General features: G+C 68.0%; 193 protein-coding genes, 2 tRNA genes and 1 pseudogene (1 of these 196 cut by a window edge). 111 read left to right on the plus strand and 85 right to left on the minus strand.

Annotated elements, in window-relative coordinates:
• A protein-coding gene (locus FXO19_RS08225; RefSeq protein WP_149194596.1) for a VOC family protein crosses the window boundary here: on the minus strand, positions 1–66 show its 5' portion. The gene continues 366 nt to the left of window position 1, outside the view; 66 of the gene's 432 nt are visible here — the first part of the coding sequence; its start codon is at positions 64–66; the stop codon falls past the left edge of the window.
• On the minus strand, positions 63–782 hold the full coding sequence (locus FXO19_RS08230) for an iron-containing redox enzyme family protein (RefSeq protein WP_187775697.1): 720 nt from the start codon (positions 780–782) through the stop codon (positions 63–65). The genes FXO19_RS08225 and FXO19_RS08230 overlap by 4 nt, the downstream gene beginning before the upstream one ends.
• Positions 783–1,251: 469 nt before the next feature.
• On the opposite strand from FXO19_RS08230, the gene FXO19_RS08235 reads away from it, so the two are divergent.
• Positions 1,252–2,073, plus strand: a complete 822-nt coding sequence (locus tag FXO19_RS08235) for a hypothetical protein (RefSeq protein ID WP_149194598.1) — start codon at positions 1,252–1,254, stop codon at positions 2,071–2,073.
• Between the two features lie 43 nt (positions 2,074–2,116).
• Here the strand turns inward: FXO19_RS08235 and FXO19_RS08240 are convergent, their stop codons facing one another.
• From FXO19_RS08240 to FXO19_RS08265, 6 genes are all read right to left on the minus strand, one after another.
• Positions 2,117–3,166 carry an SMP-30/gluconolactonase/LRE family protein gene (locus FXO19_RS08240; protein WP_149194599.1) on the minus strand — a complete coding sequence of 350 codons (1,050 nt, stop codon included), beginning with the start codon at positions 3,164–3,166 and terminating at the stop codon, positions 2,117–2,119.
• A gap of 86 nt (positions 3,167–3,252) precedes the next feature.
• Positions 3,253–4,413, minus strand: a complete 1,161-nt coding sequence (locus tag FXO19_RS08245; RefSeq protein WP_255516357.1) for an endo-1,4-beta-xylanase — start codon at positions 4,411–4,413, stop codon at positions 3,253–3,255.
• An 83-nt stretch (positions 4,414–4,496) separates the two neighbouring features.
• On the minus strand, positions 4,497–5,921 hold the full coding sequence (uxaC, locus tag FXO19_RS08250; RefSeq protein WP_149194601.1) for a glucuronate isomerase: 1,425 nt from the start codon (positions 5,919–5,921) through the stop codon (positions 4,497–4,499).
• A gap of 35 nt (positions 5,922–5,956) precedes the next feature.
• Positions 5,957–8,635 (minus strand): glycosyl hydrolase 115 family protein, encoded by a 2,679-nt coding sequence (locus FXO19_RS08255; RefSeq protein ID WP_149194602.1) that lies wholly within the window; start codon positions 8,633–8,635, stop codon positions 5,957–5,959.
• Positions 8,632–9,720, minus strand: a complete 1,089-nt coding sequence (locus FXO19_RS08260) for an endo-1,4-beta-xylanase (RefSeq protein WP_149194603.1) — start codon at positions 9,718–9,720, stop codon at positions 8,632–8,634. Before FXO19_RS08260 ends, FXO19_RS08255 begins: the two co-directional genes overlap by 4 nt.
• Positions 9,721–9,800: 80 nt before the next feature.
• Positions 9,801–11,111 carry an MFS transporter gene (locus tag FXO19_RS08265; protein ID WP_149194604.1) on the minus strand — a complete coding sequence of 437 codons (1,311 nt, stop codon included), beginning with the start codon at positions 11,109–11,111 and terminating at the stop codon, positions 9,801–9,803.
• Between the two features lie 455 nt (positions 11,112–11,566).
• On the opposite strand from FXO19_RS08265, the gene FXO19_RS08270 reads away from it, so the two are divergent.
• From FXO19_RS08270 to FXO19_RS08280, 3 genes are all read left to right on the plus strand, one after another.
• The gene (locus FXO19_RS08270) at positions 11,567–14,536 is read left to right on the plus strand and encodes a TonB-dependent receptor (RefSeq protein ID WP_149194605.1); all 2,970 of its coding nucleotides are present in this window, start codon (positions 11,567–11,569) and stop codon (positions 14,534–14,536) included.
• A gap of 229 nt (positions 14,537–14,765) precedes the next feature.
• Complete coding sequence (locus FXO19_RS08275; protein WP_149194606.1) at positions 14,766–16,250, plus strand: MFS transporter; 1,485 nt, start codon at positions 14,766–14,768, stop codon at positions 16,248–16,250.
• A 32-nt stretch (positions 16,251–16,282) separates the two neighbouring features.
• Positions 16,283–17,299, plus strand: a complete 1,017-nt coding sequence (locus tag FXO19_RS08280) for a glycoside hydrolase family 43 protein (RefSeq protein WP_149194607.1) — start codon at positions 16,283–16,285, stop codon at positions 17,297–17,299.
• Positions 17,300–17,399: 100 nt separating this feature from the next.
• Here FXO19_RS08280 and FXO19_RS08285 read toward each other — a convergent pair whose 3' ends face one another.
• Positions 17,400–17,924: a VOC family protein gene (locus tag FXO19_RS08285; RefSeq protein WP_223115462.1), complete on the minus strand. Its 525-nt coding sequence runs from the start codon at positions 17,922–17,924 to the stop codon at positions 17,400–17,402.
• Between the two features lie 264 nt (positions 17,925–18,188).
• Here FXO19_RS08285 and FXO19_RS08290 point away from each other — a divergent pair, with 264 nt between their 5' ends.
• Positions 18,189–18,923: a hypothetical protein gene (locus FXO19_RS08290; RefSeq protein ID WP_149194608.1), complete on the plus strand. Its 735-nt coding sequence runs from the start codon at positions 18,189–18,191 to the stop codon at positions 18,921–18,923.
• A gap of 133 nt (positions 18,924–19,056) precedes the next feature.
• Here the strand turns inward: FXO19_RS08290 and FXO19_RS08295 are convergent, their stop codons facing one another.
• From FXO19_RS08295 to FXO19_RS08305, 3 genes are all read right to left on the minus strand, one after another.
• Positions 19,057–19,938 carry an alpha/beta fold hydrolase gene (locus tag FXO19_RS08295; RefSeq protein ID WP_149194609.1) on the minus strand — a complete coding sequence of 294 codons (882 nt, stop codon included), beginning with the start codon at positions 19,936–19,938 and terminating at the stop codon, positions 19,057–19,059.
• A 105-nt stretch (positions 19,939–20,043) separates the two neighbouring features.
• Positions 20,044–20,661 carry a glutathione S-transferase family protein gene (locus FXO19_RS08300; RefSeq protein ID WP_149194610.1) on the minus strand — a complete coding sequence of 206 codons (618 nt, stop codon included), beginning with the start codon at positions 20,659–20,661 and terminating at the stop codon, positions 20,044–20,046.
• A 41-nt stretch (positions 20,662–20,702) separates the two neighbouring features.
• The gene (locus FXO19_RS08305) at positions 20,703–22,187 is read right to left on the minus strand and encodes a M20/M25/M40 family metallo-hydrolase (protein ID WP_149194611.1); all 1,485 of its coding nucleotides are present in this window, start codon (positions 22,185–22,187) and stop codon (positions 20,703–20,705) included.
• A 121-nt stretch (positions 22,188–22,308) separates the two neighbouring features.
• On the opposite strand from FXO19_RS08305, the gene FXO19_RS08310 reads away from it, so the two are divergent.
• From FXO19_RS08310 to FXO19_RS08330, 5 genes are all read left to right on the plus strand, one after another.
• On the plus strand, positions 22,309–22,794 hold the full coding sequence (locus FXO19_RS08310; protein ID WP_149194612.1) for an Lrp/AsnC family transcriptional regulator: 486 nt from the start codon (positions 22,309–22,311) through the stop codon (positions 22,792–22,794).
• Between the two features lie 223 nt (positions 22,795–23,017).
• The gene (locus FXO19_RS08315) at positions 23,018–24,091 is read left to right on the plus strand and encodes a pyridoxal-phosphate dependent enzyme (protein WP_149194613.1); all 1,074 of its coding nucleotides are present in this window, start codon (positions 23,018–23,020) and stop codon (positions 24,089–24,091) included.
• Positions 24,092–24,449: 358 nt separating this feature from the next.
• Entirely contained in the window at positions 24,450–25,706 is a 1,257-nt protein-coding gene (locus FXO19_RS08320) for a sensor histidine kinase (protein WP_149194614.1), read from the plus strand.
• A complete protein-coding gene (locus FXO19_RS08325) occupies positions 25,699–26,466 on the plus strand; it encodes a LytR/AlgR family response regulator transcription factor (RefSeq protein WP_149194615.1) in 768 nt (255 codons plus the stop codon). The genes FXO19_RS08320 and FXO19_RS08325 overlap by 8 nt, the downstream gene beginning before the upstream one ends.
• Before the next feature lie 28 nt (positions 26,467–26,494).
• Positions 26,495–26,884 (plus strand): hypothetical protein, encoded by a 390-nt coding sequence (locus FXO19_RS08330; protein ID WP_149194616.1) that lies wholly within the window; start codon positions 26,495–26,497, stop codon positions 26,882–26,884.
• Between the two features lie 31 nt (positions 26,885–26,915).
• On the opposite strand, the gene FXO19_RS08335 is transcribed toward FXO19_RS08330, so the two are convergent.
• Positions 26,916–27,350 carry a hypothetical protein gene (locus tag FXO19_RS08335; RefSeq protein WP_149194617.1) on the minus strand — a complete coding sequence of 145 codons (435 nt, stop codon included), beginning with the start codon at positions 27,348–27,350 and terminating at the stop codon, positions 26,916–26,918.
• Positions 27,351–27,581: 231 nt separating this feature from the next.
• On the opposite strand from FXO19_RS08335, the gene FXO19_RS19205 reads away from it, so the two are divergent.
• From FXO19_RS19205 to FXO19_RS08350, 4 genes are all read left to right on the plus strand, one after another.
• Entirely contained in the window at positions 27,582–28,229 is a 648-nt protein-coding gene (locus FXO19_RS19205; protein ID WP_187775698.1) for a hypothetical protein, read from the plus strand.
• A 143-nt stretch (positions 28,230–28,372) separates the two neighbouring features.
• On the plus strand, positions 28,373–29,932 hold the full coding sequence (locus FXO19_RS19210) for an N-acyl-D-amino-acid deacylase family protein (RefSeq protein ID WP_187775699.1): 1,560 nt from the start codon (positions 28,373–28,375) through the stop codon (positions 29,930–29,932).
• 333 nt (positions 29,933–30,265) lie between these two features.
• A complete protein-coding gene (locus tag FXO19_RS08345; RefSeq protein ID WP_149194619.1) occupies positions 30,266–30,478 on the plus strand; it encodes a hypothetical protein in 213 nt (70 codons plus the stop codon).
• A 93-nt stretch (positions 30,479–30,571) separates the two neighbouring features.
• Entirely contained in the window at positions 30,572–30,985 is a 414-nt protein-coding gene (locus tag FXO19_RS08350) for an MmcQ/YjbR family DNA-binding protein (protein WP_149194620.1), read from the plus strand.
• 80 nt (positions 30,986–31,065) lie between these two features.
• On the opposite strand, the gene FXO19_RS08355 is transcribed toward FXO19_RS08350, so the two are convergent.
• Positions 31,066–31,650, minus strand: a complete 585-nt coding sequence (locus tag FXO19_RS08355) for a hypothetical protein (protein WP_149194621.1) — start codon at positions 31,648–31,650, stop codon at positions 31,066–31,068.
• 12 nt (positions 31,651–31,662) lie between these two features.
• Positions 31,663–31,977, minus strand: coding sequence for an NIPSNAP family protein (locus FXO19_RS19215; protein WP_187775700.1), 315 nt, complete (start codon positions 31,975–31,977; stop codon positions 31,663–31,665).
• Positions 31,978–32,053: 76 nt separating this feature from the next.
• Between FXO19_RS19215 and FXO19_RS08365 the strand changes: the two genes are divergently transcribed.
• A complete protein-coding gene (locus FXO19_RS08365) occupies positions 32,054–32,425 on the plus strand; it encodes a winged helix-turn-helix transcriptional regulator (protein ID WP_149194623.1) in 372 nt (123 codons plus the stop codon).
• Positions 32,426–32,458: 33 nt separating this feature from the next.
• Here the strand turns inward: FXO19_RS08365 and FXO19_RS08370 are convergent, their stop codons facing one another.
• Both FXO19_RS08370 and FXO19_RS08375 read right to left on the minus strand, forming a co-directional pair.
• Complete coding sequence (locus tag FXO19_RS08370; RefSeq protein WP_149194624.1) at positions 32,459–32,836, minus strand: VOC family protein; 378 nt, start codon at positions 32,834–32,836, stop codon at positions 32,459–32,461.
• 248 nt (positions 32,837–33,084) lie between these two features.
• Entirely contained in the window at positions 33,085–34,068 is a 984-nt protein-coding gene (locus FXO19_RS08375; RefSeq protein ID WP_149194625.1) for an MBL fold metallo-hydrolase, read from the minus strand.
• A 359-nt stretch (positions 34,069–34,427) separates the two neighbouring features.
• Between FXO19_RS08375 and FXO19_RS08380 the strand changes: the two genes are divergently transcribed.
• From FXO19_RS08380 to FXO19_RS08390, 3 genes are all read left to right on the plus strand, one after another.
• Positions 34,428–34,700: a DUF4242 domain-containing protein gene (locus FXO19_RS08380; protein WP_149194626.1), complete on the plus strand. Its 273-nt coding sequence runs from the start codon at positions 34,428–34,430 to the stop codon at positions 34,698–34,700.
• A 552-nt stretch (positions 34,701–35,252) separates the two neighbouring features.
• A complete protein-coding gene (locus FXO19_RS08385) occupies positions 35,253–36,983 on the plus strand; it encodes a DUF885 domain-containing protein (RefSeq protein ID WP_223115463.1) in 1,731 nt (576 codons plus the stop codon).
• A 263-nt stretch (positions 36,984–37,246) separates the two neighbouring features.
• Positions 37,247–38,164, plus strand: coding sequence for a DUF808 domain-containing protein (locus FXO19_RS08390; protein WP_149194628.1), 918 nt, complete (start codon positions 37,247–37,249; stop codon positions 38,162–38,164).
• A gap of 108 nt (positions 38,165–38,272) precedes the next feature.
• On the opposite strand, the gene FXO19_RS08395 is transcribed toward FXO19_RS08390, so the two are convergent.
• From FXO19_RS08395 to FXO19_RS08400, 3 genes are all read right to left on the minus strand, one after another.
• Positions 38,273–38,584 carry a hypothetical protein gene (locus tag FXO19_RS08395; protein ID WP_149194629.1) on the minus strand — a complete coding sequence of 104 codons (312 nt, stop codon included), beginning with the start codon at positions 38,582–38,584 and terminating at the stop codon, positions 38,273–38,275.
• Positions 38,585–38,669: 85 nt separating this feature from the next.
• Positions 38,670–38,810 (minus strand): hypothetical protein, encoded by a 141-nt coding sequence (locus tag FXO19_RS19220; protein ID WP_187775701.1) that lies wholly within the window; start codon positions 38,808–38,810, stop codon positions 38,670–38,672.
• Between the two features lie 218 nt (positions 38,811–39,028).
• On the minus strand, positions 39,029–39,580 hold the full coding sequence (locus FXO19_RS08400) for a DNA-3-methyladenine glycosylase I (RefSeq protein WP_255516349.1): 552 nt from the start codon (positions 39,578–39,580) through the stop codon (positions 39,029–39,031).
• Between the two features lie 234 nt (positions 39,581–39,814).
• Between FXO19_RS08400 and FXO19_RS08405 the strand changes: the two genes are divergently transcribed.
• The 4 genes from FXO19_RS08405 to FXO19_RS08420 all read left to right on the plus strand — a co-directional run bounded on the left by FXO19_RS08405 (position 39,815) and on the right by FXO19_RS08420 (position 41,446).
• On the plus strand, positions 39,815–40,213 hold the full coding sequence (locus FXO19_RS08405) for an NUDIX hydrolase (protein WP_149194631.1): 399 nt from the start codon (positions 39,815–39,817) through the stop codon (positions 40,211–40,213).
• 97 nt (positions 40,214–40,310) lie between these two features.
• Entirely contained in the window at positions 40,311–40,562 is a 252-nt protein-coding gene (locus tag FXO19_RS08410; RefSeq protein WP_149194632.1) for a hypothetical protein, read from the plus strand.
• 37 nt (positions 40,563–40,599) lie between these two features.
• Positions 40,600–40,920 (plus strand): thioredoxin family protein, encoded by a 321-nt coding sequence (locus tag FXO19_RS08415; RefSeq protein ID WP_149194633.1) that lies wholly within the window; start codon positions 40,600–40,602, stop codon positions 40,918–40,920.
• 133 nt (positions 40,921–41,053) lie between these two features.
• Positions 41,054–41,446, plus strand: a complete 393-nt coding sequence (locus tag FXO19_RS08420) for a host attachment family protein (RefSeq protein WP_149194634.1) — start codon at positions 41,054–41,056, stop codon at positions 41,444–41,446.
• A gap of 43 nt (positions 41,447–41,489) precedes the next feature.
• Here FXO19_RS08420 and FXO19_RS08425 read toward each other — a convergent pair whose 3' ends face one another.
• From FXO19_RS08425 to FXO19_RS08465, 9 genes are all read right to left on the minus strand, one after another.
• On the minus strand, positions 41,490–42,059 hold the full coding sequence (locus FXO19_RS08425) for an NADPH-dependent FMN reductase (RefSeq protein ID WP_149194635.1): 570 nt from the start codon (positions 42,057–42,059) through the stop codon (positions 41,490–41,492).
• Positions 42,060–42,153: 94 nt separating this feature from the next.
• Positions 42,154–42,780: an exopolysaccharide biosynthesis protein gene (locus FXO19_RS08430; RefSeq protein ID WP_149194636.1), complete on the minus strand. Its 627-nt coding sequence runs from the start codon at positions 42,778–42,780 to the stop codon at positions 42,154–42,156.
• 93 nt (positions 42,781–42,873) lie between these two features.
• Positions 42,874–43,116, minus strand: a complete 243-nt coding sequence (locus FXO19_RS08435) for an oxidoreductase-like domain-containing protein (RefSeq protein ID WP_425481457.1) — start codon at positions 43,114–43,116, stop codon at positions 42,874–42,876.
• Positions 43,117–43,519: 403 nt separating this feature from the next.
• Positions 43,520–44,605 carry a serine hydrolase gene (locus tag FXO19_RS08440; RefSeq protein WP_255516350.1) on the minus strand — a complete coding sequence of 362 codons (1,086 nt, stop codon included), beginning with the start codon at positions 44,603–44,605 and terminating at the stop codon, positions 43,520–43,522.
• Between the two features lie 11 nt (positions 44,606–44,616).
• Positions 44,617–45,753 (minus strand): serine hydrolase, encoded by a 1,137-nt coding sequence (locus FXO19_RS08445; RefSeq protein WP_149194638.1) that lies wholly within the window; start codon positions 45,751–45,753, stop codon positions 44,617–44,619.
• Positions 45,754–45,781: 28 nt separating this feature from the next.
• Positions 45,782–46,888: an acyltransferase family protein gene (locus FXO19_RS08450; RefSeq protein ID WP_149194639.1), complete on the minus strand. Its 1,107-nt coding sequence runs from the start codon at positions 46,886–46,888 to the stop codon at positions 45,782–45,784.
• A gap of 66 nt (positions 46,889–46,954) precedes the next feature.
• Positions 46,955–48,358 (minus strand): PQQ-dependent sugar dehydrogenase, encoded by a 1,404-nt coding sequence (locus tag FXO19_RS08455; RefSeq protein WP_149194640.1) that lies wholly within the window; start codon positions 48,356–48,358, stop codon positions 46,955–46,957.
• Positions 48,359–48,505: 147 nt separating this feature from the next.
• Positions 48,506–50,923 (minus strand): PAS domain S-box protein, encoded by a 2,418-nt coding sequence (locus tag FXO19_RS08460; RefSeq protein ID WP_187775702.1) that lies wholly within the window; start codon positions 50,921–50,923, stop codon positions 48,506–48,508.
• Positions 50,924–51,207: 284 nt separating this feature from the next.
• Entirely contained in the window at positions 51,208–51,726 is a 519-nt protein-coding gene (locus FXO19_RS08465; protein ID WP_149194642.1) for an adenine phosphoribosyltransferase, read from the minus strand.
• A gap of 429 nt (positions 51,727–52,155) precedes the next feature.
• On the opposite strand from FXO19_RS08465, the gene FXO19_RS08470 reads away from it, so the two are divergent.
• Complete coding sequence (locus FXO19_RS08470; RefSeq protein WP_149194643.1) at positions 52,156–52,560, plus strand: glycine zipper 2TM domain-containing protein; 405 nt, start codon at positions 52,156–52,158, stop codon at positions 52,558–52,560.
• Positions 52,561–52,716: 156 nt separating this feature from the next.
• On the opposite strand, the gene FXO19_RS08475 is transcribed toward FXO19_RS08470, so the two are convergent.
• A complete protein-coding gene (locus FXO19_RS08475) occupies positions 52,717–53,919 on the minus strand; it encodes a PQQ-dependent sugar dehydrogenase (protein WP_425481458.1) in 1,203 nt (400 codons plus the stop codon).
• A gap of 100 nt (positions 53,920–54,019) precedes the next feature.
• Here FXO19_RS08475 and FXO19_RS08480 point away from each other — a divergent pair, with 100 nt between their 5' ends.
• From FXO19_RS08480 to FXO19_RS08500, 5 genes are all read left to right on the plus strand, one after another.
• The gene (locus tag FXO19_RS08480; protein WP_149194644.1) at positions 54,020–54,208 is read left to right on the plus strand and encodes a CPXCG motif-containing cysteine-rich protein; all 189 of its coding nucleotides are present in this window, start codon (positions 54,020–54,022) and stop codon (positions 54,206–54,208) included.
• Between the two features lie 333 nt (positions 54,209–54,541).
• On the plus strand, positions 54,542–54,910 hold the full coding sequence (locus FXO19_RS08485) for an EF-hand domain-containing protein (protein WP_149194645.1): 369 nt from the start codon (positions 54,542–54,544) through the stop codon (positions 54,908–54,910).
• A 195-nt stretch (positions 54,911–55,105) separates the two neighbouring features.
• Positions 55,106–55,873: an HAD family hydrolase gene (locus FXO19_RS08490; protein WP_149194646.1), complete on the plus strand. Its 768-nt coding sequence runs from the start codon at positions 55,106–55,108 to the stop codon at positions 55,871–55,873.
• 135 nt (positions 55,874–56,008) lie between these two features.
• Complete coding sequence (locus tag FXO19_RS08495; RefSeq protein WP_149194647.1) at positions 56,009–56,455, plus strand: hypothetical protein; 447 nt, start codon at positions 56,009–56,011, stop codon at positions 56,453–56,455.
• A gap of 68 nt (positions 56,456–56,523) precedes the next feature.
• Entirely contained in the window at positions 56,524–56,979 is a 456-nt protein-coding gene (locus tag FXO19_RS08500) for a hypothetical protein (protein WP_187775703.1), read from the plus strand.
• A 111-nt stretch (positions 56,980–57,090) separates the two neighbouring features.
• On the opposite strand, the gene FXO19_RS19225 is transcribed toward FXO19_RS08500, so the two are convergent.
• A complete protein-coding gene (locus tag FXO19_RS19225; RefSeq protein WP_187775704.1) occupies positions 57,091–57,279 on the minus strand; it encodes a hypothetical protein in 189 nt (62 codons plus the stop codon).
• Between the two features lie 136 nt (positions 57,280–57,415).
• Here FXO19_RS19225 and FXO19_RS08505 point away from each other — a divergent pair, with 136 nt between their 5' ends.
• Entirely contained in the window at positions 57,416–57,835 is a 420-nt protein-coding gene (locus FXO19_RS08505) for a copper resistance protein NlpE N-terminal domain-containing protein (RefSeq protein ID WP_187775705.1), read from the plus strand.
• Between the two features lie 62 nt (positions 57,836–57,897).
• Entirely contained in the window at positions 57,898–58,488 is a 591-nt protein-coding gene (locus FXO19_RS08510; protein ID WP_149194649.1) for a hypothetical protein, read from the plus strand.
• Between the two features lie 25 nt (positions 58,489–58,513).
• Here FXO19_RS08510 and FXO19_RS08515 read toward each other — a convergent pair whose 3' ends face one another.
• Complete coding sequence (locus FXO19_RS08515; protein ID WP_149194650.1) at positions 58,514–59,932, minus strand: aspartyl protease family protein; 1,419 nt, start codon at positions 59,930–59,932, stop codon at positions 58,514–58,516.
• A 48-nt stretch (positions 59,933–59,980) separates the two neighbouring features.
• On the opposite strand from FXO19_RS08515, the gene FXO19_RS08520 reads away from it, so the two are divergent.
• The 6 genes from FXO19_RS08520 to FXO19_RS08545 all read left to right on the plus strand — a co-directional run bounded on the left by FXO19_RS08520 (position 59,981) and on the right by FXO19_RS08545 (position 66,897).
• Entirely contained in the window at positions 59,981–60,502 is a 522-nt protein-coding gene (locus FXO19_RS08520; RefSeq protein WP_149194651.1) for a DUF2975 domain-containing protein, read from the plus strand.
• Complete coding sequence (locus FXO19_RS08525; protein ID WP_425481459.1) at positions 60,495–60,743, plus strand: helix-turn-helix domain-containing protein; 249 nt, start codon at positions 60,495–60,497, stop codon at positions 60,741–60,743. Before FXO19_RS08520 ends, FXO19_RS08525 begins: the two co-directional genes overlap by 8 nt.
• A 384-nt stretch (positions 60,744–61,127) precedes the next feature.
• The gene (gene lexA / locus FXO19_RS08530; RefSeq protein ID WP_223115464.1) at positions 61,128–61,736 is read left to right on the plus strand and encodes a transcriptional repressor LexA; all 609 of its coding nucleotides are present in this window, start codon (positions 61,128–61,130) and stop codon (positions 61,734–61,736) included.
• A 1-nt stretch (position 61,737) separates the two neighbouring features.
• Positions 61,738–62,364 (plus strand): translesion DNA synthesis-associated protein ImuA, encoded by a 627-nt coding sequence (imuA, locus tag FXO19_RS08535; RefSeq protein WP_149194653.1) that lies wholly within the window; start codon positions 61,738–61,740, stop codon positions 62,362–62,364.
• 7 nt (positions 62,365–62,371) lie between these two features.
• Entirely contained in the window at positions 62,372–63,781 is a 1,410-nt protein-coding gene (locus tag FXO19_RS08540) for a Y-family DNA polymerase (RefSeq protein WP_149194654.1), read from the plus strand.
• On the plus strand, positions 63,778–66,897 hold the full coding sequence (locus FXO19_RS08545) for an error-prone DNA polymerase (protein WP_149194655.1): 3,120 nt from the start codon (positions 63,778–63,780) through the stop codon (positions 66,895–66,897). The genes FXO19_RS08540 and FXO19_RS08545 overlap by 4 nt, the downstream gene beginning before the upstream one ends.
• Before the next feature lie 55 nt (positions 66,898–66,952).
• On the opposite strand, the gene FXO19_RS08550 is transcribed toward FXO19_RS08545, so the two are convergent.
• Together FXO19_RS08550 and FXO19_RS08555 are read right to left on the minus strand one after the other, a co-directional pair.
• Positions 66,953–68,485: an FAD-dependent monooxygenase gene (locus FXO19_RS08550; RefSeq protein WP_149194656.1), complete on the minus strand. Its 1,533-nt coding sequence runs from the start codon at positions 68,483–68,485 to the stop codon at positions 66,953–66,955.
• Between the two features lie 108 nt (positions 68,486–68,593).
• Complete coding sequence (locus tag FXO19_RS08555; protein ID WP_149194657.1) at positions 68,594–69,106, minus strand: hypothetical protein; 513 nt, start codon at positions 69,104–69,106, stop codon at positions 68,594–68,596.
• A gap of 199 nt (positions 69,107–69,305) precedes the next feature.
• Here FXO19_RS08555 and FXO19_RS08560 point away from each other — a divergent pair, with 199 nt between their 5' ends.
• The 8 genes from FXO19_RS08560 (at position 69,306) to FXO19_RS08595 (ending at position 78,060) form a co-directional block, all read left to right on the plus strand.
• Positions 69,306–70,526, plus strand: a complete 1,221-nt coding sequence (locus tag FXO19_RS08560) for a helix-turn-helix domain-containing protein (protein WP_149194658.1) — start codon at positions 69,306–69,308, stop codon at positions 70,524–70,526.
• Between the two features lie 47 nt (positions 70,527–70,573).
• Positions 70,574–71,251: an NHL repeat-containing protein gene (locus FXO19_RS08565; protein WP_149194659.1), complete on the plus strand. Its 678-nt coding sequence runs from the start codon at positions 70,574–70,576 to the stop codon at positions 71,249–71,251.
• Positions 71,252–71,463: 212 nt separating this feature from the next.
• A complete protein-coding gene (locus tag FXO19_RS08570; RefSeq protein ID WP_149194660.1) occupies positions 71,464–71,877 on the plus strand; it encodes a GFA family protein in 414 nt (137 codons plus the stop codon).
• Positions 71,878–71,951: 74 nt separating this feature from the next.
• The gene (locus FXO19_RS08575; RefSeq protein ID WP_149194661.1) at positions 71,952–72,737 is read left to right on the plus strand and encodes a DUF899 domain-containing protein; all 786 of its coding nucleotides are present in this window, start codon (positions 71,952–71,954) and stop codon (positions 72,735–72,737) included.
• Positions 72,738–73,108: 371 nt separating this feature from the next.
• The gene (locus FXO19_RS08580) at positions 73,109–74,134 is read left to right on the plus strand and encodes a phytochelatin synthase family protein (RefSeq protein ID WP_187775706.1); all 1,026 of its coding nucleotides are present in this window, start codon (positions 73,109–73,111) and stop codon (positions 74,132–74,134) included.
• A 295-nt stretch (positions 74,135–74,429) separates the two neighbouring features.
• Complete coding sequence (locus FXO19_RS08585) at positions 74,430–74,861, plus strand: hypothetical protein (RefSeq protein ID WP_223115465.1); 432 nt, start codon at positions 74,430–74,432, stop codon at positions 74,859–74,861.
• A complete protein-coding gene (locus FXO19_RS08590; RefSeq protein WP_149194663.1) occupies positions 74,858–76,363 on the plus strand; it encodes an ATPase domain-containing protein in 1,506 nt (501 codons plus the stop codon). Before FXO19_RS08585 ends, FXO19_RS08590 begins: the two co-directional genes overlap by 4 nt.
• An 11-nt stretch (positions 76,364–76,374) precedes the next feature.
• Entirely contained in the window at positions 76,375–78,060 is a 1,686-nt protein-coding gene (locus tag FXO19_RS08595; RefSeq protein WP_149194664.1) for a diguanylate cyclase domain-containing protein, read from the plus strand.
• An 81-nt stretch (positions 78,061–78,141) separates the two neighbouring features.
• Here the strand turns inward: FXO19_RS08595 and FXO19_RS08600 are convergent, their stop codons facing one another.
• Positions 78,142–78,537, minus strand: coding sequence for a hypothetical protein (locus tag FXO19_RS08600; RefSeq protein WP_149194665.1), 396 nt, complete (start codon positions 78,535–78,537; stop codon positions 78,142–78,144).
• A 225-nt stretch (positions 78,538–78,762) separates the two neighbouring features.
• Between FXO19_RS08600 and FXO19_RS08605 the strand changes: the two genes are divergently transcribed.
• The 6 genes from FXO19_RS08605 to FXO19_RS08630 all read left to right on the plus strand — a co-directional run bounded on the left by FXO19_RS08605 (position 78,763) and on the right by FXO19_RS08630 (position 85,717).
• Positions 78,763–80,559 (plus strand): sensor domain-containing diguanylate cyclase, encoded by a 1,797-nt coding sequence (locus FXO19_RS08605; RefSeq protein ID WP_187775707.1) that lies wholly within the window; start codon positions 78,763–78,765, stop codon positions 80,557–80,559.
• Between the two features lie 443 nt (positions 80,560–81,002).
• Positions 81,003–82,037 carry a tRNA dihydrouridine(20/20a) synthase DusA gene (gene dusA / locus FXO19_RS08610; RefSeq protein ID WP_149194667.1) on the plus strand — a complete coding sequence of 345 codons (1,035 nt, stop codon included), beginning with the start codon at positions 81,003–81,005 and terminating at the stop codon, positions 82,035–82,037.
• Positions 82,034–82,945 (plus strand): arginine deiminase-related protein, encoded by a 912-nt coding sequence (locus FXO19_RS08615; protein ID WP_149194668.1) that lies wholly within the window; start codon positions 82,034–82,036, stop codon positions 82,943–82,945. Before dusA ends, FXO19_RS08615 begins: the two co-directional genes overlap by 4 nt.
• Positions 82,946–83,121: 176 nt before the next feature.
• Positions 83,122–83,457, plus strand: a complete 336-nt coding sequence (locus tag FXO19_RS08620; RefSeq protein ID WP_149194669.1) for a hypothetical protein — start codon at positions 83,122–83,124, stop codon at positions 83,455–83,457.
• 54 nt (positions 83,458–83,511) lie between these two features.
• Positions 83,512–84,198: a response regulator transcription factor gene (locus FXO19_RS08625; protein ID WP_149194670.1), complete on the plus strand. Its 687-nt coding sequence runs from the start codon at positions 83,512–83,514 to the stop codon at positions 84,196–84,198.
• Between the two features lie 154 nt (positions 84,199–84,352).
• Entirely contained in the window at positions 84,353–85,717 is a 1,365-nt protein-coding gene (locus FXO19_RS08630) for an ATP-binding protein (RefSeq protein ID WP_187775716.1), read from the plus strand.
• 114 nt (positions 85,718–85,831) lie between these two features.
• On the opposite strand, the gene FXO19_RS08635 is transcribed toward FXO19_RS08630, so the two are convergent.
• Entirely contained in the window at positions 85,832–86,590 is a 759-nt protein-coding gene (locus FXO19_RS08635) for a M90 family metallopeptidase (protein ID WP_255516351.1), read from the minus strand.
• 16 nt (positions 86,591–86,606) lie between these two features.
• Complete coding sequence (locus FXO19_RS19230; RefSeq protein WP_187775708.1) at positions 86,607–86,882, minus strand: hypothetical protein; 276 nt, start codon at positions 86,880–86,882, stop codon at positions 86,607–86,609.
• A gap of 190 nt (positions 86,883–87,072) precedes the next feature.
• On the opposite strand from FXO19_RS19230, the gene birA reads away from it, so the two are divergent.
• The 7 genes from birA (at position 87,073) to FXO19_RS08670 (ending at position 91,454) form a co-directional block, all read left to right on the plus strand.
• Positions 87,073–88,065 (plus strand): bifunctional biotin--[acetyl-CoA-carboxylase] ligase/biotin operon repressor BirA, encoded by a 993-nt coding sequence (gene birA, locus FXO19_RS08640; protein ID WP_149194673.1) that lies wholly within the window; start codon positions 87,073–87,075, stop codon positions 88,063–88,065.
• A complete protein-coding gene (locus tag FXO19_RS08645) occupies positions 88,062–88,808 on the plus strand; it encodes a type III pantothenate kinase (RefSeq protein ID WP_149194674.1) in 747 nt (248 codons plus the stop codon). Before birA ends, FXO19_RS08645 begins: the two co-directional genes overlap by 4 nt.
• A 60-nt stretch (positions 88,809–88,868) precedes the next feature.
• The gene (locus FXO19_RS08650) at positions 88,869–89,651 is read left to right on the plus strand and encodes an SPOR domain-containing protein (protein ID WP_149194675.1); all 783 of its coding nucleotides are present in this window, start codon (positions 88,869–88,871) and stop codon (positions 89,649–89,651) included.
• A 36-nt stretch (positions 89,652–89,687) separates the two neighbouring features.
• A tRNA-Thr gene (locus FXO19_RS08655) sits at positions 89,688–89,763 on the plus strand.
• Between the two features lie 18 nt (positions 89,764–89,781).
• Positions 89,782–90,705, plus strand: coding sequence for an arginase (gene rocF / locus FXO19_RS08660; RefSeq protein ID WP_149194676.1), 924 nt, complete (start codon positions 89,782–89,784; stop codon positions 90,703–90,705).
• A gap of 183 nt (positions 90,706–90,888) precedes the next feature.
• Positions 90,889–91,044, plus strand: a complete 156-nt coding sequence (locus tag FXO19_RS08665; protein ID WP_149194677.1) for an entericidin A/B family lipoprotein — start codon at positions 90,889–90,891, stop codon at positions 91,042–91,044.
• A 212-nt stretch (positions 91,045–91,256) separates the two neighbouring features.
• Complete coding sequence (locus tag FXO19_RS08670) at positions 91,257–91,454, plus strand: CsbD family protein (protein ID WP_149194678.1); 198 nt, start codon at positions 91,257–91,259, stop codon at positions 91,452–91,454.
• Between the two features lie 95 nt (positions 91,455–91,549).
• Here FXO19_RS08670 and FXO19_RS08675 read toward each other — a convergent pair whose 3' ends face one another.
• Positions 91,550–92,332, minus strand: a complete 783-nt coding sequence (locus FXO19_RS08675; RefSeq protein ID WP_149194679.1) for a hypothetical protein — start codon at positions 92,330–92,332, stop codon at positions 91,550–91,552.
• Positions 92,333–92,470: 138 nt separating this feature from the next.
• Between FXO19_RS08675 and FXO19_RS08680 the strand changes: the two genes are divergently transcribed.
• The 3 genes from FXO19_RS08680 to FXO19_RS08690 all read left to right on the plus strand — a co-directional run bounded on the left by FXO19_RS08680 (position 92,471) and on the right by FXO19_RS08690 (position 95,149).
• Entirely contained in the window at positions 92,471–93,811 is a 1,341-nt protein-coding gene (locus FXO19_RS08680; RefSeq protein WP_149194680.1) for a tryptophan--tRNA ligase, read from the plus strand.
• Positions 93,808–94,116: a hypothetical protein gene (locus FXO19_RS08685; protein WP_149194681.1), complete on the plus strand. Its 309-nt coding sequence runs from the start codon at positions 93,808–93,810 to the stop codon at positions 94,114–94,116. The genes FXO19_RS08680 and FXO19_RS08685 overlap by 4 nt, the downstream gene beginning before the upstream one ends.
• 85 nt (positions 94,117–94,201) lie before the next feature.
• Positions 94,202–95,149, plus strand: a complete 948-nt coding sequence (locus FXO19_RS08690; RefSeq protein WP_149194682.1) for an MBL fold metallo-hydrolase — start codon at positions 94,202–94,204, stop codon at positions 95,147–95,149.
• 164 nt (positions 95,150–95,313) lie between these two features.
• Here FXO19_RS08690 and FXO19_RS08695 read toward each other — a convergent pair whose 3' ends face one another.
• The 8 genes from FXO19_RS08695 to FXO19_RS08730 form a co-directional block, all read right to left on the minus strand.
• Complete coding sequence (locus FXO19_RS08695) at positions 95,314–96,210, minus strand: hypothetical protein (RefSeq protein WP_149194683.1); 897 nt, start codon at positions 96,208–96,210, stop codon at positions 95,314–95,316.
• Positions 96,204–96,965 (minus strand): M23 family metallopeptidase, encoded by a 762-nt coding sequence (locus FXO19_RS08700; RefSeq protein WP_149194684.1) that lies wholly within the window; start codon positions 96,963–96,965, stop codon positions 96,204–96,206. Before FXO19_RS08700 ends, FXO19_RS08695 begins: the two co-directional genes overlap by 7 nt.
• Positions 96,966–97,267: 302 nt before the next feature.
• Positions 97,268–97,651, minus strand: coding sequence for a VOC family protein (locus tag FXO19_RS08705; protein ID WP_149194685.1), 384 nt, complete (start codon positions 97,649–97,651; stop codon positions 97,268–97,270).
• A 203-nt stretch (positions 97,652–97,854) separates the two neighbouring features.
• Positions 97,855–99,294: a dihydrolipoamide acetyltransferase family protein gene (locus FXO19_RS08710; protein ID WP_149194686.1), complete on the minus strand. Its 1,440-nt coding sequence runs from the start codon at positions 99,292–99,294 to the stop codon at positions 97,855–97,857.
• Between the two features lie 70 nt (positions 99,295–99,364).
• A complete protein-coding gene (locus tag FXO19_RS08715; protein WP_255516352.1) occupies positions 99,365–99,649 on the minus strand; it encodes an SH3 domain-containing protein in 285 nt (94 codons plus the stop codon).
• Between the two features lie 58 nt (positions 99,650–99,707).
• Positions 99,708–100,748: an alpha-ketoacid dehydrogenase subunit beta gene (locus FXO19_RS08720; RefSeq protein ID WP_149194688.1), complete on the minus strand. Its 1,041-nt coding sequence runs from the start codon at positions 100,746–100,748 to the stop codon at positions 99,708–99,710.
• Positions 100,745–101,818 (minus strand): pyruvate dehydrogenase (acetyl-transferring) E1 component subunit alpha, encoded by a 1,074-nt coding sequence (gene pdhA / locus FXO19_RS08725; protein WP_149194689.1) that lies wholly within the window; start codon positions 101,816–101,818, stop codon positions 100,745–100,747. Before pdhA ends, FXO19_RS08720 begins: the two co-directional genes overlap by 4 nt.
• Before the next feature lie 441 nt (positions 101,819–102,259).
• Positions 102,260–105,820, minus strand: coding sequence for a Calx-beta domain-containing protein (locus tag FXO19_RS08730; RefSeq protein WP_149194690.1), 3,561 nt, complete (start codon positions 105,818–105,820; stop codon positions 102,260–102,262).
• A 138-nt stretch (positions 105,821–105,958) separates the two neighbouring features.
• On the opposite strand from FXO19_RS08730, the gene FXO19_RS08735 reads away from it, so the two are divergent.
• Both FXO19_RS08735 and FXO19_RS08740 read left to right on the plus strand, forming a co-directional pair.
• Entirely contained in the window at positions 105,959–106,828 is an 870-nt protein-coding gene (locus FXO19_RS08735) for a tryptophan 2,3-dioxygenase (protein ID WP_149194691.1), read from the plus strand.
• 210 nt (positions 106,829–107,038) lie between these two features.
• Positions 107,039–108,622 carry an AbgT family transporter gene (locus tag FXO19_RS08740; RefSeq protein ID WP_149194692.1) on the plus strand — a complete coding sequence of 528 codons (1,584 nt, stop codon included), beginning with the start codon at positions 107,039–107,041 and terminating at the stop codon, positions 108,620–108,622.
• Positions 108,623–108,853: 231 nt separating this feature from the next.
• On the opposite strand, the gene FXO19_RS08745 is transcribed toward FXO19_RS08740, so the two are convergent.
• Complete coding sequence (locus tag FXO19_RS08745) at positions 108,854–110,341, minus strand: peptide MFS transporter (RefSeq protein WP_149194693.1); 1,488 nt, start codon at positions 110,339–110,341, stop codon at positions 108,854–108,856.
• Positions 110,342–110,589: 248 nt separating this feature from the next.
• Positions 110,590–111,066: a MarR family winged helix-turn-helix transcriptional regulator gene (locus tag FXO19_RS08750; RefSeq protein ID WP_149194694.1), complete on the minus strand. Its 477-nt coding sequence runs from the start codon at positions 111,064–111,066 to the stop codon at positions 110,590–110,592.
• A gap of 103 nt (positions 111,067–111,169) precedes the next feature.
• On the opposite strand from FXO19_RS08750, the gene hppD reads away from it, so the two are divergent.
• The 5 genes from hppD to FXO19_RS08775 all read left to right on the plus strand — a co-directional run bounded on the left by hppD (position 111,170) and on the right by FXO19_RS08775 (position 116,199).
• Positions 111,170–112,282 carry a 4-hydroxyphenylpyruvate dioxygenase gene (gene hppD, locus FXO19_RS08755; RefSeq protein WP_187775709.1) on the plus strand — a complete coding sequence of 371 codons (1,113 nt, stop codon included), beginning with the start codon at positions 111,170–111,172 and terminating at the stop codon, positions 112,280–112,282.
• An 86-nt stretch (positions 112,283–112,368) separates the two neighbouring features.
• On the plus strand, positions 112,369–112,770 hold the full coding sequence (locus FXO19_RS08760) for an endonuclease domain-containing protein (protein ID WP_255516353.1): 402 nt from the start codon (positions 112,369–112,371) through the stop codon (positions 112,768–112,770).
• 5 nt (positions 112,771–112,775) lie between these two features.
• Positions 112,776–114,095 (plus strand): homogentisate 1,2-dioxygenase, encoded by a 1,320-nt coding sequence (gene hmgA / locus FXO19_RS08765; RefSeq protein ID WP_149194695.1) that lies wholly within the window; start codon positions 112,776–112,778, stop codon positions 114,093–114,095.
• Between the two features lie 229 nt (positions 114,096–114,324).
• Positions 114,325–114,996, plus strand: a complete 672-nt coding sequence (locus FXO19_RS08770; RefSeq protein ID WP_255516354.1) for a hypothetical protein — start codon at positions 114,325–114,327, stop codon at positions 114,994–114,996.
• A 252-nt stretch (positions 114,997–115,248) separates the two neighbouring features.
• A complete protein-coding gene (locus FXO19_RS08775; RefSeq protein WP_187775710.1) occupies positions 115,249–116,199 on the plus strand; it encodes a sodium:calcium antiporter in 951 nt (316 codons plus the stop codon).
• 52 nt (positions 116,200–116,251) lie between these two features.
• Here the strand turns inward: FXO19_RS08775 and FXO19_RS08780 are convergent, their stop codons facing one another.
• Genes FXO19_RS08780 through FXO19_RS08805 form a run of 6 tightly spaced genes read right to left on the minus strand, consistent with a single transcriptional unit; the run spans position 116,252 to position 122,068 of the window.
• Entirely contained in the window at positions 116,252–116,602 is a 351-nt protein-coding gene (locus FXO19_RS08780) for a Na+/H+ antiporter subunit G (RefSeq protein WP_149194697.1), read from the minus strand.
• Complete coding sequence (locus FXO19_RS08785; protein ID WP_255516359.1) at positions 116,599–116,820, minus strand: K+/H+ antiporter subunit F; 222 nt, start codon at positions 116,818–116,820, stop codon at positions 116,599–116,601. The genes FXO19_RS08780 and FXO19_RS08785 overlap by 4 nt, the downstream gene beginning before the upstream one ends.
• A 44-nt stretch (positions 116,821–116,864) precedes the next feature.
• Complete coding sequence (locus FXO19_RS08790; RefSeq protein ID WP_149194699.1) at positions 116,865–117,350, minus strand: Na+/H+ antiporter subunit E; 486 nt, start codon at positions 117,348–117,350, stop codon at positions 116,865–116,867.
• On the minus strand, positions 117,347–118,876 hold the full coding sequence (locus FXO19_RS08795) for a monovalent cation/H+ antiporter subunit D (protein WP_149194700.1): 1,530 nt from the start codon (positions 118,874–118,876) through the stop codon (positions 117,347–117,349). The genes FXO19_RS08790 and FXO19_RS08795 overlap by 4 nt, the downstream gene beginning before the upstream one ends.
• On the minus strand, positions 118,873–119,232 hold the full coding sequence (locus tag FXO19_RS08800; protein ID WP_187775718.1) for a Na+/H+ antiporter subunit C: 360 nt from the start codon (positions 119,230–119,232) through the stop codon (positions 118,873–118,875). Before FXO19_RS08800 ends, FXO19_RS08795 begins: the two co-directional genes overlap by 4 nt.
• 31 nt (positions 119,233–119,263) lie before the next feature.
• Positions 119,264–122,068, minus strand: a complete 2,805-nt coding sequence (locus FXO19_RS08805; RefSeq protein ID WP_149194702.1) for a monovalent cation/H+ antiporter subunit A — start codon at positions 122,066–122,068, stop codon at positions 119,264–119,266.
• A 376-nt stretch (positions 122,069–122,444) separates the two neighbouring features.
• On the opposite strand from FXO19_RS08805, the gene FXO19_RS08810 reads away from it, so the two are divergent.
• The gene (locus FXO19_RS08810; RefSeq protein ID WP_149194703.1) at positions 122,445–123,320 is read left to right on the plus strand and encodes an NAD-dependent epimerase/dehydratase family protein; all 876 of its coding nucleotides are present in this window, start codon (positions 122,445–122,447) and stop codon (positions 123,318–123,320) included.
• Positions 123,321–123,467: 147 nt separating this feature from the next.
• Here FXO19_RS08810 and FXO19_RS08815 read toward each other — a convergent pair whose 3' ends face one another.
• From FXO19_RS08815 to FXO19_RS08860, 10 genes and pseudogenes are all read right to left on the minus strand, one after another.
• Positions 123,468–124,382 (minus strand): DMT family transporter, encoded by a 915-nt coding sequence (locus FXO19_RS08815; protein ID WP_149194704.1) that lies wholly within the window; start codon positions 124,380–124,382, stop codon positions 123,468–123,470.
• 4 nt (positions 124,383–124,386) lie between these two features.
• Positions 124,387–124,875 (minus strand): Mpo1 family 2-hydroxy fatty acid dioxygenase, encoded by a 489-nt coding sequence (locus FXO19_RS08820; protein ID WP_149194705.1) that lies wholly within the window; start codon positions 124,873–124,875, stop codon positions 124,387–124,389.
• Between the two features lie 261 nt (positions 124,876–125,136).
• Positions 125,137–126,066, minus strand: coding sequence for a phosphoribosylaminoimidazolesuccinocarboxamide synthase (locus FXO19_RS08825; protein WP_149194706.1), 930 nt, complete (start codon positions 126,064–126,066; stop codon positions 125,137–125,139).
• Between the two features lie 97 nt (positions 126,067–126,163).
• Positions 126,164–126,955 (minus strand): uroporphyrinogen-III C-methyltransferase, encoded by a 792-nt coding sequence (gene cobA / locus FXO19_RS08830; RefSeq protein WP_149194707.1) that lies wholly within the window; start codon positions 126,953–126,955, stop codon positions 126,164–126,166.
• Between the two features lie 39 nt (positions 126,956–126,994).
• Complete coding sequence (locus FXO19_RS08835) at positions 126,995–129,751, minus strand: nitrate reductase (RefSeq protein ID WP_149194708.1); 2,757 nt, start codon at positions 129,749–129,751, stop codon at positions 126,995–126,997.
• A gap of 119 nt (positions 129,752–129,870) precedes the next feature.
• Positions 129,871–130,200 (minus strand): annotated as a pseudogene (nirD, locus tag FXO19_RS08840) (nitrite reductase small subunit NirD); the annotation flags it as partial.
• Position 130,201: 1 nt separating this feature from the next.
• Entirely contained in the window at positions 130,202–132,622 is a 2,421-nt protein-coding gene (gene nirB, locus FXO19_RS08845) for a nitrite reductase large subunit NirB (protein ID WP_255516360.1), read from the minus strand.
• Between the two features lie 58 nt (positions 132,623–132,680).
• Entirely contained in the window at positions 132,681–133,850 is a 1,170-nt protein-coding gene (locus FXO19_RS08850) for a nitrate/nitrite transporter (protein WP_187775719.1), read from the minus strand.
• 454 nt (positions 133,851–134,304) lie between these two features.
• A complete protein-coding gene (locus tag FXO19_RS08855) occupies positions 134,305–135,375 on the minus strand; it encodes a CmpA/NrtA family ABC transporter substrate-binding protein (protein ID WP_149194712.1) in 1,071 nt (356 codons plus the stop codon).
• 138 nt (positions 135,376–135,513) lie between these two features.
• The gene (locus tag FXO19_RS08860) at positions 135,514–136,086 is read right to left on the minus strand and encodes an ANTAR domain-containing response regulator (RefSeq protein ID WP_149194796.1); all 573 of its coding nucleotides are present in this window, start codon (positions 136,084–136,086) and stop codon (positions 135,514–135,516) included.
• Positions 136,087–136,175: 89 nt separating this feature from the next.
• On the opposite strand from FXO19_RS08860, the gene FXO19_RS08865 reads away from it, so the two are divergent.
• The 10 genes from FXO19_RS08865 (at position 136,176) to FXO19_RS08910 (ending at position 146,147) form a co-directional block, all read left to right on the plus strand.
• Positions 136,176–137,180 (plus strand): NAD(P)-dependent oxidoreductase, encoded by a 1,005-nt coding sequence (locus tag FXO19_RS08865; protein ID WP_149194713.1) that lies wholly within the window; start codon positions 136,176–136,178, stop codon positions 137,178–137,180.
• A gap of 243 nt (positions 137,181–137,423) precedes the next feature.
• On the plus strand, positions 137,424–137,759 hold the full coding sequence (locus tag FXO19_RS08870; protein WP_149194714.1) for a J domain-containing protein: 336 nt from the start codon (positions 137,424–137,426) through the stop codon (positions 137,757–137,759).
• A gap of 120 nt (positions 137,760–137,879) precedes the next feature.
• A complete protein-coding gene (gene rpe / locus FXO19_RS08875) occupies positions 137,880–138,554 on the plus strand; it encodes a ribulose-phosphate 3-epimerase (protein WP_149194715.1) in 675 nt (224 codons plus the stop codon).
• Positions 138,555–138,731: 177 nt separating this feature from the next.
• Positions 138,732–139,670 (plus strand): lipid kinase YegS, encoded by a 939-nt coding sequence (gene yegS, locus FXO19_RS08880; RefSeq protein ID WP_149194716.1) that lies wholly within the window; start codon positions 138,732–138,734, stop codon positions 139,668–139,670.
• Positions 139,671–139,850: 180 nt separating this feature from the next.
• Positions 139,851–141,344: an anthranilate synthase component I gene (gene trpE, locus FXO19_RS08885; protein ID WP_149194717.1), complete on the plus strand. Its 1,494-nt coding sequence runs from the start codon at positions 139,851–139,853 to the stop codon at positions 141,342–141,344.
• A 71-nt stretch (positions 141,345–141,415) separates the two neighbouring features.
• Positions 141,416–142,303, plus strand: coding sequence for a right-handed parallel beta-helix repeat-containing protein (locus tag FXO19_RS08890; protein WP_149194718.1), 888 nt, complete (start codon positions 141,416–141,418; stop codon positions 142,301–142,303).
• Between the two features lie 546 nt (positions 142,304–142,849).
• On the plus strand, positions 142,850–143,428 hold the full coding sequence (locus FXO19_RS08895) for an anthranilate synthase component II (RefSeq protein ID WP_149194719.1): 579 nt from the start codon (positions 142,850–142,852) through the stop codon (positions 143,426–143,428).
• Positions 143,429–143,557: 129 nt separating this feature from the next.
• Positions 143,558–144,607, plus strand: a complete 1,050-nt coding sequence (gene trpD, locus FXO19_RS08900; RefSeq protein ID WP_149194720.1) for an anthranilate phosphoribosyltransferase — start codon at positions 143,558–143,560, stop codon at positions 144,605–144,607.
• The gene (trpC, locus tag FXO19_RS08905; protein WP_149194721.1) at positions 144,604–145,410 is read left to right on the plus strand and encodes an indole-3-glycerol phosphate synthase TrpC; all 807 of its coding nucleotides are present in this window, start codon (positions 144,604–144,606) and stop codon (positions 145,408–145,410) included. The genes trpD and trpC overlap by 4 nt, the downstream gene beginning before the upstream one ends.
• A gap of 14 nt (positions 145,411–145,424) precedes the next feature.
• Positions 145,425–146,147, plus strand: coding sequence for a haloacid dehalogenase-like hydrolase (locus FXO19_RS08910; RefSeq protein WP_149194722.1), 723 nt, complete (start codon positions 145,425–145,427; stop codon positions 146,145–146,147).
• Between the two features lie 203 nt (positions 146,148–146,350).
• Here FXO19_RS08910 and FXO19_RS08915 read toward each other — a convergent pair whose 3' ends face one another.
• Positions 146,351–146,815, minus strand: coding sequence for a GNAT family N-acetyltransferase (locus FXO19_RS08915; protein ID WP_149194723.1), 465 nt, complete (start codon positions 146,813–146,815; stop codon positions 146,351–146,353).
• Between the two features lie 2 nt (positions 146,816–146,817).
• Positions 146,818–147,450, minus strand: coding sequence for a cAMP-activated global transcriptional regulator CRP (gene crp, locus FXO19_RS08920; protein ID WP_255516361.1), 633 nt, complete (start codon positions 147,448–147,450; stop codon positions 146,818–146,820).
• A 188-nt stretch (positions 147,451–147,638) separates the two neighbouring features.
• Between crp and speD the strand changes: the two genes are divergently transcribed.
• Entirely contained in the window at positions 147,639–148,430 is a 792-nt protein-coding gene (gene speD, locus FXO19_RS08925) for an adenosylmethionine decarboxylase (protein ID WP_149194725.1), read from the plus strand.
• A 142-nt stretch (positions 148,431–148,572) separates the two neighbouring features.
• On the opposite strand, the gene coq7 is transcribed toward speD, so the two are convergent.
• Entirely contained in the window at positions 148,573–149,217 is a 645-nt protein-coding gene (gene coq7, locus FXO19_RS08930) for a 2-polyprenyl-3-methyl-6-methoxy-1,4-benzoquinone monooxygenase (protein WP_149194726.1), read from the minus strand.
• Positions 149,218–149,465: 248 nt separating this feature from the next.
• On the opposite strand from coq7, the gene rplM reads away from it, so the two are divergent.
• From rplM to FXO19_RS08960, 6 genes are all read left to right on the plus strand, one after another.
• Positions 149,466–149,894, plus strand: coding sequence for a 50S ribosomal protein L13 (rplM, locus tag FXO19_RS08935; RefSeq protein WP_149194727.1), 429 nt, complete (start codon positions 149,466–149,468; stop codon positions 149,892–149,894).
• 2 nt (positions 149,895–149,896) lie between these two features.
• Positions 149,897–150,289, plus strand: coding sequence for a 30S ribosomal protein S9 (rpsI, locus tag FXO19_RS08940; protein WP_149194728.1), 393 nt, complete (start codon positions 149,897–149,899; stop codon positions 150,287–150,289).
• Positions 150,290–150,314: 25 nt separating this feature from the next.
• Positions 150,315–150,389: transfer RNA gene (locus tag FXO19_RS08945), tRNA-Gln, on the plus strand.
• Between the two features lie 290 nt (positions 150,390–150,679).
• Complete coding sequence (locus FXO19_RS08950; RefSeq protein ID WP_149194729.1) at positions 150,680–151,423, plus strand: 2OG-Fe dioxygenase family protein; 744 nt, start codon at positions 150,680–150,682, stop codon at positions 151,421–151,423.
• 290 nt (positions 151,424–151,713) lie between these two features.
• Positions 151,714–152,262, plus strand: coding sequence for an ECF-type sigma factor (locus FXO19_RS08955; RefSeq protein WP_149194730.1), 549 nt, complete (start codon positions 151,714–151,716; stop codon positions 152,260–152,262).
• A 29-nt stretch (positions 152,263–152,291) separates the two neighbouring features.
• Positions 152,292–155,066: a serine/threonine-protein kinase gene (locus FXO19_RS08960; RefSeq protein ID WP_149194731.1), complete on the plus strand. Its 2,775-nt coding sequence runs from the start codon at positions 152,292–152,294 to the stop codon at positions 155,064–155,066.
• A 103-nt stretch (positions 155,067–155,169) separates the two neighbouring features.
• Here FXO19_RS08960 and FXO19_RS08965 read toward each other — a convergent pair whose 3' ends face one another.
• Positions 155,170–157,503, minus strand: coding sequence for a YadA-like family protein (locus FXO19_RS08965; protein ID WP_149194732.1), 2,334 nt, complete (start codon positions 157,501–157,503; stop codon positions 155,170–155,172).
• Between the two features lie 451 nt (positions 157,504–157,954).
• On the minus strand, positions 157,955–159,886 hold the full coding sequence (locus FXO19_RS08970; RefSeq protein WP_149194733.1) for a YadA-like family protein: 1,932 nt from the start codon (positions 159,884–159,886) through the stop codon (positions 157,955–157,957).
• Positions 159,887–160,152: 266 nt separating this feature from the next.
• Here FXO19_RS08970 and FXO19_RS08975 point away from each other — a divergent pair, with 266 nt between their 5' ends.
• Together FXO19_RS08975 and maiA are read left to right on the plus strand one after the other, a co-directional pair.
• Positions 160,153–161,142, plus strand: a complete 990-nt coding sequence (locus FXO19_RS08975; protein WP_149194734.1) for a fumarylacetoacetate hydrolase family protein — start codon at positions 160,153–160,155, stop codon at positions 161,140–161,142.
• A gap of 121 nt (positions 161,143–161,263) precedes the next feature.
• Positions 161,264–161,926: a maleylacetoacetate isomerase gene (gene maiA, locus FXO19_RS08980; RefSeq protein WP_149194735.1), complete on the plus strand. Its 663-nt coding sequence runs from the start codon at positions 161,264–161,266 to the stop codon at positions 161,924–161,926.
• A 165-nt stretch (positions 161,927–162,091) separates the two neighbouring features.
• On the opposite strand, the gene FXO19_RS08985 is transcribed toward maiA, so the two are convergent.
• Entirely contained in the window at positions 162,092–163,216 is a 1,125-nt protein-coding gene (locus FXO19_RS08985; RefSeq protein WP_149194736.1) for a PilT/PilU family type 4a pilus ATPase, read from the minus strand.
• Positions 163,217–163,334: 118 nt separating this feature from the next.
• Between FXO19_RS08985 and FXO19_RS08990 the strand changes: the two genes are divergently transcribed.
• The 15 genes from FXO19_RS08990 (at position 163,335) to FXO19_RS09060 (ending at position 185,861) form a co-directional block, all read left to right on the plus strand.
• Entirely contained in the window at positions 163,335–163,691 is a 357-nt protein-coding gene (locus tag FXO19_RS08990; RefSeq protein WP_255516362.1) for a DUF4398 domain-containing protein, read from the plus strand.
• Between the two features lies 1 nt (position 163,692).
• Complete coding sequence (locus tag FXO19_RS08995) at positions 163,693–164,280, plus strand: SPFH domain-containing protein (RefSeq protein WP_149194738.1); 588 nt, start codon at positions 163,693–163,695, stop codon at positions 164,278–164,280.
• Positions 164,281–165,051: 771 nt separating this feature from the next.
• Positions 165,052–165,270 (plus strand): HP1242/YdcH family protein, encoded by a 219-nt coding sequence (locus FXO19_RS09000; protein WP_149194739.1) that lies wholly within the window; start codon positions 165,052–165,054, stop codon positions 165,268–165,270.
• 129 nt (positions 165,271–165,399) lie between these two features.
• Entirely contained in the window at positions 165,400–166,776 is a 1,377-nt protein-coding gene (locus tag FXO19_RS09005) for a pyridoxal-phosphate dependent enzyme (RefSeq protein WP_149194740.1), read from the plus strand.
• A gap of 251 nt (positions 166,777–167,027) precedes the next feature.
• Positions 167,028–168,224 carry a cystathionine gamma-synthase gene (locus FXO19_RS09010; RefSeq protein ID WP_149194741.1) on the plus strand — a complete coding sequence of 399 codons (1,197 nt, stop codon included), beginning with the start codon at positions 167,028–167,030 and terminating at the stop codon, positions 168,222–168,224.
• A gap of 16 nt (positions 168,225–168,240) precedes the next feature.
• Positions 168,241–169,017: an ABC transporter permease gene (locus FXO19_RS09015; RefSeq protein WP_187775711.1), complete on the plus strand. Its 777-nt coding sequence runs from the start codon at positions 168,241–168,243 to the stop codon at positions 169,015–169,017.
• A 2-nt stretch (positions 169,018–169,019) separates the two neighbouring features.
• Positions 169,020–169,796: an ABC transporter ATP-binding protein gene (locus tag FXO19_RS09020; protein WP_149194743.1), complete on the plus strand. Its 777-nt coding sequence runs from the start codon at positions 169,020–169,022 to the stop codon at positions 169,794–169,796.
• Entirely contained in the window at positions 169,793–173,452 is a 3,660-nt protein-coding gene (locus FXO19_RS09025) for a glycosyltransferase family protein (RefSeq protein ID WP_149194744.1), read from the plus strand. The genes FXO19_RS09020 and FXO19_RS09025 overlap by 4 nt, the downstream gene beginning before the upstream one ends.
• Entirely contained in the window at positions 173,436–176,267 is a 2,832-nt protein-coding gene (locus FXO19_RS09030; protein ID WP_187775712.1) for a glycosyltransferase, read from the plus strand. Before FXO19_RS09025 ends, FXO19_RS09030 begins: the two co-directional genes overlap by 17 nt.
• A gap of 161 nt (positions 176,268–176,428) precedes the next feature.
• Positions 176,429–177,709, plus strand: a complete 1,281-nt coding sequence (locus FXO19_RS09035) for a nucleotide sugar dehydrogenase (protein ID WP_149194746.1) — start codon at positions 176,429–176,431, stop codon at positions 177,707–177,709.
• A 24-nt stretch (positions 177,710–177,733) separates the two neighbouring features.
• Entirely contained in the window at positions 177,734–178,267 is a 534-nt protein-coding gene (locus tag FXO19_RS09040; RefSeq protein WP_149194747.1) for a hypothetical protein, read from the plus strand.
• On the plus strand, positions 178,267–180,315 hold the full coding sequence (locus FXO19_RS09045) for an acyltransferase family protein (RefSeq protein WP_149194748.1): 2,049 nt from the start codon (positions 178,267–178,269) through the stop codon (positions 180,313–180,315). Before FXO19_RS09040 ends, FXO19_RS09045 begins: the two co-directional genes overlap by 1 nt.
• A 49-nt stretch (positions 180,316–180,364) precedes the next feature.
• Positions 180,365–182,920, plus strand: coding sequence for a glycosyltransferase (locus FXO19_RS09050; protein WP_187775713.1), 2,556 nt, complete (start codon positions 180,365–180,367; stop codon positions 182,918–182,920).
• A 68-nt stretch (positions 182,921–182,988) separates the two neighbouring features.
• Positions 182,989–184,476: a hypothetical protein gene (locus FXO19_RS09055; RefSeq protein WP_149194750.1), complete on the plus strand. Its 1,488-nt coding sequence runs from the start codon at positions 182,989–182,991 to the stop codon at positions 184,474–184,476.
• Positions 184,473–185,861 (plus strand): hypothetical protein, encoded by a 1,389-nt coding sequence (locus FXO19_RS09060; RefSeq protein ID WP_149194751.1) that lies wholly within the window; start codon positions 184,473–184,475, stop codon positions 185,859–185,861. Before FXO19_RS09055 ends, FXO19_RS09060 begins: the two co-directional genes overlap by 4 nt.
• 121 nt (positions 185,862–185,982) lie before the next feature.
• Here FXO19_RS09060 and FXO19_RS09065 read toward each other — a convergent pair whose 3' ends face one another.
• The 6 genes from FXO19_RS09065 to FXO19_RS09090 form a co-directional block, all read right to left on the minus strand.
• Positions 185,983–187,575 (minus strand): hypothetical protein, encoded by a 1,593-nt coding sequence (locus FXO19_RS09065; protein WP_149194752.1) that lies wholly within the window; start codon positions 187,573–187,575, stop codon positions 185,983–185,985.
• Positions 187,576–187,783: 208 nt separating this feature from the next.
• Positions 187,784–188,650, minus strand: coding sequence for a glycosyltransferase family 2 protein (locus FXO19_RS09070; RefSeq protein WP_149194753.1), 867 nt, complete (start codon positions 188,648–188,650; stop codon positions 187,784–187,786).
• Between the two features lie 13 nt (positions 188,651–188,663).
• A complete protein-coding gene (wecB, locus tag FXO19_RS09075) occupies positions 188,664–189,767 on the minus strand; it encodes a non-hydrolyzing UDP-N-acetylglucosamine 2-epimerase (protein WP_187775714.1) in 1,104 nt (367 codons plus the stop codon).
• A 110-nt stretch (positions 189,768–189,877) separates the two neighbouring features.
• A complete protein-coding gene (gene wecB / locus FXO19_RS09080) occupies positions 189,878–191,044 on the minus strand; it encodes a non-hydrolyzing UDP-N-acetylglucosamine 2-epimerase (RefSeq protein ID WP_187775715.1) in 1,167 nt (388 codons plus the stop codon).
• A gap of 69 nt (positions 191,045–191,113) precedes the next feature.
• The gene (locus FXO19_RS09085) at positions 191,114–192,052 is read right to left on the minus strand and encodes an electron transfer flavoprotein subunit alpha/FixB family protein (RefSeq protein WP_149194755.1); all 939 of its coding nucleotides are present in this window, start codon (positions 192,050–192,052) and stop codon (positions 191,114–191,116) included.
• Between the two features lie 168 nt (positions 192,053–192,220).
• Positions 192,221–192,967, minus strand: coding sequence for an electron transfer flavoprotein subunit beta/FixA family protein (locus tag FXO19_RS09090; protein ID WP_149194756.1), 747 nt, complete (start codon positions 192,965–192,967; stop codon positions 192,221–192,223).
• Positions 192,968–193,379: 412 nt separating this feature from the next.
• Here FXO19_RS09090 and cysD point away from each other — a divergent pair, with 412 nt between their 5' ends.
• Complete coding sequence (cysD, locus tag FXO19_RS09095) at positions 193,380–194,291, plus strand: sulfate adenylyltransferase subunit CysD (RefSeq protein WP_149194757.1); 912 nt, start codon at positions 193,380–193,382, stop codon at positions 194,289–194,291.
• A complete protein-coding gene (cysN, locus tag FXO19_RS09100; RefSeq protein ID WP_149194758.1) occupies positions 194,291–196,189 on the plus strand; it encodes a sulfate adenylyltransferase subunit CysN in 1,899 nt (632 codons plus the stop codon). Before cysD ends, cysN begins: the two co-directional genes overlap by 1 nt.
• Here cysN and FXO19_RS09105 read toward each other — a convergent pair.
• Entirely contained in the window at positions 196,175–197,092 is a 918-nt protein-coding gene (locus tag FXO19_RS09105; RefSeq protein WP_149194759.1) for an ATP-grasp domain-containing protein, read from the minus strand. The two genes, cysN and FXO19_RS09105, sit on opposite strands and share 15 nt — an antisense overlap.
• 107 nt (positions 197,093–197,199) lie before the next feature.
• Between FXO19_RS09105 and FXO19_RS09110 the strand changes: the two genes are divergently transcribed.
• Both FXO19_RS09110 and FXO19_RS09115 read left to right on the plus strand, forming a co-directional pair.
• Entirely contained in the window at positions 197,200–197,934 is a 735-nt protein-coding gene (locus tag FXO19_RS09110) for a CoA transferase subunit A (protein WP_149194760.1), read from the plus strand.
• Positions 197,935–198,122: 188 nt separating this feature from the next.
• Positions 198,123–198,755 carry a CoA transferase subunit B gene (locus FXO19_RS09115; protein WP_149194761.1) on the plus strand — a complete coding sequence of 211 codons (633 nt, stop codon included), beginning with the start codon at positions 198,123–198,125 and terminating at the stop codon, positions 198,753–198,755.
• Positions 198,756–198,879: 124 nt separating this feature from the next.
• Here the strand turns inward: FXO19_RS09115 and FXO19_RS09120 are convergent, their stop codons facing one another.
• Complete coding sequence (locus FXO19_RS09120; protein WP_149194762.1) at positions 198,880–200,514, minus strand: electron transfer flavoprotein-ubiquinone oxidoreductase; 1,635 nt, start codon at positions 200,512–200,514, stop codon at positions 198,880–198,882.
• A gap of 234 nt (positions 200,515–200,748) precedes the next feature.
• Here FXO19_RS09120 and FXO19_RS09125 point away from each other — a divergent pair, with 234 nt between their 5' ends.
• Entirely contained in the window at positions 200,749–201,345 is a 597-nt protein-coding gene (locus tag FXO19_RS09125; protein WP_149194763.1) for an alpha-ketoglutarate-dependent dioxygenase AlkB family protein, read from the plus strand.
• Between the two features lie 262 nt (positions 201,346–201,607).
• On the opposite strand, the gene FXO19_RS09130 is transcribed toward FXO19_RS09125, so the two are convergent.
• The 7 genes from FXO19_RS09130 to metF form a co-directional block, all read right to left on the minus strand.
• Complete coding sequence (locus tag FXO19_RS09130) at positions 201,608–202,519, minus strand: branched-chain amino acid transaminase (RefSeq protein WP_149194764.1); 912 nt, start codon at positions 202,517–202,519, stop codon at positions 201,608–201,610.
• A 253-nt stretch (positions 202,520–202,772) separates the two neighbouring features.
• Entirely contained in the window at positions 202,773–204,023 is a 1,251-nt protein-coding gene (locus FXO19_RS09135; RefSeq protein ID WP_149194765.1) for a M12 family metallo-peptidase, read from the minus strand.
• Positions 204,024–204,327: 304 nt separating this feature from the next.
• The gene (locus tag FXO19_RS09140) at positions 204,328–204,513 is read right to left on the minus strand and encodes a hypothetical protein (RefSeq protein ID WP_149194766.1); all 186 of its coding nucleotides are present in this window, start codon (positions 204,511–204,513) and stop codon (positions 204,328–204,330) included.
• A gap of 136 nt (positions 204,514–204,649) precedes the next feature.
• Complete coding sequence (locus tag FXO19_RS09145; RefSeq protein WP_149194767.1) at positions 204,650–205,234, minus strand: DUF4124 domain-containing protein; 585 nt, start codon at positions 205,232–205,234, stop codon at positions 204,650–204,652.
• 269 nt (positions 205,235–205,503) lie between these two features.
• The gene (locus FXO19_RS09150; RefSeq protein ID WP_255516364.1) at positions 205,504–206,079 is read right to left on the minus strand and encodes an SCO family protein; all 576 of its coding nucleotides are present in this window, start codon (positions 206,077–206,079) and stop codon (positions 205,504–205,506) included.
• A 54-nt stretch (positions 206,080–206,133) separates the two neighbouring features.
• A complete protein-coding gene (locus FXO19_RS09155; RefSeq protein WP_149194769.1) occupies positions 206,134–206,976 on the minus strand; it encodes a cytochrome c oxidase assembly protein in 843 nt (280 codons plus the stop codon).
• Between the two features lie 475 nt (positions 206,977–207,451).
• The gene (gene metF / locus FXO19_RS09160; RefSeq protein WP_149194770.1) at positions 207,452–208,276 is read right to left on the minus strand and encodes a methylenetetrahydrofolate reductase [NAD(P)H]; all 825 of its coding nucleotides are present in this window, start codon (positions 208,274–208,276) and stop codon (positions 207,452–207,454) included.
• A gap of 251 nt (positions 208,277–208,527) precedes the next feature.
• On the opposite strand from metF, the gene FXO19_RS09165 reads away from it, so the two are divergent.
• The 4 genes from FXO19_RS09165 to FXO19_RS09180 all read left to right on the plus strand — a co-directional run bounded on the left by FXO19_RS09165 (position 208,528) and on the right by FXO19_RS09180 (position 214,840).
• Entirely contained in the window at positions 208,528–209,289 is a 762-nt protein-coding gene (locus tag FXO19_RS09165) for a phytanoyl-CoA dioxygenase family protein (protein ID WP_149194771.1), read from the plus strand.
• Positions 209,290–209,659: 370 nt separating this feature from the next.
• Positions 209,660–212,287 carry a TonB-dependent receptor gene (locus FXO19_RS09170; RefSeq protein WP_149194772.1) on the plus strand — a complete coding sequence of 876 codons (2,628 nt, stop codon included), beginning with the start codon at positions 209,660–209,662 and terminating at the stop codon, positions 212,285–212,287.
• Between the two features lie 56 nt (positions 212,288–212,343).
• Positions 212,344–213,951: an alkaline phosphatase D family protein gene (locus tag FXO19_RS09175; protein WP_149194773.1), complete on the plus strand. Its 1,608-nt coding sequence runs from the start codon at positions 212,344–212,346 to the stop codon at positions 213,949–213,951.
• A 679-nt stretch (positions 213,952–214,630) separates the two neighbouring features.
• Positions 214,631–214,840, plus strand: a complete 210-nt coding sequence (locus FXO19_RS09180; RefSeq protein WP_149194774.1) for a hypothetical protein — start codon at positions 214,631–214,633, stop codon at positions 214,838–214,840.
• The last annotated feature ends 58 nt before the right edge of the window (positions 214,841–214,898 follow it).

The raw sequence follows: 214,898 nt of genomic DNA on the forward strand, positions 1-214,898 counted from the left end.
CTCGTCCAGATCGCGCACCGGAAACGCCAGGTGGAACTGCGCGATCGTGCCCGCGGCGCCGCTCACGAGGCCGCCTCCAGCCGCGGTGCGCAGGCGTCGAGGATGTTCTCCCAGAACAGGTTCCACGCGGTGATGCTGCGTTCGTAGCCGCGGGCCAGTTCCGGCAGCACGCCGGGGTCGTGGCGGAGGTAGTCGTCGATGGCCTTGCGGGTGAGCTGGCCGTGCACGATGTCTTCCTCGCCGGTGTGGATCGTCCAGAATTCCCAGTCGATGCGCTCGGCGTTCGCACGGATGTACGGGTTCTTGCGCATGTGCTCGTACAGCACCGTCAGGTAGGTCTGGCACAGGCATTCGCCGCCCATTCCGCGCAGGCCCACGCCGTAGGCCACCGGGTTGCCGGCCATGTCGCGCGTCAGCCCCTTGAGGATCCGCTCGTTCGCGGGCAGCGGCTCCAGCGCCTCGCCGCTCACGCCGATGCTCGCCAGGAAGCGGTCGTACACCGTCGGGTGGGCTTTATGCGGATCGCCCTCGCCCAGTTCCTCGGCCAGGATCTGCCCCAGCAGACTGCGCAACCCGCCGAAGGGCAGGCGCGCCACCAGCAGGGCGAGGTCGCCGATGTAGTCGATGGTGAAGAACCGGTACTGGATGCAGACCTGGCGCAGGGCTTCGGGGTCGAGCGCCTCGAGCACCTGCATCCTCTGCATCGCCAAGGCCTCGGTCGCCTCCTTGGCTTCGTCGGCGAAGCGCCAGAACTGTTCCCGGGTCATTACTTGGTCTTGCATGCACATCGCTCCTTGGAAACGGAGGGGAGAAACACGCCGGCGGATGCCTGCGCATGCGCTTTCGCGCGCAGAGGACGGCCATCACGCGCGAATGGGCGTGCAGACAAGATGCGAAAGCGAAGCCGTTCGCATCTTATGGACCCACCGTGCATCGATCACGGACCGGCGTCTCATTCATTCAGGAAAGGCGCGGCGAGCTGGGCGGCATTCCGGCGCGCCGAGCGGATGCGATCGTTGCGCGACAACCACGGATTCGCCAAAAATCCCGGGGGAATTCATGCGCATAGACATGGTCTTCGCACGCCCATGACGAACATGACCAAATACTGAAGAAGCGTTCTGCTTGCCGCAAATGCGTGACCCATCGCCGTTTTCCATGCTGGTGCGCCCGCGTTCATTCTCTCCACGAACAGGCTGTGCGAGCGCGGGTTAGCATCATGCCGGCCGCTCCCGGCGCAGAGGCATCAACATGTGCGATGCAATCCAGGGACAGGGCCACTCCAGGACGGCGGCGCCGCCGGCCGCCGGCAGGGGCGTGAAACTGCTGTGGACCGGCGGCTGGGATTCGACGTTCCAGTTGCTGCGGTTGCTGCTGAAGCACCACCTGCCGGTCGTTCCCTACTACCTGGAGGATCCGACGCGCGCGTCCACCGCGACCGAGCTGCGCACCATGCAGCGCATCGGCGACGCGCTGCACGATGCCTTTCCCGAAACGCGCGAACTGCTGCGGCCGCTGCGCACGTTTCCGATCGTGGACCTGGAGCCGGACCCGGCCATCGCGAACGCCCTGCGCACGATCCGCTCGCGCATCTTCATCGGCAGCCAGTACGAATGGCTGCCGCTGTTCTGCAAGCGCCACGGCATGACCGGGATCGAGCTGAGCGTGCACGTCGACGACAAGGTACAGGCGTTGCTGTCCTCCTTCGTCTGCGAATTCGACCGGGCCGGCAGCTACCGCAGCTTCAGGGTGGATCCGCGCCACGCGGGCACGGCCGAGCACACGCTGTTCCGTTGTTTCGATTTTCCGCTGTTCCGGATCGACAAGCGGGCCATGGCCCGGGAAGCCGAAAACGAGGGCTGGAGCCGGATCATGCACATGACCTGGTTCTGCCATCGTCCGCTGCGGGGCAGGCCCTGCGGCGTCTGCGCGCCGTGCGTATACGCCATCGAGGAAGGAATGGCCTGGCGCGTCCCGCGCGCCAGGCGCGTGCTGTCGTTCTTCTACCGCACGTTGGTGCTGCCGCTGAAGCCGCCGATCCGGGCGGCGCTCGCATCGGTGTGGAAGCGATAGGTCCGGGCCATGCGTGACGAGGAAGAGCCGCGTGTCGGCCGGCTCACCGCGGGAAGCCCAGGCCGCCGGCCTGCACGCGCACGCGCGCGATGAAGTCGTTCGACGCCAGATACAGCGTCCGCCCGTCGTCCCCGAACGCGCAGTTGGCCACCGCCGTGCCGGTTTCGATGCGGCCCAGGCGCTTGCCGTCGGGAGCGAACACGAGCACGCCGCCGGGACCGGTGGCGAACAGGGTGCCGTCGGCGGCGATGGCCATGCCGTCCGGCAGGCCGGGGCTGCCTTCGCCGACGAGGTCCGAGGCGTCGGCGAACACGCGCTTGTCCTGCACCGCGCCCTCGGCGTCGAGCGTGTAGGCCATCCAGATCGGCCGCTCGGGATCGGAGTTGGAGACGTACAGGGTGCGTTCGTCGGGCGAAAGCGCGATGCCGTTGGGGAAACCGAGGCCGTCGTCCAGCAGGTGGACGGTGCCGTCTGGATCGAGACGGTAGATGCCGTTGAAGTCCAGTTCCTTGGCCGGGGAGTCGTCCAGGTCCTTCAGGCCGTAGGGCGGGTCGGTGAAGAAGACGGTGCCGTCGCCGCGACGGACGAGGTCGTTGGGGCTGTTGAAGCGGAGGCCGTCGTAGTGGGTGGCAAGGGGTGTCTTGCGCCTGGTCGCCGGATCGAGCCTGGCGATGATGCGGGTGCCGGAGTCGGCCAGCAGCACGGTGCCGCCGGGTTCCGGGTAGAGGCCGTTGGCGCCGGCCTCGCGCAGGGTGCCGGTGTCCGGGCCGTCGTAGCCGGAGGGGTCGAGGAAGACCGAGAGGTCGTCGGTTTCGGACCAGCGATAGAGCTTGTTCTCGGGGACGTCGGTGAAGAGCAGGTAGCCGCCTGCGCGCGCTCCATCGGGAATCCAGGCGGGGCCTTCGGCCCAGGTGAAGCCTTCTGCCAGGCGTTCGATGCGGGCGTCGGCGGCGACGATGTCGTGGAATGACGGGTCGAATGCGGTGAGATGGCCGATGGTGGGAGCGGTTGGCTTCGGATCGGTCGGGGCTGTGCAGGAGGCGAGCAGGGCGAGGAGCGGGAGGAGGAGACGGGATCGGAGCGGGTATCGCATCGGAACTCTCCAATGTGGATGTGCGCAGCACCCTTGTGGTGGAAGGCCCATCCTGTGCGGGTGATCGGGTGGGCCTTGGCCCACCATTATCGTCCGGGTGCAGCGGGTTCGGCAGGCACGGCCAGGACGGCATCGAGCGCTGGTGTGGGCTGGCGCTCGCGGTCGAACAGCAGCGGGTAGTTGGTGCGGTGCTCGATGGGGTAGTCGTTCTTCCAGCTCATGCCGTCGTGTACGCCCCACAAGGTGACGCGATGGATCGCGTCGCGCCTGTCGTGGAAGATGCGGAACAGTTCGGCATAGCGGTCGGCCAGCCGCTGCTGCACCTCGGGCGGCAGGCCGTCGGCGTAGGGATCGAGGAAGCGCTTGAACTCGGGCAGCTGGAACTGCGGGTGCAGCAGGCCGGTGCCGATGACCTGGCCTTCCTTGGTCAGCGGCAGCACGTCGACGTCGAGTTCGGTGATCATCACCTTGAGGCCGAGCGCGGCATAGGCGTCGATGGCCGCCTCGATGTGCTCCTTGCTCGGATAGTCCAGGCCCCAGTGGCCCTGGATGCCGATGCCGTCGATGCGGATGCCGGCGTCCTGCAGCATGCGCACCATGCGCACGATGCCGTCGCGCTTGGCCGGGCGCCAGGCGTTGAAGTCGTTGTAGTAGAGCTCGGCGTCCGGCGCGTGCTCGGCGGCGGCGGCGAACGCGGCGCGCACCACGGCATCACCGTCGCCGACGGTGCGCGTCCAGATCGTGTCGCGGTATTCGCCGTCCTCGCCGATGATCTCGTTCACCACGTCCCAGGCGTCCACGCGGCCGGCGTAGCGCCCGGCCACGGTGGCGATGTAGGCGCGCATGCGTTCGAGCTGCGCCTCCGGGGTGTTCGGCCGGCCGGCATCGTCCTGGAAGAACCATTCCGGGGTCTGGTTGTGCCAGACCAGGGTGTGTCCGACGACGAACATGTCGTGCTGCTCGCCGAAGGCGACGAAGGCATCGGCGGCGTCGAAGTCCCAGACCCCGGGTTCCGGATGCAGCACTTCCGCCTTCATCACGTTCTCGGCGGTGATCGCGTTGAAGTGCTGCGGCACCAGGGCCTGCGACTGCGCGTCCTCGCCGGAGACGATTTCGGCGTTGACGGCCGTTCCCAGGAGGAAGCTGCCCGCGTAGGCGTCCTTGAGAGTGGTCCCGGCGGGGGACGGACTGCCGGTGGCCTGATCCGCCGGTGTGCCGGCCCGTGTGCCGCCAGCCAGGGCAAGCATCGCCAGCAGCGCGAACAGCCACGACATCGCAGGGTGAGCGGGCGCGCGGTTGTCGCTACCGGTCCGCCGGCGCCGATCACGGTTCACAGCCGGTAGGCCCGTTTCGGCAGGTGGTAGGCGAGGTCGACCGCGACTTCGGCGGCCTCGTCCTCGTCCATGCGGTGCTCGGCGACGAGTTTCGCCAGGAACGCGCAGTCGACCCGGCGCGCGACGTCGTGGCGCGCCGGGATCGACAGGAAGGCGCGGGTGTCGTCGTTGAAGCCGACGGTGTTGTAGAAGCCGGCGCTGCTGAGCGTCTGTTCGCGGAAGCGCCACATGCCTTCCGGCGCATCGTGGAACCACCACGCCGGGCCGAGGAACAGGCAGGGGTAGTGGCCGGCCAGCGGCGCGAGCTCGCGCGCGTAGGTGCTTTCGTCCAGGGTGAACAGGATCAGCCGGAAGCCGGGCGCATTGCCGAAACGGTCCAGCAGTGGCTTGAGCGCCTGCACGTAGTCGGTGCGCAGCGGGATGTCGGCGCCCTTGTCGCGGCCGAAGCGCTCGAACAGGTCGCGGTTGTGGTTGCGGAAGCAGCCGGGATGGATCTGCATCACCAGGCCGTCGTCCAGGCTCATCGCCGCCATCTCGGTCAGCATCTGGCCGCGGAAGGTTTCCGCGTCGGCGGCGCTGAACCGGCCGCGCACGATGCGTTCGAACAGCGCCCGCGCCTCGTCCGGCGCCAGGTCGGCGGTGGCGCAGCTGGGGTGGCCATGGTCGGTCGAGGTCGCGCCCATCTGCGTGAAGAAGGCGCGGCGCTGGCGGTGGGCGCGCAGGTAGCCTTCCCAGTCGTGCACGTCCTCGCCGGTGAGCTCGCCGAAGCGGCGCAGCGCGTCGGGGAACTGCTCGTGCTCGGGATCGATCACCGGGTCGGGCCGGTAGGCGGTGACGACGCGGCCGCCCCAGCCGCTGTTGCGGATCGCCTGGTGGTGTTCGAGTGTGTCCAGCGGCGATTCGGTGGTGGCGATGACGTCGATGTTGAAGCGCTCGAACAGTGCGCGCGGCAGGAACTCTGGCTTTTGCAGCGCGTCGGTGATGGTGTCGTAGTAGAAGTCGGACGTGGATGCGTCCAGGCGCACCCGCAGGCCGAACACGTCGTGGAAGACGTGGTTCAGCCACAGCGACGATGGCGTGCCGCGGAACAGGTGGAAGTGGCGCGCGAACATGCGCCAGGCCTCGCGCGGGTCGAACGTCGCACGCGAGCCGTCGGCACGCGGAATGCCCAGCGCGTCCAGCGGCACGCCCTGGCTGTACAGCATGCGGAACACGTAGTGGTCGGGTACCAGCAACAGCTCGGTCGCGTTGGCGAATGGCGCATCGGTGGCCCACCACGCTGGGTCGGTGTGGCCATGCGGGCTGACGATAGGCAGCGCGCCGGCCTGCGCGTAGAGGCGGCGGGCGATCGCGCGCTGCAGTGGATCGGCGGCGAACAACCGGTCTTCGTGCAGGGACAGCGGTTTCGGTGCGGCGTTCATTGCGTGGGGGATTCTCTTGCGATTGCGTGTGTGGGTCAGCGGCGCGGGCTTTCCGGCGCGCCGAGGTAGCCCGTGTTCGCTTGGCCGCGGACGACCTCGACGCGCTGGAATACTACGCCCGGATCGATGCGCCACAGTTTCAGGGTCTGCGCGCCGGCGCCGGCGGCGTGGCGGGAAACCGCAATATGCACGCGATCGGAAACGGCCTTGCTCCACGCGATCTTTTCCGGCGTGTCCGCACCGGTAGGGGCGGGTTCCAGCTTCATGCGGACGATCTGCGGGGCTTCGTCGCCGATGGAAACGCCGAAGCGCAGGCCCTCGCCGCCGCGGAAGTCCAGGGTCGGCGACAGGGTGACACGCACTTCGACTTCGCCTGCGTCGCGCAGCCAAAGGGGATATTCCAGGCGCGGACCGTCCGCCTCCAACGCCGATTCCCGCGCCGTCTGCGGCCACGAGGTCACCCCGGAGAGCGTGCGGCCCAAGTTCGGAATCGTGATCCATTCGATGCCATCGCCACCGACGGCACGGGCGTGGTGCTCGGCTTCGATCGCGACCACGCCGTTGCATTCGACGAAGCCGCGCGCGTCTGCGGGAATGTCGCAGGCCGGCGTGGCCGGGGCGGCGGGCTGCTTCGGCTTCGCATTCGCTGGCACGCGCACCGTGGCCGGCAGCACATTGCGTTCCGGCTGTTGCCAGCTGGTGTAACCGATGCGGGTCTGCGACATCATCCACGGCCATTTGCCGCCGGCGATGTCCTGCTCATAAATACGCTGCAGTACGGCGTCGCGTTCGAAGCGCCGCTTGACCTGGTCGGCCCAATGGTTGGCCGAGGCCAGCCCCTGCGCGGCGTCGCGGTGGTTCTTCGCTTGCGCGATGTACATCGAGTTCAGGTTGGCCAGGGCCAGCACCGGGTATTCGAGCAACTGGAAGAAGGCGTCGTGCGCCTCGGCGGGCAGTTCGCGTTTCACCGCTTCCACGCGCGCGATCAGGGCGCTCCATTCGGCCTCGACGCGATCGGCCTCGCCGCTGGCCAGGTCCCAGGTGTCGGCATCGGTCAGTTCCGGCGTGCGCCGCGCGCTGTACTGGGTGTAGCGGGTCAACAGGTCGCCGATCTCCTGCGCGTGTTGCGCGCCGAACTGCTCGGCGGCCCAGCGCGCCGGATACGCGGTCATCGCGTCCAGCGTCATCGCCTCGGGGTTCCACGCCTGGTCGAGGAAGAACGAGATCGGGAACTCCATCGGCTTGATGTCGCCGACGTTGACCACCCATAGCTGATGCGCGCCGTACGCATGGGCCATGTTCATCTGTTCCCACGTGCGCTCGATCTGGGTGACGTTGAGCCACTTGTAGTTGCGCGTGGTGCCAACGTAGTCGAAGTGGTAATACACCCCGTAGCCGCCGGCGCGCCGGCTCTTGCCAGACACGTCGTCGCCGGGATTGGGCAGGCGGCGGATATTGCCCCAGTTGTCATCGGCGAACAGCAAGGTCGCGTCGTCGGGCACCTGCATGCCCTGGTCGTAATAGTCCTGCACTTCCTTGTACAGCGCCCAGACCTGCGGGGTCTGTTCCGCTGGCTTGCCGGTGACGTCGGCGATGATTTTGCGCTGGTCGGCGACGATGGTTTCCAGCAGGCCGATGGCGGTGTCTTCGCTCATCGCCTCGTCGCCGTCGCCGCGCATGCCGATGGTGACCACGTTTTCGTTGTCGCCCATCCGCTCGATGCCGTCGCGCCAGAACGCGCGCAGGTTCTCGGCGTTCTTCGTGTAGTCCCACGGGCCCTTGCCGTGACGCTCCCACTCGACATGGGCGCGCGTCATCGGCTCGTGGTGGCTGGTGCCCAGCACCACGCCCATCTCGTCGGCCAACTCCGGGCTGCGTGGATCGTCGTCGTAGATCGCGCGGCCCCACATCGCCGGCCACAGGAAATTGCCTTTCTGGCGCAGAATCAGCTCGAACACGTGTTCGTAGAACTTGTGGTTCGGACCGCCGAACTTCGCCTTCATCCAGCCGCCGAGCGCGGGATCCTCGTCGTTGATGAAGATGCCCCGGTACTTCACCGCCGGCGCGTCGACGAAACGACCCGGCGCGACGTGCAGCGCAGCGCGTTTCGGCACCGGCACGTCCGCCCACCAGTGCCAGGGCGACACGCCGATGTGCCGCGACAGCTCGTAGACGCCGAAGATGGTGCCGCGCTTGTCGGCGCCGGCGATCAGCAGAGCACGGTCGATGCCGGGCTCGGGTGCGTCGACGACCTCGATCAGGTGCGCTTCCCAGCGGCCGGCGACATCGCGCGTGTCGATGCCGCGCTCGCGCACGATGCGGTCCACGCGCGCGCTGTGGCCCAGGGTGCCGACGATGATCGCGGTGCGGCCGGCAGGGCCCGCACCGGTCGAGAAGTCCGCTTCGGCGCCGGCCACCGCGGACAGGTCGGCGCGCAGGTCGCGCGCCGCGCGCAGCACGCCGGGGAAGTCGTCCGCGTCCGCGAGCACCGTTGCCGGCACGCCGCCGGTGATCAGGGGCAGGGCGCCCTCCACGGCACGTGCGCAGACGGCGGCGGGTCGGGTGCAGTCCGGGGCCTGGGCCCGCGCCGCGCCCGCGACGAGCACCAGCAAGGCGAGCGCGACGGCCGCGGCGGCGCGCAGCACCGGCGCCGCTGCATCGCGCGGCGGACGCAACGCGACTGTACGACCGGGCCTGGGTATCAATGCACTCATTCCGCGCCGGCCTCCAGTTCCGCATCGGCCTGAAGCCTGCCTTCGGAGGCTGCCGGCGCCGCTGCCTCGCCGCGCATGTAGCGGCGCAGCCATTCCAGCGCCGGCCGCTCGCTGCCGTCCTCGCGCACCAGATAGGCGCCCTCCTCCTCGCGCCACAGCCCCAACCGGAAGCCCCACAGGGTGACGCCCTGCACCGAGGGGTGCTCCCAGAACACCGGGAACACGCGCTGGTAATCGCGCAGCTGCGTCTCGTCGTCGGGACCGTCGATGTCGAGCTCGGTGACGTAGATCGGTAGGCCGGTCACGCCCAGGGCATCGAGGTTTTCGCGGTGCACCGACATCGGAGTTTCTGTGGTGGTGGCGAAGGCGTGTCCCTGCACGCCGATGGCGTCGATCAACTGCTCGCGCTGCAGCAGTTCGATGATCTCCAGGTAGCGCCGGGTGGCCTCGGGGTCGTTGGTCACGCTGTACTCGTTGATCATCAGGCGGGCGTCGGGGAAATGCGCGCGCGCCATGCGGAACGCCTCGCGGATCCAGTCCCAGCCGCTCTCGCCGGCGCCGCCGAGCGCCTCGATGTAGTGGCCGCCGCCCTCGTCGTCCTGGCTCGGCGGATCGTTCAGCGGTTCGTTCACCACCTCCACGAAATCGATGTCCGGGTAGCGCGCCGCCACCGCGGCGAACCATTCCTCGATCTCGGCGCGCTGCTCCTCCGGCGGTAGTGCCTCGATCCACTCCGGCTGCTGGTTGCCCCACACCATCACGTGCATCTGGAACGGCAGGCCATTGTCCTTGGCGGTGCGGTAGGCGGCATCCAGCTCAGTCCAGTCCATGACGTCGCGCTCGGCCTCGACCTCGCCCCACTTGCCGCCGTTCTCGGGCGTCACCTTGTTCCAGTAGCGCAGGAAATCCTGCGCCTGCGGCGGGCTGTGGGCGCTGCCCAGGAACTTCTCGTGCCCCGCGGCGATGGCGGTGCCGGCGGGCGTTTCCGCCTCCGCTGCCGCCGGCGGATCATGCTTGCCGCAGCCGGCGAGGCAGAACGCGAGCGCGATCGGCGTTGCGAGCAGGCGGTCCGGTGTCTTCTTCATCGTTGCGTACCTCGGAGGATGTGGATGCGTTGATCGTTGCCGTGGGCCAAGGCGGCGCGGCGCCTGTGCGGGCGCCCGGGTCAGGGGGCCGTCGCCGGTCTGTCCACGTCCAGGCGCGCCGGTTCCAGGCGCGGCGCCAGCAGGTGGATGACCAGCAGTGCGCTCAGGTAGGCGCAGCCTGCCATGACGAACATCGCCGCATAGCTGCCGGTGTGCTGCTTCAGCCAGCCGGCGCCAAGATTGATGCAGAAGCCGCCCATCGCGCCGGCGAACCCGCCGATGCCCACCACCGAGCCGACCGCGGTGCGCGGGAACATGTCGGACGTGAGCGTGAAGAGGTTGGCCGAAAACCCCTGGTGGGCGGCTGCGGCCAGGCCGATGAGCCACACCGCGACCCACTGGCCCTCCACATGTGGCGCGAACACGACAGGCAGGATGCACAGGGCGCAGGCGAACATCGCGGTCTTGCGCGCGGCGTTGGCGCTCCAGCCGCGTTTCATCAGCGCCGAGCTCAGCCAGCCGCCGCCCACGGAACCGACGTCGGCCAGCAGGAACACCGTGACCATCGGCAGCCCGATGGTCCGCAGGTCCACGCCGAAACGGTCGGCCATGAACAGCGGGAACCAGAATAGGTAGAACCACCAGATCGAGTCGGTGAGGAATTTGCCCAGGGCGAACGCCCAGGTCTGGCGGAACCGCAGCAGCTGTGCCCACCGCAGTCTCCCCGGCGGGTCGGGCGGATCGCTTTCGATGTGCGCGAGTTCGGCGCTGGACACCTTCGGGTGCTGCGCCGGACGGCGATAGACCGGCCACCAGAACAGGATCCAGACCAGGCCGGCGAGACCGGTGGCGACGAACGCCGTCCGCCAGCCCCAGGTCAGGGCCAGCCACGGGACGACGAGCGGGGCGACGATGGCGCCGACGTTGGAGCCGGCGTTGAAGATGCCGGTGGCAAGCGCCCGCTCCTTCTTCGGGAACCACTCGGCGACGGTCTTGACCGCGGCCGGGAAGTTGCCCGACTCGCCCAGCCCCAGCGTGAAGCGCGCGAGGCTGAACCCCACCACCGACTTCGCCAGGGCATGCCCCGCCGCGGCCAGCGACCACACGGTGAGATACACGGTGTAGCCAATCCGCGTGCCGACGCGGTCGATGAACCAGCCGGCGACGAGAAACCCGATCGCGTAGGCCAGGGTGAACGAAGCGCTGATGACGCCGTAGTCCTGGTCGCTCCAGCCGAGCTCGGTACGGAGCGTGGGCGCGAGCACGCCGAGCACGGCGCGGTCCACGTAGTTGATGGTCGTGGCGAAGAACAGCAGCGCGCAGATGACCCAGCGGTAGCGGCTGATCGTGGCGGTCGGCGTCGATGTGCCGGTGGCGTGGGTGCTGCTCATGCCGGGCCTGTTGCCGGCAACGCGGGGGCGCGCGTGCACGCGGCGCCAGCGCGGGCGCGATGCGGATCATTGCGCTGCAACGCGCCGCGCGGGTGTCGACCGGTTCGCTTCATCGCCGTTTTTCCCCTCGCACAGGGCGGTGCCCGCCATGATGGTAGCGCTATCAGTAGCACAGGCGGAACCGGGCAGGCTACCGCCGCGTCGCAGAGTCGAAACCACGGTATGGCGCACGGGAATGATGCTGCGCTGCAGCGTCGACCGCGCTGGGCGGGGGCCGGGCCGTCATGCTGCTACGCAGCGTGCGGAGCAAAAATGGTAGCGCTACCATCTGCCGCGTTCGTCTTCGGGCCGTTGCACGCCAACAGCGTCGGGACCAGTCGGGAACCATCCAGTCGGCGCGCGCTGCGACAGCAGGCCGCGGGTCGTCGAGCCACCAGAAACGGGAGGGGAGTACGGTGCAAATCCATATCGCCAGAACGACGTTGTCACATGCATTGAGCCTGGCCTTGCTGGGCATGGTTAGCGCTCCGGTTCTTGCGCAGGTGCAAGCACAGCAAGAAGCGCAAGCGCAGCCACAGGAGGCGCGGGCGGCCCAGGACCAGGAGCCGGTAGCGGAGCAGCCGCCGGAAGCGGGCGCCGGCACCGGCGAAATCACCGAGTGGGATGCGGTCGTCGTGACCGGGTTCCGCCGCAGCCTGCAGTTCTCCACCGAAGCCAAGCGCGATTCCACCGGCTTCACCGACTCGATCTTCGCCGAGGACATCGGCAAGTTCCCGGATCTCAACATCGCCGAGTCGCTCAACCGCGTACCGGGCATCCAGATGTCCCGGGACGTCAACGGCGAAGGCCTCAACATCGGCATCCGCGGCCTGCCCAACAGCTTCACCCGCACGGTGATCAACGGCGCGCCGGTCGCGACCGCCTCCATCGGCCTGGACGCGCAGAACCAGAACCGCGAGGTCGACCTCAACCTGTTTCCCACCGAGTTCTTCACCCAGCTCACGGTGCACAAGACGCCGATGGCGAGCCTGCTGGAGGGCGGCGCAGCCGGCGTGGTCGACATGCGCAGCGCGCGGCCTTTCGACAACCCGGGCGAGCACTTCACCTATCAGCTGCAGGGTGAATACAACAACATCAGCGACAAGATCAGTCCGCGCGGGTCGGTGACCGGCAGCTGGACCAACGAGGAAGGCACCTTCGGTGCACTCATCGGCGTGTCGTCGTCGCGCGGCAGGATCGGCGTCGAGGGTTTCGAGACCATCGGCTGGACCAACCCCGGCCTCAACTACGTGCAGTGCGGCATCGACGCGCCCGACGACGTCGATCCCGTTTCGGTGCGGCCCGCGGAATGCAACCGCGGCGGCGGCGGCGGCTGGCTGATCCCGAACACCGTTCCCGACAACGCGGCCACGATCGCCGCCGGTCTGACCCCGGGCCAGGTGGTCGACCGCGACCTGCTGCTGTCGCTGAACCCGGGCCTGACCATCGACCAGATCAGCGAGGCGCTGATGCCGCGCCTGGGCCGCCCGGTACACATGTCGGGCGATCGCGACCGCGATGCCTTCCTGGGCTCGTTCGAGTGGCGGCCCAACGAGAGCATGCATTTCTACGTCGACACGCTGTACTCGAAGGCGCACCGCACCAACGACCGCCTGGACGTGAACCTGGTCGGCCGCGTGTTCGGCCCTTCTGGCCTGCTGCCGATGGACATGCAGGTCGACGAGAACGGTGTGGTCACCGAGGCCACCTTCACCAACGCGCAGTTCTTCCTCGAGGCGCGCCCGTACATCGAGGACGTGCAGTACTGGAGCATCAATCCCGGCGCCACGTTCTGGTTCGGCCACGACGATCTGCTCAAGCTCGACGTACGGGCCAATGCCAGCCGCAGCTGGATGTTCCGCGAGTCGCCGACCATCCTGGTCAACACGCCCCACACCAACATCGACTACGTCAACACCGGTGACCTGCCCGCATGGGACACCGACCTCGACCTCAACGATCCGAACCTGGGCTGGACCTGGGCCGGCGGCCGCGTCAACGTGCAGAACGAGAAGCGCGTGACCGAGGTCGGCGGCGGGCGTGCCGACCTCCAGTTCGGCGAGGACGGCCGCAACGTGAAGGTGGGCGTGGCCTACGACAAGTTCTCCCGCCGCATCCAGGGCTTCGACAACAGCGAGGCCTGGCAGGAGAACGTGCTGGCGACGATTTCCGACGCCGACCTGGCGTCGTACCTGGCCCCGGGCCCACACGGCTTCATCAGCGTCGATTTCGACCGCTTCAAGAACGACACCGACTATTACCGCTATCGCGACGAGGCGCCCGAGTCGGCCGGCCCCAATACCGGCGGTTCCACCGGCGGCATCAAGGAGAAAACCCTCGGTGCCTATGTCGAGATCAACGGCGAGGCCGACGTGTGGGAGAGGTCGATGCGCTTCAACGCCGGCGTGCGCTACGTCAGCACCGACCAGGAGGTCAGCGGACCGGTCACCGTCGGCGGGGTGCGGCAGTGGCAGGTCCTGGAGGGCGACTACGACGAGTGGCTGCCGTCTTTCAGCGCCGCCTGGGACGTGGCCGAAGACGTGGTGCTGCGGCTGTCCGGGTCGCGCACGATGACCCGGCCGAATCCGAGCTTCATGCTGCCCAATACCACCTTCACCGACCAGTCGGCGCTCAATGCCAGCCAGGGCAATCCCAACCTGACGCCCTACGTCTCCACCAACTTCGACATCGGCGGCGAGTGGTACACCGGTGGAGAGGGCTTCGTCGGCGTCACCTTCTTCAACAAGCGCGTCGAGGGCTACACCTACCAGGGCATCAACACGATCCCGTTCTCGCAGCTCGGGATCCCGTTCGACGACCTCACCGAGGGCCAGCAGGGCGCGATCATGGCCCGCGGCGGCCCCGACGCGGCCACCGTCAACGTGCAGCAACAGGTCAATGCCGACGGTTCGCTCGACCTGCGCGGCTACGAGCTGATCTGGGTGCAGCCGCTCGAATTCGTGTTCGAGGGCTTGGGCTTCATGGCCAACCACACCAAGCTCAAGCTCGAACCCGAGGGCCAGGACGCCGACAGGTTGGCCGGCAACGTCTTCGGCGTCGCTCCGAAGCTGTGGAACGGCACGGTGTACTGGGAAAACGACATCGCCTCGGTCCGCCTGTCCTACAACTGGGCCGACGACCTGGACGCCACCGGTCCCAACCAGCAGGGCATCCCGTATGCCCAGCTCAAGGGCGAGGCCCGCGGCCAGTTCGACCTGTCGGCGAGCTATACGCTGCAGAACGTCTGGTCCTCGCCGCAGATCACCCTCAACGTGATCAACATCACCGGCGAGGAACGGCGCTCGAACTTCCATTGGCCCAACGCCGTCAACGACTACTACGATCCGGGCCGCACGATCTTGCTGGGCGTGCGGGGAACGTTCTGACCCGCGCCCGCACCGTTGTCCTGCCGCTGTCCGTCCCGCACTCCCCAGGGGCGGGGCGGGCAGTGGGCAGGATGCCGGCATCCCCTTCGTCGCGGGGATGCCGGGCGCGGGCGCAGGCCGCGCATGTCCGGTAGCGCCACGCCCCACGTCGCGCGGGACAGGTGTTCGGTCCCCGTAACATCGACGCGTCGCCGCCATGGCGGCAAGTCCGCATCACCGAGTCCCCATCATGGATAGCGCGTTGCAGAAACTCACGGTCACGGAAAAGGTCGGCTACAGCCTGGGCGACCTGGCCGCGAACCTGATCTTCCAGACGCTGGTCACCTTCCTGGCGTTCTTCTACACGGACGTGTACCGGATTCCGCCCGGTACCGCCGCGACGATCATCTTCACCGTCGGTCTGCTCGGCGCCTTCGTATTCACCCCACTGGTCGGCCTGCTCGCCGACCGCACCCGCACCCGCTGGGGCAAGTTCCGGCCCTGGATCCTGTGGACGTCCGTTCCCTTCGGGGTGCTGTCGCTGCTGGCATTCAGCACGCCGGACCTGGGCATGCAGGGCAAGATCATCTATGCCCTGGCCACCTACACCCTGCTGGTGATGGTGTATTCGGCCAACAACCTGCCGTATTCCGCCCTGAGCGGGGTGCTGACCGGCAACATGGCCCAGCGCAACAGCCTGTCGGCCTATCGCTTCGTGGCGGTGATGATCGCGCAGTTCATCATCCAGGTGCTGCTGCTGCCGCTGGTGCTGATCCTGGGCGGCGGCGACAAGGTGCAGGGATTCCAGAACGCCATCGCCCTGTTCGCCGTGGTCGGCACGGTGTTCTTCCTGATCACCTTCTTCACCACGCGGGAACGGATCGTGCCCACGCCGGAGCAGAGCGCCGGCGTGCTGCAGGACCTGGCCGATCTCGCCCGCAACCGGCCGTGGCGGGTGATGCTGGCGCTCACCATCCTGGTGTTCATCAACCTGGCGCTCAAGGGCGGGATGTATGTCTACTACTTCCAGTACTACCTGAGCGACGCCGCACTGGCGGAATTCCTCGGCGGCATCGGCTTCACCGGCTTCATCGATGCCCTGAACGTGATGCTGACGAATGCAGGGTTGGCCGGATTCCAGTGGCCCCGGGACACGTCCACCTCGGCGTTCAGCCTGTTCAACGCCGGCGGCATCATCTTCATGATCGTCGGCATCGGCTTTTCGCGGCCGCTGGCCGACCGGTTCGGCAAGCGCGATGTCTTCAGGGGCGCGCTGTTCGTCTCCACGCTGTTCCTGCTGGCGTTCTACCTGTATCCGCCGACGGCCATCTGGCTGGTGTTCGTCTCCTACATCCTGCACGGCTTCAGCTACGGGATCACCATTCCGCTGCTCTGGGCCATGATCGCCGACGTGGCGGACTACTCGGAGTGGAAGAACAACCGCCGCGCCACCGCGATCGTCTTCTCGGCAATGCTGATCGGGCTGAAGATCGGCCTGAGCATCGGCGGCGCGCTGGTGGCGGGCATTCTCGCCCTCTACGGCTACGACGCCGTCATGCCGGCGCAGCCGCCGGAGGTCGTCCATGGCATCAGGCTCGCGGTCAGCGTGTACTGCTCGATTCCCTTCCTGCTGGGCGTCGCCCTGCTGTTCTTCTACGAGATCGACAAGCCCATGGAGTCGCGCATCGAGCGCGAGCTGGGCGCGCGCAGGCCTCAGGGCGGCGCGGCGATCTGATCCATCGAAACCTACTTTGAACAAGGATCCCCATGTCCGATGAATCGGTGGCCGTCGACCTGCAGGCGCTGGCCGACAAGGCCATTTCACAGCCCCTGTTGACCCACATCTACATCGCCGATCCGTCGGCGCACGTGTTCGAGGGCAGGATCTACATCTACGCCTCCCACGACATCGATGCGGGCGCCGCGTTCAACGACGACGGCAGTCACTTCGGCATGGAGGACTACCACGTACTGCGCATGGATTCACCCGAGGGCGCGGCCATGGACTGCGGCGTCGCGCTGCACGTGAAGAACGTGCCCTGGGCCGAGCGGCAGATGTGGGCGCCGGATGCGGCCTGCCGGGACGGCAAGTACTACCTCTACTTTCCCGCCAAGGATGCCGACGGCATCTTCCGCATCGGCGTGGCCGTGGGCGATCGCCCCGACGGCCCGTTCACGGCCGAGCCCGAACCCATCGAAGGCGGCTACTCCATCGACCCGGGCGTGTTCGCTGACGACGACGGCGAACACTACATGTATTTCGGCGGCATCTGGGGCGGGCAGCTGCAGAACTACCGTGACAACGTCTACGATGCGACCTTCGACGAGCCGGCCGACGACGAACCCGCCCTGGGACCGCGGGTGGCGCGGCTGGACGAGGGCATGAAGCAGTTCGGTGAGGCGTCACGCGAAATCCTGATCCTCGACGAAGCCGGCAGGCCGCTGCGGGCGGGCGACCATGCGCGCCGCTACTTCGAGGGTCCGTGGGTACACAAGCACGAGGGCAGGTACTACCTGTCGTACTCGACCGGAAACACCCATTTCCTGTGCTATGCCGTGGGCGACAACCCCTATGGCCCCTTCACCTACCGCGGGAAGGTCATGACGCCGGTGGTCGGCTGGACCACCCACCATTCCATCTGCGAGTTCCAGGGCAGGTCGTACCTTTTCTACCACGACGCCCTGCTCTCCGGCGGCGTGACCCACCTGCGCTCGGTCAAGGTCACCGAACTGCACTACGACGATGAAGGCAGGATCGTGACCATCCATCCCTACGGCGCTTGATCTTCGCTTCGCCGTCGCGAGCAGGCCGGAGCGACTTGTGGGGTGCTGATGGGTCGGCCGATGACGGCCGCAGGGCGTTCCCTGCGCCGGGAGCGCTCTGTCAGCTGGCTTCGGGCAGGTGCACGACTTCCCAGAGATGGCCGTCCGGATCCTGGAAGTAGCCGGCGTAGCCGCCGTAGAACGTTTTGCCGGCCGGCTTGACGATCACGGCGCCCGCGCGCGCCGCCTGCGCCATTGCCGCGTCCACCTCCGCGTCCGAAGCCACGTTGTGGCCGATGGTGAAGTTGCCGGGTTGGTGCCGGTGCAGCGGCAGTCCGGTGTCGCGGGCGATGCTCGCGTGCGGCCACAGCGCCAGTCTCAGGCCCTCCTGCAGATCGAAGAACACGACCGCGCCGTACTCGAATTCCTGACCGATGATGCCTTTGGTCTCGAAGCCGAGCCCGTCACGATAGAAGGCAAGCGCGCGCTCCAGGCTGGCGACGCCGAGCGTAAGCACGGTGATGCTGGGTTTCATGCGAGTTCTCCGTTGGTGAAAGCAGAGCGCAGGTTCTTCTGACTGCCAAGGAAGATGCGCCGCATCGTTGGTCCGGCCCGTATCGGTTGCGATCATCACCGTTGCAGCCATGCTGGCGGCGGCTCCCTAGCCGGTGTCCACATGCCTGCGTCCCAGGAACCGGCCCTGGTGCCCGGCGCCGCGATTATCGACAGCCCGCCTCGCCGAGGCTACCCGGAACCCAGGGCCATGCCACGCCCGGGAGGATCCGGCGGCGATCGCCGCGGCCGACGTGAGGCGATCGTCCCATGAGTCGCTGGTGACCTTCGCCACATGCGGCCGAAAGCCCGCGACATACACTCGACCTACGACATACAGCAAGGTGGAGCGTGCACCATGGACGTCAAGGCGAACCGATTCCTGGTGGTGTATTCGGGGCTGTTGACCGTGGTATTCGCCGTCACGGTGCTGGCCGGCGCCGCTGGTTTGGGCAAGGCCAGCTTCGAGGAGGTCGACGTGCAGCGGATCAACGTGCGCGAGGCGGACGGCCGCTTGCGGATGGTGATCTCCGGCAATACGCGTGCGCCCGGCGCCTATCTCCATGGCGAGGAGCACCCGCATCCGAACGCAGGCAAGCGGGGAGCCGGCATGTGGTTCCTCAACGACGAGGGCACGGAGAGCGGCGGGCTGTCCCATCAGGGTAAGACGCTTGCGGATGGAAAGAGCGCCGCCACGATGCAGCTGGCTTTCGACCAGTACGACCAGGACCAGACGTTGACCCTCAAGCACGAGGAGTACGACGGCGTGCGTTATACCGGCCTGCGCATCGACGATCGGCCGGACAAGCCGATCGGGGAGTTGGTCGCCGAGGTGGAGCGGGCCCGCGCACTGCCGCAACCGGAGCAGGGCCGGGAGATCGCCAGGCTCGAGGCAGCCTATCCGCGCATCGGCCGGCTGTTCGTGGGCAGGGACGAGCAGCGCGCGTCGCTTCTGGACCTGCGCGATGCCGCAGGCAAGACCCGATTGCGCCTGCGGGTGGCCGCCGATGGTACGGCGAGCATCGCGTTCCTCGACGAGAACGGCGACGTGCAGGGCACGCTGACGCCGGAAGTGCTTGCCGGTTTGCAATAGCGCAAGGCCAGCAGAACGCGCCCGCGCGCCGCCCTCTCCGGCATCGCCGCCGGAATGGGCCTGTACCTGGTCGTCGCTCCGGCCCATGCCGGCCGCGTTCATCGCCGTTGCGGCCGTTCGAGCGGCGCTTGCACTAGCCGGCGTCCACATGCCTGCGTCCCAGGAAATCGCGGACGAGCTTCACCACCTGCGGCAGGTGCGTTTCCAGCAGCCAGTGGCCGCCGTCGTCGAACAGGTGGAGTTCGGCATCGGGCAGGTCGCGCAGCCAGGCGCGCGCGGACGCCGCCGGCATGTAGCCGTCACGCGGTCCCCAGGCGATCAGCGTCGGCGGCCGGTGCTCGCGGAGATAGGCCTGGTAGCGCGGAAACCACGCCAGGTTCTCCTTCAGTCCCTCCATCAGTGCGACACCGATCTCGCGGCGCCTGGTGTCGGTAAGCGCCCAGTGCAGCTTCCACAGGTCGGGCGGAATGCGTGCGGCGACATCGCCCTCGACCTCGTTGAGGAACTCCTCGCGGTAGCCCGTCTCGCTGACTGCCGCCGCCAGCTGCGCGCGCTTGTCCGGCGTGGGCGCGTCGAAGTACGACAGCAGACCGGCGTACTTCGGGCCGAGCACGTCCTCGTAGATGTCGCTGTTCTGCACGATCAGCGCGGCGACGCGTCCGGGGTGGCGCATCGCCAGGCGCAGGCCGATCTGCGAGCCGTAGTCGTGCAGGTAGAGCGCGTAACGCCGCAGCGCCAGGTGCGCGGTGAAGTCTTCAAGGAATCGCGTGTAGCCGGCGAAGTCGTACGCAAAGCCCGTCGGCGTATCGCTGTGGCCGAAGCCGGGGAAGTCCGGCGCCAGCAGCCGCCAGCGATCGCCCAGTGCCGGCATCAGCGCGCGGAACGCGTACGACGAACACGGATAGCCGTGCGGAAGCAGGACGACCGGGCCGTCGGGCGGGCCGCACTCGCGATAGAACACCCGCGTGCCGCTGATGTCGGCGTATTGGTGGCGCACTGTCGCTCGATCGGTCATGCGGTGCTCCGCGCGGTGGGATCGCCGCCGATCGTGCACCGGTACGCGGTAACGCGTCGTCAATGCGAGGTTACCGGCGCATGGGACAGCGCCGCGATGGCGCAGCTAGTCGTGGGTGTTCCCCGATAGCGGTGTCGCCAGCATCGAGGGGCGGGTGCGGAACGCGTCGAACCACGCCGTCAGTCGCGGCCGATTGCTGCGAAAGTCGGGCAGCTCGCGGAACTCCAGCCAGCTCAGCGCCGTGGCCAGGGCGACGTGGCCCACGTGCAGGGGCGCGTCGACGTCGAGTTCGCGTTCGAGCCAGTCGTAGCTGGCGATCAGCTTTTCGATGTAGCCGTCGCGCAGGGGCGGATAGCGCAGCGCCTCGGGACGGCGCACGGTCTCCCAGCGCACGGCGATGCCGGCGTCGCAAAGCCCCTGTGCGATCGCCTGCACCCGCAGCGCCTGCCAGTGGGGTTCGCCGTCCGCGGGCACCAGCCTGCGGCCATCGTGCAGGGTGTCGAGGTAGGCGCAGATGATGTCGGAGTCGAACAGCGGCGAGCGCCCGGGGCGGATCAGCACCGGCACCTTGCCGAGCGGATTTTCGGCGAACACCTGCGCATTGCGCTGCGTCGGGCTGGTCTCGTGATGCACCACCTCGATCCGGTCCGCGAGCCCGGCCTCGTGGGCGAACACCAGGGCCTTGCGCGCGTAGGGGGAATGGGTCTGGTAGAGAAGTTTCATCGCGGTTCCGGTTCAAAGGGACGAGAGCAAACGGATGTGATTCAACTCGATGTGCAGGAAGACCGCTGCGGCGCCGACTGGCGGTGCTGGATCGATGCGTGCGGCCGGGCGGCGGCGGTGGTGCTTGCGTCGTGCAGGACCTGCGCCACCGTCGCGGTGACGCGCTTGGCGGTGGGGATGTGCAGGAACTCGTTCGGGCCGTGGGCGTTGGACTGCGGCCCCAGCACGCCGGTGACCACGAATTGCGCGTCGGGAAAGCGCTCGCCCAGCATCGCCAGGAACGGAATGCCGCCGCCGCCGCCGATGAGCGCGCTGGGGCGGCCGAACACGATGGTCGAGGCCCGGTCCAGGGTCGCCTGCAGCCAGGGGGCGACCGGCGGCGCATGCCAGCCCTGCGACACCATGTCGACGCGGAAGCTCGCTTCGCAGCCATAGGGCGGGTCGGACTCCAATAGCGTCTTGAGCTGTTCTGCGGCGACCTGTGGATCCAGCGTGGGAGGCAGCCGCAGGCTGAGTTTCAGCAAGGTCGCCGGCTGCATGACCGCGGCCGCGTTCGCCACGCCGGGCAATCCGTCGATGCCGATCACGGCCAGCTGCGGACGCCAGGCGCGGTTGAGGAGCAGCGTCCCGGCGTCGTCGGTGACCGGCTTCGTCGCGCCATGCAATGGCAGTTGCCGGTGGACGTTGGCGCCAAGGGCGGCACCGGCCTGCGCGGCCTGCGCCCTGCGCGCTTCGGGAATGGCGACGTGGAACGACGGCACGATCTCGCCGCTGACGGGGTCTTCGATCCGCGACAGCAACAGCCGTGCGATCCGGAAACTCGAGGGCACCACGCCGGACGCGTCGCCGGAATGCATGCCCTCGTCGAGCACCCGCACGGTCAGGGTGCCGGCGACCTGGCCGCGCAGGGAAGTGGTCAACCACAGCTGGTCGTAGTTGCCGCAGTTCGCGTCCAGCACCACGAGCACCGCCGGCGCACCGAGCCGCGGCGCGAGCTGGTCGATGTAGTGGGGAAGGTCGGCGCTGCCGGATTCCTCGCAGGCCTCGATCAGGATCGTGCAGCGTGCATGCGCCAGGCCCTGCTCGCGCAGCGCCAGCACGGCGGTGATCGCGCTGAAGATCGCATAGCCGTCGTCGGCGCCGCCGCGGCCGTACAGCCGGTCGCCCTCCAGCGTCGGCCACCACGCGCCGCGGCCGGGCGTCCAGCCCTTCATGGGCGGCTGCTTGTCGAGGTGCCCGTAGACGAGCACGGGCGCCGACGTCGCGTCGCCAGGGATGTCGACGAAGATCACCGGCGTGCGTCCGGGCAGCCGGATCACTTCCACCGATGCGCCCGGCAGGTCGCCGAGCTTGTCCCGTGCCCAGTCCATCATCAGCTCGACCGCGCGGTCCAAGTGGCCGTTGGCCTGCCACTGCGGATCGAAGGCGGGCGATTCGCAGGGAATGGCGATGTAGTCGAACAGGGCCGGCGTGACGTCGGCATCCCAGGTGCGGGCGATCGTGTCGAGCAGCTTGTCGGTGTCCATGGACTCGGCTTCGTGCAGGGGCCTAGAATCCTAGGGGCGGTCGTCGTCCGTTTGGCCGCGCAGATCGATGTCTCCGCGCCGTTTCGCCGCGTTGTTTCTCCACTGACGGAAGCGTTCACCGATGGAACTGGATCGTTTCGACCGTCAGCTGCTCAACCTGGTTCAGGAAGACGCGGGCCGGACCTCGGAGCAGCTGGCCGAACAGGTCGCGCTGTCGCCTTCCGCCATCCAGCGCCGGCTGCGGCGCCTGCGCGAGCAAGGCGTGATCGCACGCGACATCGCGGTCGTCGATCCCGGGAAGGTGGGGCGGACCACGCTCTTCATCGTTTCGCTGCAGGTCGAGCGCGAGCGCCCCGAGCTGTTGTCGCAACTGCGCAGCTGGCTGGCGGCGCAGGCGCACATCCAGCAGGTCTTCTACGTGACCGGAGAGGCCGACTTCGTCCTCGTCATCAGCGCGCCGGACACCGAAACCTACGAGGCGCTGATGTCGCGCATCGTCGGCGAACATCCCAACGTCAAACGCTTCACCACCAATGTCGCCATGAGCGTGGTCAAGCGCGGGCTGACCATTCCCGTGCCGCCGGATTCCGGCGGGCAGGAGACCTAGGGGAAGGTCTCGACGTCCATGGATTCCCGCCTTCGCGGGAATGACGGTACCCAAGCAAGCGTCATTCGCTGAAGGCGCTTCTTTGCGTCCTTTGCGGACATGGGCTCCTTGGCGGAGATTCGGGCAGTTTTACCGCCGACGCAGCACGTGAGGCGCCGATTTCCCGCATCGCGCGCTTCTTTTTTGCGGTGAGGCGGCAGGCCCCGCATGACAAGCTGGCGGCATGTCACGATCACTGCATTCACCGCCACTCGCCGATCCCGCCGAGTGGCCCGAGTACCGGCGCACCCGGCTGGTCGAACTTCCCCGCCTGGCGCGACTGGCCGGCGTCGGCCGCGTGTTCGTGAAGGCGGAGTGGGAGCGGAGCCTCGGCAACTTCAAATCGCTCGGCGGCATGCTCGCCGGGCTGCGTGCGCTGGCACGGGCCATGGGTGCAGGTTCGGTCCGGGAGCTGCGCGCCGCCGGTGCTTCCGGCGCGAGGCTCCCGCGGCTGGTCTGCGCCAGCGACGGCAATCATGGCCTTGCGGTCGCGGCCGCCGCGGCGCGCGCCGGTGCGGGTTCGCGCATCTACCTGCCCGAGGCCGTCGCCGGGACCCGGGCCGACCGGATCGAGGCGCTGGGCGGCGAGGTGGTTCGCGTGTCCGGGACCTACGACGACGCGGTGTCCGCCGCCATGGCGGCGGCATCCGGTGGAGGTGGACTGCTGGTTGCGGACACCTCCGCCGATGTGCACGACCAGGTGGTCGGCGACGTGATGGCGGGCTATGCGGTGATGACCGGCGAGATCGCCGCGCAGTTGCGCGAGCATGCGGGCGCGCGGCCGACCCACCTGTTCGTCCAGGCCGGCGTGGGTGGACTTGCCGCCGCAATGGCAAAGGGGCTTCACGGCCTGATGCGGGCGCCCGGCAGGCTGCTGGTGGTCGAGCCCAAGGCGGCCGACTGCGTCTCGCGCGCACTCTCGGCGGGTACCCCGGTACGGATCGCCGGCGACCTGCACACGTGCGCCGACATGCTGTCCTGCGGGCTGGCGTCCGCGCCGGCGCTGGAGGTGCTGCTCCGGCACGCGGCCGAGTCCGTGCTGGTCGGCGAGGCAAGCTTGCGCGACGCCGTGGATGTCCTGCGCGATACGGGCGGCGTGGAGACGACGCCGTCGGGGGCCGCGGGGCTCGCCGGGCTGCTGGCGGTCGCCTCGCACCCCGTGCTCCGCCAACGACACCGACTGGACGCGGACAGCCATGTGCTGCTGGTGGTGACCGAAGGCGCGATCACGACGTCCCGGACGGGACCGGCCGGATAGGATGCGGCGCCGGCGCGCAGTTGCCCGCATCCATGCCCCGCGTCTCATCCGTAGGAGCGCGCCATGCGCGCGAGGCCGCGGGGATTACGCCGCCCGCGAATTCCGGCGAGCGGCGCGCCTGCCGGTCCGGAATCGCGGCATCCACCGGATCCTGCAGGCACCCGCGGCATCGCGCGCATGGCGCGCTCCTACGGGGGCAGGCAACCCGCGGGGACCGGGTTTTCGCCCGACGTCATTCGGCTTCCGGGCCGCGATCATGGGCGTCCGTCGGCGCGGCGGACGGTTTCGTCGCAACGGGCGCCACGGCGCGGGCGCGCCTCGCTATGCTCGTCCCATCCACAGACCACCCGCCGCCGAGATGTCCACGTTCTCCTTCGTATTCCGCCATGTTCTGGGTTGGTGCGTGTTCTACCTGGCGGCGCTGATCGTCTGGTCGAACCTGGGCCTGCCGGAGTTCATCGTGCTGCTGCTTGCGATGGTGACCCTGGCGTTCGTGATCCCGGACGCGATCTCGCACGTGTACCGCGTGCGGATGATCATCGGCCAGCCCGCGCCGGAGCATCTGCGCAATCGCCAGCGACGCCAGGTGGAGGTGCCGTTCGCCGCGGGCGAGGCCTTCGACCTGGTCGACGCCGCGCTGCGCGAGCTGCCCAACGTCGGCGACATCGAATCGGCGCGCGACAGCCTGCGTGTGCATGCCGGCGTGCAGCGCACCGGCCCGTACGGCGAGCAGGGCCGCTTCGATCCGATGGGCTGGATCGACCGTTGGCTCGGCGGCCGGCGCGACGTGGTTACCGCGACGGTGCACCCGAACGGCGACACCTCCACCATCACCCTGGCCTGCGAACCGGAGAGCGCGGCCTGGACCGACTGGCTGCGCGTCGACCACGGCAGCAACCTGGAGACCGCCGAGGCGATCACCCGCGCGATCACGCGACGCGTCGGTGCCCAGCGCCGCGGCGAGCAGGCCGCCGCGCACCGCACCGCCAGCGCCAAGGAGCTGAGCGAGGCCAGGCTGAGCCTGCTGCATGCGCAGGTCGAACCGCATTTCCTCTACAACACGCTGGCCAGCGCCCAACTGCTCACCCGCAGCGATCCGGCGCGCGCCGACCAGATGCTCGGCCACCTCATCGAGTACCTGCGCCGTTCGCTGCCGCGCACGCTGCAGGGGCAGTCCACCCTGGGCGAGGAGCTCGAGCGCGCCAACGCCTGGCTGGAGATCATGAAGTTCCGCATGGGCGGGCGCCTGGCCACGCAGATCGACGTGCCCGAGGCGCTGCTGGCGGTGCCGTTCCCGGCGATGATGCTGCAGACCCTGGTGGAGAACGCGATCAAGCACGGGCTCGAGCCCAAGCCGGGCGACGGCACGGTGTGGATCCGTGCCCGCGACAGCGACGGCCGGGTGGCGGTGACCGTGGCCGACGACGGCCGCGGCTTCTCCAGCGAAAGCGCCGGCACCGGCATCGGCCTGCGCAACGTGCGCGAGCGCCTGCGCCTGACGTACGGCGACGCCGCCGGCCTGCGCATCGCCACCAACTTTCCGTCCGGCGTCGCCGCTACGGTCACCGTGCCGGCGCAGCCGGCGCACGGCCACCGGGAGCCGGCCCATGCCTAGCTGCGTGATCGCCGAAGACGAAGACCTGCTGCGTGCCGCGTTGGCCTCGCTGCTGGCCGATGCCTGGCCCGGACTCGAGATCGTCGCCCAGTGCGAGGACGGCGGCAGCGCGCTCGAGGCCATCGGCACGCACGCGCCGGACTACGCCTTCCTCGACATCCGCATGCCGGGACTGACCGGGCTGGAGGTCGCGGCCGCGGCGGCCGAGTCCAACCCGGCCACGCGCGTGGTGTTCGTGACCGCCTACGACCAGTACGCGCTGGACGCGTTCGAGCGCGGCGCGGTCGACTACCTGCTCAAGCCGGTGACGGGCGAACGGCTGGACGCGACCATCCGCCGGCTGCAGGCGCGCAGCGCCGACGCCCATCCCGACGCCGCGACGCTGGAGGTGCTGTTGCGCCAGCTGCAGGCGCAACCGCGTCCGGACGCGCCGGAGCCGCTGTCGTGGATCACCGCCAGCCACGGCCGCGAGACGCGCCTGATCCTGGTCGAGGACGTGCTGTATTTCCGTGCCGACAACAAGTACACCGTCGCGGTCACCGCCGAGGGCGAGGCGCTGTTGCGCACGCCGGTGCGCGAACTGCTGGCGGTGCTCGATCCGGCGGTGTTCAAGCAGGTGCACCGGGCCACCATCGTCAACATCAAGGCGATCGCGGCGGTCGTGCGCGAGGACGGCGGCCGCGGCCTGCTGCGCCTGCGCGGCCGCGACGAAACGCTGCCGGTCAGCCAACCGTTCATGCCGCTGTTCCGCAACATGTGACATGCGTTACGCACCGGGAGGAACCATCATGCTGCGTCTCATCGTTCCGATTGCCTGCCTGCTGCTGGCCGGCTGCAAGTTCGAGGCCGGCCTCACCACGGTCAACCAGCTCTCGATCGAGGGCCGGGCGGTGAACGCCACGCGTTCGACGGTGACCGGCGGCGAGGGCGAGTTCGAATGCCTGCGCAGCGTCAGCGGTCGTTGCCATTACGTGCTGTTCGTCGACGATTGCGTCGCCGATGCGGCCGCCGATGCGGCCGGCGATGCGGCCGGCGGATGCGGCACGCGGGTAGTGCACACATTCACCCTGTCCGCCGGCGAGCGCCAGCACCTAGAACAGCTGCCGCGCGGGCTGCGGCAATGCGTCGACCACGACGTGCCGCCGGTGGCGCCGGACTGCGCAGGCGCTTCGAGCTGACCGCCGTGCCCGCGCGCCAGGCGGCGGGCGCTCAGAAGATCTGCGCCCAGCGGATGTCGCCCGGCGGCGGCACCGCACCGGCGACCGGGTCGGAATGGCCGAAGATGCGGGTGCCGTCCCAGACGTCGTTCTGCTCGGCCAGCAGCCGCACCGCCGCGGCGAACTCGGCGATGCCGGGGCCGCAGGTGGAGATGTAGACCGCCGCCGGGAACGCGCCGCCGGCCATGTTGCCCTGGATCAGTGCGAGGAACGCGGCGGCGCCGATGTCGATGGTGCCGGGTGCCGCATTGCCGATCTCGGTGCCGTTGCCATGGGCGATCACGACCAGGGTGATCCCGCCGGGCAGGCCGAGATTGCAGGGGGATACCTGCGGCCAGCCGTAGCGCGCGGCGATCGGGTGCCAGGCGGGCGCAAGCGGCGTGGCGGTGATGTCGGGATCGGTGCTCATTTCGAAGACGATGGTCATGGCGGGCTCCGTGGAAGTGGGCGCGGTCGCGCCTGCCCCTGTTCGAACGTCGCCGGAGGCAGGGCGTGAAGCACGCGGCGCTCCGTGGTGGGCCTTGCGGTCCCGCGTTGGCGGCACGTCCGCTGCGGGTGTACGGCACCGCGATTCACGCGATGCGCCGGGGTGCGTTTGCGGAGGAGGGCACGCGTCGTCCGCGCGCCGCCGATTCCGGCCAGCAACCAGGAGAGCATCGTGACGATCACCGTGTATCGCGTGGATGGACGCAGTCCCGAGGACATCAGGGACGCGGGAGGATTTCAGCCGAAGGGTCTGCACCTGGACCTGTCCGTCGCGCGGGAACTGGTCGTCCGCGCGACGCTCGACGCCACCGCCGCGGTCCACCTGCCGCCCGGTCGCGGCCAGTCGATCCGGGACTGGCTGGGCGCGATGGGATCCAACCTCATCAGCATCAACGATCTGTACGTGAAGGTGCAGTCCTTCGGAAAGGACATCGACGCCTTCCAGGTGTCGACCGAACGCGGCGAGGGCGGCGGCGGGCAGGGCGGCGGCGGCAACGTCTACCGGATCGACTGCCCCACGCCGCTCTACCAGTGGAGCTCGCAGGGATTCGGGAACACGTCGGTGCCCACGGTGGTCAATGGCGACCAGGACCTGTCCAGGAGCCAGGTCAACCGCTGCCTGCTCACCAACACCGCGGTCAATGCCGCCCACAATCCACGGGCGTGGGATGCGCGCGAGTCGGTCAATCTCGCCAGCATCATCGCCCTGTCCAGCTACAGTCCCACCTGCTCGGAAATCGCGTTCCTCAACGCCATTCCCTATGCCTGGATTTCTCGGTACAGGAGCAATGCCGGGAGCTGGAACCCGATGCCTGCATAAGGTTCGCGAATACCCGCGCCGCAAGGCCGTATCCCGCCGCCGCAGGAATGCAGGGCGTCCGGCCCGCGCCGCCCGCCGCGCCGTCCTTGGAGCAGGTCGCTCACGCTCGCATACTGGCGTGCCTTCCGACGGGATTCGCCGCCATGACGCAATCGACCTGGTCCAGACGCGAGGTCCTCGCCGCGATGGCCGCCGGCGCCGTCTGCGGGCTGGCGCCGGCCATCGGCCGCTCCGGATCCGCCGGCCTGCTGTTGCAGGACGTGCTGCTGGTGGACGGCACCGGCGCACCCGGACGCCGGGCCGACGTGCTGGTGCAGGGCGACAGGATCGAGCGCATCGGACGCATCGCCACCGGGTCGGCACGCGGCGCGCGGATCATCGAGGGCGGTGGCCGGGTGCTGGCGCCGGGTTTCATCGACACCCACACCCACGGCGATCCGCTGCGCGACGACTACGCCGGCTTCCTGGCGATGGGCGTGACCACGATCGTGCTCGGCCAGGACGGCGGCAGCCCCGCGCTGCCCGAAGGCGAGGCCAGCGGGCTGCCGGCGTGGCTGGATGCGGTCGAGGGCGCCGCGATCGACGTCAACGTGGCCACCCTGTCCGGCCATGGCGCGCTGCGCCGGCAGGCGCGCATCGACGATGAGACCCGGCGGCCATCCGACGCCGAACTGGAGCGGATGCGCGCGCTGCTGGAGGCCGACCTGCGCGCCGGATCGCATGGGCTGTCCACCGGACTGGAATACGTCCCGGGCCTCTATGCCGAGTTGCGCGAGCTGGCGGCGCTGGGCGCCACCGTCGCCCGCCACGACGGTGTGGCGATGAGCCACATGCGCTCGGAGGACGACGACAAGGTGCGGCAGTCGATCGAGGAGCACATCGCCGCCAGCCAGCCCGCGCGCACCCACATCTCGCACCTGAAGATGATGTACGCCAAGGGCGAGGCGCCGGCGGAATCGCTGCTCGCCTTCCTGCACGACAAGCGCCGCGCCGGCATTCCGCTCACCGCCGACGCATACCCCTACACCGCCGGCTACACCGGCATCGCGATCCTGTTCCCCGAATGGGCGCTGCCGCCCGCCGACTACGCCGCGGTGCGAGCCGCGCGCGGCGACGAACTGGCCGCCTACCTGGAAGCGCGGGTGGCGCGGCGCGGCGGTCCCGATGCGCTGCTGTTCGGCAGCGCGCCGCACGCCGGCAAGACCCTGGCGCAGGCGGCCGCGGCGACGGACGCAGGTGTCATCGACTTCCTGATCGCACTGGGCCCGGGCGGCGGCTCCGGCGCACACTTCACCATGGACGAGGCGCTGCAGTCGCGGTTGCTGCTCGATCCGATCGTTGGTATCTGCACCGACGGCGCGCCCGGCATGCGCCACCCGCGCGCCACCGGCACCTATGCCAAATGGATCGGCGAATACGCCGGCGCCGGGAAGTTGCCGCTGGAGGAGGCGGTGCGCAAGGCGACCGGGCTGCCGGCTTCGGTGATGGGGTTCGCCGACCGCGGCGTGATCCGCCCAGGCGCCAGGGCGGACCTGGTGCTGTTCGATCCGGCGCGGGTGCGCGCGCGTTCGGACTACGTCGATCCGTTCGCGCGGGCGGAGGGCTTCGACCTGGTGGTGGCGAACGGCAGGCCGGCGTTCGAGAACGGCGAGCGCGTGGGCAAGGCCGGCCGATTGCTGCGGCGGGGTGCGGACGCGCGATAGCGGTCGGGTGCGAGTCGTCGACCCGATCCTGTTTTCGTCGCCGGTGGGTTGCGTTGTCGCGTCTCGCATGCCTGCACGTGGTTTCGCTCGTTCGGGACTGCAGCGGGGAACCGGGCAGCCGGGCCGTTTCGCGTGACGTAGGGTTTTTCCTACACCGTCTCGCGGCACATGCCGACTGTGCCGCCGTCCCCGGTTGGCCATTCTGTGCGGGCCCCGGCAGCACGGCCCATGCACAGGCAACGGATGCCGCTCCGCAACGGAATCCCGGCCGCGACCTTGAGCAAGTCTTCCGCTGGGCCGGGGCGCTTTTTTTTTCGGTTGGAGCTCGCAGAGATGGCCACGTCTTCGTTGCAGCTGGTGAAGTCCTGCGGCGGTTGGCAACTGCTCGACGGCGGCAAGCCGGTCCTGTGGTTTCCCGAGCGCGACAAGGGCCTGGAGATCGCCACGATCATGGCCGATGCCCGCAACCTCTATCACGGCCGGCCCACGACGGTCGAAGCGCAGAACGACGACGGTGAGTTCGAGGTGGTCGCCGCATTCGCGTGACCGTTGCCGGAGGGATGAGGCTGGCCTGCCGCCCGCGTGCCGCCACCTCCCGATTTTCGTAGACTGCGCGGACTTCCCGAGCCGGAGTCGCGGATGACCGGCCACGCGGGCGTCCCGCCCGAAATCATCGCCAGGCTCGGATCGATCTGCCTTGGATTGCCCGAGGTTCGTGAGGAGCCAGCGTGGACGGGAACGCGCTGGACCATCCGCAAGAAAAACTTCGCGCACGTGGTGATGATCGATGCGGGCTGGCCGCCGGCCTATGCCCGGGCGGTCGGTTCGGATGGCCCGGTCCTGGTGCTGACCTTCCGGCTGCCGGCGCACAGGTTGCACGCGCGCAGGTTCACGCGGCCTCCGTTCTTCCGGCCGGTGTGGTTTCCGGACATCGCCGGCATGACCCTCGGCGAGCGGGTGGATTGGGACGAGGTCGCGGACCTGCTGACCGAGAGCTACTGCATTCTGGCGCCGAAGAAGCTGGCCGGACTGGTCGACCGGCCGGCCCCGTAAGAGCGCGCCATGCGCGCGATGCCGGCGCGGGTCGGGATCGCGGCGGTGATCAAGATCCGCGGGCCGTAAGACTCGCCGATCTAGGGAGCGTTCGGCGCCCGCCGGGTATCGGTCGCGATCCAGTTCACTTCCCAGGTCCTGCCGCCATCGACCGAAAACGCCTGCTCGAAGTGGCATGAATCCTTGGTGATGTCGGAGATCACGAAACGGACGAGGATGACGCGGCCGTTGATGGTCTCCTGGCCGTAGAACTCCCCGCGGCCGTCGCGAAAGGCGCCGGTGACCGGACCGGTCAACTCGCCGTCGGCGATGTTGGCGTAGTGGATGCGCCACTGCCGTGCTTGCGGGTCGTAAAGGCGCAATGCAACGCCTTCGATACGCCCGCTCTCGCCTTCGACCTCCAGTTCGGCAGTGTTGGCGCGGCCGTCCAGGAGCTTGCGGACGGTCGTCGTGCCCTCGTACTCCACCCACGCCGTAGCGCCGCTCAACGGATTCTGCAGCCGCTTGATATGGGTGGTCCAGGTGCCGAATTCGAAGTCGAAATCATGCTGCCCGTCACGCTCGGCGACGGGCAATGGTGCTTTCTCCTGGTTCTGGCTCGCGCCCGGGAGCGGCAACGCGAGGACAAGGCCGCACAGGAGGAGGAAGTACAGGTGCCTGGACATGTGCGCGATCTCTCACCAGTGGATCAGGTTGTCGGGGTCGTCTACCGTGACGGCGTCGTAGTGCTCCAGCATCGGCATGAGCACGGGTTCCAGTTCACGCTTCCACGGATCGCCGTCGTAGAACTCGGCTTTCATCCGTTCACGCGATGCAAGGTCCGGAAAGCCGCGCATGAAGAAGAACGTGTCCGGATCCTCGACGGCAGGGAACGGCCCCAGGATGCGCATGCCCAGCGCCACGTGTTCCGGCACCGTCCTGGCGCGGAAGATTTCGAGAAACCGCGGGCGCATGCCGGGCTTCGTCCTGTAGGTGCGCATTTCGATGATCATGCTAGGCTCCAGCGACATCCTCGCGCTGCCGAGGCGCGCAGCGCAAGGACGCACCTCCGGGTAACCGGGAGACGACATGGTCATTTCTCCTGCCACCGAAACGCCGCCGGTCGCCGGCTCGACCGACTGTCCGCTCACCGCCGCGCTGCATGCGATCGGCGGCAAATGGAGCCTGATCTGCCTGTACTGGCTGGACTCGGGCACGCGCCGGTTCAACGAACTGCGCCGGCTCATGCCCGACATCTCGCACAAGGTGCTGGCCGAGACGCTCCGTCACCTGGAGCAGGAGGGCCTGGTTCGCCGCACCGTGCATTCGCAGGCGCCGTCGCATGTCGAATACACGCTCTCGATGCACGGCGAGTCGGTCAGGCCGCTCATCCATGCCGTCCGCCTCTGGGGCCGGGAGCATCTGGCGCGGAAGCACGCCTACGACGCGGCGGCGTCTTGAACCATCGCCGGTGATCGCGTCGTCGATGCGCGCTTACAGCTCCTGGATCAGGGCGAGGATGTTGCCCTCGGTATCCTTGAACCAGGCGGCCTTGGCGCCGCCCGCGTTGACGATATCGCCGTCGACCTGCGCGTCCGGCATCTCGTAGTGCTCGAAGCGCACGCCGCGGGCCTTGAGCTCGGCGACTTCGTGTGCAATGTCGTCGACCTGCCAGAACGCCTGGCTCGCCTTCGAGGTACCGGCGTTGGTCGTCGGATAAAGGAAGCAGGCGGTGCCCTTGCCGAACGTATAGGTGACACCGCCGCCCAATTCCTTGCCGGGGACGAATCCGAGCTTGCCTTCGTAGAATTCGCGTGCCCGGGCGACGTCGGCGGCCGGTAGGTAGGCGTACATCGGGTTGTTCTGCAGCATGGGGGCTCCTCCTGTCTGGGAATGACGACCGCCCGCGGCCGCCGGACGCTCACGAATGCGACGAACGGGCGGCGCCGGGATCGACATGTTGGACGGACACCCGTGAACGGCGCGGTGCTGCCGGTCCCCCGGCTTCGACATCTGCCGCTTCCACGACGTGGTGCCGGTCCGGGCACGATCCCGCTGCAGCCCTGTGCCGTCATGCAAGGCGGGATGCCGAGGTGCAGGCGGCGCCTCGCCGCCCGCGCTCAATCGCGTCCGCGCGCGGATGCGGCCCGCCGTCGCCGCCACAGCCGCCGCAGCGCCCAGCCGATCAGTGCCAATGCGGCGACTGCGGCGACGGCCAGCGCCGCGAGATTGTGCATGGGATGGACGAGCACGAAATCGGCGTGCCGTGCGCGGAAGCCGTTGAACGCTTCGAGCGCAGCCGGGAGCTCCAGCAGCGCCTGCTTGTCCAGCTGCAGCGGGTGCTCGTGGGGATGGTGCTGCGCACCGTGCGGGAACAGTCGCCCGTCGACGTCGAGCTCGATATGTCCGCCCAGCACATGCGTCACCGGGCGGTCCCGGAAGAATTCGGCCGCGCGTGCGGCACTCGTCCGATAGGTCGCCGTGTCGTCGATCAGGAGCCGCCCCGGCAGCAGGAAGTCGCCGGAAAACAACAGCGCCGTCCTGTCGTCGTAGAAGAGCACGTGCGCGGGATGGTGCCCCGGCGCGGGCAGGACCGTCACCGTGCGCCCGCCCAGGTCCAGGCTCGCGACGCCGTCGGGCCAGCGGTCCAGGCCGAAGAATGCCTTGACGCCCTCCAGGTCCGCGTCGACCACCTCGACCGCGTCGTGCGATGCGAACAGGGCGTCGCCGGCGCGATGATCGCGGTGGCCATGCGAGTGCGCGACGATCAGCGGAAGCGGCGCGCCGTCGCGGCGCGGCAGCAGTTCCAGCACGCGCTGCGCCAGCGGCATCCGCGCCGCCTCGGCGATCGCGCCGCTATCGATCAGCAGCGCCCGCTCGTGGCCGACCAGCAGGTAGAGGAAGTTCGCCTCGAAGTGCGTGCAGGGGCTCTGGCGCAGGATGAAGGTCTGTGGCGCGTAGGCGTGGACCTGAAGCGGGTCCTGCGGCGTCGCCTCGCAATCCGGCGCGCCCGCGTTCCAGTGCACGTCCAGCGATCCGGGCACCGTCTGCCCGGCGGCCTGCGGCGCGATCGCCAGGAGCAGTGCCAGAAGTGGAATTCTCATGGAATCGATCTTCCTCGTGTGTCTTCTTGACGCGCCGGGCCGCGTTTCGACACGTGCCCGGTGGTCGTCCTTCGATATCGGCCGGAACAAATCCCGGGGCCACGGCCTCGAGCCGTTGGTGTCGAGGCCGCGCGGGTCCGGCGCCGTGGCGGGACCGGCAATATGCGATCAGCGGCATCCGCCCGCCCAGTGGCGGAGGTCACGATTCATGGGACGGCCTGTGCGGTTGCATCAGGACCGGGCGTCCGCTGCGACAGGTTGCATCGTTCGTGTCCGCCCCGACCGCGGACCGACGTTATAGCAGTCATGTCCGTCGCGCGGGTCGCCTGTGCGTCGCATTTCGCCGAGGAGAGAACGTCATGCCGAAGTACGTGATCGAACGGGACATCCCGGGCGCGGGCAAGCTGTCGCCGGAAGCGCTGAAAGCCATTTCGCAGAAATCCTGCGCCGTCCTTTCCGACATGGGGCCGCAGATCCAGTGGCTGCACAGCTACGTGACCGCGGACAAGATCTACTGCGTCTATATCGCACCGGACGCGGAGGCCATCCGCGAACATGCCGCCCAGGGCGGGTTTCCCGCGGAGCGGGTCTCCGAGGTGGCATCGATGATCGGTCCGGTCACTGCCGAGTAGCGCGAGCGTAGTGGCTGGCTAGCCGGGCGCCGGCCGACGCGCCGGCGGGTACTGCCTGCGCCACGTCACGGGCGGTATCGGCGAGAATCGGTGTCCCTCGCGGTCAAGTCGGCCAAACCGCTCATCCATGCCGTCGGCCTCTGGGGCCGGAAGCATCTGACGCGGGAAAGACCCCCAGGATGAGGCCGGTACGCGCCGTCCCCGGCGATTGACCCGTAGGAGCGCGCCATGCGCGCGATACCGACGCGGTACGGATACGCGGCGTCCACGGCAGCAGCCAAGATCGGGGCATCGTGCGTATGACGCGCTCTGGATCAGAAAGTGATGCGGGCGCAGGTCGGCAATGGGAAAACGCAAGCAGGAACGCTGCGGAGTGGGCGAGCCGCTGCTGCAGGTCACATGCTGTGACTGCGCGAGCGCCTGTGCCTTTCGGCAGATGCCGTCGCCACCTCTTCCGGTAGGCTGGCGGCTGATCGGAGATCGCGCCATCCGTCGTTCCCGACCCGCGGTGCGGCGCGCGGACCGCATCCCTGATACCGGAGGAGAAACATGATGCGCAAGGCAATCGTAGCGGGACTGGCGCTGGTCTGGTTGGGCGCGATGCCCGTCATGGCGTCGGACGCGCAGATGACGGCACTCGCCGACCGCGCGGTGGCGCTGGCGCTGGAACAGAACCCTGCCAGCGCCTACCTGTGGGGATTGCCGGCGCCCGATCACCGCCGCTGGCCCGATCGCAGCCCGGAGGCGATCGCACGCCACGAGGCGATCGAGGATGCGCTGCTGACCGAATTGCGCGCGCTCGATCCTGCCGCGCTGGAGCGCTCGACCGCCCGGCTCGACCATGCGCTGTTGACCGAGCGGCTTGAAGCGGGTATCCAGCACCGTGTGTGCCGCAGCGAACTCTGGGACGTGAACCACATGAGCGGTTGGCATTTGATGCTGCCGCACGTGGCGAGGGAACAGCCGGTCGGCAGCGCCGAAGAACGTGCCCAGGCGCTGCAGCGCTGGTCGGCGGTGCCTGACTTGGTCGATCGCGAGATCGCCAACCTGCGTCGCGGGCTGGAGGGCGGCTGGTCGGCGCCGCGCAGCGTGGTGCGGCGCGTGATCGGACAGGTCACAGGCCTGGCCTCGGCAACACCGGAAGACTCGCCGCTCTCGGAGCCTGCCAAGCGCAGCGACGATGCCGCCTTCGCGCAGGCGTTCCGGACCGTTATCGCCGACGAGGTCAATCCGGCGCTGGCGCGCTTCGGCGCCTTCCTCGAGGCCGACTATCTGCCGCATGCGCGCGAGGCGCTGGCGGTCTCGGCCAATCCGGATGGCGAAGCCTGCTACCAGGCCTCGCTGCGGCTCTACACCACGCTCGACCGTGGCGCGCAGGAGGTCCACGACATCGGCGCTGCGGCGGTTGCGCGCAATATCGCTGATATCGAGACCATGGGCGAGCGCGCATTCGGCACGCGCGACCTCGCGCAGATCCTGCGGCGCGTACGTGAGGCGCCGGACAACCGCTTCGAGAGCGAGCAGGCGTTGATCGACTATTCGCGCGAGGTGGTAGCGCGCGCCCGGCAAGCCAGTGCCCGCCTGTTCCTGTCCATGCCCGAGCAGGAAATGTTGTCCGAGCCGTTCATGGACTTCATGCGCGGCTCGGGCACCAGCGCCCACTACGAGCCCTCGGCGGATGTCGACCGCCCCGCCTACTACCGAATCGACAGTGAAGGCTGGGCCGACGAAACCCGCGGCTCCGCCGAGATCACCGCCGTGCACGAGGGGTATCCCGGCCATCACATGCAGTTCGCCTCCGCCCTGGCGCTGGAGAAGACGCCGCTGGCGAAGATGAGCTTCAACTCGGCCTATGCCGAGGGCTGGGGGCGCTATTCGGAACGGCTGGCCGAGGAGGCCGGCATCTACAGCAACGACTACGCCAAGATCCAGCGCCGCGCCTGGCCCGCGCGCGGCATGGTGGCCGACCCCGGCCTGCACGTGCTGGGCTGGAGCCGGCAGCAGACCATCGACTATCTGATGGAGACCGGCCGCTTCGGCGCCGACGAAACCGAGGCGCTGGTGGACCGCATGGCGATGTTGCCCGGCCAGCTGACCGCGTACGACTCCGGTGGGCTGGAGATCGTGGCGCTGCGACAGCAGGCCGAGGAGGCGCTGGGCGACGATTTCGATATCCGCCGGTTCCACGACGTGGTGCTGGGCCAGGGCACGATCCCGCTACAGACGCTGCGCCGCAGCGTCGAAGCCTGGATCGCGATGGAACGGACGTCCGACGCACCGTAGACCGCTGCAGGCAAGAAAGTCAGGAGCCGTGCCGGAAAAGGATGCACGCCGGCAAGCGGCTTATTGCGCTGCGGCGGCGTCGACCCAGCGCAGCATCGACGCCATCCATTCCACGTCCTCCGGGGCGGATCGCCGTTGCAGCCGTTCGGTCGGACGCACTGACCGGTCCGCGTGTGCGTCGCGCATAGCCGAGGAGAAGATCGCCTGCAACCGTCACGCATAATCGGCGAGAATCGCGCAACCCCCAGCTGTCGGACGACAACATGGCCGGCGCCAGCCTGCTCACCCTGCTCGACGATATCGCCAGCATCCTCGACGACGTCTCGCTCCTCACCAAGGTCGCGGCCAAAAAGACCGCCGGCGTGCTCGGCGACGACCTGGCGCTCAATGCGCAGCAGGTCACCGGGGTCAAGCCCGATCGCGAGCTGCCGGTGGTCTGGGCGGTGGCCAAGGGCTCGGTGCGCAACAAGGCGATCCTGGTGCCGGCGGCACTGGCGATCAGCGCCTGGATGCCATGGGCGGTCGTGCCGCTGATGATGATCGGCGGCGCCTACCTGTGCTTCGAGGGCGTGGAGAAGCTGGCGCACCGATTCCTGCACTCGAAGGAAGAAGACGCGAAGCGCCACGAGGAACATCTGCAAGCCGTCGTCGACGAAAGCGTGGACGTGGTCGCGCGCGAGAAGGACAAGATCCGCGGCGCGGTGCGGACCGATTTCATTCTCTCGGCCGAGATCATCGTGCTGTCGCTCGGGGTGGTGGCCGACGAGCCGTTCACGCAGCGACTGCTGGTGCTGGTGGCGATCGCGACGGCAATGACGGTCGGCGTGTACGGCCTGGTGGCGGCGATCGTCAAGCTCGACGACCTGGGCCTGCACCTGGCCGGCCGCGGCGGCCTGTCGGCCGCGCTCGGCCGCGGCATCGTGGCCGGGGCGCCATGGCTGATGCGCGGATTGTCGATCGCAGGCACCGCGGCGATGTTCCTGGTTGGCGGTGGCATCCTGGTGCACAGCCTCCCGCCGGTGCACCACGCCATCGAGGGCCTGCTGCCGGGCGGGCTGGCCGGCACGCTGACGAGCGCGCTCGCCAACGCGCTGGTGGGGATCTTCGCGGGCGCACTGGTGCTCGGCGCCGTGACGCTGTTTCAACGGCTGCGCGGCAGGCCGGCCGCCACGAACCCGTAGAAGACGCGCAGCCGAAGCTTTCACCCTGCGTGGGCCGCACCGCGTAGCCGTCCCCGCCGTCCCCATGGACGCGGGCGGTCGCCCCGGTCGCCCGAGGTCGCGGTCTGCCTACGCTCTTCTTTCCGGCGGCGGCGGGTCCGGCGTCGGATCCTCGGGGCCGCGACCCGGCTCGTCCGGTTCGCTGTCGGGATCGCGGATCGGCGGAATGGTGGGGTCGGTGGGCCGGTCCGGGATCGGGTCGCTCGGCCGATCGGGCGTCGGGTCGCGCCCCGGGTTGGGGACCTCTCCGGGAACCGGCGGGTTCGGATTCTGCATCATGACGCTCTCCATGACAGGCGTATGGCGCTTGTCTCGGCCATAGCGTGCATGCGGCGATGCGTCAGGCACGTGAAACGGCGCTGCGCCCGCGGTGCGGCGCATTCATGATGCGTGGTTCAATCGGTGGGCACGTGGCGAGCGCGCCCGGCCGCGCCGGGCGCGCGTTCGGCTCGAGGTTGGATCCGGATCAGCGTGTGGTCTTCGGCTGTTTGCGATCCGGCTGCTGTCCGCTCTGCTGCCCGGTCTTCGGCGCGGTTTTCTTTCCGGCCGGCGTTGCGGGGTTGCCTTGCGCCGTCTTTTGCGGACGCTTGTTGTCGTTGCGATTCATTGCCACTTCTCCGAGTGCTGTTGCGTGCGCAGACACCTGTCTGCACGCGCACGCTACGCCCAGCAAGACCGGGGCCGATGTGAAAAAGCACCGCCGCCGAAGCGGAAATTTATCCATCCTTCAGCCGGGAAGCGGGTGCCGCCCGTGGCGCGGTTTCCTGGCGTGCTGACAAGGTTCAACCGCATTGGCCACGGGCCAGCGCTTCTGGTGCGGGGAATTTACCTGCGGCGCCGGAAGCAATCGTCCTGGTGGTCGTCCACCATGCCCACCGCCTGCATCCAGGCGTAGGTGATGGTTGGGCCGACGAACTTGAAGCCTTTCCGCTTCAGCGCTTTCGACAGTCGCTCCGACTCCGGGGTGCTGGCCGGCACCGGTCCGCGCCTGCGGCGGGCACGGTCGCCGGCCATCGCCCAGGCCCACCCGCCAAAGTCCTCGCCGCCCTCGCGCATCGCCAGGTACGCGCGCGCGCCGCCGATGGTGGCCTCGATCTTGGCGCGGGCGCGGACGATGCCGGCGTCCTGCATCAGCCGGTCGACATCGTGGTCGGTGAAGCGGGCGACGCGCTCGGGATCGAATCCGGCGAAGGCGCGCCGGAACGCCTCACGCTTGTGCAGGATGGTGCGCCACGACAGGCCGGCCTGAAAGCCTTCGAGCATCAACATCTCCCATAGCATCCGGCTGTCGTGTACCGGCACGCCCCATTCCCGGTCGTGGTAGTCCTGCATCAGCGGATCGCCTTCGGCCCAGGCGCAGCGGACGACGCCGGTCACCGGCGGATCCGCGCGCGTGCGGCCTGGGGACGACCGAGTGGTCGAGTCGGCAGGTCTCGCGATCGGTTCATGGATGTCTTCCCGGCTGCGGATGCAGGACAGGATAGACGCTCGCCACGCCCCCGGGAACGCAGGTGCGCACCGTGGACAACCGTCGTTCCGCGTCATAATGGGCGCGCGATCGGCCGCGCGGTTGCGGTCGCCATCGCGCCCGTCCACTGAATGGGATCACCCATGCCGGCCATCGACAAGGTCGCCTGGATCCACATCGACGCCGGCCGCGTGCTGTGCGTGCGTTCGCATGGCAAGGATGCGTTCTATCTGCCGGGCGGCAAGCGTGAGCCGGGTGAATCCGATGAAGCCTGCGTGCGGCGCGAGATCCACGAGGAGCTCGGCGTATCGCTGCGTCCGGCCACCTTGCGCGCGGTCGGCACCTTCGAGGCGCAGGCGCACGGCAAGCCCGAGGGAACGCAGGTGCGTATGGCCTGCTACGCCGCCGACTACGACGGGGAACTGCAGGCCGACGCCGAGATCGCCGAGTTGGCATGGCTGACGCACGGTGATCGCGATCGCTGCTCGCAAATCGTCCAGATCATCCTCGATGCGCTGCATCGGAGCGGCGAGATCGTCTAGCCCGACGCCGCCGGGACGACCTGCCGACCGACGATCCCTTGCCGGCCGCTTCACCGCCGTCCTGCCAGGATGAGGTCTTTCGCAACGGACGTTGGCCATGAGCAGCGACAAGAAGCGCGACCACGAAGACCGGAAGCAGCCGGCGCCGGACGAGGTCCCGCGCCCAAGGGACCACCGGGGCCCCGCGCATACCGCGGTGAACGACCCCAAGGCGTCCAAGGGCAGCGAGCTCGCGCGCGGAGGCAACCTGTCCGGGGAGAGCAACGATCCCAGCCTGGTGCACGGCCCGACGCGGACCCGCAGGGTTCCGCCGGACACCGGCGACGACGGCGGCAAGCGCGACGATTGATTGAGCGGTCTCGCGTGCCGCGCCATCGAGGAGTGACATGCCCTTCGCGTCCGCCTACGCCGATCAGGAGCCAACCCGCGACACGGTCGATGCGCTGCCCGGTCGCACCGTGCTGGAGTTCGGCGCGCCCTGGTGCGGGCACTGCATCGCCGCGCAGCGGTTGCTCGAGTCTGCACTGGCGGCACGCGATGACGTACGCCATCTCAAGGTCGAGGACGGGAGTGGGCGACCGCTGGGTCGCTCCTACCGGGTCAAGCTGTGGCCGACGCTGGTGTTCCTGCGCGACGGCGAGGAAGTGGCGCGGCTGGTGCGGCCCACCGACGGCGACGACATCGCACGGGCGCTGGCGTCGCTCTGATCCGGGCCGATGGTCGGCGACAGGCGTCGTGGCATGCGCATGCGTTCCGGGAAGTGGCGCGACCATCACGTCCGACTGCCTAGACTCGAAGCTCCCGCGCCGATGCGGCGCCCGATCGATCGAGGAGGTCACGATGAAGATCCCTGCCGGAACACTGGTAGTGGTCGCCGACGGCGGCGGCGCGCGCGTATTCCGCAATGTCGGCGACGACCGCACGCTCACGCTGAAGCAAGAGGCCATGCTCGAGCTGGTGAACATGAACGACGACGGCCCCGGCGGGTCGATGCCGGCGGAGTCGAGCGGGATGCAGATCGACGAGGCCACCTTCGCCAAGCAGCTCGCGCAGGGATTGAACGAGGGCGCGCTGAACGATCGCTACGCGCACCTGGTGCTGATGGCCGATCCACAGACGCTCGGCCGGATGCGGCCGATGCTGCACAAGGAAACCACGCAGCGCCTGCTGGCAGAGATGGCCAAGACGTTGACCAACGCGCCGCTCGAGGACATCGAGCGCGCGCTGCAGTAGTACGCGGGCGCCTTGCGACCTGCTCGGGTGGCGTTGGCGATCCTTATCGCGATTCCCGCGCCGCGCCGCCCGCGTGCCGCTCGACCCAGGCGACGAAACGGTCCATCCAGCCTTGCAGGAATTCGCGGCTGCCCTCGTCGATGTTGCCGTCGTCGTCGAACAGCGCGTCGGCCTTCAGGAAGACCTCGGGCTGGCCGAGCGTCGGTACGTCCAGGTAGGCAAGGCTGTTGCGCAGGTGCTGTTGCGCCACCGCAGTGCCGATGGCGCCGATCGACACGCCGACCACGCCCGCCGGCTTGTCCTTCCACACGCTCTCGCCGTATGGGCGCGAGGCGTGGTCGAGCGCGTTCTTGAGCACGCCCGGGACCGAGCGGTTGTACTCGGGGGTGACGAACAGCAGTCCGTCCGCCGCCGTGATCTCCGCCTTCAGCCGCTTCACCTGCTCGGCGGGATTGTCGTCGTCGTCCTGGTTGTACAGCGGCAGGTCGCCGATCTCGACCTGCTCGAACGCGAATTCGGGCGGTGCCAGCCGCGCCAGGGCGTGCGCGAATTTGCGATTGAAGGAATCGCGGCGCAGGCTGCCGACCACCACGGCGATCCGATAGCGGCTCATGGAGGAACTCCGGTTGCGATGCGGAAGGCGCATTGAACCGCGGCAAACGTGGCCGCGCCGTGATGCCGTTGCGCCGCAAGACAGGCATGGCCGCTCAGGCGAGGGACAGCATGCTGGAGGCGGCCAGCCAGAACCCGGTGGCGCAGATGGCGCCGGCGACCAGCGCGAGCAACCCGTCGCGGGTGACCAGCGCCAGCCCGAACGCGGTCAGCGCGGCACCGGCGACGGAGTTGGCGAAGGGAATCAGTTCGAGCGGCGGCATCGTCAGCGCGATCAGGAGGCAGAGCAGCGCGATCGGATACAGCGCCAGGCCTTCGGCATCGGCCAGTACCCGCAGGCGGGGCCGCGTCAGGCGGTCGACCACGCGCGCCACCGGCCGCAGGATACGCACCGCGCGTTGCAGCAGCCCGGTGGACACCGAGCGCCGCAGCGCCCATTCCGGCAACCAGACATGATGGCGCCGGCACAGCAGCTGCACCGCCACCAGCAGGACCAGTACCGCCACCGCGGTCGGCAACCCGGGCATGCCGCTCAGCGGCGAGAGCACGATCAATCCGGGCACCAGCAGCAAGACGCCGAACGAGCGCTGCCCGGCGGCCGCCAGCATCTCCGCGACCGAGACCTGTCCCTCCCGTCGCGCCGCTTCGGCCAGGCGCTCGAGCAGGTCTTCCAGGCCGGCGATGGTGGCCCCTGGGGCCGGACGTTCGTTCGAATCGCTCATGGTCGATCGCAACGGTGGGCGCGGATCATGCTATCCGCCGGTGCGTGTCGGCCGCGTCTGGGCCGGCGGCGGCCGGTTCCTGCACCCTGTGCCTCAATCCTCCGCGCCGCTCTCCGGATGCCGTGCCCGCCACGCAGCCAGGGCGGCGCGGTACTGCGCCAGCTCGTCGGCGTAGAGATCGTAGACGCAGGTCTCGCAACCGCTTTCGCAGCAGTCGGAGGGCAGCGGCTTTTCCGGCGCGGCCGGCTTCGGATCCGGGCTGGATTCCTGCGGCGCGTGCGGTCTGGAGGCGGAAGCGTTCGGCATCTGGGCCACGGCGGCGATCGATTCGCGCACCTTAGCAAGCACGGGATCGACGATGCGTACATGCAGATGTGTGCGGAGACGTGCCACGCAGCGGCCGGGCGGTCGCGGCGATGCCATTTTTCGGAATCTTCCCAACGACGCCGCCGGCACCGGCAGGCAAGCTTGCCTGGCCGGTCACGCGCGTGGACAGGCGGGCCCCATTCCCCTGGCGACCCGCCTGGATGGCCATCCCACGCGCAGGCCCGCCCAAGGGCTTGGGCGGGCCGCCGGCTTCACCGACAGGCCGGCCGCTCGGCGCAAACCCGCTGCGGACGTCGAAGCGATCGCCAGGATCGCCGCCAGCGACGGCATGGGCGCTGCGGCATCCCAGCGCATGCGGGCGCGCAGTGCGGCATGGACCTGGCCGCGCCGACCCGACGGCCAGTAGCCGCGACTAGGTCGCGAGCCCGGCCTCCGCGAGTGCCCGTCCGAGCGCCTGGAAGGCGCTTTCGGCGTGGCCGATGTCCTCCCCGAAGCCCTCGGCGCAGGCGACCACGACGGTGGTGTTCCCGGCGTCGCGGTCCGGATCGAGGATGCCGACGTTGCAGGCGCGATCGATCTGGGTGCCGGTCTTCTGCGCGAAATCGGCGCCGGCCGGCAGGCCGGCCTGGATCCGGCGTTCGCCGGTGGTGATCGCGCGCATGTGGCCGAGCAAACGCTGCGTGCTCTCTGCCGACAGCAGTTCGCCGGTCACCAGCTTCTCCAGCATCGTGGCGTAGGCCTCGAGCGTGGCGGCGTTCTTGCCGGTTTCGTAGTAGCGGTCGAACACGTCCTCCAGGCTGTCGGCGTCGAGCTCCTCGCGCGCCACGCCGAGCGCCCCGGCCAGCCTGACCAGCCGCGCATCGCGGGATTCGGCTTCGCGCAGGCGCACCAGGTCCATGTTGGACAGGTCAGCGACGCCGGGATGCAGCGCGCCATAGGCGTCGTAGCGCACCTGCAGGATGGTGGTGACCGGGCCGAAGCCATCGCCGACCCAGGCGACGATGCGGTCGTTGAGCGCGTCCTCGCCCAGCAGCCGGATCAGCATGTCGGTGGCGGTGCTGTCGCTGTCCTGCAGCGACTTCTGCAGCAGCGTCGCGATGCTGTAGCGCGTGCCGGGGTCCTGCATGAGCAGGTCGCCGGCGCCGTCGACGTAGTCGGTCTCGGCCAGCACCAGTTCCTGGTCGAGCGCGAGCTCGCCGGCATCGACCCGTTCGAGCACGGCGATCGCCACCGGCACCTTGATGGTCGACGACAAGTACCAGCGGCGGTCGCCGCCGCGGTCGAGCGTGCCGGCCTCGTCACCGAGCCGGCGCACGTACACGCCGAAATCGCCGGGCATGTCGTCGTCGATGCGAGCGGCGGCGGCGTCCAGCGGCTTCGCCCACGGCGGCGCGGGCGCGCCGGCGGGCGTCTCGACGACGCCGCGCTCGGGCACCTCCTCGGAGCGGCATCCCGCCAGAACCGCGGCGGCGAGCAGCATCAGCAGCAACCGGTGCATCGGCAATGTCCTCATCGCGGACCCCATGTCCTCATCGTCGGCCGCATCATCGCCGGCGTCCTCCGGGTCAATACGCCGGATGCGGTGACGGCGACGCCAACCTCGCGCAGCGCGCGCTCGCTGGCAGCGTTGGAGGCGGCGCCGCGCGCGCAGGCCGCGACCACCACGCGCTCGACGGCGCCGTCCACCGGCATGGTGACGATGCCCAGATCGCACGCACGCCGATGCTGGGTGCCGGTCTTGTGGGCGAAGACGGCGTTGGGCGGCAGCCCGGCCTTGATGCGTTTGGCGCCGGTCTTCACCCGCGACATCAGGTCGAGGAGATAGGCGGTGCCTTCCGGCCCGAGCGCCAGTCCATCCGACAGCGTCGCCAGCATGTGGCCGAAGTCACGCAGCGGTGCGGCGTTGACGTTGGTCTCGTAATAGGCATCGAACGCGCTGTCGAGATCCGGCAGCAGGAAATCCTCGGGCGTCACCTCCAGCAGCTCCGCGAGCTGGCGCACGCGCGCTGGCCCGGCGGCGGCGCGGCGCAGGGCGAGCAGGTCCTGCGCATCGAGCGCGGAGGCGCCTGGATGGAACATGCCGTAGGCGCGACGCCGTACGTCGGCCAGGGTGGTGATCAAAAGGTCGTCGGTGGCCAGCAGCTCGGTCGCGACCGCGTTCACCGCGTCCACGCCGACGCTGCGGATCAGCACGTCGGTGGCGGTGTTGTCGCTGTAGACCAGCATCTTCTCGAGCAGCCAGTCCACCCGCAGCGGCGTGCCGACGCGCTGCGCATTGGTCGGGCCGGCGCCGTCGACGAAATCGTCGGCCCGCAGGCGGACGCGATCGCCCAGGCGCAGTTCGCCGCGCTCGACCCGGCGGAGCACCGCGATCGCCACCGGCACCTTGATCCCGGATGCCAGGTACCAGCTTTCCTCGGCGCGGAACGAGAACGACTCGTCGCGGCCGAGGTGGTGCACGTAGACGCCGATCTCGCCCGGAAAACGCGCGTCTGCGGCCTCGATCCGCGTGCGCAGCAGCTCGGCCCACTGCGGTTCCGGCGCGACGAGGGCGGGAACGGGCAGGGCAGGGGCGGACGAGGCGGCAGGCTGGCCGGCGGCGGCCAGCAGCAGCGCAGCGAAGCATGTGCGCAGGACGCTGATCATCGGCCGCGGATGCTACGCGAGCACCTCATCACCTGCGCTGAATCCGCTGCAGCAGCCAGATCCAGGCCGCCGTCGCCGCGATCAGCCCGAGGCTCAGGGCCAGGGCGAATGCATAGGACACGCTGTGCAGATAACCGAGCACCTCGCGGAACAGGACGAAGATCACCGTGAGATGGAAGATGAACGCCATCAGCGCGTCGCTGCCGATGATCGTGACCGGGCGCAACGCGCGCGCCAGCAGCTCGCCGCCGGCGATCGCCAACGACAGCAGGCCGAGCGCGCCGCCCAGGCTGAAGAGCATGAACATCAACTCCGGCGGATGCTTGCCGGCATTGCGCGCGATGGCCTGCAACTGCTCGTCGAGGTCGCCGCCGGCCAGCACGCGGAAGGCGACCAGCAGCGCCACGGCCGCCAGCGCCAGCACGCCGGCCAGGGCCAAGCGCGTGCGCACGCGTCCGTAGTAGCGCAGCACCAGCCCGCCGATCAGCAGGCCGAGCAGCACCAGCGGACCCCGCGAGAGCTGGCCCCAGGTGTAGTAGTCCGGATGCTCGACCAGCAGCGCCTGCAGCTGCGGGATGCCCCAGAAGTCGAAATGCTCCAGCAGCCACCAGGATGCCAGCGCCAGCAGCACCGGGCTCGCCCAGCGCAGCAGCGCCGGCGTGCGCGCCCACAATGGCAGCAGCCACGGGATCCACAGCAGCGCGATGGCGTAGAAGCCGAGGATCTCGGCATACGACGGGAAGTTGCGGTACAGCAGCGTGTCGACGATCGCCTCGCGATCGTGCTGCGCGTACAGCTCCACCACGGTCAGCACCTTGTACCAGAACAGCACCACCAGTCCGCGCCACAACAGCCGGTTGCGCCGCCGCGGCCAGTCGGGGGTGCCGGTCTTCGGCACGAATGCCACCGCCAGCGCAACGCCGAAGACCATGATGAACAGCGACGAGGAGAACTTGGTGATCGCGTGCACCGGCACCATGCCCCAGTCGCTGAAATCCTCGAACTGCAGCAGGCCGTTGACGCCGTGGCTGAGGATCATCAGGCACACCGCCAGCCCGCGGGCGAAGTCGATCGCCTCGATGCGGCCGTGGCCGGGACTGCCGGGCTGTGCGGGCGTGGAAGTCGGGGAGTTCATCGGGGAGCGAGGAGTGAGAAACGAGGAGTGAGAAACGAGAGAGTGGGGCATGTCCGTGGGCGGCTTTCACTCACTTCTCACTCCTCGTTTCTCACTTCTCGTTTCTGGCTGCAACCGCCAGACCGCATTGCCGACGTCATCGGCCACCAGCACCGCGCCATGCGCATCGACGGCGACGCCGACCGGGCGCCCCTGCGCCTCGCCGTCGGCGTTGACGAAACCGCCGAGGATGTCCTCCATCGGCCCCGCCGGCCGGCCGTTCGCGAAGGGCACGAACGCCACGGTGTAGCCGCTCTTGGGGTCGCGGTTCCAGGAACCGTGCAGGCCGATGAAGGCGCCGTTGCGGTAACGACCGGGCAGTGCGTCCCGCGCATCCGCGTCGGCCGCATAGAACGCGAGGCCGAGCGGCGCGACGTGCGATCCCAGCGCGTAGTCCGGCACGATCGCCTTCGCCACCAGGTCCGGCCGCTGCTCGTCGGCGTCGAAGTTCGGGTCCGGATGCTGGCCGAAATAGCTGTACGGCCAGCCGTAGAAGCCGCCTTCGCGGACCGAGGTGAGATAGTCCGGCACCAGATCGTTGCCGAGTTCGTCGCGCTCGTTGACCACCGCCCACAATTCGCCGGTCTCCGGGTTCCAGTCCAGCGCGGTCGGGTTTCGCAAACCGGAAGCGAACACCCGGGTCTCCCCGCTGGCGGCGTCGACCTCGAGGATCGCGGCGCGCTCGACCTCCGCCTCCATGCCGTTCTCGCCGACATTGCTGTTGGAGCCGACGCCCACGTACAGCCTGCTGCCGTCGCGGCTGGCGAGCAGCGCCTTGGTCCAGTGATGGTTGATCGGGCCACCGGGCAGCGTGGCGACCTCGACCGGCGCAGTGGTGATCTCGGTCGTGCCCTCGACATACGGGAACTTCACCAGTGCATCGGCGTTGGCGACGTACAACGTATCGCCGACCAGGGCCATGCCGAACGGCGACTTCAGGTTCTCGAGAAACGCGGTGCGCGTCTCGGCGACGCCGTCGCCGTCCTCGTCGCGCAGCAGGGTGATGCGGTCGGCGCTGGGGACGCCGGCGCCAGCGCGCTTCATCACGACGTTCATCGCCTTGCCTTTCAGGCCCTGCTTCGTCTGGTCTTGGGGTGCATTGCTTTCGGCGACCAGCGTGTCGCCGTTTGGCAGCACGTATACGGTGCGCGGATGCGCCAGGTTGCGTGCGAACGCGGTCACCACGAAGCCTTCGGCGGGCGTCGGTCGTGCCTCGTCCGCCCAGCCGACCGCAGGCGCGATGTTGACGGTGGGGATGAGCGACGTCTGCGGTTCCGGCAGTACCGGGGCCGGACCGGTGCCGGGCGCATAGGTGCCCGGTGTCGGCAGCTGCTGCGCAGCCAGGGTGGCGTCACCCGGTGGCGGACCGCCGCTACTGCAGGCCGCGAGCAGCAGACCGGCAGGGACGGTGGAGAACCGCGCGCGCTTCATCGCGACCTCGTGTCTTGCGGAGACGGCGACTATTGCAGCATCGGCGGCGTGACGGCGGTATCAGTCCGCGATGGGCAGCGACTGCGTCGGGAGGCACGTGATGAGCGCCTCTCCCGGCGCCCGTCGGGCACTTGGTTGGCGTCCGGGTCAGGCGAGGTGACGCCCCCCCGGCCAGCCAGTGGCGCGGCGCTTGCCACCGCGCTTGGCGACGTAGAGCGCCTCGTCGGCCCGCTTCAGCGCTTCCCCGAGCGAGACCGCGGCGCTGTCGGCGACGTGATAGCCGACGCTGCAGGACACCGGTTCCCGCGTGCGGGCGGAATGCCGTGCGGCAGCCGCTTCGATCGCGCCTATGATCTTGTGGGCCACGCTCCGTGCCGCATCGTCGTCGGTGACATGAAGTGCGATCACCGCGAATTCGTCGCCGCCCATGCGCCCGACGACATCGTCGGCGCGCAGCGTCTCGGAGAGTCCGACGGCAATGTCGCGCAGCAGGTCGTCGCCGGCGGCATGACCGAGCTCGTCGTTGATTGCCTTGAAGCCGTCGAGGTCGATGAAGAACACGCCGATCGCATGATGCAGGTCCGCCGCCAGCTGCCAGTGGTAGTGGCCGTGGGCCTCGAAGCCCGAGCGGTTGAGCAGGCCGGTCAGGGCGTCGCGCTCGGCGCGGTCGGCGAGTTCGCGCTGCCGCGTGCGGTCCAGGGTCACGTCGCGCAGCATCACGTGGATGCCGTCGACCCGGCCACCGTGGTCGTGCTGAGGGATGAAGATCGCGTGCCAGGTGCGCAGGATCGCGCCGTGCGGGTCCTCGAACTCGATGCTGTACTCCTTGCCGGCCATGGCGCGAGCGAGGCCCTCGACGAAGTACGGCGTCGCCGGCTGCTGGATGAGATCGACGATTGGCTTGCCGATCATCTGTTCCTGCGGACGCCCGAGCTCGTGCGACCAGCCGCGGTTGACGAACTCCACCCGGCCCTCGCGGTCGAGGAACATCAGCAGCAGCGGCAGCGCATCCGCCAGCGTCGCCAGGCGCCGGTCGCCACGCCTGCGCGCCGCCTGTGCGTTGCGTTCGCCGGTGACGTCCTGCAGGGTGCCGACGAAGCCGGTGAGGTCACCGTCGACCATCATCGGCGCGGCATGCATCCGGCACCAGACGACGCGGCCATCCGCGTGCAGGAAGCGCTGTTCGCCGATGAATCGTTCTTCCTTGCGGGCGATGGCCTGGGCCCACTCGGCCATCGTGCGCTCGCGGTCGCCGGGGTGGAGCGCCTGCGCCCAGCCGTCGCCGAGCGCCTGCGCCTGCGGCACGCCGCAGATCTGCTCGTAGGTGCGGTTGACATACGTGCAGTGACCGTTCGCGTCGGCGCGGAACAGGCCCATCGGTGCCGAATCGTTCACCGCCTCCAGTTCCGCGCTCTTGGTGCGCAGCTGCTTCTCGGTCCGCAGCTGGTCGGTCACGTCCTGGGCATAGCCCAGCACGATCGTCGCCTCGCCCGCGCGCCGATGCAGCCGGTTGTGGTACATCCAGGTGCGTACCTGGCCACTGCAGTGCAGGGGCGTGATCAGGCCGCGGTCCTCGCCTCGTTCGCGGATGCGGACGAGATACGCGCGGAAGCTCCCATGGGCGGCCGGCGGCAGGAAGTCCGACAGCGGATGTCCGATCATCCGGCTCGCATCGCGGCCCAGCGCGTCGGCGGCGGCGGGATTGAGCGCCAGCAGCACGCCGTCCAGGTCGTGCGCGCAGATGCAGCCGAGGCTCTGCTCGAAGACGTCGCGATAGCGGCGCTCGCTTTCCTCCAGTCGCTGCTGCGCCTGGCGCTGCTCGGTCACGTCGTGCACGATCGCGATCCGGCAGCGACGGCCATGAAAGAGGATGGGCTCGGAATGCACGCGCACCGGCACGATGCGGCCGTCGGCGAGCACATGCCGCCAGTCGCGGCCATTGAAGCCATCGTGCCGCCCCGACTGCAGCACCGCGATGAAATCGGCGCGCTCCTGCTCGGGGCGGATATCGAGCGCGGTCCGTGCCAGGAATGCGGATCGCTCGTAGCCGTAGAACGCCAGTGCGGCATCGTTCACGGCGACGAAGGCGAAGCTCTCCTCGTCGTAGACGAGGACCGGCAGCGGGTTACGGTCGAACAGCGCCTGCAGTTCCTGCCGGGCCTGGCGTGCATCGTTCTCGAGACGCTGCCGGGCGCAGGCGTAGCGCAGCGCGCGCTCGAGCGTGCCCGTCTTCACCTCGCTCTTGTGCAGGTAGTCCTGGGCGCCGGCGGCAATGGCGCGCTCGCCGATCGCCGGGTCGTCTTGTCCGGTCAGTACGATCACCGGCAGGTCCGGGTGACGCGCCACGATACTCTCCACCCCCTGCAGGCCGTTGCAGTCAGGCAGTCCGAGATCGAGCAGCACCGCATCGTAGTGGCTGCCGGCGAGCATGTGCGAGGCGCCCGCCAGGGTGGAGGCGAGGTCGACCCGCCGCGGTGTATCCGTCGCCCGCTCGAGCAACGCGGCATACAGCAGTGCGTCGCCCCTCGTGTCCTCGACCAGGAGTAGGGTCTGTGCAGGCTTCATCCGGGCAGAATAGTCGAAGCTCCGGAGCCGTGCCGTGGCGGCGATACGGCTTCCGGGGCATGGATCCGGGCGCGCGGGTGGCCCGGCACGGCGCTGCGGCCGCATGCCGGCCCGCATTGCCGGCCGCTCCGCCGCCGCCCGCGTATCGGCCTGGGCTGGTCACTCGACCGTTCTGAGTGGGAGGCGCCGGAAGTGCGGAGCCTGGGTTTGAGGTGAGGGTACGGTGAAGTCGAGAGGCTGCGTGCCTTGATCGGCTGGATGCGCGAGTGGCGTCCCCGACGCGCTCAGAGATCGGCAGCCGCCAGCAGCGGCGTCGCTTCCCGCCAGCGCGTACGCGCCTGCAACGCCCGCAGCTCGACCAGGACCGCGGCGCCCGCGACCGCCGCGCCCTGGTGCCGCAGCAGCGACAGCGCGGCCTGCAGCGTGCCGCCGGTGGCGAGGACATCGTCGACGATCAGCACCCGTGCTTCGGGCGCGAGCGCATCGGCGTGCATTTCCAGACGGTCGCTGCCGTATTCGAGCGCATAGTCCTGCGCAAGCGTCGCTGCCGGCAGCTTGCCCGGTTTGCGTATCGGTACGAACCCGGTCCCGAGTGCCTGCGCCATCGCTGCGCCGAGGATGAAGCCACGCGATTCGATGCCGGCCACCGCGTCCAGTCCTGCACCGCGCCATGGCGCGATCATCTCGGCGACCGCGGCGGCGAACGCGCCGGCATCGGCCAGTGCCGGAGTGATGTCCTTGAACACGATCCCGGGACGCGGAAAATCGGGAATGTCGCGGACCAGGCGTCGCCAGTCGGCCATCGCAAGCTCATCGTCGTGGTGGGAGCCGGCATGTTACCCGTCGGCTTGGCGCCGATGCGCGATCGTTGATCCGTTCCGTCGATGAGCGGTGAGTGGTGCGCGGTTGCCGGGACGTGTGCACGAACAGTGGCCGCCGCAGCAGTGCGCGCCTGCCGCCTCCCTCGCCGGGCATGGCGCATCGATGCATCCGGGTGGTGAGGGTCGAGCGTGCTGGCGCGGTCGCAGGGCAGGCGTAGCAGGCGAATGGATGATGATTCAGCGCGCGTCCAGTTTTCCGGGCCGACGCGGATCGCGAACGCTGGCAGTCCCGCGGACGTTCCGCGTCCGTCGCTTCGAATTGTCCCCGCCGTCGGTAGCTCGCGTTTCACCGCGCATTTGCATGCCCGGTGCGAGCATTACGCATGCCATGCCAGCGTGGAGGACAGTGCCATGAAAGTGATTCGAACACTCGTCTGCCTGGGCGTCGTCTCGTTCGCCGCCACGGGTGCCATACAGGCGCAGACCACCGCGCAGCCGGCGCAAACCGCACCGCAGGCCGAAGTCTACGGTCCGGAGGACGATGGCCGCCGCTTCGCCGACGGCAGCCGCGTCGTCTGCGAGGACGTGGAAGTGCAGCGCAACAGCACCGATCCCAATCGGGTCGGCGGCACGGCCGCGGGTGCCGTGATCGGCGGCCTCGTCGGCAACCAGGTCGGCAGCGGCGATGGACGCAAGCTCGCCACGGTGGGCGGCGCGGTCGCCGGCGGCGCGATCGGCCGCAAGGTCCAGGGCGACCGGCAGGAAGCTACCGGTGATCGTGTCGTTGAAACGCAGTGCCGGCGCGTCTGGCGCTGAGACGTGATCGATTTGGTTCCCGCCGATGAGCATTGCGGTGGGCCAAGGCCCACCCTATGCGGGTCATAGGGTGGGCCGCACCATGATCGTCCGACGTGCCGCGCCTGAACTTGTTCCCTTCAGGCGGCGCACACTTCGGCTCCCGCAACCGCTGCGTCAGGCACCCGCGTCCGCGTCGGCCGTTCCGGCCCCTGGTGGCGTCAGCCGCATCAGCCGCCCTTCACTGCCGCGGCTGCCATCTTCCAGCAACCAGAGGGCGCCGTCGGGGCCCTGCTCCACCTCGCGGATGCGCGTGCCCATGTCGAAGCGCTCGGCTTCGCGCGCGCTGTCACCGTCGAAGGCGATCCGTACCAGCGATTGCGACGACAGTCCGCCGATGAAGCCGTTGCCCTGCCAATCCGGAAACTGCCCACCGTCGTAGATGATGAAGCCCGCGGGCGAGATCACCGGGGTCCAGCTGATGACCGGCGCGCGGTAGTCGGGATTGGTGCTGTGGTCCGGGATCGGGTTGCCGTCGTAGTGTTCGCCGTCGGAGACGATCGGATAGCCGTAGTTGACGCCCTTCTCCACAAGATTGAGTTCGTCGCCGCCCTTCGGGCCCATCTCCGGTGCCCACAGCCGGCCGTCGGCGTCGAAGGCGATGCCGAGCGGATTGCGGTGGCCGAGCGACCAGACCTGCGCGGCCACGCCGCCCTGGTCGGCGAACGGGTTGTCGGCCGGCACGCTGCCGTCGTCGTTGAGGCGGATGACCTTGCCGAGACTGGCCTGCATGTCCTGCGCCGGGTCGAACTTCTGCCGGTCGCCGGAGGTGATCCACAGCATGCCGTCGCGATCGAAGGCGATGCGATGGCCGTAGTGGCCTTGGCCGGAGACCTTGGGCGCCTGGCGCCAGATCACCTCGACGTTCTCCAGCGCGCCGCCGCCGCTGCCGTCGAGCGCCAGCCTCGCACGTGCGACCGCCGCGCCGGCGCCGCCGTCGCCGGCTTCGGCATAGCTGATGTAGACCGTATCGTTGTCGGCGAAGCGCGGATGCAGCACCACGTCGCCGAAACCGCCCTGGCCGCCGTACGCGACTTGGGGGACGCCGCCGATCTCGCCGTGCGTGTCGCGCTCGGGATCGTACAGCTTCAGGGTGCCGGCCTTCTCGGTCACCAGCAGGCGACCGTCGGGCAGGAACGTCATGGCCCAAGGCTCGGCGAACCGCGCCACTTTCTCGACGGCGAACGGCCGTCCATCGGCCGCCGTCGTTTGCATCGCCGCGCTCGGCTCCGCCGGCGTCGGGGACGATGCAGTGGTATCGCCGTTGCAGGCGGCCAGCAGGATGGTCGCGCAGGCGGTGGCGAGCAGGTGCTTGATCACGGGAAGATCTCCGACGGGGCTGAACGGGGGAGGGTACGATAGCCGGGGTCGGCGCGCATCATCGCGCTGACGTACCTGGCCATGCCATTGGAGGTTCCGGATGTTGCCTGCACGCGAGATCCGCTGTCCGTATTGCGGCGAACCGGTCGAGCTGCAGATCGACGATTCCGCCGGCGACCAGGACTACATTGAAGACTGCCACGTCTGCTGCCGGCCGATCGAGGTTGCGGTGCGCATCGGATTCGACGGCGCAATCGAGGTGCAAACGCGTGCCGACGACGCGGTCTGATCTGCGCCGGCGGCGCGGGAGGATGTGAACGTTGTGTTGCATTCATGCGCAATCGCCGCATCGAGCCATTGCCGCGACCGCCCGCATGCATGCGTAAGTTCCCGAGTCCCGGGACTTTCCGCTCGGATGCGTTTGTTCGGCCGTAGCGGGCCTAACGAAAAAAGCGACCGCATTGGTTAACGATCTGTTTTGCGCGTCTTTGTACAGGCGTTGACATTCATTGATGCGCGGCCAATCTGCGAATCGTGCGAAGCGCATGCGGCTCGGCCGACAGATGGATCGGCATACCTGGCGAATCGCTTCCACGTTTTGGCTACCCAACTGGAGATTCTGATGAACAACAATGCACGTAAGCCCCTGGCTGGACTGATCGCTCTCGCCGCCGCCGTCGCGATGCCGCTGGCGTTCGCGCAGGAAGCCGAGCCGATGACGCAGGATCCGACCACGACGCAGGATCCGACCACCCAGGGTCCGCCGACCGAGCAGGCGGCGCCGGCCCAGCCCGCCCAGGGCGAGGTGACCTGGGCCGACCTGGACGCGGACGGTGACGGCAACCTGAGCCAGGACGAAGCCAGCGCGCATCCGGCGCTGAGCACGGTGTTCGCCCAGGCCGATACCGATGGCGATGGCCAGCTGACGCCGGACGAGTACCGCAACTTCGCCGCATCGCAGGGCGCCACGCCTCCGGGCGGCGGCCAGTAGGTGGCCTGACTTGATTCGCGCCTGACGCGGATCCATCGGAATCCGACGCCGACGACGACGGCGCGGAACGAAACGACGGGGGCGGCCGCAGGGCCGCCCCCATTTTGTTGTCTGTGACTCCCGGAGCAGCGATCTAGGCACGCTTTGCACGTTTGCGCCTGACGGAGAAAGCGCGCGCTCCTATAGAATGCCGCGATGGCAACTGCAGCGGACGATGGCATCCGGCTGGTCGGCTTCGACGGCGACGACACGCTGTGGCGCAGCGAGGACTACTTCGATGACGCGCAGCGCCGGTTCGAGGCGATCGTCGGTGCTTACGTCGATCTCGACGACAGCCGTGCACGCGAGCACCTATATGCGGTGGAGAAGGGCAACCTGGCGTTGTTCGGCTACGGCGTGAAGGGCATGGCGCTGTCGATGATCGAGGCTGCCGTCGACATCACCGGCGCCCGCATCGGCGCCGGCGACCTGCACCGCATCGTGCAACTGGCCAAGGAGATGCTGCAGCATCCGGTGGAGTTGCTGCCCGGCATCCGCGAGGCGGTCGAGGCGATCGCCGCCGAACACCCGATCGTGCTGATCACCAAGGGCGACCTGTTCCACCAGGAGAACAAGGTGCGGCGCTCGGGCTTGGCCGATCTGTTCGGCCGCATCGAGATCGTCAGCGAGAAGGATCCGGCCACCTACGCGCGCGTGCTCGGCGAGTTCGACATCGCGCCGCCGCAGTTCGTCATGGTCGGCAATTCGCTGCGTTCGGACATCGCACCGGTGCTGCAGCTCGGCGGCTGGGCGGTGCACATGCCTTATCACCTGACCTGGGCGCACGAGCGCGAAGCCGGTCCGGTGGACGGTGAGCGGCGGTTGCACACCGTCGCCACGCCACAGGAACTGCCTGCCGCTGTGCGGCAGATCGTAAAAATGGCTGAAATCGTTTGCAGCCCGACGTCCAGCCGCGTCGCATGAATCGCGTCTTTACGTCGTCGTCACGGTAGCGTTCGAAACGGCGCAGTTGCGGGGCGGTTCACCTGTCCTGCCGCATGGTGTTTGCGGATCCGGCGCAGCCTCCGCCGGGCGACAGACAGACGCAAGGAGAAGACGATGAGCACGAGCAACCTGTCCCGCTGGGTCGCTTCGGTTGCGCTGGCGACCGGCCTGGGCGTGATGACGCTGGTCCCCACGCCCGCACGTGCCGACGACGACCTGGTCCGGGTGATCGTCGACGTTGCCGACGTGGTGCTGCGTGGGAGCACGCCTTACTACCGCCACGGCAGCTATGACTATGACGACCGGCTGATCGTGTCCCGTGACCGCTACGGCCGCCCGGTCTATTACCGCCAGGTGCCCCGTTATCACCAGTCCGGTCGCTATCGTCCGGGCCCCCCGGCGCACGCTCCGGCGCATGGTTATCGTGCCAAGCATGGCAGCTACGGCAATGCCAGGTGCGACCGCAAGGGCCGCTGTCAGGTGCAGTACTACGATCCGCGCTACGATCGTGACTACCGCGATGATCGGCGCCATGCGTACCGGGATCGCCGCTGGCGCTGATCACGAATCTGGACCGTTCCACCTGCCGCACGCCGCGATGCGGAAGGTTGCATCCACTGGAGGGTGACATGAAAAAGCCGCGTTTCCGCTTCCGCCCGGCCGTCTTCGCGGTTGCCGCATGGGTGCTGGCGGCGATGTCCGCGCCAGTGGCGGCGGCCGGTCCGCTCGAATGCCGGCTCAACTTCAGCATGTCGGGCTGGTCGGCGTTCTACAAGACCGCCGACGGCACCGGCACCGTCACCTGCAACAACGGCCAGAGCCTGCCGGTGCGCATCAGCGCCAGGGGCGGCGGGCTCAGCTTCGGCAAGACCCGGATCGACAACGGCACCGGGCGTTTTTCCGGCGTCGCCAACATCCGTGACGTGATTGGCGGCTATGCCACCGCCGAGGCGCACGCGGGTGCGGCGAAATCCGCCAAGGCGCAGGTGGTGACCAAGGGTTCGATCTCGCTGGCGCTGGCCGGGACCGGCGAAGGCTGGGATCTCGGGATCGCGTTCGGCAGCTTCGTGATTTCCGAGCGTTGAGCGTCGCCATGCGGTGGGCCAAGGCCCACCCTATGCCGGTGCTCACGATACGGTGGGTCGAAGCCCACCCCATACTCGATGTTCGCGATAGGGTGGGCCTTGGCCCACCGCCTAATCGCCGGCGCGGTGGCGGGTATCCTCGACCGCCGGTGCCGTCTGCAGGCTGCCTTCCACGCCGTCGCCGATCTGCAAGGTGAACCAGCGCAGGGCGACGGCGTAGACGCCCAGCAGCACGGCGGCAATGCAAAGACCGACCAGCCAGCGACGCAGGCGATGGCGGGGCTTGGTGGACGTATTCATCGGCCGTTCCTCCCACAAATCGACGACCTTGTTCCGGGAAAGGCGATTGACGCGATCCCGTGAGGACAGCGTGGACGGGACCAGGTGTGCGTGGCGTGTAGGCGACGCCGGCCGCGCGCTGCGGCACAATCGCGGCATGCGCAGCGTGCTTCCCGTGCTGGTGCTGCTCGGTAGCGTGTCGCTGGCCGGCTGCGAACGCGCGCCGGCGCCGGATCCGCAGGCGCAGGGCGGGTACCTGGAATGGCGGGGCGTCTCGTCCTGCGCCGACTGCGAGGGCATCGACACGGTCCTGTTGCTGCAGCGGCAGGACGAAGTGCGCAGCTACCGGCTCGTCGAAACCTATCGAGTCGCGGGGAGCGGCGAGCGCTTCGTCGAGGCCGGGCAATGGCAGGCCGAGGGCGCGCTAATCCGCATGCAGGGCGACGGCGGCAGCCTGCGGGTCTATGGCGTGCTGCCGGACGGCCGCCTGCAGGTCCGGAACGATGCCGGCCGTCGCCTGTCACGCGGCACCGGCCGTCATGCGCTGGAACCGGTCGTCGCCCACGACGGTCAATGACAGGGCCACTGATCGCCCCATCGCGCCCGTAGACTCCGGGCGCCGTATCACGGAGAACATCGATGTACATCCGCAACCGGCTACGCGCCTTCGTATTCGCCCTCGCGCTGCCGCTGGCCGCCACCGCCGCGGCGCAGGATTTCGCCTACGACTGGGATCCGCGCAGCGGCGACGCCTGGGTCGACGGGCACCTGGGCGACATCAACGACTACGGTCGCCGCCACCGCGAGCCCTTCATCGACGAGCTGGTCCGCTATCGTGACGCGCCCCGTGACCTCGTGGCCGACCTGCTTGCCGAGCGCGGCTGGGCCCCGGGCGACGTCTACTACGCCTGCTCCCTGGCCCAGATCCTCGGCCGGCCCTGCCGGCGCGTGGTGGAGGAGTGGGAACGCAGCCATGGCGAGGGTTGGGAAGCGCTGGCGCAGCGGCTTGGTGTCGCTCCCGGTTCTCCGGAATTCCAGCGCCTCAAGCATGGGTTCGTTCCCAGCTACCAGCGCTGGGGACGGCCGCTGGTGCTGGACGACGAGCTGCGCAAGGCGTTCCCCGAGCACGGCAAGGTGAGCGCTGGAGGCGTTGGCGAAGAACCCGGGTCCGGTGCAGAAACGCCCGACGAGCCCCGGGCGGCAAAAACCGCCGGGAACGACGCTTCCTGATCGATCCGGCTGCGCACGCGCCGGTTCAATCCGCGACGTCGGAGATCGGTGATGGCGCGTCGACGGCCGCCGGCGCGCTCGCTGCATCGACCGGTGCACCGAGTTCGAAACGCATTCGCGTGAAATCGATCGTGAAGGAGGCGAACGCGCCGAGGACATCGCCGCCGAGAATGCCCATGTTCCGGGTCTCGACGTCGGCCGAGTCGGCGATCGCGACGGCGAGCCCCGGCAGCCGCGTTTCCCGGCCGTCCAGGCGCACCTGCACGTCCGGCCAGGTGGCGATGCGCCGCTCCGTGGTGCCGCCGGCGCCGCCGACCCGTTGACGTTCCTGCGGCAGTCCCTGCAGCAGCGAGGCATGCCGCTGCGCGAAGCGCGACGACAGCGAAGAGTGCGGAGCGCCCGTGTCCAGGTGCAACGGCACGGCGATGCCGTTGACCGAGACGTCGACATACAGGTCGCTGCCGACGACACGCAGGTTTCCGGGAAGATCGCCGGGCAGGTCGTCGGCGTCGGCGACGGGCTCCGGCGTCAGGCGGCCGTCGGCATCGAAGCGGATGCGGCGCAGCGCGCGCATCACCGGGAAGCCGAGGATCGCGTCGATCCGGTAGCCGCCGGGCACGGGCATTTCCAGCTGCGCATCGTCGAGCACTAGGAACACCACGTTCGCCAGCGTCAACCCGGCGAACTCCAGCCGCTCGGCGACTCCCAGCCGGGTGGCGACCGCTTGGCGGCTGCCGCTGCCGACGCTGGCCTCGCCCTCCAGCAGGCGCAAGCCGAGCCGGCGCGCGGTGGAGGCCGAGACCACCGACAGGTTGGCACCGGTGTCGAGCACCGCCTCCTGGTCGGTGCCGTTGACCGCCATCGTCGCGCGCTGCAGGCCGACCTTGTCGCGGCGGGTCGCGACCGTCTCCGGCGCGAACGCCAGCACCGCCTGCGGCGCGACCGCCGCGAGCTGCGTGGCGATGCCGTGGAACTGGGCGACATCGGCCGCGCGGCCGTCGGGATCGCCGTGCGCGGCGAGCAGCGCCTGCCAGGCGCCGGTGGCGTCCGCGGCGCGCGCATAGTCGCCGGCGGCGAAACCGGCGTCGGCGGCGATCGACCAGGCGATGCGCAGGTGTCGCGGATCGGCGTCCCGGGCGGAGAAGAACGGCGCCAGGGCGCGTAATGCGGCGGCGTCCTGCAGCCGCGAAGCGGCGATCCGGGCCTGGGCCAGCGTGGCCAGTTGCGGATCGGCGATCCGCGGCAGGGCAACTTCGAGCGCGAACACCTCGCCCTTGCGGGCGTCCGCGAGCAAGGCTTCGGCCTGCGCCGCGGGCAGCGGCGGCGCGTCCCCGGCCTGCGCCATGGCCATCGGCTCGAGCGCGAGCAGCAGACAGAGGAACAGCGGCACGCCATGGCGCCGGAAGCGCGGCAGGGGGCTTGTGGAGCAGGGAGGGGCAGGCATACTGAAGCTCGTTCTGCATGAATAAATTATCGTAATACAGAAATAAATATGAATTCAACAGAAACTCACGCCAAGCTCTATCGCGCCGCCCGCCGGCTGCGCCTGGCGGCCTGGGCCGGGGCCGTGCTGTGCCTGGCCGTGACCCTGCTGGCGGTCTTCGCCCCGCAGGCCGGACCCCGGGGCCTGCTCGTCGCCGTCCTCGACACCGATGGCCTGCCGCACGCCTGGGCAGCGGCGATCGCGCTGGTCGTGGCGGGCCTGGTGGCCGGCGCCCTGTTCGAGCTGGCGCGGATGCTGGGCCGGGTCGGGCATGGAGCGCTGTTCGCGCCGGCGGCGACGCGGCACTTCCGCCGTTTCGCGCTGCTGCTGGTGCTGGCCGCCTTGCTGCGGCTGCTGCTGCCGGCGCTGGCCGTGGTGGCGCTGGCGGCGATGGGCGAGTCCATGACGGTGACGCTGTCGTTCTCCGGCGGCGACCTGCTGGCGCTGTTCGTGGCGGTGGTGTTCTTCTTCGTGGCACGGCTGTTCGACGAAGCCGCGCGCCTCGAAGAAGACAGCCGCGCGATTGTCTGAGGGCTGGGTTGTGGCGATCGTGGTCCGTCTCGACGTGATGCTGGCGCTGCGCAAGGTGCGCTCCAAGGACCTGGCCGCCCACGTCGGCATCACCGAATCCAACCTGTCCCTGCTCAAGTCCGGCAAGGTCCGCGGGATCCGCTTCGAGACCCTGGGCCGGATCTGCGAGTACCTCGACTGCCAGCCGGGCGACCTGCTGGCCTGGGAGCCGGAGGCGCCGGACGCGCCGGACGCGGGCTGAACCGGCAACCTTCGTAGGAGCAGCCCATGGCCGCGATGCCGCGGGAGGCTCCAGCGGCATCGGCGGCGATTCCGGGCGCTCCGGCCGCGGCGGCATCGCGCGCATGGCACGCTCCTACGAATCCGGCCACCTTCGTAGGAGCGGCCCACGGCCGCGATGCCGCGGGAGGCTCCGGCGGCATCGGCGGCGATTCCGGGCGCGTCCGACCGCGGCGGCATCGCGCGCGTAGCACGCTCCTACAGCAAACGTTTGCCGCGGCGAGGGAGTCCATGCCATGACGGTGGGCGGTTGGGAAGCGCGGGATCCGGCTGCGGCAAGGCGTTGGCCAATGGATGACTGACGGAACTTGGCCTGCCGGGGTGCGATGGAGTACAAATGTACTCCATGGAATCCCTGAGCCCCCGCCGTGCCGCGATCCTGGCCCTGATCCGCGACCGGGTCGCCGCGCACGGCCAACCGCCGACCCTGGCCGAGATCGCCGCCGCCTGTGGCCTGGCCTCGCGCGGGGCCGCGCGCAAGCACGTGCAGGCGCTGGCCGCGGCCGGGCTGATCGAGGTCACCGCCGGGCAGGCGCGCGGCATCCGCCCGGCCGGGCTGCGCGCACGCGCCGACCTGCTGCGGCTGCCGGTACTGGGCCGGGTGGCGGCCGGCGCGCCGATCGGCGCCGATACCGGGCTGGCGGACACGCTCACCCTCGATGCGCGGCTGTTCGCGCAGGCGCCGGACTACCTGCTGCGGGTGCAGGGCGACTCGATGATCGACGACGGCATCCTCGACGGCGACCTGGTCGGGGTGCGCCGCGGCAGCGATGCGCGCGATGGCCAGACCGTGGTGGCGCGACTGGACGGCGAGCTGACGATCAAGCGGCTGGCGCTCGGCGCCGATGCCATCCGCCTGCTGCCACGCAATCCGGCCTACGCGCCGATCGTGGTGCGGCCGGACCAGGAGTTCGCGATCGAGGGCGTGTTCTGCGGCCTGGTCCGGCGCGGCTGAGATGGGCGCGGTGGTCGCCCTCGACGCGCTGCTGCACGAGCGCCGGATCTGGAAGGGCCGTCCGGCGCCGGCGCCGGCCAGCGCGCAGCCGACCGGGCATGCCGCGCTGGATGCGGCCTTGCCCACCGGCGGCTGGCCGGAGTCGGCGCTGAGCGAACTGCTGATCGCGGCCGACGGCATCGGCGAGCTGCGGCTGCTGTGGCCGGCGCTGGCGCGGCTGTCGCAGGCCGGCGAACGCATCGTGCTGGTGGCGCCGCCGTACCTGCCGTTCGCCGCCGCCTGGCAGGCGGCGGGCGTCGATCTGCGGCAATTGCACGTGGTGCAGGCGCCGCGATCGCGCGACGCGCTGTGGGCGGTCGAGCAGTGCCTGCGCTCGGGCAGCTGCGGCGCGGTGCTGTGCTGGCCGCAGGACGCCGACGACCGTGCGCTGCGGCGGCTGCAGGTGGCGGCGGAAACCGGCAAGACGCTGGCCTTCGCCACTCGGCCGCTGTCGGCGGCGCGCAATCCGTCGCCGGCGCCGCTGCGGATCGCGCTCGATGCGCAGCCGGCGCAGCTGCGGGTGCTCAAGTGCCGCGGCGGGCTGGCGCCGACGCGGCCGCTGCCGTTCCCCGCGGCGGCGGACCGGTGAGGGCGGCATGCGCTGGGCCTGCATCCTGCTGCCGCAACTGGCGCTCGACGGCGTCTTGCGCCGCCGCGTCGATCGCGATGCGCCGCTGGCGCTGGTCGCCGGCACGGCGCAGCGCCGGGTGCTGCACGCGGTCAATCCGGCCGCGCGCGCGCTCGGCCTGAAGCCGGGGCTGACGCTGACCGCGGCACAGGCGCTGGCCGGCGCCGTCGAAACCGTCGAACACGACCCGGAGGACAGCATGCGCTGGCAGCGTTTCCTCGCCGCCTGGGCCTACCGCTTCAGCTCCCAGGTCAGCCTGCGCTACCCGCATGCGCTGATCGTCGAGATCGGCGCCAGTCTCGGCCTGTTCGGGCCCTGGCCGCGGCTGGAGGCGCGGCTGCGCGAGGAGCTCACCGCGCTCGGTTTCCACCACCGCATCGTGGCCGCGCCCAATCCCGCCGCCGCGCGCGCGCTGGTCAACGCCCATGACGGCCTGGCGATTCCCGACGGGGACGGCATGCGTCGCGCGCTGGCGCAGCTGCCGGTGGCGCGCGCCGGCTTCGCGACGGAGGTCGCCACCGCCTTCGAACGCATGGGCCTGCGGCGGCTGGCGCAGGTGCAGGCGCTGCCGCGCGCGAGCCTGGTGCGGCGCTTCCCGGCCGCGGTGCTGCAGCATCTGGACACGCTGTCCGGCGATCGTCCGCAGCCGCTGGAATGGTACCGGCCGCCGGACCGCTTCGATGCGCGCATCGAACTCGGGTTCGAGGTGGAGTCGCACCAGGCGCTGCTGTTCCCGCTGCGGCGCCTGAGCGCGGACCTGGCCGCGTACCTCGCCGGCCGCGACGGCGGAGTGCAACGCTTCGAGCTTCGCCTGGAACATGAGGACGCGGCCGACAGCGTGGTGAGCGTAGGCCTGCTCGGTACCGAGCGTGAGCCGGCGCTGCTGTTCGACGTCGCGCGCACGCGGCTGGAACGCACCGGCGTGCCGGCGCCCGTACGCGGGCTGCGGTTGATCGCGCGCGAGCTGCCGTCGTTCGCGCCCGCGCACCATGAACTGTTCGACGAACGCCCGCAGCAGTCGATGCCGTGGGAACAATTGCGTGAACGCCTGCGCGCGCGGCTCGGCGACGAGGCCGTGCACGGCCTGCGAGTGCATCACGACCACCGCCCCGAACAGGCCTGGCGCGGCGAGAGCGCGACGCAGCCCGCCGACGCCGATGCGCCGCCGCGGCCGGGCTGGCTGCTGCCGCGGCCGATCCCGCTGCGCGGCGGCATGCCGGAACTGCTGGCCGGTCCGGAGCGGATCGAGAGCGGCTGGTGGGACGGCGACGTGCGCCGCGACTACTACCGCGTGGCGACCCGCCAGGGCCAGCACGCCTGGGTATACGCGGCGCCGGGCGAGCACGGGCACTTCATGCTGCACGGGTGGTTCGCATGAGCGCCGTGCCCGACTACGCCGAGCTGCACTGCCTGTCGAACTTCAGCTTCCAGCGCGGCGCATCGAGTGCGCCGGAACTGTTCGCGCGCGCGCGCCAGCAGGGCTACCGGGCGCTGGCGATCACCGACGAATGTTCGCTGTCCGGGATCGTGCGCGCCTGGCAGGCGGCGCAGGCGGTCGGCCTGCCGCTGATCGTCGGCAGCGAACTGCGCATCGCCGACGGCCCGGCCTGCGTGCTGCTGGTCGAAACCCTGCAAGGCTACCGCACCCTGTGCCGGCTGATCACCGACGCCCGGCGCCGCGCCGACAAGGGCACGTACCGGCTGCTGCGCAAGGACTTCGCCGGCGGCACCGACGGACTGCTGGCGCTGTGGCTGCCGGACGCGTCCGCCGACGAATCGCACGGGCGCTGGCTGCAGGCGCTGTTCCCGCAGCGCACCTGGCTGGCGGTGGAACTGCATCGCGGACCGGACGATGCCGCGCGCCTGGCCCGGCTGCAGGCGCTGGCGCAGCGGCTCGGCATGCCGACGGTGGCCGCCGGCGACGTGCACATGCACGCGCGCGGCCGCCGTGCGCTGCAGGACACCATGACCGCGATCCGCCACCACGTGACCGTGGCCGAGGCCGGGCGACGGCTGTTCCCGAACGGCGAGCGCCACCTGCGCCCGCGGCACGTGCTGGCGGAGCTGTATCCCCCGGCGCTGCTGGCCGAGACGCTGCGCATCGCCGCGCGCTGCAGCTTCGATCTCGGCGAGCTGAAACCACACTACCAGTACCCGCACGAGCTGGTGCCGGCCGGGTACGACGCCGGCAGCTGGCTGCGCACGCTGGCGCTGCAGGGCCTCGAGCGACGCGTGGCCGAGGGCGCGCTGAAGGACGTGGAGAAAGTGGACGCGGTGCGCGAGCAGATCGGCAAGGAGCTGGCGCTGATCGCCTACAAGCGCTACGAGAACTACTTCCTCACCGTGCACGACATCGTCCGTTTCGCGCGCAGTCGCGGCATCCTCTGCCAGGGCCGCGGCTCGGCGGCGAACTCGGCGGTGTGCTTCGCGCTCGGCATCACCGAGGTCGACCCCTCGCGCCAGCGGCTGCTGTTCGAGCGCTTCATCTCCGCCGACCGCGACGAGCCGCCGGACATCGACGTCGACTTCGAGCACGAGCGCCGCGAGGAGGTGATCCAGTACGTGTTCGGGCACTACGGCCGCCACCGCGCGGCGCTGGCGGCGGTGGTGATCAGCTATCGCGGCGCCGGCGCGGTGCGCGACGTCGCCCGCGCGCTCGGGATGCCGCAGGACCAGATCGACGCGCTGGCGCGCGCGTTCGGCCGCTGGAGCGTGGAGCTGCCACCGGACGCGCATCTGCGCGAGCGCGGCTTCGATCCGGACAGTCCGCTGCTGCGGCAGGTGCTGGCGCTGACCGCGCAGCTGATCGGGTTCCCGCGGCACCTGTCGCAGCATCCCGGCGGCTTCGTGATCTCCGAGCACCCGCTGCACACCCTGGTGCCGGTGGAGAACGCGGCGATGGAAGACCGTACCGTGATCCAGTGGGACAAGGACGACCTGGACGCGGTCGGCCTGCTCAAGGTCGACGTGCTGGCGCTCGGCATGCTCACCGCGCTGCGTCGCTGCTTCGATCTGCTGCGCCGGCACGACGGTCCGGCGCTGACGCTGGCGACGATCCCGCCGGAGGACGAAGACACCTACGACATGATCTCGCGCGCCGACACCATCGGCGTGTTCCAGATCGAGTCGCGCGCGCAGATGGCGATGCTGCCGCGGTTGCGTCCGGCCAAATTCTACGACCTGGTGATCCAGGTGGCGATCGTGCGGCCGGGACCGATTCAGGGCGACATGGTGCATCCGTACCTGCGCCGCCGCTGCGGCGATGAGAAGGTGACCTATCCCTCCGCGGCGTTGGAGGACGTGCTGGTGCGCACCCTCGGCGTGCCGCTGTTCCAGGAGCAGGTGATGGAGATCGCCATCGTCGCCGCGGGCTACTCGGCGGGCGAGGCCGACGGCCTGCGCCGGGCGATGGCGGCGTGGAAACGCCATGGCGGGCTGGAGCCGCATCGCAAACGGCTGACCGAGGGCATGCTCGCGCGCGATTACACGCCCGAGTTCGCCGCACGCATCTTCGAGCAGATCAAGGGCTTCGGCAGCTACGGCTTTCCCGAGTCGCACGCGGCCAGCTTCGCGCTGCTGGCCTACGCCAGTTCCTGGCTCAAGTGCCACCACCCGGCCGAGTTCGCCTGCGCGATGGTCAACAGCTGGCCGATGGGCTTCTACAGCCCCGACCAGATCCTGCAGGACGCGCGCCGGCACGGCGTCGGCGTGCGCCCGGTCGACGTGCGCCACAGCGATTGGGACTGTTCGCTAGAGCGCCTGGATGACGCGCTGCCGGACCGGCCGTTCGCGATCCGCATGGGCATGCGCCTGGTGCGCGGCCTGTGCGAGGACGACGCGGTGCGCATCGCGGCCGCCCGCGCGCAGCGGCCGTTCGCCGACGTCGCCGACCTGTGCGAACGCGCCGATCTCGACCAGCGCGCCCGCACATTGCTGGCCGATGCCGGCGCCCTGCGCGGCCTGGCCGGACACCGCCACCGCGCGCGCTGGGCGATCGCCGGCGTGGAAGCGCAGCGGCCGCTGTTCGGCGCCGATGTCTCCGCGCCGGAGCAGGCGATCGTGCTGCCGCCGCCCGACGTCGCCGCCGACATGTCCGCCGACTACGCCAGCACCGGCACCACGCTCGGCCCGCATCCGTTGCGGCTGCTGCGCGCGCAGCTGCGCGCACGCCGCTGCCGCAGCTCGCGCGACCTGGCCGCGCTGCCGCACGGGCGCAGCGTCACCGTCGCCGGCCTGGTCACCCTGCGCCAGCGCCCGCAGACCGCCAGCGGCGTCACCTTCATGACGCTGGAGGACGAGCACGGCATGGTCAACGTCGTCGTCCGCAAGGACATCGCCGAAGCGCAGTGGCGCGCCTACCTGGAGTCGCGCCTGCTGCAGGTCGAGGGCCGGCTGCAGGCGGTGGCCGGCGTGCGCCACCTGGTGGCCCGCCGCCTGCACGACCTCACCTCGCTGCTGCAGGGCCTGGACGTGCGCAGCCGCGATTTCCATTGAGCGCCGGGCGCATCAACGGCCGCCTGCTTGAAGAAAGGGCCGCCGCCTCCGTCCTTCAGGCCTGGGTGCCGAGCGCGCGGTGCACGGACGCACCCAGGCCGTCGGCCGTATTCCGCGCCAGCGCGACATGCCGGTCCGGCCGTACGACGATCCAGCCGTCCCGGCCCCCGAGCAGCTTCCGCAGCAATCCCGATCCGTCGTGGTAACCGCCCCGGCCGATCCGGATCACCCGCTCGAGCGGCAACGCGGTGCCGGCATCCCGATGCTCCGCGACATCGAGGATCGCCGGCCCGTTCGGCAGCAGATCATAAAGCCGGACGTGCGTCGCCTCGTGCGAGCGCAGCAACGGGTTGGGGAGCCGCACTCCCGCGGCCCGTTCGCGGCTGTCCAGCAGCGGCGAGTCCTGGTAGCCAAGATCGATCATCGTTGCGCGGCGGAGCATCCTCCTGCGGACCGGCGGGATCGCCAGACACAGCCGCAGGAGGACGAAGGCGGCGGCGCGCACCACGGCCGGCGCCTGCAGGAACACCTTGGTGAGGACATCGGCGTAGCCGGAGACACTTTCCACCACGACGTCCCGGCGCTCGATGTCATAGGCGTCGAGCAGCCGCCCGGCATCACCGCCGTCAAGCACCGCGGCGAGCTTCCAGGCGAGATTGTGGGCATCCTGGATGCCGGCATTCATGCCCAGTGCGCCGGCTGGACTGTGGACATGCGCGGCGTCTCCCGCCAGCAGGACGCGGTCGACGCGGAACCGGGGCGCCGATCGCAGGTGGATGCGGAACCGGTTCGCCCATTCGATCCGGCAGCCGCCGCCGCCAAGCGTCTCGGCGACGCGCGCTTCGATCTCGTCGTCCGGCACGCTGTCGTCCTTTTCCGGATCTCCGCGCTCGAGCCGGATGATTCGCCAGAGCCCATCGCTCAGCCGCAGCGCCGCGGTGACGCCGCCACGGCTGTTGTGGATGCGAGGCCAGGGGAGCTGGTCTCGTTCGTCGGTGATCCGCACGTCGGCGAGCATCGGTCGAATGGCGTAGGTGAAGCCTTCGAACGGCAGGCCGAGCGCGTCACGGACGAAGCTGTCGGCACCGTCGCAACCGACGACGAATGCCGCGTCGAGCGAATATTCCGGTCCGTTCCGGCGGCAGCTCAACGTCGCGCCGTCCCTGTCCTGCCGGAGTCGCACCGCCTCGGTATCGAAGCGGAGGTCGCACAGGCCGGTCTCGCGCACGGCCTCGAGCAGCAGCCTCTCCGTCTCGGACTGTTCCAGCACCAGCAGACCGGGACGATCGGCTTCCCGGTCGAGCTCGGACATGTCGATGCTGGCCAGGGGACGTCGTCCCGCCGCTGCGGCGTTCAACGTCAGCGTGCGCCGCAGTACGCCTGCTTCGAGAAAACGGTCTTCGACGCCCCATTGCCGGAACACCTCGCGCGTCCGCTGCTGGATCGCTGGCGCCTTGGATCTCTCGCTCGTGCGGTGGTGGCGTTCGACCAGGACCGAGCGTACGCCGTGCACCGCAAGCCCGAGCGCCATCGACAGGCCGACCGGGCCGGCCCCGACGATCGCGATTGGCGCGTGCACGTGTGCCATTGCGAAATCCGTATGCGGTCAGCAGCCGCGATCAGCGCGGTCAGGGCTGAGGATGCCGGGCCGATGGCCCTGAAGCGAGTCTCGCGGCCATCGGGTCGGGCACCGGCCTCAACGCCACGGCAGGGCGCGTTCCGCCCGCTCCCTGGGAACGGCGCAGACGGCGAGCAGGACCGCCGCGGCGCCGAGCACGAACCCGGCCGCGAGCGAGCGGCCGTCCACGCGCTCGGCGGCGTTGCCCACGCGCTCCTTGAGCCAGACCCAGTCCAGCCTCATCGGATGCTCGAGATACCACTCCGGCCGCTCGTGCACCACGTCGTCGAGATAGGCGAGAGGGGCCCGCCAGGAGAACGCCACGTCGTAGTCCCCGGGTGGTAGCAGGCTGAGCACCTGGTCATCCGGGTCGAAATGGATCGTGAACTCGCCGAGGATCTCGTCCGGATCCTCGCCCTGGATGAGGGTGCGGAAATTGGCGCCGCCCAGCAGGGCCCGGTTCACCCGCTTGGCCTGCCGATACCAGAACTTGTCCTTGTTCTCCGCCATCGCGCGGTTGCAGAGCGCGACATAGTCCGAAAGCAGCTGTTCCAGGGGGCCATCGCGGCGGCTTCTGGTCGAAGCATTCATGGGCTTCTCCCTTCGGTGGGTGTCGAGCTGACGTTGCCGTCGTGATCGTCGTGCGAACGATCCGCGTGCAGCGGGTGGACCCGTGCAGGGGGCAACGTCGACGGGCACGAGTTTGACCGCAACAGTGTCGATGGGAAGTGACAGGTCCGTGCCGGGAAAACAACGAGCGCGGGCTTGCGCGCCCGGGTAGCCTGTCGCCATGGATTCCCTGATCGCCGCCTCCGCACGCGCACTGGCCGCCGGCGACGCGCTTGGCGCCCTCCAGCGGGTCGCGCTGCGCGACGACCCGCCGGCACTCGCCCTGCGCGGCATTGCCATGGCACAGCTCGGCGACTACCCGCGCGCGCGCGAACTCCTGCGCCGCGCCGCCCGCGGCTTCGGCGCCCGCGAGGAGCTGGCGCGGGCGCGCTGCGTCGTGGCCGAGGCCGAGGTGGCGCTGGCCATGCGCGACCTCGGCGGCTCGCCGCGTTCACTGGCGGCCGCGGCGGCGACGCTCGAAGCGCGCGGCGACCACGCCAACGCGTTGCACGCGCGGCTGGTCGCGGTACATCGGTTGCTGCTGCTGGGCCGCATCGAAGAAGCCGGTGCCGCGTTGTCGCGCCTCGACGCGCGCGGTCTGCCGCCGGCGCTGACGGCGGTGGCGGGACTGGCCGCGGCCGAGGTCGCGCTGCGCTCGCTGCGCACGAAGCCGGCGCGAGCGGCGCTGGACCGCGCGCACGAAGCTGCCGAGCGTGCAGGTATACCCGCATTGCTGGCCGAGGTGGTCGAAGCACGTACTGCGCTAGACCGTCCCGCCGCGCGCCACATCCACGCCGGGCACGAACGGCCGTTACGCCTGGACGAGATCGAAACGCTGCTCGCTGCCGGCACCTTGATCGTCGACGCCTGCCGTCGCGGCCTGCGCACGGGCGATGCGTGGTTCCCGCTGGTGCGCAGACCGGTTCTGTTCGCGCTGGTGCGCGCATTGGCGGAAGGCTGGCCTGGTGACGTCGACCGCGACGCGCTGATCATGCGCGCCTTCCGCAGCCGCCATCCCGACGAGACGCATCGCGTACGCCTGCGCGTGGAGATTGGCCGACTGCGCAAGCTCGTCGCGCCGCTGGCCGGCATCGAAGCCACCGTACGCGGCTTCGCACTGGTGCCGCGCGTGCGGCGGGGCGTCGTCGTCCTGGTGCCGCCGATCGACGGCGAGCAGGCGTCGTTGCAAGCGTTGCTGGCCGATGGCGCCGCCTGGTCCACGTCGGCGCTGGCATTGGCGCTGGGGGCCAGCCAGCGCACCGTGCAGCGCGCACTGGTCGAACTGGAGGCCGCCGGACGGGTGCGTTCGAACGGGCGGGCGCGGGCGCAACGCTGGCTGGCGCCGCCGCTGACGGGATTCACGACGATCTTGTTACTCCCTACTGCGTTCTCGCCCGAGTAGATTGGCCCCCGCAGCGCCGCTCCGAGGCGCATCAAGGAGGCCAAGCCATGAATCGCAACCCGAGCACAGGCAAATCCCAGATACCGGTGCATGCGGCCGAGATCGTCCGCGAGTACGGTCCGTTCGCAGGCGCCGATCGCGTGGGTGGCGTCACTCACGACGGCCGCCACGTCTGGGCCGCCACCGGCGACAAGCTGGTCGCCTTCGATCCCGAGAGCGGCGAGCCGGCACGCACGTTGGCTTGCACCGGCGACGCCGGTACGGCCTTCGATGGCACCTATCTCTATCAGATCGCCGAGACACGCATCGACAAGATCGATCCCGCCACTGGCGACGTGATCAAGTCGATTCCGGCACCCGGCAGCGGTGGCGATTCGGGGCTTGCCTGGGCCGAGGGCAGTCTATGGGTGGGCCAGTACCGCGATCGCAAGATCCACCAGGTCGATCCGGAGTCCGGTGCCGTCATCCGCTCCATCGAATCCAACCGCTTCGTCACCGGCGTGACCTGGGTCGACGGCGAGTTGTGGCACGGGACGTGGGAGGACGACGAGAGCGAAATCCGTCGAATTGATCCGGAGAGCGGTGCCGTGCTGGACCGGCTGCAGATGCCGCAAGGCGCCGGCGTCAGCGGGCTCGAATCCGATGGCGCAGACCTTTTCTATTGCGGCGGCGGCGGGACTGGAAAGGTCCGTGCCGTGCGACGTCCAAAACGACTCGCCTCCTGATTGCACACGGCCCGGCCGCCGCCGGACCGGCGGCCGGGGATCCCAAGTGGTCGCTGTACGCGCTGCACATCGGCGTGACGCAAGCGCATGAATCGCCACGGCGGCGCGCAGGAAATCCATTGCAGCAGACGATCTCGGCCGGCGCATGCCAAGCATTGGCAGCAAGGCTGACGCGATTTTTGTCTCGCAGCACTTATGACAGGAGAGAGGGCATGAGCGAAATTTATGCCGGTGGATGCGCCTGCGGGGCGATCCGTTATGCGATTTCTGGCAAACCCCTGTTCGAGAATCACTGCCAGTGCCGCGACTGTCAGCGGAAAAGCGGCGCCGGGCACGGATCGTATCTGACCTTCCCACGCACCGGTGTGGAACTCCAGGGCGAAGCGATGCATTGGGGCATCGTTGGCGATAGCGGCAACGTGAAGACTCGCGCCTTCTGCCCCGTCTGCGGTTCGCCGATATACATGACGTATGCGGCCATGCCCGATGTTTTCACCGTGCACGCTGCGAGCCTCGACGATCCCGGCCGATTCAAACCGCAAGCCGTGACGTACGGCGTGCGTGGGTACGCGTGGGATTACCTCGATCCAGCCCTGCAGAAATTCGACAAGATGCCGTCGGCATGAAATGCCGCCTGACCTCGCAGGCCGGCGCGAATCAAGCGAGCCCCCCCATGAATACCATCGTTGAGGAGAGCATCATGAACACCCTCGTTGCCGAATCGAACACTGCTCATCATCCGGTTGTGTCCAAGGACCGATGGCTGGACGAACGCAGGAAGCTGCTGGCGCGCGAAAAGGAGCTGACGCACCTGCACGACCAGGTCGCGCGCGAGCGCCGTGCGCTGCCGTGGGTACGCGTCGACAAGAACTATGTCTTCGATACGCTCGCGGGACCGCGCACGCTCGCCGACCTGTTCGAAGGGCGCCGCCAGTTGCTGGTGCAGCATTTCATGTTCGCGCCGGGCTGGGAGCAGGGCTGCAAGAGCTGCTCCTACATGGCCGACCACAACGACGGCGCCAACCCGCATCTGTCGCAGCGCGATGTCACGTTCCTGGCCGTTTCGCGCGCGCCGCTGGCCGACATCGAGCGCTTCCGCCAGCGCATGGGCTGGAAGTTCAAGTGGGTATCCTCGCACGGCACCGACTTCAACCACGACTTCGGCGTCAACTTCACCCAGGACGAGATGTCCACGGGCGAGGTCCGCTACAACTACGTCACGCAATCCTTCCCGCTTGAAGAGGCGCCCGGAATCAGCGTGTTCTACCGGGACGATATGGGCGAGGTCTTCCACACCTACTCGCGCTACGGACGCGGCGTGGAAGTGATGATGCACGCATATGCCCTGCTGGACCTCACGCCAAAGGGCCGCGACGAGGACGACCTGGACTACTCGATGGCATGGGTGCGGCACCACGACCGCTACGCGCCGGAAGTGCCGGCGAAGGCGGCCGCCGCCGCCGCGTGCTGCCGAGCGCGGGCCTGAGCCTGCCGCGTTCGCCGTGCTCCGGTCCCGATGGCTGCGACGGCCCTGAATAGGAGCGGCATCCGCGGTCGTGCGTTGACCAGATAGGCGTGACCCCGCTATCACGCAGCCGGCACCACCCAGGTGCCATCTTGGATGTGCGGGCAATCGGGTCCTGCGGCCGCAGGTTCCGGACTCCGCAACGAGATCGTTACGGCTCAGCGAGCGGAGATCGCCGATGAGGCCCAGGCCGACAACAGAAGTCGATCCGCGCAACGCGGCATCCGCCTCTCCGCATCGGCCGGATGTGCCGCGTCGCACGCGGCAGAAGCGGCTGTGATGTCGGTTCTCGCTCCTGGACCAGGTGGCTCTCAGCGCACGCGTGGAACACCATGAAGCGCCTTCTTTCGATCTGCGGGGTCGCGCTTTCCATCGTTCTGCTCGTGGCCAGCTTGACGATCTGGAACAGGTATTTTCGTGTCCCGCCGGTCGACCTTCTGCCGCTTCCGGACAATCTGATCACGCTCGAATCCCCTGCCGGTCGAGAACTGCTCGCCGAGAGCGAATTCACCGCCGACTACGAACCCCTCGCTGCGAATTTCGTGCCGCAGTCGCGGCGGGCGTTCTGCGGTGCCGCCAGTTCCGTGATCGTCCTGAATGCGCTGGAAAGCCCGGGCGCGCCTTTGGATCAATCCTCGTTCTTCAGCGATTCCGCCAGGAGGATCAAGGATCCTCTCCGGGTCAGCCTGTGGGGAATGTCGCTGGGGCAGCTCGGCAAATTCCTGCGCGCCCACGGCGTCGAAGCCACGGTGATCTACGCCTCCGATATCGATGTCGAACGCTTCCGCGCGATTGCGCGAAGCAACCTGATGACGAGCGAAGACTTCGTGCTGGTGAACTACCAGCGCGCGATGCTGGGGCAGGTCGAGATGGGCCACATCTCTCCGCTTGCCGCCTATCACGCCGAAACCGATCGTTTTCTCATCCTGGACGTGGCGGCCCACAAGTATCCGCCGGTCTGGGTCTCCACCGACGCGCTCTGGGACGCAATGCGTGCCCCCTTGGGAGAGTCTTCGCCGCGGACGCGTGGTTTCGTCGTCGTCCGGGACGGGGCGTCCAGGCAGCCGGCATCGCTCTCCCTCATCCGGCCGGCCACGGTGCGGGACGACTGCGTGTCGTGCCGGTGGCGTCGCCGCGATGCCGGTGCCGTTGCAGTGCTTCGGTTTCGGTTTGACGCGCGCCTGGCGCCTGTCCCGGCCGTCCGGATGGCAGCTGCGGCCAGCGGCATCGGCGCCGCGTTTCATGGCAACGACTCGGACGGCGGGCAGCGACCGTCGGCTTTTCAACCGGCCCGGGGGGCGCCATGCCGGTGCAAGCCGGCGAGGAACGGACAATCGCGTATGGCTCCGTCAACGTGATGATCGCGATGGCGCTCATCTCGGCCCCGTCGCCGCGCGCGCGGCCTTGCTCCGCTTCAGCGGCGATTCGTCAAGATAGATCCGCGTTCGGGCGTCACCTTCGATGTCGACGGGCTGGATGCGGCACCGAGCCGGGAGGACATCGAGCTGCAGGGGCTGGACGTGCGGAGCCGGGATTTCCACTAGGGGCGTCGGCATCCGCGCACCCGATGAATGCGCGTCGACGTTCCCGGGTCTCTTCCTCCGGCACCCGAAATCCAAAAGGGCGTACCATCAGACAAGTAGCCGACGGCCAATGACGGGTCCAGTGGAAAGCGGGGAAGGCCAATGGATCGCAGCTGCGCTGGCGCACCAGGCGAAGACGGCCGGACAGATCGCCGACAGAATGGTTGCGACATGGCGGCAGATTGACGCTGCGCTGAGTCCCATCGTCGGGCAGCGCGGCGTTGCCATGCTCTTCAGGCGCAGCCTCCATCTCGTGGCGCCCACCCACCCATGGTTGGGGAGCGTGCATGAGGGGATCCAGGCGACCGTCGACCTGGAGGCATTAGAGGCCGCCTTCGTCCAGCAGAGCAGCGCCGACGCCGCCGCTGCGGGAGGCGCCTTCCTGCAGACGTTCTACGAGCTGCTGACCAGCCTGGTCGGACCTTCGCTGACCGAGCGATTGCTTCGTCCCGTATGGGCCTCCTTTTCCAGCGGCCCGCCCGCACAGGACATTTCGCCATGACCACCAAAGTGACCATTCATCGTCTGGCGACCGGCGTGCCAGGGCTGGACGACGTGCTCGGAGGCGGACTGCCCGAGTTCTCGTTCAATCTCATCGCCGGGCCGCCGGGCTGCGGCAAGACCACGCTGGCGCACCAGATCATGTTCGCGCTTGCCACGCCGGAGCGGCCGGCCCTGTACTTCACGGTGCTGGGCGAGCCGCCGCTGAAGATGCTGCGTTATCAGCAGCAGTTCGATTTCTTCGACAGCGAGCGGATCGGCCGGTCGATCCATTTCGTCAACCTGTCGGACGACGCCTCGCAGGGCGATCTCGAACAGGTGCTGCACCGCATCGCCGCCGAGGTGGAAGCGCACCATCCGGCGCTGGTGTTCGTGGATTCGTTCCGTTCGGTGGTGCACGCGAGCAGGGGCGAGGGCAATCCGCACAACAACCTGCAGCAGTTCGTCCAGCAGCTCGGCATGATGATGACGAGCTGGCAGGCCACGACCTTCCTGATCGGCGAGTACTTCACCGAGACCGAGACCGAGATGGACGCCAACCCGGTGCTCACCGTGGCCGATGGACTGATCTGGCTGCGGCAGAGCGTCCAGCGCAATTCCATGGTCCGGAAAATGGAGATCATGAAAATGCGCGGCCAGCCGACGCTGCCGGGGCTGCATACGTTCCGCATCAGCGGTTCCGGTCTCCAGGTGTTCGCGCCCGCGAGCATGGCGCTCGCGGCGCCCACCGGGCCGGATGCGGAGCTGCCCGGCTCGCGCCTGCTGATGGGGGTGCCGGGCCTGGACGACATGATGGGCGGCGGCCTGCCGCGCGGCTACTCGGTGCTCGTGGCCGGGCCTTCTGGTTCGGGCAAGAGCATCCTCGCGGCGGCCTTCCTGGCGGAGGGGGCGCGTTGCGGCGAGAGCGGCGTGATCGCGGTCTTCGAGCAGCGCCCCAACCGGTCGCGCAACCGCCTGCTCGCCGAACTGGTTGGAAGCGGCCGGGTCGGCCTGGTGGACAGCCGCGCGCCGGACCTGTCGATCGACGAGATCGTGCAGCTGCTGCTCGACGAGATCCGCCGCCTCGACGCGAGCCGCGTAGTCATCGATTCGCTGTCGGCGTTCGAGCTCGCCCTGGCGCCGACGTTCCGGGAGGACTTCCGCGAATCGCTGTTGCGCCTGGTCACCGCCCTGACCGGCGCCGGGGCGACCGTCCTGATGACCTCCGAGCTCGAGGACCGCTACATCGACCTGCGCTTCAGCCCGTACGGCACCGCGTTCCTGACCGACGCGATCATCGTGCAGCGCTACATCGAGGTCGACAGCCGGCTGCGACGCGTGATGGCTGTGGTCAAGATGCGGGCCAGCGCGCATTCGGACGAGTTGCGCGAATTCAGCATCGACGACAATGGCATCCGCATCGGCGAGATGCTGTCCGATCAGGAAGGATTGCTCGGGGGCAGGCCGACCCGCAAGCGTGCCCCTGCCCGACCCTTCCCCGCCGTTGGCGCCGACGATGGCTGAGGCCAGCCGCCATGAACAAGGCCCCTGAGCCCAAGGAAGGCGCCGCGGCCAGGGTCGCGCGCGAACTCGGCCGCCTGCAGCAGCAGGCGGAGCATGCGCGTGCGGAGCTGGCCCGCCTGCGCCGGGATGTGGAGGATGCCGAGAATCAGCTGAACGACAACCGGTCGGCCCGCCTGTTGGAGGCCAACGAGCGGTTGCTGGCCGCCGCGCTGGATGCCCAGCGCGAGACCGAGGTCGCCTCGCGGGCTCTGGTGGAGCTGTCGGAAACCGCCCAGCACGACGCGCTGACGGCGCTTCCCAGTCGCACGCGGTTGCTGGACCGGCTTGCCAGCGCCATCGCCTTTGCCAGGCGGCACGGCACCCGGATCGCGCTGCTGTTCCTGGACCTGGACGACTTCAAGCAGATCAACGACAACCTTGGCCACGCCGTCGGCGACGAGGTGCTGAAGCTCGCGGCGCAATGTCTATCGGGCGTCGTGCGCGAGGAGGACACGGTCAGCCGCTATGGGGGGGACGAATTCCTGATCCTCCTCACCGAGGTCTCCCACGCGTCCGACGCGGCGCTGGTGGCCGACAAGGTGATCGCTGCGCTCGCCGCCCCCAGCCGCGTAGGCGATCACGTGCTGCGCCTCAGCGCTAGCATCGGGATCAGTGTCTACCCTGGCGACGGCGAGGATGCCGAGACCCTGATCGAGCGAGCGGACGCCGCTATGTATCGGGCCAAGCGGCTCGGATCGGGCAGCGCCGTCCGCCATGGCGACGCGCCTCCAGGCGCAAGGCGCCGGCAGGTGTCGGCGCTCGCGTCGGTGCAGCGCTCCTTTACCCACTACGACTCTGCATCGGCCGACCACGAGCGCCGCTATGCGGAGTTGCGCGAAGCGAACGGAGAACTGGTGTTGGCCGCCCTCAACGCCCAGGAGCTGCTGGCGGCTGCCGAACGAGCGCAGCGGCAGCAGAAGGAGTTCCTGGCGGTCGTCGCCCACGAACTGCGCAACCCCCTGACCCCGATCCGCGTCGCGGCCGACATGCTGGGGCTGGTCGGGGCGGACGAGATACCGCGCTATCAGGCGATCATCGAACAGGAGGTCGCGCACATGGTGCGCCTGGTGGGCGACCTGCTGGACGTCTCACGGGTGAACACCGGCAAGCTGCGGCTCGAGCGTCGGGCGGTCGACCTGACGGGCATCGTCGCCAAGGCGGTGCACGCATGCCGGCCGGCCATGGACACGCGCATGCAGCGTTTCAGCATGCGGGTGCCGGAGCACGCCCTCGAAGTGGATGGAGACCCGGTTCGCCTGGCGCAGATCCTCAGGAACCTGCTGGACAACGCATCCAAGTACACGCCGAAGGGCGGAGAGATCGGGCTTTCGGCGACCGCCCAAGGCGCGAGCGTCGAACTGGTCGTGTTCGACAGCGGGATCGGCATCACCACCGACGCGTTGTCCAGGGTCTTCGAGCCGTTCACGCAGGAACCCAGCGCCGTCTGTTTCAGCGGAGCCGGCCTGGGCATCGGGCTCACGGTGGTGCGCGAACTGGCCGAAGCACACGGCGGCACGGTCTTCGCTTCCAGCGCCGGCACAGGCCAGGGCAGCCGGTTCACGGTGACGCTGCCTCTGATGGCGCCCGCGTGGCTGGCCAAGGCGCGCCGAAGGCAGCCTGCACCGCAGCAACGGCCAGCGAGCGGACGAGATGGCTAGCGCTGGAACCGACGGCCGCTGCGATCAGCACGAGATTTGGCGGCGCCAGGCCGCCGAGCGCGCGGATCGCAGGCAGTGCCTTCAGTCGACGGTAGTCGATCGCCGGCCATCGCATGTGCAGGCGACGCATGAAGCGATGCATCTCGCGCTCGGAGACGTCGAGCCTGACGTAGACCACTTAGGTGTCGACTTAGGTGTCGACGCCGGCCGCACGCAGCGCGGTGTACACCTCTCGTCCTGGTCCAGCAGCACCGGGATCGGCGCCTGGAACAGCGGCCGGCGCACGAAGGCCAGCCGCCAGAGGAAGATCTCCATCGCCTCCAGCGTGATCTGCTGGGGCGGGGTGAGGCCGGCGCGCAGCAGCGCGGCATCGCTGGCGGGCGCCCGCTGCTTGCGCCGCTCGGGCGTGCGCGACGGCGCCTTGCGGTGACCAGGGGCCGGCGATACGGTGCTGGCGCGTTGTTGGTTGCGTTGCAATCGTGACTTCAGAACGGCCTCCGGGCCGGACCTAGCAGGCATGTCCTGCTGCAGGGCGTACTGGTACCTCGCAAGGCCCGTGCCGAAACCCCCGAGGCCTGAACGCGCAGACAGCAAAGGCGCGCACAGTTTGCCGGTCGCGAACGCCAGCCCACCCATCCTCGGTGCAGAATGGCAGCCGGCCAGCCCGCGCCTACGGTGCGGGCATCCCCCCACGAGGACCGCATGCTCCCTCGTCCAACCCCGCCACGTACCTACTGGGCCGACCGCAGCATCCTAGCGGTGCTGATCGCCAGCACAGCCTGGCTTTCGCTCACGCTGGCGCGCGGGCCGGGGGAGCTGGCGGCGATCTGGGTAGGCAACGGCATCCTCACCGGCTGGCTGCTGTCGCGGCGCACCGCCACCTGGCCGGGCTATGTGCTGGTCGCGTTCGTGGCGGAGCTGCCCGCGCGCATGCTGACCGGCGACCAGGCCCTGTATGCCGTCGCCATGGCAGCCTGCAACCTGCTGGAAGCGCTGATCGTGGCCGGTGCGGTGCGGCGCCTGGTGCCCGACACCCGCGACCCGCGCAACTGGATGCGCCTGGGCGGCATCGCCACCGCCTCCACGCTGCTGGCCGCCGCGGCGGCCGGCGTGCTGGCCGCTGGCCTAGCCCACACCCTCAATGCGCAACCGTTCCTGCCCGCGCTGGGCAGCTGGTTCGCCGCGCACGTGGTGGGCATGGTGGTGGTGGCCACGATGACCCTGGTGGCGCTGCGCGAACGGCGGCGTCTGTTCGTCGCGCCCGGCCGGCGCTGGGACCTGGTGGCCACGCTTGCGCTGATCGTGGCGGTGACGACCGGCGTGTTCCTCAACGCGTATGCGGTGCTGTTTTTGGCGTATCCGCCGTTGCTGCTGGTAGCGGTGCGGCACCGGCTCGTGGGCGCGGCGCTGGGCGTGATCGCACTGGCGCTGGTAGCCGCCATCGCCACCACCCTGGGCTATGGCCCGCTCTGGCAGCAGGGCCTGGGCGACACCGGCCGCATCGCCGTGATCCAGCTGTACATCGCCGGCGGCTGCCTGCTGACCATCCCGGTATGCCTGGCCATGGCCGAGCGCGACCGCCTGGCCGCGCGCCTGCGCGACAGCGAACGTCGCTACCGCATGCTTGCCGATCACTCGCACGACGCCATCACCCGCGTGCGCGCCGACGGCGAACGCACCTACGTCTCGCCCTCGGCCACCGAGATGCTGGGCTGGCAGCCCGACGAGATGCAGGGCTCGCACTGGGCCATCGTCCATCCCGACGACCGCGAGCGCCTGCGCGAGGCGATGGCCGACGCGCTGGACACCGGCCAGCCGCGCACCGACATCTACCGGCTGCGCCACAAGGACGGCCAGTACGTGTGGGTGGAGGCGGTGTCGCGCGCCATCCCCGCCGACGACGGCAGCGACCGCATCGACCTGATGATCACCGCGCGCGACGTCAGCCGCCGCGTGGCCGCCGAACAGGCGCTGGAAGAAATCCGGCGCGAGCTGGAGCGCCAGTCGCGCGTGGACGCCCTCACCGATCTGGCCAACCGCCGCCAGTTCGACGAACGCCTCTCGCTCGCGTGCAGGCGGCTGCAGCGCCACGGCAACCCGATCGCCCTGCTGTGCCTGGACATCGACCACTTCAAGGGCATCAACGACGGCCACGGCCACGCCACAGGCGATATCGTGCTGCAGGCCTTCGGCAAACGCCTGTGCGACAGCGTGCGCGACACCGACCTGGTCGCCCGGCTGGGCGGCGACGAGTTCGTGATCCTGCTGGAAGACGCCGCGCCTGCCAGCGCCGAAACGGTGGCGCGCAAGATCCTGGGCGCCATGGCGCGCCCGGTCGAGGCCGGCGACGTACAGCTCACCGTGCGCACCAGCATCGGCATCGCCTGCACCGCACAGCCCATCGATCCCGCCACCCTGCTGGCCCAGGCCGACACCGCGCTGTACGTGGCGAAGAACGCGGGGCGCAACCGGTATCACGTGGCTGCCGTGACCTCATAACAAGTACACCATGCTGGCGGACGGGCGAGCCGAGCCGAGCCCGCAGCCCCCTCTCACGCTTGCGGGAGAGGGGCAGGGGTGAGGGCAGCAGGTGACGACATCGGTCCAGAAGCGCTGACCGGGGCGGGTGAAGTGCAAATGAGCCGAATAGCGGGTGCATTTGGCTCACATGCTGGATGTGGGCTCCTCGGGGCAAAAACGCTGCGCCCGGTGGGCTGGCGACCCGCGCGGGTGGATCCGTCCTGTCGCGGCATGCGCAATCCTGGGTTTAACATGGGCCACCGGCCGGCCCATGTGATAACTGGCCTTTATCGGAACTGGCGCCTAGCCACCGCAGCGAGGCCCAAACATTGGGGTCAGGTTCGCTTTTCAGCCTTGGTTCGACCCCTTGCCGGCGACCAGCGAGAATAGCGGGCTCTCCACCTTGCCCGTCCGCTTCCACCATGACCACTTCCGGCCAGCCGCTGCCGAATCCATTGCCCGACGCAGCCTCCCTGCGCCTGTCGGTCGCGCCGATGATGGACTGGACGGACACCCATTGCCGGGTGTTCCATCGGCTGCTGGCGCCGCATGCGCGGCTGTACACGGAAATGGTGCATGCCAACGCGGTGATTCACGGCGACCGGGCGAGGCTGCTGGCGCTGGATCCGGTGGAGCACCCGGTGGCGCTGCAGCTGGGCGGCAGCGAGCCGGAACTGCTGGCGCAGGCGGCGGCGATCGGTGCCGCGCACGGGTTCGACGAGGTCAACCTCAACTGCGGCTGCCCGTCGGACCGGGTGCAGGCCGGGCGTTTCGGCGCCTGCCTGATGCGCGAACCAGCGCTGGTGGCCGACAGCGTGGCGGCGATGATCGCGGCACTGGCCGATGCACCGCGTCCTGTACCGGTGACGGTGAAGTGCCGGCTTGGGGTGGACGACGACCACGACTACGGCCGCTTCCGCGCCTTCGTCGACACGATCGCCGAGGCCGGCTGCCGGATCTTCGTGGTGCACGCGCGCAACGCCTGGCTGCAGGGGCTGAGCCCGAAGGAGAACCGCGAGGTGCCGCCGCTGCGCTACGACTGGGCCTGGCGGCTCAAGCGCGAGCGGCCGGACCTGGCGGTGATCGTCAACGGCGGCATCGCCGAGGCCGACGAGGCGACGGCGCACCTCGAGCACGCCGACGGCGCCATGCTCGGCCGCGCGGCCTACCACGACCCTTATCTGCTGCATCGGCTCGACGTCGTCTGGTTTGGCGGTGCGTTGCAGTCGCGCGGCGAGCTGCTGCGCGCGCTGCGCCCCTATGTCGAGGCGCAACTCGCCCGAGGCGTTGCGCTCAAGCACATCACCCGGCACGTGCTCGGTCTGTTCAACGGCCAGCCGGGCGGACGCCGCTTCCGTCAGGTACTGAGCGAAGGCGCACACCGGCCGGGTGCCGGTTGGGACGTGGTCGAACAGGCACTCGCCGCCACCGAAGCCACGCGCCGCGCCGCCGCATGATCACCTGCGATCCGGAAGCCTTCCTCGCTTACGCCCGTGACTGCGCGCCGGACTTCGGTCCGGCGACCGCGAAGGCGGCATTCCTGGTGGCGCCGGACGGCTTCGCCCGCGCCGAGCAGTCGGCCGGCGACAACCGCTACATGGCCGACGCCGACGCCTTCGACGCCGCGCGCGCCTGCGCCCAGCATCGCGACCTGCAGCGCGCGATGGCCGCGGTGCTGCCGACGGTCTGCTTTCCCGGCGATCCGCGAACGCCCGACGCCCTGTTTCCCAACAACGTGTTCGCCACCGTGCCGGGACGGCTGATCGTGGGCCGGATGCGCCACCCGGTCCGCCAGCGCGAGGCCGCCCGCACGGACATCCGCGGCTTCTTCACCGGGACGCTCGGCTATGCGGTCCACGACCTGTCCGGCCAGCCGCATCCGTGCGAACTCACCGGCGCGCTGGTGATCGACCGCGCCCGCGGGCTCGGTTTCTGCGGGCTGTCCGAGCGTTGCGACCCGGACGGCGCCCGCCTGCTGCATGAGGCCTTCGGGCTGCGCGCGACCCTGCTGTTCGCGCTCGCGCCCGGCGAGTACCACGCCAACGTGGTGCTGGCGGTGCTGGCCGGCCGGGCGGTGCTGCTGTGCCCGGACGGCTTCGCCGACGCAGGCGCGGCCGCCGCGATCGCGCAGCTGTACGCGCCGCACGCGATATGGCTGTCGCCGGCAGAGCGGGCGGGTTTCGCCGGCAACGCGATCTCGCTCACTGCTGAGACCGCCTGGATGAGCGCGGTCGCCGCGGCCGCCCTGGCACCGGCTGCCCGCAACGGATTGGCGCAGGCGGGCTTCGGATTGCAGGCAGTGGCGCTCGATGCTCTAGAGTCGGCGGGCGGTTCGTTGCGTTGCTGCATCGCGGAAATCTACTGAGCGGGGCGCCACTGCGGGGCCGCGACTGAACAGACACCATCGGCTTCAGAAAAGTTAAGGACGGATTCACCCCGGAAAATCAACAATTTGGGCCCGGCAGAGAACCGGGCGCCCTATTCATCCCACCGTGGGGACAATTTTTCATGTCCGTTTTCTGTCGTTCACTGCTGCTGTCGTTGCTGGCCATCGCTTTGGCCGGCCTGACGACCGTGCATGCGCAGGGTCGTCAGGAACGCGGCCAGGGACAGGAACGGGCCCGAGCCGAGCAAGGTCCGCCCCGTGCCGTTCCGCAACCAGAGCCGTCGTCGCGCCTGCGCCGGCAGGATGCGATGGCCGACTCCATCCGCCACATCCGCAGCTCCACCCGCGGCACCTTGATCAGCGCCGAGCGGATGCATTCCGACGGCCGCGAGATCAATCGGATCAAGGTGGTCGACGATCGCGGACGGGTGCGCGTCTACGAGGACGATCCCCAGCAGCGCCACCAACGCTCACGTCGCGACAACGACTGAGTTCAGATACTTGAACGCAACGGCCGCCGCGCGGCCACCGATCCGGAGTGACGCATGCGAATTCTGCTCGTCGAAGACGAAGCCCCCTTGCGCGAAACCCTGGCCGCGCGCCTGAAGCGCGAAGGCTTCGCCGTGGATGCGGCGCAGGACGGCGAAGAGGGGCTGTACATGGGACGTGAGGTGCCGTTCGACGTCGGCATCATCGATCTCGGCCTGCCGAAGATGTCGGGCATGGAACTGATCCGCGCGCTGCGCGACGAAGGCAAGCAGTTCCCGGTGCTGATCCTGACCGCGCGTTCGAGCTGGCAGGACAAGGTCGACGGACTCAAGCAGGGCGCCGACGACTACCTGGTCAAGCCTTTCCACGTCGAGGAACTGCTGGCGCGGATCAACGCGCTGGTGCGCCGTGCCGCCGGCTGGAGCAAGCCGACGCTCGAGTGCGGCGCGGTGATCCTGGACCTGGCCGCGCAGACGGTCAGCGTCAACGGCCAGAACGTCGACCTGACCAGCTACGAGTACAAGGTGCTCGAGTACCTGATGATGCACGCCGGCGAGCTGGTCTCGAAGGCCGACCTGACCGAGCACATCTACCAGCAGGATTTCGACCGCGATTCCAACGTGCTCGAGGTCTTCATCGGCCGCCTGCGCAAGAAGCTCGATCCGGACGGCACGCTCAAGCCGATCGAGACCGTCCGCGGGCGTGGCTACCGTTTCGCGATCCCGCGGAGCGGTGAGCAGTGAGGCGCGCGCGGACCTGAGCGTGTCCGCACTGCGGCGCCGGTCGGCTGGCCGCCGCCGCGCGTCCTGCATCGCCGGCCGCCGCGGCGCGATCCGGTAGCCTGTCGCCATGGCGATCGAACGTCGACGACGCGAACTTCCCTGGCGGCCGCGCTCGCTGCAGGTCCGGCAGCTGCTTGCGGCCAGTCTCGGGCTGGTCGCGTTCCTGGCGCTGGCCGGCTACGCGCTGGACCGGGCCTTCGTCGACGTCGCCAGCGAAGGCCAGCGCGACCGGCTGCGTGGATTCGCCCTGACCTACGCGGGCGTGGTGGAATTCGATCGCGAGAACACCCTGATCCCGCCCGAATTCCCGCCCGACGAACGCTTCAATCGCCCCGGCACCGGGTTGTACGCCGCGGTGGTGACCGCCGACGGGCAGCCGTGGTACTCGGCTTCGGCGCAGGGGCCGCGGCTGCCGGAGCTGACGATGCTCGAGGGCGGGCAGGAGCGGTTCGACGGCCCCCTACCGATCAGCGATAGCGCCGGCATGCCCGGCGAGGTGATCCGCTACGCGATGGGCTTCGTGCTGGTGCGCAATGCCGAGGAGATCCCCTACACCGTCTACATCATGGAGGACGCCGGCAGCCTGCCGCAGCAGGTGCAGGTCTTCCGCCAGGCGCTGTGGCGCTATCTCGGCGTGGCCGGCCTGATCCTGTTGCTGCTGCAGACCGTGGTGCTGCGCTGGAGCCTGTGGCCGTTGCGGCGCGTGATCGATGAGCTCAAGCGCGTGCAGCGCGGCCAGGCCAACCGGATGGGCGAGCTGCATCCGCGCGAGCTGCAGCCGCTGACCGACAGCATCAACGCGCTGATCGAGAGCGAGCGCCAGAACCTCGAGCACCAGCGCAACACCATGTCCGACCTGGCGCACAGCCTGAAGACGCCGCTGGCGGTGCTGCGCACGCGCCTGGACGCCGGCGACGACAGCGGCCTGCGCGAGGAGATGGAGACGCAACTGCGGCGCATGAACGACCTGGTCGGCTACCAGCTCGGGCGCGCGGCCTCCAGCGGCCACAAGCTGTTCGCCGCGCCCGTCGAGGTCGAGCCGCATGCCGAGCAGATCGTGCGCGGGCTGGAGAAGATCTACGCCAGCAAGGGCGTGATCTGTGAATTCGATATCGATCCGGAGGCGCAGTTCCATGGCGAACCCGGCGACCTGCAGGAGCTGCTCGGCAACCTGCTGGAGAACGCCTTCAAGTGGGCCCGGTCACGGGTGTTGCTGACTGCCCGGCCGGGCGAGTCCGCGCCCAACCGCCGCCCCGGCCTGCTGCTCGCGGTGGACGACAACGGCCCCGGCATTCCGCCCGAGCGGATCAGCCACGTCCTGCAGCGCGGGGTGCGTGGCGACGAGCGCGTGCAGGGCCACGGCATCGGCCTGGCGATCGTGCAGGACATCGTGCGCAGCTATCGCGGCGAGTTGCAGGTGATGGCGTCGGAAGAACTGGGCGGCGCACGCTTCGTGGTGACGCTGCCGCCGGGACTGTAGGAGCGAGGAGTGAGAAACGAGGAGTGAGAAATGAGAGAAATGCGCGCCGTTGCCGTTGCCTTTACTCGTTTCTCACTCCTCACTCCTCACTCCTCACTCCTCACTCCTCACTCCTCACTCCTCACTTTCGAACGGCGAACGGCCGTACAGCCGCTGCAAGTGCGCCGCCACGTCCGGCAGCTGCGCGCGCAACGTGGCCGGATCGCTGAAGTGGTATTCGCTGCACACGGCGAAGAACTCTTCCGGCGCTTCCGCCGCGTATGGGTCGATCGCGATGTCGGCGCCGCGTTCGACCTCGGCCACGAAGCCGTCGTAGCCATGCTGGAAGTCGCGTGCCCATTGCCGTTGCCAGTCGCGCGGCAGCGGCGGGGTGCCGTCGAGCACGCCGTCGAGCGCGTCGAGCTTGTGCGCCATCTCGTGCACGGCGACGCAGAAGCCGGCATCCGGTTGCGCCAGGTCGGCCTCGAGATCGGCCCAGGACAGGATCAGCGGTCCCGTCTCCCATGCCTCTCCGATCAGCTCGTCGTTCCACTCGTGCAGCACGCCGGCGGCGTCGACATGGGTGCGGTTCACGCGGAATGCGTCCGGATAGACGATCAGCTGCGACCAGCCGTGCAGCCCCTCGGCGCCGAACTCGAGCAGCGGCAGGCAGCACAGCGCGGCCAGCGTCACGCGCCGGTCGTCGTCCAGGTGCAGCCCGCCGATGGGGGTGATGGTCTTGTCGTGCAGGAAGCGCGCCGCCAGCGTCTGCAGGCGCCGGTCGCGGGTCTCATCCAGGCGTGCCACCCAGGCGACGCGGGTGCACATCCGGTGCCAGAGGTCGGACGGGATCGGAGCGGGGCTGCGCCGCAGGCGCCGGATCAGGCCGAGCACGCGTACCGCGCCGACCTCAGCGGAACATGCCTGGCAGGAAGCTGTGCCAGCGCGGTGGGCGCACGCTGTTCTCGGTACTGCCGCCCGCAGCGCCGGTGGCGCGTTCTTTGGCGGCGGGTGCCGTGGTACCGGGACGTTCGCCGCGCGGGACGCTCGTGCCGGCATCCTCCTCGGGCACTGTGCTGGTGGGACAGCCGCCGTCGCCGTTGGCGCCGGCCTGGCGGACTTCGCGGGCCAGTAGCGGCAGGCTGGCGGAGCAGAGCAGCAGCAACAGCGCGAATCGAAGGACCATGGCGGCGACCTGTGAAGGAAGGACGGCAACGCACAACGACGCACTATAGCGCGGTTGTGCCGCCGTTGGCGGGCGGCGCATGCTGCGCTGCAGCGGGGCGTCGCCCACCGGCGCGCGGCCGGCCCCGGCGCCGCGGATGCGCGGATAATCGCGGTCCGGCCCCCGCAGGATCTGTACGCCTCCATCACCGATGAATTCCGAACGCGTCCTGCTCGAACGACTGCTTGCCGGCCCGGTCTCGGGCGACGCGCTCGCTCGCGCCTGCGGCCAGACCCGGGCGGCGGTCTGGAAGCGGGTCGAGGCGTTGCGGGCCGCCGGCATCGTGATCGAGGCCAGTCCCGAACGCGGCTACGCCCTGGCGGAGCCCCTGGAACTGCTGGATGTTTTGCGGATCCGCGAAGCGCTTCCGCCGGAGGTCCGGGCCGGCATCGCCGATCTCGACGTGGCCTGGTCGCTGGATTCGACCAATTCCGAGCTGCTGCGCCGCGAGACCCCCGTGGCCGGCGTCGCGGTGCTGCTGGCCGAGCGCCAGAGCGGGGGGCGCGGCCGCCGCGGCCGCGACTGGGCTTCGCCGTTGGCGGCCAACCTCTATCTCTCGCTGGCGCGCCGGTTCTCCGGCGGCCTCGGCCGCCTCGGCGGCCTGGGGCTGGTCGCCGGCGTGGCCGCAGCGGACGCGTTGCACGCGCTCGGTGCGACGCGCGTGCGCCTGAAGTGGCCGAACGACCTGGTGGTGGAAGACGAGGCGGAACTCCGCAAGCTCGGCGGCCTACTGGTGGAGGGCGGCGGTGAGCACGCCGGGCCCGCGCGTGCGGTGATCGGGCTCGGGTTGAACCTGCGGATGCCGGCCGCCGCGGCCGCCGCCATCGCGCAGCCATGGACCGACCTGGCCGCGATCGCCGATGACCGGATGCCGTCGCGCAACGCGCTGGCGGCGGCGCTGGTCGCGCGACTGGTGCCGGCGCTGGCGCGGTTCGACCGCGACGGGCTGGCGCCGTTCCTGCCGCGCTTCGCTGCGCTCGATGCACTGGCCGGCCGCGCGGTGCAGGTGCATGCCGGCGACGGCACCCACGCCGGTGTCGCGCTCGGCACGGCGGCGGACGGCGCGTTGCGGGTCCGCCTAGGCGATGGCGAGCGCTGTTTCCATGCCGGTGAAGTCAGCGTGCGTCCTGGGGTGGCCGCATGAGCGAGTGGTTGTTCGACCTGGGCAACAGCCGGCTCAAGTTCGCCCCGCTGCGCGAAGACGGCGGCATCGGCGAGGTCATCGCGGTGGCCCATGACGGGACTGCTGCATTTGCTGCCGGCTGGGACGCGGCCTTGCCGGCGCGTTTCGATGCCGCCTGTCTGGCCAGCGTGGCGGCGACGGAACTGCGCGTGGGCCTGCTCGAGGCGCTGGCGCGGCGCTGCGGGCGGGTCTCGGTCGCGACCACGCTGCGGCGCTGTGACGGCGTCGAGATCGCCTATGCCGAGCCGCAGCGGCTCGGTGTCGACCGTTTCCTGACGCTGCTGGCGGCGCATGCGCGCGGCGCCGGGGCGAGCCTGGTGGTCGGCGTCGGCACCGCGTTGACTCTCGACCTGGTCGATGCGCGCGGGCGCCATCGCGGTGGCCGCATCGCGCCGTCGCCGGCGCTGATGCGCGAGGCGCTGCACCGGCGCGCGCGGCAACTGCCGGTCGATGGCGGCGATTACGCCGAGTTCGCCGACGACACCGTGGATGCGCTGGCCTCGGGCTGCGAAGGCGCGGCACTGGCCCTGGTCGAACGCAGCCGCGATGCCGCGCGCGACCTGCTGGGCGGCGAGCGGCCGCGACTGTTGCTGCACGGTGGCGGCGCACAGGCCCTGGCCTCGCGGCTGGACGGGGCCGCGCCCGCTCCGGCGCTGGTGCTCGAGGGACTGGCACGCTGGGCACGGATGGCGCCGCCGACCTGAGTGCGCCGATATGCGCATCGCGTGCGGGAAGCACGCGCGGTGCGCGCTTACAATTCACCGATGCTCCTGCGCGCTTCCATCGTCCTGCTGCTGGCCCTCAACCTCGGCGTCGCCCTGTGGTGGGCATTGCGGGCGCCGCCCGCGCCGGACGCGGCGCCGGAGCACCCGGCCGGCGTCCCGCGGCTGCAATTGCTGTCGGAGGCGACGCCGCAGGCGCGCGCCACGGCGGCATCGGCGGATGCCGCCGATCCGCAGCCGGAGACAGCGCTCGCCGAGGCTGGCGAGGCCGATGCGGGGCAAACCGGAACGACGCCCGCGCCGGTGGACGCGGCCGGTGAAGACGCGGCGACTGCGCCGGCGCAACCGGCGCGCTGCCTGGCGCTCGGCCCGTTCGCCGATGCCGATGCGCTGGCGACGGCGCGCGCGCGGCTGCAGCCGCAGGTGCTGCATCTGCGTCCGCGCGAGGTCGTGGAGGCGCCGCGTGGCTGGCGGGTGATGCTGCCGCCGCTGGCCGATCGCGACGCGGCGCAGGCGACGGTGCAGAAACTGGTCGCCGCCGGGTTCAACGACCATTTCATCATCGCCGCGGGCGAGGAGGCGAACGCGATCGCCCTGGGGCGCTTCAGCGGCGAGGCGGCGGCCAGGCGCCACAGTGCCAACCTGCGCGCGGCCGGCTTCGGCGCGCAGGCCGAGCCGCTGGGCGGTGCCGATATCCGGCACTGGCTCGACGTCGCCGTGGCCGACGGTTTCGATGTCGCCGCGGCACGCACCGAAACCGGCGCGGCGCGGGCCGACACCGTCGACTGCGCCGGTCTCGCTGAAGCCACCGCGGCGGCGCGTTAGAATGCCCGCCCTCCCGAGTGCCCTCGGGCCATCCACGCCGGCATAGCTCAGCTGGTAGAGCAACCGCCTTGTAAGCGGTAGGTCGTCCGTTCGATTCGGACTGCCGGCACCATCACCACGGATGACGACGATGACGCGGAACTATCCACCCGTTTCGATCCTGGGCGTGCCCACCGATATCGGCGCCGGCCATCGCGGCGCGCGCATGGGGCCGGAGGCGCTGCGGATCGCCGGACTGGCCGAGGCGCTGCAGGCGCGCGGCATCGACGTGGTCGACCGCGGCAATGTCGACGGTCCGCCCAACCCGTGGCTGCCGCCGGTGGACGGTTATCGCCATCTGGACCAGGTGGTTGCCTGGAACCGCGCGCTGATGGATGCCTCGGCCGCGGAGCTGCGCGCCGGACGCATGCCGGTGGTGCTCGGCGGCGACCACTGCCTGGCGATCGGATCGATCGCGGCGGTCGCCAACCACTGCCGTGCGCAGGGACGCAAGCTGCGCGTGTTGTGGCTCGATGCGCACTCTGACTTCAACACCAGCCGGGTCACGCCCTCGGGCAATATCCACGGCATGCCGGTGGCCTGCCTGTGCGGCATCGGCCCCGACGCACTGACCGGGATCGGCGGCCACGTTCCGGCGATCACGCCGGACCAGGTGAAGCAGATCGGCATCCGCTCGGTCGACCAGGAAGAGAAGCAGCTGGTCAAGGAGCACGGACTCGATATCTTCGACATGCGCTTCATCGACGAGGTTGGCATGAAGCGGGTGATGGAACAGGCGCTGGACGGGCTCGACGCCGACACCCATCTGCACGTCAGTTTCGATGTCGATTTTCTCGATCCGGGGATCGCCCCGGGCACCGGCACCACGGTGCCGGGCGGGGTGAACTATCGGGAAGCGCAACTGGTGATGGAGATGATCGCCGACAGCGGCCGCATGGGCTCGCTCGACGTGGTCGAGGTCAGCCCGGCGCTGGATGATCGCAACGTGACCGCGGAGCTCGCGGTGGATCTGGTCGAGAGCCTGTTCGGCAAGTCGACGCTGATGCGCGACTGAGCTTCGGCGGCCGCCTGCCTGCGCCGGGTGCCGCCGGCACGAAACTGAACGGGGATGGCCGGGCGCACCGGCTGCCGGACGGAATCGACATGGCTTTCACGCCGATCTGCGGTTTCATGTCCACACGGGTCGCCGGTTCGGGACGCGACACGACCAAGCGACCCCACACCACAGGAGAACTCCATGAAGCGTTTGACAGCACTGCTGCTGCTCGCCCTCTTTTCCGCCGCCACTATGACCGCCTGCAACACCGTCGAAGGCGCGGGGAAGGATGTGCAGAAGGCCGGCCAGAAGGTCGAAGATGCCGCTGACCGGACCGGTGGGACCGATCCGGACTGATGCTTCGCGGCGCCTGCCGCCTGGCACGAGAAACAAGAAGCCGGCGTTCGCGCCGGCTTTTTCGTGCCTGTCGGCTCGTCCATGAAGGCTGAACCGCTCAGTCCGTTCATCGATGTCTGCACGACCCAACGCAAATTTGACCGGATGCGAATCAGGAGGTCGCCACGCTGTCGTCAACGGCAAACCGCCGTGGCCAAAGACGGAGACACGCGATGAACAAGGACATCATTTCCGGCAAGTGGACCCAGATCAAGGGCCGCGCCCAGGCGCAGTGGGGAGACTTGACCGACGACGTATTCGATATCGCCGAAGGCGACAGCAAGTACCTGGCCGGCAAGCTGCAGGAGCAGTACGGCTGGACCCGCGAGCGTGCCGAGCAGGAAGTGCGGGATTTCGAACGTACGCTTTGACCCGGTAATCGCAACCCCTCCGTAGGAGCGCGCCATGCGCGCGATGCTGCGGGACGCCGGTATCGCGCATGGCGCGCTCCTCGATGATCAGCGGCTCAGCGCGGGTTCGGGACGAAGCCACCGGGGAACGCCTGTGGCGACACGTCGTCGTGCCGTCGCCAGGCGTACGGCCGCGGCAGGATGCCCATCGCCGCCAGCCGTTGCGGCGCGTCGTAGCGTAGCTGCGTCACCTGCATCGGCCGCGTGCTGGCACGCACGAAAGCGGTGCGCTGGGTCGGGGACCATTCGTGCTCGCCATGGCCGGTGCCGATGCGCTGCCTGGAGGCGCCGTAGGCGCTGTCGGCGGCTTCGGTTTCGGCGGCGGACTGTGCGGACTGCGGAACGAGTGCGCGCTTGCCGCCGGCGACCGGCGGCGAGGGCGGACGCGGCGGGGTGTGCCGCCGCTCGGCGAACACCGCGACGCCGATCACGCCGACGTGCTGCGGCCGCCCAGTGCGCGCCGCATAGCTGTCCGGCAAGTCGGTGAACACGAACCGGGCGACGTCATCGAGCGACTTGCGCCAGCCGGCGATCTCGGCGCTCTGCCACGGCGCCAACACATAGCCGGCTTGGCCGGGGTCGGCGGTCTCGCCGGTGACCGCGTTGACCCCGTCGATCGAGAGCACCACCAGCACCCGCCGGTCGCTGTCGTTGGTGATCCGTACCGCGTACGGGCGCCCGGGAACGCCGGCGACCCAGGCATCGCCGCGGTGCCGGTGCTGCGGCAGCCACTCCCCGGTATCGCGATCGACGACATCGAGACGGACCAGCGAACCGGCGCGGACGGGCGTACAGGCGGCGGCGAACAGGATCGCGGCGAGCAGCAGCAGGCGGGACATGGCGCTTCTCCCTTGGGGTCATGGGAGAGAACGCGCCACCGCCGCGGTCGGGGTTGCAGGCGTGGCGCGGGGCGGTCCGAAGCCGTGCCGCCCGCGCCAACGGTTAAACTTCGGCCCGGCTTCCCGATCGGCTGCGCAATGTCTCCACATCCCGTCCGCGTCCTCACCGGCATCACCACCTCCGGCACGCCGCATCTCGGCAACTATGTCGGTGCGATCCGGCCGGCGATCGCCGCCAGCCGCAGCGCGGATGTCGAAAGCTATTACTTCCTCGCCGACCTGCATGCCCTGATCAAGGTGCAGGAGCCGGCGCGGGTGCAGCGCTCGACGCTGGAGATCGCCGCCACTTGGCTGGCGTGTGGCCTGGAGCCGGAGCGCGTGTGTTTCTACCGCCAGTCCGACATCCCCGAGATTACCGAACTCACCTGGCTGCTGACCTGTGTCGCCGGCAAGGGCATCCTCAACCGCGCCCATGCCTACAAGGCGGCGGTGGACCGCAACCGCGCCGAGGGCGAGGACGACGATGCCGGCATCAACGCCGGGCTGTTCATGTATCCGGTGCTGATGTCGGCCGACATCCTGCTGTTCAACGCCGATCGGGTGCCGGTGGGACGCGACCAGATCCAGCACATCGAGATGGCGCGCGACTTCGGCCAACGCTTCAACCACCTCTACGGCGAGCACTTCAGGTTGCCGGAGGTGGAGATCGAGGAACGGGTGGCGACGCTGCCGGGCCTGGACGGCCGCAAGATGAGCAAGAGCTACGACAACACTATTCCGCTGTTCGCGCCGCGTGCGGAACTGAAGAAGCTGATCTTCTCGATCGTCACCGATTCGAAGGCGCCTGGCGAGCCCAAGGACACCGAAGGCTCGGCGTTGTTCCAGCTCTATCGTGCCTTCGCCAGCGAGGAAGAGACCGCGCGCATGCGCCAGGCCTATGCCGAGGGCATCGCCTGGGGCGAGGCCAAGCAGCAGCTGTTCGAACGCATCGACGTCGAGATCGCGCCGCTGCGTGCGCGCTACGAAGCGCTGATCGCCAGGCCACAAGACATCGAACGGCAGCTGTGCGCGGGCGCCGCCCGCCTGCGCGAGCAGATTGCGACGCCGTTCCTGCGGCGCCTGCGCGAAGCGGTCGGGCTGCGCGACCTGGCGCATGCGCCGGCCGAAGCGGAAGCGGACGCCGGCGCCGGCGCCGCACAAGCGCCGCCGCAGTTCAAGCAGTACCGCGAAAGCGACGGCCGCTTCTACTTCAAGCTGGTCGACGACGACCGCGTGCTGCTGCAGAGCGTGGGCCACGATTCACCGCGCGACGCCGGACAGCTCATCGCCCGGCTCAAGCGCGAGGGCAGTGCGGAACTGCATCATCTCGCCGGGCAGGGCGTGCATCTGGGCCAGCACTTGGTCGGTCACCTGGCCGAAGGTGTGGCGGTGGAGGAACTGCTCGAGGCGCTGGCGAGGTTCGCCGCGGACGAGGCATGAACCCGCTGGTCGAGCTCAACCTCGCGCTGATCCTGTTCCTGCCCTGGTTTCTGATCCTGGCCGTGTTGTTCTGGTGGTTCCCGCGTGAGCCGCGCACGGCCGTCCGCCGCGTGTTCGACATTGCCGCGCTGCTGCTGGCATTGGTGGCGTTCGTGCTCAGCGTGCACTGGGCGCACGGCAGTGCCGATCCCGTCTACGGGCACATGTGGCGGCAGGTGCTGGCGACTGCCGTCGGCTACGGTGTGTTCCTTGCGGTGATGACGGTCGCATTTTTCCTGCGACGGCGGTGGCTGCGCTCACGTTGAACATGGCGGCGGCTGCGACCAAAGCCGAATCGCGGCACGGGCGCGTCGCCATCTAGACTGGAACGCCCGGCTTCACGAGTCCGCCATGCGCGATTCCCACGGCATCGTCACCATCGATACCGGTTACCAGCGGCCGAACTTCTGCGCCGCCTACCTGGTCGTCGAAAAAGGACGCGCTGCCTTCGTCGACTGCGGAACCAACCACAGCGTGCCGCGATTGCTTGCCGCGCTCGACGCGCAGGGCCTGTCGCGCGAAGCGGTGGACTGGCTGATCCTGACCCACGTGCACCTCGATCACGCCGGCGGCGCCGGTGCGCTGATGCGCGAACTGCCGAACGCGACGCTGGTGGTGCACCCGCGCGGCGCGCCGCACATGATCGATCCGGCGAAGCTGACCGCCGGCGCGAAGGCGGTGTACGGCGAGGCCGAATTCGAGAACAGCTACGGCACGCTGGTGCCGGTGCCCGCATCGCGGGTGACGGCGGCCGATGATGGCCGTGTCGTCGATCTCGCCGGACGGCCGCTGCTGTGCGCCGACACGCCGGGGCACGCGCGCCACCATCTGGCGGTGTGGGATGCACGCAGCCGCAGCTGGTTCGCCGGCGACATCTTCGGCCTCTCGTACCGCGAATTCGATACCGCACGCGGCGCGTTCGCGATTCCCACCACCTCGCCGGTGCAGTTCGATCCGGAGGCGATGCGCGCCTCGGTCCGGCGCCTGCTGGGCGAAGCGCCCGAGGCGGTCTACGTGACCCACTACGGCCGCGTCACCGACGTGCAGCGGCTGGGCACGGACCTGATCGCCCTGGTCGAGGCGACGACCGATGCCGCCCGCCGTCTTGGCGACAACGCCGATCGTCATGCGCGGCTGGTGGAAGCGCTGGTCCGGATCTACGTCGAGCGCGCCCAGCGCCACGGCGTGGCCGACGCGCAGCGGCGAGTGCCGGCGCTGCTGGAGATGGACATCGAACTCAACGCGCAGGGACTGGAGGTCTGGCTCGATCGCCAACGCCGAACCGAGCCGGCGCGCTAAGGAAGGTCTGAACAACCCGGCTCTTGATCGTCATTCCCGCCTTCGCGGGGATGACGGCAGTTATTCAGACCTTCCCTAAGCGTTGCGACAGGTGCCACTGAAGCTGCTGCATGCAGAACAAGCGGCCGGCGGCGTTTCCTTGCCGGCCCGGGGAAGCGATCGCGCTAATGAGCACGATGGTCGTCGGTCGCGGCGGCAGCCTGCCGGTACAGGGCGTATTCCTCGCGATCGAGCGCGAACGACTGCAACGCGAACACCGCGGCGCTGCGGTCCTGCGAGGATGCGCGGGCGTCGCCGGCGATCCATAACAATGCATCCTTGAGCCGGTCGGAACGCGCGTTGCTGGCGACGACGCCGGCGATCGCGGCGCGGCGCACTTCGGCGTCCTCGTCGAGGATGGCCCGGCTGAGCAGGGCCTCGCCCTCGGCCGGGCCGCTCCATTGCGCGTACTGCATCACGCTGCGGCTGCGGACCGTCGGGTCGGCGTGCGCGGTCAGGCGTTCGAGCTGGGACACCAGCGGCGCCGCATCCTCGGTCGGCATCACCGTCGGCGCGGCCAGTTCGACCAGCGCGGCGAGGGTCTGCGGATCAGTTTCCTGCTGCAGGCCGTGGGTGACGAATTCGCGAATGCCGGGGGTGTCGAAGGGAAAGATGGCGAGCAGGTCGAGTCCGCGTCGACGCGCATCGGCATCGCGGCTGGACGCCAGGTCGAGTGCGAAGCGCAGGACGGTTTCGTCGGCGGCCGCCGCCAGCGCGGCGAGCCGGGCGCCGCGCACGTCCTCGTCGATGGCGGCGGCGTACTCCTGCAGCAACTGCTGCAGGTGGAGCTGCCGGTCAGGCGATGCGGCATGCACGATGCCGCTGTCGGCTGGCACGGAAGCCATGGCGACGCCGGTACGCGGCTCCCCCGCGGGCACCACGGCCGGCGTGTGCTCCGCGGAAGCCGACCGGTGGCCCAGCCATGCGCCGACCGCCGCTCCGAGCAGGGCGACGGCGGCGAAGGCCAGCGGCAGGCGCCAGGCGGTCATGGCGGTGCAGTGCGGCGTGTTGCGGGTCAGCATCTGGGTGCGACGAAGCCATCCGATCCGGTGTAAGTGTAGGCGTCCGGGATGAACCGGCCCGATCCGATCCGGTTCCAGATGTTGCTGGTGCCGTAGTAGCCGCTGACGCTCTGTCCGGTCGTCTGGCACTGGATGGTCACGCTGGCGCCATTGGCGAGCGATCCGACGACCGAATAGCTGGTGCTGGGTCCCGAGCGGACGTTGAGGTTGGCGCCGTTGGTGCGGACCGTGCCGGAGGCGCCGCCGCCGCCGCAGCCGTTGCGGCTGGTGTAGTTGCGGGTGCCGTAGTAGTAAACGGTGCTGCCGTTGAATTTGATGCTGGTGGCGGAGCCGTTGTAGCGCTGCTCATAGTGCAGGTGCGGGCCGGACGAGCCGCCGGTGGAGCCGACGGTGCCGATCCGCTGCCCGCGCGAGACGCGTTGTCCGACCGATACCGCAAAGGAGTTCAGGTGCGCGTAGTAGCTGGTCCAGCCGCTGCCGTGATTGATGACGACGTATTTGCCGTAGCTGGTATTGCCCAGGTTGCGGACCACGCTGACGGTGCCCGCCGCGGACGCGACCACCGGATCGCCAAGATCGTTGCTGCGGTTGAAGTCGATCGAGCGTTGCGGGTTGTGGTTGGTGCGGGTCTGGCCGGACCAGGTCTGGTTGCACGGAAACGGCATCTGGAAGGCGGGCGCCGCCTCAGCGGCGGCGGCCAGCAAGGCGAGCGGAAGGGCGACGGACAGAGCGGACCTGCGGGCGAAGCGCGACATGCGGATTTCCCCTTTGACATCGTGATGGACGATGACACTCCCCAGGTGCCATGGCGGCGGCGCGGCGGTGCGCGCCATGGCCGACGCTAGCCGACGGGCGTTCGTTTGGCAGCTGGGGCAAACCCGTAGCGCCGGTCGATTTGCCGGGGCGGGTCGTGCGGATCGACCGGTCGCCAGGACGCATGGCGCTCGCCAAGGCCGATCGAACCGGTCAGCGACGCGGGAGCCGCGTCGCTAGTGCTTCGTCGCGTGGTTGCGCGTGGCGTTGTGGAGGTGCCCGAGCCGCATCGTGCGGGGCGCGCTCAGTCCCACTGGTTGAGATGCGGGCCGAACGGTTCGCGTTGCTGGCGCACGATGCAGAAGCGATGACCGCTGGGCGCTTCCATCACCCACCAGCGTTTGACGAAGCCGATCTTCTTCGCGCCGAGCTTTTCCAGCCGCTCGGCTTCGGCGTCGATGTCGTCGGCCTCGATGTCCAGGTGGATGCGTGATTCGTGCTCGACCTTCTGCAGCAGCAGGATCGGCTCGTCGTGCTCCGTCTTCAGGGCGGCGTACTTGCCGTCGCCGTCTTCGTCGAAGCTCTCGACCGGTTTGCCGAGCGCGCGGCTCCAGAATTCGGTCGCCGCTTTCAGGTCTTCGACCTTGCAGTCGAGGACGAAGGTGGACAGTCGGCTGCGGTGGGTCATGACGTTCTCCCGGTGGTGTGGATGGCGGCGTAGCGGATGGAATCATCCAGTGCCGTCATCCTGGAGCAAGGCAGGCCGGTCAGTCGGTGGCTTGCGCGGGCCTGGATCCCGGCCTACGCCGGGATGACGGTTGACAGGCGGCCGGCAGGGGCGATGCTGCTATTCGATTCCCGATTCCCGATTCCCGATTCCCGATTCCCGAATCACGAAGCCAACGCCAGGTCGTCCAGCATCGCCCGCAGGAACCGCGCCGCCTCGCCGCCGGTGCAGGCGCGGTGGTCGAAGGTGACTGACAGCGGGATCACCTTGTGCGATTCGAAGCCGCCGATCACCGGGGTGATCTGGTGGCGGGCGCGGCCGGCGGCGATGATCGCCACGCACGGCGGCACGATCACCGGCGTGGCGTAGCGACCGGCGAACATGCCGAAGTTGGACAGCGAGATGGTGTAGCCGCTCAGCTCGCTGGCCGGGATGCTGCGATCCTCGACTTGCGTGCGCAGGCGGTTGACGCCCTCGCGCACGCCGCGGGCGTCGAGCATGTCGGCGTTGCGCAGCGCCGGCACGAACAGGCCGTCGTCGGTGTCCACGGCGATGCCGAGGTCCACGTGCGGGTGCAGGGTGCGGCTGAGCTTGTCGCCGTCGAACCAGGCGTTGAGCGCCGGCACCGCGCGCGCCGCCGCGCAGATCGCGCGGACCAGGCGGGCAGTCATGTCGTTGCCTTGGGTCCAGGCGTGGATATCGGCATCGTCGCAGAGGGTGGTCGGCACCACCTTGGCATGGGCGTCCGCCATCACCCGCGCCATGTTGCGGCGCACGCCCTTGAGCTGCTCCGGCTGGCCGCTGGCGGACACCGTGGGTGGCTGGGTGCGCATGGGTTTGCCGGAGGCGGACAGCGCGGTGCGCTGGTCTTCCCTTCTCGCTTCGGGAGGTGCGGCGCGTGGCGGGGCTGTGCGGGCGCCTGTACCCTCACCCCCGGCCCCTCTCCCGGAGGGAGAGGGGCGCAAGGCGGCGCTGCCGTCGGCCGCGGCCTGCTTGAGGTCGGCCATGGTGACCACGCCGTCGGCGCCGGTGGCGCGCACGCGGGCGAGGTCGATCTTGAGCTTGCGCGCCAGCGCGCGCACCGCCGGCATCGCCCGGACGCCGCCGACCGCGCTGGCGCGCTCGGCGTGCACCGTGTCGGAGGACTGCATGGCACCGACCACGGTGCCGCTGTCGGCGCGCTCGCCTTCGCCGGCCGTACCTTCGGGCGCGGCATCGCCGGCGTCGGAGATGGCGCCGCCGTCGTCGGAGGCGACGACCTGGTCGCCGTTGCTCGGCGCCTTGCTGCCGGTGCCCTTCGTCGGCTTCGGACCATGGTGGTGGCCGGTGTCCTGGCCCTCGGCGCGCTGCGGCAGGTCCGGGTCGATCTCGAACGTGGCCAGCACCGCGCCGGTCTCGATCACGTCGCCGGGCTCGCCGGCGAGCTCGAGCACCTTGCCGGAGACCGGCGAGGGCACCTCGACCACGGCCTTGGCGGTCTCCATCGACACCAGCGGGTCGTCGAGACGGACGGTGTCGCCCACCTTGACCGACCATTCGACGATGGTGGCGTCGGGCAGGCCTTCGCCGAGGTCGGGAAGCTTGAAGGTTGTCTTGTCGGCCATGTCGGTTTCGGTCCTCTTCGATCCGGCGGGTTTCCGTTGGCGTGGGCCGCGGGTCCGTACCGGCGTTGCTTCAATCCAGATATTCCAGCGCGCGCGCCGGGATCCAGCCATGCGCGCCGTCGGTGTTCCCGGCCCACCACCAGCCGGCGAGCTCGTGCTGCAGGCTCAATATCTCGCCCGGGTCTGCGTCGAGCTCGAGTGTTTCGTAATCGGCCTGCGCCGTGGCCTCGCCGTGTTCGCGGTCGAACAGTGCCGCCGGCACCCAGCCGCCCAGTCCGCCGGCGAGCGTGGTCCAGACGAACTGCGGCCATTCCGCGTCGCGTTCGCCGAGCAGCACCGTCTCGCCCGCCTTCATCCGTATCGCCGGGCGATCCGGAGCGCGATGCGCGGCGATGACGCGCGCGCGCCGCATCTCAGCCCGCCGCCACGGCCCGCTTCGCCGCGGCGACGATCCGGTCCACGCTCGGCAGGTATTTCATTTCCAGCCGGAACAGCGGGATGTGCGTGTCGTAGCCGGTGACGCGCTCGACCGGCGCTAGCAGGTCGTACATCGACTCCTCCGCCAGCCGCGCGGCGATCTCGGCGCCGAAGCCGGCGGTCTTGGCCGCCTCGTGCACGATCACGCAGCGGCCGGTCTTCGCGACCGACTCGGCGATGGTGTCGAAGTCGAGCGGCTTGAGCGTGGCCACGTCGATCACCTCGGCGGAGATGCCGTCCTCGGCCAGCCGATCGGCGGCCTCCAGCGTCTCCTTGACCTGCGCGCCCCAGGTGACCAGGGTGATGTCGTCGCCGTCGCGCAGCACGTAGCAAACGTCCAGCGGCAACGCTTCGCCGTCATCGGGCACCAGTTCCTTGTACTGGCGGTAGATGCGCTTGGGTTCGAAGTAGATCACCGGGTCCGGGTCGCGGATCGCCGCCAGCAGCAGGCCGTAGGCGCGCGCCGGCGAGGACGGCATGACCACGCGCAGGCCGGGCACGTTGGTAAAGATCGCCTCGTTGGCCTCGCTGTGGTGCTCGGGCGCGCGGATGCCGCCGCCCCAGGGCACGCGCAGCACCATCGGGCAGTGCAGGCGGCCGCGGGTGCGATAGCGCAGGCGTACCGCGTGGCAGACGATGTGGTCGATCATCGGGTACATGAAGCCGTCGAACTGCGACTCGGCGACAGGCTTCATGCCCTGCGCGGCCATGCCCACGGTGAGCCCGGCGATGGTGGTCTCGTCCAGCGGCGTGTCGAGCACGCGTTCGGGGCCGAAGGTCTGCTGCAGGCCGGCGGTGGCGCGGAACACGCCGCCGTTGACGCCGACGTCCTCGCCCAGCACCACCACCGAGTCGTCGTGACGCATTTCCCAGGCCAGCGCTTGGGTGATGGCCTCGATCAGGGTGATCGGGGCGTCGGTCTTCGCCTTTGTAGGAGGGGCTTCAGCCCCGACCCCAGGAGACTTCGCCGCACTCATGCACGTTTCTCCAGGGCGATCGCGGCGTCGCGCTGCTTCAACAGGTCAGCCGGCGGATCGGCGTAGAGGTAATCGAACATCGCCTCGACCGGCTGCACCTTCGACGCCAGGTAGGCGTTGATCTCGGCGTCGACGCGCTTGCCGCATGCCTCGGCCCAGGCCTTCTCCTGCTGCTCGTCCCAAAGCTTCTTCGTGGTGAGGAAGGTGCGCAGGCGCGGGATCGGGTCGCGCTCCCAGGCGGCCTTCACTTCCTCCTCCGAGCGATAGCGGCGGGCGTCGTCGGCGGTGGTGTGGTCGTGCAGGCGGTAGGTGAGGAACTCGATGACGGTGGCGCCTTCGCCGTTGCGCGCGCGCTCGGTGGCGCGGCGCATGCCCTCCAGTACCGCCACCAGGTCGTTGCCGTCCACCTGCAGGCAGGGCAGGCCGCCGGCGATGCCCTTCTGTGCCAGTGTCTTGGCGCCCGTCTGCGCCGAGCGCGGTACCGAGATCGCCCAGCCGTTGTTGATCACGCACAGCACCAGCGGCAGGGTGTAGGCGCCGGCGGAGTTGAGCGCGGCGTAGAAGTCGGTCTTCGACGAACCGCCGTCGCCGCAGCAGGCCACCGCCAGCCGCGGCTCCTTGCGCAGCTTGAACGCCAGCGCGGCGCCGGCCGCGTGCAGGCACTGGGTGGAGATCGGCACCGACCAGGAGAAGTCGTGGCGCGGCACCTCGAAGTCGTTGCCGCGTTCGTCGCCGCCCCAGTACATCAGGATCTCGCGTGGGTGCACGCCGCGCATGAACTGCGCACCGTATTCGCGGTAGCTGGGGGCGAACACGTCCTCGGGCCGCATCGAGGCGCCGATGCCGATGTGGGTGGCCTCGTGGCCCAGGCTGGAGGCGTAGGTGCCGAGCTTGCCGGTGCGCTGCAGCGCGATCGACTTGGTGTCGAACGTGCGCACGAACAGCATCTCCTTGAACAGCGGCAGCAGCGTCTCGGGATCGCTGAACGCGGCTGGAAAATCGGCGGTCGGCTTGCCGTCCGGGCCGAGATATTGCAGGTATTCGATTTCGAATGTCGCGGCGACGGTCATGTGCTGATCGGTCGTTGACGGAGAACGTCGATGGTAACCGTTCCCATGTAATGGGCCGTTGCGCGTTGCGTCATGACAGGCAGGCGCGGGTCTGCTGCGGCCGCGGGTGGCGCCTGCATACCGGACATGCAGTACGCGGGCATGTGTCGCCGAGCCCTGCTCCCTCTCCCCCGCTCGCGGGGGAGAGGGTTGGGGTGAGGGGGTGTGCCGGCGCCGGCGTCCTCGCCGTGTTGCAGAAGGATCGAGTGTTTCGGGTCTTCACTTCACTCGAGTTGAACTGGGTGCCGATGTGCTGTCGGCTCCGGTATTCCCCCTCACCCCAGCCCTCTCCCCCGCAAGCGGGGGAGAGGGAGCGGAAACGGCGCTGTTGGCGGCTCGACTTGAAAGCCCCCAAAAAAACCCCGGCCGAAGCCGGGGTCGCAAGGTACGCCGAACGAAAGATCAGGGATTGAAGCTGGCGCGCAGCGAGACGCGGGTGTGGGCGCGTTCGCCGACCAGGCGGATGTACCAAGTCCCGGCCGTCGGCGCGGCCACGTGGATGATCTCGTTGTTGCCGGGCCGGGAGGAGATCGCGTCGTAGGCGTCGTCGGTCGGGAGCTCGCCCAGGCGCGCGGTCAGCAGCACGTCGCCGCTGCCGCCGTAGCTGAGGATGCGCAGGTTGCGCGCGCCGGCCGGCACCTCGATGCGGTACAGGTGCGCGTCGCCGGCCGCGCCCTCGATGCCAGTCACGGCCTCGCGGTTCTGCAGCTCGACCACCTCGGGCGCGGCCTCGGTGACTTCCACCGATGCGCCGGCATCGTTGTTGCCCTCCTCGGGATCCTGGGTCTGCGAGGTGGCCGCGGCGGCCAGGGTGACCGTGGTGCCGAGCGCGCTCTCCGGCGCAGTGGCGCTCATGCCGAAGACCGCGTCGGCATCGACCCCGAGCGTGTCGGCGGTGCAGGCGACGGAGGTGCTGTCGCTGCCGCTGGTCGGCGCATCGCAGCTCCAGCCGTCCGGGGCCGAGACCGCCAGGTCGTCGAGTTCAACGTCGAGCGAGAAGCCCATGCCCGGGAACGCCGCCGCGTCCGGACCGGCGTTGCTCACGGTCACCGCGAATTCCATCGCATCGCCGACGGCCGCGCTGCTTTCGATCGCCTCGGCCATGACCTCGAGGTCGGCGAAGGTCAGCGCCTGCAGCCGCACCAGCAGCATGGTCGGATCGTGGTCGGACAGGCGCGTGGGCGTGTCGGGATCGTTGCGCGCGACCTCGGGGAAGTCGGCGTTGATGCGGGCGTGGCTGACCGCATGGCCGGCGACGTCCGCCGAGTCGAGCAGCGCGCGGTTGACCAGCACGTGGTCGAGCGACTGCGCCTGGTAGTCGAACACGAACGAGTAGCGCTCCGCCGGATCGGCGTCGAGCGTGGTGTTGTGCAGGTCCGGCTCGACCAGGTCTACGCCGTCGCCGTCGACCGCGGTCTCGTCGTCCGGGGTCGGCTGGCCGATGACCACGCCCAGCGCGTCGACGTGGCCGTCGTTGAACTGGAAGGCGTTGAAGTCGCCGAGCACCACGATCCTGCGCGCGGGATCGTCGTTCTGCATGCCGTCGATCAGCCCGGCCAGGTACTCCGACTGCGCCTGGCGCTTGGCGCGTACGCGCGCGCCGCCTGTCGGCCAGCCGCTGCTGCCGCTTTCGTCGTTGTCGATGCCGCTCAGCGAGCGCTGGTGCACCACGATCGGCGTGACCGGCAGGCTGCGGCCGTCGGTGAAGTGGACGATGGCGTCCATCACCAGCGGCGGGCGGTCGTTGAGCAGGGTGCTGGAGCCGTCGGGATTGGCCAGCATCGTGTCGGCGCCGGCCTGTTCGACCGACAGCACTTCGACGCGGGCGATGCCCGCCGCGACCTCGCCGGTGCGGGCCAGGAAGCCGACGTCGATGCCGCCGATGTCGTTGCCTTCCTCCAGCCACGCGGCATAGCCGGGATCGGGATCGCCGGCCGCCACGGCGTCGGCGTTGATGCGTTCGGCCAACGCCTGCAGCACCGACAGGTTCTCCACCTCGGTCACGCCGAGCACGTCGGGCGTGTGCAGGAACCGGCGGATGGCGATCGAGGCCTTGTTCAGGCGGCGCTCCAGCGCTTCCGGGGTCAGCACCGGATCGCCGGTGGCCGGGTCGTTCTCGGTGTCGAAGAAGCGCTCGAGGTTGTAGGTGGCGAAGGTGGCGTGGTCGGCGGTCGGGACCGTTGCCGCGCGCGGCTGGCCGGCGTCGCCGCACTCGGCCACGATCTCGGCCTCCGGGTAGATCGTGTAGCGGCGGAAGGTGTAGTCGAGCGGGCCGGTGAGCGAACCGTCGACGATCTCGCAGCCCGCGGCCACGTCGGCCGTCGGCGCGCCGATGGTGCCGCTGTTGACCACGATCAGTTCCGGATTGAAGTCCCAACGCGGGATGTTCGGCGCGCTGCTGCCGAGCGGGTCCGGATCCGGGACCGGGATGCCCGGCTCACGGAACGGCCGCGCGGTGCCGGTCACGACCACGGCGAAGCGGCCGTTGCCGGTGCCGGTGGCGGAGGGCTCGTTGGTGAAGCCGCCGGTCGGCGCGACCACGGTGAAGCTGGGCGCGGTCACGCGCATGCCTTCCAGGGGCTCGAGCTGGTCGAGGCCGCCGTCGGCATTGGGCAGATTGACGGTCAGTGCCACCGGTGTCGGCAGCGGATGGCCGCCGGACAGCTGCACCACGGACGGCGAGACGATCTCGGTCAGCGGCAGCTGGTGCGGGTCGGCGGCGGGGACGTACTCGTCCACCGTGCCCTGCACCAGCACCCGGCTGCCGACCGCGGCGGCATCCGGCGGCGCGCCGCCGGTGAACACGAAGATGCCTTCCGAGGTGGCCGGATTGCCGTCGTCCTCGCCATCGGCGCTCTGCAGGAAAAAACCGTTGTTCTTGCGGCCGGTGACGATGCCCTCGGTGGCCACCGCCTCGCCGTTGTAGGGGGAAAGCTGGCCGTCGCCCTGGATGGCGTGGATCGCCAGGGTGGTGACGTCGTCGTTGACGATGGTGCCGGTGGCCTGCGCGCGCGCGATCAGCGCGCCGACGGCGTTGTCGAGATCGACGTGGAAGGTCTCGTCCGGCTCGGTGTCGCCGTCGCCGAGCACGTCGACGGTGATCGTCACCGAGGTCTCGCCCTCGTCGATGGTCACGGTGCCGCTTTCGGCGATGTAGTCCTCGCCGGCGACGGCGCTGCCGTCGGTGGTGGCGTAGTCGACGCTGACGCCGCCCGCGCCGGCCGGCTGGTTGAGGCTGATGCTGAAGAAGAAGGGCGTGCTGCCGCCGTCGCCCTCGGCCGCGCTGGTGTCGGCGATGCTCAGGTAGGCCTCGCCGCCGCCGCCGCAGACGTTGGGGATCGCGGCGCTGTTGCGCGGTGCCGGCGTGCCGGTGGTGAAGTCGGCCGCGTTGTCGTTGCTGTCGCTGCAGCCGTCGTCGGCGCGGAAGGCGGCAGTGGAGCTGTTCAGGCCCGGCGCGGTGCCGCTGCCTTCGAAGTAGTTGGCGCCGCCAAACCCGACCAGGTCGAGGATCAGCGCTTCCTGTGCCGGCGTGCAGGGATTGTTGCCGCCGTTGCAGCCCAGGCCGGTGGTGGAATCGACCAGCGCCGCCTTGCCGGAGGCGGCGGCCATGTTGATGGTGCCCGTGGCGTCCGCGGCGGGCAGCGGCTCGCCGGTGCTGCCGCCGGCCAGCGCGACCAGGTAGTAGTGGCCGGGCTCGAGGGTGTCGCCGGGCAGTACGACCAGTTGCGTGGCAGTGGCGCCGAAATTGCCCGTCCCGGTGGCGCTGGCGTACTGCAGCGACTTGCCGGACAGCGACACCGCGTCGTCGCCGCGGTTGAACAGTTCGACGTAGTCGTTGGTGAAGGTGGCGCCGCTGTTGCCGCCGCCGCCGTAGACCTGGCTGATGACGACCTCGGCCTGGGCGGCGCCGATGCCGCAGGACAGAAGCAAGACCAGCCCGAGCTGGCGACCGATACCGCGCATGGTGGTACTCCCCTGGAAAGAAAGATGCTCGATCCGGCGCCCCCCGGCCGCCCGATTGTGCCCGGAACCGATGTCGGTTGCATGACGCCGGCGGCGGTTCCGACCGGGCCGGCGGGACGATTGGGTTAATCTGCGTGGATGACCGACCCGCGCAACGAACGCCCGCTCGAAGCGGGCATCCACACCGACCTGAACGGGCAGCTGACCTACGCCGGTTATCTGCGCCTGGACCGGCTGCTGTCGGCGCAGCAACCGCTGTCGGACCCGCCGCACCACGACGAGATGCTGTTCATCGTCCAGCACCAGGTGTCGGAGCTGTGGATCAAGCTGATGGTCCACGAGCTCTCGGCGGCGATCGCCCACCTCAAGCGCGACGAGGTCTGGCGCTGCCGCAAGGTGCTGGCACGCTGCAAGCAGGTGCTGCGGCAGCTGACCGAGCAGTGGTCGGTGCTGGAAACGCTGACCCCGGCCGAGTACCTGGAATTCCGGGAGATCCTGGGGCCGTCGTCGGGATTCCAGTCGCTGCAGTACCGCAGCATGGAGTTCCTGCTGGGCAACAAGAACGCCGCCATGCTGCGGGTGTTCGCCCATGATCCCGAGGGCCAGGCGGCGCTGCGCGAGACCTTGGAGGCGCCGAGCCTCTACGACGAGTTCCTGTGCTACCTGGCGCGCTGGGGACACGCGGTGCCGGAACGGCATTTGCAGCGCGACTGGAGCCAGCCGCATGCGCTGGACCGGGACCTGCTGCCGGTGCTCGGCGCCATCTACGAGGACACCGACCGCTATTGGCGCGAGTACGCCCTGAGCGAGGACCTGGTGGACGTGGAGACCCAGTTCCAGCTGTGGCGTTTCCGCCACATGCGCACGGTGATGCGGATCATCGGCTTCAAGCGCGGCACCGGCGGCTCCAGCGGCGTGGGTTTCCTCAAGCAGGCGCTGGAGCTGACGTTCTTTCCGGAGCTGTTCGAGGTGCGCACCCATCTCGGCGACCACCCGCCACCCCCGTAGGAGCGCGCCATGCGCGCGATACCGCGGGTGCCGGCCAGATCCGGTGGATGCCGCGATTCCGGACCGGCAGGCGCCGGTCACCGGAGTTCGCGGGCGGCGCCATGCCCGCGGCATCGCGCGCATGGCGCGCTCCTACGAGCGGGCCACGCGGGAAGCGGGGACGATCCGGGTTAGGATGCGGCGGTTCATCCTACAGACAGGAGCCAGCGCATGAGTCAGCCCAGCCCGGAGACCGCGGCGGCGTCACGCAACTTCGTGACCCGATTCCTCGATGCGGTGGAGCGCGTCGGCAACAAGCTGCCGGATCCGGCGATGCTGTTCCTGATCCTGATGGTGGTGGTGTGGGTGGTCTCGGCGCTGCTGGCCAACGTAAGTTTCGCCGAGGTCGATCCGCGCAACGGCGATCCGATCCAGATCCGCAACATGCTCAGCGGCGCCAGCTTCACCGAGTTCATGGCGCAGATGGTGCGCACCTTCGTCAACTTCGCGCCGCTGGGCGTGGTGCTGGTGGCGATGCTGGGCCTGGGCGTGGCCGAACACACCGGCTTCATCAGCGCAGGACTGCGGGCGATCCTGTCGTTCACGCCGAAGATGCTGCTGACCCCGGTGCTGATCGCGGTCGGCGTGCTCAGCCACGTGGCGGTCGATGCCGGCTACGTACTGGTGATCCCGCTGGGCGCGGTGATCTTCTACGCCGCCGGCAGGCATCCGCTGGCCGGCATCGCTGCCGCGTTCGCCGGTGTGTCCGGCGGCTTCTCGGCGACGCTGTTCGTGCCCTCGAGCCTGGACCCGTTGCTGGCCGGGCTGACCCAGGAGGCGGCACGGATCATCGATCCGACCGCGGTGGTCAACCCGCTGAACAATTACTTCTTCACCACGGCATCCACTTTCCTGGTGATCGTGATCGGCTGGTTCCTGACCGACAAGGTGATCGAGCCGCGGCTGCGCGGCACCGAGGTCGACGGCGACGTCAGCGAATTCCAGACGATGGACGAGCTCGGCCAACGCGAGCGCAAGGGCCTGCTGCTGGCGGTGCTGGGCATGCTGGTGGCCGCTGTCGTGTTCGCGCTGTCGTTGATGCCGGAGACCTCAGCCTGGCGCGCGCCGGCCGAGGCGGTGCCGCCCGGCGGGCATCCGCTGCTGGTCGCCGCGGCGCCGGTGATGCAGTCGATCGTGCCGCTGATCTTCATCTTCTTCCTGATCCCGGGCGTGATCTACGGCTACGTCGCCGGCACGGTCAAGAGCCATCGCGACGTCATCCAGGGCATGAGCAAGGCGATGGGCAGCATGGCGTACTACATCGTCATGGCGTTCTTCGCCGCGCAGTTCATCTACGCCTTCGGGCAGAGCAACCTGGGCGCGCTGATGGCGATCAAGGGCGCGGCCTGGCTGCAGGCGATGAACTTCCCGATGGGCGTGACCCTGGTCGGCATCGTGCTGCTGTCGGGCTTCGTCAACCTGATGGTTGGTTCGGCCTCGGCCAAGTGGGCGCTGATCGGCGCGATCATGGTGCCGATGCTGATGCAACTGGGGGTCTCGCCGGACCTGACCCAGGCGGCCTATCGCGTCGGCGACTCCAGCACCAACATCATCACCCCGCTGCTGCCGTACTTCCCGCTGGTGGTGGTGTTCTGCCAGCGCTACGTGAAGTCCAGCGGCATCGGCACCCTGCTGGCGCTGATGCTGCCGTTCTCGATCACCCTGCTGGTGGTGTGGACCGCGTTCCTGATCGGCTTCTGGGCGCTGGGCATCCCGCTGGGCGTCGGCGCGAGCTACGCTTATCCAGGGCCGTAATGGCCCTGGTCGGGAGGACCGAAGCCCGCGACCTCGAACCGGGAAGCGGGGCACCGAACGCGCCCACATCGTCATCCCGGCGCCAGCCGTGATCCAGCGTTGCTTTCGCTACTCGCTGGAAAACACAGCGCGAAAAACCGGATCCCGGCCTGCGCCGGGATGACGGTAACGGGCATGGCCGCGACGGCGTGATGCTGGCGGGTCCCGAGCCCTCTTCGCGGCGGCCCGCGATCAGGTGCGGCCGCCGGCCAGGCCCTTGAGCCAGCGCGAGAGCAGCAGCAGGAGCACGCCGGGGCCCGCGGTCCACAGGAAGATCGACAGGAACATGGACGGCATCTGCGGCAGCGACTCGTGGTCGAACTGCCCGGCGATCAGCCCCGCGAACAGGTTGCCCAGCGATATCGAGATGAACCACAGGCCCATCATCTGGCCGAGGAACTTGCGCGGCGCCAGCTTGGTGACCGCCGACAGCCCGACCGGACTCAGGCACAGCTCGCCGGTGGTGTGCAGCAGGTAGGTCAGCACCAGCCACAGCGGCAGCACTTGCTCGCCGGCGGCGGCCAGCGTGGCGGCGAACGCCATCACCGCGAAGCCCAGGCCCAGCGAGATCAGGCCGAGCGCGAACTTCACCGGCACCGACGGGTTGAGATTGCGCGCGCCGAGCCGGATCCAGATGGCAGCGAACACCGGCGCCAGCAGGATGATGAAGATCGGGTTGACCGCCTGCAGGAACGACGCCGGCATCTCCAAGCCGAAGATCATGCGGTCGGTATAGCGCTGGGCGAAGATGTTGAGCGAGGAGCCGGCCTGCTCGAACCCGGACCAGAACATCGCCGAGAAGATGAACAGGATCGCCAGCAGCCAGACCCTGCGCTTGTCCTGCGCATCGACGCGGCCGAACAGCAGGATGTAGGCGAAGTACACCACCGCGATACCGATGATCACCGCGGCCGCGCTGCGCGCGACCAGCAGCGGGTCGATGGTCAGCAGGCCGGCGAACACCGCGATCGCGATCGCCGCCATCGCCGCGACCGCGATCCAGAGCCCACGCCACTCGTTGCGCAGCCGCGGTGCGTCGGCGGGATCGTCGAAATCCCGGATCGGCCGTGCGCCGGCGTCGCCGAGCTTGTGCTGCTGGATGCGGTACTGGATCACGCCGGCGACCATGCCGACGCCCGCGGCGGCGAAGCCGTAGTGCCAGTTCCAGCCTTCGCCCAGCGCGCCGACGACGAACGGACCGATGAATGCGCCCAGGTTGATGCCCATGTAGAACAGCGAGAAGCCGGCATCGCGCCGCGCGCCGCCTTCCGGATACAGCTCGCCGACGATGGTCGAGGCGTTGGGCTTGAGCAGGCCGGTGCCGATCACGATCAGGAACAGGCCCAGATAGAAGAACGGCAGGTTCGGCACCGCGAGGCTGAAGTGGCCCAGGGCGATGATGATGCCGCCGTACCAGACCGCCTTCTGCTGCCCGATCAGCCGGTCGGCGACCCATCCGCCGGGCACCGCCAGCAGGTACACGCCCGCGGTGTAGAGCCCGTACACCGCACCGGCGTGCTGCTCGGTGAATCCGAGCCCGCCGGCCTCGACCGCGGCGACCATGAACAGGAACAGGATCGCCCGCATCCCGTAGTAGGAGAAGCGCTCCCACATTTCCAGGAAGAACAGGGTGTAGAGACCGGGCGGGTGCTTCGCCTGGGCGGCGACGGGCTGGTTCATGGGCGGGCTTCCGGATGGACAAACCCGGGCACCATGGCCTCCGCGATTGTTCCACGTCAATAGCAGGTCGGTGAGGGCCGGGCGGGAGCGGTGAGGGGGCGAGGAACGGGAAAGGAGGAACGAAAGTGTGCGGGGTTGGGGAATCCGTAGCGCCAGAACACCGGATCGTCATCCCGGCGCATGCCGGGATCCAGTGCCTTTGTCGTGGGGCCCGCTGCGGGAGCGGACCTGGACGGACCGGCCCGCGCCTACGGTCGTGAAGCCAAGTCCAGCTTGGTCAGCAGCCGGTCGAGCATGAGCCGTTCGCTCTCGTCCAGCTGCGCCAGCAGCTCGCGCTCATAGCCGAGCGCCAGCGGCACGACCTCGTCGTAGACCCGGTAGCCGGCCTCGCTCAGCTGCAGCACCGAGCGGCGGCGGTCGCTGCCGTGCATCTCGCGTTCGACCAGTCCCCGCTTGAGCAGCCGTGCCACCGCACGGCTCACCGCCACCTTGTCCATCGCAGTGCGGTCGGCGACGCCGTTGGCCGACAGTTCCGGATAACGGCCCAGCACCGCGATCACCCGCCACTCGGTGATCCCGATGCCGAAACGCTCGGCGTAGGCATTGGCGATGGTCTGGCTGACGTGGTTGGAGAGCACGCTCAGCCGGTAGGGCAGGAAGCGCTCGAGTTCCAGCACCTCATGCGCGGCGGAACGGTCCTGCGACGGCGCGGGATCTTGAGTCATGTTGCGTTGCACCTTGCAAATGGTTGCACTTGAAACTATAAAACAGGTTCGTCAACCGCAACGCGCACTGTAGCGCGCCGCACCCGTACAGCAGGAGTCGACCATGAGCGCCCAACCCCACGCGCAGCCCCAGGGCCCCAACCTCGGCATGCAGGTGACCACCTTCGAGAACCCGATGGGCATCGATGGCTTCGAGTTCGTCGAGTTCGCCGCCCCCGCGAGCCAGGGCGCGATGCTGCACGATTATTTCCGGAAGATGGGTTTCAGCGCCGTGCTCAGGCATAAGTCACGCGCGATCACCGTCTATCGGCAGGGCGGGGTGAACTTCCTGGTCAACGAGGATCCGGATTCGTTCGCCGCCGATTTCGCCGCCGCCCATGGGCCCTGCGCCTGCGGCTTCGCGATCCGCTTCGCCAAGCCGGCGACCGAAGTGTTCGACAAGGTGCTGGAGAACGGCGGCGAGGCCGTGGACAACAAGGCATCCACCAGGGCCGTTGACGCGCCGGTGGTCAAGGGCATCGGCGACTGCATGCTGTACCTGGTCGATCGCTACGGCGACAAGGGCTCGGTCTACGAGGACTTCACGCCGGTCGAAGGTGCCGACCAGAACCCGACCGGCTTCGGGCTGACCTTCATCGACCACCTGACCCACAACCTGTACCAGGGCAACATGCAGAAGTGGTCGGACTACTACGAGCGGCTGTTCAACTTCCGCGAGATCCGCTACTTCGACATCAAGGGCGCCAAGACCGGCTTGGTGTCGAAGGCGATGACCGCGCCGGACGGCGTGGTGCGGATCCCGCTCAACGAGTCCAACGATCCCAAGAGCCAGATCAACGAGTACCTCGACACGTACAAGGGCGAGGGCATCCAGCACATCGCCTGCTTCACCGACGATATCTACACCACGGTGGAGAAGATGCGCGAGGCCGGCGTCGAGTTCCTGGATACGCCTGACACCTATTTCGAGGTGATCGACCAGCGCATTCCGAACCACCGCGAGGACGTGCCACGCCTGGCGCGCAACAAGATCCTGATCGACGCCGACGCCGAGACCAAGCAGCGCCTGCTGCTGCAGATCTTCACCCAGAACGCGATCGGCCCGATCTTCTTCGAGATCATCCAGCGCAAGGGCAACGAGGGCTTCGGCGAGGGCAACTTCCAGGCCCTGTTCGAGAGCATCGAGCGCGACCAGATGAAGCGCGGCGTGCTCTGAGCCTTCTCCCACTGGAGAGGGGACTGCCCCGAGTTTTTTGAGCCCCTCTCCCTTTGGGAGAGGGGTTGGGGTGAGGGTACGGCGAAGTGACGACAATCAAGCCCCCGCTACCGACCCGAACCCTCGACAGCGCACGCCGGCTGCGCAGCGAGATGACGGATGCCGAACGAAAGCTTTGGAGGCATCTGCGAGCAGGTCAGCTGGACGGCCTGAAGTTCCGCCGCCAGCATCCCGTCCCGCCCTACATTGCCGACTTCTGCTGCATCGAGGAAAAGCTGATTGTCGAACTGGATGGTTCACAGCACACCGTGGATGCCGACGCTGTCAGTACGCGGTACCTCGAAGCTCAAGGCTGGCGATTGCTCCGGTTCTGGGGCAATGATGTGCTGAGCAATCCCGATGCGGTGCTCGAAGCGATCTGGAACAGTGTCGGGCGCCGTACCCTCACCCCAACCCCTCTCCCGGAGGGAGAGGGGCTCAAGAGCTGACTGCCATGGCTTCCTCAACCCTCAGTTCCACAAGTTACATGTCCGGCTTCGGCAACGAATTCGCCACCGAGGCCGAGCCCGGCACCTTGCCGGTCGGACAGAACTCACCGCAGAAGGTCGCGCACGGGCTGTACGCCGAGCAGCTGAGCGGCACCGCGTTCACGGCGCCGCGCGGCGTGAACCGGCGCAGTTGGCTATACCGGATCCGGCCGGCGCTGACGCACGGCGGCTTCGCGCCGTTCGAGCAGCCGCGCCTGCACGACGATTTCGTCCACGGCCCGGTCTCTCCCGACCAGCTGCGCTGGAGCCCGATGCCGATTCCCGCCGAGGCGCCGGTCGATTTCGTCGACGGGCTGTTCACCATGGGCGGCAACGGCTACGCCGGCGCGCAGCAGGGCGTCGGCATCCATCTGTACGCGGCCAACGCCTCGATGGACGGGCGTTTCTTCTACAGCGCCGACGGTGAGCTGCTGATCGTGCCGCAGCAGGGGCGGCTGCATATCGCCACCGAACTCGGGATGCTCGAAGTCGGACCGCAGGAGATCGCGGTGGTCCCGCGCGGCATCCGCTTCCGCGTCGAACTGCCGGACGGGCCGTCGCGCGGCTACCTATGCGAAAACTTCGGCGCGCAGCTGCGGTTGCCGGACCTGGGGCCGATCGGCGCCAACGGCTTGGCCAACCCGCGCGATTTCCTCACGCCCTGCGCAGGCTACGAGGACGTCGAGGGCGATTTCGAGCTGATCGCCAAGTTCCAGGGCCACCTGTGGCGCGCCGATATCGACCATTCGCCGCTCGACGTGGTCGGCTGGCACGGCAACTACGCGCCCTACAAGTACGACCTGCGCCGCTTCAACGCGATCGGCTCGATCAGTTTCGACCATCCCGACCCGAGCATCTTCACCGTGCTCACCGCACCCAGCGACACGCCCGGCACGGCCAACATGGATTTCGCGATCTTTCCGCCGCGCTGGCTGGTAGCGCAACACACCTTCCGGCCGCCGTGGTTCCACCGCAACGTCGCCAGCGAGTTCATGGGCCTGGTGCACGGCGCCTACGACGCCAAGGCGGAAGGGTTCGCGCCGGGTGGATGCTCGCTGCACAACTGCATGAGCGGGCATGGACCGGACGCGGCGACCTTCGAGAAGGCGTCGAACGCCGACCTGTCGAAGCCGGACGTGATCGCCGACACCATGGCCTTCATGTTCGAGACCCGCGCGGTAATCCGGCCGACGCAGCAGGCGATCGACGCCGGGCACCGGCAGCGCGACTACCAGGCCTGCTGGGCGGGGTTGGAGAAGCATTTCCGACGGCCATCCGGATCGTAGGAGCGCGTCATACGCCGATGCCGCGGGCATTTCGCCGCCCGCGAGTTCCGGTGATCGGCGCGCCTGCCGGTCCGGGATCACGGCACCGGATCCTGTCGGCACCCGCGGCATCGCGCGCATGGCGCGCTCCTACGAGGGGCGCGGACCCGTGCGAGCGGCATCGTTCGTTGCGCGATGCAGCTCGCGATCGCGTAGGCTTGCTGTCGCCATGCCATCAGGAGCCATGCCGATGAAACCGTCGATCCCGCTCGCCGCCGCCGCGCTCGTCCTCGCGCTGTCCGCCTGCCAGGAACGCCCGCAGACTACGGATCCGGCCGCAGATTCCGTCGCCAGCGGCGACGCCATGACCGATCCCGCGGCACCGCCGCCGCTCGACCAGCCCGAGGAAGACGTACCGCCGGCGACCGCGGCCGATGCCGCCGCGGCGACCGGGGCGATGCCGGCCGAAGGCGCGATCACCTTCGAAGGCTTCGGCCCGGCCGCGTTCGGCGCCGATCAGGAACAGGTACGCATGGCCTGGGGTCGCGACCTCGGCGAACCCACGCCTTCCGAACCCGGTGGTTGCTATTACCTGATGCCGCAACCGCAGCCATCCGACGGCTACCGCATTGCCTTCATGGTCGAGGGCGACCGCTTCTCGCGCATCGACGTGCGCGCCGACGACATCGTCGCGCCGGGTGGCGGCCGGGTGGGCATGAGCGCCGACGAGATCGAGGCGCTGTATCCCGGCCGGGTCGAGCGGCGGCCGCACAAGTACGTCGAAGGCGCGTCGTATCTGCGCATTCCCGACGAGGCCGGCGGCAAGGGCGTGCTGCTGTTCGCCACCGACGAGCACGGCCGCGTCACCGAATGGCGCATCGGCGTGCCGCCGCAGGTGGACTATGTCGAGGGCTGCTCTTGAGGGCTAGGAACGAGAAGCGAGGAGTGAGAAACGAGAGAAGATCCTCCGTCCGCACTCGTTTTCTCCACTCGTTTCTGTTCCGCGCCTGGAATCGCGACGGACCCGCGGCGAGGAGTCTGCGAGGTGGGCTACGGCGAGAACCGACCTCAAGTGTCGGAAGCGGGAACGAGGCGCAGGACGTTCGCTTTTACTCGTTTCTCACTCCTCACTCCTCGTTTCTCGTTCCTGGGTTTCAGCTAAAGGAGTCCGACGATGGTGATGGAGTCGATCGGTTGGTTCGTGCTCGGCCTGGCGCTGCTGGCGCTCGGCGGCGATTCGATCGTCAAGGGGACCTCGGGCCTGGCGCAGCGCCTGGGCGTGTCGCCGTTCGTCGCCGGCCTGCTGCTGCTGGCCTTCGCCACGTCGCTGCCGGAGTTGGCGGTCAATGCGCGGGCGTTCGCGATCGGCGAATCGCAGCTGGCGCTGGGCAACGCGGTCGGCAGCAACATCGTCAACTTCGGCCTGACCCTGGGACTGGCGGCGCTGGTCGCGCCGCTGGTGCTGCGGATGCGGCTGCTGGCGCCGATGCTGGTGCTGCTGGCGGTCGCGACGCTGGCGACGATCGCCTTCGGGCTCGACGGCCGTATTGGCCGCGTCGAAGGCGCCGGACTGCTGCTGGGTTTCGCCGCGATGCTCGGCTTCCTGCTGGCGCGCGCGCGGCGCGAGGAGGCTGGCGTGCGCGAGGAGATCGCCGGCTACGTGGCCACGCGCCCGCTGCTCGGTCTCAACCTGGTCCGGATCGTGGTGGCGGCGGCGCTGCTGTACTTCGGCGCCGGCTACGTCGTGCAGGGCGGGCTGGGGCTGGGCGCGGCCTGGGGGTTGTCGCCGTTGCTGGTCGGGCTGCTGCCGGTGGCGATCGGCACCGCGCTGCCGGAAGTGGCGGCGGCGATCATGGCGGCACGGCGCGGGCGCGGCGACATGGTCGCCGGGCACGTGCTCGGCTCCAGCCTGTTCAACCTGCTGGTGGTGATCGGTGGCATGGCCGTGCTGCGACCGCAGACGCTGCCCGCCTCCTTCGTGCGCCTGGAACTGCCGGTGGCGATCGCGTTCGTGCTGGCCTTGTACCCGATGCTGCGCGGCGACCTGCGGATCAGCCGGCTCGAGGGCGGCATCCTCGTCGCCGTGTTCGCGGCGTGGGTCGCGTTCGAACTGCTCCTGATCTAGAAGCGCTTTTTGCCGCGGACTTGCGTCGATGCACGCGATCCGCGGCTTTTCGTTACCGGCTGTCGGGCGGACTGGCGTCGTCTCTGGGCGTGGTCGGCGGCCGCGGGTCCTTCTCCGCCAGCGACAGCGCGGCCTTGGCCATCAGGTGGGCGCTGATCGGCGCAGTGATGAACAGGAAGCCGGTGATCAGCAGCTCGCGTAGGCCGAGGCCGTCGCCGAGCGCCGCGTGGTGGCCGATCGACGCCACCAGGATGCAGCCGACGCCCAGTGTCGTGGCCTTGGTCGGACCATGCAGGCGCTTGAAGAACTCCGACAGCTTGACCAGGCCGATCGAGCCGACCAGCACGAAGAACGTGCCCACCGCCAGCAGCAGTACCAGCAGGATTTCGAAGGCCGCGCTCATTCGACGATGTCCCGGCGCATCACGTACTTGCTCAGCATCACCGTGCCGACGAAGCCGAGCATGGCGATGATCAGCGCGGCCTCGAAGTAGATCGACGAATCCAGGTACATGCCGAACAGGATCAGCAGGGCGATCGTGTTCACGTACAGGGTGTCCAGCGCCAGGATGCGGTCCGGCACGCTGGGCCCGCGCAGCAGCCGCCACAGGCTCATCAGCATCGCCAGGCCGACCGCGTACAGCGCCACGACGACGGCGGTCTCGATCACGGGAAGATCTCCTTCAGCGGCGCCTCGTAGCGCGCCTTGATGGTGGCGACCGCGCCCTCGGCGTCCCCGAGATTGAAGCAGTGCACCAGCAGATGGCGGCGGTCCTCGCTCAGTTCCGCCGACACCGTGCCGGGGGTGAGCGTGATGATGCTGGCCAACGCGGTGATGCCGTGGATATTGCTCAGTTCCAGCGGCACCTGCACGAAGCCGGGGGTGATCGCATGCTCCGGGCCGAGGATCCGCCGCGCGACCTCGATGTTGGAGCGCACGATGTCGACGAACACGGTGCCGCCCAGCCGCAGCGCCACCAGCAGGCGGCCGATGTGCGCGCGTTCGGGCTTGAGCATGTCGGCGAACAGCGGCAATGCGATCGCCAGCACCAGGCCGAGGACCAGCTGCCCGGGGCCGAAGTCGGAGACCAACAGCAGCCACAGCACCAGGACCGCGAGGCTCAGCGGCAGCGACGGCAGGAAACGTCTCATGGCGACGGCGCCCTCGTTTGCGGTGGGGTGTCACGCACCTGCTGCATGTAGTCGGCGGGCGCCAGCACCTGTTCGGCGGCAGCCTGGGTATAGCGCAGCGCCGGACCAGAGGCCAGCATCAGCACGACGCCGTAGCCGAGCAGCAGCGCCACGGCGATGCGCTGCGGTGCGCGCGGCGGTCGCGGCGCGGCCGCCGCGTCGGCGAACGTCTCCGCGCGCCAGATCAGCTGGCTGCCCGAGCGCGCGAGCGCCAATATCGCCAGCAGGCTGGTGACCAGTACGGTGCTCCATACCCATCCCAGCTGCGTCTCCGGTACCGCCGCCAGCAGCATGAACTTGCCAATGAAGCCCGGCAGCGGCGGCAGCCCGCTGATCGATACCGCGGCGACGAGGAACAACAGGCCGAGCGCGGTCTTGTGCCCGAGCGGCGCGGCGATGTCGAGGCGGTCGCCGGCCTTGCCGCGCTGGCGGCGGATCATGTCGGCGATCAGGAACAGTGCCGCGACCGCGAAGGTGCTCTGTACCAGGTAGTACAACCCGGCCGACACCGCCCCGGCGGTGCCCAGGGAGAAGGCGATGAACAGCGTCGCCGCCGAGGCGATCACCAGCCAGGCGGCCTGCGCACGCAGCGTCGGCGAGGCCAGCGCGCCCAGCGAGGCCAGCACCAGGGTGACGATGCCGGCCGGCAGCAGCCAGTCCCAGGCCCAGCCGGCCAGCACGCCCGCCTCGCTGCCGAACACCAGGGCGTACACGCGCAGCACCGCGTACACGCCGACCTTGGTCATCACCGTGAACAGCGCCGCGACCGCCGCCGGCGCGCGCGCGTAGGTCTCCGGCAGCCACAGGTACAGCGGCAGCAGCGCGGCCTTGGCGCAGAACACCACCAGCAGGATGCCCGACGCGGCCTGGATCAGCGCGACGTCGCCAGGGTCGGCCTCGGCCACGCGCAACGCCATCTCCGCCATGTTGAGTGTCCCGGTCAGCCCGTAGAGCAGGCCGAGGGCGACCAGGAACAGGGTCGAGGCGGTGATGTTGAACGCGACATAGTGCAAGCCGGCGCTCATCCGCGGGCCGCGGCCGCCGCTGAGCATCAGCCCGTAGGAGGCGATCAGCAGCACCTCGAAGAACACGAACAGGTTGAACAGGTCGCCGGTCAGGAAGGCGCCGTTGAGCCCGGCCAACTGCAGCTGGAACAGCGCGTGGAAATGCAGCGCTCGCCGGTCCCAGCCGGCGCCGGCGTACAGCAGGCAGGGGATGGCGAGCAGGGCGGTGGTCAGCAGCATCAGCGCGCCGAGCCGGTCGACCGTCAGCGCGATTCCCAGCCGCGCCGGCCAGTCGCCGAGCAGATAGACCAGTACCTCGCCCTGGCCGGCCTGCCGTGTCAGCAGGATCGCGACCGCCAGCAGCGCACCGATGGACAACCACGACACCAGCCGCTGCGCGGCCAGGCTCCGGCGCGGGACCAGCAGCGCCAATGCGGCGGCCAGCAGCGGCAGCAGCACCGGAAGGACCGGCAGGTGGTTCATCGCTCCGGCTCCGGTGTTTCCGGCTCATGGCCGTCGACGTGGTCGCTGCGGTTGTCGGCGCGGCTGCGCATGGCCACGACGATCGCGACCGCGGTCATCGCGAAGGCGATCACGATCGCGGTCAGCACCAGCGCCTGCGGCAGCGGATCGGCGTAGTTGGCCAGCGTCCCGGCCACGCCTTCGCGCAGCACCGGCGGCTTGCCGATCACCGGACGCCCGGAGGCGAAGATCAGCAGGTTGGTGGCGTAGGACAGCAGGGTCAGGCCGAGGATGACGTCGAAGCTGCGCGCGCGCAGCAGCAGGTAGACGCCGCACGCGGTCAGCACGCCGATGCCGCTGGCCAATGCGAGTTCGATCATGGCGCCAGGTTGTCCGGTAGGTACGTCATCAGGCTGCGTTCCCTTGCGCCGGCGAGGCGTCCTTGGATTTCACCGCGCCCATCATCGACAGGATCAGCATCGCGCCGCCGAACACCACCAGGTACACGCCGACGTCGAAGCCCAGCGCGCTGGCCAGCGGCATTTCGCCGATCAGCGGCAGGTGCGGGTCGGCATGGCCGCTGGTGAGGAACGGCACGTCGAACAGCATCGACGCGACGCCGGTGCCCACCGCCGCCAGCAGGCCGACGCCGATGCAGCGCGCATAGTCGAACCCCAGTCGTTGCTGCACGTACGCCGAGCCCTGGATCACGTACTGCAGCAGCAGCGGGATCGCCAGGACCAGGCCGGCGATGAAGCCGCCGCCGGGCTGGTTGTGTCCGCGCAGGAACAGGTACACCGACACCGCCAGCGCCAGCGGGAACAGCAGGTGGCTGAGCTGCGCCGGCATCGGCAGCGCCATCGGACCGCCCGGGATCGTCTCGTCCACCGTCAGCCGCGTGCGCCGCAGCAGTGCGTGCACCACCAGGCCGGCGATGCCGAACACGGTGATCTCGCCCAGCGTATCGAAGCCGCGGAAATCGACCAGGATCACGTTGACCACGTTGCTGCCCCAGGCCTCCGGCAGCGAACGCGCCAGTAGCTCGCCGGCGATCGTCTGCGTGGGGCGGGTGATCACCGCATATACCAGCGTCGTGACACCGAGCCCGGCCGCCGCGGCGATCGCGATGTCGCGCCAGCGCCGCAGCGCCGAGCGCCCGTGCGGCGACGTCTTCGGCAGGTAGTTCAGCGCCAGCAGCATCAGCGCGATGGTCACCATCTCCACCAGCAGCTGCGTCAACGCCAGGTCCGGCGCCGACAGGAACACGAACACCAGGCTCACCGCCAGGCCGACTGCGCCGATCATGATCAGTGCCAGCAGGCGCTGCCGGTGCATTGCCACGGTGGCGATCGCCGCCACCGCCATCACCAGCCACAGCAGCCAGCCCAGCGCCGGCATCGGCTGGCCGCCGGCGCTGCCCTGCAGCGGCGATGCGCCCGAGGTGCCGGACAGCAGCCCGGCCGCGAACGGCGCCGCCGCCAGCACCAGTGTGGCCAGCACCATCAGCAGCAGGTAACGCTGCAGGCTGCCGTTGGCGATGGCGTAGGTGAAGCGCCAGGCCAGCATCAGCAGCGCCTTGACGTTGACCCGGAACAGCCGGTGTCCGAGCGAACGCCGGATGATCGCGTGGAGGTTGAACAGCCGGCGCAGGCCGAAGTACAGCGCCACGCCGAACACCATGCTGCCGATGCTCATCAGCAGCGGCAGGTTGAACCCGTGCCAGACCGACAGGCTGTACGCGGGCAGTGCGTTGCCGAGTACGCCGCGCGCTGCGGTCGCCAGCACCGGCGCGATCGTCCACGCCGGCACGATGCCCACCGCCAGGCAGATCACCACCAGGATCTCGACCGGGATCTTCATCCAGCGCGGCGGCTCGTGGATCTCACGATCGACCGCGCGCGGGCCGTCGCCGAAGAAGGTGTCGTGCACGAAGCGCAGGCTGTAGGCGACGCCGAACACGCCGGCCAGGAACGCCACGAGCGACAGTCCGAGGCGCATCGCGTCGTGGCCGCTGATCTCCAGCGCCTCGGCGAAGAACATTTCCTTCGAAAGGAACCCGTTGAGCAGCGGGATGCCGGCCATCGCCAGCGAGGCGATGATCGCCAGCGCACTGGTGAAGGGCATCAGCCTGCGCAGTCCGCCGAGGCGGCGCATGTCGCGGGTGCCGGCCTCGTGGTCGATGATGCCGGCGGCCATGAACAGCGACGCCTTGAACACCGCGTGGTTGAGGATGTGGAATACGCCGGCGACCACCGCCATCGGCGTCGACAGGCCGAACAGCAGCGTGATCAGGCCCAGGTGCGAAATGGTCGAGTACGCCAGCAGGCCCTTGAGGTCGTGTTGGAAGATCGCGTTCCAGGCGCCGACCAGCAGCGTTGCCGCGCCGACGCAACTGACCGTGTAGAAGAACAGGTCGGTGCCGGCCAGTGCCGGATGCAGCCGCGCCAGCAGGAACACCCCGGCCTTGACCATCGTCGCCGAATGCAGGTAGGCCGAGACCGGCGTCGGCGCCGCCATCGCCTGCGGCAGCCAGAAGTGCAGCGGGAACTGCGCGCTCTTGCTGAAGATGCCCAGCAGCACCAGGCCGAGCATCGGCGCGTACAGCGGATGGGCACGGATCGCATCGCCCGAGGCCAGCACCACGTCGAGCTGGAAGCTGCCAGTGATCTGCCCCAGCAGCAGCACGCCGCCGAGCAGCGCCAGCCCGCCGCCGCCGGTGATCGCCAGCGCCATGCGCGCGCCTTCGCGGGCGTCCTTGCGCTGGGTCCAGTAGCCGATCAGCAGGAACGAACTGATCGAGGTCAGCTCCCAGAACACCACCAGCAGCAGCAGGTTGCCGGCCAGCACCATGCCCAGCATCGCGCCCATGAACAGCAGCAGGTAGGCGAAGAAGCGCGGCGCGCAGTCGTTGCTGCTGAGGTAGTAGCGCGCGTACATCACGATCAGCACGCCGATCCCGAGGATCAGCCCGGCGAACATCCATGCGAGCCCGTCCAGGCGCAGGTCGAACAGCAGGCCCGCCTGCGGGATCCAGTCGTAGCTGACCTGCGGGATCTCGCCGGCCATCACCGCCGGCGTCAGCCACGCCAGGACCACCAGCCCGAGCAGCGGCGCCGACGCGGCCAGCCATGCGGTCACCGCGCGCGGCACGTCGCGCAGGACCGCGACCACCAGTGCCAGCACGAAGGGCAGGGCCAGCAAGAGTTCGAGCATCGGTCTCCTTTCTGGGCGTCGGCTGCGCCGCGGGGGTGCGCAGAGGAACGCGATTCTAGCAGGCGGCCATGCGCGGCCGGTTCCGGCCTTGCCGGGAATTGGAAATCGGGAATGGGGAGTCGGGAATAGCAAGAGCTTGACTGCTCTTGCTCGTCATCCCAGCGCAAGCTGGGATCCATCTTGATCTTGCTGTTGCCTTTGAGCAGCGGGGTCACAGCAAATGGATCCCAGCTTGCGCTGGGATGACGAGGTCAGGACACCGGGCTCTTTCGATTCCCCATTCCCGATCCCGCCGCATCGCCTATGCTTGCGCGATGCCCGTCCGGCCCGCCATGTCCCGGCAATCCCCGCAGCCGCACCCGGCGGGTTTCGCGTCATGAGTGCGGCGCGGCGCGCCCTGGTGTTCGGCGGCAGCGGCCAGATCGGCGTGGCGCTGATCGCGCGGCTGCGCGCGTCGGGCTGGGAGGTCGTCGCGCTCTCGCGCACGCCGCCGGCCGACGCCGCCAGCCTGCACTGGCTGCGCGGGGAGTTCGCGGCGCTGCCGGCGCTGCCGGACGCCTGCGACGCCATCTTCAGCTGTGGTCCGCTGGACCTGTTCTCGCTGTGGTATGCGCAGACGCACATCGACTGCCCGCGCGTGATCGCGTTCGGTTCGACCAGCATGGCAACCAAGCACGCCGCCGCCGATCCCGACGAGCGCGCGCTGGCGCAACGCCTGCGCGAGGCGGAGGCGCGGATCTTCGAGGCCGCCGCAATGCGCGGCGCACGGGCCACGCTGCTGCGGCCGACACTGATCTACGGCGCCGGCCGCGACCACAACCTGACCCGAATCGCCGCGCTTGCCGTGCGCACGGGGTTCTTCCTGCTGCCGCGCAACGCCTGCGGCCTGCGCCAGCCGGTGCACGTCGATGACCTGGCCGCCGCCGCGCTGGCTGCGTTCGATCACCCCGTCAGCGCGGACCGAGGCTATGCCTTGCCGGGAGGGGAAACCCTGCCGTACCGCGACATGGTCGCGCGCACCCTGGCGGCATTGACGCCGCCGCCGCGGCTGATCGAACTGCCGTCCCCGCTGTTCCGGCTCGCGCTGTCGGTCGCGCACGCCACCGGCCGCCTGCGCGGCCTGCCAGCCGGCGCCGTCATGCGCATGCGCGAGGACCTGGTGTTCGATGCGGAGCCCGCGCGCCGCGACCTCGACTATGCTCCGCGCGCGTTCGCGCCGACCGCCGGCATGTTTGCGCCGCCACCTTCGTAGGAGCGCGCCATGCGCGCGATACCGCGGGTATCTCGCCGCCCGCGAATTCCGATGGCCGGCGCACCTGCCGGTCCGGAATCGCGGCATCCACCGGATCCTGCCGGCACCCGCGGTATCGCGCGCATGGCGCGCTCCTACGTTCTTGCGCTACGCCGCCGGACTGGCGTCGTTCACCGGCGTGCGTGCCTTGCGCAGCGTGCGCAGAGCAATGGTCAGTACGCCGCCCAGGATCATGGCGCCGCCGATCCACAGCGCCGGTCCGGGCCGGTCGCCCCAGAACACGATCCCCAGCACCACTGCGATCACCGGCGTGATCAGCAGGTAAGGCGTGACCTGCGCCACCGGGTGCCGCTGCACCAGCAGGTAGAACACGCCATGGCCGAGCAGCGATGCGAACACCGCCGAATACAGCGCGCCACCCCAGCCGATCCAGCTGGCCGCGCGCAGCTGGGCGAAGCTGCCGGGTTCGAACACCGCGCTGATCGCCAGCAGCGGCAGCAGGCCGATGATCGCGGTCCAACCCTGCTGGCTGATCATGTCGATGCCGCGCAGCTTGCGCATGAGCACCGTCCCGAGCGCCAGCAGCAGCGACGACACCAGCATCACCGCGAGCGCCGACGGTACCGCCAGCACCATCGGATCGAATCCCAGCACCAGCACGCCGGCGAAACTCAGCGCGATCGCGAGGCCGGTGCGCCAGGCGAAGCGCTCGCCGAGCAGCCACCACGCCAGCAGCGCCGCCATCGGCACGTAGCTCTGCATCACGATCGCCGGCGACGACAGGTTGCCGGCCATGCGCAGCGCCAGGAAGCTGGTGCCGAAATGCAGCACGCCGTTGACCAGCGCCACCGCCGCCAGCAACGGCCATTGTGCGCGCGGCGGCGGCTTGACGAACCACACCAGCAACGCGGCCAGGAACGCCATGCGCACGCCGGTGAACAGGAACGGCGGAATCTCCCGCAGCGCGTAGGCGGAAATCAGGAAATTGACCGCCCAGAACAGGCAGATCAGCAGGACCAGCGTGAAGTCGCGCCCGCCGAGTCCACGCGCGCCGGCGCTCACGCCCTCACCAGCGCCAGCCCAGTCTGCGATAGAGCTTGGACAGCACCCAGGCGGGGCCGATCAGCAGGTAGACCAGATCGGTGAGGAAACTCGGCTTCTTGCCTTCGATCTTGTGGCCGATGAACTGCGCGATCCAGGCGACCACGAACACTGCGATCGCCAGGACCAGCAGTCCGCGCGTGCCGAGCACCTGGTACAGCCACCATGTCAGCGTGCCCAACAGCAGGTAGACGACCAGCATGCCGAGCCCGAGCGGGCGCGAGGCGCGGTAATAGAACAGCCACGAGGCGAACATCGCCAGGCCGGCCCAGATGCCGGGGCGGAAGAACGCGCCGCTGGTCGGAATGCACCACAGCAGCGCGATCACGCTCCACAGGATCGCCGGCACCGCGAACACGTGGATGGCCTGGTTGGTGTCGTTCTGGTGATCGCCCGAGTAGCTGGCGAACCAGCGGTCGATCGGGCGTCCGGTGTGCTCTGCGGTCGCGGTCATGATGGCCTCCAGGTCGGTTGCCGGCAGCGGCAATCCCGCTGGCCGAGCATATCGCGATCGCCGGCGCGGCGGCGTCGAGACGGCGCGCCGTGGCGCACCTCTTCGCCGGCCCTTCATCCGTAGGAGCGCGCCATGCGCGCGATGCCGCGGGCATTTCGCCGCCGGCGAATTCCGGAATCGTGGCCTCCACCGGATCCTGCCGGCACCCGCGGCATCGCGCGCATGGCGCGCTCCTACGGCGGGCAAGGCATTGCGGCCTCGTTAGTCGATCTCGATGTCCGCCAGCCGCTGCAGCGCCTCGGCGTAGCGGGCGCGGGTGCGTTCGACGACTTCCACCGGCAGATGCGGCCCGGGCGCGGTCTTGTCCCAGTCCAGCGTCTCCAGGTAATCGCGCACGATCTGCTTGTCATAGCTCGGCGGGCTGCTGCCGACCTGGTAGTCATCTGCCGGCCAGTAGCGCGAGGAGTCCGGCGTGAGCATCTCGTCCATCACGTACAGCCGGCCGTCCACATCGGTGCCGAACTCGAACTTGGTATCGGCCAGCAGGATGCCGCGCGCCGCCGCGTACTCGGCGGCGAAGTGGTACAGGCGCAGGGTGGCGTCGCGGATCTGCTCGGCCAGGTCGGCGCCGATCCGGCGCACCGCGGTGTCGAAATCGATGTTCTCGTCGTGCTCGCCGACCGCGGCCTTGGTCGACGGGGTGAAGATCGGTTCGGCAAGCCGCTCCGCCTGGCGCAGGCCGTCGGGCAGGCGGATACCGCTGACGCAGCCGGTGCGCTGATAGTCCTTCCAGCCGCTGCCGATCAGGTAACCGCGCGCGATCGCCTCCACCGGGACCGGGCGCAGTTTTTTCGCCACCACCGAGCGCTGTGCGTACAGTGCCGGATCCACGCCGGGCGGCAGCACCGCGGCGACGTCGATGCCGGTCAGGTGGTTGGGCATCAGGTGCGCGGTCTTCCCGAACCAGAAATTGCTGATCCGGCACAGCATCTCGCCCTTGCCGGGGATCGGGTCGGGCAGCACCACGTCGAACGCCGAAAGGCGGTCGGTGGCGACGATCAGCAGATGGCCGTCGGCGCTGGGCACCTCGTCCGGCAGCTGTTCGTCTCCGAGGTCGAAGACGTCGCGCACCTTGCCGCGGTGGCGCAGGGTCAGGCCGGGCAGGTCGGCATCGAGCAGGGTCGTGGCCAAGGAAGCACCCAGATGGAAGCGGGCCGGGCAGTGTAGTGCGGTTTCCGGTCCGGATGCATGCCGTTGCGTGCTGGCGGGACGGCGGTGCAGGAGCGCGTCAGGCATGTGCCGATGCCTGGCTGCGCAGCATGGCCTGGACGGCCGGCGCGGCCGCCTCGCCGATGGCGTCGCCGATCAGGATCACCCCGGGACTGCCCAGGCCCAGCGCGTGCGCATCGTCGCGCAGGCACGCCAGGGTGGTCAAAAGCGGTTTCTCGCCGGGCTGGCTGGCCGCCTGCACCACGGCGACCGGCGTCGCCGCCGGCAGATGCGGCAGGAGCGCGGCCGCGATCGAAGCGATCCGGCGCATGCCCATGTAGATCGCCAGCGTGGTGCCGGTGGCGGCCAGCGCCGCCCAGTCCGGTTCGCCATCGTCCCGGGTGTGCGCGGTGACGAAGGTGACGCCATGGCAATGCTCGCGATGGGTCAGCGACACGCCCAGGCTGGCCGCGGCGGCGAATCCGGCGCTGATGCCGTTGACGATCCGCACCGCGATGCCGGCCTGGCGCAGGAAAGCGATTTCCTCGCCGGCGCGGCCGAACAGCAGCGCGTCGCCGCCCTTCGCCCGCACCACCCGCAGCCCCTGCAGCGCATAGCGTCGCATCAGCCGGCAGATGAACGCCTGCGGCGTGGAGCGGCAGCCGCCGCGCTTGCCGACCCGGATCACCCGCGCCGACGGCGCCAGTTCCACGATGGACGGATTGACCAGGTCGTCCAGCAGCAGGACTTCGGCCGCGGCCAGCGCTTTGGCGGCCTTGATCGTGAGCAGTTCCAGATCGCCGGGACCGGCCGACAACAGCACGACCTCGCTGCGGTCGCGGCGTGGAGGAGCGGGGGATTGGCGATGCATGGCGGCTCCGTTGTCTGCGTCGACGTGCTGTTACCGCCGTCACGCCCGCAGGGGCTGACGGCAGAGTTGCGCCAGTTGCGGCAGGCACGATCCGCAGACCGTGCCGCAGCCCAGGCGCTGCTTGAGTTCGGTGACCCCGGCGCCCTGGGTCACCTGTGTGCGGATCGCCGATGCCTTCACCTGCATGCAGGTGCAGACCACCGCGTCGCGGACGGCGCCGTCCCCGGAGTGCGCGAACACCGCCAGTCGCGGCCCGTTCCATGCGCGCGCGGACAAGGCGATCTCCAGCAGGGATTCGCTGGCGGGATCGCGTCGCGCATCGGTCAGCAGCAGCCCGTCGATGCGGCTGTCGGCCGCCTCTCCGCGCCAGCCGACGCGCTTGAGCAGGCCGCGTCGCGCATCGCGGTATTCCAGCGTGTCGCGACCGGGCGCCAGGCGCAGCGCTTCGACCAGCGTGTCCAGCCATTGTTCCGATGGCGCGGATTCGGCCGCGGCGCGCAACACCAGCCACGCAGGGCCGTCCGGCGCATCGGCGTCGGCATGCAGCCCGATTGCGGCGAAACCGCAGGCCTTCAGCAGCGGCTGTACCGCGGCCTGCAACGCCAGCGCATCGCCGCGCCTGGCCGCCAGCAGGTGCCAGCCGAACTCGGCCTTCTCCACGCGCACGGCAGCGTGCTTGAGTTCCGGCTGCAGCGAACGCGCGTCCACCGCCGGCTGGCTGACTTCGTTGATGCCGCCGCTGGAGAGGAACTGCCCGCTCCAGTGCATCGCCGCGAATACGGTGCCGGAGTTCACCTCGTCCGACAGCTCCAGCGGCAGCACCAGTTCGCCGCGCTTGCTGATCACGCGCACCAGGGCGCCGGTGGCCAGGCCGCGTCGCGCGGCGTCCGCCGGCTGCATGCGCAGGCCCGGTTCCGGACTATGCGCGAGCAACCCGGGCACGCGGCCGGTGCGGGTCATGCCATGCCACTGGTCGCGCAGGCGGCCGGTCAGCAGGCGCAGCGGAAAGCGCGCGGAGGTCGGCTCCGCCACCGGGCGATAAGGCGTGACGTGGAAGCGCGCCTTGCCGTTGGCCGTGGCGAACACGCCGTCGCCGTAGCGGCGCGCCTGGCCTTCGCCGCCCGCGGGAAATGGCCATTGCTGCGGCCCGTCCGCTTCCAGGCGTGCATAGTCGAGCCCGCCGATATCCAGGTCGCGGCCGACGGTCAGGCGGCGGTGCTCATCGAAGATTTCGGTGGGTGCCTTGAACTCGAACATCGGTGCGACACCGGGCGGCGCCAGCCGCGCCTCGATGCGGCGCGCAATTTCATTGACGATCCACCAGTCCGGCCGCGCCTGCCCGGGCGCGGGCACCGCCTGCCGCACCCGCGAGATGCGCCGCTCGGAATTGGTCACCGTGCCTTCCTTCTCGCCCCAGGTGGCGGCCGGTAACAGCACGTCGGCATAGGGCACGGTGTCGGTGTTGCGGAAGGCTTCCTGCACGATCACGTACTCGGCCTGCTGCAGGGCCTCGCGCACCCGGCCGATGTCGGGCATCGAGTGCACGGGATTGGTGCAGGCGATCCATACCGCCTTGACCTTGCCGCTGTGCAGCGCTTCGAACAGCGGCACCGCCGACAGGCCCGGCGTGGGCGACAGCGTCTGTGCCGGTAGGCCCCACAGCTGCTCCACCTCGGCGCGGTGCTGCGCATCGCCGATCTCGCGGTGCGCCGCCAGCATGGTGGCCATGCCGCCGACCTCGCGCCCGCCCATCGCGTTGGGCTGGCCGGTCAGCGAAAACGGGCCGGCACCGGGCTTGCCGATCTGGCCGGTGGCCAGGTGCAGATGGATCAGCGCGAGGTTCTTGTCGGTGCCGTGCGCGGACTGGTTCAGGCCCATGCAGTACAGCGACAGCGCCGCCGGACTGCGGCCGAACCATTCGGCCGCCTGGATCAGGTCGGTGACGGGAACGCCGCACAGGTCGGCGGCCATGCGCGGCGTGTAGTCGCGCAGCAGCTGCTTGAGCTCGGCGAAGCCTTCGGTGTGGCGGGCGATGAATGTCTGGTCGATCAGGTCTTCCCAGACCAGGTGGTGCAGCATGCCGTTGAACAGCGCCACGTCGGTGCCCGGCTGAATCGCCAGGTGCAGATCGGCCATCGCCGCGGTGTCGGTGCGGCGCGGATCGACCACGATCCAGCGCACGGCCGGATCACGTTCGCGCGCCTCTTCCAGCCGGCGCAGCAGCACCGGATGCGCGTAGGCCAGATTGCTGCCGGCGAACAGCACCGTCTTGGCCAGTTCCAGGTCCTCGTAGCAGGTGGGCGGGCCGTCGGCGCCCAGCGCGAGCTTGTAGCCGGTCACCGCGCTGGACATGCACAGGCGCGAATTGGTGTCGATGTTGTTGGTGCCGATTAGTCCCTTGGCCAGCTTGTTGAAGACGTAGTAGTCCTCGGTCAGCAGCTGTCCGGACACGTAGAACGCCACCGCATCCGGGCCGTGCTGTTGGACGATGCCGGCCAGCCGGTCGGCCACCGTGTCCAGCGCCACCGCCCAGTCGACGGGTTGCCGCGGCGCATGGCGCAGGCGCCGCAGTTCCGGACGCGTCAGGCGACCGGTCGCGTCGGCGCAGGTCTGCGGAAGATTGCGGCCCTTGCTGCACAGGCGTCCATAGTTGGCGGGGTGTTCCGGGTCGCCTTCGACGCCGACGATACGGCTGCCGGCCGCATGGTGCTCGGCGTCGACCAGGACGCCGCAACCGACGCCGCAGTAGCAGCAGACCGAGCGCGTTCGGGTCCGATGCGTCGGCGTGCCGTCCATCAGTCGCGGTCCCGTTCGGCCGTTGTAGGAGCGGCTTCAGCCGCGACCACGGACTCCGGGCGCTCAGTAGGTTGCCGGTCGCGGCTGAAGCCGCTCCTACAATCGTCGTGTGGTTGCTCCTCCAGCGACAACCAGATTTCGCCCGCTTCCACACGCGCGGGAAACGTCCGCGCGCAGCCCACGTCCGGCGCGCAGGCTTCGCCGGTCGCCAGGCCGATGTTCCAGCCGTGCAGCGGGCAGGTCACCGTTTCACCGGCGACGATGCCCTGCGACAACGGTCCGCCCTTGTGCGGGCAACGGTCCAGCACCGCAAACACCTGGTCGGTGGCGGTGCGGAACAGGGCGATATCGTCCCGGCCCGCACGCGCCAGCACCCGCGCGCCGAGCGCCGGGATGTCCTCCAGCCGGCAGATGCGCACCCAGGTGGCTGGTTCGACGACGGCGCTCATCTCAGCCCTCCACTTCGACGGGAATGCGCTTGTCCAGGCGCAGCGGCTGGTACTCGCGCGGCTTCTCGCCGGCGATGCGCGCTGCCCACGGATCGGGCAGGCCTTCCAGCGCGAACAGCAGCCGCTCGTACAGGGCGCGGCGGTTGTCGGCGTCCTCGATCACGCGCCGATGGATGTAGTCCATGCCCACGCGCGCGATGTAGTGCACGGTGCGATCGAGGTAATACGCCTCCTCGCGGTACAGCTGCAGGAAGGCGCCGGTGGTTTCCTTCACCTCGTCGGCGGTCTTCACCTTGACCAGGAACCTGGCCACCTCGGTCTTGATGCCGCCGTTGCCGCCGATGTGAATTTCCCAGCCCGAATCCACCGCGATGATGCCGACGTCCTTGATGCCGGACTCGGCGCAGTTGCGCGGGCAGCCGGACACTGCCAGCTTGACCTTGTGCGGGCTCCACATGTTGGCGAGCATGGTTTCCAGCTCGATGCCCATCTGCGTGCTGTTCTGCGTGCCGAAGCGGCAGAACTCGCTGCCGACGCAGGTCTTCACCGTGCGGATCGACTTGCCGTAGGCATGCCCGGACTTCATGCCGAGATCCTTCCAGACATCGACCAGGTCTTCCTTCTTCACCCCCAGCAGGTCGATGCGCTGGCCGCCGGTCACCTTGACCATCGGCACCGCGTACTTGTCGGCGACATCGGCGATGCGGCGCAGCTCGCCGGCATTGGTCACGCCGCCCTTCATCTGCGGGATCACCGAGAACGTGCCGTCCTTCTGAATGTTGGCGTGGGCGCGCTCGTTGATGAAGCGCGACTGCGGATCGTCCACCGCTTCCCGCGGCCAGGTCGAGATCAGGTAGTAGTTGATCGCCGGCCGGCAGGTGGCGCAGCCGTTGGGGCTGCGCCATTCCAGGAAGGCGTACACCGCTGCGTGGGTGAGCAGCTTGTGCTCACGGATCGCCTGCCGCACCTCGCCGTGGCCGTGGTCGGTGCAGCCGCAGACTGCCTTGGTCTTGGGCGTTTCCTGGAAGTTGGAGCCCAGGCAGTTCATCAGGATCTGCTCGACCAGGCCGGTGCACGAGCCGCAGGAACTCGAGGCCTTGGTGTGCTTCCTGACGTCGTCGACGGTGGACAGGCCCTGCTCGTTGATCGCCTTGACGATCGTGCCCTTGCACACGCCGTTGCAGCCGCAGACCTCGTCGCCGTCGCCCATCGCGGCGGCGCGGTCCTGGCCGGCGGTGCCGGCATCGCCGAGCGCTTTCTCGCCGAACATCAGCTGGTCGCGGCAGTCCTCGACCCGGCTGCCGTCCTTGAGCAGCTTGAAGTACCAGCCGCCGTCGCCGGTATCGCCGTACAGGCAGGCGCCGATCAGCTTGTCGTCCTTGATCACCAGTTTCTTGTAGACGCCGCCGGCCGGGTCCGACAGTACGATCTCCTCGCTGCCGTCGCCGCCCATGAAGTCGCCGGCGGAGAACAGGTCGATGCCGGTGACCTTCAGCTTGGTCGACGCTACCGAGCCGCCGTAGATGCCGATGCCGTAGCAGGCCAGGTGGTTGGCGCAGATCCGCGCCTGTTCGAACAGCGGCGCGACCAGGCCGTAGGCGATGCCGCGATGGCTGGCGCATTCGCCGACCGCGTACACGCGCGGATCGTAGGTCTGCAGCGTGTCGCTGACCACGATGCCGCGGGTGCAATGGATGCCCGCTGCCTGCGCCAGCTGCGTGTTGGGGCGGATGCCGGCCGCCATCACCACCAGGTCGGCCGGCACCTCGCTGCCGTCGGAGAACTTCACCGCCGTCACTTCGCCGTGTTCGTTGCCCAGCAGCTCGGTGGTGGAGGTATTGAGGCGGAACTTCAGGCCGCGATCGCTGAGCGATTTCTCCAGCAGCTGCCCGGCCACCGGATCCAGCTGGCGCTCCAGCAGCCAACCGGCCAGATGCACCACGGTCACGTCCATGCCGCGCAGCTTCAGGCCGTTGGCCGCTTCCAGTCCCAGCAGGCCGCCACCGATCACCACCGCATGCCGTTTCACCTTGGCGGTCTCGATCATGGTGCGGGTGTCGTGCAGGTCGCGATAGCCGATGACGCCCTTCAGGTCCTTGCCGGGTACCGGCAGGATGATCGGCAACGAGCCGGTGGCCAGCAGCAGGCGGTCGTACTCGGCCTCGGTGCCGTCGGCCGCGATCACCCGCCGCTGCACGCGATCGATCTTCACCACTTCCTTGCCCAGGTGCAGGTGGATGCCGTGTTCGGCGTACCAGTCCAGCGGGTTGAGCACGATGTCGTCGAAGTCCTGTTCGCCGGCCAGCACCGGCGACAGCAGGATGCGGTTGTAGTTGGGATGCGGCTCGGCGCCGAACACGGTGATGTCGTACATGTCCGGCGCCAGCTTCAGCAGTTCTTCCAGCGTGCGGATGCCCGCCATGCCGTTGCCGATGACGACCAGTCTTGGCTTTTTCATTCGCTTGCTGCTCCAGGCAGGTTCAGACGCGCGCGGCGCTGGCGGCCGCCCACCGGTTGCGCCACTGGTGCTTGATGCCGGACAGGAATCCCCAGGCCAGCAGCGCGATGCCGGCGAACAGCCACAGGCCGATCGCATAACTGCCGGTGTGCTGCTTCACCACGCCCATGCCGGCCGCCAGCAGGAAGCCGCCGATGCCGCCGGCCATGCCGATCAGTCCCGTCATCAGGCCGATGTCGGTACCGAAGCGTTGCGGCACCAGCTGGAATACCGCACCGTTGCCGGCGCCCAGACACAGCAGCGTGAGCACGAACAGCGCCACCGTCGCCACCGATCCGCCGATGCCGAAACCGGCCGTCGCCACCAGCACCGTCACCGCCAGATATACCGCGAGCAGGGTGCGGGTCCCGCCGATGCGGTCGGCGATCACGCCGCCGATCGGGCGCATCACCGAACCGGCCAGCACGCAGGCCGCGGTGGCCCAGCCGGCGATCTTGGGATCGAAGTCGAACTGGTCGTGGAAATAGCCGGGCAACGCGCTGGCGAAACCGGCGAAACCGCCGAAGGTGATCGCGTAGAAGAACATGAACCACCAGGAGTCGCGGTTGCCCACCAGCACGCGCCCGTAGTCGGACAGATGCTTGCGCGGCACCGTCACCGGCGCGTCCTTGGCGAAGGCCGCGAATACCAGCAGCGTGAGCACCAGCGGGATGCAGGCCAGGCCGAACACCGCCTGGTAGCCGAACGCCATCGCCAGCACCGGCGCGAACAGCGCGGCGAACACCGTGCCCGAGTTGCCGGCGCCCGCGATCCCCATCGCCGTGCCCTGGTGCTCGGGCGGATACCAGCGCGAGGCCAGCGGCAGCGCCACCGCGAACGAGGCGCCCGCCACGCCCAGCATCATGCCCAGCAGCAGGACCTGCGCATAGCTGTGCACGCCCAGCCGCCAGGCCACCAGCAGCGCCGCGATCACCAGCGCCTGCGCCAGCAGGCCGGTGCGCCTGGCGCCGATGCGGTCGGCCAGCATGCCCAGGAACAGGCGCAGCACTGCGCCGCAGAGGATCGGCACGGCCACCATCATCGCCCGCTGCTGCGTGTCCAGTTGCAGGACCGCGGCCAGCTGCACCTGCATCGGACCCAGCAGGTACCACACCATGAAACTCAGATCGAAATACAGAAACGCCGACAACAGCGTGGGCGTGTGTCCGGCCCGCCAGAACGATCGGTTCATCCGCGCAATCTCCAAACGTGGGGCGCCTGCGCATGCCTTCCGATGGCCTGTCACGGCGGTGTTGGGGGGAGAGAAACGCGAACGGCGTCCTCCGGTTCGCACCGCGAAGACGCCGTTGTCTTGGTAAGCGGGCCGCCGTTGGCCGCGCTACGGAATTCGGGTTGTGGCGGGCACGCCGTTGCGCCCACGTAGAGTTACAAAGCAATCCGCGTGCCAATTGCCGGCTGCGCCGGCCGCACCGATGCATTCGCAAGCAATTCAATCGCTTGAGCGTGGATTGTCGGGTGGCCGCCGAACACGGGCGTCGGCTTGCCGGCTTCGCACTGCACCATCGGAGTGCTTCGATGCACTGTTGTTGTGCATCGCATCATTCACCCATGCGGCATGGCTCGCCCCCGCGTATTCGTATCGCCGGCTACTCCCAGCGAGAACCGTCGAACAGGGTGCTCTGCCGCGTATCGCGGGTCGGGACCGGCACGCCCAGCTGTTCCGCCGCTTGTCGATAGGTGTCGACGCGGCGGACATTGCCCAACAGGATCGCGTCGGCCTCCGGGCTGGCGGCCGGCAACCAGCCCCAACGGCGGAACTGGTGCAGGAACCAGCGGCCATCCGAGCGCCACGGGAAATTGACCTGTCCGTCGGCATGAAAGCGCAGCCGTTGCGCCGGATCGTCGATGTCCGAAGGCAGCAGGCTGGCCGCGATGCGCTCGGCCGGCAGGCCGATCACCTCCGGATCGGCCAGCCAGTCCACCGCCTGCCGCCGGTTCTCCGGCACGTCCAGCCAACGGCAGGCCTCCAGTACGGCGGCGGTCAGGGCGACCGCCGTCTCCGGCTGCAGGGCCGCAAACGCGCGACGACAGGCCAGCACCTTCTCCGGATGTCCCGGCCAGAGCTGCCCGCTGCGGATCACGCGTGCGCCGGCCCCCAGCGCTTCGGCCTGCGCGGCCCATGGTTCGCCTGCGCAATAGCCGTCCAGTTCGCCGCGTGCCAGAGCCGCCGGCATCTGCGGCGGCGACAGGGTCACGCCGCGGATGGCGGCCATCGGATCCACGCCCTGTGCGGCCAGCCAGCAGTACAGCCACATCGCGTGGGTGCCGGTGGGGAAGGTCTGCGCCAGGATCGGAGGTCGCGGCAGCGCCGCCAGCAGTTCGCGCAGGGGCAGCCCCTGTTCCAGTCCCCGCGCCAGCGGCGGCGACAGCACGATGGCCTGGCCGTTCTGGTTGAGGGTGAGCAGGATGGCCAGCCCGGCCTGCGGGCCGCCGATGCCGGTCTCGACGCCGTAGACCAGTCCGGCCAGGGCATGCACCGCGTCCAGTTCTCCCGACAGCAGCTTGTCGCGGATCGCCGCCCAGGAGGCCTGCCGCCGCAACCGCAGCCGCAGGCCGTGCTTGCTGTCCAGGCCCAGGCGCACGGCCGCGACCAGCGGCGCGCAATCGATCAGGGGCATGTAGCCCAGCTGCAGGGTTCGGACGTTGTCGTTATGCATGGAACCCTCACGAAATCCGTCATTCTTCGGTTGCCATCCTTCGCGCCTCATCGAGGGCTTCGCCCCCCGGCCTGGCCATCCATGGCCAAGCGTTCGCAGGCGCCGCGGATGCCATTCAAGGCATCTGCGGCGCCCTGCTCACCCCAGCAGATCGGCCATGGCGATGATCTGGCGGGCCACGTCCGCCAGCTTGAGGCCCTGCTTCATCGCCTGCTGGCGCAGGGCGGCATAGGCCTCGGGTTCGCTCATGCCGCGCTTGTCCATCAGCAGGCCCTTGGCGCGCTCGATCAGCTTGCGGTCGCCCAGTTGCTGCTGGACCTGGTCCAGCTCGCGGCGAACCTGCGATTGCTGCTCGAAGCGGGCCAGCGCCACCTGGATGATCGGCGCCAGGCGCGCCGGCGCCAGCCCGTCCACGACGTAGGCGGTGACCCCGGCCCCGACCACGGTGCGGATCAGCTGGTCGTCGCCGTCGGCCGAGAACATCACCACCGGTCGCGGCGCCTGGTGATGCACCACCGCCAGCTGTTCCAGCGTGTCGCGCGAAGGCGAGTCGACGTCGATGATGATCACGTCCGGCTGCTGCGATTCCACCGCCTTGAGCAGCGCCCCGGCCGCCGCCACCTCCTCCAGCACCTCGTAGCCGGCGGCCAGCAGCGCATCGCGCAGTTCGCCGATCGGCTTTTCGGTATCGTTGACCAGCAGAATGCGCAGCATCGCAGGCGAGGGCCGGAGGGCGGGATCGGCCCCATGTTGCCATGCAGCATCAGGCGCTGCGAGCCGCCCATCCATCTGGAGACCCCATGCCGCTGTTTCCGCTGTTCGCCGATCTTTCGGGCCGCGAGGTACTGGTGGTGGGCGGCGGCGAGGTCGCCACGCGCAAGGTGGAGGCGCTGCTGCAGGCCGGGGCGCAGGTGCAGATCCACGCGCATGCGCTCGCCGAGACGCTGTCGCGGTGGCTGGCCGAGGGGCGGCTGCGGCGCCGCGAGGGCGATTTCGACCCGGCCTGGCTGGACGAGGTCTGGCTGGTCGTAGCCGCCACCGACGACCGGGCTTTCAATGCCCGCCTGGCGGCCGAAGCCGGCGGGCGCCGGCGCCTGGCCAATATCGTCGACGATGCGGAGCTGTCGACCTTCCAGGTGCCCGCGATCGTCGATCGCGCGCCGTTGCTGGTGGCGATTTCCTCCGGCGGCGCGGCGCCGATGCTCGCCAGGCGCCTGCGCGAGCAACTGGAAACGCAGCTGGATCACTCGCTGGGCGACTTCGCCGGCCTGTTCGCACGCCACCGCGCAGCCATCCGCCGGCAGCTGCCGCAACTGGCCCGGCGCCGGCGCTGGTTCGAGCAGGTCCTCGACGGCCCCGTGCCCGTGCTGTTGCAGGCCGGGCAGCGGGAGGCGGCCGAGCAGGCGTTCCAGGCCGCACTGCAGAGCAGCCAGGACACGCCGGCCGCGGGCAGCGTGACATTGGTCGGCACCGGCAACGGCGATCCGGGCCTGCTGACATTGAAGGCCCTGCGCGCCCTGAACCAGGCCGATCTGCTGGTCTGCGACGCCGCGGTCGTGCCCGCGGTGCTGGCGCTGGCGCGGCGCGATGCCGAACGCGTGGCGATGCCCGCCGACGCAGCCGAGCAGTTGAGTCTGCTGGTCCGACAGGCCAATGCCGGCAAGCGCGTGGTGGCCCTGAAACCAGGCGATGCTTTCCGTAGGCCGCCCGACGATCGTCTGCCAAACGAACTGGCCGGCCAAGGCATCGCCTGCGACGTCATCGCCGGCATCACCTTCAAAGCCCCTCTCCCTGCGGGGCGATAGCGCATGGCTTGCGCGCCACCGGCGCGCGTGCGCTGGAGCGCCCGCGCCGCTGGCGCGGGCCGGGGCGCGGAGCGGGGTTGGGTGAGGGTACGGCGAAGTCGCGATGGTTCAGACCTCTGCCGCTTCGCCGTACCCTCATCCCGCCCTCCGGGCCACCTTCTCCCGGGGGGAGAGGGAAAAAAGGACCACCGGCTCGTTGCGGAGCCGAGTGCAGCGCCGCCAGCCGCGCTCTACACTGTCGCCATGAAACGCTGGTACGGAAAACTGTTCGGCTTCATTGCCGGCTGGCTGCTGATGCGGCACCCCGCGGGCGGGCTGATCGGCCTGCTGATCGGTCATGCCTTCGACGCCGACTGGCTGTTCCCGCGGCGCGCGGCGCCGTATCGCGTGCTCGGCGTCAGCGACGACGCCAGCGAGGCCGAGATCGACCAGGCCTACCGCCGGCTGATGGCGCAGTACCACCCGGACCGGCTGTCCGGCGCGGCGCCCGAACTGCGCGCGCAGGCGGAGAAGAAGGCCCAGGAGATCAACGGCGCCTACGACCGCATCAAGGCCGTGCGCAAGCGCCGATCCTCATAGCGCCACATCCTGCCCATGTGGGAGCGGCGGACGTCGCGACTGCAGGGGACCGGTCGCGCTTTCCGTCGGCAGCATGCCCCCGCCACTCCCACAACGACTTCATCACCGACAACGCCGCCCATGCAGCCACCCGTCATCGCCCCGTCCATCCTCTCCGCCGATTTCGCCCGCCTCGGCGGGGAAGTCGACGCCGTGCTCGCCGCCGGCGCCGACTGGGTGCATTTCGACGTGATGGACAACCACTACGTGCCCAACCTCACCATCGGTCCGCTGGTCTGCGAGGCGCTGCGCAAGCACGGCGTCACCGCGCCGATCGACGTGCACCTGATGATCGAGCCGGTGGACCGGATCGTGCCGGACTTCGCCCGCGCGGGCGCCAGCCTGATCAGCTTCCACCCCGAGGCCAGCCGCCACGTACACCGCACCATCCAGATGATCAAGGCGGAGGGCTGCCAGGCCGGCCTGGTACTCAATCCGGCCACGCCGGTGGACGTGCTCGACTACGTGCTCGAGGACCTGGACCTGGTGCTGGTGATGTCGGTCAACCCGGGCTTCGGCGGGCAGGCATTCATCCCGTCGGCGCTGGACAAGCTGCGCATCGTGCGCGAGCGCATCGACGCCAGCGGCCGCGCCATTCGCTTGGAGATCGACGGCGGGGTGAAGCCGGACAACATCGGCGCGATCGCCACCGCTGGCGCCGACACTTTCGTCGCCGGCTCGGCGATCTTCGGCCAGTCGGACTATGCCGACGTCATCGCGCGCATGCGCCGGGCAGTCGCCGCGGCGGCTGAATAGAAAACAGCGCCGGTGGGGAGCCCCCCGGCGCTGTCGCTGGAGGCAATCCCGCCTCCGTCCGTCGTCCCTGCGATGGACTCTCATACTCCACGTCGATGATGACGCCCGCATGACATTCACGGCGCGCGACGCCCGGACGCTGCTAGCCTGCGGCTCCCCCGAAACGAGCCTTGACCCATGTCGTCGTCCCGGCACTGGCGTCTGATCCTCAACGGCAAGTCCGCCGAAGACGAACCGTTGCGTGAGGCCGTCCAGGCGATGCGTGATCGCGGCATCGCCCTGGAGGTGCGCGTGACCTGGGAGTCCGGCGACGCCGAGCGCTACCTCGCCGAGGCGATCGCCGATGGCGTGGACACGGTGATCGCAGGCGGCGGCGACGGCACCCTGAGCGATGTCGCCGGCGCGCTCGCGCAGCGCGACGAAGCCGCCGAGGCGTTGCCGGCGCTGGCGCTGGTGCCGCTCGGCACTGCCAATGATTTCGCCGCGTCGGCCGCGATCCCGGAAGAACCGCTAGCGGCGCTCGAGCTGGTGCGGGCGCAGCCGCCGCGGCCGTTCGATCTGCTCAGGCTGGAGGCCGACGGTGCGGTGCACTGGTGCGCCAACCTGGCCAGCGGCGGCTTCGGCACACGCATCACCGTCGAAACCAACGAGGGCCTGAAGAAGATGCTCGGCGGCCTGGCCTACCTGATCACCGGCATCGCCAAGGTCGGCCGGATCGAGCCACTGCAGGCGCGTATCGCCGGGCCGGGCTTTTCCTGGCAGGGCGATTTCATCGCCCTCGGCGTCGGTAACGGCCGCCAGGCCGGCGGGGGCCAGGTGCTGTGCCCGGACGCGCTGGCCGACGACGGCCTGCTCGACCTGACCGTGGTACCGGAACTGGAGGGCGAGGTGGCCGCCACGCTCGGCACCGTGGTCAGCGAAGGCCGCGAGGCCGCGCTCGATCAGGTGGCGGTGCGCGCGCGGTTGCCCTGGCTGGAGATCGACGCGCCGGAGCCGCTCGCCCTCAACCTCGACGGCGAGCCGATCCAGGCCCGCCGCTTCCGCATCGACTGCGTGCACGCGCGCCTGCGGATGCACCTGCCGTCGGACTGTGTGCTGTTGTCCGCGGCGCGCTGACCGCCTCACTGCCGTTTCCGCACCATTCCATGGCGCATCGCCGGCGGCGAAACCTCGCGCGACCGGCTAAAGTAGCGGCCATGGACCTCCCTCACTTCCGGCGTTCTCCCAAGGCCAGGGCCTGGCGATGGTGGCGCACCGCCGCCGCTCCCGCCCCTTCGCCTTCCGAGGACACGCCGCGTGATTACGCAACCGCAGTTCCAGCAGTACGCCGCTGACGGCCACACCCGCATCCCGGTGGTGCGCGAGGTGCTGTCGGATCTCGACACGCCGCTGTCGGTCTATCTCAAGCTCGCCGACGGCCCGCATACCTACCTGTTCGAATCGGTCGAGGGCGGCGAGCGCTTCGGCCGCTATTCCATCATCGGCCTGCCGGCCGCGCGCGCGTACGCCTTCCGCGGCCGCACGCTCGAGGTCTGCGAACACGGCGAGGTGGTGGAGACGCGCACGATCGACGATCCGTTCGCCGAGGTCGAGCGCCTGCGCACCGAGCATTCTGTGCCGGTCCTGGACGGCCTGCCGGGCTTTGCCGGTGGCCTGGTCGGCTGGTTCGGCTTCGAGTGCATCGGCTACATCGAGGACCGCCTGGCCGACGGCAACAAGCCGGACGAACTCGGCACGCCCGACATCCTGCTGATGCAGTCGGAGGAGGTGGCGGTCTTCGACAACCTCAAGGGCCGGCTGTACCTGATCGTGCACGCCGATCCGCGCCAGCCGCAGGCCTGGGCGCGCGCCAACCGTCGCCTCGACGCCCTCGCGCACCGGTTGCGTCATGCCGGTGCCGGCTATCCCGAGACGCTGCAGCCGGCGGCGCTGGAGGAGGCGGACTTCGTCTCCGGCTTCACCCGCGAGGGTTTCACCGCCGCGGTCGAGAGGTCGAAGGAGTACATCCGCGCCGGCGACATCTTCCAGGTAGTGCTGTCGCAGCGGCTGTCGGTACCGTTCACCGCGCGCCCGGTCGACGTCTACCGGGCCCTGCGCGCGCTCAACCCGTCACCGTACATGTACTTCCTCGACGTCGGCGGCACCCAGGTGGTCGGCTCCTCGCCGGAGATCCTGGTGCGGCTGGAACATCCCGGCTCGGGGCAGGGCGGCCTGGTCACCGTGCGCCCGATCGCCGGCACGCGCCCGCGCGGCAAGGACGCGGAGGAGGATGCCGCGCTCGAGGCCGAGCTGCTGGCCGATCCCAAGGAGCGCGCCGAGCACCTGATGCTGATCGATCTCGGCCGCAACGACGTCGGCCACGTCGCCCGGGCGGGCACGGTGCAGGTCGGCGAGCGCTTCGGCATCGAGCGCTACAGCCATGTCATGCACATCGTCAGCGAGGTGACCGGGCGGCTGAAGGACGGCCTGAGCTACGCCGACGTGCTGCGCGCGACCTTCCCGGCGGGCACCGTCAGCGGCGCGCCCAAGATCCGCGCGCTGGAGATCATCCGCGAGCTGGAGCCGGTCAAGCGCAACGTGTATTCGGGCGCGGTCGGCTACCTCGGCTGGAACGGCGACGCCGACACCGCCATCGCCATCCGCACCGCCGTCATCCAGGACGGCCGCCTGCACGTGCAGGCCGGCGCCGGCATCGTTCACGACTCCGACCCGCAGAAGGAATGGGAGGAGACGATGAGCAAGGGCCGCGCCCTGTTCCGCGCCGTGGCCGAGGCGGCGCGGGGCTTGTGAGTCCAAATGAAACGGTATCCAATGGTCACGCCTCGGGCTCGAGGCATTGACAAGGACCAACAGGGGGAGTCATGGAAAAGATGCTAGGAGTTCTGCTCACGGGTGTGAGCTTTATGGTCGCGGGATCGGGCGCGGTCGCAGGTGACAGTTTCGATAACTGCACCGGCTTCATCGACAGTCTACCGGCAACGATTTCCAAGCAGGGCACTTGGTGCCTGCGTAAGAACCTGTCAACGGACATCATTTCGGGGTCCGCCGTTACCATCGCCGTGAATAATGTGACGATCAACTGCAAGGGCTACAAGGTCGGCGGCCTCCAGGCCGGTACATCAACCCGCGCTACGGGAATTTCGTCGGAGGCGCAGAACAGCTCGGTTCGACAATGCAATATCCGCGGGTTCTTCGCGGGGGTGTCTTTCATCGGGACGGGCGGCGGCCACGTCATCGCGGACAACAGATTTGACGGAAACACGCGCCACGGAGTGCATGTAGCTGGCGACGGTTCCATGTTGCGCAACAACATCATCGCGATGACCGGCGGCTCGACCGATCCAACCTTTGGCGGTATCGCCGAAGGTATCTACGTTGCGCAGGGGGAGGTGGACATCATCGACAACACGATTTCCGGCGTTGTTCCGGGAATAAGCACTTTCGGTGGAAGTAGCGCGATCGGTATCGAGTACAGCCTGGGCTCTGGCGTCATCAGCCACAACCGAATTCGTGGGCTTGCACCGGATGCCAATGGGAGCGGGACGGTCGAGTCGCTGGGAATCAGCGTTGGGGAAGGTAGTGTACTGATTGCCAATAACCATCTGGTAGGTACCGGTGGCCCGGGAAATGGGGTGTCGTGCAACACCAGTACGCGCCCTAGAGTGCTGCGTGACAACACAGTTACCGGTTTTTCCCGGATGTATGGGGGAGAATGCGTCGATGCGGGTGGAAACTTCTTCAGCGAGTAGAAGGTGGAGCCCGCGAGTTGGCCGCAAAAAAGCCGGATCGAGCTGCGCCTAGGCTGTTCGGGTACCACCTTCCCAATGGGCAGATCAGCGGCGCGGGACTGTGATGAAGCCGTCGAGGGTATTCCCCAGCGGCTTCGCGCGTCGCGCCACGCCGTCCTCGTGGCGGCACTCGTCGTCTAGGCCGCAGCCGGCTGCATAGCTCGGCAAGGGATGGAGGCCGACGGACCGCTGCCTCGGCATCTTGCGTGACGCACGAGTGGCTCGATTGCAGCAGCGGCCGCCATTGTCCACATCTTTTGCCAATCTGCCGCGAACAACCGGTGGTGCAAGCCGAGGAGCCGCGGCGGAGCGTCGAATCCGAAGGCAACGGTCGCTCCCTGCGCTCATACGTGCCGCCGAACTGGATGTCGTCTCGGTGCGGAACATCTGGCAGCCGCCGTTGGCGATCAGTTGGTGTAGACCGCCTCGGCCATGGCCGCGCCCGGCCGTCACCGGCTGCTAAGCTGTCGCACCTTTTTGCTCCCCGCGCGTCCTGCGTTCGCCACCATGCTGTTGATGATCGACAACTACGACAGCTTCACCTGGAACCTCGTGCAGTACCTGCAGGCGCTGGGGGCCGAGGTGCGGGTGGAGCGCAACGATGCGTTGAGCGTCGAGGAGATCGAGCGGCTGCGGCCCGAGCGCATCGTGATCTCGCCGGGGCCGTGCACGCCGAACGAGGCCGGGGTGTCGCTGCAGGTGGTCGAGCGCCTGGGGGCCACCACGCCGATCCTCGGCGTCTGCCTCGGCCACCAGGCCATCGGCCAGGCCTATGGCGGCCGGGTGATCCGCGCCAAGCGGATCATGCACGGCAAGACCTCGCCGGTGCGGCATCGGGGGCAGGGCGTGTTCGCGGCGCTGCCCGATGGCTACGAGGCCACCCGCTACCACTCGCTGGTGGTCGAGCACGACGGCCTGCCGGACTGCCTGGAGGTCACCGCCTGGACCGAGCTGGAGGGCGGCGACTTCGAGGAGATCATGGGCCTGCGCCATCGCGAGCATCCGGTGGAAGGCGTGCAGTTCCATCCGGAGTCGATCCTGACCGAACACGGGCATGCGCTGCTGAAGAATTTTCTCGAGCGCTGAGGCATCCTGTACGCCCTATAGCTCCCCTGTAGGAGCGGCTTCAGCCGCGACATCTTCCGGCCGGTACCGTGGTCGCGGCTGAAGCCGCTCCTACAGGGAAAGCCAGCGACCGAGGACTCCCCCACCGCCATGTCGATCACCCCGCAAGCCGCCCTGCAGCGCACCATCGAGCACCGCGAGATCTTCCATGACGAGATGGTCTGGCTGATGCGGCAGATCATGCGCGGTGAGGTGTCGCCGCTGATGACCGCGGCGATCCTGTCGGGGTTGCGGGTGAAGAAGGAGACGGTGGGCGAGATCGCCGGTGCGGCCACGGTGATGCGCGAATTCGCGCGGCCGGTGCAGGTGGCTGACCGCCGCCACCTGGTCGACATCGTCGGCACCGGCGGCGACGGCGCCCACAGCTTCAACATCTCCACCGCCAGCATGTTCGTGGCCGCCGCGGTCGGCGCCAAGGTCGCCAAGCACGGCAACCGCAGCGTGTCGTCGAAATCCGGCAGCGCCGACGTGCTGGAGGCGCTGGGCGCGACGATCGACCTGCAGCCCGAGCAGGTGGCGCGCTGCATCGATGCCACCGGCATCGGCTTCATGTTCGCGCCGGTGCACCACCCGGCGATGAAGGCGGTGGCGCCGGTGCGGCGCGAGATGGGCGTGCGCACGCTGTTCAACATCCTCGGGCCGCTGACCAACCCGGCCGGCGCGCCGTCGATCCTGATGGGCGTGTTCCATCCTGACCTGGTCGGCATCCAGGTGCGCGTGCTGCAGGAGCTCGGCGCCGAACGCGCGCTGGTGGTGTGGGGCCGCGACGGCATGGACGAGCTCTCGCTCGGCGCGGCGACCCTGGTGGGCGAGCTGCGCGACGGCCAGGTGCGCGAGTACGAGGTGCATCCGGAGGACTTCGGCATCGCCATGGCCGCCAGCCGCAACCTGCGCGTGAACGATGCGGCCGGTTCGAAGGCGATGCTGCTGGCCGCCCTGGGCGGAGAGGACGGCCTGCCGCGCGAGATCGTGGCGTTCAACGCCGGGGCCGCGCTGTATGTCGCCGGCGTGGCGGACTCGATCGCCGCCGGCATCGAGCGCGCGCGGGAAGTGATGGCCTCCGGCGCTGCGCGGGCAAAACTGGAAGCCTTCGTCGCCGCCACCCGCGATCTCGCCGGGCAGGATGGCGCGACGCGATGAACGACGTGCTGCAGCGGATCCTGCGTCGCAAGCGCGAGGAGGTCGACGAGCGCAGGGCGGCGCGGCCGCTGGCCGAACTGACCGCGCGTGCCGCCGATGCGCCGCCCCCGCGCGGCTTTGCCCGCGCCATCGAGACCAGGATCGCCGCCGGCGATCCGGCCGTGATCGCCGAGATCAAGAAGGCCAGCCCGTCGCAGGGCGTGATTCGTGCGGATTTCCGCCCCGGTGAGATCGCCCGCAGCTACGAGGAAGGCGGCGCGGCCTGCCTGTCGGTGCTGACCGACGCCGATTTCTTCCAGGGCGCCGACGAATACCTGGTGAATGCGCGTCAGCACTGCGCGCTGCCGGCGTTGCGCAAGGACTTCACCATCGATCCGTACCAGGTGTACGAGGCGCGCGTGCTCGGCGCCGACTGCATCCTGCTGATCGTCGCCGCGCTCGAGGACGCGCGCCTGGCCGAACTCGCCGGGCTGGCGCTGGAGCTCGATATGGACGTGCTGGTCGAAGTGCACGACGGCGACGAACTGCAGCGCGCGCTCCGGATCGGGCCGGTGAACAGTCGGACGCCGCTGCTGGGCGTCAACAACCGCGACCTGCGCTCGTTCGAGGTCTCGCTCGAGACCACGCTGTCGCTGCGCGCGGCAGTGCCGGGCGACCGTCGGCTGGTGACCGAAAGCGGCATCCACACCGCCGCCGACGTGGCCCGGCTGCGCGCGGCCGGGATCGGTGCGTTCCTGGTCGGCGAAGCCTTCATGCGCGCGCCGGAGCCGGGTCCGGCACTGCGGCGGCTGTTTTTCCCGTGACCGGGAGCGCCGGCATGAGCCGGGATTTCCCGGAAATGCGGGCGGATGCGCCGACGGTCGTGTTCGATTTCGACCACACCCTCTACGATGGCGATTCCGGCAGCCACCTGTTCGCCTGGCTGATCCGGCGCCGCGCCTGGCGGGTGGCGCTGGCGCTGCTGGCGGCGCCGGTACTCGGGCCGCTGATCGCATTCCTGTCCACGCGCCGCTATGGCATCTCCGGTTTCGTCTGGATCGGCACCGTCGGCCTGCACCGGCCGCGCACGCTGGACGTATTGATCGACCGCTATGTCGCGCACGACCGCGATGGCATCCGCGCCCGCCTGCTGCCGCACGCGCTGGCGGTGCTGCACCGGCACCGCAGCGCCGGCGACCGCGTGGTCATCGCCACCGGGGCGCCGCCGGAGCTGGCGCGGGCGATCCTGGCCTTCGTCGCGCACGAGGAGGTGCCGGTGATCGGCAGTGCGGTCGGCCCGCGCTTCGGCGCCGTGATCGCCACCCGCCACTGCCACGCCGAAGAGAAGATGCGCATGCTGGCCGAGGCCGGCTACACCACGGTCGACATCGCCTACTCCGACAGCAGCGCCGACCTGCCGCTGCTGAAGGCCGCGCGCGCGCCGGTGGTGGTCAACCCCAAGCAGGGCGCGGTCGACATGTTCCGGCGCGTGCTGCCGCCGGGCACGCCGATCCTCAACTGGGGCTGCGCCGGGCGGGGCGGTACGCCGGTCGCGTCCTGAGCCTGGCCGCTGTCCGGGATCCCGGGATTGGGGTCGAGATCAGGATCCGGTAGAGCTTGCTGCTTTTGCTCGTCATCCCAGCGCAAGCTGGGATCCATTCTTTCGAAGCTCGGCTGCTCAAACGCCAGCGGCAAAGCAACATAGATCCCAGCTTGCGCTGGGATGACGAGTTCGCAGAGGCCGACAGCGGGCGGCAACCGAGCTCAGGCATCGCCCAGGCGCTTGATGAAGCGCAGCGTGCCGTCGCTGTAGCCGCAGGCCTTATAGAAGGCGTGGGCGTCGGTGCGCTGCGAGCCGCTGGTGATCTCGAGCCGCGCCGCGCCGGCGAAGCGGGCCCGGCGTTCAGCCTCATACAGCAATTGGCGGCCGAGGCCGCGGCCCTGGGTGTCGTTGCGCACCACCAGTGCGGTGATGCGGCAGGTGAGCGTATCCAGTGGCAGGTAGTACATGAAATCCAGCGCCAGCAGCCCGCAGACCACGCCGTCGAAGCGGGCGACCACCAGCGCCTGGCGGTCGTTGTCGACGATGCTGCGGATGCGCCCAGCCGCGTCCTGCGGATCGCACGGGTAGCCCATTTCGGTCAGCAGCGCGGCGACGTCGTCGGCATCGACCAGGGAGGCGCTGCGCAGGTCGGCCTGCGGCAGTGCCTCCAGGCCGAACCGGGCCATGGTCAGCGTGTTCCGTAGAGGACGATGGTCTTGCCGCGGGCGTGCAGCTTGCCGTCGGCTTGTAGCTTCTTCAGCACGCGCCCGGCCATCTCACGCGAGCAGCCGACCAGCCGTGCCAGTTCCTGGCGCGAGATCCGCAGCTGCGTGCCCTGCGGGTGGCTCATCGCCTCCGGCTCGTGGGTCAGGTCGTGCAGGGTGCGGGTGATGCGGTCGGTGACGTCGAGGAACGCCAGGCGCCCGGCCTTGCGGCTGGTGTGGATCAGGCGGCGCGAGAGCTGCGCGCCGATCGCATACAGGATCTGCGTGGCGTCGTTGACCAGCGTGCCCTCGAACAGCTGCTGCAACCGCTCGTAGCTGATCTCGGCCAGCTCGCACTGCACGCGGGTGCGCAGGATCACCTCGCGCTTATCGGATTCGATGAACAACCCCATCTCGCCGACGAACTCGCCGCTGCCGAAGTAGCCCAGCACCAGTTCGCGACCGTCGTCTTCCTCGGCGATGATGCTGACCGAGCCGCTGACCACGTAGTAGAGCGTGCCCGCCGGGTCGCCCGGACGGAAGACATCGGTGCGCGGTGGATAGCGCCGCCGATGGCAGTGGGCGAGGAAGCGCTCGATGGTCGCCGGCGAGGGCATGAGCGGATGCGAAGCGTGCTGGTAGGGATTGATCAGGGCCACGGCGGTCGGGTTCATTACCTGAACAGATCGAGGGAAGATACGAGAGTAGGCGGTTGCGGACGATCGGGCAAACCCTTTGTCGCGATGGCGACGCGGTTTGCCTCATACTTCACGTTTTCACCTGTACCGACCGGGGGACGACCATCGTGGTCAAACCGCTGCCTCGCCTGAAGCTGCAGGGCTTCAACAATCTCACCAAGGCCCTGTCCTTCAACATCTACGATGTCTGCTATGCCGCGTCCGAGGACGAACGGCAGCGCTACATCGCGTACATCGACGAGGCCTACAACGCCGACCGCCTGACCCAGATCCTCTCCGACGTGGCGGAGATCATCGGCGCCAACATCCTCAACATCGCGCGCCAGGACTATGATCCGCAGGGCGCGTCGGTGACGATCCTGATTTCCGAGGAGCCGGTGATAGACCGGAAGGACGCCAAGGGCGTGATCTCCGACGCGGTGGTCGCGCACATGGACAAGTCGCACATCACCGTGCACACCTATCCGGAGACGCACCCCGACAACGGCATCGCGACCTTCCGCGCGGACATCGACGTGGCCACCTGCGGGGTGATCTCGCCGCTGAAGGCGCTGAACTACCTGATCGAGAGCCTGGAGTCCGACATCGTGGTGATGGACTACCGGGTGCGCGGCTTCACCCGCGACATCAAGGGCAAGAAGCACTACATCGATCACAAAATCAATTCGATCCAGGACTACCTGGCCAAGAACATCAAGTCGCGCTACGAGATGCTCGACGTCAACGTCTACCAGGAGAACATCTTCCATACCAAGATGCACCTGAAGGACTTCGACCTCGACCAGTACCTGTTCGAAGAGAAGGCGCGCAACCTGTCGTTCAAGGAACGGATGAAGATTGAGGCGCGGCTCAAGCGCGAGATCGAGGAGCTGTATCATGGGCGGAATCTCGTCGATTGACGAGATTCCGCCGGGATTCGTGATTGGTGATTCGTGATTCGTAAAAGCAACAGCGGCGGCGTCCTGCCGTGACCCGCCTTTAGCTCTTGCGAATCACCAATCACGAATCACGAATCCCGCCGCTTGTAGGCGGCCAAGCCGCCTACAAGCGGTAAGCCACCGCCTTCATCACCTTCGAAGCCAGCGCCATCACCGACGGAATCGGCTGCGGCAGCACGCGCGCGCCGGCCATCTCGGCGTTGTCGGCATGGCGCGCCTCGTCCTCCTTCATCTTGCGCAGGATCTCGCGGCTGCGCAGGTCGGCTTCGGGCAGGGTCTGCAGGTGGTCCTCCAGATGCGCCTCGACCTGACGTTCGGTTTCGACCACGAAGCCCAGATTCCAGCCGTCGCCGCGCAAGCCGGCCGCGACGCCGATCGCGTAGCTGCCGGCGTACCAGAGCGGGTTGAACAGGCTGGGGCGGTCGTCGAGCTCGCGCAGGCGGTCGGCGCACCAGGCCAGGTGGTCGGTCTCCTCCTGCGCGGCCTCCAGGAGGTGGGCGCGGGTGGCCGGGTCGCGCGCCACCGCCGCCTGGCCGACGTACAGCGCCTGGGCGCAGATCTCGCCGACGTGGTTGATCCGCATCAGGCCGGCGGCGTGGCGGCGCTCGTCGGGCCGGAGCTCGACCTCGGCGGTCTCGCCGGCGGGATTGGGGCGGGTGGCCGGCGGGTTGCCAAATACGGTCTCCAGCGCGTGCTGGGCCTGGGAGAGGAAACGGTCGAGCGGGGACTGCGAGCGGGCGGTGTCCATGGGGCCTCCAGGTGGGGTGGGGCTGCGGCTGGGCGGTCCTGGCGGGAGGCAGCGCCGCCATTTTCCCGCCATCTGCCGCCCGCCGCCAGCCGGTCGGTTTCCGGCCGGGGTCGACTTGCGGGCGACGGGCGGCGCCTGTATCATTTCGCCTCTTTCGTTCCGCCAATTCACATCGCGCGGCAAAATTCCGCCAGCAGGCCTGCCGGAATCAGCCCGACGAATCACCGACCGAGTACCAGAATCCAGTCATGAAGACTTTCACCGCCAAGTCCGAGACCGTCCAGCGCGACTGGTACGTGGTCGATGCCGCCGGCAAGACGCTCGGCCGTCTGAGCAGCGAGATCGCCCGTCGTCTGCGCGGCAAGCACAAGCCCGTCTACACCCCGCACGTCGACACCGGCGACTACATCATCGTGGTCAACGCGGAGAAGGTGGCGGTCACCGGCAACAAGCTGGCCGACAAGAAGTACCACCGTTTCACCGGCTACATCGGCAATCTCAAGACCGAATCCCTGGGCCAGGCGCTGGAGCGCCACCCGGAGCGCGTCATCGAGATCGCGGTCAAAGGCATGCTGCCGAAGAACACCCTCGGTCGCGCCATGTACCGCAAGCTCAAGGTCTACAAGGGCGCCGAGCATCCGCACACCGCCCAGCAGCCGCAAATCCTGGACATTTGAACATGGCAATTCAGCAGAATTACGGCACTGGCCGCCGCAAGTCCTCCGTCGCCCGCGTGTTCCTGCGCAAGGGCAGCGGCAACATCACGGTCAACCAGCGCCCGCTGGACGAGTTCTTCGGCCGCGAGACCGCGCGCATGATCGTGCGCCAGCCGCTGGAACTGACCCAGAACACCGACAAGTTCGACATCACCGTCACCACCCTCGGCGGCGGCACCACCGGCCAAGCCGGTGCGATCCGCTTGGGCATCGCCCGCGCGCTGGTGGAGTACGACGAGTCGCTGAAGATCGAGCTGCGCAAGGCCGGGTTCATGACCCGCGACGCGCGCGAGGTCGAGCGCAAGAAGGTCGGCCTGCACAAGGCACGCCGCGCCACGCAGTTCTCGAAGCGTTAATCCATCGGCGTTACAATCGTTCCATAGCCCCGTCGCCAAGTGGTAAGGCACCTGACTCTGACTCAGGCATTCGGTGGTTCGAATCCATCCGGGGCTGCCAACCACGGAGTCGCCCGTCGCCGATGCGGCGGTGCGAACGGAAAAAACCCGCCGACGGCGGGTTTTTTCTTGGGCGGGGTTCTTCCGTGTCCCGCCTTCTTTAGCGTCGGCAGGGCGCCGGGAAGTTGCGGCAAGGCCATAGCGGAGCGCGACGGCTCTTGTGGGAGTGACAACAGCCTGCGGTTGCCGGGAAGTCGCCACTGCTCGCTCCCGATCTCCCGGCGGCGGCATGCCGCCGCCGCTCCCACAAGGCGCCTGCGCTCGCAAGCAGGCCGAGCCTAGAATGCCGCGATGACGACTCTCCTGGCTCCGCCGTACCTACCGATCAACGGACTGCCTGCGAGCATGCGCGAACGCGGCTTCGGCGTGCTTGCGCCGGCGGACGTGGCGGCGCTTTGCGGACATCCGCCGGCCGCGCTCGCCGCCATGCGCGGCAGTTGGGACCGGCTGCCCGAGGACACGTATCTCAAGGATGGCGGGCGCTATCGCCGCCGCCGCCATTCCTGCTTCGTGGTGGAGGGCGACGCGGTGACGCAGGCGCCGCATCGCGCGCACTGGCAGCCGCGCGACTACAACGCCCTGCACGGCGGCATGCGGCGGTGGTTCGAGCCGATCGAAGCGGACGTCGTCGCGCAGCCCGCCTGGGGCGGGCTGCTGCGGGGCCTGGGCCGGCTATGCTCGGCGCTGGACCGGGCGCGGCCCTGGTACGTTGAGGCACACCAGTTCCGCATCGATACCAGCGATGGGATCGGGCGTCCGACTCCGGAAGGCGCGCACCGCGACGGGGTCGACTACGTCGCGGTGCTGGTGGTCGACCGCGCCGGCATCAAGGGCGGCGAAACCCGGGTGTTCGCCGCCGACGGCCCCGACGGGCAACGCTTCACCCTGACCGAGCCGTGGAGCCTGCTGTTCCTGGACGATGCCCGCGTCATCCACGAATCCACCCCGATCCAGCCGCAGGATGATCGCGATCCCGGCCACCGCGACAGCCTGGTGCTCACCTACCGCGCCGCGGGATTCCAGGGCGACAGCTAGGCTCGACACGCGCCCTGTAGGAGGGGCTTCAGCCCCGACAGGCAACGACAAGCCCGACAGTCGACCTGCGCAACGCGCGGCGGCGCGTTTGTCCTCGCGGCCGCCGTGAGATGCGTCTGGCGCGGTCGGGACTGAAGCCCCTCCTACAAGGGAAATGGTGCAGACGGTACGCCCTGGGGCCCTCGGGTAGTCCGGGACTGGCGCCGGCATGTCCGCGCCAGGCGCCTTTCTTCCGGGACTGGGCTAGGATGCGACGCGCAGGGTGGAGGGCCGCCTGCGGGGAGTGAGCGATGGACCAGGACTTGACCGGGCTGCTGCACGCGTGGCGCGCCGGCGACGAGGTTTCGCGCGACCACCTGCTGGCGCAGGTCTACGACGCACTGCGCGGCATGGCCGCGGCACGCCTCGGGCGCGGGCGCAACCATACCCTGCAGCCGACCGCCGTGGTCAACGAGGCCCTGCTGCGCCTGCTCGGCAACGACACCGACTGGGAGGATCGCGCCCACTTCTTCGCACTGGCGGCACTGAAGATGCGCGCGGTGCTGGTCGATCACGCGCGCGCGCGCGCCGCGGAAAAGCGCGGCGGCGACGTCGCGATGCTCACGCTCTCGCATGCCGACCGCGAGGCCGGCGGCGACGTGGAGATCGACGTGCTGGCGCTGCACCAGGCGCTGGAACGCCTGGCCGAACGCGACGAGCGCGCCGCGCTCGGATTGGAGATGGCCTATTTCGGCGGTATGGAACGCAAGGACATCGCCTGCGTGCTCGGCGTCTCGGTGCCGACCGTGGAGCGCGACCTGCGTTTCGCGCGCGCCTGGTTGAACCAGCAGCTGGCCTGAATCGGGCAAGTTCAGCGTTTGGAGACGGCATGGAAACGGCACGCTGGCAGGATCTCCGGCAGTTGTTCGATGCGGTCTGCGACCAGCCCCCGGCGCGCTGGGAGCAGTGCCTGCGCACGCTCAGCGACGATCCGGTGCTGATCGCCGAGGCGCTGGACCTGTTGCGGGCCCAGACCGCCAGCTTCGACCACGCGCTGGAACCCCTGCGCGAGCTGATGGCTTCGCTGCCGGACGCCGAGCTACAGGTCGGCGATCGCCTCGGCGCCTGGCAACTGGTCGAGCGCCTGGGGAGCGGCGGCATGGGCACCGTGTTCGTGGCCGAACGTGCCGACGGCCTGTTCCGCCAGCGCGTGGCCATCAAGCTGCTGCGCGGTACGGCCGGGCGCGGCGCCACCGCCGAACGGCTGGCGGCCGAGCGCCAGATCCTGGCCGAACTGCAGCACCCCGACATCGCACGCCTGTACGACGGTGGCACCACGCCCGCTGGCGAGCCCTACCTGGTGATGGAACATGTCGAGGGCCTGCCGCTGGACGAATACTGCGAACGCGCGGCGCCCCCGCTGCGGCAGCGTCTGGAGATGTTCGTTCGCATCTGTCGCGCGGTGCAGGCCGCGCACCAGCGTCTGGTGGTGCATTGCGACCTGAAGCCGGGAAACGTGCTGGTGCGTCCGGACGGCGATCCGGTGCTGCTGGATTTCGGCATCGCGAGGCTGCTGGACGCTGACACGCCGGGGGAGGCCGGCAGCTTCTGCACGCCCGCCTACGCCAGTCCGGAGTTGCTCGCGGGCAAGCCGGTCAGCGTGGTCAGCGATGTCTTCAGCCTTGGCGTGCTCCTGGCCGAGCTGCTGGCCTGCCGCAGGACCGGACGCGGCGCGGCGGACAGCGGCGTCCGGGTCTCCGTTCCGTCCGCGCTAGCGGGAACCGGCTGCCCCTGGCGTTGGAAGCTGGCCGGCGACCTGGATGCGATCGTGGCCCGCGCGTGCGCGCTCGACCCGTATCAGCGCTATCCCGCTGTGGAAGCCTTGGCGGCCGATATCGAGCGCCACCTGCAGCGACGCCCGGTGCAGACGCGCGCGCCAACGCTGCGCTACCGGGCCGGCCGCTGGCTGCGTCGGAACTGGAGGGGAAGTGCGGCGGCCGCCACGGTCGTGGCGGCGACCGGCGTCTTCGTCTGGCAGCTCGGGATGGCGCAGGCACGCGCCGAGCGTGAGGCCGACACCGCGCAGCGTGTGAGCGATTTCCTGGTGGCGACCTTCGACGCCGCGGATCCCCGCATGCGTGGGGCGAGCGGCACCGAGGAGCCCACCGCGCGCCGGGTACTCGACCTCGGCGTGGAGCGGGTGGACGCGGAGCTGGCGGGCTCGCCGGCCGTGCTGCACCGCATGCAATGGGTGTTGGGCCGCGCCTACGCCAACCTGGGTGAGCGCGAGCGCTCCGAAGCCATGCTTCGCCGTGCGGTCGAAGGATTCCTGGCCCCGGACACCTTCCGCCCGGACCTGGCGGCCGCGGCGCTGGGCCACCTGGCGACCCTGATGAGCAACCAGATGCGCGCGGCGGACGCGATGGATGCCGCGCGCCGCGCGCTGGACCTGCAGCTACGGCACGATTCGCGCCCGGAGTCGCTTGCCGTCACCTACAACGTGCTTGGACTGGCGCAACAGGCCAGCGCCGACTATGCGGCCGCCGAGGTCTCGTACCTCCAGGCGCTGGCGCTGAACCGGCAGCTGCATGGCGCAGACAGCCTGGAAGTGGCGGCCACCTTGCACAATCTCGCGCAGATGCATCGTTTCGCCGGCGACGCCGTGCAAGCCGAAGCGCACTATCGACAGGCGCTCGAGATCAAGCTCGTGCACGGCAGTGACAGCGTCACGGTGCACGCCAGCCGTCAGGGGCTGGCGATGACGCTCGGCTCGCTCGGCCGGTTCGACGAGGCGGCGTTGCTGCTGCGGGAGAACATCCTGCTGGCCGAGGCGCTGGTGGGGCGCGAGAGCGAAAAGGTGGCCGACACCGAGATGAAGCTGGCGGTGGTCCTGCAGCAGTCGGGGGAGTACGACATCGCGCGAGCGCACTACCTCGAGGCGTTGGCGATCACCGAGCGGGTGCTCGGCCGAGACAGCATCGACTACGCCGTCGTGGCGGGCCAGCTGGCCACCCTCGAGGAGACACGCGGAGATCTTGAAGCGGCCGAGCCGCTCTATCGCGTCGCCACCGAGATCCGGCGGGCGCGGCTGCCGCCGGAGGACAGGCTCGTGTTGCGCAACGAAGCCTACCTGGGGCGCGTGCTGTGGCGGTTGGGGCGTCTGCAGGAGGGTGGGGCGCTGCTGGCGAAGGCCCTGCCCGCATGGCAACGCTACTTCGACGCGCACACGCCCGGCGAGCCGATGCCGACGGACCTGGTGAGAGCGCGCCTGATCGAGGCCGACTGGCTGCTGCGGCAAGGTCGACTGGACGAGGCCGAGCAGGTGATTCCCGTCGTCGACGAAGCCCAGCCCGGACTGGTCCTGGCGCGGTTGGCACAGGTGGCGGAACTGGCCCAGCGCCGTCGCGACTGGGGTAGAGCGAGCACCGAGTGGCAGCGGGTAGTGGCACTGTCGGCCGCCCATGCAGGCGACGACAGTCCGCCGACCGCGAAATGGCGAGTGTCCTACGCCGAGACGCTTGCCGCCGCTGGCGAAGCCGTTGCGGCGGGCGAGCAGGTCCGGTTGGCCGAGGCATCATTGCGCCGCGTGCTGGTGCCCGGGGCGGAACTGCTGCAACGGCTCGACGCGGTGCAGGCGCAGCTGACTGCAGCAGACGGCGGCTGACCGCCGCGCGGCCCCGGCATGGTGGGGTGTGGTGGTCAAAAGAGGGCGGAGACCAAGGATCTCCGCCCCCGCGTACCGACAGCGTCGGTGCCGGATCACGGCATCACAGGTCCAGGCCGAAGCCGATGCCGGCCGAACGTTCCGAACCGCTGAAGGCGCCGCCCAGGGAGAACGAGGCGCGCTGGCCCACGCGCTTGCCGTAGCCGACCGACAGCGCCTGCTCGCCGCCCTGGAAGCCGGCGCCGACCGCGACACGTCCGCGCGGGCTCTGTGAGCCAGCGGCGTTGATCGCCATGTTCAACATCGCCGCGCCCATCGCACCCTGCCGGTCGATCCGCTTGTCCTGGCGATGCAGGCGGCGATCGACGTCGTCGAAGCGGTCCTCCAGCGCATCCAGCCGTCCGTTGATGGAGCTTGGATCGAAGCCGAGCAGGTTGGCGACCTGGGTGTCGGTGTAAGCGTTGGCGGCGGAAAGCGTCTGCGTGTCGCCGGCATCGGCATGGACGGCGGCCGAGGCGAGCGTCGCACCGTCGCCGGCGTCCATCTGGCCCTTGTTGACGGCATCGTGCGCGGCGGTGCCGGCGGCGACATTGGAGATCAGGGTGCCGTCGGCGCCTTCGAGCGCAATTGTGTCCATGTCGGAGTTCTCATAGGCCACGCCCAGCGGGTTGCCGGGACCGGCAGGGCCCGCCGGTCCATCGGCACCTGCCGGGCCTTGCGGGCCGGCCGGACCCTGGGGCCCGGCGGGACCCACAGGGCCCGGACCGCCGCCCTGGTCCGACAATGCCGTCAACCGACTGTCGACCGCAGCGAAGGCGCCGCCGACGTCGTGGTACTCGGCGCCCTGGATCACGTAGGTCGGCGCGGTGAACACGCCGCCGCCAAAACTTGCGCCGCCGCCCAGCGCCGTGGCGTAGGGGTGGAGCTGGCCGACGTTGACCGCGTCGGTATCTTCGGTGCCGGCCGCGAGATTGACCAGTTGTCGCAGGAGTTCTCCGTCGCCGATGGAAACCGTTTCGGAACGGTCGGCCACCGAGGAGGAGCCGAGCGCGACGGAGTTCACGGCCGTGGCCTTGGTCAGGTGACCCATGGCGATGCTTCTGTGACCACTGCTCGAGCTCTGGTAGCCGATTGCGGTGCCGAGGTCTCCCGTCGCCTCGGCCAAAACGCCGATCGCGATGCTTCGCTCGCCGCTCGCTGTGCTGTCTACGCCGTATGCGTTGCTGCCTTCCCCGGTGGCACTGCTGTTGCGGCCGACCGCGCTGCTGTTGTCGCCGCTGGCCTCGCTCAGCATGCCGAGCGCGGTGCTGCGCAGGCCGGCGGCGTCGCTGCCGGCGCCGAGTGCGGTGGAATGCTCGCCAGAGGCATCGCTGGCCTGGCCGAGTGCGGTGCTGCCCAGGCCGGTGGCGTCGCTGCCGGCGCCCAGCGCCGTAGTGGCCGAGGCGGTGGCGGTGCTGCTGGCGCCGATCGCGACCGAGAGCGTGGCGCTGGCGATGCTGCCGGACCCCAGCGCGGTGGCGGCCTGTCCGTCGGCCTCGCTCAGGTAGCCGATGGCGATGCCGAAATCGCCGGACGCGATGCTCTCGGCGCCGAAGGCGATGCTGTTGTCGCCGCTGGCCGAACTCCAGAAGCCGTTCGCCGTAGCGCGGGCGCCGCCGGCCGAGCTCAGGTAACCGATAGCGGTGGCGGCGTCCGTGCTGGCAATGCTGCGTCCGCCGATGGCGGTGCTGAAGGTGGCGGTCGCGTGGCTCTCCGCGCCGATGGCGGTGCTACTGATACCGGTCGCCTGCGCGTCCGAGCCGTAGGCGCTGGCGCTCGCGGCAGTCGCGATGCTCTGCACTCCGGTGGCGGTGCCATCGGCGGCGGTGGCGCGGGCGCCGGCGCCGAATGCGCTGGCACGGGCGGCCGATGCCAGGGTTCTCTCGTCGGCGTCCGGAAGGCCGTCGTTGTCGGCGTCGTGCCAGCCGCCGACGGCGGTGGTGCCAACTGCGCTGGCTTCGCTGTAGGCGCCGAGCGCGGTCGCGTGTGTGCCGGACGCATTGGCGTTGCCGCCGAACGCGGAACTTTGGTAGCCCAGTGCCTTGCTGGCCGTGCCCACTGCCGTGCTCCTCTCCTGGCTGGCAACGCTGGCCGAACCGATCGCAATGCTGCGCGCGCCGCTGGCCATGCTGTGGTTGCCGATCGCGACGGTGAACACCCCGGTCGCCTCGCTATTGCGGCCCATCGCCACCGCATAAGTACCGGCGGCGTTGCTGCCGGTGCCGCAGGCCAGCGCCTCGAGTCCTGGCGCGGTTGCGGTTCCGCCGCTTTCGCCGGCCGTTTCGAAATCACAGACATCGCCCGCAAAGGCCACGCCGGTGGCGGCGAAAGACAAGGCGATGGCGACGGCCAGGGCGCGACGCTGGCGTCGCGCAGTAATCATGTTCGGATGTTTCATCTGGATTCTCCTGATGGATTGGTGTCGCGCGGACGCAGAGGGGCGTGCCCTCGACCTGGAGATCGAATCCGGCCGGGCCTCCCCCGCTTCCGGGGCGATGACCACGTCGCGCTTGAACAACCAACCGGCAAAGCGGCCGCAAACCCATCACTTCGGACGAAATATCTCCCTTGCGGGAAACGCGCCTTCTTGCCGATCGTAGGAGCGCGCCATGCGCGCGATGCCGCGGACGCTTCGCCGCCGGCGGCTCCGATCGCCTGTGTGCGTGCCGGCTCGGCACGACGGGCGATGCTGCGCCGGACGCCGTGACATGACCGGCATCGCGCGCATGGCGCGCTCCTACGCAATGGCCGGATGCGTGGCGAACTTCAAAAAAAAGCGGGCGTGACGACGTCGTCGCCACGCCCGCGGCCGGACCGCCCGTAGGCCTCGCCCGGACTTGGGACTGCCGTCAGAAGCCGATGCCGACGCCCAGCGTGGTCGAGCGCTCCGAACCGCTGAAGGCGCCGCCGAGGGTCAGCGCCGCGCGCCGTCCGATGCGCTGCTGCAGGCCGATCGAGAACGCCTGCTTGCCGTTGTATTCGCCGGCGGCGAAGCCGATGCGGCTTTGTCCCTCTTCGACCGCCGCCGCACTTGCGGCCATTCCGATCATCGCCGCGTTCAGCGCGCCGACCCGGTCGATGCGGGCATCTTGCCGGTGGAGCCGCTGGTCGACATCGGCGAAGCGGTCATCGAAGGCGTCCAGCCGGCCGTTGATGGAACCTGGGTCGAAGCCGGCGATGTCGGCGATCCGGGTATCGGTGTAGGCGTTGGCCGCGCCCAGGGTCGCCGTGTCGCCGGCGTCGGCATAGGTTTCCGCCGCGCTCAGCGTGGCGGCGTCGCCGGCATCCATGTCGCCGCGGATCGCCGCTTCGCGATTGTCGGTATAGGCATTGGCGGCGGTACCGCCGGTGGCGACGGCGGTATCGGTGTAGGCGTTCGCGGTGGTCAGCGTGGCTTGTAGCTGCGACAGGTTGACTGCATCGGTGGCCGAGGCTCCCGCCGCTAGATTGGCCAGGCGACGTTCGTTTCCTGCCGAGCCAATCGAAACCGTGTTGGACTGATCGGCGACGGATCCGGCACCCAACGCGACCGCATTGGATGCTCCCGCATGGATGATGCTGCCGGTGCCCATGGCGGTGCCCAGATCCGCCTGGACGCTCGAATTTACGCCGATGGCGATGTCGTCGGTTCCGCCGGCGATCGCCTGGAATCCCAGAGCCAGGCTGTTTTCCCCCGCAGCCAGGCTCTTCGTGCCCAAGGCCGTCGCGGCATCACCGGAGGCGATGCTGCCCCTGCCGAAGGCTGAAGCATTGGCGGTGCTGGCTTTACTGAGGGCGCCGACCGCGGTGGCGAACGAGCCGGTGGCTGCGGCGTTGATACCTGCAGCTACGCCGAAATTTCCACTAGCGTCGCTATTGCCGCCAACGGCGGTGCTATGAAGGCCGGTTGCATTGCTGGAAGCTCCCACGGCGGTCGCTGTCAGGTTGCTTGCCATCGCGTTCTGTCCCATCGCAGTCGTTTGTAGATCGTCGGCAACGGCGTTCATGCCGAGTGCGGTGCTGCGGATGCCGGTGGCGCTGCTCGATGCGCCGAGTGCAGTGCCGTTCTCTCCACTGGCCACGCTTTGTGAACCAATCGCCGTGGAATCGGTTGCAAAAGCCTGACTGGAGTATCCGAAAGCAGCACTGCGCTCGCCAGCGGCGCTGGCAAAACTGCCAGAGGCAGTACTGTTCACACCGCTGGCCTCGCTGAAGGATCCCATTGCCAGACTGCGCGTGCCACCGGCTGTGGACCCATATCCGACGGAGATACTGAATGTTCCTCCCGCACTGCCTTTGACGGAAATGCTGTTGTCGCCGCTGGCAACGCCGGTAACGGCAACACTGCCGAATCCGGATGCTCGGGCGACACCGCCGAGCGCCGTGCTGAATTCGCCCGTCGCCTGCGCAAGTGCCCCATAGGCGGCGGAGCGTTGCCCTACGGCGATCGTCCCCTCGCCAGGGTCGACCAGGTTGTTGCCGTTTAGATCCATCCAGGTACCAGTCGCGACACTGCCGACCCCCGAGGCGATTACGTGGGAGCCCACCGCCGTGCTCGATTCCGGGCCCGCCAGGCTGAACGTGCCGATCGCCGTGGAGCGCGGTCCATTGGCCGTGGCGTTGGATCCGCAAGCCAGCGAGTCGGAGCCCGGTGCTGCGGCGCCAGCGCCGCTTTCCCCCGCGGTTTCCAGGTCGCAGACGTCGCCGGCCATCGCGGCGCCGGAAAAGGTCAGGCAGACGGCGATGGCCAGTGTTGAGGACAAGCAATGGCGAGGGTGGATGGACAGTGTCGGCAGGTTCATGGTGTGCTCCGAAGGAAGATTGGATTCGCGCAGTCGCAGAGGGACTCGCCCTCGACCGGAAGCTGGATCCCCCGGCCGGGCCTCCCCCGGCTTCCGGGGCAACGACCACGCCGCGCTTGCAGTACGAACCGGCAAAGGCGCGCCGGACCCATCACCGCGCCTCGGGTATTGCGAGCCGAAGCCCGGCATGCGGCCGCACTGACGCTTCCGGCGTCCCGGTTACAATCGCAACCATCGCGCTGTGGCGCCGGAAACACGGAGTCCCGATGAAGCTTGGTTCCCTGAAGGAGGGCGGCCGCGACGGCACCCTGGTCGTCGTCTCCCGCGATCTGTCGCGCGCGGTGCGCGCCGGCGAGATCGCCGCGACCCTGCAGCAGGCGCTGGAGGACTGGTCCAATCTCGCGCCGCGGCTCAATGCGCTGGCACAGCAGCTCGAGAACGGGCAGGCGGCGGGCGCCTTCGATCTCGACATGGCCCAGCTGGCCGCGCCGCTGCCGCGCGCCTACGAGTTCGTCGACGGCAGCGCCTACCTGCCGCACGTGGAACGCGTGCGCCGCGCGCGCGGCGCCGAGGTGCCGGAAAGTTTCTACACCGACCCGCTGATGTACCAGGCGACCAGCGCCGGCTTCTACGGCCCGCGCGACCCGGTTCGCGTACCCAGCGAGGACCACGGCATCGACCTGGAGGCCGAGATCGTGGTGGTGACCGACGACGTGCCGATGGCGGCGACGCCGGAGCAGGCGGCGGCGCACATCCAGCTGGTCGGACTGGTCAACGACGTCTCCCTGCGCAACCTGATCCCGGGCGAGCTGGCCAAGGGCTTCGGCTTCCTGCAGTCGAAGCCGCGCTCGGCGCTGAGCCCGGTGTTCGTGACCCCGGACGAGCTGGGCGAGGCCTGGCGCGGCAACAAGCTGCACCTGCCGCTGCTCACCCATGTCAACGGCGAGTGGTTCGGTGCCCCCGAAGCCGGCGTCGACATGCAGTTCGACTTTGCCCAACTGGTGGCGCACGCGGCCCGGACCCGGCCGCTGTCGGCCGGCACGATCGTCGGCTCCGGCACCATCGCCAACCAGGACACCGGCAAGGGCGCCTCGTGCTTCGCGGAGAAGCGCACCGTGGAAGCGCTGGAGCATGGCAAGCCGCTGACGCCGTTCATGCGCTTCGGCGACACCGTGCGCATCGAGATGCTCGATCGCGACGGCCGCTCGATCTTCGGCGCCATCGAGCAGCGGATCGAACGCCCGTCCGGCGCCTGATCGGGCGAGGCGATCGCAGCCGAACGGGCGTCGCGACGCGACGGATGGGCGGCCGCGGCGGCGGCTTCCGCGTTACTGTTGACGACAGGCGGCCACAGGGGGACGCATGGGAGAAGGAAAGATGGCGGAGCCGCTCAAGCTGTACTCGTATTGGCGTTCGAGTGCGGCCTATCGGGTGCGGATCGGCCTGAACCTCAAGGGGCTGCCGTACGAGATCGCGCCGGTGCACCTGGTGCGCAACGGCGGCGAGCAGCACGGGCCGGAGTACGCCGAGGCCAACCCGCAGAAGCTGGTGCCGATGCTGGAGCACGGGCGACGCCGCCTGCTGCAATCGCTGGCGATCCTGGAATACCTGGACGAAGTCTGGCCGTCACCCCCGCTGCTGCCCGCCACCGCGCGCGAACGCCAGCGGGTGCGCGCGCTGGCGCAGCTGGTCGCCTGCGACATCCATCCGCTCAACAACCTGCGGGTGGTGCGCTTCTTCGAGCACGAATGGAACGTGCCCCAACCAGAGCGCGACGTCTGGATGCGGCACTGGATGACCGAAGGCCTGGCGGCGTTCGAGGCGCTGTTGTCCGATCACCCTTCCACCGATGCGTTCTGCGATGGCCAGGCGCCGACCCTGGCCGACTGCTGTCTGGTGCCGCAGGTGTACAACGCGCGCCGCTTCGGCGTCGACATGACGCCGTATCCGACCATCCGCCGCATCGAGGCGGCCTGTCTGGCGCTGCCGGCGTTCGACGCCGCGCGTCCGGAGCGCCAGCCCGACGCACCAAAGACGTAGGAGCGCGCCATGCGCGCGATGCCGCGGGCACCTCGCCGCCCGTGGGCGTTGATGACCGGTGCGCCTGCCGGTCCAGGATCGCCGCGTTCGTCGAATGCTGCAGACACCCGCGGCATCGCGCGCATGGCGCGCTCCTACGGGGGCGGCTGCATTCGAGGATGCCGGTTACGTGTGCTCGTTCTCCGACGTGCTGTCGAAGACATCGGCATAGGGGTCGTGCTCGCCGGTCCCGCCCTCCGAGAGCCGGAACTTCAGCGCCAGGCCGTCGCGTGAATCGGCGGCCTTCAGCGCTTCTTCCATCTCGATCTTGCCTTCCTTGTAGAGCCGGAACAGGCACTGGTCGAAGCTTTCCATGCCTTCCTCCAGGGTCTCCTCCATCGCCTGCTTGATCTCGTGCACCTGCCCGCGCCGCAGCAGGTCGCGGATCATCGGCGTGTTGATCAGCACCTCGGCTGCCGGCAGACGGCGGCCGTCGACGCCGACCACCAGGCGCTGGCTGACCACCGCCTTGAGGTTCAGCGCCAGGTTCATCAGCACGTTCTTGTGCGCGTTCTCGTGGAAGAAGTTGAGAATGCGCTCGATGGTCTGGTCGGCGTTGTTGGAGTGCAGGGTCGCCAGGCACAGGTGACCGGTCTCGGCGAAGGCGATCGCCGCCTCCATGGTGGTGGCGTCGAGGATCTCGCCGATCAGGATGACGTCGGGCGCCTCGCGCATGGCGTTCTTCAGCGCATTGTGGAAGGTGTGGGTGTCGAGCCCGACCTCGCGCTGGTTGACGATCGACTTCTTGTGCTTGTGCAGATACTCGATCGGGTCCTCGATGGTGAGGATGTGTCCGGACGTATGGCTGTTGCGGTGGTCGATCATCGACGCCAGCGTGGTCGACTTGCCCGAGCCGGTGGATCCGACGATCAGCACCAGCCCGCGCGGGGCCATGATGATCTGCTTGAGCGCCTGCGGCAGCTGCAGCTCCTCGATGCTGGGGATGACGCTGCGGATGGCGCGGATCACCATGCCGATCTCGCCGCGCTGCTTGAACACGTTGACGCGGAAGCGCCCCGAGTCCTGCAACGACAGCGCCATGTTCAGCTCCAGCTCGCGCTCGAACACCGGTACCTGGCCCTCGTCCATGAGCGAATAGGCGATCTTCTTCACCATGCCGGTGGGCAGCCCGGTGTTGCCGAGCGGGTACAGTCTGCCCTCGACCTTGATGTAGACCGGCGCCCCGGTGGTCAGGAACATGTCCGAGGCGTTTTTTTCCGTCATCAGCTTCAGGAAATAGCCGATGTCCATGAACGAATCCCCTTTCGGCCGTGATCGGTCGTTGCGATCCGGCCGCCTGCTGTCGACAATGGCCGCAGATTCCCCATCGGTACGGCCGCCAATGTCAGCTAGCATTGCACAGTTGAGAGTGTTCCTGCAGGCGTCCGCCTTCGGGATCGTGCTGGCGCTCACAGCTTGCGCCAGTCTGCCGCCGCCCACGGCCGAACTGGCGGCCGCGCAGCAGTCGGTCGCCCGCGCCTCCGATGCCGATGCCGACCAGTACGCGCCGGAGGAAATCGCCCAGGCCCGGACCCTGCTCGGGCAGGCGCAGGCGGCGATGGCCGGCGGCCGCGAACGCGACGCGCGCAGTGCCGCGCTGAGCGCCTCGGCACTCGGCGACTTGGCCCACGCCCGCAGCCGTGAGGCGGTGGCCAATACCGAACTGGCGCAGCGCCGGGCGCAGATCTCGCGGCTGCGCGAGCAGTTGGGTATGGAGGAGGACTGACATGAAGACCCTATCGTCCTGGATGTTGCTGGCCCTGCTGTGTGTCCCCGTCTGCACTTCCGTCGCGCATGCGGCGGACGACCCGGCCGCGCAGCGCTTGTCGCAGCGGCTGCAGGCGCTCGACGCCGATCCGGTGCAGAGCGGTTTCGCCAACTACGAGCGCCTGCAGGCACGGCAGGCGGTGGACGCCTATGCCAACGCCCGCGGCGATCGTGCCCAACCGCTGCAGGTCGCCGAATGGCGCGTGGAGACCGCCGAGACGGCCGCGCGCACCGAGGCGGTCCGGCGCGAGATCGCCGAACTGGAGCGCGAGCGCAGCGACCTGCTGGTCGAGGCCAGCCGGCAGGAGGCCGCGCGCGCGCGGCAGGAGGCCGAGCGCATGCGCGTGCAGGCGCAGATCCAGGCCGAAGAAGCGGCGCGCCTGCGCATGGCGGCGGAGTCCGAGTACAGCGCCCGCCAGGAAACCGAGATCGTGCTCGACGGAGTCGCCAGCGACCAGGCGGCCAAGCTGCGCGCGGCGCGCGCCCGCGAAGCCGAGCTCGCGCGCCGCGAGGCGGAACTGATGCGCGCGGCGGAAGACGACGACTGACCGCGACAGGCGCCGCCGTCCCGCCAAGGCGCCTGTCTTTGCATCGCATCTTGCCTGCACTGCACTTCCCTTCTCCCGCCGGCGGCCTATAGGCGCGCGCGCGACCGAACGCCCGCGCGTGTTTGCATGGATCGGAGCACGGAGCGAAGTGACGTGGGCGCCGGATGAGGAGGCTTTTCGTGCCTGCGCGCCCGCCATCCGCACTTCGGGCACCTGCCCCCGCAGGCGGAGGAGGGGGCGCTTATTCAGAATTGGCGACCGAGGGGATCCAGCGACGTCCATTCCCCGGGGAAGGGCGATGTCGGAGGCGCCGCAATGCTGCAGCTGCGGCGTAATTCTCGCCTGTGCGGGCCGGCGCGTGATCTGGGGTCTCCGAGCTGCATTAACGAATAATTTCCAATTGATTCAGTTAGTTGGCTCCATCTACCGTTGCCCGCAGGATCGCAGTCCAGACGCGATTCGCGCATTCAGGCGGAGCCCTCGCGGCGCTGCCGCGCGCTCCTTTCGATGGTGCTTGCCGACCCCGATCCGGAGGAGTAGGGTCGAGATGAAAGGCGGCGTCCGATCCGGCCGCCACCTCTGCGACAGGCCGATATCGATGACCCAGACGCACCACCCCAGGGAGCATGCCGCCGGAAGCAAGGTCCGCGCGGATGCCCTGCAAGGGCGGCCCGCGCAGTTGGTTTCCGGCCGGACTTCAACGCTTCTCTGCAACGCCCCGTGCCCTCGCCGGCCGGGGCGTTCTCATTCCTGACCCCCAAGGAGGCTTCCATGTTCGAAGGGCAACCCCAGTCGGAGCTCGAAGCAGTCATCCAGACCAACCCCGAGTTCCGGCGGCTGTATCACCATCACCAGGAACTCGACAAGAAGGTGATGGACGCGGAGCTCGGCGTGCTGCCGATCGACGACACCACCCTGTCGCAGATGAAACGCGAGAAGCTCGCGGCCAAGGATCGGTTGACCCGGATGTACGACACCCTGCACCACTGACGCAGGACACCCCTTCCTTTCGCGGGCGGTGCCGGCCTCCTCGTCGGCCGGCGCCGCCCGCGGGGATGCTGGCCGGAGCGGTGCGATAATCGCGCCTCCTTCCGACGACGCCCGCGGGCTCCAGCCAGCATGCCGATCCACGATTCCGTTCTCGATCTCATCGCCGACACCCCGATCGTCCGCGCGCAGCGTCTGGATGCCGGCCCCTGCGAGCTGTACTTCAAGCTGGAAAGCCAGAACCCGGGTGGTTCGATCAAGGACCGCATCGGACTGTCGATGATCGAGGCCGCGGAGCGACGCGGCGACATCCGGCCCGGCGACACTCTGGTCGAGGGCACCGCCGGCAACACCGGCATCGGCTTGGCGTTGGTGGCGCAGCAGAAGGGCTACCGCCTGGTGCTAGTGGTTCCGGACAAGATGAGCCGGGAGAAGATCTTCAATCTGAAGGCCATGGGCGCCGAGGTGGTGCTCACGCGCTCCGACGTGGCCAAGGGCCACCCCGAGTACTACCAGGACCTGGCCGAGCGCATCGCTGGCGAGACGCCGGGCGTCTATTTCGTCAACCAGTTCGGCAACCCCGACAACCCGGCCGCGCACGAGCACGGCACCGCGCCGGAGATCCTGCGGCAGATGGCCGAGGTTGGTGGGCTGGACGCGGTGGTGTTCGGCTGCGGCAGCTCCGGCACCATGACGGGCCTGTCGCGGCATTTCGCCGAGCATGCGCCGCAGGTGGAGCTGATCCTGGCCGACCCGGTCGGCTCGATCCTCGCCGAGTACATCAACGAAGGTACCCTGAGCGACAAGTCCGCCAGTTGGATGGTCGAGGGCATCGGCGAGGACTTCCTGCCGGTGATATCTGATTTCTCGCGGGTAAAGAAGGCTTATGCGATCAGCGACCAGGAGAGCTTCCTGGCCGCGCGCGAGCTGCTACGCAGCGAGGGCATCCTCGGCGGCTCCTCCACCGGCACCCTGCTGGCGGCGGCGCTGAAGTACTGCCGCGAGCAGGCCGAACCGAAGAAGGTGCTGGTGTTCGTCTGCGATACCGGCAACAAGTACCTGTCGAAGCTGTACAACGACTACTGGATGCTGGACAACGGCTTCATCGAACGCGAGCAGCATGGCGACCTGCGCGACCTGATCCTGCGCCCGTACTCGCAGCGCGACACGGTGGTGCTGGCACCGGGCGACCTGCTGATGACTGCCTACCAGCGCATGAAGCTGTACGAGATCTCGCAGCTGCCGGTGATGGACGGCGAGCACATCGTCGGCATCCTCGACGAGTCGGACGTGCTGCTGCACGTCTACGGCGACGAGGCGCGCTTCCGCGATCCGGTTTCGACCGCGATGGTCAGCAAGCTCGACATCATGGACGTGAAATCGCCGATCGAGGCGCTGCTGCCGGTGTTCGACCGCGGCCAGGTGGCGATCGTCGTCGACGGCGATCGCTTCCTGGGCCTGATCACCCGGATCGACCTGCTGAACTGGCTGCGGCGGCGGGTGCAGTAGCCGGTGCAATGCCGTTCCCGTGGGCGCGACGGTAGTCGCGACCTCCGCAAATGGGGTTCCGGGCGATCGCGTGCGGCCCGAGCGACACCGGCGTCGCGACTTCCGTCGCTCCCACAGCGCCGCCACCGAACCTGAACGCCGCTCGCCCGGCAGCCGCGAGGCGGTTCCAGGCCTCGCAGCGAGGTGCCCGGGTATGGGGCAACCCGCCCGATGGTAGAATTCGCGACCTGTTTTCACTGGATTTCATCTGCATGACGGACGACCGCCGAGCGGCCGACGCCAGCCCGGAACACTGGGGCCTGGGGACCAAGGCCATCCACGCCGGCCAGTCGCCCGACCCCAGCACCGGCGCGGTGATGCCGCCGATCTACGCTACCTCCACCTACGCCCAGCGCAGCCCGGGCGAGCACCAGGGTTTCGAGTACTCGCGCAGCCACAACCCGACCCGTTTCGCCTACGAGCGCTGCGTGGCCGGACTGGAGGGCGGCAGCCGCGGCTACGCCTTCGCTTCCGGCATGGCGGCGACGTCCACGGTGTTGGAGCTGCTGGATTCGGGCAGCCATGTGATCGCAATGGACGATGTCTATGGCGGCACCTACCGCTTGTTCGAGCGGGTGCGCCGACGTTCGGCCGGGCTGGATTTCAGCTGGGTGGACCTGAGCGACGCGGCTGCATTCGAGGAGGCGATCCGGCCCGAGACGCGGATGGTCTGGATCGAAACCCCGACCAACCCGCTGCTCAAGCTGGTGGATATCGCGCAGATTGCGGAACTCGCCCGCAAGCGCGGCCTGATCGTGGTCGTCGACAACACTTTCTGCTCGCCGATCCTGCAGCGTCCGTTGGCGCTCGGTGCGCATCTCGTGCTGCATTCGGCCACCAAGTACCTCAACGGTCACTCCGATGTCGTCGGTGGCATGGTCGTGGTCGGCGACGATGTCGAATTGGCCGAACAGCTGATCTTCCTGCAGAACTCGATTGGTGCGGTGCAGGGCCCGTTCGACAGCTTCCTGGCCCTGCGTGGGCTGAAGACCCTGCACCTGCGGATGAGGGCACACTGCGAGAATGCGCAGGTGCTGGCGGAGTTCCTCGAGTCGCACCCGGCGATCGAGAAGGTCGTTTACCCCGGCCTCGCCTCGCACCCACAGCACGCGCTGGCGAAGCGGCAGATGGACGGTTTCGGCGGGATGATCTCGATCTGGCTCAAGGGGGGGTATGAAGCCGCAAGGCGCTTCTGCGAGCGCGTCGAGCTCTTCACCCTGGCCGAATCCCTCGGGGGAGTGGAGAGCCTGGTCAACCATCCAGCGGTGATGACGCACGCCTCGGTGCCGGTGGAGCGACGGGTGCAGCTGGGGTTGGGGGATGAGCTGGTGCGGCTGAGTGTGGGGGTCGAGGCAGTGGATGACCTGCGCAATGACATATCGGATGCGTTGAGGGAGGGGGTCGGCTGACATGGGACGATCTCTCTTGCGAGACTACATCGACAGCCTGCGCCACCCGGAGTTCTGGGTGTATGCCACATGGCTGGTGCTGGTGACAAAGTATCGCCAGTCCAGGCTCGGACTCGCATGGGCGATGGTCCCCTCCGGCCTTTACGCCTTCGGCATCGGCTGGTTCTTTTCTTCCTTCATGGGGGTGCCCCCTCGGGAGTTTATTCCCCACCTGGGTTTGGGCTATGTGGTTTATCGGCTTGTAACCGCGAGCCTCAACGAGGCAACGACGGTCTTCTCGGGACACTCGACCTTCATCCTCGATGGGCGCGTGAGGCTGACCGACTACGTACTACGTGTCATCGGAAGGGGGTTTTTCTATTTCCTGCTGTCAGTTCCGGTTTTGGCGGTGGCGCTGGCCATCAGCCCGTCCTTCGACCCTTGGGGTTTGTTGGTGTTGCCAGCGACGATAACAATAGTCCTGCTCAACATCGCATGGCTCGGCGTCCTGGTCGGCGTGATCGGCGCCCGCCTGCCTGATGTGAACCAGTTGGTGGGCAGCATTCTGATGTTCGCTTTCCTGTTCACTCCTATCCTGTGGTTTTCAGATCAGGTGCCGATCAGTTCAGTGCGTGGCGGAATTGCCCGCGCAAATCCCCTATTCCATATGGTGGAGCTCGTCAGGGCGCCGCTGCTCGGTAAGCCGGTCGAGACCTCGACTTGCATCTATCTTCTCTGCTTTCTGCTCTTGGGGTGGCTGCTTGCGACAGTGGTCTATCGTCGCTATGCCAGGTTCGTTCCAATCTGGATCTGACGATGGACGCTTACCTCAAGGCATCAAATATCGGTTTGGACCTCCCTATCTATACGCAGGATCAGCGAGGTGCGCGAGCAGGCCTGAACGTGTTATTGAGGGCGGCATTCCAACCCCCGAAACGAGAAATGCGGCGAATCCTGTCCGATGTGAATTTTGAATTGCACAGCGGCGATAGGCTGGCAATCATTGGGCGCAACGGAGCTGGAAAATCGACGCTCCTGAAGGTTCTGGTTGGCGCGTATCCGCCGTCAACCGGAGCGATTGAAACGAGCGGGTCGTGCCAGGCGCTGCTGAACCTGTCCCTTGGGTTCAATGCTGAAGCGACCCTGGTTGAGAACATCCTGCTTCGCGGCATCGCCATGGGCCTCAAGCCTCGCGATGCAAGTGGAATCATCAACGAGGTTCTGGCCTTCTCGGAATTGGAACGCAAAGCAGGGCACCGGTTGCGGACCCTTTCGTCAGGGCAGCGCATGCGGCTTGGGTTTGCCTTGGCTACGGCATTGCAGAATGACATCCTGATCATGGATGAATGGATCAGCGCCGGCGACGCTGCGTTCGTTGCGAAGGCCAAGGCCAGGATTCACTCGCGCGTCAACGGGGCGCAGATTGTTGTTCTTGCCAGTCACAATTCCAAACTCATGCGGAGTGTCTGCAACAAGGGCATCGTCATGGAGGACGGGAAGGTGGTGGCTTTTGGTCCGGTTCGTAAAATGCTTGAAAAGTACAACAAGATTGTTCTCAGTACACCGAGTCGCCCAGGAGATGGCGGCGCGTGAGAAAGGGTGTGGCCCCTGCCCAGGCAGCCGCCGGGGATAGTCCAGCCGATGGCGACCTCTCGCTTCGGCTCGAATTGTTGCGATGCCGAGTTGAGTTGGACTCGATATGCCGACTGCTTGAACGAGCGGACTGCTCGGCGCCGATTACGGTCGGTTCGGGCCGCCTCTCGGATGCGGTAGCGGCGGTTCTGGCTGATAGCCAGGAGCTTTCGCAACTCAAGTCCAGTTACAGGTATCGTTTGGCAGCGTTCCTGGCGGTGGCTGCCCGTGTGCCTTTGCGGGCGACCAGGAAGGTTCTTCGCGTCGCGAGAGGGTTTGCTCGCCGTCTACGCAGGCGCCGAGGACAGCAGCAGCAAATCATCCAGAGCGTCGCTTCCGCCACCGTGCGCGGTGAGCAGCAGGATCTAGGGCTGCAATTGCACCCCAAGGCGGAGTCGCTGCCCGAATACATTTCAGAACTGCGCGTGGCGGCGGTGCTCGATCCGTTCTCGGCGTCTAGCTTTGCCCCCGAGTGTTCTCTGGAGCTTCTGGACCCGTCCAACTGGGCCGAGCAGATCCGTCGCCATAAACCGCATGTGCTACTGGTCGAGTCCGCGTGGACCGGTCAGTCGAACGAATGGAAAGGTTTGGTGGAGCGTGCTCCAGCCCAGCTGCGATCGTTAGTCATGTCATGCCGCCAGTCGGACATCCCGACCGTGTTCTGGAACAAGGAAGATCCCCTGCACTTCGGAGCCTTTCTAGACACGGCCATGCTCTTCGACCATGTCCTTACTACAGATGCCGATTGCATTCCGCGCTACCGCAGGTTGCTTGGACACGACCGCGTAGGGGTCATGCCATTTGGCGTTCAGCCTACCATCCATCACCCGATATCCTCCGAGCCCCGCCAGGCATCTTCCGTTTTTGCCGGCGCCTGGTATGGACGGTTACCGGATCGATCTCGAGATTTCACGCGCGCCGCCGACGCACTGGCGCTGGCAGGGAAGCTAGTCATTCATGATCGGCTCAGTGATCGAGGGGAGTCGTACAGGCGTTTTCCCCGCAGGTATCACTCGATGCTGAGGCCTACGGTGACGTACGAGGAAACCGGCGCAGTTTTTCGTCGCCATTTCCTTGGTCTGAATCTAAATACGATCAAATCATCACCCACCATGTTCGCTCGGCGCGCGTTCGAATTGGCTGCGTGCGGGACTTCTGTTTACAGCAATCATTCCCTCGGGCTCCAGCTTTTCCTGGCAGACACTGTCGTAGCAACCGATGATCCGGAGCGCTTGTTGAAGGAAGCGTGGACAGAGTTGCGCGACCCTTGCGCGAAGCGCTACCGCATCCGGCGGCTACAGGCGTTGCGGGCGGTGATGGGGGAGCATACTTGGGCACATCGGCTGCAGCTCATCGGAAAGGTGGCGCTCGGCGTCGAACTCCTCCAGTCAAGCACGTCGTTCCTGGTGCTTGCGCGAGTATGCGAGCAGGCAGAGCTGGGTCGGATTTGTGAGGCCTTCGTCCGGCAACGTGTGCCGGGAGTGAAGCTCGTCCTGGACGCACCGACGGACCTTGCGATACCTGGCTATGCGGCTCATCTCGAATCTTTCGAGGTGTCGGAATCGGACTGGGTGGCGGTGTTCCACCCCGATGACTACTACGGGCCGCACTATCTGTCGGACCTTGCCATAGCTGCCAAGTGGGGGCTCGGCGATTTCATTGGGAAGGGTGCGTGGCACGAACAGGTCGATGGGCGTCTCGTCGAGCGCAACCCGCAGGACGAATATAAGTTCGTCGAGTCACTCGCCCTGCGCAGGATGTTGTTCCGGCGTGGGGCGGTGTCCAGTACGCTGGATGAGCTGTTGGACCAACTCGACTCCGGAGTGCTCGCCGCCGCTCGATGCGTCTCGATCGATGCATGGGAGTACCTACAGGGCGGAGCCGGGAGCGACCACGCCCCAAGGGTGTCGGTTGCATGTGCGACGGCCGTATGCATGGAGGAAATCCTCCGCGCCGGCGCGTTGCAGCCTGCACAAGCCGATCCTCGCAAGGTTGGCGCAAGGGCGCTGGACGGAGCTGCGCTTGCCGACTTGCTGATCCGGGGGAGTAGGGCAGAGCGTGTAACGGTAGTGCCCAAACGAGGCCGCATGGAGCTTTGCTCCCGGCTCGAGGACGGTGAAGTATCCGAATTGACGTCAGGCCCGCTTTCCCGTCGCCAGTTGGAAACCGACGGCAAAGCCCACGTTTGTCTGCAGGCCGTCGCAAGTACGTCGACGGCTTTCCGCCTGGAGATCATCGGCTCGCGCGGAAGGGTGCTTGAATCGCTGCCGATGGAGCCCCTGGTGCCGGTCACGCGGACGCCACCAGCCGATACCCACCACTATCGGCTGGCCGTGAAAGTGCGAGGCCCTGTCGTACAGGAAGTGGATTGGCTCTGGTTCGGAACAACGCCAATCGAACCCCTATTTTCTCCGGGGCGGGGTCGATTGGCCCTGGTGTGCAACGGCTATCCAGCGCACGGCTGCCTCTACCGAAATGCGTTCCTGCATCGTCGGGTCCTCGCGTATAGGGAACGGGGCCTGGGCGTCGACGTCTTCGTCGTGAAGCGTGGTGAACGGCTGCGTGATTATGAGTACGATGGCGTGCTGGTACGGGAATGCCTGCCGGACGTGCTCGGGGCGACGCTGGCGATGTCTGACCATGCGGCTGTTGCGGTGCACTTCATGGATCAGGACATGTGGCAAGCAGTGCGTGGTCTGGATGTTCACAAGCCACTCGCCGTGTGGCTCCATGGGGCAGAAGTACAGTCATGGCAGCACCGCAGTTTCAACTACAGAACCAGCAAGGAGCTTGATGCCGGCAAGGCCGCAAGTGCGCAACGGTCGAATTTCTGGAAGACGGTGCTGTCGGAGTCTGGAAGAGACATCCACTATGTATTCGTTTCAAAATATCTAGCCGAGCAAACATGGAACGACCTGCGGGTTTGCGCGTCCGATGTCAATTGGTCGGTGATTCACAATCCGATCGACTCTCGGCTGTTCCGGTACGAGGCCAAGTCGGCGCATCTGGCCAAAAGGATCCTCTCGATCCGTCCCCACGCGTCGAGGATCTATGCCAATGATCTCGTTGCAGCCACGATCCACAAATTGGCGGCCGAGGACATATTTTCCGAACTCAGCTTTACCCTTGTCGGAGATGGCGAGCTTTGGGACGAGAACTTTAACGGCCTGGAACGGTATCCCAATGTAACCCTCGTGCGCGGTTTTCTTCCCCAAGATCAGATTGCTTCCCTTCATCGGGAGCATGGGGTCTTTCTGGCGCCGACACGAGGGGATACACAAGGGGTGAGTCGCGATGAAGCAATGTCCTCCGGCCTTGTGCCGGTCACCACGCAAGTCGGCGCGATCCCTGAGTTCGTGGACGCATCCTGCGGTGAGTTGTGTCCACCAGAAGACGTGGATGCCCTGGCGTCCGCGATATTGCGTCTGGCGACCGACCCGGAAAGGTTCAGTTCAATGTCTGTCCGGGCCGCTGCCCGCGTAGAGCGGCAATCAGGATGGCGCCAGGTCGTCGATCAGGAATTGGCGGTTTTTGGGATGAGAGAGGCAGCCTCGGGCAGTTGCTGCTCAAAAAAAGAAAATAAGGATGGGAGGCCTGCTCATGAACATCATTTATAAGAAATTGCGGACAATTTCGTTCAAGCAGGTCGCCCTTCTGTCAGCGGCAGCGATGATTGCGGCACTATTGCTTGTTTCAATCGCCCTTTCCCACTGGCCGCTCGCCGCGGTTTCTGTAGCGGCATCGTTTCTGTACTTAAGTGTCATGTCCTTGCTTCTGCTGCGCCAGATTGAGTACCGTCTGTCGCCAGAAAATCGGGAGTTTTTCGGTGCCTGGCGCAACGCCCTTGTTGTCCAGCACGATCCCGCAGCCAAGCTCCGCCGAAGCAAATCCAAGTTGACCTTGAGGTCTGCTTGGGGGGCCGTAGGGTTCTATTCGGAGCTCAATGCCAGTAAGAGTAAGTATCTTGCCAGGCAGATCGTCCGCTCCAGATACGTGGACGGACGGGATGTGCTCGCCCATGTCGTCACGAAAGGCCGGATGGATATCGGACAGTTTTGCGACCTGTTGGACGCATACAGGGCGCCGATCAAGAGAAAGGATGTAGTTGCGCAAGCGCTCAAGTTCGACGGAGACGCGTTGAGGGAGATGGCGCGTGTTTTCTACAGGCAGGATCTTTCCATCCGTGATCGGCTTGACGCGATCGCCTGCTACGAAATTTTGTTCGACACACACGGTGCCCGTTCGTTCGCACAGCACGATGTCGACTGGTTGCTTGCAACCCTGTTGAGCATCGGCAACGACGAGCATTTCCATGAATGGGTTGAACGGTTCGCGCTCGCGGCCAAGAGCTCGGTCAACTTTCCATTCCTGATGGCCAACTCCACCAATCCCTGGCGCACGGGCAACCCGGACAACCTCGGCAAATGGGGCGAGTCCATCGACGGTGTTTATCGCCCTTCATTCATCCCCGCAGCACGCGTTGCAGGTGTGGACGGGGCGGCTTTCTACAGGCTTACCGCTGACGACCGGGGAGCCGTAGACGGACCGCTGATCAGCGTCATCATGCCTGTATACAACCCCGGCTCGGAGGCGGAATGGGCGGTCAGGTCGATAATCGAACAGTCCTGGAGAAACATCGAGGTAATCATAGTCGATGATGGCAGCACTGAAGGTCTTGACGTCCTGGCGCGGCTCCCAGCGATTGACGAGCGGATCAGGGTAACGGTCCTGCCTCAGAACCGCGGGGCGTACACGGCCAGGAATGAAGGGCTACGCCAGGCACGGGGCGAGTTCGTCACTTGCCACGACGCGGATGATTGGGCGCACCCGATGCGGTTAGAGTTGCAAGCCCGGGACCTTGTTGCCCGTCAGGATGCGATAGCGAATATCAGCAGCCTCTGTCGGGTTGATCGTGATCTCGAATTCAAGAACAGGAATTCGATTGCGAATCCTAACTTCGTGTATCCGGCCTTCGTGACACTGATGTTCAGGCGGATCCCGGTCGTGGAGAAGGTCGGCTGCTGGGATCCGGTGCGCAAGGCGGGCGATTCGGAGTTCATCTCCCGTATCAAGCTGGTGTTCGGGCAGGAGGTGGACGCCGTCGAGCCAAGGGTTCCTTTGACGTTCGCTCTGCTGGATAAGAAGAGCCTCTCGGGAAGCGAGCTATTCAGGGGCTACCTGCACCCGGATCGGAAGTTGTATCAGACGCGCTACCTGGAGTGGCATTCGGACATCGACGCTGGTACGGCATCCCCGCTCATGCCCTTCGATGGCGACAGGCGGTTTCCAGCACCGGCAAGCTTTCTTCCGGAAGTGGAGAGACCCCGCTACGACGTTGTCTTTGTCTCCGAACTTGGCTTTACCGGCGGCAACGCGAACTCGCTTCTGCACGAGATCAAGATATGCCTGGATGCTGGTCTCAAGGTAGCAATCGCAAGGGCGAGGAACCTCTTGTTTGTCGGCATCGTCGCGGAGCGGGAACCGATTGAGCCGATTCGCGAACTCATTCGTTCCGGTCAGATTGACGAAATCACGATGACTGCGGCTTGCGATGCCGAGCTGGTGATCGTGCGATGGCCTGCGTGCTTCCAGTACTTGCCGAAGCTTGATTTCGGAATCGAGGCGGGGAAAGCCATTGTTGTGGCCAACCACGTCCCCTATGAAACAGGAAATGTCAGGCATTTCTATGATATCCAGCGCGTTCTCGACAATGTAGGGAGTGCATTTGGTACCGAACCGCTATGGGCGCCCCAGTCCGCTGTGATTCGCGGTTTGTGCGCCCCTCATCTCGCCCCGGGCCAATTGCTTGGTTTCGACTGGGTTGGGGTTCTGGAAAGCTCCGGCTGCGACCTTCCCGAGCGCGTACATCCCGTGTCGTCCGTCCCAGCAATCGGTCGGCATTCGCGCGACGACCACCTCAAGTGGCCGGAAAGCCGCGCGGCCATTCTGGATGCCTATCCAGTCGATGGCGAATTCGAGGTCCGGATCATGGGCGGCGTTACCAAGCTCCTGTCGAAAGGCCTGGTGACGGAAGAGGAGGTGGCCAACTGGACGCTCTACGAGTTCAACGAAATGGCCCCGGCCGAGTTCCTGCAGACCATCGACTTTTTCGTCTACTTCCCACATCGTGATCTCGTCGAAGCCTTTGGCCGGGTCATCATGGAAGCGCTTGCCTCCGGGGCGGTCGTGATCGTCCCGCGTCATTTCGAGCCAATTTTCGGTGAGGCATGTGTGTACGTCGAGCCTGCGGAAGTAAGGCAGACAGTCGCCGCCCTCCATGGAGACTGGGACAGCTATCAGGCCCAGAGCCGACGCGGACAGGATTACATTCGACGGAACTGCACGCCGCAAGCCTACTGCAACCGACTGCGAGCCTTGGGAATTGACGTCTCGGAGCCGACGGGCCCCGATGGCGTCGGGCCGGGGCGGTGAGCCCAGCCGAGTGGCTCATGGGCCGGAGACGGGTGGGGTCTGGCCGCGAGTCATTCTTAGCGCCGGCGCCCCCTATTGACTGATAAAATTGGCGGTTTACGCACAAGGGCCAGCGCGCGCCGTTTCGCGTCGTGCATCATCTCCCATTTAAGGAAACAGCGATGTTCAACGCAGAAAAATCCCAGCTTGCGATTGTAGGTCTTGGTTATGTGGGGCTACCCCTCGCTGTCGCATTCGGGGGCAAGATGCCGGTCATCGGCTATGACATCGACAAGGAGCGCGTGGATGAACTCCGAGACGGCATGGATCACACACTGGAGGTCTCCTCGGAGGATCTGGCAGGGGCGGAGCAACTCCAGTTCACTACGCTCCTTGAGGATATCCGCGAAAGCAACGTGTACATCATCACGGTGCCTACGCCGATCGACAGCGCTCGGCGTCCTGATTTCGACCCGTTGCTGAAATCCAGCGCGGCGATCGGTTCGATCCTAAAGAAGGGCGATGTCGTGATCTACGAATCGACGGTGTATCCCGGAGTGACCGAGGAGGTTTGCGTGCCGGTGCTGGAGCAGGCGTCGGGCCTCACTTTCAATGTTGATTTTTATTGCGGGTACAGCCCCGAGCGGATCAACCCCGGTGACAAGGAACGCTCGGTAACGAAGATCACAAAGGTCACGGCGGGCTCGACCCCGGAAGTTGCCGACTTCGTGGACGAGCTCTACCGCGGCATCATCACGGCGGGTACGCACAAGGCCAGCTCGATCCGCGTTGCCGAGGCGGCGAAGGTGATCGAGAACACTCAGCGGGACGTCAACATCGCACTGATGAACGAACTCGCCAGGATCTTCCATCGTGTGGGCATCGATACCAGCGAAGTCCTGGCCGCTGCCCGGACGAAGTGGAACTTCATGCCGTTCACACCGGGCCTTGTCGGCGGCCATTGTATCGGCGTGGACCCCTACTATCTCGCACACAAAGCCGCAATGCTGGGTTACAACCCTGAGTTGATCCTCTCCGCCCGTAGGATCAACGACGAGATGGGGCCCTACGTGGCGAACCGTGTACTGCGGCAGATGGCCAAAGCCGGGCTGAACATCGTCGGATCCCGCATTCTTGTCCTGGGTCTGGCCTTCAAGGAAAACTGCCCGGACCTTCGCAACACCAAAGTCGTGGACATTCTGCATGAGCTCGCGGATGCCAATGCGCACGTTGACGTGTACGACCCGTGGGTGGACGCCGCCGACGCGGCACGCGAGTACGGTGTAGAGCTGATTGAGGCCCCGGAAGCAAGTCTCTACGACGCGGTCATTCTCACTGTTGCACACCAGGAATTCGTTGGCGCGGATGCCATCCTGTCAGCGAAATCGCTGTTGAAGCCCGGGGGTATCGTGTTCGACGTGAAGGGCGTGATCCCTGCGGGCGACGACGTTTATCGACTTTAATCAAGAGACATTGAGGAATAATGCATGAACGCTAAATTTGTTATGGCGCTCGCCTTGGCGTGCGGCTTGGCCGGTTGCCGCGATCCAGGTCCGGGTACCGAAAACGTTCCGGTTGGGAATGCCGCCCAAGAAGTGGAAACGCCGGGGGAGGCGTCTACCCAGCGCGGCGAGTTGCCCGCCGCAAAAAGCTTGGGAAGGCCGTTGCCTGGCGGCATTTCGAACCTATCTTTCCCGTATCACGTGAATATTGATCGGGACACCGGCAAGTCCAGAGGGGGGAGGCCGGTTCGAGAGATCGGGATCGAACTTCTCGGGGCGACACCTGCAGAGGCGGAAGCAGAGTTGTCTCGGCTCATAGGGCAGCAGGGCGGATCGGTACAACAGCGTCAGGAACCGGAGGAGGCATTGCGGGTAGTCTATGCCTTGTCGGACGGCACGCGGATGCTTGCCTGGTTCAGGCCGGGCCCCCCGCCTGGGGAGCGCTATGAGTTGCAGAGAACCGATGCGACGGGCACGCTGTATATGGCTTGGCCCTACTTAGACAAGAGCGCCCAGTAGTGTCAGCGGTTGGTGTTGGTGCGCACACGTTCCGCACCGATATTCAGGGTATGCGCGCCATCGCTGTCGGGGCGGTGGTCGTGTATCACGTTTGGCCCGCCTGGCTTCCAGGTGGGTATGTCGGCGTGGATGTATTCTTCGTCATCTCCGGATATCTGATCACCGGGTTGCTTATCCGGGAACTGGAGCGGAGTGGAACGATCAGCCTGCGTGACTTCTATGCCCGCCGGATCCGACGCCTGTTGCCGGCGTCCTCAGTCACGCTCCTTGCGGTCGCCGCTGCGACAGTCGCCTGGATGTCAGTGGCCGATTGGCGAGGCGTAGCGACCGAGCTCCTGGCCAGCGCTTTTTATGTTCAGAACCTTCTGCTTGTCCAGCAGCAGGTCGACTATCTGGCTGTTGACGCCGCGCCGAGCCCGCTCCTGCATTTCTGGACGCTGTCGGTGGAAGAGCAGTTTTATGTGTTCTGGCCGCTGCTCATGGTCGCGATGGCGGTGCTGGGCAACAGGAAAAGCTGGCCGCTGCGACCTACCCTGCTCGTATCGCTGGGGGCCGTGTGCGCTCTATCTCTGGGCCATGCGGTCCATATGTCATATGTCGACCCCGCGCCCGGCTACTTCATTACCACGACCCGGATCTGGGAACTTGGAGTCGGAGCATTGCTGGCCCTGGCCGCGCCAAGCGTCGGCCTCGCCCGGTTGCCAAGGGTGGTCCTTGGCTGGGCAGGCCTGATGGCGATCGTTCTGTCGACGGTCTTCTACACCCACCGCCTTCCATTCCCCGGCTATGAGGCGTTGCTGCCGACCTTGGGGGCAACGGCATTGCTATATGCATGCCTTGATCGGAGTGATCATCTAGGTGCATGGTTGGCGAGCGCGCCGATGCAATACCTTGGATCTATTTCTTATTCGCTTTATTTGTGGCACTGGCCGGTGATCGTGTTTTACCCATCGGTTAGCGGAAGGCAGCACGATACCTTACAAGATGGCGTTCTCGTTGTGGTGGTCTCGCTTCTTTGCGCCCACCTGTCGCGGGAGTTGGTCGAGGAACGCTTCCGCAAGGCGCGGCCGGGAGAAGTCTATAGGCCATATGCGATCGCGGGTGCTTTGGCGCTTGGCGTCGCCATGGCTTCGCTATGGATCTCCACAGAATCGGACGAACGTGCACACGCGGCATTCCAGGCAATGGCGACGGTGTCGGGACACCCGGGCGCGATGGTGCTTGTGCGCCGCGATCTTGCTGCTTCGGAAGACGGTGGCTTCATTCCCGCTGCCGACATGGCCAGACTCGACCGCGGCTCTGCCTACGGCATCGCTGGCAGCTCCAAGTGCATCGGCAATGTCCCCTCGGAAAAGCCCGTATCGTGCGACTACGGTACGACGGGTGGGACCAAACGAGTGTTTATCGTGGGTGATTCGCATGCGGTGCATTGGCTGCCTGCCCTCGAGCTCATAGCTGAAAATGCCAACTGGCAGATCACCGGGTTGACCAAGAGCAGCTGTGCGTTTACGGACGAGTTACTCGGTTTTTCCAACGCAGGCGCGAGCCGAGAGTACGTCGAATGCAAGATATGGGGTGAGAGGGTACTGCAGCAGCTTCTGCAGGAAAAGCCCGACCTGGTTATTCTCAGTCACTCTGCGCGGCATGCGCTGCCAGGCGGGCGTCCAGGCGCCGCTGATGACGTGGTTGCGCGGGGCATTCTGCGCCATACCAAGGCGCTCCGGGAGGCTGGCATCAAGGTCGCAGCGATCCAGCATACGCCGTGGCAACAGCAAGACGTGCCCCGCTGCATGGCCCGCCGTGGCGCATCGGTCGAGTCCTGTTCTGCGTCGGAGGATGTCGCCATATATCCGGGAACCATCGCAAGAGCAGTGGCCATGGATCCGTCCATTGAGCTGATCGAGACCCTGCCCTACTTCTGCCAGGCAGGTACGTGCCCGGTGGTTATAGGCGGTGTATTGGTGTATCGAGACAAGCACCACCTGAGCGCCACATATGCAAAAACCCTCGCTCCAATCCTGGAGAGAAAATTGCGTGAGCTGCTATAGAAGCAAGATTTCTTCAAGACGATAACTGCCGCCGGTGCGAGGATTGATGATGTTGGGTTTTCGGGAGGACGAACGGGCAGACTTGCCGCTGCGTAAATATCCGGAGGCACCGGAGAGTGTGCCAGTACCTCAAATGGATCCCTGTTGGTACAAGGAAACGTACCCAGATGTTGGCCGGGTACCGCTAGAGCCTGAAACTCACTTCCAGCTTTACGGGCATCGTTTGGGCCGCGATCCCTCGCCAGAGTTCTCGACCGTATTTTTTCGGGCGCTGCTCAAGCTTGGTGAGAGGAAGGATCCGTTGCGGGAACTTCGGAAGCTGTCCGTTCGGGGCTTGGTGCCCAAGAACCCGGCGTTTACCGGACGGGTCCTCTGGGCAGCGGAGCAGCTCGCCCACAAGGACCGGCTCGACCAGGCTCTGGTGCTTGCAGAGCGGTGGTTGCCCACGGCGGAACAGTATCGAACAAACATCCTGCGTGCGAACCTGGCAGTGAAGCACAACGAAGAAACTGCCTGGATCGCGGCCACAAATGCGTACTTGAGGCATTTTGGCTTGGCACCTATTCAACTCCAGGGAAGAGGCAGCCTGTTCGATCGAGTCCAGTCCCAAGGTCTCACCGAATCGGTCAGGGGACCGAGAGTCTCGATTATCGTGGCGGCCTGGAATTCTGAGCATACGGTCGCCAAGGCCTTGGATTCGTTGCTTGCCCAATCGTGGCAGAACATTGAGCTCTTGGTGATCGACGATTGCTCGACAGATGGAACGTGGGGTGTAATTAGCGAAATCTCGGCCCGAGATTCGCGGGTCAAGGCTTGGAGAAACCCCGAGAACGTCGGGCCATACGTAAGCAAGAGTATCGCCGCCAGCTATGCGACGGGAGACTGGATTACTTGCCACGACGCGGATGATTGGGCACATCCGGAGCGAATCGCTCGACAGGCGCAGTTCTGTATCGAGAACAGATTAACAGCCTGCCTGTCCGGAATGCTTAGGATGGATAACAAGGGAGAATATACTCGGCTAAATGAAGTCGGCGAGTTCGTCCACGACGGAGCCTGCCGCAGTGCGTTCATTTCGCTGTTTATGTGTTCCCAAACCTTCCACGACTTGCTTGGCGCTTGGGATCAAGTGCGGGCAGGCGGGGATTCGGAGCTTCTTCGTCGACTGGAAATTGTCACCGGCAAATGCATTCATCAGTTGCCGGTTCCTACTATGTTGTGTCGCGATCATGAGCAGAGTCTCACTAACGATACGCGCTTTGGATTGAACGTTCGGACAGACGATGGTGCCCGCCATCGACTAATTTACAAGAATTCGTATCTGCAAGGCCACAAGAGCCTTACTAGATCTACCTCGCGCTACGAGTTTCCCGAGCGGGAGTCGCGGTACGATTCGAGGGGCTTGCAAGTTCCACTTGAATCAGTTCTTAACGCCACCGCTGCCCATCAGGCGCAGCTGCAACAAGAAGTGGTCGCTGACGTGGTGATCATTACGAACACGAGGTTTCCAGGCGGCAACGCGTCATCCACACTGGACGAGCTAAGATACTTGAAGTCTCAAGGCCTTCGAGTAGCGCTGGTGCATTGTTCCGTTGACACTGATCTCGGTCGGAGCTTGAGCACAAGATTCAATGCTCATAGAGAGGTTCTATATCAATGGTCCAGGGTTGCAAGCATCAGCGCCAAGGTTCTGATCTGTCGTCATCCACGGGTGCTCGTCTCACATGCATTCCGTTATCTCCTGCCTCGGATCCAAGCGAAACATGCTTTTGTAGTCAAGAATAATTCGTGCCGGCGACCCAGTGGCGAGTCTGTCTATGAGCTGGAGGATATGGTGCGGGTGGCGCAGGCGCTTTCGGTGGAATCACTGCAATTTTGCCCGATCAGTCAGGTGATGCGCAACGAGCTCCTGGAGTATCCAGGAAATGGCATCGATTCCTTCCGGCTTTCCGCTATCGATTGGACGCCTACGTTTGATGCTGCGCAATATTACCATCCGCCAAAGGCGGCCATGTGTACTCCGTATAAGGTCGGCCGCCACTCACGCGATGGCATGGAAAAGTGGCGGGAACGGCCGAAGGAGTTGCTGCAGGCGTATCCGCCTTCAAGTGACTTCGAGATTCACATCCTCGGTGGTGCCGCCAAGGCGGTCCGGATTCTTGGGGAACTGCCGGAGAACTGGCGTGTTCGCGAGTTTGGTGAGGTGGAGCCGTTGGCGTTTTTGGCCAGGTTGGACGCTTTTGTCTATTTTCCCAATACGAACCTTGTCGAGGGATTTGGGCGGACTATCGTCGAAGCCATGATTGCCGGCGTGCCGGTGATCGTGCCTGCCAGCCTGGAGGAGAATTTCGGGGAGCTCGTGCTGGTCTGCGAACCACGGGATGTCGCAGTTGTCGTCGCGCGCTTGGCTCAGAATGCAGAGGCCCGTATTTCCTATCTGAAGGAGGTTCAACAGTTGGCGCTGGCCCGGTACGGGGCAGATATCATAGCCGAGCGACTGCGGGGAACCGGCCTAGAGCTGGCTGGTGCTACCGATACTAGCGAACTTGCGATCCTATCTGCGAGGTCGCGACACTACCGATCCACAGTCCTTCGCGAGCTGTGACAGTGCCACAGCAATCCAACGGCGCAGTCAGCGCGCATGATCGCCGCCGGCTCGTCGTGCACGTGGGCATGACCAAGGCCGGGAGCACCGCGATTCAGAATTACCTGGAGAAGTGTCGAAACGAACTGAGGACGCATGGGGTGCTGTTTCCTGAGACAGGGTTCGCGAGAGGCAACCCGTTCGACCCGGAACGGACGTCGGGGCATCTGGAACTGGTGAGGCAGATCCGCCGGAGGGGCGTTCAGCCGCTTGAGGACGAGCTAAAGCAAGCAAATGCACGTGTTGTTGTTCTCTCAGCAGAGAACCTCCTTCTAGACCGGCCCGATGACGAGCTTAGAGCCCTTGCGGAATACTTCCACGGTTGGGAGGTCACCGTCATTGTGATCCTGCGGAGTCAGCAGGAGTGGCTACGGTCCAGGTACGTAGAAAGTGTGCTGAGCGGATTCAAGGCCAGCATCGGGACCGTCCAGGAGTTCACCGCTGAGGCAGCCGAGAAGGGCTGGCTAAACTATTACGCTGCTTTGGAGCGGGTGTGCAGATTAGTGTCCGCTGACGAGGTGCGACTGATCAACTATGAGGAGGCTGCACTAAAGGGTCGCCTGGTTGAAGAGTTCCTGAGGGTGGCTGATCTTCCCCTGACGGATGCCGCCCTCGCCCGCACGATAAGGGCAAACGTTCGTGAGAAGGACGTGTTATTGGTTGAAGCAAAGCGAAGGCTGAATCCGCTGCTGCGCAGATGGTCGAGAGACGCGCGGCTCGCATATGAAGCGGAGTTCCGGGAAATCGCCAAGGAGGTGGAGAAGCGCCTCCCGGATCCGGCTCAATACGTGAAACAGGATTGGCTGCCGCTGTCCGAAACCGATTGCTTGGAGATCTCGGCGACCAACCTGGAGCTGGAGCGAGTGTATGGTCTTGTCCCGCCGCTACGGACTCCTGTTTCAGCAGCCGGCTACACTTATCAACATCGGGACTCTCGCAAAGGTCTGGATGAGCTGGTAATTGCAGGATGGAAGTTGGGGGCGATGCTTGGTCAGCGAGCTGACGTCCATGAAGAAGCACGCGGAGCCGAAGTATCGTCCGCCCTAGTCTCGAAGGGCATTGATCGCGTTATAAACCTTCTTGTCTCCGCGCAAGTCAGCCTCCATATTGGCTCGGCGGATACTGCGCTCATTGCTGCTTCTATGAGTTCAAAACTTCTGGCTCTTGTGCCACTCGGGAGTTGTTGTCCTGGAGAAGCTCTGGACGTTCTCCGTGTCAGGTTGCCGTCCGAAATCATCTGCCTGAAATCGTCGCTCTCAAAGGGAAGCGTGCTCTCAGAAAGCGGAGTGTTGTGCGGTCGCAGGCTTGAAGTTGTCGTTGCCCGGGGCACGGATGCGATGGAGCTTGTCTCCGGGGTTTTCATGGGGGGATTCACCTGCACGGTGATCCTGATCGGGTGTGAACTGACGTGCATTCCGGATTTCATTTCCAGGTTCTCGCTCGAAGTTGCATCATCAGAGGACGACTGCATCATCCTGATTCCCGGGGCAGGTCGCGACACGAAGAGGGTCCAATGAGCAATCAATCGATCACCGAAACGCACCAGCAGGGAACTGGGGCGCATGTGCCGCAGGCGGCTTTCACCACTGCGCCAGTCCAGGCACTGTTCTGGAAGCCCCGCTTCATGGAGCCCAGCCACGTCCTGATACATGTACCGATGCTGTTCTGGCTTACCGCCGCCCTGGGTCCCAGCCGTGCAGCGGTGTTGGGAGCAGGTGACGGCATAGTCCATTTTGCTCTCTGCCAGGCCATGGAGAAACTGGCATCGGGTGGAAGTTGTGATGGATACGGCTACTGGATTGAACCCAAGAAGGGAAAGATGGTGTGCGCCGTGCCGGCGAGTCTCCGCGCTCATGAAGACATGCTGTATGAGGGAGCTTCGCGACTCCGGGCGGGTACTGCTCCAGGTGATGCGCTTGAGGAGCTGGCGGCAGCCCCTCCGGACGTGCTGTGCGTGGATCTCGAAGCGCTTCCCGTCGATGCCGTACTCGATCCCGAAGCGATTCTGCGCGCATTGGGGGATGCTGGGGTGCTTCTCCTGTTTGGAACACATAGTTTTGCCGAACGCAACCAGGGCGGAAAACGTCTTGAAGAATTGATCAGGGAAAATCCCAGCGTGGTGTTCGGGGGTGAAACTGCAGTGGCTCTCATCGTCAAGGGTCAAGCCGTACCGGAGCCGTTGCGGAGCCTCTTGAAAAACGCCGACGACGGCAAGCTGGACCCTGGGACAGAGGCCGTGTTCCGGCGCAGTGGCCAAGGCCTTGTGGCTGCCGTACGCGCGGATGCTCTCGCGCACTCCCGGACAAAAGCCCAAAAGTTGCAGGCGCAGGCGGAAGCCGAGTTGCAGGGGGCACGCGACGCGCTGTCGAAGTTACAGGAAGTGGAAGAGGTCCGATCTCGGAAAATTGTCGACCTGCAGGCGGAAATGTTTGAGCTGCGACAGCAGCTTTGCAGGGAAGGCGAAGAGCAAAAGAGTCGTATCGCCAAACTGGGGGCCGAGTTGCAGAGGGCGCGCGCGGAGCGCGAAACACATCTGGATGAGATGGCTGGCTTGACGCGCATTTCGGAGGAATGGCGCGCTCGAGCCAGTGCGCACAAGGACGAGACTTTGGCGCTTGAGGTCAAGGCTGCAGAGCTCCGCAGGCAACTGGGAGCGGCGCTCGACAAGGTTCGGGCGCAGCGCAATGCGCGGCACAAGATGTCGGCGGAGCTCAAGGCGCGGGTGCGGAAGCTTCGCGGAGCGCTCAGGCGCGCACGAAACGAAGCGGAGACATGGCAACAAAGGGCCGGACACCTTGAAAGCCAAGTGGTTAAGATGCTTACCAGCACGTCGTGGAAAGTCACCCGCCCGATTCGCGCCGTAAAACACATATTTTTCGGGCGCGGTCGCAGCGCGGATTGATCCGGAACGGCAGGCTCGCTGGCCGTTCGCAATGGGGACGGTGGCTAGTGGCGGGTCGAACTGGACGTCCGAGGCTGGCTTCTGGATGCAGCTTAGCTCGGCGGCCTTTTCGAAGAGCCAACTAATCGCCGAGTGCGAGTTCTGCTGCGAGCACGAATGACACTCCCTTGGCCAAGGTCGCGTGCTCGAAGTTGCCAGCAGAAACTGCAGACTCCAACACCGCTTGTGCTTGAGTCAAGACTGAATCATCCACAAAACTGACTACCGCCTCCTTCTTGAGAGCCTTCGTGCCTTCAAGCGCAATGAGCTCCATGGGCTTCCTGTCGCCTCTCCCCCGATCCTGCTGCTGCGGGGCCGTGGTATCGCCAATGTAGGTTTGGCCAGCTGTGGCATTTTGGTCGAGATCAACGATCGTCAAGTTCTTGAGTGTCTCATCTGTGGGCGCCTTGCTCGGGTCATCGTATCGAAAATCCTTCAGGCCAGGAATCAGGTTCTCCATAATATCGAAATTGAGCTGGCCAGCATGAGTGATTCCTCCCAGCATTGCTGATCTATGGAACAACGTGGTCGTGAGAGGCGCAAATCCAGTACGGTAAAGCGGCGGCCGGCCGGTATGGAATCGATTGCGGAACTCTCGATAGTGCAAGATAAGAGGTTCGGTCGTGTCGTTTTGATCTGCAAGGTACGCTAGCGCCTCCTCAGTGTCATTGAGCCACTCGTTGTACAGATAGGCTGGCGCCCTCTTGCGTTGATCGCGCAAGAACCTCGACGCAGGCACGGCAGGGTAGAAATGCCGGTGATTCTCTCCGCCACCACCATTGATGTGAATGGTGAAGGGATCCACCGTCGAGTCGTGAAGGTAGATCGGCAAATAGACGCCAAGGCAGACTTCGCGCCATCTCGTGTATCTCTCTTCGCCGCTGAGCTTGGTTTGAGCCGCCTGCTCCTGTGGGTTGACCGCTATTCCATACCTTTCGGCGAGGCTGGTGGCGATCTTGAGATCCTTCTTCCACCGCGGGGTGGTCGCTGATCTGAAAATAGCTCTTGACGGCGATACATCTGCTCTTGCGAGGCCGGTCTTGGCCAGGGCGAAGATGGCGCGTGAGTCAACACCGCCTGTCAGGTCGAGGGTGATCCGGATACGATCATCGAGGAAAAGTGTGGCGAAGCGGGAGGTCCAGGTGTCGATGAAGGACCGCAGCGCGTCGGGATAAGGCAGCAGCGAAGGCTCTGGCCTGGCCTTCTCCCGCAGCCCGCAAGGGGTCAATACAAGTCTACGATCGGAAGGGAGTAGCCGTATCTCATTGAAGATCGTAGCGAACGAGCTGACCTGCTTGGTAAAGGTTATTCCCCACGACAATGCATCAAGCTGGGGAAGATTGGGTGCGAGGCGGACACCGTTTTCTCGAAGATGGTCCACGAGGCGTGCCAATGAGTTGGACACGGCCCAGACACCAGCCTTGTCGTAGTAGAAGAGTTTTGCCGTACCGGCGGCATCCGCACCAAACTCAACGGTTTCCGACGTGCGTTCAATAGAAATGTAGCAGCCGTCTTCGCCAGGACCGATGACGCGTCCGGTTGCTGCAGCGTACTGCGCTGCCCCCTCGGCACCGAAGATGTAGTCGGAGTCGACGAAGCAGTATCCGTGAAACCCAGTGGACGGGGGGGGAGTAAAGGTTGAGTAAAGCATGTAGATGCTCGGCGTGATGCTCATGCGGCTGATCGTACTCGATTGTCGGGCTGCGGCGTAGGCGTGGCCCGTGATTGGAACCAGGCAGCAGAACGTCTGGCAAGTGTTGGCAGCTAATCCAGAAGAATCGTCCTGTCCCACGAGAACCAGATTCTCTCGACCCTCAAGCCGGCTGTCGCCGGGATTACGCTGCCGGCCCTCCCGAGGGGCCGGCGGGGACGAAGTCGCAGGCTCAATGCCCTTGGAGCTCGAGCTCTCGCGAGATGGGGAACGGTCGCGGAGATACGATGTTGAATGGAATATAGGGGCGCCGTCCGCGGCTTCTCAGTTCGTCGTACCAGCGGCGATAGGACTCGACGTATGCACGACGTGGAGGCGAAAGCATGTCAGCGGCGCCGTCCGCAGCGAGGACCACCGGAGCACTCTGTGCAGTTGACAATGACTCCCCCCGATACAGGGCGCGATACATGAGGCGCGGAACGTTGCGATGCGCGTCGCGGCCGTAAACGAACCTGATCCGTTCGAAGAACTCGTCGTCTGCCGACGTTCTGACGCTGTCGAACCACCCTATGTCACCCAAGACCTTCCTTTTGAACATAAGACTGATCAGTGCTTGCCGCTCATGCAGCCCTCCCATCGGGACGATCTGGTTCGCTGAGTCGACCCTGACGTAGTTGCACGTGGTAGCAATCAGGTCAGCGTCTAGTAGTAGACGGGCCTGCACGCTGATCCGATCAGAGTAGCTGATATCGTCGCTGTCCATGAAGGTGATCAGCTCACCTCGGGAGATGGACATGCCGATGTTTTTCGCGCGGTAGGTGCCATGGTTCCGCGCCAGGTGAAAGGGGCGTATGCGGCTGTCCTGGCTCGCGAGTCGGGTCAGAATGCGAGGGCACTCATCCGTGCTCCCGTCGTTGACGACTATCAATTCCAGCCGCTCCCAGCCGCGTTGCCCGAGCACTGAGCGGATGGCGCTCTCGAGCCATTGGGCAGTATTGAAACAGGTCATTATGACACTGACTAGCGATTGCTCGCTCACCATCGCAGCCGGTGCGGATAATGGTGCGCCTTGGGGCCGGTCGAAGAGGACCGCAGTCATCACGGCTGTCGCGTCATGCGATGGCTCGCTGCTCCAACCATGCTTCGATGGCTGCGGCGACTCTCGGCGCAGCGTTTCCGTCCCAGCGTGGGATAACGGAGGGCTCGGGCATGGGGGATGCAAGGACACGATCGATCTCGAGTCCGGCGTTTTCCGGGCGGGCGAGCCGGTTGGTCCCCAAGGTCACTGTTTCAGGTCTCTCGGTATTGGGCCGGAACGTCAGGCATGGGATTCCGAGGATGCTGGTTTCCTCCTGCAGGCCCCCTGAATCCGTGAGTGCGACCCTGGCGTATGACAGCAGTGAAATGAATTCGGAGTAGCGCAATGGGGGAACCAGATTGACCCGCCCTCCTATGAGCAGGCCATGCCGTTCGAGGGCTCTTTCGCTTCGTGGATGCACCGGGAACACCACAGGCAGTCGTTCCGCGGCAACTTCCAGGAGGCGGACGATCTGCTGCAGATGGCCGGCGATGTCAACGTTGGATGGTCTATGGAAGGTTGCTACCGCATAGCCGCCTTCCTCGAGTCCGTGCTCCGACCAGAGGCGTTTAGTCGGGAGTAGCAGATCTTTTTGCGCAAGCATTTTCTTCAGCGCATCGATCATCAGGTTTCCGGCAAAGGTAATGCTGTCGGCGCTCCTGCCCTCCCGCAACAGGTTTTCCGTGGCGCTGTGGGTGGTGGTGAACAGTAGATCGCATACGCTGTCAACCATGCGACGGTTCAGCTCTTCAGGCATGGTGAGGTCGCCGCTCCTCAATCCAGCCTCGACGTGCGCGACAGGAATCTGCATGCGCTTGGCAGCATATGTGGCCGCGAAAGTTGAATCTACGTCGCCAAACACCAGCACGAGTTGCGGTGGTGAGGAATCCAGATGGGCGGCGTACTTCCCAATCATCTCGCCCATTCGGTGCCCCATGTCGCCGGCCTCGAGATCGATGCGGTGGACCTCGGGCAGCGCGATTTGCACGTCTTCCAAGGTCTGGGTGGTCATGGGGCCCAGCGTGTGCTGCGCCAGGAACACCAACCGTGGGCGGCACCAGTCAACATCTCTCAGGCAGGCAAGCAACGGCCCCGCCTTGACGATATTGGGGCGTGTGCCGATGACGAGGTCGATCAAGGGGGGGGGGGGTCTCATTTCAGTTAAACGACCTCGGTGCTTTTTTGAGAAGCGGCGGCGCATTCGAATTGAGTATCAGGGGGGATCATTGGTAAACAGTGCAATGAGTTTCAGTTTGGTGAAGCGGTATGAGAGGGCATCATGGCTCTCATGGGAATGTCCGCGATGACCTTCGCAATTCGCTGGGAAGCTTTTCCATCGCCATAGGGATTGCTCGCGCGGGCCATGGCCTGGTATACCCTCGCATCATCGAGCAGCCGGAACGTTTCGGAACAGATAACGTTGCTGTCAGTGCCCACTAGCCGCACCGTGCCGGCGGCGACGGCTTCGGGGCGTTCCGTTGCATCACGCATGAGAAGCACGGGTTTGCCCAACGAAGGGGCTTCTTCCTGGATGCCTCCGGAATCAGTAATGATGATATCGGCTTGGGACATCAGGTGGACGAATGGCAGGTAATCTTGCGGCTCGATGAGGTGCACGCCGGGATGGTCGCCGAGGATGCGCTTCACAGGCTCCTGGACATTGGGGTTGAGGTGGACCGGATAAACCACCTGGGCATCACCGCGAGCAGTGATGCATTTGATTGCACGACAGATTTCCTCAAAACCCCTACCGAAGCTCTCCCGTCGATGACCGGTCACCAGGACAAGGCGCTTGTTCGCCTCAAGAAAGGGGAACAGGGCGGCCAAGGAGCGTGCAAGTCCTGAAGTGGAGCGAATTTTCTTCGACGCGGCCAGCAACGCATCAATCACGGTGTTGCCCGTTACATGGATGTGATCGTCGTCGATGCCCTCGGCCAGCAGATTATCGCGCGCGCGCGCAGTGGGAGCGAAGTGCAGCAGGGCCAGTGGAGAAGTCAGGCGCCGATTCATTTCCTCCGGCCATGGGGCGGCCATGTTCCCGGTGCGCAAGCCGGCTTCGACGTGACCTACCGGCACTCCCGCATAGAAAGCCGCGAGCGAAGTGGCGAGGGTGGTGCTGGTATCCCCATGCACCAGTACCAAGTCCGGTCTCCGTCGGGCGATCACCTGCGCCATGCCGACGAGGATGCGCGAAAACAGGTCGGGCAGGCTCTGGTTGGCCTGCATGAGGTCCAAGTCGTCGTCGGGGACAATGCCGAACAGTTCAAGCACCTGATCCAGCATATGACGGTGCTGGGCGGATACGGCGACCATGGGTCGGATGTGTTGGTGCTCCCCCAGGGCCCGAACCACGGGCGCCATCTTGATCGCTTCCGGACGGGTGCCGAAGACAACCATGACCTTCTTGCTTGGCATCGTGTTCTCCGGAAAAGCGAAGGGGCCGATGCTGCGGCCCCAGGAATTAGGGCCTCCGGTGAAGGAGCGTCAAAGTGCCGCCTCAAGCTCCGGCAACACCTTGAACAAATCCCCTACCAGCCCGATGTCCGCGATCTCGAAGATCGCCGAGTCCGGATCCTTGTTGATCGCGACAATGGTCCCGGCGTCCTTGATGCCGGTCAGGTGCTGGATGGCGCCGGAGATACCGATGGCGATGTACAGATCCGGGGCGATGATCTTGCCGGTCTGGCCAACCTGCAGCTCGTTGGGCACATAGCCGGCGTCGACAGCGGCGCGGGAGGCGCCGACCGCGGCGCCGATCTTGTCCGCGAAGTCGAAGACGATCTTGAAATTCTCCTCCGAGCCGACGCCGCGGCCGCCAGAGACCACGCGCTTGGCGCTCTGCAGGTCAGGGCGATCGGATTCGCCGACGGCGAGGTCGACGAAGCGGGTATGCGTGGGCAGTTCGGCCTCGGCCGAAACGGCCTCGACCTCGGCACTGCCGTCGCGGGCGGCTTCCGGCCAGGAGGCGGTGCGCACGGTGGCGACCACGGCGCGGTCGCTCGGGGCCTCGACGGTGACGATGGCGTTGCCGGCGTAGATCGGCCGGGTGAAGACATGGCTCGATTCCACCGTCATCATGTCCGAGACCTGCGCGGTGCCGAGCAGGGCAGCGATCACCGGCATCAGGTCCTTGCCGAAGGTGGTGGAGGGGCCAAAGACGTGGCTGTAGCCCTCGGCGAGCTTTGCCACCTGCGGGCCGAGCACCTGCGCGACCGGATGAGCGTTGGCGTCGTTGGTGACGGTCAGCACCTTGCGCACGCCGCCGATCTTCGCGGCCTCGGCGGCGACCGCAGCGGGGTCGGCGGCCAGCACCACGATGTCGATGGCCTCGGGTTCGAGCGCCTGCGCGGCGGACACGCATTTTGCGGTCGAACCGTTGAGCTTGCCTTCGAGGTGTTCGGCGACGATGAGGACTTGGGACATGGCAGGGTTCCTTGGTGTTCCGCTTTTGTAGGAGCGCGCCTTGCGCGCGAAGCCGGCGTGGGCAGGGGTGCGGTTGGGATTAGCTAGCCGTGTTGCCGGCGGAGGAGTGCGGACTCCGGGCCGGTCACGCGGTTTCGCGCGTATGACGCGCTCCTACGGGGATGGGGATCAGAGCAGGCCTTTTTCCTTCAGCTTGGCGACCAGTTCGGCCGCATCTTTGACCATCACACCCTTGCTGCGCTTGGGCGGTGCCGCATAGCCGGTGGTCTCGAGAAAGTCCCCCGATTTCACATCGAGGTCGGCGAAGGGGATCGTCTCCAGCGGCTTGCTCTTGGCCTTCATGATGTCCGGCAGCTTGATGAAACGCGGCTCGTTCAGGCGAAGGTCGGTGGTGACCACGGCCGGCAGATCGACCTCCAGCGTCTCCAAGCCGGCGTCCACCTCGCGGGTCACCGTGGCCTTGCCGTCGGCGATGACAAGCTTGCTGGCGAAGGTCGCCTGCGGGCGCCCCCACAGCGTGGCCAGCATCTGCCCGGTCTGGTTGGCGTCGTCGTCGATCGCCTGCTTACCCAGGATCACCAGGTCCGGCTGCTCCTTCTCGATCAGCTTGAGGAAGGTGCGTGCGGCCGTCAGCGGCTGCACCGGCCCATCGATGACCACGTGCAGGGCACGGTTGGCGCCCATCGCCAGGCCGTTGCGCAGGTGCGCCTGGGCGTCCGCCGGGGCGATCGTGGCGACTACCACCTCGGTGGCGACACCGCTGTCTCGCAGGCGCAGGGCCTCTTCCAGCGCGATGTCGTCGAACGGGTTGGGCGACAGCTTGACGCCGTCTGTGACCACGCCGGAGCCGTCCGGCTTGACCTGGATGCGGACGTTGTAGTCCACCACGCGCTTGTAGCCGACGAGGATCTTCATCGTGCGAGGGGTTCCTTGGGTAAGGCCCGGCCTTGGCGACTGCGCGGGCGAGGTCGAACGCCGATTTTAACCGGCCGGCAGGGGCGACGCACAACTTCCTACGCCTGGCAGACGTCGGGAGACCGGCTTGCCGGACGCATGAGAAGCCCGAAGACCGGGCGATCGGCCCATCAGCGGCGGGTGAACGAAGATGTCGGCATGGGCGGACAATCCGGGCCGGGAGATGGGGCTGCGCCGCGAATCCCGGCCAGGCGGCGTTTGCGATAGGCTGAACAGGCATGTGCTCATAACGAACTGTCGCGCCCGGATCCGCTGCCGATCGGGGACACTGAACGCACGCACCTTCACCCTGTCCGCCCGGCACGGTGTCGCCGGCGTGCTCCAGCCCACGAATCGCAAACACCACCATCGCATGACCGATCCCTCCAGCCTTTCCCATCTCGACCGCCTCGAAGCGGAGAGCATCCAGATCCTCCGCGAAGTGGCCGCGGAGTTTCGCAATCCGGTGATGCTGTACTCGGTCGGCAAGGACAGTTCGGTGTTGCTGCATCTGCTGGTCAAGGCCTTCCACCCGGCGAAGCCGCCGATCCCGCTGCTGCACGTGGACACCGGCTGGAAGTTCCGCGAAATGATCGCCTTCCGCGATCGCCGTGCCAGCGAAACCGGCGTCGAACTGCGGACCTGGACCAATCCGGACGGCCTCGCGCAGGGCGTCGGCCCGATCAGCCATGGCGCCACCGTGCATACCGACGTGATGAAGACCCAGGCCCTGAAGCAGGCGCTGGACAAGTGGAGTTTCGACGCCGCGATCGGCGGTGCTCGGCGCGACGAGGAGAAGTCGCGCGCCAAGGAGCGGATCTTCTCGTTCCGCAACGACCAGCACCGCTGGGATCCGAAGCGCCAGCGTCCCGAGCTGTGGAGTCTCTACAACACCCGGATCCACAAGGGCGAATCGGTGCGGGTGTTTCCGATTTCAAACTGGACCGAGCTGGACGTCTGGCTCTACATCTTTCGCGAGGGCATCCCGGTGCCCTCGCTGTATTTCGCCGCCGAGCGCCCGGTGGTGGCCCGCGATGGCGCCTTGATCCTGGTCGACGACGAGCGTCTACCGCTGCGGGAAGGCGAGACTCCCACGATGAGGAAGGTCCGCTTCCGCACCCTGGGCTGCTATCCGTTGACCGGAGCGATCGAGTCGGAGGCCGAGACGCTGGAGGAAATCATCGCCGAGATGCTGGTCGCCACCACGTCCGAACGCCAGGGACGGGTGATCGACCACGATCCCGGCGCCTCGATGGAGAAGAAGAAGCAGGAGGGCTACTTCTGATGAACGGTAGCGCCGAACAGGCCGCGAGGGCCCGATCCGCAGTTGCCGCCTACTTGCAGCGGCATGAGACCAAGAGCCTGCTGCGTTTCATTACCTGCGGCAGCGTTGACGACGGCAAGAGCACGCTGATCGGCCGCCTGCTGCACGACACGAAGCTGCTGCTGGACGATCAGTTGGCCGCGCTCGAAGCCGACAGCCGGCGCCATGGCACCCAGGGCGACGCGATCGACTTCGCCCTGCTGGTCGACGGCCTGTCGGCCGAGCGCGAGCAGGGCATCACCATCGACGTCGCCTACCGCTTCTTCGGCACCGACAAGCGGAAGTTCATCGTTGCCGACTGCCCCGGCCACGAGCAATACACCCGCAACATGGCCACCGGCGCCTCCACCGCCGACCTCGCCATCGTGCTGGTCGACGCCCGCAAGGGCCTGCTGACCCAGACCCGCCGCCACAGCTACATCGTCTCGCTGATGGGCATCCGCCACGTGGTACTCGCGGTCAACAAGATGGATCTGGTGGACTACGACCCGAAGGTGTTCGACGATATCGTCGCCGGCTACCGCGAACTGGCCGAGCAGATGGGCATCCCTAACATCACCTGTATTCCGTTGTCGGCGCTGAAGGGCGACAACATGCTGGAGCGCTCGGCCGCGACCCCGTGGTATCAGGGCGAAACCTTGCTGGAGCATCTGGAAACCGTGGATGCCGGCCGCGAGTCCGGCACCGGGGCATTCCGCCTGCCGGTGCAGTGGGTGTGCCGGCCCGACCAGGATTTCCGCGGCTTTGCCGGCACCGTCGCATCCGGGCCGGTCTCGGTCGGCGAGGACATCGCGGTGCTGCCGTCGGGGCAGCGTTCCCGCGTGGCCCGCATCGTCACCGCCGGCGGCGACCTGCAGCGGGCGCTTCCCGGCCAGGCCGTCACCCTGACGCTGAGCGACGAGATCGATGCCAGCCGCGGCGATGTCATTGCCGCCGCCTCCAGTCCGCCGGAGGTCGCCGACCAGTTCGCCGCTCACCTGCTGTGGATGGACGAGCAGCCGTTGCTGCCCGGCCGTCCGTACTGGTTGAAGATCGGCACCCGCACCGTCGGCGCCCAGGTCACCGAGATCAAGCACAAGATCGACGCCAATACCCAGGACCAGCTGGCGGCCAAGTATCTTGGGCTCAACGAGGTCGCCTACTGCAACCTCTACCTCGACCAGCCGATCGCGTTCGAGGCCTATGCCGACAGCCGCGAACTGGGTGCCTTCATCCTGATCGACCGCCAGACCAACGGCACCGTCGGCGCCGGCACGCTCAACTTCGCCCTGCGCCGCGCCGGCAACATCCACTGGCAGCATATCGACGTGGACAAGGCTGCACGTGCCCGTATCAAGCACCAGCAGCCCAGGTGCCTGTGGTTTACCGGGCTGTCCGGCTCGGGCAAGTCCACCATCGCCAATCTGGTGGAGAAGCGCCTGTTGGCGATGGGCCATCACACCTACATCCTCGACGGCGACAACGTGCGCCACGGGCTCAACAAGGACCTCGGTTTCACCGACGAGGACCGGGTCGAGAACATTCGCCGCGTCGCCGAGGTGGCGAAGCTGATGGTGGATGCGGGCCTGATCGTGCTGGTCAGCTTCATCTCGCCGTTCCGCGCCGAACGGCGCATGGCGCGGGAGATGTTCGACGAGGGCGAGTTCCAGGAAGTGTTCGTGGACACGCCGCTGCAGGTCGCCGAGCAGCGCGACGCCAAGGGCCTCTACGCCAAGGCGCGGGCCGGCCAGATCCGGAACTTCACCGGCATCGATTCGCCGTACGAGCGCCCGGAACGGCCGGAGCATGTCCTCGACACGGTCGCAGAGGACGCCGCCGTCCTGGCCGAGAAGCTGGTGAAGACGCTAGTGCCTGATTAGCACATCCGCCCGCAGACGCGTCGCGAGCGTGGCGACCAAACGGTCGGCGGCGCCGGGCGAGTGGGACAGGAACAGCGATGGCTCCGTCAGCTCCAGTTCCAGCAGGTGCGGGCGGCCGTCGTCGCGGATCAGGTCGATGCGGGCATAGGGCAGGGGCCGGTCGAGTCCGAAGCGGCGCCGCACGACAGCCAGCACGGCGTCGGCCAGCGACCGCTCGTCCGCCGCCGCCTGACGCGGGCTGATGCTCTCGGCCGCCGGAGGCGTTTCCCCGGTGCCGCCTTCGGTCAGCAGCGGTCCCTTGCGGATTGCATGGCTGAATGCGCCGTCGATGTAGACCAGTGCCGTCTCGCCCAGCTCGTCGACCGTGGCCAGGTAGGGCTGCAGCAGCACGCTGCGTCCGGCATCGAGCAGGCGGGCGACGTGGCTAGCGGCGGCGACCTCCTGGTGCACGGCATGGCGTTGGGCGTCGCGGGCGCCGGCGCCGACCGCCGGCTTCACCACGAAGCCCTGATCGTGTCGCACGGTGGACAAGAAGGCCTGCAGTGCCGGCAGCGGCTCGGCGTCGGGCTCGACGAAGGTGCTCGGGATCACCGCCAGACCGTCGGCCGCGAGGTCGGCCAGGTAATGTTTGTCGCTGTTCCAGCGCACCACCGGCAGTGGGTTGAGCAGGGTGGTAGTGCGTTCCACGTCCGCGCACCAGGCCAGGAAGTCCGGCCGTCGCAGGGCGTAGTCCCAGGTGGAACGCAGCAGTACGAGGTCGAAGCGGCCCCAGCCGACGCTCGCGTCGTCCCAGGCCAGCGCCTGCGCCTCGAGCCCGGCACGGGCGCACGCCGCCAGCAGCAGGGGCATGTCGTCGTCGTGGCCGGTGACCGCGATGGCGGTGGCAAGGGCGATGCGTGGCATGCCGTCAGTGTAACGGCCGCTCGCGCCGCGCCATTGCCCGAAAGTACGGTCGGCCCGGCGGCCGCCAGACGGTAGACTGTGCCTCTTTCCGCGTGAGGAGTCGCCCGATGGCCGAGGCCCTTGCCCCGTCGAGCGGGGATGCCAAGAACAAGCTCTATCCGGATGCCGCCGCGGCGCTGGATGGCGTGGTCGCTGACGGCCAGACGCTCGCCGTCGGCGGGTTCGGCCTGTGCGGCATCCCCGAGGCGCTGATCGCCGCGCTGCGCGATTCCGGCGTGAAGGCATTGACGGTGATTTCCAACAACGCCGGCGTCGACGGTTTCGGCCTCGGGTTGCTGCTGGAAACGCGCCAGATCCGCAAGATGATCTCGTCGTATGTGGGCGAGAACAAGGAGTTCGAACGCCAGTACCTGGCCGGCGAACTCGAGCTGGAATTCAATCCGCAGGGCACGCTGGCCGAGCGCCTGCGCGCCGGCGGCGCCGGCATCCCGGCGTTCTTCACCCGCACCGGCTACGGCACCGTGGTGGCCGAGGGCAAGGAGACGCGGCAGTTCGGCGAGCACCACTACGTGATGGAAACTGCGCTGACCGCGGACGTGGCGCTGGTCAAGGCCTGGAAGGCGGATCGGTCCGGCAACCTGGTGTTCCGCAAGACCGCGCGCAATTTCAATCCGACCTGCGCCACTGCGGGCAAGGTCTGCGTGGCGGAAGTGGAGGAGGTGGTGGAGATCGGCGCACTGGATCCCGACCATGTGCACCTGCCGGGCATCTACGTCGACCGCATCGTCCACAACCCGAACCCGGAAAAGCGCATCGAGCAGCGCACCGTCCGCGCCGCCTGAGGGCCTTCACCTTCTCCCTCCGGGAGAAGAGCCTGCCCTCGAGTGCTTTGGTCGGGGGTGGCGCGAAGCGCCGGATGAGGGTACGACGAAGCAGTAGAGGCCTGAACCATCGCGACTTCGCCGTACCCGCACCCCAACCCCTCTCCCGAAGGGAGAGGGGCTTAAAGCATAAAAAGGAGACCGACAACATGCCGTGGACCCGCGACCAGATGGCGCAACGCGCCGCACAGGAACTCACCGACGGCGCCTACGTCAATCTCGGCATCGGCCTGCCGACGCTGGTGGCCAACCACATCCCCGACGGCGTCGACGTCTGGCTGCAGTCGGAGAACGGCCTACTCGGCATCGGCCCGTTCCCGACCGAGGAGGAGGTCGACGCCGACCTCATCAATGCCGGCAAGCAGACCGTCACCGCGCGCAAGGGCGCCAGCTATTTCGGCAGCCACGACTCGTTCGCGATGATCCGCGGCGGCCACATCGACCTGGCCATCCTCGGCGCCATGCAGGTCACCGGCAAGGGCGACCTGGCCAACTGGATGGTGCCCGGCAAGATGGTCAAGGGCATGGGCGGGGCGATGGACCTGGTCGCCGGTGTCAAGCGCGTGGTGGTGCTGATGGAGCACGTCGCGAAGGACGGCGGCCACAAGATCCTGCCCGAATGCACGCTGCCGCTGACCGGGCTGGGCGTGGTCGATCGCATCATCACCGATCTGGCGGTGCTGGACGTCACCGAAGACGGCCTGGTGCTGGTGGAGACGGCCCCCGGGGTTGGTGTCGACGAGCTCGCGGAGAAGACGGGAGTACCGTTCGCAGGCGGCTGAGCGCGCGTGCATGAGCTGTTGTGAGCGACGGCAGTCGCGACAGATGAGGCAAGAAATCAGTCGCGACTTCCGTCGCTCCCATACATGCCCATACACATCTAATCTGCCTGCTTCGAGTGCCGACTCACAGATTCTGGTAGTTCGGCCCGGCGCCGCCTTCCGGCGTGACCCAGGTGATGATCTCGTACGGGTCCTTGATGTCGCAGGTCTTGCAGTGCACGCAGTTGGCGGCATTGATCTGCAGGCGCTTGCCGTGCGCGGCGGCGGCGTCCTCCACGATCTCGTAGACCGCGGCCGGGCAGAAGCGGGTGCAGGGATTGCCGTACTCCTCCGCGCAGCGGGTCACGCAGACCTCGGTGTCGTGCACGATCAGGTGTACGGGCTGGTCCTCGTCATGCTCGGTGGCGGCGAAGTACACGCCAGCCAGGCGGTCGCGCGGCGGCAGGTCGCGCGATACGTAATCGGTCTCGGGGCCGTCGGCGCTGCGCCCGTCGAGCTTGTCCAGCGAGGACCAGTCGGCCTTCACCTTCAGCGTCCACGGCGACAGGCCGCCGGTCGCGGTCTCCCAGGCGGCGTTGGCCAGCCCGAACCACAGGCCCTTCTTGAAGCCGGGCTTGATGTTGCGGACCTTGCGCAGCTCGGTCATCGCCTCGGACGCGCGCAGCTTCGCATCGAAGCCGGCGGGTGCGAGCGCGCCGGCGGCGAGGTGCTCGGCGGCCAGCATGCCGCTGCGGATCGCCTGGTGCGTGCCCTTGATCTTGGGCACATTGAGCAGGCCGGCGGTATCGCCGATCAGCAGCGCGCCCGGCATCTCCACCTTCGGCAGCGATTGCCAGCCGCCGGTGACGATGGCGCGCGCGCCGGCCGAGAGGATGTTGCCGCCTTCCAGCAGCGGCTTGATCATCGGGTGGTGCTTCCACTGCTGGAAGGCCTCGTACGGGCGAAACTTGGGATCCGCATAGTCGAGGCCGCTGACGTAGCCGATGGCGAGCCGGTTGTCGTCGAGGTGATACAGGAAGCTTCCGCCGTAGGTGCGGTTGTCCAGTGGCCAGCCGAGCGTATGCACGATCCTGCCGGGCGACACGCGTCCCTCTGGCAACTGCCACAGCTCCTTGATGCCGATCGAGTAGGCCTGCGGGTCGCTGTCGGCATCGAGCGAGAAGCGCTTGACCAGGCGTTTGGTGAGATGCCCGCGCGCGCCCTCGGCCAGCACCGTGACCTTGGCGCGGATATCGATGCCCGGGGTGTAGCCGGGCTTGTGCGAGCCGTCGCGGGCGATCCCCATGTCGCCGATGCGCACGCCGACAACCGTGCCGTCGTCGTCGTGCAGGGTTTCGGCAGCGGCGAAGCCCGGATAGATCTCCACGCCCAGCGCCTCGGCCTGCGGCGCCAGCCACGCGCACATCGCACCCAGCGAGACGATGAAGTTGCCGTGGTTGCGCATGCCCGGCGGCAGGATCGGCGCTTTGCGACCGCCGGTCTTCGACAGCAGCCAGAGCTCGTCCTCCTTCGCCGGCACGCAGACCGGGGGCGGGTTGTCGCGCCAGCCGGGCAGCAGCGCGTCGAGCGGGCCGGGCTCGATCACCGCGCCGGACAGGATGTGCGCGCCGATGGTGCTGGACTTCTCGATCACGCAGACCGAGATCTCCGGATCCAGCTGCTTGAGGCGGATCGCGAACGCCAGCCCCGCGGGCCCGGCGCCCACGGTCACCACGTCGTACTCCATCACGTCGCGTTCGGCTTCGGCTGGCTGGTTCATGCTGGCGTCCCGAATGGCATTCCGGGGATTGTCGCGGGTTTGCCGTGAATGCGGCAAATTCGGGCGGATCCGGCGGCTGCAGATCCGATCGTGCCGTCGCCCCTGTAGAGCGGCGCTTGTTCCGCTATGCCGGCTCCGGAGCCGCGGAGCAAGCTCCGCTCTACGGGGCGGGCGCAGTCGGCGGGTCATCTCGCGGGTGCGGCCGGCGCGCATCGTCCCGTATGCTACGGCGTCATGTCGCTGACCTCCGTGCCGCTTCCCGACGCCGATCTCGCCTTCGATCCGAGCTGGCTCGACGCGGCAACGGCCGATGCGCTATTCGCCGAACTGCTGGCGCAGGTGCCGTGGGAGACGCACCGCATCCGCATGTTCGGGCGCACCGTCGACAGTCCGCGGCTGAGCTGCTGGATCGGCGATCCGGAGGCGAGTTATCGCTACTCGGGGACGCGATTCGAGCCGCGGCCCTGGCCGCAAGCGCTCGCGCCGCTGCGCACGCGGCTGCGCGAGGACACCGATGTCGACTTCAACAGCGTGCTGGCGAACCTGTACCGCGACGGCCGTGACCGCATGGGCTGGCATTCGGACGACGAGCCGGAGCTCGGTTCGCGGCCGACGATCGCATCGATCAGCCTGGGCGCGCCGCGACGTTTCCTGCTCAAGCGTCGCGACGGGATCGGCGAGCGCCTGGCGCTGGCATTGCCGCACGGCAGCCTGCTGTTGATGCGCGGCGAGACGCAGCGCCACTACCGGCATGCGTTGCCGCCAACCGCCAGGCCGATCGGCGCGCGGATCAACCTGACATTCCGTGCGATCCGGGCATCCCCGTCGTAGGAGCGCGCCATGCGCGCGATGCCGCGGGCGCTGACAGGATCCGGCGGTTGCCGCGATTCCGAATCGGCAGGCGCGCCGGCCACCGGGATTCGCGGGCGGTGCGATGCCCGCGGCATCGCGCGCATGGCGCCCTCCTACGGATCTTCGCGCTCGGTCGGATCCGTCGGTGGCGGGGATGTTCGTGCCCGGTCGGACCGGTCGGTGGTGGGGATGTTCGCGCCCGGTCGGACCCGGCGGGGGGCAGATGCTGCCGCGCCGGCGCTCAGGCCCGCTCGAGCCAGCCGTGGGTATCCGGCGTGCTGCCGTCGAACAGGCCGAAGAACAGTGCCTGCAGCCTGCGCGTTACCGGGCCGGGCTTGCCGGCGCCGACCTGGCGGCCGTCGACCGAGCGGATCGGGGTGATCTCGGCCGCGGTGCCGCACATGAACAACTCGTCGCACAGGTACAGGTACTCGCGCGGCAGCTCGCGCTCGACGACTTCGATGCCGTCGGCGCGGGCCAGCGTGATCAGGCTGTGGCGGGTGATGCCGTCGAGCAGCGCCGCGCTGGTCGGCGGCGTGTGCAACGCGCCGCCGAACACCAGGAACAGGTTTTCGCCGGCGCCTTCGCTGAGCAGCCCGGTCGAGGCCAGCGCGATGCCCTCGCCGAAGCCGAGCCGGCGCGCCTCGCGCGCGACCAGCTGTCCGGACAGGTAGTTGCCGCCGGCCTTGGCGCCGGCGGGAATGGTGTTGGGCGCGAAGCGCTGCCAGCTCGACACGCAGGCGTCGATGCCGGTCTCGAGTACGCCCTCGCCCAGGTAGGTGCCCCAGTTCCAGGCGCCGACCGCTACGTCCACCGGCGTTTCCGCCGACAGGCCGAACCCGCCCAGGCCGCGGAAGGCGATCGGGCGCAGATAGGCGGTGCCGAGCGCATTCCTGTGCAGCACCTCGCGGCAGGCGGCGTTGAGCTGGTCGAGCGTGTACGGGATCTCGATCTCGTGGATCTTCGCCGAGGCGAACAGGCGCCGGTTGTGGTCCGACAGGCGGAAGATCGCCGGGCCGTCCGGGGTGCGATAGCTGCGGATGCCCTCGAACACCGAGGAGCCGTAGTGCAGCGCGTGCGCCATCACGTGCGTGGTGGCCTCGGCCCAGGGCTTGATGCCGCCGTTGTGCCAGATCCATTCGGGGTACTGCATGCGGCGGCCGCCTTGGTATGGAGAACGGCGCATTCTAGAGCGTGGTATGTGCCTTGGAGTGCCTTACCCACGCGTCCGGGCCGCTGCGAGGCAAGACGCGTGCCGTCGCCAACCTTGGCCGCCTTGGGCACGCAACGCCGCATCGCTGCGGGAGGCGCTTCGAAGCGCCCAAAAAACGACGGCCCGCGCAAGGCGGGCCGCCGGTGGCCGGGGACGAGGGTCCGGCCGGGGGACGGGTGCGCTGGCCGCAGGGTCAGCGGAAGCCGGCCATGGTGCCGCGGCGCAGGTTCAGCAGGCGCGCGTTGTCGTGTCGGGTGCTGGTGCCCATCGCCGCGCCGCCGTAGGTCCGGCCGGGATTGGACCAGTAGTTGATGCGCGGGCAGCCGGCCGGGCAGTTGTAGGCCATCACCGTGCGCCAGGACGAACCCGGGTGCAGGTAGCCGTGGCCGTACCGATAGGCCGTGTTGTTGGCCGGGGCCTCCGGGTTGTGGTGGGCGCCGAAGTTGTGGCCGATCTCGTGGGCGAAGGTGTAGTACCCGGTCGTGCAGCTGTAGTGCGCCACGGCGAAGGCGGATGCGGCGTTGGCGTTGAGGTAGGCGACACCGCACGACGAACTGTTGTTGACCACCAGCACGTTGAGATCGGCGGCGATGCTGTTGCGGGTGCCGTGCCAGGCGTCGAGATGGCCGTCGCTGGTACCGGCGAAGCGCGACAGGTCGGTGCTGAGGCCGGCGCTGTTGTAGGCGATGGTGTAGACGCCCGCCAGTTGCAACGTCACCTCGACGCCGCTGTTGGCGTATCCCTGGTTGCTTTCGGCCACTGCCAGGTTGGCGAAGCCGACCACGTCGCCGATCGCGCTGGCGGCCGAGTTGGCGACCAGCACGCCGACCCGAATCACGGTGTTGGCCTTGTCGGCCAGGACGGCCAGATCGAGCTGCAGCGGCGCGCCCGGCTTCGGGTCGTAGTCCGCCGGGTGGTCGGGCGGCATCAGCGCCTCGTCGACGCGATTGATCACGTGCCCGCCATCGGCCAGCGGGCGGATCTGGTACAGGCGGCCGCCGGTACGCACGGTGCCGGTCAGCTTGTCGCCGTTGCGGACGATCAGCACCGAGGACTGCGGATCGTCGGCGATCTCCTCGTCGCCGAACAGGCGCAGGCGTGCCTTCGTCGTACCGAGATCGCCGACCACCCCCGACCAGACCAGGGTGCCGTCGGGATTGCGATAGGCGACCTGTTGCTCGCCGCGCACGGTGATACCGGGTTCGAGTTCGAGCAGCAGCGTTTCGGTGGCTTCGTCGATCTGCGCGGCGTCGGCGCGCACCAGGCGGCTGGCGACGATGGCGGGATCGGCCCGGATAGCCGCATGGACCCGGTCGGACTTGGCCTGCGCGGCCGCGACATCGGGAAGCGGAGAGAACAGCGGAGCGGGCTCGGCGGCGGCCGCGCCGGCGGCGAGGCCCGCGAGCACGAGGCCCAGGGCGCGTGACAGGTGACGGCGGGACATGGCGACTCTCCTTGTACGGTCATTGACGGGCGTGTGGAGGGACGCCGGCGGCAGCATTCGGGACTGCGAGTGCACGGAGGAACGATTGCGCGTCCGACGCTACTCCGTCTGCGCGTTGCCGCCACCGGAATCGTTCGCTTCTGTGAAGCGGCCCCGCATACATCTGTGATTCGAATGTAAAGATTTCGTCGGCCGTTCAACCGGGCAGCGATGCATGTGACGGCGGCCACAGGATTCGAAGGCGGCAGGGACGGCTCATGCGAATCGCGACCGGGTGAAAACCCGTGCCCGACACGAATGGCACTTACTTGAGTGCTTCGCCCGATTGCGGGATATCACAGCCTTGCGCCGCTGCCTCGTAGGAGCGCGCCATGCGCGCGATACCGCGGGCGTCTCCGATCCGGTCATCGACGGTCCCGCCACGAACCGGAAGGCGCGCCGGCGGACGGGGAATCGCATGGCGGCACAATGCCCGCGGCATCGCGCGCATGGCGCGCTCCTACGGATCTCCAGCCGTGCGCCCCGGGCCGCTCGGCCGATGCCTTGCATGTCCACGCAAACAGGCAAAAGGAACTTAGCTGTGAGTAAGCGCCATTCGTGTCCGACACGTCATCGCACGGCGCGGCCTACAGGCTCACCCACCAGCAGTCGAGATGCCGGCGCAGGCTGAAAATCGTGCGCATCGGCGCCACGCTTGCGCCGACGGTCTGCTCCAACCGCAGCGCGATCGGCCGGCGATCGGGGGCCGCGCGGAACCCGTCGCCGGCCGTCACGCTGGCGCTGATGCCGGCACGCTCGGTCACGACCATGGGCGTTGCCGGGCGCAGCGCGACGATGTCGACCAGCGGCTGTTGCACGACCCGGTCGAGACGGTCCATCGTGCGATAGCCCGCGCCATTGGACATGCCGGCCCAGTGATAGACGCCGGCCAGGCGGTTGACGTCGCGGCTGTCGATCGCGGTAGTCATCTCGTGGATCAGATCGTGCAGGTTGCGCGCGCAACCGCCACGATAGGCTTGCGACGCCTGCACGGCGGCGCTCCGCGGCGCGCGCTCCACCGCGCCCAGGTCGCTGCACCTGCGGTCGGTATAGATGGTGCCGCCGTCGGGCGTGGTGCAGCGGTTGATCTGCGCTTGCGCCGCCGACAATGTCGTGACGCCCGCCGTTGCCAGGCCGAGGGCGGTGAAGCAGAAGAGGGCGCGGCGAATCATCGCGCCAGCCTAGCGCCCGCCTCGCCCGCCGGGAAGTGAGGATCGGTGCGGGCGCGCATTCAGCCGGGCCATGCGGCTCGCGCGCGGCGCGCCCGCGAATTGTGCCGGCACCCACCGTAGGAGCGTGCCATGCGCGCGATGCCGCGGGCATCGCGTCGCCCGCAGAGTCCGGTGACCGGCGCGCCTGCCGGTTAGGAATCGCGGCGTTCACCGGATTCTGCCGGCACCCGCGGCATCGCGCGCATGGCGCGCTCCTACGGGTGGGGCTATCAGCCACGGCAGCGCTGCCCCTCCGTTCCCTGCAGCAGCCGCAACAGGTCCGCGCACATCGCCTCGGGCGAATCGTTCGAACCGAACAACAGCCGCACGTCGCCGGCACGGTCGAACACGTAGACGCCGGCGGAGTGGGCGACATCGTAGTTGCCGTGCCGGTCGGGCGCGCCGTAGCTGTAGGTGGTGCGGTAGCGGCGGCCCAGCGCGCGTAGCTCCTTCTGCGTGCCGGTCACGCCGATGAAGCCGTCGCCGAAATGCGACGCGTAGTCGGCCAGCCGCGCCGGATCGTCCCGCGCCGGATCCACCGAGACGAACATGACCTGCACGTCTTCGGCCAGCGCCTCCGGAAGCCGGCGCCTGGCCTCGGCGAGCCGCGCCAGCGTGGTCGGACAGATATCGGGACATGACATGAAGCCGAATGTCAGCAGCGTGGCGCGGTCGCGCAGCTCCGCCTCGGTGAGCGGAGCGCCCTGCCGTGTGCCGGACAGCCGCAATTCCAGCGGCGGCAACAGGCCCGTGACGTTTCTGGTCTCCCAGGGTTCCCCGCCGGCGCAGGCGGCGAGTACGAGCATGGTCAGCAACAGTGGGAGGGATCGCGATCGCATACGGCGCAGATCTCCGGCAGGTCAGGGCGCGGGCGCCGGAAAGGCCGCCGCCTCGGCATCGCCGCGCGCCCGCCCGAGGTGCCGGGCCAGCAGCACCATGACACCGGCCATGCTCATCATCACCGGCGGCAGCCACGTCAGCAGTCCGCCGATGTGCTGGTCCTCGAGCGCGGTGATCGCCAGCGCGCGGCCGCAGACGTCGTAGACGTCGAACAGCGGCCGCTCGGCCAGCGCGATCGAGGCGCCCAGCAGCACCTGCGGCGGGATGATGGCGATCAGCAGCAGTATCCGCCCGCCGAGCGTCAGGCTCGGCGTGGCGCCGTCGCGCTCGTCGGCGAACACCAGCCACCAGAACAGCAGGCCGTCGAGCGCCATGCTCCAGTTCATCAGCCAGTACAGGCGTTGGTCGAGCATCGCGGCGAAGTGTACCGACGGGATCAGCCAGAACGCGATCAGGCCGACGAACAGCGTGGCCGCCAGCCACGGCGTCTGCAGCAGGCGATAGCCGTGGCGCAGCGTGCGTGCCAGCCGCGGGGCACGCGCGCCGGCGGAGCGCCACGCCGGCAGTGCCGCCACCAGCGCCGCGCCCGGTGCCGATACCGCGATCAGGAACGGCGCCAGGTGATGCAGCACCAGATGCTGGCCGCGATGGGCGAAGAACAGGTAGCGTGCGTAGTAGTCCAGGCGCGTCTGCATCACCAGGTACATGAGTGCCACGCCGACCAGGAACGCGACGATGCGCCAGGGCGCGGGCGCGGCCCCGCGCGCCAGGCCGAGCGCATAGAGCACCACTGCGCCGCCGCAGGCCGCCAGGGTCAACGGCGAGGCTTCCCATGGCAGCAGCAGGTGGGGGAAATGGCTCATGAGGCTCGAGGGGCAGGCTTGGTGGGCGGGCCAGCCGGGCGGAGGCTGCTTCGGTGCGGTCTGTGCGCATGCGCGTGCCCGGTGATCATCCACCGCGTCACGTGGAGCCGGCGTGGTCGTCGTGCCGCGGAACGGTGCCTCGCGTCAGGCTACAGGTCCTCCACGACCATATCGTCGTCGCGGTGCCTGGCGCGATACGTCGCACCGTGAATGCGGCGGGCGCCTTGCGATCAATCCCGCTACCGTCACTCCCGCAACAGCGGGAACGTTACGCATGAAGCGCCAAAGTCCATGGATCCCCGCCTTCGCGGGGATGACGCCGTCGCGGCGCGATGTCCCTTAGTCCAAGACCGGATTTCATGGAGATGCCGCCGGACACGGAGCAGCGCTCATGGCGCGGGCTTGTCGACCACTCGTCGCGCGTCCGGCGCGGGTGCATGCGCGGGCGATGCGGCGCGCCGAAGCGCGTGTCGCCTCAGGCCAGCCGCGACAGCAGCGTCTGCGTGGGCTTGGCCAGGTTGAGGGTGTAGATGTGCAGGCCGGGCGCGCCGCCCTCGATCAGCCGCCGGCACAGCGTGGTGACGATGTCGGCCCCGAACTCGCGCACCGCCTCGGCATCGTCGCCGTAGGCCAGCATGCGCTTGCGCATCCAGCGCGGGATTTCCGCGCCGCATGCTTCGGAGAAGCGCCGCAGCTGCGAGAAGTTGGAGACCGGCATGATGCCCGGCACGATCGGCACTTCGATCCCGGCCTTGCGCGCCGCATCGACGAAATGGAAGTACGCCTCGGCGTTGTAGAAGTACTGCGTGATCGCCGCATCCGCGCCCGCGTCCACCTTGGCCTTGAAATGGCGCAGGTCGGCCAGCGCGTCGTCGGCCTGGGGGTGGGTCTCCGGGTAGCAGGCCACCTCGATGCGGAAGGTGTCGCCGAATTCGTCGCGGATGAAGGCCACCAGGTCCGAGGCGTAGCGCAGGTCGCCGGGGTGTCCCATGCCGGACGGCAGGTCCCCGCGCAGCGCCACGATGCGCCGGCAGCCAAGGTCGCGGTAGCGCACCAGCAGGTCGCGGATCTCCTCACGGGTGCCGCCCACGCACGACAGGTGCGGCGCGGCGTCGAAGCCGTGTTCCTGGTGCAACCGGCGCACGGCTTCCGGGGTGTAGCTCAGCGTCGAGCCGCCGGCGCCGAAGGTGCACGACACGTACTCGGGCGCGTATCCGGCCAGCTTGTGCGCGGTGCGGTCCAGCTGCGCGCGCTGCTCGTCGGTCTTGGGCGGGTAGAACTCGAAGCTGATCGGGGTCATTGCGGTCGCCGGTCGGGTCCGGCCGCATGGTATCGCTTTATCGCGATGGATGTGAAATCGTAACCAGGGCGGACATGTCGCGGAGAGATGGCTCGACGCGAACCAGGCATGCCCGGTGCATCGGAGCGCCGGCGGCGAGCCCGGAGGCGGTCGCGCGCAAACTTTCCTATCGAATGAAGACAGGTCCCATCGATTGATCGCGCCGACGCCCGACGCAGACTGGTCCGACCAGACGAACCTGTGCAATCAACATGGCCTATCCCGACGCCACCCCGGACCAGATCGAATTCTTCCAGCAGCACGGCTACCTGCTGGTGACCTCGGCGATCCCGCCTGCCGACCTGGCACCGCTGGAGTTCTGGTGCGACCGCCTGCTCGAGAACAAGGAAGAGTTGGCGAACGACTGGGCCTGGGACCAGAACGAGGCGCGCGACAAGCGCTCGTTCCGGATCGTCCAGGCGTCCCCTTCCAAACTATGGGCCGACATCGACAAGCAGCGCTACCGGACCTGGCTCGCCGATTTCAGCGCGCAGCTGATGCGGCAGCCGATGGAGTTCTGGTACGACCAGTTCCTCGGCAAGCCGCCGCAGAACAGCGTCCCGACCTACTGGCACCAGGATGAGGGCTACTGGGGCAGGAATCTCGAGGACCGCGGCATCACCGGCTGGATTCCGCTTCACGCCGTCGACGAGGTCAACGGCTGCATGCACTTTATCGACCGTGGGCATGCGGATGGCATCCTCCCGCACCACCTCGTTCCCGGCGTCCAGAGCGACCTGCTGACCTGCGAGGTCGACGAGCGCCGTGCCGTGTCCTGCCCGATGGTGCGGGGCGACGTGGTCTTCCACCATTCCAAGACCCCACACATGAGCGGCACCAACGACGGGCCGCACTGGCGCAAGGCGGTCACCAACCATCTGCGGGTGGCTGGCACGGCAGGGGAGGGCGATCACTATCCGTGGCGCGTCAAGGTGAACCAGCGGACAGGCGAGCGCAAAGCGGTCGGCATGTGAGGACCGGCGACGCCGGCCGGCCGGACCAGTGCGGCTGCACGGCAAGCGGGCCACGTGACTGACACGGCAGAGGCGTTCCAAAGAGCGATCCGGCGATGGGGCGAGGCGATACGAGGCCGCCTCGATGCGTCGGTTTGCCCTGCCGTCGCCGATGGAGGCGATCACGGACAGACTCCCGTCACTTTTCGGGGGGCGCAGGCCGGCGCGAGGATGGGCTTCTCGAGTCCCTCACAAGGTCGCCGGCCTGTACCGGGCGTTTACCGTGCGGTTGCAGCAACGCAACTGAAAACTGAGTGAAGCATTCGCTCCATAGGATCGCCACACCACGCCACCGTTCGGTGGCGTTCCTTTTTGGCCTTGCAGAACCCAGATGAACGAACGCAGCAGGAACCGCCTCTCCCTCGCCGTCGCCGGTGTACTCGCGCTCGCGGCCATGGCCCCGGCCTTCGCCGCCGATGACACCGGTACCAACGACGCCGACGCGGTCACCCTCGACACCGTGCGCGTGACCGCGAACTACGGCTACCAGCCGATCGACGTCAAGCAGGCAGCGCCCACCATCGTCGACTCGGTGAGCTACGACGACATCGAGGCGCCCACCGGCGACAACTCCATTGCCTCGATGCTGGTGCAGGTGCCGGGCGTCAGCTACGAGGGCGACGGCGACGAGCCGCGCTACATCACCATCCGCGGCATCTCCTCGGACCTCAACGTCACCACGCTCGACGGCCTGGCGCTGGCGACCACCGGCGAGAACGGCTCCGGCAGCCGCCGCGTCAACCTGCAGCTGGTCCCCAGCGACATCGCCGAGCGCGTCGACGTGTTCAAGGCCTTCACCGCCGAGCAGGACGCCGCCGCCATCGGCGGCGCGATCGACATCGTCTCGCGCTCCGCGTTCGCCACGCCCGGCCCGTACTTCATGGTCGACGGCTACGGCATCTATTCCTCGTTCGAGGGGCCGGCGGGCGAGAACGCCGGCGGCGCCGGCAAGTCGCACTGGGGCAAGGGCCTGAAGACCGCCTTCGCCAACCGCTTCGGCGCGGACGGGCAGTTCGGCGTGGTGTTCACCGCGCGCTACCAGGACCGCGTACGCAATTCCAACAAGAACTGGGCCGACGCCCGCACCTACTTCGACGCCGACGGCGCGCCGATCGCCGCGCCGGACCCGGCGCTGGGCTGGGACGGCCGCAACTCGCTGGCCAAGTTCGCCTACGGCGACTACAGCAACGTCATCACCAACAAGGGCGCCTCGCTGAAACTGGAGTGGCGCCCGCGCGAGGACATCGACACCTTCCTGATGGGGTATCTCTACAACCGGCGCGAATCGTCGACGATGAATTCCACCAACATCATCGGCGATCCCAGCGACGTCCGCGACCGCACCCAGGACACCGGTACCGTCGCCGTCGACTACATCCAGTCGGTGGTGCGCTACAACCAGTGGGACCGCACCGCCAGCGGGCTGACCAGCGGCATGGACTGGCACCTCGACGACCTCTCCACGCTGTCGCTGCGCGCCGGCTACACGCGCGAGCAGTACAAGGACACCCAGCCCTACCTGCAGACGCGCACCACGCCGGATGGCCAGTACTTCAGCTACCTGATGAGCAGGCTGCCGCAGCTGACCGGCTACATCGGCGACCCGTTCTCCAACCCGTACCTGCTGCGGGCCGCCGAGATGACCCATACCCGCGCCCAGCAGAACGTGCTCGACCTGCGCGCCGACTACGCCTTCAACCTGGCCCCCGGCGCGACCGGCTTCGGCTTCAAGGCCGGCGCGCGCTGGAGCCGGCTGCGCATGGACAAGGACGTCGACAGCCTGCGCCGCGTCACCGGCAGCGACGCGACCGGCTACATGTACGACCCGGGCTACTCGCACCACGGCAGCGGCGGGCTGGTCGTGCCGTGGCCGGACTACGACCACTTCTACGGCAGCGTGTTCCCCGGCCTGCCGGTCGACGAGGCGGCCACCCATCGCCACAGCACGATCGCCGACTACGCCTACGAAGAAGAGATCGCCAACGCCTACGTCTCGCTGCACTACGCCACCGACGCCACCCACTACATCCTCGGCCTGCGCTACGACGACACCACCTTCGACGGCCGTACGCCGCTCACCCTCGACGGCGTGCTGACGGACGAGATCGCCCGCCCCAACGGCGGCTACGCGAGTTGGCTGCCGTCGTTCAACGTCGTGCACGACTTCAACGCGCAGTGGAAGCTGCGCGGATCGGTCAGCCGCACCGTTGGTCGTCCGACTCCGGGCAACGTCGCCCAGGCCGAGAGCCGGACCTGCGGCGAGGAGGTCACCGGCTGCAGCATCACCCGCGGCAACCCGGACCTCGACCCGCGCCGCGCCGACAACTACGATCTCGCCATCGAGCGCTACTTCGACGGCGGCAACGCGCTGGCCGCGCTCACCGCGTTCCGCAAGGACATCGACGACGACATCTTCACCCTGACCACTGAAGTGGAGAACGACGGCGTGCTCGATCGCATCCGCCAGCCGATGAACGCCGAGACCTCGACCATCCAGGGCCTCGAACTCGCCCTGGTCAACCGCGCCTTCGGCTTCCACCCGAACCTTGGCGCCTCGTTCAACGTCAGCCTGCTGGACGGCGAGATGAACTATGTCACCGACAGCGGCGGCCGCACGCTCGACCGCATGTTCCACCAGCCGGACTGGATGGCCAACCTCACCCTGACCTACAACGTCCCGGCCATCCGCGGCACCGCGCGCCTGTCGGTCAACCACCAGGACGACTATCTAGGTTCCATCGGCTCCACGCCGTGGAACGACAAGTTCGTCGACAAGATGACCACGGTCGACTTCTCGTTCTGGCACCAGGTGGGCGAGCGCTGGACCTTCAAGTACGAGGTCGACAATCTGCTCGATGCGCATCCGGAGTGGTACCACACCCGCGACATCGGCGGCACGATCTCGCAGCGCGACGAGTACGGCCAGGGCGTCTACGTCCACGCCATCTACGCGCTCTGACCCACCACCGCGTCGCCGCCCGGCGTGGCGGCGGCGCCCGTTCCGGAAGCCCTTGCATGACCCACGACAACAACCGCCGGCGCCTGCTCCGCGCACTGGGCGCCGGTGCCGCCGCCACGCTGCTCGCCCCGTTCGAGCATGTCTTCGCCCAGGACGCGCCGCGCAACCTGCTGACCGACCCACGCTTCGACCGCGACCCCTTCCAGCTCGGCGTCGCCTCCGGCGAACCGGCGGCCGACGGCTTCGTGCTCTGGACCCGGCTCGCGCCGCAGCCGCTGGAGCAGGGCGGCGGCATGGTGATGCGGCCGATGCCCGTCGCCTGGGAACTGGCCGAGGACGAAGGCTTCCGACACGTGGTCCGCAGCGGCCACGCGCTGGCGCGGCCCGAACTGGCGCATACCGTGCACGTCGAACTCGAAGGCCTGGCGCCGGGCCGGCCCTATTGGTACCGCTTCGTCGCCGGCGACGCGGCCAGCCCAATCGGCCGCAGCGCCACCCTGCCGGCCGCCGGCGCGCGCGTGGACCGCGTGCGCTTCGCCGTCGCCGGCTGCCAGCACTACGAGGAAGGCCACTACACCGCCTGGCGCCGGATCGCCGAGGAGCCGCTGGACTTCGTCTTCCACTACGGCGACTACCTCTACGAGGGTGCCGACACTGGGCCCGGCGAGCGCCTCATGAACGGCCGGCCGTTCACCCCGCTGCGCCGCCACGTCGGCGGCGAGATCTACTCGCTGGACGACTACCGCCGCCGCCACGCCCTCTACCGCGGCGACCGCGACCTGCAGGCCGCGCATGCGTCCGCGCCGTGGTTCGTCAGCTTCGACGACCACGAGGTCGACAACAACTGGGCCACCGACCGCGACCAGGACGGCACCCCGCCGGAGCTGTTCCTGCTGCGCCGCGCCGCCGCCTTCCAGGCCTACTACGAGCACATGCCGCTGCGCCGGCGCGCCATGCCCGCGAACGGCCACATGCAGATGTTCCGCCGCGCCGCCTGGGGCGACCTGCTGACCGCGCACTTCCTCGACACCCGCCAGTACCGCAGCAACCAGATCAACGGCGATCGCGACGGCGACTTCGGCGCGGCCACGCTGGACCCGGAGCGCACCATGCTCGGCGCCCGCCAGGAAACCTGGCTGCACGACGGCCTGCGCCCGGACGACCAGCGCTGGCATGCCGTCGCCCAGCAGGTCGGCCTGGCCAACCTCGCCATGCGCCGTGGCGACAGCGGCGAAGTGGTGCGCTCCAGCGACCAATGGTCCGGCTATCTCGCCGCGCGCCGTCGGCTGCTCGGCCACATCCACGACGCCGGCATGGGCAACGTCGTCACCGTCTCCGGCGACGCGCACCGCCACTTTGCCAGCGACCTGCTGCAGGACAACGGCGAGGGCGCGCCGATATCCTGCGAATTCCTCGCCACCTCCATCACCTCCGGCGCCGACGGCGTCGGCGAGGACGACGACTTCACCCGCAACACCCGCAGCCTCAACCCGCACCTCAAGGCGATGACCGACAAGCGCGGCTACGTGCTGTGCGACGTGACCCGCGACCACTGGCGCGGCGACCTGAAGATCCTGGACCGGGTGATGACGCCCGACGCCCCGGCACGCACTCACGCCAGCTTCGTCGTAGAGCACGGCCGCCCGGGCCTGCAGCCGGGGTAGGGCGGCCGGCTGCATCGCGCCACGCCCATGAACGCAAGGGCAGGCATCCCTCCGGCATCTCGCGTTGAAGCCCCTCTCCCTCCGGGAGAGGGGTTGGGGTGAGGGTACGGCGAAGCCCCAACGGCTCAATTCGCCACCGTGTCACTGCACCCTTACCCAGCCCTCAACCAAACCCACCTGGCTCGCCTGCCAAAAAAACCTGCAACGTACTGACAACCGCGCCCTATGGGGTTATCGTCAGCCCAGGGGGATCTATGGCACGCAGGAAGCAGACCGCACTCAAAGCCCTGGCCACATTACCGTGGCCAGTAGGCATCACCACGGAATTCTCGGATTCCTCGCCATCTGCCATGCCATCGCCTGGTGGATGGCCTAGTCCGGCGGCCCCGCTCGGGCAGGCGTTCGCGCAGCAGGCGCCAACCTTCGCATCCATCGCATGGACGGTCCTGGTCCTGTGTTGGTACGCCGCACTCGCCTCCTGGCTCGGTCGCCGCAAGCGCCGTCGCCTGCTCGACACCCGCACCGGACCCGACAGCCTCGCCGCCCTGGGCTGGACAATTGCTCGACTTGTATGCGCCAAACGCCAGCAAACAGTCCGGCTTTCCTCTTTCCATCCCCACCGTAGTTAGGGCTCACACCGAACCTTCCCCACACTCAACCACTGCAAGGAGCAATACCGATGTCTGACGACATGCGGATCACCAGCCCCGTTTCCATTAAGACTGATAGCGCATCAAGAGTTGCATATGACCTCATGCGATTCATCGGCGAGGACATTGAAAGCGGCGATAAATCCAATCGCGAGTACTGGCTCACTCTGTACCGTCAATGCTACAAGGCTACTCATGGCCATACGCTCAAGTACTTGCTCGACCGGAATAACGATTGAGTTGGTGAGCGGTGAATTCAACCACCAAGTGCGACAGCCCTCAGTAGCCGAGTAGGCG

Origin of the sequence: Luteimonas suaedae, from assembly GCF_008312895.1 — a bacterium.
GTDB classification, from domain to species: domain Bacteria; phylum Pseudomonadota; class Gammaproteobacteria; order Xanthomonadales; family Xanthomonadaceae; genus Luteimonas; species Luteimonas suaedae.

Excerpts from the sequence above, each read along its gene's own strand:
- FXO19_RS08230 (WP_187775697.1), bottom strand. The coding sequence starts at position 782 with ATGCAAGACCAAGTAATGACCCGGGAACAGTTCTGGCGCTTCGCCGAC.
- FXO19_RS08235 (WP_149194598.1), top strand. The coding sequence starts at position 1,252 with ATGTGCGATGCAATCCAGGGACAGGGCCACTCCAGGACGGCGGCGCCG.
- FXO19_RS08240 (WP_149194599.1), bottom strand. The coding sequence starts at position 3,166 with ATGCGATACCCGCTCCGATCCCGTCTCCTCCTCCCGCTCCTCGCCCTG.
- FXO19_RS08245 (WP_255516357.1), bottom strand. The coding sequence starts at position 4,413 with ATGCTTGCCCTGGCTGGCGGCACACGGGCCGGCACACCGGCGGATCAG.
- uxaC (WP_149194601.1), bottom strand. The coding sequence starts at position 5,921 with ATGAACGCCGCACCGAAACCGCTGTCCCTGCACGAAGACCGGTTGTTC.
- FXO19_RS08255 (WP_149194602.1), bottom strand. The coding sequence starts at position 8,635 with ATGAGTGCATTGATACCCAGGCCCGGTCGTACAGTCGCGTTGCGTCCG.
- FXO19_RS08260 (WP_149194603.1), bottom strand. The coding sequence starts at position 9,720 with ATGAAGAAGACACCGGACCGCCTGCTCGCAACGCCGATCGCGCTCGCG.
- FXO19_RS08265 (WP_149194604.1), bottom strand. The coding sequence starts at position 11,111 with ATGAGCAGCACCCACGCCACCGGCACATCGACGCCGACCGCCACGATC.
- FXO19_RS08275 (WP_149194606.1), top strand. The coding sequence starts at position 14,766 with ATGGATAGCGCGTTGCAGAAACTCACGGTCACGGAAAAGGTCGGCTAC.
- FXO19_RS08280 (WP_149194607.1), top strand. The coding sequence starts at position 16,283 with ATGTCCGATGAATCGGTGGCCGTCGACCTGCAGGCGCTGGCCGACAAG.
- FXO19_RS08285 (WP_223115462.1), bottom strand. The coding sequence starts at position 17,924 with ATGGCTGCAACGGTGATGATCGCAACCGATACGGGCCGGACCAACGAT.
- FXO19_RS08290 (WP_149194608.1), top strand. The coding sequence starts at position 18,189 with ATGGACGTCAAGGCGAACCGATTCCTGGTGGTGTATTCGGGGCTGTTG.
- FXO19_RS08295 (WP_149194609.1), bottom strand. The coding sequence starts at position 19,938 with ATGACCGATCGAGCGACAGTGCGCCACCAATACGCCGACATCAGCGGC.
- FXO19_RS08300 (WP_149194610.1), bottom strand. The coding sequence starts at position 20,661 with ATGAAACTTCTCTACCAGACCCATTCCCCCTACGCGCGCAAGGCCCTG.
- FXO19_RS08305 (WP_149194611.1), bottom strand. The coding sequence starts at position 22,187 with ATGGACACCGACAAGCTGCTCGACACGATCGCCCGCACCTGGGATGCC.
- FXO19_RS08310 (WP_149194612.1), top strand. The coding sequence starts at position 22,309 with ATGGAACTGGATCGTTTCGACCGTCAGCTGCTCAACCTGGTTCAGGAA.
- FXO19_RS08315 (WP_149194613.1), top strand. The coding sequence starts at position 23,018 with ATGTCACGATCACTGCATTCACCGCCACTCGCCGATCCCGCCGAGTGG.
- FXO19_RS08320 (WP_149194614.1), top strand. The coding sequence starts at position 24,450 with ATGTCCACGTTCTCCTTCGTATTCCGCCATGTTCTGGGTTGGTGCGTG.
- FXO19_RS08325 (WP_149194615.1), top strand. The coding sequence starts at position 25,699 with ATGCCTAGCTGCGTGATCGCCGAAGACGAAGACCTGCTGCGTGCCGCG.
- FXO19_RS08330 (WP_149194616.1), top strand. The coding sequence starts at position 26,495 with ATGCTGCGTCTCATCGTTCCGATTGCCTGCCTGCTGCTGGCCGGCTGC.
- FXO19_RS08335 (WP_149194617.1), bottom strand. The coding sequence starts at position 27,350 with ATGACCATCGTCTTCGAAATGAGCACCGATCCCGACATCACCGCCACG.
- FXO19_RS19210 (WP_187775699.1), top strand. The coding sequence starts at position 28,373 with ATGACGCAATCGACCTGGTCCAGACGCGAGGTCCTCGCCGCGATGGCC.
- FXO19_RS08345 (WP_149194619.1), top strand. The coding sequence starts at position 30,266 with ATGGCCACGTCTTCGTTGCAGCTGGTGAAGTCCTGCGGCGGTTGGCAA.
- FXO19_RS08350 (WP_149194620.1), top strand. The coding sequence starts at position 30,572 with ATGACCGGCCACGCGGGCGTCCCGCCCGAAATCATCGCCAGGCTCGGA.
- FXO19_RS08355 (WP_149194621.1), bottom strand. The coding sequence starts at position 31,650 with ATGTCCAGGCACCTGTACTTCCTCCTCCTGTGCGGCCTTGTCCTCGCG.
- FXO19_RS19215 (WP_187775700.1), bottom strand. The coding sequence starts at position 31,977 with ATGATCATCGAAATGCGCACCTACAGGACGAAGCCCGGCATGCGCCCG.
- FXO19_RS08365 (WP_149194623.1), top strand. The coding sequence starts at position 32,054 with ATGGTCATTTCTCCTGCCACCGAAACGCCGCCGGTCGCCGGCTCGACC.
- FXO19_RS08370 (WP_149194624.1), bottom strand. The coding sequence starts at position 32,836 with ATGCTGCAGAACAACCCGATGTACGCCTACCTACCGGCCGCCGACGTC.
- FXO19_RS08375 (WP_149194625.1), bottom strand. The coding sequence starts at position 34,068 with ATGAGAATTCCACTTCTGGCACTGCTCCTGGCGATCGCGCCGCAGGCC.
- FXO19_RS08380 (WP_149194626.1), top strand. The coding sequence starts at position 34,428 with ATGCCGAAGTACGTGATCGAACGGGACATCCCGGGCGCGGGCAAGCTG.
- FXO19_RS08385 (WP_223115463.1), top strand. The coding sequence starts at position 35,253 with ATGCGCAAGGCAATCGTAGCGGGACTGGCGCTGGTCTGGTTGGGCGCG.
- FXO19_RS08390 (WP_149194628.1), top strand. The coding sequence starts at position 37,247 with ATGGCCGGCGCCAGCCTGCTCACCCTGCTCGACGATATCGCCAGCATC.
- FXO19_RS08395 (WP_149194629.1), bottom strand. The coding sequence starts at position 38,584 with ATGCGCCGCACCGCGGGCGCAGCGCCGTTTCACGTGCCTGACGCATCG.
- FXO19_RS19220 (WP_187775701.1), bottom strand. The coding sequence starts at position 38,810 with ATGAATCGCAACGACAACAAGCGTCCGCAAAAGACGGCGCAAGGCAAC.
- FXO19_RS08405 (WP_149194631.1), top strand. The coding sequence starts at position 39,815 with ATGCCGGCCATCGACAAGGTCGCCTGGATCCACATCGACGCCGGCCGC.
- FXO19_RS08410 (WP_149194632.1), top strand. The coding sequence starts at position 40,311 with ATGAGCAGCGACAAGAAGCGCGACCACGAAGACCGGAAGCAGCCGGCG.
- FXO19_RS08415 (WP_149194633.1), top strand. The coding sequence starts at position 40,600 with ATGCCCTTCGCGTCCGCCTACGCCGATCAGGAGCCAACCCGCGACACG.
- FXO19_RS08420 (WP_149194634.1), top strand. The coding sequence starts at position 41,054 with ATGAAGATCCCTGCCGGAACACTGGTAGTGGTCGCCGACGGCGGCGGC.
- FXO19_RS08425 (WP_149194635.1), bottom strand. The coding sequence starts at position 42,059 with ATGAGCCGCTATCGGATCGCCGTGGTGGTCGGCAGCCTGCGCCGCGAT.
- FXO19_RS08430 (WP_149194636.1), bottom strand. The coding sequence starts at position 42,780 with ATGAGCGATTCGAACGAACGTCCGGCCCCAGGGGCCACCATCGCCGGC.
- FXO19_RS08440 (WP_255516350.1), bottom strand. The coding sequence starts at position 44,605 with ATGCACCGGTTGCTGCTGATGCTGCTCGCCGCCGCGGTTCTGGCGGGA.
- FXO19_RS08445 (WP_149194638.1), bottom strand. The coding sequence starts at position 45,753 with ATGATCAGCGTCCTGCGCACATGCTTCGCTGCGCTGCTGCTGGCCGCC.
- FXO19_RS08450 (WP_149194639.1), bottom strand. The coding sequence starts at position 46,888 with ATGAACTCCCCGACTTCCACGCCCGCACAGCCCGGCAGTCCCGGCCAC.
- FXO19_RS08455 (WP_149194640.1), bottom strand. The coding sequence starts at position 48,358 with ATGAAGCGCGCGCGGTTCTCCACCGTCCCTGCCGGTCTGCTGCTCGCG.
- FXO19_RS08460 (WP_187775702.1), bottom strand. The coding sequence starts at position 50,923 with ATGAAGCCTGCACAGACCCTACTCCTGGTCGAGGACACGAGGGGCGAC.
- FXO19_RS08465 (WP_149194642.1), bottom strand. The coding sequence starts at position 51,726 with ATGGCCGACTGGCGACGCCTGGTCCGCGACATTCCCGATTTTCCGCGT.
- FXO19_RS08470 (WP_149194643.1), top strand. The coding sequence starts at position 52,156 with ATGAAAGTGATTCGAACACTCGTCTGCCTGGGCGTCGTCTCGTTCGCC.
- FXO19_RS08480 (WP_149194644.1), top strand. The coding sequence starts at position 54,020 with ATGTTGCCTGCACGCGAGATCCGCTGTCCGTATTGCGGCGAACCGGTC.
- FXO19_RS08485 (WP_149194645.1), top strand. The coding sequence starts at position 54,542 with ATGAACAACAATGCACGTAAGCCCCTGGCTGGACTGATCGCTCTCGCC.
- FXO19_RS08490 (WP_149194646.1), top strand. The coding sequence starts at position 55,106 with ATGGCAACTGCAGCGGACGATGGCATCCGGCTGGTCGGCTTCGACGGC.
- FXO19_RS08495 (WP_149194647.1), top strand. The coding sequence starts at position 56,009 with ATGAGCACGAGCAACCTGTCCCGCTGGGTCGCTTCGGTTGCGCTGGCG.
- FXO19_RS08500 (WP_187775703.1), top strand. The coding sequence starts at position 56,524 with ATGAAAAAGCCGCGTTTCCGCTTCCGCCCGGCCGTCTTCGCGGTTGCC.
- FXO19_RS19225 (WP_187775704.1), bottom strand. The coding sequence starts at position 57,279 with ATGAATACGTCCACCAAGCCCCGCCATCGCCTGCGTCGCTGGCTGGTC.
- FXO19_RS08505 (WP_187775705.1), top strand. The coding sequence starts at position 57,416 with ATGCGCAGCGTGCTTCCCGTGCTGGTGCTGCTCGGTAGCGTGTCGCTG.
- FXO19_RS08510 (WP_149194649.1), top strand. The coding sequence starts at position 57,898 with ATGTACATCCGCAACCGGCTACGCGCCTTCGTATTCGCCCTCGCGCTG.
- FXO19_RS08515 (WP_149194650.1), bottom strand. The coding sequence starts at position 59,932 with ATGCCTGCCCCTCCCTGCTCCACAAGCCCCCTGCCGCGCTTCCGGCGC.
- FXO19_RS08520 (WP_149194651.1), top strand. The coding sequence starts at position 59,981 with ATGAATTCAACAGAAACTCACGCCAAGCTCTATCGCGCCGCCCGCCGG.
- lexA (WP_223115464.1), top strand. The coding sequence starts at position 61,128 with ATGGAATCCCTGAGCCCCCGCCGTGCCGCGATCCTGGCCCTGATCCGC.
- imuA (WP_149194653.1), top strand. The coding sequence starts at position 61,738 with ATGGGCGCGGTGGTCGCCCTCGACGCGCTGCTGCACGAGCGCCGGATC.
- FXO19_RS08540 (WP_149194654.1), top strand. The coding sequence starts at position 62,372 with ATGCGCTGGGCCTGCATCCTGCTGCCGCAACTGGCGCTCGACGGCGTC.
- FXO19_RS08545 (WP_149194655.1), top strand. The coding sequence starts at position 63,778 with ATGAGCGCCGTGCCCGACTACGCCGAGCTGCACTGCCTGTCGAACTTC.
- FXO19_RS08550 (WP_149194656.1), bottom strand. The coding sequence starts at position 68,485 with ATGGCACACGTGCACGCGCCAATCGCGATCGTCGGGGCCGGCCCGGTC.
- FXO19_RS08555 (WP_149194657.1), bottom strand. The coding sequence starts at position 69,106 with ATGAATGCTTCGACCAGAAGCCGCCGCGATGGCCCCCTGGAACAGCTG.
- FXO19_RS08560 (WP_149194658.1), top strand. The coding sequence starts at position 69,306 with ATGGATTCCCTGATCGCCGCCTCCGCACGCGCACTGGCCGCCGGCGAC.
- FXO19_RS08565 (WP_149194659.1), top strand. The coding sequence starts at position 70,574 with ATGAATCGCAACCCGAGCACAGGCAAATCCCAGATACCGGTGCATGCG.
- FXO19_RS08570 (WP_149194660.1), top strand. The coding sequence starts at position 71,464 with ATGAGCGAAATTTATGCCGGTGGATGCGCCTGCGGGGCGATCCGTTAT.
- FXO19_RS08575 (WP_149194661.1), top strand. The coding sequence starts at position 71,952 with ATGAACACCCTCGTTGCCGAATCGAACACTGCTCATCATCCGGTTGTG.
- FXO19_RS08580 (WP_187775706.1), top strand. The coding sequence starts at position 73,109 with ATGAAGCGCCTTCTTTCGATCTGCGGGGTCGCGCTTTCCATCGTTCTG.
- FXO19_RS08585 (WP_223115465.1), top strand. The coding sequence starts at position 74,430 with ATGACGGGTCCAGTGGAAAGCGGGGAAGGCCAATGGATCGCAGCTGCG.
- FXO19_RS08590 (WP_149194663.1), top strand. The coding sequence starts at position 74,858 with ATGACCACCAAAGTGACCATTCATCGTCTGGCGACCGGCGTGCCAGGG.
- FXO19_RS08595 (WP_149194664.1), top strand. The coding sequence starts at position 76,375 with ATGAACAAGGCCCCTGAGCCCAAGGAAGGCGCCGCGGCCAGGGTCGCG.
- FXO19_RS08605 (WP_187775707.1), top strand. The coding sequence starts at position 78,763 with ATGCTCCCTCGTCCAACCCCGCCACGTACCTACTGGGCCGACCGCAGC.
- dusA (WP_149194667.1), top strand. The coding sequence starts at position 81,003 with ATGACCACTTCCGGCCAGCCGCTGCCGAATCCATTGCCCGACGCAGCC.
- FXO19_RS08615 (WP_149194668.1), top strand. The coding sequence starts at position 82,034 with ATGATCACCTGCGATCCGGAAGCCTTCCTCGCTTACGCCCGTGACTGC.
- FXO19_RS08625 (WP_149194670.1), top strand. The coding sequence starts at position 83,512 with ATGCGAATTCTGCTCGTCGAAGACGAAGCCCCCTTGCGCGAAACCCTG.
- FXO19_RS19230 (WP_187775708.1), bottom strand. The coding sequence starts at position 86,882 with ATGGTCCTTCGATTCGCGCTGTTGCTGCTGCTCTGCTCCGCCAGCCTG.
- birA (WP_149194673.1), top strand. The coding sequence starts at position 87,073 with ATGAATTCCGAACGCGTCCTGCTCGAACGACTGCTTGCCGGCCCGGTC.
- FXO19_RS08645 (WP_149194674.1), top strand. The coding sequence starts at position 88,062 with ATGAGCGAGTGGTTGTTCGACCTGGGCAACAGCCGGCTCAAGTTCGCC.
- FXO19_RS08650 (WP_149194675.1), top strand. The coding sequence starts at position 88,869 with ATGCTCCTGCGCGCTTCCATCGTCCTGCTGCTGGCCCTCAACCTCGGC.
- rocF (WP_149194676.1), top strand. The coding sequence starts at position 89,782 with ATGACGCGGAACTATCCACCCGTTTCGATCCTGGGCGTGCCCACCGAT.
- FXO19_RS08665 (WP_149194677.1), top strand. The coding sequence starts at position 90,889 with ATGAAGCGTTTGACAGCACTGCTGCTGCTCGCCCTCTTTTCCGCCGCC.
- FXO19_RS08670 (WP_149194678.1), top strand. The coding sequence starts at position 91,257 with ATGAACAAGGACATCATTTCCGGCAAGTGGACCCAGATCAAGGGCCGC.
- FXO19_RS08675 (WP_149194679.1), bottom strand. The coding sequence starts at position 92,332 with ATGTCCCGCCTGCTGCTGCTCGCCGCGATCCTGTTCGCCGCCGCCTGT.
- FXO19_RS08680 (WP_149194680.1), top strand. The coding sequence starts at position 92,471 with ATGTCTCCACATCCCGTCCGCGTCCTCACCGGCATCACCACCTCCGGC.
- FXO19_RS08685 (WP_149194681.1), top strand. The coding sequence starts at position 93,808 with ATGAACCCGCTGGTCGAGCTCAACCTCGCGCTGATCCTGTTCCTGCCC.
- FXO19_RS08690 (WP_149194682.1), top strand. The coding sequence starts at position 94,202 with ATGCGCGATTCCCACGGCATCGTCACCATCGATACCGGTTACCAGCGG.
- FXO19_RS08695 (WP_149194683.1), bottom strand. The coding sequence starts at position 96,210 with ATGCTGACCCGCAACACGCCGCACTGCACCGCCATGACCGCCTGGCGC.
- FXO19_RS08700 (WP_149194684.1), bottom strand. The coding sequence starts at position 96,965 with ATGTCGCGCTTCGCCCGCAGGTCCGCTCTGTCCGTCGCCCTTCCGCTC.
- FXO19_RS08705 (WP_149194685.1), bottom strand. The coding sequence starts at position 97,651 with ATGACCCACCGCAGCCGACTGTCCACCTTCGTCCTCGACTGCAAGGTC.
- FXO19_RS08710 (WP_149194686.1), bottom strand. The coding sequence starts at position 99,294 with ATGGCCGACAAGACAACCTTCAAGCTTCCCGACCTCGGCGAAGGCCTG.
- FXO19_RS08715 (WP_255516352.1), bottom strand. The coding sequence starts at position 99,649 with ATGAAGGCGGGCGAGACGGTGCTGCTCGGCGAACGCGACGCGGAATGG.
- FXO19_RS08720 (WP_149194688.1), bottom strand. The coding sequence starts at position 100,748 with ATGAGTGCGGCGAAGTCTCCTGGGGTCGGGGCTGAAGCCCCTCCTACA.
- pdhA (WP_149194689.1), bottom strand. The coding sequence starts at position 101,818 with ATGACCGTCGCCGCGACATTCGAAATCGAATACCTGCAATATCTCGGC.
- FXO19_RS08730 (WP_149194690.1), bottom strand. The coding sequence starts at position 105,820 with ATGCGCGGTATCGGTCGCCAGCTCGGGCTGGTCTTGCTTCTGTCCTGC.
- FXO19_RS08735 (WP_149194691.1), top strand. The coding sequence starts at position 105,959 with ATGACCGACCCGCGCAACGAACGCCCGCTCGAAGCGGGCATCCACACC.
- FXO19_RS08740 (WP_149194692.1), top strand. The coding sequence starts at position 107,039 with ATGAGTCAGCCCAGCCCGGAGACCGCGGCGGCGTCACGCAACTTCGTG.
- FXO19_RS08745 (WP_149194693.1), bottom strand. The coding sequence starts at position 110,341 with ATGAACCAGCCCGTCGCCGCCCAGGCGAAGCACCCGCCCGGTCTCTAC.
- FXO19_RS08750 (WP_149194694.1), bottom strand. The coding sequence starts at position 111,066 with ATGACTCAAGATCCCGCGCCGTCGCAGGACCGTTCCGCCGCGCATGAG.
- hppD (WP_187775709.1), top strand. The coding sequence starts at position 111,170 with ATGAGCGCCCAACCCCACGCGCAGCCCCAGGGCCCCAACCTCGGCATG.
- hmgA (WP_149194695.1), top strand. The coding sequence starts at position 112,776 with ATGGCTTCCTCAACCCTCAGTTCCACAAGTTACATGTCCGGCTTCGGC.
- FXO19_RS08770 (WP_255516354.1), top strand. The coding sequence starts at position 114,325 with ATGAAACCGTCGATCCCGCTCGCCGCCGCCGCGCTCGTCCTCGCGCTG.
- FXO19_RS08775 (WP_187775710.1), top strand. The coding sequence starts at position 115,249 with ATGGTGATGGAGTCGATCGGTTGGTTCGTGCTCGGCCTGGCGCTGCTG.
- FXO19_RS08780 (WP_149194697.1), bottom strand. The coding sequence starts at position 116,602 with ATGAGCGCGGCCTTCGAAATCCTGCTGGTACTGCTGCTGGCGGTGGGC.
- FXO19_RS08785 (WP_255516359.1), bottom strand. The coding sequence starts at position 116,820 with ATGCTGATGAGCCTGTGGCGGCTGCTGCGCGGGCCCAGCGTGCCGGAC.
- FXO19_RS08790 (WP_149194699.1), bottom strand. The coding sequence starts at position 117,350 with ATGAGACGTTTCCTGCCGTCGCTGCCGCTGAGCCTCGCGGTCCTGGTG.
- FXO19_RS08795 (WP_149194700.1), bottom strand. The coding sequence starts at position 118,876 with ATGAACCACCTGCCGGTCCTTCCGGTGCTGCTGCCGCTGCTGGCCGCC.
- FXO19_RS08805 (WP_149194702.1), bottom strand. The coding sequence starts at position 122,068 with ATGCTCGAACTCTTGCTGGCCCTGCCCTTCGTGCTGGCACTGGTGGTC.
- FXO19_RS08810 (WP_149194703.1), top strand. The coding sequence starts at position 122,445 with ATGAGTGCGGCGCGGCGCGCCCTGGTGTTCGGCGGCAGCGGCCAGATC.
- FXO19_RS08820 (WP_149194705.1), bottom strand. The coding sequence starts at position 124,875 with ATGACCGCGACCGCAGAGCACACCGGACGCCCGATCGACCGCTGGTTC.
- cobA (WP_149194707.1), bottom strand. The coding sequence starts at position 126,955 with ATGCATCGCCAATCCCCCGCTCCTCCACGCCGCGACCGCAGCGAGGTC.
- FXO19_RS08835 (WP_149194708.1), bottom strand. The coding sequence starts at position 129,751 with ATGGACGGCACGCCGACGCATCGGACCCGAACGCGCTCGGTCTGCTGC.
- nirB (WP_255516360.1), bottom strand. The coding sequence starts at position 132,622 with ATGGCGGGCATCCGCACGCTGGAAGAACTGCTGAAGCTGGCGCCGGAC.
- FXO19_RS08855 (WP_149194712.1), bottom strand. The coding sequence starts at position 135,375 with ATGCATAACGACAACGTCCGAACCCTGCAGCTGGGCTACATGCCCCTG.
- FXO19_RS08865 (WP_149194713.1), top strand. The coding sequence starts at position 136,176 with ATGCCGCTGTTTCCGCTGTTCGCCGATCTTTCGGGCCGCGAGGTACTG.
- FXO19_RS08870 (WP_149194714.1), top strand. The coding sequence starts at position 137,424 with ATGAAACGCTGGTACGGAAAACTGTTCGGCTTCATTGCCGGCTGGCTG.
- rpe (WP_149194715.1), top strand. The coding sequence starts at position 137,880 with ATGCAGCCACCCGTCATCGCCCCGTCCATCCTCTCCGCCGATTTCGCC.
- yegS (WP_149194716.1), top strand. The coding sequence starts at position 138,732 with ATGTCGTCGTCCCGGCACTGGCGTCTGATCCTCAACGGCAAGTCCGCC.
- FXO19_RS08890 (WP_149194718.1), top strand. The coding sequence starts at position 141,416 with ATGGAAAAGATGCTAGGAGTTCTGCTCACGGGTGTGAGCTTTATGGTC.
- FXO19_RS08895 (WP_149194719.1), top strand. The coding sequence starts at position 142,850 with ATGCTGTTGATGATCGACAACTACGACAGCTTCACCTGGAACCTCGTG.
- trpD (WP_149194720.1), top strand. The coding sequence starts at position 143,558 with ATGTCGATCACCCCGCAAGCCGCCCTGCAGCGCACCATCGAGCACCGC.
- trpC (WP_149194721.1), top strand. The coding sequence starts at position 144,604 with ATGAACGACGTGCTGCAGCGGATCCTGCGTCGCAAGCGCGAGGAGGTC.
- FXO19_RS08910 (WP_149194722.1), top strand. The coding sequence starts at position 145,425 with ATGAGCCGGGATTTCCCGGAAATGCGGGCGGATGCGCCGACGGTCGTG.
- FXO19_RS08915 (WP_149194723.1), bottom strand. The coding sequence starts at position 146,815 with ATGGCCCGGTTCGGCCTGGAGGCACTGCCGCAGGCCGACCTGCGCAGC.
- crp (WP_255516361.1), bottom strand. The coding sequence starts at position 147,450 with ATGCCCTCGCCGGCGACCATCGAGCGCTTCCTCGCCCACTGCCATCGG.
- coq7 (WP_149194726.1), bottom strand. The coding sequence starts at position 149,217 with ATGGACACCGCCCGCTCGCAGTCCCCGCTCGACCGTTTCCTCTCCCAG.
- rplM (WP_149194727.1), top strand. The coding sequence starts at position 149,466 with ATGAAGACTTTCACCGCCAAGTCCGAGACCGTCCAGCGCGACTGGTAC.
- rpsI (WP_149194728.1), top strand. The coding sequence starts at position 149,897 with ATGGCAATTCAGCAGAATTACGGCACTGGCCGCCGCAAGTCCTCCGTC.
- FXO19_RS08950 (WP_149194729.1), top strand. The coding sequence starts at position 150,680 with ATGACGACTCTCCTGGCTCCGCCGTACCTACCGATCAACGGACTGCCT.
- FXO19_RS08955 (WP_149194730.1), top strand. The coding sequence starts at position 151,714 with ATGGACCAGGACTTGACCGGGCTGCTGCACGCGTGGCGCGCCGGCGAC.
- FXO19_RS08960 (WP_149194731.1), top strand. The coding sequence starts at position 152,292 with ATGGAAACGGCACGCTGGCAGGATCTCCGGCAGTTGTTCGATGCGGTC.
- FXO19_RS08965 (WP_149194732.1), bottom strand. The coding sequence starts at position 157,503 with ATGAAACATCCGAACATGATTACTGCGCGACGCCAGCGTCGCGCCCTG.
- FXO19_RS08970 (WP_149194733.1), bottom strand. The coding sequence starts at position 159,886 with ATGAACCTGCCGACACTGTCCATCCACCCTCGCCATTGCTTGTCCTCA.
- FXO19_RS08975 (WP_149194734.1), top strand. The coding sequence starts at position 160,153 with ATGAAGCTTGGTTCCCTGAAGGAGGGCGGCCGCGACGGCACCCTGGTC.
- maiA (WP_149194735.1), top strand. The coding sequence starts at position 161,264 with ATGGCGGAGCCGCTCAAGCTGTACTCGTATTGGCGTTCGAGTGCGGCC.
- FXO19_RS08985 (WP_149194736.1), bottom strand. The coding sequence starts at position 163,216 with ATGGACATCGGCTATTTCCTGAAGCTGATGACGGAAAAAAACGCCTCG.
- FXO19_RS08995 (WP_149194738.1), top strand. The coding sequence starts at position 163,693 with ATGAAGACCCTATCGTCCTGGATGTTGCTGGCCCTGCTGTGTGTCCCC.
- FXO19_RS09000 (WP_149194739.1), top strand. The coding sequence starts at position 165,052 with ATGTTCGAAGGGCAACCCCAGTCGGAGCTCGAAGCAGTCATCCAGACC.
- FXO19_RS09005 (WP_149194740.1), top strand. The coding sequence starts at position 165,400 with ATGCCGATCCACGATTCCGTTCTCGATCTCATCGCCGACACCCCGATC.
- FXO19_RS09010 (WP_149194741.1), top strand. The coding sequence starts at position 167,028 with ATGACGGACGACCGCCGAGCGGCCGACGCCAGCCCGGAACACTGGGGC.
- FXO19_RS09020 (WP_149194743.1), top strand. The coding sequence starts at position 169,020 with ATGGACGCTTACCTCAAGGCATCAAATATCGGTTTGGACCTCCCTATC.
- FXO19_RS09030 (WP_187775712.1), top strand. The coding sequence starts at position 173,436 with ATGAACATCATTTATAAGAAATTGCGGACAATTTCGTTCAAGCAGGTC.
- FXO19_RS09035 (WP_149194746.1), top strand. The coding sequence starts at position 176,429 with ATGTTCAACGCAGAAAAATCCCAGCTTGCGATTGTAGGTCTTGGTTAT.
- FXO19_RS09040 (WP_149194747.1), top strand. The coding sequence starts at position 177,734 with ATGAACGCTAAATTTGTTATGGCGCTCGCCTTGGCGTGCGGCTTGGCC.
- FXO19_RS09050 (WP_187775713.1), top strand. The coding sequence starts at position 180,365 with ATGTTGGGTTTTCGGGAGGACGAACGGGCAGACTTGCCGCTGCGTAAA.
- FXO19_RS09055 (WP_149194750.1), top strand. The coding sequence starts at position 182,989 with ATGACCAAGGCCGGGAGCACCGCGATTCAGAATTACCTGGAGAAGTGT.
- FXO19_RS09060 (WP_149194751.1), top strand. The coding sequence starts at position 184,473 with ATGAGCAATCAATCGATCACCGAAACGCACCAGCAGGGAACTGGGGCG.
- FXO19_RS09065 (WP_149194752.1), bottom strand. The coding sequence starts at position 187,575 with ATGAGCATCACGCCGAGCATCTACATGCTTTACTCAACCTTTACTCCC.
- FXO19_RS09070 (WP_149194753.1), bottom strand. The coding sequence starts at position 188,650 with ATGACTGCGGTCCTCTTCGACCGGCCCCAAGGCGCACCATTATCCGCA.
- wecB (WP_187775715.1), bottom strand. The coding sequence starts at position 191,044 with ATGCCAAGCAAGAAGGTCATGGTTGTCTTCGGCACCCGTCCGGAAGCG.
- FXO19_RS09085 (WP_149194755.1), bottom strand. The coding sequence starts at position 192,052 with ATGTCCCAAGTCCTCATCGTCGCCGAACACCTCGAAGGCAAGCTCAAC.
- FXO19_RS09090 (WP_149194756.1), bottom strand. The coding sequence starts at position 192,967 with ATGAAGATCCTCGTCGGCTACAAGCGCGTGGTGGACTACAACGTCCGC.
- cysD (WP_149194757.1), top strand. The coding sequence starts at position 193,380 with ATGACCGATCCCTCCAGCCTTTCCCATCTCGACCGCCTCGAAGCGGAG.
- cysN (WP_149194758.1), top strand. The coding sequence starts at position 194,291 with ATGAACGGTAGCGCCGAACAGGCCGCGAGGGCCCGATCCGCAGTTGCC.
- FXO19_RS09105 (WP_149194759.1), bottom strand. The coding sequence starts at position 197,092 with ATGCCACGCATCGCCCTTGCCACCGCCATCGCGGTCACCGGCCACGAC.
- FXO19_RS09110 (WP_149194760.1), top strand. The coding sequence starts at position 197,200 with ATGGCCGAGGCCCTTGCCCCGTCGAGCGGGGATGCCAAGAACAAGCTC.
- FXO19_RS09115 (WP_149194761.1), top strand. The coding sequence starts at position 198,123 with ATGCCGTGGACCCGCGACCAGATGGCGCAACGCGCCGCACAGGAACTC.
- FXO19_RS09120 (WP_149194762.1), bottom strand. The coding sequence starts at position 200,514 with ATGAACCAGCCAGCCGAAGCCGAACGCGACGTGATGGAGTACGACGTG.
- FXO19_RS09125 (WP_149194763.1), top strand. The coding sequence starts at position 200,749 with ATGTCGCTGACCTCCGTGCCGCTTCCCGACGCCGATCTCGCCTTCGAT.
- FXO19_RS09130 (WP_149194764.1), bottom strand. The coding sequence starts at position 202,519 with ATGCAGTACCCCGAATGGATCTGGCACAACGGCGGCATCAAGCCCTGG.
- FXO19_RS09135 (WP_149194765.1), bottom strand. The coding sequence starts at position 204,023 with ATGTCCCGCCGTCACCTGTCACGCGCCCTGGGCCTCGTGCTCGCGGGC.
- FXO19_RS09140 (WP_149194766.1), bottom strand. The coding sequence starts at position 204,513 with ATGCGCGCGATGCCGCGGGCATTGTGCCGCCATGCGATTCCCCGTCCG.
- FXO19_RS09145 (WP_149194767.1), bottom strand. The coding sequence starts at position 205,234 with ATGATTCGCCGCGCCCTCTTCTGCTTCACCGCCCTCGGCCTGGCAACG.
- FXO19_RS09150 (WP_255516364.1), bottom strand. The coding sequence starts at position 206,079 with ATGCTCGTACTCGCCGCCTGCGCCGGCGGGGAACCCTGGGAGACCAGA.
- FXO19_RS09155 (WP_149194769.1), bottom strand. The coding sequence starts at position 206,976 with ATGAGCCATTTCCCCCACCTGCTGCTGCCATGGGAAGCCTCGCCGTTG.
- metF (WP_149194770.1), bottom strand. The coding sequence starts at position 208,276 with ATGACCCCGATCAGCTTCGAGTTCTACCCGCCCAAGACCGACGAGCAG.
- FXO19_RS09165 (WP_149194771.1), top strand. The coding sequence starts at position 208,528 with ATGGCCTATCCCGACGCCACCCCGGACCAGATCGAATTCTTCCAGCAG.
- FXO19_RS09170 (WP_149194772.1), top strand. The coding sequence starts at position 209,660 with ATGAACGAACGCAGCAGGAACCGCCTCTCCCTCGCCGTCGCCGGTGTA.
- FXO19_RS09175 (WP_149194773.1), top strand. The coding sequence starts at position 212,344 with ATGACCCACGACAACAACCGCCGGCGCCTGCTCCGCGCACTGGGCGCC.
- FXO19_RS09180 (WP_149194774.1), top strand. The coding sequence starts at position 214,631 with ATGTCTGACGACATGCGGATCACCAGCCCCGTTTCCATTAAGACTGAT.